The organism is Streptomyces sp. JH34, assembly GCF_029428875.1.
Taxonomy (GTDB): Bacteria; Actinomycetota; Actinomycetes; order Streptomycetales; family Streptomycetaceae; genus Streptomyces.
The window spans coordinates 1,823,136-2,053,821 of record NZ_JAJSOO010000001.1 but is presented as its reverse complement, the minus strand read 5'-3'; the positions used below and the strand labels follow the sequence as shown (position 1 = coordinate 2,053,821).

Sequence of the window (230,686 nt, the reverse complement as noted above, 5' to 3'; positions counted from 1 at the left end):
AAGCGTGGCTAACCCCCCTGTCCGTGTACGTTTCTGTCCCTCCCCGACCGGCAACCCCCACGTGGGCCTGGTCCGGACGGCTCTCTTCAACTGGGCCTTCGCCCGGCACCACCAGGGCACCCTGGTCTTCCGTATCGAGGACACCGACGCGGCCCGCGACTCCGAGGAGTCCTACCAGCAGCTGCTCGACTCGATGCGCTGGCTCGGCCTCGACTGGGACGAGGGCCCCGAGGTGGGCGGCCCGCACGAGCCCTACCGCCAGTCGCAGCGGATGGACCTCTACAAGGACGTCGCCGCCAAGCTCCTGGACGCCGGGCACGCGTACCACTGCTACTGCACCACCGAGGAGCTCGACGCCCGCCGCGACGCCGCCCGCGCGGCCGGCAAGCCTTCGGGCTACGACGGTCACTGCCGCGACCTGAGCGACGAGCGGAAGGCGGCGTACGAGGCCGAGGGCCGCACCTCGATCGTCCGCTTCCGGATGCCCGACGAGGCGATCACCTTCACCGACCTGGTCCGCGGCGACATCACGGTCCAGCCGGAGAACGTCCCGGACTACGGCATCGTGCGTGCCAACGGCGCCCCGCTCTACACGCTCGTCAACCCGGTCGACGACGCCCTGATGGAGATCACCCACGTCCTGCGCGGCGAGGACCTGCTCTCCTCCACCCCGCGCCAGATCGCCCTCTACAGGGCGCTCATCGAGCTGGGCGTCGCCAAGGACACCCCGGCCTTCGGCCACCTCCCGTACGTCATGGGGGAGGGCAACAAGAAGCTGTCCAAGCGCGACCCGCAGGCCTCGCTCAACCTCTACCGGGAGCGCGGCTTCCTGCCCGAGGGGCTGCTCAACTACCTCTCGCTGCTGGGCTGGTCGATCGCCGAGGACCGTGACATCTTCGGCCGCGACGAGCTGGTGGCCGCGTTCGACATCGCCGACGTCAACGCCAACCCGGCCCGCTTCGACCTGAAGAAGGCCGAGCACATCAACGCCGAGCACCTGCGCATGCTCGACGTGAAGACGTTCACCGAGGCCTGCGGCCCCTGGCTGAAGGCCCCCTTCGCGCCCTGGGCGCCCGAGGCCTTCGACGCGGAGCAGTTCGCCGAGATCGCCCCGCACGCCCAGACCCGTGTGACGGTTCTCTCGGACATCACGGCCAACGTCGACTTCCTCTTCCTGGACGAGCCCGTCGAGGACGAGGCGTCCTGGGCGAAGGCCATGAAGGAGGGCTCCGACGCCCTGCTCGTCACGGCCCGCGCCGAGCTGACGGCCGCCGAGTGGAACGCCGAGGCGCTCAAGACGGCCGTCCTCACCGCCGGCGAGAAGCACGGTCTGAAGCTCGGCAAGGCGCAGGCCCCGGTCCGCGTCGCCGTCACGGGCCGCACGGTCGGCCTGCCGCTCTTCGAGTCCCTGGAGATCCTGGGCCGCGAGAAGACGATCGCCCGCATCGACGCGGCGCTGGCGAAGCTCGCCGCGTAACGGCTGTGGGTGAAGCCGGAGGCCGGGCTCCCCGCGGGAGCCCGGCCTCCGGCCGTTCGTGCCGGTCAGGCGGATACGAACCGGTGGTCGAGCACGATCTCGTCGTCGCCCTTGACCCTGTACGTGATGATTTGGTACCTGGTTCCCTCGGGCAGGTCGCCGCTCTTCCACCCGGTGCAGTAAGGGGCGTTGGTGCCTGCTGTGGACGCCGTGCGGACGGTGTCGTAGTTCGAGTTGAACACTCTCGCCTTGACGCCGTAGCCGTCGGCCTTGGTGTCGCACACCCTGAGCGAGTCGCCCGGTGTCGAGCCGGACGGGTCGGCGTTCCATTCGGCGTAGCCGTAGCCGTTCGCAGGGATTGTCGTGACGGCTGACGCCGACGTCGACATCCCGAACACGAGAGCGCTGCTCGCCAGTATTGTGCCGATCGCCTTGGACTTCGGACCGATGCGCATCAGACCGCCCCTCCTCTTCGGGGCCGACACCGGCTGTGCCGCCCCTCTCCCAGGTGATCTTGGCGCAGCCGACCCGTCCGGTCCAGGCAATTGCGAGCCATCCCGACCGGCGCCATCGGCGAGCCCTGGCGCGATAGGTTCGGGTCCATGGCCATTCGCGCGGTGCTGTGGGACGTCGACGACACGATCTTCGACTACTCGGGAGCCGACCGTGTCGGCATGCGCAAGCACCTGGAGATCGAGGGACTGCCCGCCGCCTACACCTCGCCCGACCACGCCCTCGACGTCTGGAAGGCCGTCACGGACGTGCACTGGGCGAGGTTCGCCGAAGGGGAGCTCGACTTCCAGGGGCAGCGGCGGGAGCGCGTGCGGACGTTCCTCGGGAGATCGCTGAGCGACGCGGAGGCCGATGAGTGGTTCGGCCGGCACGCGGTCCACTACGAGGCCGCGTGGACGCTCTTCCCGGACACCGTGCCGGTGCTGGACCTGCTGGCCGACGTGTACCGGCATGCCGTCCTGTCGAACTCGAGCATCCACAACCAGGACCGGAAGCTGCGCGCCCTCGGAGTGCGGGACCGCTTCGAGGCCGTCGTGTGCGCCGTCGAACTGGGTGTCTCCAAGCCGGACGCGGGAGCCTTCCACGCCGCCTGCGAGGTACTGGAGCTCCTCCCGCACGAGGTGGCCTACGTGGGGAACGAACCCGACATCGACGCCGGCGGCGCGGCCGCCGCCGGGCTGACCGGCATCTGGCTGGACCGGGAGGGGCGGGGCGGACGTCCCGAACTCGCGCGGATCACCGGTCTGCACGAGCTTCCCGGTCTGCTGGCGGGCGATACCCGTTTTGGAGCGCCGGACACCTTCAGGTAATGTTCTTCCTGCGCCGCCCGAGCGGGCCGAAAGATCCGGCCGGGAAGCGCAGACAGAAACAATACCCTCAGAGGTTGCGTTTCAGTGGGCTATGGTGTAATTGGCAACACTACGGTTTCTGGTACCGTCATTCTAGGTTCGAGTCCTGGTAGCCCAGCGCAAGACCGAAGTAACAAGCCCCCGTTGTGTAGCGGCCTAGCACGCTGCCCTCTCACGGCAGTAGCGCCGGTTCGAATCCGGTCGGGGGTACAGATCCATCCCGCGAGAACATCTGGGTCGCACCCACGTTCTTCGGTGAAAAAATCCGGCTCACGCCGGGTGAGGATCGCTAGGGCCCCCGTTGTGTAGCGGCCTAGCACGCTGCCCTCTCACGGCAGTAGCGCCGGTTCGAATCCGGTCGGGGGTACTTGTCACACCATGGGCTATGGTGTAATTGGCAACACTACGGTTTCTGGTACCGTCATTCTAGGTTCGAGTCCTGGTAGCCCAGCGCAAGTCAGCAGTGAACACGCCCCCGTTGTGTAGCGGCCTAGCACGCTGCCCTCTCACGGCAGTAGCGCCGGTTCGAATCCGGTCGGGGGTACAACAGAGCAGCAGAACGAGGCCCTTCACTTCGGTGAGGGGCCTTCTTCGTGTGCGCGGTACGGATCCCATGCCGGGACGGAGCACGGATGGTGTGCTCATCTCGGGTGCGTGACAGGTGACTTGGGCCGCCACGACGCTGGGGCGGCTGGAGAGGGCAGGGGTAACGGGGTCATCAGCCGGTACGGCGCAGGGCCTCGCTCAGCCGTGCCGCCGAGTCGATGACGGCCTGCGCGTGCATCCGGCCCGGGTGGCGGGTGAGCCGCTCGATCGGACCGGAGACGGACACCGCGGCGACCACGCGGTTCGACGGCCCGCGGACCGGGGCCGAGACCGAGGCGACGCCCGGCTCGCGCTCGCCGATCGACTGGGCCCAGCCGCGGCGGCGTACGCCCGAGAGGGCCGTCGCCGTGAAACGGGCCCCTTGCAGGCCCCGGTGCAGGCGCTCCGGCTCCTCCCACGCCATCAGGATCTGCGCGGAGGATCCCGCCTTCATCGTGAGCGTGGAGCCGACCGGCACGGTGTCCCGCAGACCGGACAGCCGCTCCGCGGCCGCCACGCAGATCCGCATGTCGCCCTGCCGGCGGTAGAGCTGCGCGCTCTCGCCGGTGATGTCCCGCAGATGTGTGAGTACGGGGCCGGCCGTCGCCAGGAGGCGGTCCTCGCCGGCCGCGGCCGCGAGCTCCGCGAGCCGGGGACCGAGAATGAAACGGCCCTGCATGTCCCTCGCCACCATGCGGTGGTGTTCGAGTGCCACGGCCAGTCGGTGTGCCGTGGGCCGTGCGAGCCCTGTCGCCGCGACCAGCCCGGCGAGGGTGGCCGGACCGGACTCCAGGGCGCTCAATACCAGAGCTGCCTTGTCGAGAACGCCGACGCCACTAGAGTTGTCCATACGACGATACTCGCGTCTCACTCTGTGAAACGCAAGTTCAATTTCCCCCGGAAGTTGCGAACCTGTACGTGCGGCCGTACAACGGCCCGCAGCCACCGCCCCGGTCGGGGGTCCGGACGGCGGCACCCGAATCTCTAGTTGGGCCGGCGAAGACGCCGGCCGGAGGGAAAGCGATGGGTAGGACACTCGCGGAGAAGGTCTGGGACGACCACGTCGTCCGGCGCGCCGATGGCGAGCCCGACCTCCTCTTCATCGATCTGCACCTGCTGCACGAGGTGACCAGCCCGCAGGCGTTCGACGGTCTGCGTCAGGTCGGCCGGCCGGTGCGGCGTCTCGACCTCACCATCGCCACCGAGGACCACAACACCCCGACCCTCGACATCGACAAGCCGATCGCCGACCCGGTCTCCCGCGCCCAGCTGGAGACCCTGCGCAAGAACTGCGCGGAGTTCGGCGTCCGGCTGCACCCGCTGGGTGACGTCGAGCAGGGCGTCGTGCACGTGGTCGGCCCCCAGCTCGGCCTGACCCAGCCCGGCACCACGGTCGTCTGCGGTGACTCGCACACCTCCACCCACGGAGCGTTCGGCGCGCTGGCCTTCGGGATCGGCACCAGTCAGGTCGAGCACGTCCTGGCCACCCAGACGCTGCCGCTGGCCCGCCCCCGCACCATGGCGATCACCGTCGAGGGCGAACTCCCCGACAGCGTCACCGCCAAGGACCTCATCCTGGCCATCATCGCCCGGATCGGCACCGGCGGCGGCCAGGGCTACATCCTCGAATACCGCGGCTCCGCCATCGAGAAGCTCTCGATGGAAGCCCGGATGACCATCTGCAACATGTCGATCGAGGCCGGTGCCCGCGCGGGCATGATCGCCCCCGACGAGACCACCTTCGCCTATCTGCGGGGCCGTGACCACGCACCCCGGGGCGAGGACTGGGACGCCGCGGTGGAGTACTGGAAGACGCTGCGCACCGACGACGACGCCGTCTTCGACGCCGAGGTCGTCATCGACGGTGCCGCACTGGCCCCGTTCGTCACCTGGGGCACCAACCCCGGCCAGGGCGCGCCCCTGTCGGCCAACGTCCCCGACCCCGCGTCGTACGAGGACGCCTCGGAGCGCCACGCCGCCGAAAAGGCCCTGGAGTACATGGGGTTGACCGCGGGCCAGCCGCTGCGCGAGATCGGCGTCGACACCGTCTTCGTGGGTTCCTGCACCAACGGGCGCATCGAGGACCTGCGTAACGCCGCCTCCGTCCTGGAGGGCCGCAAAGTCGCCGACGGCGTACGGATGCTGGTCGTCCCGGGCTCCGTCCGGGTCGCCCTGCAGGCTGTCGAGGAGGGCCTGGACAAGGTCTTCACCGCCGCCGGCGCCGAATGGCGGCACGCGGGCTGCTCGATGTGTCTCGGCATGAACCCCGACCAGCTCGCCCCCGGCGAGCGCTCGGCCTCCACCTCGAACCGGAACTTCGAGGGCAGGCAGGGCAAGGGCGGCCGTACCCACCTGGTCTCCCCGCAGGTCGCCGCCGCCACCGCCGTGCTGGGCCATCTGGCCTCGCCCGCCGATCTGTCCGACGCCCGTACGCCCGCCGGAGTCCGATAACCATGGAAGCATTCACCGCACACACCGGCCGGGCCGTCCCGCTGCGCCGCAGCAACGTCGACACCGACCAGATCATCCCCGCGCACTGGCTGAAGAAGGTCACCCGCGACGGCTTCGAGGACGGGCTCTTCGAGGCCTGGCGCAAGGACGAGAACTTCGTCCTCAACCGCCCCGAGCGCGAGGGCGCCTCGGTTCTGGTCGCCGGCCCCGACTTCGGCACGGGTTCCTCGCGTGAGCACGCGGTCTGGGCCCTCCAGAACTACGGCTTCAAGACGGTCATCTCCTCCCGCTTCGCCGACATCTTCCGGGGCAACTCCCTGAAGAACGGTCTGTTGACCGTCGTCCTCGACCAGAAGGTCGTCGACAGGCTCTGGGAGCTGAGCGAGGCCGACCCGACCGCAGAGATCACCGTCGACCTCGAGAAGCGTCAGGTCCTCGCGAACGGAATCACGGCTGACTTCGAGCTCGACGAGAACTCCCGCTGGCGACTGCTGAACGGGCTCGACGACATCAGCCTCACTCTTCAGAACGAAGCGGACATTGCGACTTACGAGGCGGCCAGGCCGTCCCACAAGCCGCGCACGATTGACGTCTGAGCAGCGCTTTTCCCGAACTGCGCCCCCTGCCTCCCGGCAGGGGGCGCAGTCGCTTGTTGAGACCCCCTCGGGCGACAACTCGCCCCAGATGGCACAATCGGTGCATGGAACGCGACAGCCAACTCGAGCTCTATGGCCAAGTCGCCGACCGGTTGAAGGAAGCACACGCAAAGGTGCGTGCACTGCAAGTCCCGGAGGGCGTACGGATGGCGCTGTCCCGGAAGCTGCTGGTCGTCACGGCCGCGGCTAAGCACGATCTCCCAGGCGCGGCAAGGCGTCTGGACCGTCTGATGAAGGACCTCGATGAGGGCCGACTCCCCGAAGGTGACTGACTCCGCGGCCGACGCGGCGGTCCACTTCGTTGCGGCACTAGGGTGATTAGCCCGTTTCGTGTTTGATTTGCGGTATATATCTGCCTAACGTGCGAAAAAGCCTGAACAGTTTCGTTCCGGCAATGTCTCCGAAGGGGAAGACGTGAACAAGGCGCAGCTCGTAGAAGCGATTGCCGACAAGGTCGGAGGCCGTCAGCAGGCAGCGGACGCCGTCGACGTGGTGCTCGACGCGATCGTCCGCGCGGTCGTCGCGGGGGACCGTGTCTCGGTCACCGGCTTCGGGTCGTTCGAGAAGGTCGACCGTCCCGCCAGGTACGCCCGCAACCCGCAGACCGGCGAGCGCGTGCGGGTCAAGAAGACCTCCGTGCCCCGCTTCCGTGCGGGACAGGGCTTCAAGGACCTGGTGAGCGGCTCCAAGAAGCTCCCCAAGGGCGGCGAGGTCTCCGTCAAGAAGGCCCCCAAGGGCAGCCTCTCGGGCGGTTCTTCCACCCGTACGACGGCGAAGGCGGCCGCGAAGAAGGCCACCGCCAAGAAGGCCACGGCGCGCAAGACCACGGCGGCGGCGAAGAAGACCACAGCCGCGAAGAAGACCACGGCCAAGAAGACCACCACCGCGGCAGCGAAGAAGACCACCGCGGCGGCGAAGAAGGCGACCCCGGCGAAGAAGGCGACGGCCACGAAGAAGACCGCCGCCGCCAAGACGGCGCCCGCCAAGAAGACCACGGCGAAGAAGGCGCCCGCGAAGAAGACCACGGCACGCAAGACCACAGCCAAGAAGGTCACCGCACGCAAGAAGTGAGACCGGGCACCGCTCGTCACTCATACGCGCCGGGCCGGGCTCCCCTCGGGGAGCCCGGCCCGCGGGCTGTTCGAAGCCCGTTCAGAGCGTCTGCAGCGTCACCAGGGTGATCCGCGGCGAGCCGCCCTCGTCCTTGGTCTCGATCCGCACCCGCTGCCCCGGACGCAGCAGCCGCAGCCCTCCCGCATCGAACGCGGCTGCGTCGAAGTCCACCGGGGTGCCGTCGTCGAGCAGCACACTGCCGGTGCGGGTCTCGGAGTCGTACGTGAACGAGGTCGCCTGCATGAGCGGCAGCCTATCGGTCCGCGGCGGGCACCGCCGGGGCCACCGAGCCCTCGGTGAAGCGCCCCACCCCCAGCGCCAGCGCCGCCTCCAGGTCGTCGCCCGTGTCCACGTCCCTGCGGACGGAGTCGAGACCCGGCAGCGTGATCTCGACCGCCCCCGACGAGAGGTGCCGCGCCCGGGAAGCCCCGCCGAAGGCCGGCCGCAATTCCACCCCCGGCATCGCGGAAAGAAATGTGGTGCCGATTCCCTGGGCATCGCCGACAAATGTGCGCGGAAATGCGCCGGAGAATTCGAGTACCCGCCGCAATTCATCGGGACGCAGCGCGGGCAGATCCGCGTTGAGTGCGGCCACCGCCGCATCCGGGCGCCGTGTGCGCACCGAGCTCGCACCGTGTTCCAGCGCCGCGTTGAGCCCGGCCGCCGGGGCGTCGGCCACGACGCGTGCGCCGAGGGCGGCCAGCGCGGCCCGGGCCACCGGGTCGTCCGTGACGACCACCACATCCGCCACCGCCCCGCAGGACAGGGCGGCCGACACGGTGTCCTGCGCGAACGCCAGGGCCAGGCGCGGACGCAGAGACCCGCCTACCGCCCGCCCGAGCCTGCTCTTGGCCCGTGCGAGAGGTTTCAGCGGGACGACCAGGGACCAGGGGCCGGTCGGGTCGGTGTTCGTGGCGATCTCCCCCTCCGTACGCATCAGCCCATATTCTCGCCTGCCGGTACGACAACCCGGAGGTCCGCCCCCACGGGTGAGGCGTACGGTGTTCCCCACACAACAGGGGCCCGGGGCGAGGCAGCAGCGCCACCAGCCCCGCACAGCTCAGTTCCTAGAGGAAGGCGTCCGAGTGTCCCGCCGCAGAATCGGCTTCTGGTACCGCCTGGCGGCGGTCATCGCGAAACCGCCCCTGGTGGTTCTGTTCAAGCGGGACTGGCGGGGAATGGAACACATTCCGGCCGATGGCGGCTTCATCACCGCGGTCAATCACAACTCGTATCTGGACCCCCTGTCCTACGGGCATTTCCAGTACAACACCGGACGCGTCCCACGGCTGCTCGCCAAGGCGGGGCTGTTCAGGACACCGTTCGTCGGAATGATCCTGCGGGGCACCGGACAGATCCCCGTCTACCGCGAGTCGACCAACGCGCTCGACGCCTTCCGCGCCGCCGTCGACGCCATCGAGCGGGGCGAGTGCGTCGCCTTCTACCCCGAGGGCACGCTGACCCGGGACCCCGAGATGTGGCCGATGGCCGGCAAGACCGGCGCGGCCCGCGTCGCGCTGATGACCAAGGCCCCGGTCATCCCCGTCGCCCAGTGGGGCGCCAACCTCGCGATGCCGCCCTACGCCAAGGAGAACAAGCTCCAGCTGTTCCCCCGCAAGACCCTGCGCGTACAGGCCGGCCCGCCCGTGGACCTCACCCGCTACTACGGCCTCGAGCCGACACCCGACGTCCTGCGCGAGGCCACCGAGACCATCATGGCCGCGGTCACCGCCCAGCTCGAGGAGGTACGCGGCGAGAAGGCCCCCGCCGAGCTCTACGATCACCGCAAGGCCCGTGCTGAACAGCGGCGCAAGGCAGAGGGAAAGGGAACCACGTGACGCACCCCGCAAAGGCGGCCGTCTTCGGAACCGGCTCGTGGGGTACGGCGTTCGCCGTGGTCCTCGCCGACGCCGGATGCGAGGTCACCCTCTGGGGCCGCCGCGCCGAGGTCGCCGAGGCCGTCAACACGACCCGTACCAACCCGGACTACCTGCCGGGCGTCGAACTCCCCGCCTCGGTCCGTGCCACCACGGATCCCGCCGAGGCGCTGCGCGGCGCCGACTTCGCCGTCCTCGTCGTGCCCTCGCAGACCCTGCGCGCCAACCTGGCGGACTGGGCGCGGCACCTGGAGCCGCAGACCGTCCTCGTCTCCCTGATGAAGGGCGTCGAACTCGGCACCGCCAAGCGGATGAGCGAGGTCATCGCGGACGTCACCGAGGTCACCCCGGACCGGATCGCCGTCATCACCGGCCCCAACCTCGCCAAGGAGATCGCCGAACGCCGCCCCGCCGCGGCCGTCGTGGCCTGCCAGGACGAGGACGTCGCCCGGCGCCTCCAGGCCGCCTGCCACACCCCGTACTTCCGCCCGTACACCAACACCGACGTGGTGGGCTGCGAGCTCGGCGGCGCCGTGAAGAACGTCATCGGCCTCGCCGTGGGCATCGCCGACGGCATGGGCCTCGGGGACAACGCCAAGGGCTCCCTCATCACCCGCGGCCTCGCCGAGACCACCCGGCTGGGACTCGCCATGGGCGCCGACCCGCTCACCTTCTCCGGACTGGCCGGACTCGGCGACCTGGTGGCGACCTGCTCCTCCCCGCTCTCGCGCAACCACACCTTCGGCACCAACCTCGGCCGGGGGATGACGCTCCAGGAGACCGTCGCCGTCACGAGCCAGACCGCCGAGGGCGTCAAGTCCTGCGAATCCGTGCTCGATCTGGCGCGCAGGCACGGCGTCGACATGCCGATCACCGAGACGGTCGTGGGCATCGTCCACGAGGGCAAGCCGCCGGTCGTCGCGCTCAAGGAGCTGATGTCGCGCAGCGCCAAGCCCGAGCGACGCTGACTCGAGCCCTACCAGCAGGTACGCTCGACGCGATATGAGCAGCCAGAACCTCCCCCAGAGCCCTGAGGGCCCCCTGAGCTCCGAGCAGAGCTCCGAGCCGGGCCGCAAGCCGCGTGTGGCCGTCGTGTTCGGCGGCCGGAGCTCCGAACACGGCATCTCGGTCGTCACGGCCGGTGCCATCATGAGCGCCGTCGACCGGACGAAGTACGACGTCCTGCCGATCGGTATCACCAGGGACGGACGGTGGGTCCTCACGTCCGACGATCCGGCCCGTATGGCCATCACGGACCGCCAGGTGCCCGACGTGGACCAGCTGGCCGCGTCCGCGCGGGGCGCCGTGACGCTCTCCGTCGACCCGGGGAACCGTGACGTCGTCGTGGGCGAACCCGGTTCGGTGCCCGAGGTCCTGGGGGAGGTCGACGTCGTCTTCCCCGTGCTGCACGGCCCCTACGGCGAGGACGGCACGCTCCAGGGGCTCCTGGAACTCTCCGGCGTGCCGTACGTCGGCGCCGGTGTCCTGTCCTCGGCCGTCGGCCAGGACAAGGAGTACATGAAGCGGGTGTTCATCTCCTTCGGCCTGCCGGTCGGCCCGTACGAGGTCGTCCGCCCCCGGGAGTGGGACACGGACCGCCCCGCCGCCCGCAAGCGCATCATGGAGTTCGCGGCTGAACACGGCTGGCCGCTCTTCGTCAAGCCGGCCCGCGGCGGCTCCTCCGTGGGCATCACCAAGGTCGACGACGCGGCCGGGCTCGACGAGGCGATCGAGGAGGCCCGCCGCCACGACCCCAAGTTCCTCGTGGAGTCACTGCTGAGCGGCCGCGAGATCGAGTGCGGCGTGCTGGAGTTCGAGGACGGGCCGCGCGCCAGCGTGCCCGCCGAGATCCCGCCCGTCACCGCGCACGACTTCTACGACTTCGAGGCCAAGTACATCGACTCGGCGGCCGGTCTGGTTCCCGCCCCGCTCACCGAGGAGCAGACCGCCGAGGTGCGCCGACTCGCCGTCGAGGCGTTCGAGGCCGCCTCCTGCGAGGGCCTGGTGCGCGCCGACTTCTTCCTCACGGACGACGGCACCTTCGTCATCAACGAGATCAACACCATGCCGGGATTCACCCCGATCTCGATGTTCCCCCGCATGTGGCAGGCGAGCGGGGTGGAGTACCCCGAGCTGGTGGACCGGCTGATCACGGCCGCGCTGAACCGCTCCACCGGGCTTCGCTGACCTCCGAGGGCCGTCCCGCGCGGGACGGCCCTCACAGGCTGTCGGGGACCGTCTTCCTCACGGGCCCGGCGAACGCGGACAACGGGGTGATGTCATGGGCGTACTCGGATCCGAGCGTCACCTCGACGTACGCCTTGCGGTAGGTGGTCGTGAACCGGGGGCCGGCGTCGTCGCGCTGTTCCAGCAGCCAGTTGACGCCGTCCGCGTCGACCGCCTTGGACTGGGAATCGTCCATCCTCGCGGGCCGGGGGACGCCGCAGCGCAGTACGATCGCCCCGTCCCCCCAGCCGGCGGTCAGGTCCGACTCCGGTGAGGGATCACTCCGCTCCAGATCGTCGACGGTCTCCGGCAGTTCCTCGTGCAGTTCCTCGCAGTACCCGGCGGCCTCCGACGACGGCGTGGGGACCGCCACCGAGGGCCCGCCGCCGGAACAGCCCGCCACGATCAGCACGAGCAGGGCGGCGGACGGGGCGAGGACGAGGGATCGGCGGGACCGGCGGCGGGTGTGAGTCACCGGACCAGCGTAGACAGGGGTCAGAGGTGGACGACCGGGCAGGTCAGGGTACGCGTGATGCCGTCCACCTGCTGGACCTTGGCGACCACCATGCGGCCGAGCGCGTCCACCGTGTCGGCCTGCGCCCGCACGACCACGTCGTAGGGACCTGTGACGTCCTCTGCCTGAATCACTCCCGGAAGTTTCGCGATGGTCTCGGCGACGGTCGACGCCTTGCCCACCTCGGTCTGGATGAGGATGTACGCCTGTACCACGGAACCTCCAGGGCGGCCACGAGGATCATGTGGGGGAAAGGGACGCCACGTTACCGCGTCGTCCCGGGCCGCGGGGAGACCTACGGGCCGGTTGACGCCCACAGCGTGGCGTACGCACCAGAGAAGTTGACGTATCCCTTGACGGTACCGACAGCAGTTGGGGCTCGCGACCGCAAGCCCACCGGTGCGGAAGAGGGACAGTGATGTCTGCACGTCCCAGGGCCACCGGCTTCCGTGGGCCGTCGGCCCACGGTCCGGAGCCACGGCCGCTGAAGCAGCCCGGACAGGTGTCCGGTGCGATAGATGAGAGGTGACACTCGGTGAAGGGAACCGTGGGCGAGTTGGGGGAGTTCGGGCTCATCAGAGAGCTCACGTCCCGGCTCACCACCACTCCGGCGGTACGACTGGGGCCCGGCGACGACGCCGCGGTCGTGGCCGCTCCCGACCGCAGGGTCGTGGCCAGTACGGACATCCTGCTGGAAGGGCGGCACTTCCGCCGTGACTGGTCGACGGCGTACGACGTCGGCCGCAAGGCCGCCGCGCAGAACCTCGCCGACATCGCGGCCATGGGCGCCGTGCCGACCGCGCTGCTCCTCGGCCTCGTCGTCCCGGCGGATCTGCCGGTCACCTGGGCCGGCGAGCTGATGGACGGCCTGCGCGACGAGTGCCAGGTCGCCGGTGCGGCCGTGGTCGGCGGCGACGTCGTCGGCGGCGACACCATCACCGTCTCCATCACCGCGCTCGGCGACCTGCGCAACCACGAACCCGTCACCCGGGCCGGCGCCCGTCCCGGCGACGTCGTGGCCGTGACCGGATGGCTCGGCTGGTCCGCGGCCGGATTCGCCGTGCTCTCCCGGGGGTTCCGCTCGCCGCGGGCGTTCGTCGAGGCCCACCGTCGCCCCGAACCGCCGTACCACGCGGGCCCGGCGGCGGCCGGTCTGGGCGCCACGGCCATGACCGACGTCAGCGACGGACTCGTCGCCGACCTCGGGCACATCGCCGAGGCCAGCAAGGTCCGCATCGACCTGCGGTCCGGCCTCATCGACATCCCCTCGCAGATGTCCGACATCGGGCAGGCCGTCGGCGTCGACCCGCTGCAGTGGGTGCTCACCGGGGGAGAGGACCACGCGATCGTGGCGACCTTCCCCTCCGACGTGAAACTCCCCGCGCGCTGGAAGGTCATCGGGGAGGTCCTCAACCCCTCGGCGCTGCCCCAGGTCACCGTCGACGGGGCGCCCTGGACGAGCAAGGGCGGCTGGGACCATTTCGGATCGATCGAGGACGCCTAGGGCGTGCTCGGGAAGTCCCGCCCGCCCTCCGGGCGGACGGCGCTACTTCCCGAGCACGCCCTAGTAGATTCCGTGGCATGAGCGCACCTGCCCCGATACCGCCCCGTGTCCTCACCGTCGCCGGATCCGACTCCGGCGGCGGTGCGGGCGTCCAGGCCGACCTGAAGACGATGCTGGCCCTCGGCGCCCACGGGATGAGTGTGCTGACCGCCGTGACCGCCCAGAACTCGCTGGGCGTGCAGGGCGCCTGGGAGCTTCCCGCAGAGGCCGTACGCGCCCAGTACCGCAGCGTCGTCGACGACATCGGCGTCCAGGCGGTGAAGACCGGCATGCTGTCCTCGGCCGCACTCGTCGGCACCGTCGCCGAACTCCTCGCGGGGACCGAGGCGCCCGTCGTGGTCGACCCCGTCGGGGTCTCCAAGCACGGGGACGCGCTGCTGGCCGCAGAAGCCCTCGACTCCGTACGCACGAAGCTGCTGCCCGTCGCCACGGTCGCCACCCCGAACCTCGACGAGGTGACGCAGCTCACCGGTGTCACCGTCACCGACGAGGCGGGGATGCGCCGGGCAGCGGCCGAGATCCTCGCCTTCGGGCCGCGCTGGGTGGTGATCAAGGGCGGTCATCTGCCCGGTGAGGCCGTGGACCTGCTGACGGACGGCGGCGAGGAGCACTGGCTGCGCGCACCCAGGCACGACAACCGGCACACCCACGGCACCGGCTGCACCCTGGCGTCCGCCATCGCGTGCGGACTCGCCCGCGGCCAGGACGTCCCGGCGGCGGTGCGGGACGCGAAGGAGTACGTCACCGGTGCGATCAGGGGCGGCTTCGCGCTGGGCGGCGGGATCGGCCCCGTCGACCACGGCTGGCTCGCACGATCCGCCGGCTGAAGCGCCGCCCGGCCGGGCACAGCAAAAAGCCGGTCCACCGAGGTGGACCGGCTTTTTGGGCAACCGGAAGGCTGCGCTACGACGGGGACGTCAGCGCGCGACCTTGCCGGCCTTGATGCACGAGGTGCAGACGTTGAGCCGCTTCGGCGTCCGCCCGACCACGGCACGCACGCGCTGGATGTTGGGATTCCAGCGACGGGACGTACGGCGGTGCGAGTGCGAAATGCTGTTGCCGAAGCTCGGCCCCTTGCCGCAAACGTCGCAGTTGGCAGCCACGGGTCACTCCAAAACTTCAGATGCACTTACAGTGAATTCCGGCGCGCCGGAATCATTTTACTGAAGTGGCGGTACCGGAGGAATGTCCCGACTCTCGTCGGGCAACCGAAGCAGCATACAACGCCTGCTTCGGAGATACGAAACTACCACGGCACCCCGGGCACTCCGCCCCGCACCTCCGCCCACCGGGCCCGCGCGCGAGGGCTACCCTGCGGTGCAGCCAGCCCCCCACGGCCGTCCCAAGGAGGACCAACGGTGCCGCAGTCCCCCGACGATCTCGACGCCGTCGCGGTGCGCACCTGGTGCTCACTGGCCCTGGAGGCCCTGGGCCGGGAACGGGCGGCCATCGACGCCATCAACGTCTATCCCGTCGCCGACGGGGACACCGGCACCAACCTCTATCTGACCGTGGAGTCGGCCGCCGCGGCCGTCGAAGCGGTCTTCGCCGCCCATGAGACCGGCCCCACCGTGCCCGCTCCCGGCGACGCCGTCCGCGCGATGGCGCACGGTGCGCTGATCGGCGCCCGGGGGAACTCCGGGACCATCCTGGCCCAGCTGCTGCGCGGCATGGCCGCCGTGCTGTCCGAGGCGGGTGACGCGCATCACCTGCGGAGCGCGCTGACGGAGGCCGCCGCCGCGGCGCGGCTGGCCGTCGCCCACCCCGTCGAGGGCACGGTGCTCACCGTCGCCACCGCCGCCGCCGAGGCGGCCGGAGCCACGGACCGGGACGCCGGCCTCGAAGGCGTGGCCGGGGCGGCGTACGAGGGGGCGCGGGCCGCCCTGGCCGCCACCCCGGGCCAGCTCGCCGTCCTCGGCCGCGCGGGCGTCGTGGACGCGGGCGGGCAGGGCCTGGTCGCCGTGCTGGGAGCCCTGCTGGAAGCGGTCGGAGGACGGGCCCGCGGGGGCGCCGTCGCGCCGGCCCCCGAGGTCCTGCCCCTGACCGGCGACTGCGCGGAGCCGGGTCAGGACGGCGGCCCGGCCTTCGAGGTCATCTATCTGCTGGAGGCCACCGACGACGCGGTCGCCCGGCTGCGGAAACGGCTGGACGCCCTGGGTGACTCCCTCGTCGTCGTCGGCGGCGACGGCCTGTGGAACGTCCACGTCCACGTCGACGACGCCGGGGCCGCCGTCGAGGCCGGGGTCGAGGCGGGCCGCCCCTACCGGATCCGGATCACCCACTTCGCCGCCGACCGGGGCTCCGCCCACCGCGAACCCGCCCAGCGCGCGGTGGTCGCCGTGGTACCCGGCGACGGGCTCTCCGAACTGTGCGCCGAGGCCGGGGCGACCACCGTGCTGGCACGCCCCGGAGAGCCGCCCGCCAGCGGCGAACTGGTCGACGCCATCCGCCGGGCCCACGCCCGGGAGGTGGTCCTGCTGCCCAACGACGCACAGCTGCGCCACACCGCCGCCGCGGCCGCCGAACAGGCCAGGACCGAGGGCATCCGAGTCGCCCTGGTCCCGACCCGCGCCGCCGTCCAGGGCATCGCCGCGCTCGCCGTCCACGAGCCCGGCCGCAGCTTCGACGAGGACGTCGTCGCGATGACGTCGGCGGCCGGAGCCACCCGCTACGCCGAACTGGCCGTTGCCGAAAGGCAGTCGTGGACCATGGCGGGCATCTGCCAGGCCGGCGACATCCTCGGCCTGATCGACGGGGACGTCGCGGTCATCGGCGAGGACGTCCCGCGCACGGCCCGCACGGTCCTGGACCGGATGCTCTCGGCCGGCGGCGAACTCGTCACCCTGATCCTGGGGGAGGACGTTGCGGACACCCTGGGCCAGGAGCTGGGCGAACACATCCGGGAGGGCTACCTCGCCGTCGACACGGTCGTCTACCGGGGCGGCCACCAGGCGGCGCCCCTGCTGATCGGCGTCGAGTGACACGGCACCGCGCGCCGCGCCCGGCGATATCTGTCAGTGGCGTGGTGTGCAATGGACCCCGTGTCCGCTTTCGATGAACCCCTGAAGAAGCTGCTCGGCGGAGCCACCGCGAAGGTGATGGCCGAACACCTCGACCTGCACACGGTCGGTGATCTGCTGCACCACTACCCGCGCCGCTACGAGGAGCGGGGCCGCCTCACGGCGCTCACCGAGCTCCCGCTCGACGAGCACGTGACGGTCGTCGCCCAGGTCGCGGACGCGCGGATCATGATGTTCAACAACGGCCGGGGAAAGCGCCTGGAGGTCACCCTCACCGACGGGAGCGGCAAGCTCCAGCTGGTCTTCTTCGGACACGGCGTCCACAAACCCCACAAGGAGCTGCTGCCCGGCCGCAGGGCGATGTTCGCGGGCAAGGTCTCCGTCTTCAACCGGAAGATGCAGCTAGCCCACCCCACCTACCAGCTCCTCGACGCGCGGGACGACGACGCCGCCGACGTGACCGAGGCCGTCGACGCCTTCGCGGGGCAGCTGCTGCCGATCTATCCGGCCTGCAAGCAGCTCGACTCCTGGCGCATCGCCAAGGCCGTCGACACCGTCCTGCCCAGCGCCCAGGAGGCGGTGGACCCGCTGACCCCGGCCCTGCGCGAGGGGCGCGGATTCGTCTCCCTGCCCGAGGCGCTGCTCAGGATCCACCGCCCGCAGACCAAGGCGGACATCGCGGCCGCGCGGGACCGGCTCCGCTGGGACGAGGCCTTCGTCCTCCAGATCGCGCTCGCCCGGCGCCGGTACGCCGACACCCAACTCCCGGCGAAGGCCCGCGGACCCGTCCCCGACGGGCTTCTCGACGCCTTCGACGCCACCCTCCCCTTCACCCTCACCGAGGGCCAGCAGAAGGTCACCGGGGAGATCTTCGACGCCCTGGCGACGGAACACCCCATGCACCGGCTGCTCCAGGGCGAGGTCGGGTCAGGCAAGACGCTGGTGGCCCTGCGCGCCATGCTCAGGGTCGTCGACGCGGGCGGTCAGGCGGCGATGCTCGCACCCACCGAGGTGCTGGCCCAGCAGCACCACCGGTCGGTCACCGAGATGATGGGCGAGCTCGCCGAAGGCGGGATGCTCGGCGGCTCCGACCTCGGCACGAAGGTCGTCCTGCTCACCGGGTCCATGGGCACGGCGGCCCGCCGTCAGGCGCTGCTCGACCTGGTCACGGGCGAGGCCGGGATCGTCATCGGCACCCATGCGCTGATCGAGGACAAGGTCCAGTTCCACGACCTCGGTCTGGTCGTCGTCGACGAGCAGCACCGCTTCGGCGTGGAACAGCGCGACGCGCTGCGCTCCAAGGGGAAGCAGCCGCCCCACCTTCTGGTCATGACGGCCACCCCCATTCCCCGGACGGTCGCGATGACGGTCTTCGGTGATCTGGAGACCTCGGTGCTCGACCAGCTCCCGGCCGGCCGTTCGCCCATCGCCAGCCACGTCGTCCCCGCCAAGGACAAACCGCACTTCCTCAGCCGCGCCTGGGAACGCGTCCGCGAGGAGGTCGAGAACGGCCACCAGGCCTACGTCGTGTGCCCCCGGATCGGCGACGAGGACGAGCCGGCCGGGAAGAAGACGAAGAAGGCCGCCGAGACGAAGAAGGCCCCCGAGGGCGACGCCGAGAAGCGGCCGCCGCTCGCCGTGCTGGACATCGCGGAACAGCTCGCCAAGGGCCCGCTCGCCGGTCTGCGCGTCGAGGTCCTGCACGGCAGGATGCCACCCGACGACAAGGACGACGTGATGCGCCGGTTCGCCGCCGGACAGGCCGACGTCCTCGTCGCCACCACGGTCATCGAGGTCGGGGTCAACGTCCCCAACGCCACCGCGATGGTGATCATGGACGCGGACCGCTTCGGTGTGTCCCAGCTGCACCAGCTGAGGGGCCGTGTCGGTCGCGGCAGCGCCCCCGGCCTCTGCCTGCTGGTCAGCGAGGCCCACGAGGCGAGCCCCGCCCGGGCCAGGCTGTCCGCCGTGGCCGCCACCCTCGACGGCTTCGAGCTCTCCCGCATCGACCTCGAACAGCGCCGCGAGGGCGATGTGCTCGGCCAGGCCCAGTCCGGTGTCCGCTCCTCCCTGCGGGTGCTCAGCGTCATCGACGACGAGGAGGTCATCGCGGCGGCCCGCGAGGAGGCCGTCCGTGTCGTCGCGGACGACCCCGGGCTCGAGCGGCTGCCGGAGCTGCGCACCGCGCTGGACGCCCTGCTCGACAAGGACCGGGAGGAGTACCTCGACAAGGGGTGACCGGGCGGATCCCCGGCGACGCCATATCGTGGGGAGCACGGCGCACGTCCCGTCCTGCGCGCCGCCCGCGACCCGAGGAACAGACCCATGACCCGCGTGATCGCCGGCACGGCCGGCGGACGCCGCCTGGCCGTCCCGCCCGGCACCGGCACCCGCCCCACCTCCGACCGGGCGCGCGAGGCCCTGTTCTCCACCTGGGAAGCGCTCCTGGGCACGCTCGACGGCATCCGTGTCGCCGATCTGTACGCGGGCTCCGGCGCGGTGGGCCTGGAGGCGCTCTCGCGGGGCGCGGCCCACGCCCTGCTCGTGGAGGCCGACGCCAAGGCCGCGCGCACCGTCCGCGACAACATCCGCACCCTCGGTCTGCCCGGCGCCGAGTTCCGTGCGGGCAAAGCGGAACAGATCGTGACGGGACCGGCACCCTCCGCACCGTACGACGTGGTCTTCCTCGATCCGCCATACGCCGTCACCGACGACGATCTTCGGGAGATCCTCCTCACACTCCGTGCTCAGGGGTGGCTCACGGGCGACGCTCTCGTCACGGTGGAACGGAGCACCAGAGGCGGGGAATTCACCTGGCCCGACGGATTCGAGCCACAGCGGGCGCGTCGCTACGGCGAGGCGACGTTTTGGTACGGTCGCGCCGCCTCTACGTGCGAAGACGCACGATGACCGCACCGGAGAGCGAGGGAATCACGTTGCGCCGCGCCGTCTGTCCGGGGTCGTTCGACCCCATCACCAACGGGCATCTCGACATCATCGGACGAGCCTCCAAGCTGTACGACGTCGTGCACGTCGCCGTGATGATCAATCAGTCCAAGAAGGGGCTGTTCACCGTCGACGAGCGGATCGAGCTGATCCGCGAGGTGACCGCGGACTTCGGCAACGTCGAGGTCGAGTCCTTCCACGGCCTGCTGGTCGACTTCTGCAAGCAGCGCGACATCCCTGCGATCGTGAAGGGCCTGCGGGCCGTCAGCGACTTCGACTACGAGCTGCAGATGGCCCAGATGAACAACGGCCTCTCGGGTGTCGAGACCCTTTTCGTGCCCACGAACCCCACCTACAGCTTCCTGTCGTCCTCCCTGGTCAAGGAGGTCGCGACGTGGGGCGGCGATGTGGCGCACCTGCTCCCGCCGACGGTCCACGAGGCCCTCGTGAAGCGTCTCGGCGAGAAGTGATGCGCTGACCGACCGTCACCAGGTGTCGGGCGGGCGGCGACTGGCCTTACAGTCGTCCCGTCCGTCTCCAACAGCAGCAGAGAGTGGCGAGCACACGGTGGACGTGCAGAAGAAGCTCGACGAGATCGTCGAAACGGTCGGGAACGCCCGCTCCATGCCCATGTCGGCGTCCTGCGTGGTCAACCGGGCCGAACTGCTCGCGATGCTCGAGGAGGTGCGCGAGGCCCTGCCCGGCTCGCTCGCCCATGCCGAGGAACTCATCGGCGGGCACGAGCAGCTCGTCGAGCAGGCCCGGCAGGAGGCCGGGCGGATCATCGAGTCCGCCCGCGCGGAGCGCGGCTCGCTGATCTCCGGTACCGAGGTCGCCCAGCAGTCCCAGGCCGAGGCGGACCGCATCCTGTCCGAGGCCCGCAGGGAGGCCGACGAGGTCCGCGGCGAGGCCGACGAGTACGTCGACAGCAAGCTTGCCAACTTCGAGGTCGTCCTCACCAAGACCATCGGGTCCGTGGACCGGGGCCGCGAGAAGCTGCTCGGCCGCGGCCAGGGCATCGACGAACAGGGCTACGAGGACCCCGACTTCACCGAGGCGCCCGAGCGCAGCGCCGACCCGGAGACGCTCCGCCGGCGCGCCGACGAATACGTGGACACCAAGCTCGGCGCCTTCGAGGCCGTGCTCGCCAAGACCCTGGAGGCCGTCGGCCGGGGCCGCCAGAAGCTGCACGGCCGGGTCGCCACCGACGACCTCGGCGCGCACATGGCCGCCCAGGACGCGGCCGGAGGCGCCCAGCACACCAGTGACGAGGACCACTGGGCCGGTCTGGCCGAGCTCGCCACCCCCGAGCCGCCCCGGAGCCCCCAGCAGCACTCCTACGCGGAGCCCGCGCAGCCGGACTACACGCCGGCGGCCGGCTATCAGGACCCCGCACAGTCCGGCTTCCCGGCCCAGGCCCAGCCCGAGCCGCAGTACGCCCAGACGTACGGGTACCAGGACCAGCAGCAGCCGCAGGACGCCTACGGCTACCAGCAGCAGCCCGACCCGTACGGCTACCAGCAGCAGGCGTACGACCCGAACCAGCAGCAGGACTACGGCTGGCAGCAGCAGCCCCAGATCCCCGCACAGCAGGGTGAGAGCGCGCTCGACGAGACCAGTCTCTTCGACACCAGCATGATCGACCTGGAACAGCTGCGCCGGTACGAGCAGGGCCGCTGACCGGAGCGGGCCGTACCGGATTGGGAGCTGGGCGGTACGTCCAGTATCCTGGCTCTTCGGTCGCGTGTATGTCCGCGATCCCGGCTGCCCTCTTCCGTCAGGACAGGGGTGGCCCTCCCGAAGCCGCACCACGCACATGATCTCGAAAGCAGGAAAAGCCCTGAACGGCCACCTCGACCACCGCAGCCCTCTCGTGTTCGATACGCGCGAGCTGGGCCGGCGTCCTGGTGCCATGAAGCGGCTGACCCGCACGGCGGAAGCACCGAAGGACCTCGGCATCGACGGGGTCATCGGAGTTCCGGAGAACGCGCCCCTGGCGCTGGACCTCCGCCTCGAATCGGTCATGGAAGGGGTGCTCGTCACAGGCACCGCCCGTGCGACGGCCGAGGGGGAGTGCGTAAGGTGTCTGGAGCCGCTGACCCTCGAGGTCGAAGCGGACTTCCAGGAGATGTTCTCGTACCCTGACGCCGATGACCGGAACCGCAGCAGGACCGCGGACCCGGTCGACGACGCCGAGGACGACGAGGACAGGTTCTTTCTCGAGGACGACTCGTTCGACCTCGAGCCTGTGCTGCGTGACGCGGTGGTGCTCGCACTGCCGCTGCAGCCGGTGTGCAAGGAGACCTGTGCCGGTCTGTGTTCCGAATGCGGAATCAGGCTGGACGAGAATCCCGAGCACCACCACGATGCCGTCGACATCCGTTGGGCGGCACTGCAAGGACTCGCCGAGACCGTTCAGGACGGCGAGAAGGACAACATGGGCGGCGCCGAACCTGGCGTCGACGAGAAGCAGGAGAAGTAGCCGTGGCTGTTCCGAAGCGGAAGATGTCGCGCAGCAACACGCGCCACCGCCGGTCGCAGTGGAAGGCTGCGGTCCCCACCCTGGTTTCGTGCGAGCGTTGCCAGGAGCCGAAGCTCCAGCACATTGCGTGCCCGAGCTGCGGCACCTACAACAAGCGCCAGGTCCTCGAGGTCTGAGCGGCTGGTGAGAGGCCCGATGTCTGAGTTGTCCAGCTCCAAGAAGCAGACAGACAACATCAACACAGCCTCGTCCCACACGCTTCTGGAAGGGCGGCTCGGGTATCACCTCGAGTCCGCCCTTCTGGTGCGTGCGCTGACCCATCGCTCGTACGCGTACGAGAACGGCGGTCTGCCCACCAACGAGCGGCTCGAGTTCCTCGGGGACTCGGTTCTCGGCCTGGTGGTCACGGACACGCTGTACCGCACCCACCCCGACCTGCCCGAAGGCCAGCTGGCCAAGTTGCGGGCCGCGGTGGTCAACTCGCGTGCACTTGCGGAAGTGGGCCGCGGCCTCGAACTCGGCTCCTTCATCCGGCTCGGCCGCGGTGAAGAGGGCACGGGTGGCCGGGACAAGGCTTCCATCCTCGCCGACACCCTTGAAGCGGTGATCGGCGCCGTCTATCTCGATCAGGGCCTCGGCGCGGCCTCGGAGCTGGTCCACCGGCTCTTCGACCCGCTGATCGACAGGTCCTCCAACCTCGGAGCCGGCCTGGACTGGAAGACCAGTCTCCAGGAGCTCACCGCGAGCGAGAGCCTCGGAGTCCCCGAGTACCTCGTCACGGAGACCGGCCCCGATCACGAGAAGACCTTTACTGCTGCTGCTCGCGTCGGTGGTGTCTCGTACGGCACCGGCACCGGTCGTAGCAAGAAGGAAGCGGAGCAGCAGGCGGCGGAGTCCGCCTGGCGTGAGATCAGCGCCGCCGCCGAGGCGCGGGAGGCCGCGGAGAAGTCCGCTGCCGGTGCAGGGGCCGCCGACACCCCTGCCGCCCCGTCGCCTCACTCGGACGCGGCTCCGGCCTGACCCGTCCGGAAACCCCTCGGTGCCTCCGCGCACCGGGGGGTTTCCGCTGCCCTGCCCCGTTTCCTCCCGTCCCTCCACCTCCCGAGGAGTGCCCGCCGTGCCCGAACTGCCCGAGGTCGAAGTCGTGCGGCGGGGCCTGGAGCGCTGGACCGCCGGGCGCACCGTGGAGGAGGTCGAGGTCCTGCATCCGCGTGCGGTCCGCCGGCACCTCGCGGGCGGCGTGGACTTCGCGGCCCGGCTCCGGGGCCTGTGCTTCGGCACGGCGATGCGCCGCGGCAAATACCTCTGGGTGCCTCTCGACGAGGCGGATTCCTCGCTCCTGGGCCATCTCGGCATGAGCGGTCAGCTGCTCGTGCAGCCCGAGGACGCCGCCGACGAGAAGCACCTGCGGATCCGGATCCGCTTCGACGACGCCCTCGGCACCGAGCTGCGCTTCGTCGACCAGCGGACCTTCGGCGGGCTGTCGCTGCACGACAACACCCCCGACGGCCTGCCCGACGTCATCGCCCACATCGCACGGGACCCCCTCGACCCGGCCTTCGACGACAGCGCCTTCCACCTCGCGCTGCGCCTGCGCCGGACGACGGTCAAGCGTGCTCTCCTGGACCAGTCCCTGATCAGTGGCGTCGGCAACATCTACGCCGACGAGGCGCTCTGGCGCAGCCGGCTCCACTACGAGCGGCCGACCGCGACCCTGACCCGTCCGAGGACGGCGGAGCTGCTCGGCCATGTCCGGGACGTGATGAGGGAGGCCCTCGCCCAGGGCGGCACCAGCTTCGACAGCCTGTACGTCAATGTGAACGGTGAGTCCGGCTACTTCGACCGGTCGCTGGACGCGTACGGGCGGGAGGACGAGCCCTGCCGCCGCTGCGGCACGCCGATGCGACGACGGCCGTGGATGAACCGCTCCAGCTACTTCTGCCCGCGCTGCCAGCGTCCGCCGCGGGTCTCCTGACGTCCCGGGTCCGGTTCCGGCTCAGGCTCCGCGTGCGGCGTCGTACCGGTTCCGGGCCTCGACGACCTCGGGCATCCGGCCCTCGACGAGCTGGATGAGATCCATCAGCCGTTCCGCGACCTGGCGGCCGAGCGGCGTCAGGCGGTAGTCGACGCGCGGCGGGTTGGTCAGCTGGGCCTCCCGGTGCACCAGGCCGTCGCGCTCCAGCGCGTGCAGTGTCTGGGAGAGCATCTTCTCGCTGACGCCGTCGACCCGGCGGCGCAGTTCGTTGAAGCGGGCGCCGCTCTCGTGGAGAGCGCCCAGGGTCAGACCGCCCCAGCGGCCCGTGACGTGCTCCAGCGTCTCCCGTGAGGGGCACAGCCGTGAGAAGACGTCGAAGGCCGCGTCACTGCCGTCCTGTACGTGGTCCGTGGCCGTCTCACTCATGCGGGCCAGCTTACGCCGGTGCAGCGCTCACTTCCGGTGAGCGCTGCACCGGCGTGCTCAGCGGGTCACGACGACGGTCTCGCTCGCGCCCGACTCCGTGCCGTCCGCGTAGAGGACCGAGACGCGGTAGTAGACCGTGGTCGCGGGCGGTGCGGCAGTGTCCCGCCAGTGCCACGTCGTGACGTTGTCCCGGGGCTCGGTGCGGACCAGATCGAAGACCCCGGTCTGCGGGTTCCAACGCCGGACGGCGAAACCGGAGACCTCGGCGAGGTTGCCGGAGCCGCCGAGCGCCCAGGACAGCCAGGCGTTCTGGTCGGAACCGAGGTAGGCGAGGGGCGCCCCGGTCGCGGCCGGGGCGGCCGGGCGCAGGTCCAGCTCCGTGACGTCGACCTCGGTGGCGCCGCCGGTGCCGGGGGCCAGCCGGTTCCCGTACTGGTCCACGGCGACGACGCCGTACCGGACCTGTTGGCCGTCCGCGGGCACGACGTCGTGGAACGTCGTTCCCGTGATCTGCCACGGCTGGAAGTTCGAGGGGTGCGGCACCGCTGTGTAGGTCCACCGTCCGTCGGCCGGCACGCCGCGGAACAGGAGGTAGTGCGCGACTCCGGGGTCCTCGCTCCTGTCCCAGGAGACGGTGACGCCGTTCGACCTGGGCACGGCGGTCACACCGGTGACGGCCGCGGGTGCGGTCGTGTTCCCGACGACGGCGACGGTGAGCTCCTCGGACGGGGTCCCGCCGTTGCCTTCGCGATCCAGCGCCACCACCCGGTAGGTGTACGTGGCGCCGGGCGGCGGGGCGGCGTCCGTGAGGCTGGTCCCCCTCACCTTGCTGCCGACCTCGGTGCGCGTGGCATACCTGGTGCCGGGCCGGTTGGTCCGGAAGACCGAGTAGCCGGCGAAGTCGTCACTGGTCCTCTCGGAGGCGTCCCAGGTCACGGTGACGCCCGCCTCGCTCTCCGAGGCCCGCGCGTTGAGCGCGGTGTCGACGGGACCGGTCCGGTCGTCGCTGTAGTACATCGCGGTGCCGGAGGCCGCGGACTCGTTGCCGTGGGTGTCGACGGCCGTCACGACGTAGTAGTAGACGTCACCGGTCTGCGGAAGCGGTCCGCGGTAGCCACCTCCGGACGAGGCGAGGCGGTTGGCGGCGGTGAGGGCGACCGGCCGGGACGTCGAGCGGTAGACCCGGTACCCGGCGAGGTCGGGCTCGGTGTTGCCGTCCCAGTAGAGGGTGATCTCGGTGGGGCTGCCCATGGCCCAGTTGTCCTCGACGCCTTCCGGGGCGGCGGGGGCGATCCGGTCGACGGTGGTGACGCCCAGGTCGGCGGTGCCGGAGGAGGTGTTGCCCGCCTTGTCGTACGCGCGTACCTCGTAGTAGTAGACGTTGCCGTCCTTCGGCACGGTCGTGTCGGTGTAGGAGGTCGAGGTCGTGGTGGCCAGGGGCTGCGCGGGGTAGGCGGCGCTCTTCAGCCGCCGGTAGACGCGGTACCCGGCCAGGTCCATCTCCTTGTTCCTGGCCCAGGCGACCTTCGTGGACGTGGAAGCCGTGCTGTAGGCCACGGTGGTGCCCGCGGGGACCAGCGGCTTGACCTTGTCGACGCTCGCGGAGGTGCGGGGGGTGTAGGCGAACCTGACGTTCGCGGCGCCGGTCCAGTTCACGAAGTCGATGCGGAGGCTGTGCGTGCCCTTGGGGATCGACACGGCCACCGTCCTGGAGACGGTGGTGGAGACGTTCTTCCAGAGGTCGACCTTGCGGACGCCGTCGACGTGGACACGTATGCCGTCGCGGGTGGAGGCGGTGAAGGTGAAGGGCCCGCCCGATCCGAAGTCGCGGGTCGTGGACCAGCGGACACCGAAGTTGTCGGAGGGCATCCCCTTGTGACCGGGTGCGCCTGTGCCCCAGTTCTGGTCGATCACGGCGCCGCAGTCCGTGCCCTTGGGGGTTCCGGAGAACGTCGTGTTCGCGTAGAACGTCCGCTTGAAGACGGGCGACGCACAGGTCACGGCTGCCGAGGCGGGCGCGGCTGTCGCGAGCAGGGTGCCCGCGGTGGAGAGTACGACGGCGGCGGCTGTGACCACCGTGGTGCCTCTGGATCGGTTCATTCGTTCCTTCGCTTCTGATCATCTGCGTCACGAAGTGACTGCCGACGATCAAGACTCTTACGAAGGGGGCATGGTTGTAGGCCGCCAGGACCGGCCCGGCGGCCTACGGGGGCGGAGCGCGGAAGACCCCTGCCGGTCCGGGGACGGGCAGGGGTCCTGCGGTGTGCGGCCGGTGAGGCCGCGGGCTTCTCAGAAGCCGAAGTCCTGCGTCCACCAGGGGCCGCCGGAGCCGAGGTGGACGCCCACGCCGAGCGTCCTGTAGTCGCAGTTGAGTATGTTCGCGCGATGGCCGTCGCTGTTCATCCAAGCGTCCATCACGGCCTGTGCGTCGGCCTGGCCGCGTGCGATGTTCTCGCCGCCGAGACCCTGCACACCGGCTGCGGCGGCACGGTCCCAGGGGGTCGCCCCGTCGGGGTCGGTGTGGCCGAAGAAGTCGCGGGCGGCCATGTCCTCGCTGAAGTCCTGGGCGAGTGCCGTGAGCGAGGCGCTGGTGGTGACCGGACTGCAGCCGACCTTGGCCCGCTCCTGGTTGACCAGGGTGAGCACGGCCGCCTGCGCGGAGGTGGCGGACGGGCTCGCCGGAGCCGAGGGGGTGGCCTTCCCGGTGGGGGTGGCCGACGAGGTCTTCGGAGCGGCCGGGGCCTTGGTCGCCGGGGCGGACGAGGCGGACTCCTTCGGCTCGGCGGCCGGTGCCTTCGTCCGTTCCGGCGTCTTCGACGCGGACTTCGACGCGGAGGCGGAAGGCTTCGTGCTCGGCTTCGCGCTCGGAGTGGCGGAGGGGGACTTCGAGGGTGCGGCGGAACGCCCCGCACCTCTGTCGGCCTCGGCCGACGCCGAGGCCGAGGTGCGCCCGGTCGGCTCTGCGGAGGACCCGCCCTGGGTCAGCAGGTCGGGAGCACCGCCGGCGTGGACCTGGTCGGCCGCGCCGCCCCCGCTGATGCTGTAGCTGTCGCCCCCCGGCAGCAGGCCGGACGCGACGGCGACGGCTCCGACGGCAACGGCGGCGGAGACTCCGAGGAGCCCGGCGCGTACGGGTATGCCCGCCCGCTTCTTCCGGCGTGCGCCGCGGTACCCGTCCTCGGAGCCCGCCGCGTGCTGCTCAGCGGCGGGGGCCGCGCCTGCGCGTCGATGCCGTCCCATGCGCTGTGCCTTCCTCGTGCTCCGGGCGCCGTTCCGACGTCACCGTATTCAAGATCCGACTCACCCGTTCGGGTGAGGCTATTGCGAGGGGACCTTACGCCATGGCGGATTGGGGCGGCGTACTCCTTGAGTAATTGGCCGGTTAGCGTTCGGGCATGAACGAAGAAGCACGACTCGTCGTCTGGGTACGCGGCCGAGTACAGCAAGTAGGGTTCCGCTGGTTCACCAGGGAAAATGCTTTGGAGATCGGAAAGCTCACCGGCTTCGCGCTCAATCTGGACGACGGCAGGGTGCAGGTGGTGGCCGAAGGGCCGCGTGAGAATTGCCACCGTCTGCTGGACTGGCTCGGCTCCGACGACACACCCGGCCGCGTGGACGGCGTCACTGAGATCTGGGACACGCCCCGCGGCGGTTATGAGGGATTCGCGATCCGCTGATTCCTCCGGGGAATGGAGGTGGATCCGGTGGGTGCCGAAAGGGCGGCGCCCGGCCGTCCGGAGGTGATGTGAGGGGCGCGCACCCGAAATGACCTGCGGAAGTAGTCGGCGCATGCACATGGTTGCCAAGGGCCGCGCACCGTGCGAGGCTGCGGCATTGACGAAGATCTCCACGCCCCTCGGGAACCCGCAGGAGAGCCGCGCCGCATGATCGTCGAGCGGCGCGCCCCGGGACGCCCGGTCCGTCGGCGTGTGATCGTGTTGACCGTCAAACTTTTTGGTGAGACGCTGAAATCCCCGCGCACCTTAGCTGTTCGGCAGAGCTGGAGACAGCGGAACAGCAGTGGATACAGAGCACTGCCGAACACCGCGGGTGCGATTCCCATACGACCCACACCGCATCGGTCGGTCACTCAGTGTGGAGGACCAAGCATCATGGCAAAGGCGCTTCTCGGTTACGTCGGCGGTTCCGACCCGCGACTCCTCGCCGAGATGCGACGGCTTCAGAAGCGTGTCCAGGACCTGGAATCCGAGCTCGTACGGATCCAGGACGAGAATGACGCGCTCAACGCCGCCGCCCAGCACCAGGAGTCGTTGCTCGACAGCATCGACATCGACGTACCCCAGGCGGAGCCCGCGCTGACCTGACCCCCAGGCCCTGCCGGGGCCGGTCGGGCCGCAACGCCACCCGCTCGGGATCAACCACCGAAGTCTTCGTCACGGATCGTCGTCCAGGACCACCGGGGATCGCTCGGTATCCGGCCGGTTCGCGCGATCCGTCACGCAAGGCTGTGCTCGGATGACTGCACGGCGCTGCCGTGCGGCATTCACCAGGGACGCTCCGGCGTCCCTTTTTTCTTTTACCCCCGGCCCCGTCCCCGCCCCGTCACTCTTCGCTTACCGTCTGATGTGCCCTGCACCTTCATCAGCGAAACCGAGAGTGAAAGGTAGAGTCCGGCGGCGTGCACCTCAAGGCCCTGACCCTCCGCGGTTTCAAATCGTTCGCCTCCGCCACGACCCTGCGGTTCGAACCGGGCATCACCTGTGTCGTCGGCCCCAATGGTTCGGGCAAATCCAATGTGGTGGACGCGCTCTCCTGGGTCATGGGCGAGCAGGGGGCCAAATCCCTGCGCGGCGGCAAGATGGAAGACGTGATCTTCGCCGGCACCACGGGAAGGCCTCCGCTGGGACGCGCGGAAGTGTCACTGACGATCGACAATTCCGACGGTGCGCTGCCGATCGAGTACGCCGAGGTGACGATCACCCGGATCATGTTCCGCAACGGCGGCAGCGAATACCAGATCAATGGCGACACCTGCCGGCTGCTCGACATCCAGGAGCTCCTCTCGGACTCCGGTATCGGCCGCGAGATGCACGTCATCGTCGGCCAGGGCCGGCTGGACTCCGTCCTGCACGCCGATCCGACCGGGCGCCGCGCCTTCATCGAAGAGGCGGCGGGCGTGCTCAAGCACCGTAAGCGCAAGGAGAAGGCGCTGCGGAAGCTGGAGGCGATGGGCGCGAACCTCGCCCGCGTGCAGGACCTCACCGACGAACTGCGCCGCCAGCTCAAACCCCTGGGCAGGCAGGCCGCCGTGGCCCGCCGGGCCGCCGTCATCCAGGCGGACCTGCGGGACGCCCGGCTGCGGCTCCTCGCCGACGACCTGGTGCGGCTGCGTGAGGCGCTGCGCGAAGAGATCGCCGACGAGGCCGCCCTCAAACAGCGCAGGGAGGCGGCGGAGTCGGAACTCAAGGCGGCGCTCGCCCGTGAGGCCGACCTGGAGGACGAGGTCCGCCGGCTGGCGCCGCGTCTGCAGCGGGCCCAGCAGACCTGGTACGAGCTCTCGCAGCTGGCCGAGCGCGTGCGGGGCACGATCTCGCTCGCCGACGCCCGGGTGAAGAGCGCCGAGGCTGCTCCCGAGGAGGAGCGCCGCGGACGCGACCCGGAGGACATGGAGCGTGAGGCCGCCCGGATCCGCGAGCAGGAGGCGGAGTTGGAGGCGGCGCTCGAAGCGGCGGAGCACGCCCTGGAGGACACCACCGCGCACCGGGCCGATCTGGAGCGGGAGCTGGCGTCCGAGGAGCGAAGGCTCCGGGACGCCGCCCGGGCCATCGCCGACCGGCGCGAGGGGCTCGCCCGGCTCAACGGCCAGGTCAACGCCGCCCGCAGCCGGGCGGGTTCGGCGCAGGCCGAGATCGACCGGCTGTCCGCGTCCCGGGACGAGGCGCACGAGCGTGCGGCCGCGGCCCAGGAGGAGTACGAGCAGCTCGCGGCGGAGGTCGAGGGGCTGGACGCCGGTGACGCGGAGCTGGCGGAGCGGCATGACGCCGCCGAGCGGGAGCTCGCCGCGGCGGAGGAGGCCCTGAGCGCGGCGCGCGAGGCGGTCACCGCCGCGGAACGCAGTCGCGCCGCGGTCTCCGCCCGGCACGAGGCACTGTCGCTGGGACTGCGGCGCAAGGACGGCACCGGGGTGCTGCTCGGCGCGGGGGACCGGCTGTCCGGACTGCTCGGCCCACTCGCGGAGCTGCTCACGGTGGCCCCGGGGCACGAGGTGGCGGTGGCGGCGGCCCTGGGCGCGGCCGCCGACGCCGTGGCCGTGACGGATCCCGGCACCGCTGCGGACGCCATCCGCCTGCTGCGCAAGCAGGACGCGGGGCGCGCCGCGCTGGTCCTGGGCGGAGCGAGAGCCGGGCAGGTGCCCGCGCAGGGCACCGAACAGCTTCCGGGCACCCTTGCCGGCCAGGTACCCGGGCAGGCGTCCGGGGCGGGGCAGGGCCGCCGGACCGTCACCGCGACCGGCGCGGAACAGGCCCCCGATGGCCCCGTCCCGGCCGACGGCGAGGCGGCAGCGGCCGGCAGGCCGGCGCCGCCGGAGACCTCGGTCGCCATCGGGGAGTCCTCCGCGCCGGCCGTCGCCGGGCTGCTGCAGGGGCCCGCCGAACTGATGGCGGCCGTACGGCGGCTGGTGCGTGACATGGTCGTCGTGGGAACCCTGGAGGACGCCGAGGAGCTGGTCGCCGCCCACTCCGGACTGATCGCCGTCACCGCCGAGGGCGACGTGCTGGGCGCGCACTTCGCGCACGGCGGATCGGCCGGGGCGCCGACCCTGCTGGAGGTCCAGGCCTCGGTGGACGAGGCCGCCGCCGAACTGGCGGAGCTCGCCGTGCGCTGCGAGCAGCTGGCTTCGGACCAGCGTGCCGCTGCCGCCAGGCGCGGCGACCGTGCGGCCCGGGTGGAGGAACTGCGGGAGCGGCGCCGGGCGGCCGAGCGGGAGAAGTCCGGGGTGGCGCAGCAGCTCGGGCGCCTGGCCGGGCAGGCACGAGGCGCCGCGGGTGAGGCCGAGCGGACGACCGCGTCCGCGGCCCGCGCCCAGGAGGCGCTGGAGCGGGCCACCGAGGAGGCGGAGGAGCTGGCCGAGAGGCTGCTGGTGGCGGAGGAGGCCCCCGTCGAGGAGGAGCCCGACACCTCCGTACGGGACCGGCTCGCCGCCGACGGTGCCAACGCACGCCAGACCGAGATGGAGGCCCGGCTCCAGGCCCGTACCCATGAGGAACGCGTCAAGGCGCTCGCCGGGCGGGCCGACGCCCTCGACCGGGGAGCCCGCGCCGAGCGTGAGGCGCGCACCCGCGCCGAACAGCGCCGCGCCCGGCTGCGTCATGAGGCCGCCGTGGCCGCCGCCGTGGCGTCGGGCGCCCGGCAACTGCTGGCACACGTCGAGGTCTCGGTCGTGCGGGCGGAGGAGGAACGGAGCAGGGCCGAGGCGGCGAAGGCCGAGCGTGAGCGCGACCTGGCGGCTGAACGCGGCCGGGGCCGGGACCTCAAGGGCGAGCTCGACCGGCTCACCGACTCCGTGCACCGGGGCGAGGTGCTCGGGGCCGAGAAACGGCTGCGCATGGAGCAGGTGGAGGCCAAGGCGCTGGAGGAGTTCGGCGTCGAGCCGGCCGGACTGGCCGCGGAGTACGGCCCGGGGCAGCCGGTACCGCCGTCCCCCGCCGCGGAGGGGGAGGAACTCCCGGCGGATCCGGGGCATCCGCGCAACCAGCCGAAGCCGTTCGTCAGGGCCGAGCAGGAGAAGCGGCTGAAGACGGCCGAACGGGCGTACCAGCAACTCGGGAAGGTGAATCCGCTCGCCCTGGAGGAGTTCTCGGCACTGGAGGAACGGCACAAGTTCCTCTCGGAGCAGCTCGAAGACCTGAAGAAGACCCGGGCCGACCTGATGCAGGTGATCAAGGAGGTCGACGAGCGGGTCGAGCAGGTGTTCACGGAGGCCTTCCGGGACACCGCCCGCGAGTTCGAGGGCGTCTTCTCAAGGCTCTTCCCGGGCGGCGAGGGCCGTCTCGTCCTCACCGACCCGGACAACATGCTGACGACCGGTCTCGACGTCGAGGCGAGGCCGCCGGGCAAGAAGGTCAAGCGTCTCTCGCTGCTCTCCGGCGGCGAGCGATCCCTTACGGCCGTTGCCCTGCTGGTGTCCATCTTCAAGGCCCGGCCGAGTCCCTTCTACGTCATGGACGAGGTCGAGGCGGCACTCGACGACACCAATCTGCAGCGGCTGATCCGGATCATGGAGGAGCTCCAGGAGAGCTCCCAGCTCATCGTCATCACGCACCAGAAGAGGACGATGGAGGTCGCCGACGCCCTCTACGGCGTCTCGATGCAGGGCGACGGAGTGTCCAAGGTGATCAGCCAGCGGCTCCGCTGAGGGCTCCGGACATCGGCTGACGGGTGGGCACATCCTCTTTACCTAATTTTCAACACTTCAACGCACCTTTTGGGTGGTCCTGGGTACTTGTGAGGGACCGAACGGCTCGAACCCAACTCTTGACTTCGAAACTTGAACGCATAACCTCAGCAATGTTGTTTTTACCTTCAAGTGGTGGTCGGCCAGAAGTTGTGCGCCACTGGGAGGGCTCACCCCCCACACCTGACGTTGTTGCCAGGTACCAGGAGTTCATGTGACCAGCACAGCGAGCGGACCGGAGTCCGGCGCCCGAGGGGCGCACCCGGACCATCTCGGACACGTCATCTTCATCACGGCAGCCGCGGCGATGGGCGGCTTCCTCTTCGGCTACGACAGTTCCGTGATCAACGGTGCCGTCGAGGCCATCCGCAGCCGCTATGACATCGGATCAGGGACGCTGGCCCAGGTCATCGCCATCGCTCTGATCGGCTGTGCCATCGGCGCGGCCACGGCGGGGCGGATCGCCGACCGGATCGGCCGCATCCGCTGCATGCAGATCGCCTCCGTGCTGTTCACCATCAGCGCCGTCGGTTCGGCGCTGCCGTTCGCCCTCTGGGACCTCGCCATGTGGCGGATCATCGGCGGCTTCGCGATCGGCATGGCCTCGGTCATCGGCCCGGCGTACATCGCCGAGGTCTCGCCGCCCGCCTACCGAGGGCGACTCGGTTCCTTCCAGCAGGCGGCCATCGTCGTCGGCATCGCCATCTCCCAGCTGGTCAACTACGGCATCCTGCAGATCGCCGACGGCGACCAGCGCGGGGAGATCGCCGGCTTCGAGGCGTGGCAGTGGATGCTCGGCGTGATGGTTGTGCCCGCCATCCTGTACGGACTCCTGTCCTTCGTGATCCCCGAGTCCCCGCGCTTCCTGATCTCCGTCGGCAAGAGGGACCGCGCCCGGAAGATCCTCGAAGAGGTCGAGGGCAAGAACGTCGATCTCGACGCGCGCGTGAACGAGATCGAGACGGCCATGCACCGTGAGCACAAGTCCAAGTTCAGCGACCTGCTCGGCAGCCGTTTCGGCTTCCTGCCGATCGTCTGGGTCGGTATCGGCCTGTCGGTCTTCCAGCAGCTCGTCGGTATCAACGTCGCGTTCTACTACTCGGCGACGCTGTGGCAGTCCGTCGGCATCGACCCGACCGCCTCGTTCTTCTACTCGTTCACCACGTCGATCATCAACATCATCGGCACCGTGATCGCCATGATCCTCGTGGACCGGGTGGGCCGCAGGCCCCTCGCCCTCATCGGCTCCACCGGTATGGCCGTCGCCCTGGCGTTCGAGGCCTGGGCCTTCTCCGCCGATCTCGTCGACGGCAAGCTGCCCACCACCCAGGGCACCGTCGCCCTCGTCGCGGCCCACGTCTTCGTGCTCTTCTTCGCCCTGTCGTGGGGTGTCGTGGTCTGGGTCTTCCTCGGCGAGATGTTCCCGAACCGCATCCGCGCCGCCGCCCTCGGTGTCGCCGCCTCGGCGCAGTGGATCGCCAACTGGGCGATCACCGCGAGCTTCCCGAGCCTGGCCGACTGGAACCTCTCGGGCACCTACATCATCTACACCTGCTTCGCCGTGCTCTCGATCCCCTTCGTGCTCAAGTTCGTGAAGGAGACCAAGGGCAAGGCGCTGGAGGAGATGGGCTAATCCCCGCTGCCCCTCTCCTCGACCCCGCTGCCCCGGGCCGGCCCATGCCGGTCCGGGGCAGCGTTCTGCTCCGGGCCCGAGCGGTCCGGCGTTCCGCCGCCCCGCGCCCGTCGGGCCGACGTGGAGTCAGAACCTGACGGGGGCGCCGGCCGTTCCGTCCGCCGGGCGGGGCAGCGCCGCGTACACCCCCGCGGCGACGAGGATCGTGACGGCCCAGCCCAGCCCGTGCCGCCCGGTCCAGGAGGCGCCGAGCGGGCCGGTGAACCACTCCACGTCGGTGAAGAGCAGACCCACCACGAGCGCCGTGCCCCAGGCCGCCATGGCCTGTCCGCCGTACCCGGCCGAGTACCAGTAGCCGCTGCCGGGCGTGGTGTCCATGAGGGCCGCGGCGTCGTACGTGCGCCCTCGGAGCAGGTCCACCACGAAGACCCCGGTCCAGGCGGAGAACGTCACGCCGAGCAGGGTGAGGAAGGAGAGGAAGGTGTCGAGGAAACTCGTCGCCACCATCATCAGCGTCCCGCCGAGGAGCAGGCTGATCGTCGCGTTCACCCCCACGGCCCAGGCGCGGGGGACCGCGAATCCGAGCGTCTGCGCGGTGAAGCCCGCGGAGTACATCGACATCGCGTTGACCAGCATCATGCCCATGACGGCGGTCAGCAGGTACGGCACCGAGATCCACCGCGGCAGCAGCTCGCCGATGAACGCCACGGGATCCTTCGCGACGGCCAGGTGCGGTGAGCTCACCGCCATCACCGCGCCCATCAGCGCCATCGGCGGGACGGTGACGAGCGCCCCTCCCACGGCAGCGCCGACCATCGCCCGGTCCGAGGCGGACCTGGGCAGGTAGCGGGCGAAGTCCGGCGCCGAGGGGACCCAGCTGAGACCCCCGGCCACCAGCGTCCCGATCCCGGCGGCCATCATCGCCGCCGTGCCCGGCGGCTGCTCCAGGACGGTCCGCCACGGGGCCGTTCCGGCCAGATGGACGAGGACGACGAGACTGGTGCCTCCGAACAGGCAGACGGAGACCCGCGAGGCCGTCCGCAGCGCCCTGATCCCGATCCCCGACACGAGGAAGCCCGCGGCGACGAAAGCCGTCAGGGTCACCAGGATCAGTGTGGGGGTGCTGCGGACACCGGCCAGCAGGTGCAGGACGGCCAGCAGGGCGTAGGAGCCGGTTACCGCGTTCACGGTCTCCCAGCCCCAGCGGACCACCCACAGCAGGGCTCCGGGGAAGAGGTTGCCCCGCTGCCCGAAGACGGCCCGGGACAGTGCCATGCCGGGGGCCCCGCCGCGTTTCCCCGCCACGGACACGAGGCCGACCAGGCCGAAGGACAGCACCGATGCCGTGACCGCCACGGCGAGCACCTGCCAGAAGTTCAGCCCGTTGAAGACCGTGAGCCCGGCTCCCACGGTCAGCAGCAGCACCGTCATGTTGGCCGTCACCCAGGTGGGGAACAGGGTGCGGACCCGGCCGGTGCGCTCGTGATCGGGGACGGGATCCAGGCCGCGGTTCTCCACGGGCAGCAGCGTACCTTTACCCCCAAACGTGGCAAACCGGCTACCTGGCTGGCACCGGTCACGGTCCTTGACCGCGCCGGACCGCGGCCGTGGCCGATACTGGACGCGTTATGGAAATCGTCATCCTTGCTGTAGTCATCGCCCTGGTCGCGGTCGGCCTGATCAGCGGGCTCGTGGTCAGCAGCCGCAAGAAGAAGCAGCTGCCGCCCTCGGCGCCGTCGAGCACGCCGACCATCACTCCTCCCGCCGAGCCCCGTGTCGGCGAGGAAGCCGAGGCGCCGCGCGACGAAGCGCGGCGCACCATCGAGGAGGTCGGTCTCCCCGGCGCCGGGACTCCCGTCGAGGAAACCCCCGTCGTCATCGAGCCGGAGGTACCCGAGCTCGAAGTCCCCGAGCCCACAGCGGGCCGCCTGGTGCGGCTCCGTGCCCGGCTCGCCCGTTCGCAGAACTCCCTGGGCAAGGGCCTGCTCACCCTCCTGTCCCGCGACAACCTCGACGAGGACACCTGGGAGGAGATCGAGGACACCCTCCTCACCGCCGACGTCGGCGTCGCGCCCACCCAGGAACTGGTGGAGCGGCTCCGTGAGCGCGTCCGCGTCCTCGGTACCCGTACGCCCGACGAGCTGCGCACCCTGCTGCGCGAGGAGCTCGTCGCCCTGCTCGGTCCCGATCTCGACCGCGCCGTGAAGACGGAGGGCGGCGCCACGACGCCCGGCGTCGTGATGGTCGTCGGGGTCAACGGCACCGGCAAGACGACCACGACGGGCAAGCTCGCCCGGGTGCTCGTGGCCGACGGCCGCAGCGTCGTGCTGGGCGCCGCGGACACCTTCCGCGCCGCCGCCGCCGACCAGCTCCAGACCTGGGGCGAGCGCGTCGGTGCCCGCACGGTGCGTGGCCCCGAGGCCGGCGACCCCGCCTCGATCGCCTTCGACGCGGTCAAGGAGGGTATCGCCGAGGGTGCCGACGTCGTACTCATCGACACCGCGGGCCGGCTGCACACGAAGACCGGCCTGATGGACGAGCTCGGCAAGGTCAAGCGGGTCGTCGAGAAGCACGGGCCGCTCGACGAGGTGCTGCTCGTCCTCGATGCCACGACCGGGCAGAACGGCCTCGTCCAGGCACGTGTCTTCGCCGAGGTGGTCGACATCACCGGAATCGTCCTCACCAAGCTGGACGGCACCGCCAAGGGCGGCATCGTCATCGCCGTCCAGCGCGAGCTGGGCGTGCCCGTGAAGCTCATCGGCCTCGGCGAGGGGCCGGACGACCTGGCGCCGTTCGAGCCGGGCGCCTTCGTCGACGCGCTGATCGGTGACTGACCGGCACACCCGCGCACAGGCGTGAAGGGCGGTGTACCCGAGAGGGGTCACCGCCCTTCGGCGTTCACCAGCGGTGGCATATGTAGGCGAGGGTGCCCAGCAGTAGCCGGGCCTGCGGAGGAGCAGCGGCGGTGTCGGGATCCGGCGGACGCAGCCAGTGGACCGGGCCCAGCCCCCCGAGATCGGACGGGGGAGCGGTGACGTACGCGCCGGGGCCCAGCGCCCGCAGGTCCAGATCGGCGTCGTCCCAGCCCATCCGGTAGAGCAGCCCGGGCAGCCCGGCCGCTGCCCCCGGGGCGACGAAGAACTGGGTGCGGCCGGTCGGCGTCACCGCGACCGGCCCCAGCGGCAGTCCCAGGCGCTCCATCCGCACCAGGGCGCGCCGGCCCGCCGCCTCGGCGACGTCGAGCACGTCGAAGGCCCGGCCCACGGGAAGCAGCAGCGCGGCTCCGGGCACCTCCGCCCAGGCGTCCGTCGCCGTTTCCAGGGTGGCGCCCGACGGCACCTCCCGGGCGAAGTCCAGCGGATGCGCTCCGGGGGCGGCGCAGGCGGAGTCGCCGCACGAGCAGACGCCTCCTGCCGCACGCGCTCCCGGCGCCACGGCCCAGCCCCAGAGTCCTGTGTACTCGGCCACCGCGGTCGCCCCGGCCGCACGGCCGCGGCGCCGTGTGCCGGACCGCATCTCCCGGATGCCGCCGATCGTGAAGCCCATGCCCCCTCCAACGGGTTCGACTCACCGGTGGTTACGACCCGGAGTCCTCGGCGCTCGACGTCGTACCGACGCACTTCGCGTGCCGGTGATCCGCCGGCGCACCGGGGTGGCGTCCGAGGGGGCGCGATGTGGACCGCGCGCTCCTGAATGCTTCACTCCGCTCGCTGCTGATCGCGGCCTGTCAAGTGAATCGCGGACAGTGTCGATCGGGTTCATCCGAAGGGGTGGCGAATGGTGGCGTTTCCGCAACTGCCCTCGCCGCAGCGGTGATCGTAGGATTACCGTGGGTACTCGAACCTGCAATTGCATCTGCAGTTGAGTATGCCTCGGGCAATCCGCCGATCTGTTCGATGGTGCGCGAGGCCCGTACGGACAGCGCCGAGGCGCGGCATTCTGATAGAGGTTCGCGCGACAGGTTTCAGCGGGATGGGGGCGTTCCAGTGAGTGGCAGCGGCGCAGGCGAGGCGAATGCCGGGAAGCGTCCCAACGGGCAGTTGGGTTCGTGGTTCGTGCGCAGCGGCTGGTCGAAGGGTGAGCTCGCCCGCCAGGTGAACCGGCGGGCCCGCCAACTGGGTGCCCACCACATCAGTACCGACACCTCGCGGGTGCGCCGCTGGCTGGACGGAGAACAGCCCCGTGAACCCATCCCGCGCATCCTCTCCGAGCTGTTCTCCGAGCGCTTCGGCGCCGTCGTCTCCGTCGAGGACCTCGGTCTGCGCGCGGCTCACCAGGCACCCTCGGTGGCGGGGGTCGACCTGCCGTGGGCGGGCCCGCAGACCGTCGCGCTGCTCAGCGAGTTCTCCCGCAGCGACCTCATGCTCGCCCGGCGCGGATTCCTCGGCAGCTCCCTCGCCCTGGCCGCCGGCCCCACCCTCGTCGAGCCCATGCAACGCTGGCTGGCGCCCGTCAACCGCCCCGGGCAGGCGGAACCCGAGCTGCCCACCGCCGAGAGCCGTCCCTCGCGGCTCTCCGGCCCCGAGCTGGACCTGCTCGAATCGACCACGGCGATGTTCCGCCAGTGGGACGCCCAGTGCGGCGGGGGGCTGCGCCGCAAGGCCGTCGTCGGCCAGCTCCACGAAGTCACCGACCTGCTGCAGGAGCCGCAGCCCCGGGCGACCGCGAGACGCCTGTTCCGCTGCGCCGCCGAACTCGCCGAGCTCGCGGGCTGGATGAGCTACGACGTCGGCCTCCAGCCCACCGCCCAGAAGTACTTCGTGCTCGCCCTGCACGCCTCCAAGGAAGCGGGCGACAAGCCGCTGGGCTCGTACATCCTCTCCAGCATGAGCCGCCAGATGATCCACCTCGGCAGGCCGGACGACGCACTCGAACTCATCCACCTCGCCCAGTACGGCAGCCGCGACTGCGCCACCGCCCGGACCCAGGCCATGCTGTATGCGATGGAGGCGCGCGCCTACGCCAACATGGGCCAGCCCAGCAAGTGCAAACGAGCCGTCCGGATGTCCGAGGACACCTTCGCCGACGCCCTCCTCGACGACGAGCCCGAGCCCGACTGGATCCGCTTCTTCTCCGACGCCGAACTGCACGGCGAGAACTCCCACTCCTACCGTGACCTCGCCTATGTCGCCGGCCGCAGCCCCACGTACGCCTCGCTCGCCGAGCCCGTCATGGCCCGCGCGGTCGAGCTCTTCGGCGAGGACGACGAGCACCAGAGGTCCTACGCGCTCAACCTGATCGGCATGGCCACCGTGCACCTCCTCAAGCGCGAGCCGGAGGAGTCGGCCGTCCTCGCCACCCGGGCCCTGAGGATCGCCAAGAAGGTCCGGTCGGAGCGCGTCAACACCAGGCTCCGCAAGACCGTCGACACCGCTGCCAGGGACTTCGGGGACGTTCCCGAGGTCGCCCTGCTCACCGAGTTGCTCACCGAGCAGCTCCCGGAGACCGCGGAAGCGGTCTGACCGGCACCACAGTCCCCGGCCACGACGGCCGCCCCGTACCACCCGACTCGGCTCCCCCATCGCCAGGTCAGCGGGTCGCCGTCGTGGCCGGTTCGCGTCTCCCGGCGTTTCAACCGCACCGTATGCGGCGCGGGCAGCATGGTAGGCAGCGCACCGGGCCCGACACCCCTGATTCACCGGTACGTAACACGCGGAGTCCCTTCGTCACTGCGGTGAAACATCGTGCGGCATCCGTGGAAACCGCGCTGCGCGACTCTCATGGCGCATAACCGGCCCGCACCTTTTCACCGTGGTCCCGCACCCCCGCACGTGGCCGCACCGACGACGAGGAGACGCCGATGCCCCCAGGCATCACGACGCTTGCCGCAGACGCCCCGCAGCTGTCTGCCGCCAACACAGGGTTCATGCTCATCTGCTCCGCGCTGGTGATGCTCATGACCCCGGCTCTCGCCTTCTTCTACGGAGGCATGGTCCGCGTCAAGAGCACCCTGAACATGCTGATGATGAGCTTCATCAGCCTCGGGATCGTCACGGTCCTGTGGGTCCTCTACGGATTCAGCCTCGCCTTCGGCACCGACATCGGTTCCGTCATCGGCTGGAGCTCGGACTTCGTCGGCCTCAGCGGGATCGGCGTCACCGAACTCTGGGACGGCTACACCATCCCGGTGTACGTCTTCGCGGTCTTCCAGATGATGTTCGCCGTCCTCACCCCCGCCCTGATCAGCGGCGCCCTCGCCGACCGGGTCAAGTTCACCTCCTGGGCCCTGTTCATCGCCCTGTGGGTCACCGTCGTCTACTTCCCGGTCGCGCACTGGGTCTGGGGCGCCGGAGGCTGGCTCTTCGAGCTGGGTGTCATCGACTTCGCCGGCGGTACGGCGGTCCACATCAACGCCGGCGCGGCGGCCCTCGGCGTGATCCTCGTCATCGGCAAGCGGGTGGGCTTCAAGAAGGACCCGATGCGGCCGCACAGCCTGCCGCTCGTCATGCTCGGCGCGGCCCTCCTGTGGTTCGGCTGGTTCGGCTTCAACGCGGGCTCCTGGCTCGGCAACGACGACGGTGTCGGCGCGGTGATGTTCGTCAACACGCAGGTCGCCACCGGTGCCGCGGTCCTCGGCTGGCTCGCCTACGAGAAGATCCGCCACGGCTCCTTCACCACTCTCGGTGCCGCCTCCGGTGCCGTCGCGGGCCTCGTCGCCATCACCCCCGCGGGCGGTGCGGTCAGCCCGCTCGGCGCCATCGCGATCGGCGTCATCGCCGGTGTCCTGTGCGCCATGGCCGTGGGCCTCAAGTACAAGTTCGGTTACGACGACTCCCTGGACGTCGTCGGCGTCCACCTCGTCGGCGGTGTCCTCGGCTCCCTCCTCGTCGGCCTCTTCGCCACCGGTGGTGTGCAGTCCGACGCCAAGGGCCTCTTCTACGGCGGCGGACTCGACCAGCTCGGCAAGCAGGCCGTCGGTGTCTTCGCGGTCCTCGCCTACTCCCTGGTCGTCTCCGCGGCCCTGGCGTTCATCCTCGACAGGACCATCGGGATGCGGGTCGGCGAGGACGACGAGGTCTCCGGCATCGACCAGGTCGAGCACGCCGAGACGGCGTACGACTTCAGCGGTGCCGGCGGCGGCTCCATGAGCCGCACCACGCCTCCGGCCCCCGGCACCACGGCAGCCCCGACGAACAAGAAGGTGGACGCATGAAGCTCATCACCGCAGTCGTGAAGCCGCACCGGCTGGACGAGATCAAGGAGGCGCTCCAGGCCTTCGGCGTCCAGGGCCTCACGGTCACGGAAGCCAGCGGTTACGGGCGTCAGCGCGGACACACCGAGGTCTACCGTGGTGCCGAGTACACCGTCGACCTCGTCCCGAAGATCCGTATCGAGGTGCTCGTCGAGGACGAGGACGCCGAACAGCTCATCGACGTCGTCGTCAAGGCGGCCCGTACGGGCAAGATCGGTGACGGCAAGGTCTGGAGCGTCCCCGTCGACACCGCGATCCGCGTCCGCACCGGCGAACGCGGCCCGGACGCACTCTGACCGACGGTCCATGTGAACGGAAGGGCAGCTGGGTGACGAGCACCGAAGTGATGACCGAATCCGAGGACTCGGGACCCAGCGGCTACGCGGCGGCCCGGCTGCGCCTCCTCCAGAAGGAGGCGTGGTCCGGGCCGCCGCGCCGTGCCGCCCTCGCCCGGCTCACCGACGACTGGCTCACCGGGCTGTTCGCCAAGGCCGCGGAGCGGGCGGGCGTCCGCGGCGCCGCACTCGTCGCCGTCGGCGGATACGGCCGCGGCGAGCTCTCGCCGCGCAGCGACCTCGACCTCCTGCTCCTGCACGACGGCACGGCCGACGCCGCGGCGGTCGCCGCGCTCGCGGACGGGATCTGGTATCCCGTCTGGGACCTCGGCCTCGCCCTCGACCACTCCGTACGCACCCCCGGCGAGGCACGCAGGACCGCGGGGGAGGACCTCAAGGTCCAGCTCGGACTGCTCGACGCGCGCCCCGTCGCCGGAGACCTCGGCCTCGTCGCCGGGCTGCGGACCGCGGTCCTCGCCGACTGGCGCAACCAGGCCCCCAAGCGCCTCCCCGCCCTCGACGAACTCTGCCGCGAACGGGCCGAACGCATGGGCGAGCTCCAGTTCCTCCTGGAACCCGACCTCAAGGAGGCACGCGGCGGTCTCCGCGACGCCACCGCCCTGCGCGCCGTCGCGGCGTCCTGGGTCGCGGACGCCCCTCGCGAAGGGCTCGCGGAGGCCCGCCGCACGCTCCTCGACGCGCGCGACGCGCTCCACCTCACCACCGGCCGGGCCACCGACCGCCTCGCCCTGCAGGAGCAGGACCAGGTCGCCGGGGCCCTCGGGCTGCTCGACGCCGACGCCCTGCTGCGCCAGGTCTACGAGGCCGCCAGGACGGTCTCGTACGCCACCGACGTCACCTGGCGCGAGGTCAACCGCGTGCTGCGCGCCCGCTCCGCACGGCCCCGGCTGCGGACGCTCCTCGGCGGCGCCAAGGCCGCGCCGGAACGCACCCCGCTCGCCGAGGGAGTCGTCGAGGCCGACGGTGAGGTCGTCCTCGCGCGCACCGCCCGCCCCGAACGCGACCCCGTGCTCACCCTCAGGGCCGCCGCCGCGGCGGCGGAGGCCGGGCTGCCGCTCTCCCGTCACCTCGTGCGCCACCTGGGCACCGCGGCCCAGCCGCTGCCCGTCCCGTGGCCCTCACAGGCCCGCGAGGAGCTCGTCACCCTGCTGGGCGCCGGAGAAGCCACCGTCGGCGTCTGGGAAGCGCTCGAAGCGGAAGGCATCATCACCCGCCTGCTGCCCGACTGGGAGCGGGTCCACTGCCGGCCGCAGCGCAATCCCGTCCACACCTGGACCGTCGACCGGCACCTCGTCGAGACGGCCGTCCGCGCGTCCCACCTCACCCGCCGCGTCGGCCGTCCCGACCTCCTGCTGATCGCCGCCCTGCTCCACGACATCGGCAAGGGCTGGCCCGGGGACCACTCCGTCGCGGGCGAGGTCATCGCCCGTGACATGGCCGCACGCATCGGCTTCGACAAGCAGGACGTGGGCGTCGTCGCCACCCTCGTGCGCCACCACCTGCTGCTCATCGACACCGCCACCCGCCGCGACCTCGACGATCCCGCGACCGTCCGCTCCGTCGCCGCGGCCGTGGGCAGCGCCTCCACCCTGGAACTCCTGCACGCGCTCACCGAGGCAGACGCACTGGCCACCGGACCCGCCGCGTGGAGCTCCTGGCGGGCCTCGCTCGTCGCCGACCTGGTCAAACGCGTGGCCGCGCTCCTGGCAGGGGAGGAACCCCCCGCGCCGGAGCCGCTCGCGCCCAGCGCCGAGCAGGAACGCCTCGCTGTCGAGGCCCTGCGCACCGGCGAGCCCGTCCTGTCCCTGCACACCCGGCCCGAACCGGCCTCCGAGGACGGCGGACCGGAACCCGTCGGCGTTGAACTCCTCATCGCCCTCCCCGACCGCCCCGGGGTCCTGCCGGCGGCGGCCGGGGTCCTCGCCCTGCACCGGCTCACCGTGCGGGCCGCAGACCTGCGCGCCGTCGAGCTGCCCACCGAGCTGGGCGAGACGGCCGGGCTGCTGGTGCTCAGCTGGCGGGTCGCCGCCGAGTACGGCTCTCTCCCGCAGGCCGCCCGGCTGCGCGCCGATCTCGTACGCGCGCTGGACGGCTCCCTGGACATCCGCGCCAGGCTCGCCGAACGCGAGGCGGCCTACCCGCGGCGGCGCGGGGTGAAGGCCCCGCCCCCCAGGGTGACCGTCGCGGCCGCGGGCTCACGTCTGGCCACGGTCATCGAGGTCCGCGCGCAGGACGCCCCAGGGCTGCTGCACCGGATCGGACGGGCGCTGGAGCGGAGCGCGGTACGCGTACGCAGCGCGCATGTGTCGACGCTGGGGGCGAACGCGGTGGACACGGTCTACGTCACGCGCGAGGACGGTACGCCACTGCCGGAGGCGGAGGCGGCCGCACTGGCGAGGACGCTGGAGGAAGCGCTGAAGTGAGGCCGTGACGCGCTGTGGCCGACCTCGTTGGGCCGAGGGAGTCCCTCCCCCCCGCTCCAGGGGACTTTCCGGCGTCCACGGCGTTCGCTCCCGGCGTCGGTACGTGCTCCCCACCGCCGCGGGGATTCCAGCCCTTGCAGGTCGAGTGCGACCGGTGAGAGCCGGCGTTTGCACGGGCCGGATACTCTAGACACCGATACCCACCCGCCCCCGACCCTGAGGACCGACGAGCGCCGTGTTCGATACTCTCTCCGACCGCCTTGCCGCGACTTTCAAGAACCTCCGGGGCAAGGGCCGCTTGTCCGAGGCCGACATCGACGCCACGGCTCGTGAGATCCGTATCGCCCTGCTCGAGGCCGACGTCGCCCTCCCCGTCGTCCGCGCGTTCATCGCCAACATCAAGGAGCGGGCGCGCGGCGCCGAGGTCTCCCAGGCGCTGAACCCCGCCCAGCAGGTCGTCAAGATCGTCAACGAGGAGCTCGTCGGCATCCTCGGCGGCGAGACCCGGCGGCTGCGGTTCGCCAAGAACCCGCCCACCGTGATCATGCTCGCGGGTCTGCAGGGCGCCGGTAAGACCACCCTCGCCGGAAAGCTCGGTCTCTGGCTCAAGGCCCAGGGCCACTCCCCGCTGCTGGTCGCCTGTGACCTCCAGCGCCCCAACGCCGTCAACCAGCTGAGCGTCGTCGCGGACCGCGCCGGTGTCGCGGTCTACGCGCCGGAGCCGGGCAACGGCGTCGGTGACCCGGTCGCGGTGGCCAAGGACTCCATCGAGTTCGCCAAGGCCAAGGTCCACGACATCGTCATCGTCGACACCGCGGGCCGCCTTGGCATCGACGAGGAGCTGATGCGGCAGGCCGCGGACATCCGCGACGCCGTCAGCCCCGACGAGATCCTCTTCGTCGTCGACGCGATGATCGGTCAGGACGCGGTCAACACCGCCGAGGCCTTCCGCGACGGCGTCGGCTTCGACGGCGTGGTGCTCTCCAAGCTCGACGGTGACGCCCGCGGTGGTGCCGCCCTGTCGATCGCCCACGTCACGGGCAAGCAGATCATGTTCGCGTCGAACGGTGAGAAGCTCGAGGACTTCGACGCCTTCCACCCCGACCGCATGGCGTCCCGCATCCTCGACATGGGTGACCTGCTCACCCTGATCGAGCAGGCGGAGAAGACCTTCAGCCAGGAAGAGGCCGCCAAAATGGCCTCCAAGCTGGCGTCGAGCAAGGGCAAGGACTTCACGCTCGACGACTTCCTGGCGCAGATGGAGCAGGTCAGGAAGATGGGCTCCATCTCCAAGCTGCTCGGGATGCTGCCCGGCATGGGGCAGATCAAGGACCAGATCAACAACATCGACGAGCGCGACGTGGACCGCACGGCCGCGATCATCAAGTCGATGACCCCGAAGGAACGCTCCGAGCCGACGATCATCAACGGCTCGCGCAGGGCCCGTATCGCCAAGGGCTCCGGTGTCGAGGTGTCCGCGGTGAAGAACCTCGTGGAGCGCTTCTTCGAGGCCCGCAAGATGATGTCGAAGATGGCCCAGGGCGGCGGCATGCCCGGGATGCCGGGGATGCCGGGCATGGGTGGCGGCCCCGGCCGTCAGAAGAAGCAGGTCAAGCAGGCCAAGGGCAAGCGCAAGAGCGGTAACCCGATGAAGCGCAAGGCCGAGGAGCAGGCTGCCGCGGAGCGCCGCGAGCAGGCCGCCCAGGGCGGCGCGTTCAACCTGCCCGCACAGGAGGACAAGAACTTCGAACTGCCGGACGAGTTCAAGAAGTTCATGGGCTGACCGGCCCGGTGCACGGACGAAGGGGCGCCCCGCCCGGCGGGGCGCCCCTTCGCGTTCCCGTCAGGTCACGCACACCAGGTAGCGGAAGACGTTCGGCATCCACACCGTGCCGTCGGGCCGCAGATGCGGATGCAGGGCCTCGGCGACCTCCTTCTCCACCTGGGTACGGTCCGTGGCCCGGATCGCCGCGTCGAAGAGCCCGGTCGACAGCAGGCCGCGCACCGCGCTCTCCACGTCCGCGTAGCCGAACGGGCAGGACACCCGTCCCGAACCGTCGGGCTTGAGCCCGGCCCGTGTGGCGACCTCCTCCAGATCGTCCCGCAGAGCCGGCCGCCAGCCGCTCCCGGAGTGCGGCGCACGCGCCGACTCGGTGAGCCTGGCCGCGACCCTCAGCACGGGCGCGGTGGCGCAGCGCTCCGGCGGCCCCCAGCCGGCCAGCACCACCGTGGCTCCGCGCACGGCCAGCGGTACGGCGGAGGCCAGCGCGGGCGCGAGCCCCTCGGAGTCCCCGGCCGCGCAGCCGATCGGCTGGAAGGAGGTCAACAGGTTGTAGGGGGCTTCCCCGTCCGGCACGGCCGCCGGGACGCGGTCCACGAGCCTCGCCCGGCGATCCGTGCGCCCGGGGTCCGCGTCGTTTCCCGGGCACGGGGCGAGGCGCTCACGGGCGAGCGCGAGCCGCTCGCGGTCGGTGTCGACGCCGGTGACGCGCGCCCCGCGCGAGGCCGCGATCAGCAGCGCGAGCCCGGAACCGCAGCCGAGGGAGAGCATCCGCGTACCGGCCCCGACTTCGAGGCGCTCGTACACCGCCTCGTACAGCGGTGCCAGCATGCGCTCCTGGATCTCGGCCCAGTCACGGGCGCGGGTACCGGCGTCCACGGGAGCGGAGGAATCCGCGTACCTGTGGTGCCGGACGAGCGTAGGTGTCATGGAATGCGCCCCAATCCGCCGTGAGGTCGGTCGTGCCCGAGTGAGGTCCCCCATGTCTATGTGCTGTGTGTGCCCACAGCCCCCGTAAGTCAGAGAACTCCGCATCGGCGGTCCCGTCCAGAGGTCGGACGGGGTGGGGCGGCATTGCTTGCGTGCTCCGGTCGTGCGCCCCCGGCGCCGCGTGTCCGGTCCGGGCGCCGGGAACAACGCGCCCGCTGCCCGCTTCCTCACAGTCTTACCCGACACACGGGACGCAGCACGTCGAGCGCCGTCGCCCCTGGCAGCGACGGGTGTGCGACCTCCGTTCCGTGCCGGGTAGTGTCGGCCGCGGGGTGCCCGTCCACGCCGGTGCGTACGCGCTGCTACGTACCAGCTTGGTGCGAGCTGTGAGACTTCTCCGCTGTTCTGCGCACCCGCCCTCGTCCGGACGCATCAAGGGCAACTGACTGGTACGTGCAAATTATTTGGGATGCCCCGGAATAGGAACACCGGAGCACTCAGGCTCGTTGTCACGACGTGAGCACGACACCACCTGTACTTGCCGCAGAGCTGGCACAGGCGTGGGCCGACATTCAGCGGTACCACCCCGAGCTGCCCGATCTTGCCGCGCCAGAGTCCCTGATCGGAGAGTCCTCGTCCGCCTGTGGCGCCGAGCTCTCCTTCGAACGGCTGCTCCATGAGGCAGTCCACGGCATCGCCGCCGCGAGAGGTGTCCGGGACACCTCCCGCGCCGGCCGCTACCACAACCGACGCTTCCTCGCGATCGCCGAGGAGCTGGGCCTCGACCATGCCGAGGAGCCCCACCCCAGCAGCGGATTCTCGTTGGTGACGCTGAATCCCGAGGCCAAACGCAGGTACCGCCCGACGGCGGAGCGGCTTCAGCGGGCGCTCAAGGCGCACACCGTCGCCACCGCCGCGGACACCAAGCGCTCGTTCCGCGGCCCCGCCGCACGGCACGGCTCGTCCGGGGGAGGGGTGCGGGTCAAGGCCGTCTGCGACTGCGGGCGCAACGTCCGCGTCGTCCCGTCGGTCCTCGCCCAGGCCCCGATCGTCTGCGGTGGCTGCGGCAAGCCCTTCCGCATCCCGGAAGGGGCGGTCGCGGTGGGGTGACCCGATCTGGTGTGGCACAATGGCTAGCTGTACTCGACAGTCGCATAGGACCCCTCTCTCCTCCGGCTGACGCGTCCATCGGGCACCCGAGTACCGCAACCCCACGTGGCATCTTTTGTGCCCAACCACGTCAGAGACCAGGAGACACCACTTCCGTGGCAGTCAAGATCAAGCTGAAGCGTCTGGGCAAGATCCGTTCGCCTCACTACCGCATCGTCGTCGCCGACTCCCGTACCCGCCGTGACGGCCGGGCCATCGAGGAGATCGGCCTGTACCACCCGGTGCAGAACCCCTCGCGCATCGAGGTCAACGCAGAGCGCGCGCAGTACTGGCTGTCCGTCGGCGCCCAGCCGACCGAGCCGGTCCTCGCGATCCTGAAGCTCACCGGTGACTGGCAGGCCCACAAGGGCCTCCCGGCCCCCGCGCCGCTGCTGCAGCCGGAGCCCAAGGCTGACAAGCGCGCACTGTTCGAGGCCCTGACCACGGACGGCGACGAGGCCAAGGGTGAGGCCATCACCCAGAAGGCCAAGAAGTCGGACAAGAAGGCGGACGAGGCGGCTGACGCTGCCGCGTCCACCGAGTCGACCGAGGCCTGAGCATGCTCGAGGAGGCTCTTGAGCACCTCGTGAAGGGCATCGTCGACAACCCCGACGATGTGCAGGTCGCCTCGCGTGACCTGCGCCGCGGACGCGTGCTCGAGGTCCGGGTCCATCCCGATGACCTCGGCAAGGTGATCGGCCGCAACGGCCGCACCGCGCGCGCCCTGCGTACCGTCGTGGGTGCCATCGGCGGACGTGGAATCCGTGTCGACCTCGTCGATGTGGACCAGGTTCGCTGAAGAGTTGAACACCGGCCGGGGCCGGGGAGGGCTTTCGAGCCGTCCCCGGCCTTTGTCGTCCGTACATGACCGCCTCCTCAGCAGAAGATCACCGGGAGAAGTAGCGTGCAGTTGGTAGTTGCGCGGATCGGTCGCGCCCACGGCATCAAGGGCGAGGTCACCGTCGAGGTACGCACCGACGAGCCCGAGCTCCGGCTCGGGCCCGGGGCCGTGCTGGCCACGGAGCCCGCCCATGCCGGGCCGCTGACGATCGAGACCGGCCGGGTGCACAGCGGCAGGCTGCTGCTGCGGTTCGAGGGCGTGCGTGACCGCACGGCCGCCGAGGCGTTGCGCAACATCCTGCTGATCGCCGAGGTGGACCCGGCGGAACTCCCCGACGACCCCGAGGAGTTCTACGACCACCAGCTGATGGACCTCGATGTCGTCCTCGCGGACGGCACGGAGATCGGCCGGATCACCGAGATCTCGCACCTGCCGTCGCAGGACCTGTTCATCGTGGAACGCCCCGACGGCAGCGAGGTGATGATCCCGTTCGTCGAGGAGATCGTCACCGAGATCGACCTGGAGGAGCAGCGCGTCGTCATCACGCCGCCGCCGGGTCTGATCGACGAGAGCGAGGCCGAGGTCGCCTCCGCACGTGACGCGGACGGCGCCGACGAGGACGCGGCGGACCACGCGAAGAAGGGCGACGCGTGATGCGGCTCGACGTCGTCACGATCTTCCCCGAGTACCTGGACCCGCTGAACGTCTCGCTCGTCGGCAAGGCACGGGCCCGCGGCAGCCTCGACGTACACGTCCACGACCTCCGGGACTGGACCCACGACCGGCACAACACCGTGGACGACACCCCGTACGGCGGGGGCCCCGGCATGGTCATGAAGACCGATCCCTGGGGCGAGGCGCTGGACGACGCGCTGGCCGGCGGGTACGAGGCCGGGGCGCACTCCCCGGTGCTCGTGGTGCCGACCCCCAGTGGCCGGCCCTTCACCCAGGAACTGGCCGTCGAGCTCTCCGAACGGCCGTGGCTCATCTTCACCCCCGCCCGCTACGAGGGCATCGACCGCCGGGTGATGGACGAGTACGCGACCCGGATGCCGGTCGTCGAGGTGTCCATCGGCGACTACGTCCTGGCGGGCGGTGAAGCCGCCGTCCTGGTGATCACCGAGGCAGTGGCCCGGCTGCTGCCCGGGGTGCTCGGCAACGCCGAGTCCCACCGTGACGACTCCTTCGCGCCCGGGGCCATGGCCGACCTGCTCGAGGGCCCGGTCTACACGAAGCCGCCCGAGTGGCGTGGCCGCGGCATCCCCGAGGTGCTGCTCAGCGGCCACCACGGCCGGATCGCACGCTGGCGGCGGGACGAGGCGTTCCGCCGCACCGCCCTCCACCGGCCCGATCTCATCGAGCGCTGCGAGGCCTCCGGCTTCGACAAGAAGGACCGCGAGATGCTCTCCATCCTCGGCTGGTCCCCCTCGCCCGACGGGCGATTTTGGCGCAGGCCCGAGGCCGTGGAAGAATAGGCCCGCTGTACGTCCGGCGTGCGCCCCTGCCACAGGGGGACAGACGCCCGCCCGATGTGAACGGCATCCGAATCTCACTCTCTCCCGTCGATGACCTGTGGCATCGGCGAAGAAAGCAGACAACATGACCTCCCTGCTCGATGGCGTCAACGCCGCCTCGCTCCGTACCGACCTCCCGGCTTTCCGCCCCGGTGACACCGTCAACGTCCACGTGCGCGTGATCGAGGGCAACCGCTCCCGTATCCAGCAGTTCAAGGGCGTAGTCATCCGCCGCCAGGGCTCGGGCGTCAGCGAGACCTTCACGGTCCGCAAGGTCTCCTTCAGCGTCGGCGTCGAGCGCACCTTCCCGGTGCACAGCCCGATCTTCGAGAAGATCGAGCTCGTCACCCGCGGTGACGTCCGTCGCGCCAAGCTGTACTTCCTCCGTGAGCTCCGCGGCAAGGCCGCGAAGATCAAGGAGAAGCGCGACCGCTGATTCACCTCCGGCGTCCACAGCGTGGCCCGATAGGATTCGGCCCCGATGGACACGGAAGCACAGCACATGGAGCGCGATCGTTCCTCCGGCCCCGCAGAAGGGGTGGAGGAAGGGTCGCGCTCCACGCATGTCCCGGACCGGCCGGCCTCATCGATGACCTGGGGCCGGACCGTCTTCCTGGGCATGCTCTGCACGACTGCCCTGCTGCTCTTCAGCGCCTTCGTGCTGCAGCCCTTCCTCATCCCCAGTGGCTCGATGCAGCCCACGTTGAAGGTCGGCGACCGGGTCCTCGTCAACAAACTGGCGTACCGTTTCGGCTCGGAGCCCCGGCGCGGCGACGTGGTGGTCTTCGACGGCACCGGATCCTTCATCCAGGAGACGGCGTCGGACGAGGACGGCGTCGGCGCGCTGCTGCGCGGCGCAGCAGCGTCCCTCGGGCTGGCCGAGCCCGCCGGGTCCGACTTCGTGAAGCGGGTGGTGGGCGTGGGGGGCGACCGTGTGGTCTGCTGCGAGAAGCGGGGGAGGCTCGAAGTGAACGGCACTCCCGTGGACGAGCCCTATCTGAACCCCGGTGACCGGCCGTCGGACGTCGCCTTCGACATCGTGGTGCCCGACGGCAAGCTGTGGGTCATGGGCGACCACCGCCGCAACTCACGGGACTCCCGCGACCACCTGGGGCAGCCCGGGGGCGGCATGGTGCCCGTCGAGCGCGTGATCGGACGGGTCGACTGGCTCGGCTGGCCGCTCGGCAGGCTCGGTTCCCTGGAGGGCACCGACGCCTTCGCCGGGATACGGCCGTCGGGCGCGGACCATGGGTAACCGGGGGCGCGGGCGGGCACCGGACACGGGCCCGCCGCTGCCCACGGGGTCGAGGCCGACCGGCGCCCGTTCGCTGCCCACACGGGCCGAGCGCCGCAAACTGGCCCGCAAGGTGAAACGCCGCAGGCAGCGGTCCGCGATCAAGGAGATACCCCTCCTCGTCCTGGTGGCGCTTCTGATCGCGCTGTTCCTCAAGACCTTCATCGTCCAGGCCTTCGTGATCCCCTCCGGATCGATGGAGCAGACCATCCGGATCGGTGACCGGGTGCTGGTGGACAAGCTCACCCCGTGGTTCGGCTCCGAACCTCAGCGCGGCGACGTGGTCGTCTTCAAGGACCCGGGCGGCTGGCTGCAGCAGGAGAACACCCCCACCGAGGACCCGCCCGCCGGGATCAAACAGGTCAAGGAACTGCTGACCTTCATCGGCCTGCTCCCCTCCGAGGACGAGCAGGACCTGATCAAGCGCGTCGTGGCTGTCGGGGGCGACACCGTGAAGTGCTGCGGCGCGGACGGCAGGATCACGGTCAACGGTGTGGCGCTCGACGAGCCGTACCTCAATCCCGGCGATGTGCCGTCCACTCTCAAATTCGAGGTAAAGGTTCCCCAGGGCCGCATCTTCGTGATGGGCGACCACCGGTCGAATTCCGCGGACTCGCGCTTCCATCTCGACAAGCCGGGAAAGGGCACGGTGTCGCAGGATGAGGTCGTCGGACGCGCCGTGGTGATCGCCTGGCCCTTCGGGCACTGGCGCAGGCTGGAGGAGCCCGGAACGTTCGCCTCCGTACCCGACGGGAGTGCCGGAGCGACGGCCGCGACAGCCCCGTCGAATAGTGTGTCCTCCCAGGATCGCAACGGAATGGTCCTGCTCCCGACCCCTGCGGAACTCCCGCTCGTTATGGGAGTGGTGGGCCTGCGCCGAATCGGGCGCGGGCGGTGGCACGGAGTGAGGAGTGGATGTGGGGGATTTGGCGGTCGGCGCACGATCCGGACACGACGAACCCGAGGACCGGCCTTCGGGCAACGGGGTCCCGGCGGAGGCGGAAAGTGACGGCGAGTCCCCGGACGGTGGCAGTGCGGCGGTGAAGAAGCCACGTTCGTTCTGGAAGGAGCTGCCGCTCCTCATCGGTATCGCGCTCATTCTCGCGCTGCTGATCAAGACGTTCCTGGTGCAGGCGTTCTCGATCCCCTCGGACTCCATGCAGAACACTCTGCAGCGGGGCGACCGGGTGCTCGTCGACAAGCTGACGCCGTGGTTCGGCTCCGAGCCGGAGCGCGGCGAGGTCGTGGTCTTCCATGACCCGGGCGGCTGGCTGGAGGACACGGCGACCCCCGAGCCCAACGCGGTGCAGAAGTTCCTGAGCTTCATCGGTCTGATGCCGTCCGCGGAGGAGAAGGACCTGATCAAGCGGGTCATCGCGGTCGGCGGTGACACCGTCGAGTGCAAGAAGAACGGGCCGGTCACGGTCAACGGCAAGGCGCTGGACGACAAGTCGTTCATCTTCGCGGGCAACAGCGCCTGTGACGACGAGCCGTTCGGGCCGATCCATGTGCCCGAGGGCCGGATCTGGGTGATGGGCGACCACCGGCAGAACTCGCTGGACTCCCGCTACCACCAGGAGCTTCCCGGTCAGGGCACGGTGTCCACCGACGAGGTCGTCGGGCGTGCCGTCGTCGTGGCGTGGCCCGTCAACCGCTGGGCGACGCTGCCTGTCCCGGAGACCTTCGACCAGCCCGGCCTCGATGCCGCCGCAGCAGCTGCGGTGCCGGGCGCACTGGGTGTAGCCGGAGCGCTGCCCCTCGTGTTCTGGCGTCGTCGCAGGCTGACCCGCGGGCATACCGCCGGGTAGGGTGCCGACTCGGATCAGCGATTGTCGATCTCCGATGGGGAGCGCTGGGATGAGTGGATCAGGACGTCATGACGGCCGCGGCCGGCTCGGCAACACGTTGTCGAACCTGGCCGTGGCCGTCGGCTGTGTGCTCTTCCTCGGCGGGTTCGCCTGGGGAGCGGTGGTGTACAAGCCGTACACCGTGCCGACCGACTCGATGACGCCGACGGTGAACGCCGGCGACCGGGTCCTCGCGGAGCGGGTGGACGGCGGCGACGTACGGCGCGGGGACGTGGTCGTCTTCACCGACTCGGTATGGGGCGACGTGCCCATGGTGAAGCGGGTCGTCGGTGTGGGCGGCGACAAGGTGGCCTGCTGCGACAGGGGCGGCCGGCTCACGGTCAACGGCAAGCCGGTCGAAGAACCGTATCTGCGCGCCGAGGGAGCCTCGTCGCTGATCGGGGCGGACGGCAAGGCTCCCGCCTCTCCGCAGGACTTCACGGCCGATGTCCCCGAGGGCCGGCTCTTCCTGCTCGGCGATGAGCGCAGCACCTCCATGGACTCGCGCGTCCATCTGGAGGATCCGGGACACGGCTCGGTGCCGCGCAGCGCCGTCGAGGCGCGCGTGGATGCCGTGGCCTGGCCCATGAACGGCATGATCGGCCGACCCGGGGCCTTCGCGGCTCTGCCCGGCGGTGTGTCGTCCGAGGGCCCGCTGCCGCTGCAGGTCGGGGCCCTCGTGGTGGGTGCGGTGCTCATCCTGGGCGGCGCGGCCTACGGACCGCTCTCGGCGCGCTCCACGCAGAGGGCCGGACGACCGAAGGCGTCCGCCGGTGCCCGCTGAGACACGCGAGGTAGCCCGCGTGGTGCTGCTGGACCCGGACGACCGGATCCTGCTGCTGCACGGCTTCGAACCCGAGGATCCGGCCGAGAGGTGGTGGTTCACCCCGGGCGGAGGCCTGGAGGGCGACGAGACCCGGGAGGAGGCCGCGCTGCGGGAACTCGCCGAGGAAACGGGGATCACGGACGTCGCCCTCGGTCCGCTGCTGTGGACGAGGGTCTGCTCCTTCCCGTTCGACGGGCGGCGCTGGGACCAGGACGAGTGGTACTTCCTGGCCCGCACCTCGCAGACGGACACGGACCAGAAGGGCCTCACCGAGCTGGAGCTGCGCAGTGTCGCCGGTCTGAGGTGGTGGACTTCCGCCGAACTTCTGGCCACGCGTGAGACGGTGTACCCGACCAGGCTCGCCGGGCTGCTGCGCACGCTGCTCGACGAGGGTCCCCCGGGTGTTCCGCTGGTTCTCACCCCCGAAATCGTCTAATAGGCCAGGGGCGGGCGGGGCTGGCGCACAATAGGGGGACGCACGGCTGAAGGGGAACTGCCATGAGTGCCGAGGACCTCGAGAAGTACGAGACCGAGATGGAGCTGAAGCTCTACCGGGAGTACCGCGACGTCGTCGGTCTGTTCAAATACGTGATCGAGACCGAGCGGCGCTTCTACCTCACCAACGACTACGAGATGCAGGTGCACTCGGTCCAGGGGGAGGTCTTCTTCGAGGTCTCGATGGCGGACGCATGGGTCTGGGACATGTACAGGCCTGCCCGGTTCGTCAAACAGGTCAGGGTGCTGACGTTCAAGGACGTGAATATCGAGGAGCTCAACAAGAGCGACCTCGAGCTCCCGGGCGGCTGATCCCGGCAGATCCTCCCGACGTCCCGGTTCACTCGTCCGAGTGGCCGGGATTTCCACAATCACCCGGTTTTCCACCAAGATCCAATAGATCGGCCGGACAGCGGCAGAGTCGGTGCCGGAGGTGGTGCCGACATGAACGCACGGGGGGCACTCGGGCGGTACGGCGAGGATCTGGCCGCACGACTGCTGGCGGAGGCCGGCATGACCGTGCTGGAGCGCAACTGGCGCTGTCGCGCGGGAGAGATCGACATCGTCGCCAGGGACGGCGACGCGGTGGTCGTCTGTGAGGTGAAGGCCCGCAGGGAGGGTTCCTTCGAACATCCGATGGCGGCCGTCACGCCGGCCAAGGCCGACCGGTTGCGCAGGCTGGCCGAGATCTGGCTCGACCGTCACGGCGGGCCGCCGCCGGGCGGCGCCCGGATCGATCTGGTCGGGGTCCTCGTGCCCCGCCGGGGCACCCCCGTCGTCGAGCACGTGCGGGGCGTGGCCTGATGGGGTTCGCGCGGGCGTGCTCGGTGGCGCTGGTGGGCGTCGAGGGCGTGGTGGTGGAGGTCCAGGCCGATCTGGAGCCGGGCGTGGCGGCGTTCACGCTCGTCGGCCTTCCGGACAAGAGCCTGGTGGAGAGCCGGGACCGCGTCAGGGCCGCGGTCGTCAATTCCGGAGCCGAGTGGCCGCAGAAGAAGCTCACGGTGGGGCTGTCCCCCGCTTCCGTGCCGAAATCCGGTTCGGGTTTCGATCTCGCCGTGGCGTGCGCGGTCCTCGGGGCGGCGGAGCGGATCGACCCCACCGCCATCGCCGACATGGTGATGATCGGGGAGCTCGGCCTCGACGGCAGGGTGCGCCCGGTGCGCGGGGTGCTCCCCGCGGTACTCGCGGCAGCGGAGGCCGGGTACCGGCACGTCGTCGTCCCGGAGCAGACAGCGGGGGAGGCCGCACTCGTCCCGGGCGTCTCGGTGCTCGGAGTGCGGAGCCTGCGTCAGCTGATCGCCGTCCTCGGCGACGAACCCGTGCCCGAGGAGCCGGACGCCGGCCCCGGACGTCCCGACACGATGCTCGCCGGGCTGATGGTGCCGGGTGCGGGCCTGGGCACGGGACTGGCCCCGTCGGCCGCGGGCGGTGCGGCCCACCGCCCCGACCTGGCGGAGGTGGCCGGCCAGGGGCGGGCACGCAAGGCCCTGGAGGTGGCGGCCGCTGGAGGCCACCATCTGCTGCTCTCCGGGCCGCCGGGGGCGGGGAAGACCATGCTGGCCGAGCGGCTCACGGCGATCCTGCCGCCGCTGTCCCGGCAGGAGTCCCTCGAGGTGACGGCGGTGCACTCCGTCGCGGGGATCCTCCCGCCGGGCGAGCCCCTGATCGGTGCGGCGCCCTACTGCGCGCCTCACCACTCGGCGACGATGCAGTCGCTCATCGGCGGGGGCAACGGCCTGCCGAGACCGGGCGCGGTGTCCCTGGCGCACCGTGGCGTCCTCTTCCTCGACGAGGCTCCGGAGTTCTCCGTGCGGGCCCTGGACGCGCTGCGCCAGCCCCTGGAGTCCGGGCACGTGGTGGTCGCGCGGGCGGCCGGCGTCGTCCGGCTGCCCGCGCGCTTCCTGATGATCCTGGCGGCGAACCCCTGCCCCTGCGGCAGGCACACCCTGGCCGGCGCGGGGTGCGAGTGCCCGCCCTCCGCGGTCCGCCGCTACCAGGCACGGCTGTCGGGCCCGTTGCTCGACCGGGTGGACCTCCGGGTCGAGGTCGAGCCCGTCGGCCGAGCGGACCTGATGGGGAGCGGGGCGCGCGGGGAGTCCTCGGCCGAGGTGGCCGCCAGGGTCCGGGAGGCCAGGGAGCGGGCCGCGGAGCGGCTCGCGGGCACGCCCTGGACCACCAACAGCGAAGTACCCGGACACGAGCTGCGTACGAGGCTGGTCGCGGCGCCCGGCGCCCTGATGGCGGCGGAGCGGGACATGGAGCGGGGACTCCTCACGGCCCGCGGCCTGGACCGCGTCCTGCGCGTGGCATGGACCGTGGCGGACCTCAGGGGTGCCGGCCGCCCGGACGCCTCGGACGTCGCGGTGGCACTGGAACTGCGCACGGGCATCCAGCGAGGGGTCCCGATGCGGGCCGGTGCCCTGTGAACGCCTGGTCGGCCGACGGCGAGCCGGAGCGGCTGGCACGCGCCGCCCTGACCCGGGTGTTCGAACCGGGGGACGAGCGTGGCGGCCGCTGGATCCGCGAGACCGGGCCCGTCGAGCTGATGCGGCGTCTCACGGGCCCGGACGGACCGGCGCGGGAGCTGGACGGGATGACGGCGCCCCGGCTCGCCGGATACCGGTTGCGGGCGTCGAGCGCCGACCCCGGGCGGGATCTGGCGGCGGTCGCGGGGGTCGGCGGGCGGTTCGTCTGCCCCGGTGACCGGGAGTGGCCGAGCCAGCTCGACGACCTGGGTGACGCCCGGCCCATCGGTCTCTGGGTGCGAGGGCGGTCCGACCTGCGTCTCTGGGCGCTGCGCTCGGTAGCCCTGGTCGGTGCGCGGGCCTGCACACCCTACGGGGCGCACATGGCGGGGACGCTCGCCGCCGGGCTGGCCGAGCGGGGCTGGGTGGTCGTCTCCGGAGCGGCGTTCGGGGTGGACGGTGCCGCCCATCGTGGGGCGCTGGCCGCCGGCGGCGCGACCGTGGCGGTGCTGGCGTGCGGGGTCGACGTCGCCTACCCCCGGGGGCACGCCGGGCTGATCGGACGCATCGCCGAACAGGGCGTCGTCATCGGCGAACTGCCTCCCTCCGACCATCCGACGCGCACCAGGTTCATCCTGCGGAACAGGGTGATCGCGGCCCTCACGAGAGGCACCGTGGTGGTGGAGGCCGAATACCGCAGCGGCTCGCTGGTCACCGCACGGAACGCACAGCGGCTGGGCCGCTTCACGATGGGGGTTCCCGGCCCTGCTACCAGCGGACTCTCGGCCGGAGTCCACGAACTCCTGCGGGGTGAGGGGGTCCTGGTCACCGATGCCGCCGAGATCGCCGAGCTCGTCGGGGAGATCGGTGAACTCGCCCCGGTCAGGAGCGGCCGCGTCCTGCCCAGGGACGCCCTCGACGCCGTCTCCGCGCAGGTGCTGGACGCGCTCACCTGGAAGGGTGCGACGGGAGGCCGTGACGTGGCCCGGAGCGCCGGAGTGTCGACGGACGAAGCCCTCGGGCGGTTGTACGAACTGCACTCACTGGGGTTCGTCGAACGAGAGGGCGACGGCTGGCGGTTGACGCCCGGACGCACACGCGACGGGGACGTGCGGCGAGGCGGTACTTGACCCGGAGCATTCGGGTGAAAAGGTGATGCCGGTGACCCCGACAGCACCCGGTCAGCCCTTCGGGGACGGTGCGAGCGGTGGTGATCCCCGTCGTCGGCCCTGCCGGGAGGCAGGAGGACGGCGGCGGATCCGGACCGCGATCGCACGGCACGGTTCCCTCGTCCTGTGCGCACCGCAACACCTCAGTCACGCTACGCTCACAAGGAATCCGCCCCAGAGACACGTCCCAGTACTTCACAGCAGAAGGCTCAAGGCACCACATGCCCCAGCACACCTCCGGGTCTGACCGCGCGGCAGCACCACCGGCTGCGCGTGGCACTGTGCGCCCTCCCGCCCCCTCGTCGCTCGACGAGTTGTGGCGTTCGTACAAGACCACCGGCGACGGGCGGCTGCGGGAGCAGCTGATCCTGCACTACTCGCCCCTGGTGAAGTACGTCGCCGGCCGGGTCAGCGTGGGGCTGCCGTCCAACGTGGAGCAGGCGGACTTCGTCTCCTCCGGTGTCTTCGGGCTGATCGACGCCATCGAGAAGTTCGACATCGAGCGGGCCATCAAGTTCGAGACCTACGCGATCACCAGGATCCGCGGCGCCATGATCGACGAACTCCGGGCCCTGGACTGGATTCCCAGGTCCGTGCGACAGAAGGCGCGCAACGTCGAGCGGGCCTACGCCACGCTCGAGGCGCAGCTCCGGCGTACACCGTCGGAAGCCGAGGTCGCCTCGGAGATGGGCATCCCGCTGGAGGAACTCCACGCTGTTTTCAGCCAGTTGTCGCTCGCCAACGTGGTGGCGCTCGAGGAGTTGCTGCACGTCGGCGGTGAAGGCGGCGACCGGCTGAGCCTGATGGACACGCTGGAGGACACCGCCGCCGACAATCCGGTCGAGGTCGCCGAGGACCGCGAGCTCAGACGGTTGCTCGCCCGCGCCATCAACACGCTCCCCGCGAGGGAGAAGACCGTGGTCACGCTCTACTACTACGAGGGCCTGACCCTCGCCGAGATCGGCAACGTGCTCGGCGTGACCGAGAGCAGGGTCAGCCAGATCCACACCAAGTCGGTGCTCCAGCTCCGCGCGAAACTGGCCGACGCGGGACGCTGAGCCGGACCGGCTTCGGCCACCCGGACGCGTACGCGGACCCCCCTTCGAACCGGGGCCGCCGTAGAGTGGACGGGTGCCCAGGATTCGAGCGGCCTCCGTGGCCGAGCACCGGACCATGCAGCGCGGCGCCCTCCTGGACGCCGCGCGCTCCCTGCTGTCCGAGGGCGGTACGGAGGCGCTGACCTTCCCCGCCCTCGCCGAGCGCACGGGCCTCGCGAGGTCCTCCGTCTACGAGTACTTCCGCTCGCGCGCCGCCGTGGTCGAGGAACTCTGCGCCGTCGACTTCCCCGTCTGGGCCGCCGAGGTCGAGAACGCGATGGAGCGGGCCGGTGCGCCCGAGGAGAAGATCGAGGCCTACGTCCGCCGGCAGCTCGACCTGGTCGGGGACCGGCGGCACCGTGCGGTCGTCGCCATCTCCGCGAGCGAGCTGGACGCGGGTGCGCGGGAGAAGATCCGCGCCGCACACGGCGGACTGATCGCCATGATCGTCGAGGCCCTTGCCGACCTGGGCCACACCGAACCGAGGCTCGCGGCCATGCTGCTGCAGGGTTCCGTGGACGCGGCCGTGCGCAGGATCGAGCTGGGCGCGGCGGAGGAACCGGGCATCGTCGCTGACACTGCGGTGGCCATGATCCTGCGCGGCGTACGCGGCTGAGCGGTCCCGGGGGAGTCCGGCTCCGGAAGCGGTACGCCGAAGACCGGCAGCAGCCGGGAGGGTCCCCGTCGCAGCAGTGACGAGGGCAGGAGGGACAGCGGATCGAGGTAGAGCTCCGCGCGGCGCAGGCCCCAGTGGAGACAGCCCGAGGAGCAGTGCGAGGGCTCCGGTCCCACCACACCCACCACCTGTCCGGCGGCCACCTCGTCGCCCTCGGTGACCCGCGCCCGCACCGGCTCGTACGTGAAGCGAAGCGGCGGCTCCCCGCTCCCGGCCACATCGACGGACACCACACCCCGCCCTGCCACGGGCCCCGCGAAGGCGACCCTGCCCGAGGCGGCCGCCAGCACCGGGGTGCCCGGGGGTGCGGCGAGATCCACTCCCCGGTGGCCCGGCCCATATGGACCGGCGGGCGGCTCCCAGCCCCGTACGACCAGGGGCCGAGTACGGCCCCCGACCGGCCAGGACCTGTCCCCCGCCCGCGTGGACTCCTGCCCCGAGTGCACGGGCCCCGGTGGTGCGGGCTCCTGCCCCGAGGGCACGGGCCCCGGTGCCGGGACCTGGTCAGGGGCGGAGGCCGGCCCCGGTGCCCGACCGTCCGCTGCGGCCAGGGTGGAGTCCGGCAACGGCAGGGCCGCGAGCAGCCCGGCGGCCAGCAGCGCGGCCACCAGGGGGAGCGCCCGCGGGGCAGGGCGGGGTCCGGACAACGCAGGCGGTGCCGAGCGGGCGCCGAAGGGCCGGCCGGCGGTCGTTCCAGGTGAGCGGCACATGACGGAAACGATCTCCCGGAGACCGGTTCGGCGGGGGATCACGACCCGGATCTGTGGATGACCGGGCGGTTGTGGACATCGCCGTCACCCGGGACCCGGCGGGTCCCGTACACTTCTTCTGGCGATCCGGGTCACCGGGTCGACTTCGCACGCCCCGCCACCTCCCTCTCAGCGGACGGTGGCCGCGCTCCTCGGTCCCTTGTGGCACGGCGCGTCGGGGCGTCAGGCGCGACAGCAATCCTGCGGTCGCGGCAACCGAGAAAATCAAGGAGTACGGCCATGGCCGTCGTCACGATGCGGGAGCTGCTGGAAAGCGGCGTCCACTTCGGTCACCAGACCCGTCGCTGGAACCCGAAGATGAAGCGCTTCATCTTCACCGAGCGCAACGGCATCTACATCATCGACCTGCTCCAGTCGCTGTCGTACATCGACCGCGCCTACGAGTTCGTCAAGGAGACCGTCGCCCACGGCGGCTCCATCATGTTCGTGGGTACGAAGAAGCAGGCCCAGGAGGCCATCGCCGAGCAGGCGACGCGCGTCGGCATGCCGTACGTCAACCAGCGTTGGCTCGGTGGCATGCTCACCAACTTCTCCACCGTCTACAAGCGCCTTCAGCGTCTGAAGGAGCTCGAGCTCATCGACTTCGAGGACGTGGCCGCCTCCGGCCTCACCAAGAAGGAGCTCCTGGTCCTCTCCCGCGAGAAGGCCAAGCTGGAGAAGACCCTCGGTGGTATCCGCGAGATGCAGAAGGTGCCGAGCGCCGTCTGGATCGTCGACACCAAGAAGGAGCACATCGCCGTCGGTGAGGCGCGCAAGCTCCACATCCCGGTCGTCGCGATCCTCGACACCAACTGCGACCCCGACGAGGTCGACTACAAGATTCCGGGCAACGACGACGCGATCCGCTCCGTCACCCTGCTCACCCGCGTGATCGCCGACGCCGTCGCCGAGGGCCTCATCGCCCGCTCCGGTGCCGCCAGCGGTGACTCGAAGCCGGGCGAGAAGGCCGCCGGCGAGCCCCTCGCCGAGTGGGAGCGCGACCTGCTCGCGGGCGACAAGAAGGCTGACGCCGAGGGCACGGACGAGGTCCAGTCCTCCGCCGAGACCGAGAAGGCCGCCGACGCCGAGCCGGCCGCCGCTGCCGACGAGCAGGCTGCCGAGCAGGCCGAGGCCCCCGCCGCTGCCGAGGCTCCGGCCGCGGACGCCGAGCAGGCCTGACACCCGTCAGTCACGGCTGAATGACGGCGGGGGCCGGTGCACTGGCACCGCCCCCGCCGTTCACCCGTAGATCTTTCAGACTTCGAGAGAGAAACAGACTCATGGCGAACTACACCGCCGCTGACGTCAAGAAGCTCCGCGAGCTCACCGGCGCCGGCATGATGGACTGCAAGAAGGCGCTCGACGAGGCCGACGGCAACGTCGACGGTGCTGTCGAGGCGCTCCGCATCAAGGGCCAGAAGGGCGTCGCCAAGCGCGAGGGCCGTTCCGCCGAGAACGGTGCCGTCGTCTCCCTCGTCTCCGAGGACAAGACGTCCGGCGTCCTCGTCGAGCTGAAGTGCGAGACGGACTTCGTCGCCAAGGGTGACAAGTTCCAGGCCGTCGCCAACACGCTCGCCGCGCACGTCGCCGCGACCTCTCCGGCCGACATCGAGGCGCTCCTCGCCTCGGAGATCGAGCCCGGCAAGACCGTTCAGGCATTCGTGGACGAGGCCAACGCCAACCTCGGCGAGAAGATCGTCCTGGACCGCTTCGCGCAGTTCGACGGCGCGTTCGTCTCCGTCTACATGCACCGCACGATGCCCGACCTGCCGCCGCAGATCGGTGTCATGGTCGAGCTGGACAAGGCCGACGCCGAGCTGGCCAAGGGCCTCGCGCAGCACATCGCCGCCTTCGCCCCGAAGTACCTGTCCCGCGAGGACGTCCCCGCCGAGGTCGTCGAGGCCGAGCGCCGCGTCGCCGAGGAGACCACCCGCGCCGAGGGCAAGCCCGAAGCCGCGCTCCCGAAGATCGTCGAGGGTCGCGTCAACGGCTTCTTCAAGGAGGCCACCCTCCTCGGCCAGCCCTACGCGCTGGACAACAAGAAGTCCGTCCAGAAGGTCCTGGACGAGGCCGGTGTCGCCCTGAAGCGCTTCGCGCGCATCAAGGTCGGCATCTGAGTCCGTCCGCGAACAACGGTGGACCCGATAGGGTCTAGTGCAGTCGACGGCCGCACTCATGCCGGACGACCGCAGATCTGACGAGGAGGCCATTGCCGCTGAGGGACACCAGACCCACCGGCAATGGCCTTCTTCGTATGTGCACGAGGAGAATTTCCATGGACAAGGGCGCGGACGCCACCCAGGCCGACGACAAGCGCGACGACGGCAAGATTTCCGGACGCTTCATGCTGAAGCTGTCCGGTGAGGCATTCGCCGGTGGCGGAGGTCTCGGCGTCGACCCCGACGTCGTGCACGCCATCGCCCGCGAGATCGCCGCGGTCGTACGCGACGGTGCGGAGATCGCGGTCGTCATCGGCGGCGGCAACTTCTTCCGTGGCGCCGAGCTCCAGCAGCGCGGCATGGACCGGGCGCGGTCCGACTACATGGGCATGCTCGGCACGGTCATGAACTGCCTGGCACTCCAGGACTTCCTGGAGAAGGAGGGCATCGACTCGCGCGTCCAGACCGCCATCACCATGGGTCAGGTCGCCGAGCCGTACATCCCGCTCCGCGCCGTGCGGCACCTGGAGAAGGGGCGCGTCGTCATCTTCGGCGCCGGCATGGGCATGCCGTACTTCTCCACCGACACCACTGCCGCCCAGCGCGCTCTGGAGATCGACGCCGAGGCGCTGCTGATGGGGAAGAACGGCGTGGACGGGGTCTACGACGCCGACCCGCGGACCAACCCCGGCGCGGTGAAGTTCGACGCCCTGGAGTACGGCGAGGTGATCACCCGTGACCTCAAGATCGCCGATGCCACCGCGATCACCCTCTGCCGTGACAACCAGCTGCCCATCCTCGTCTTCGAACTGACCACGGAGGGCAATATCGCCCGCGCGGTCAAGGGTGAGAAGATCGGCACGCTGGTGAGCGACCGGAGCACCCGGGCCTGACGGCCCACAAGATGGACAACGGCCTGCCGGTCGGACACCGTGCAGGTGAGGACGCGACGCAGGATCCGCAGGACCCGACGATGCCGGGTCCGCTCAAGACACGCAGGAGCACGTGGTGATCGAAGAAATCCTCCTCGAGGCCGAGGAGAAGATGGAGAAGGCCGTCGTGGTCGCGAAAGAGGACTTCGCCGCGATCCGTACCGGCCGTGCGCACCCGGCGATGTTCAACAAGATCGTCGCCGACTACTACGGCGCGCTGACCCCGATCAACCAGCTGGCCTCGTTCTCGGTCCCCGAGCCGCGCATGGCCGTGGTGACCCCGTTCGACAAGACCGCGCTGCGCAACATCGAGCAGGCGATCCGCGACTCCGACCTCGGCGTCAACCCGAGCAACGACGGCAACATCATCCGTGTGACGTTCCCCGAGCTCACGCAGGACCGTCGCAAGGAGTACATCAAGGTCGCCAAGACCAAGGCCGAGGACTCCAAGATCTCGATCCGCTCCATCCGCCGCAAGGCCAAGGAGTCGCTCGACAAGCTCGTCAAGGACAAGGAGTCCGGCGAGGACGAGGTCCGCCGCGCGGAGAAGGAGCTCGACGACACCACCGCGAAGTACGTCGCGCAGGTGGACGAGCTGCTCAAGCACAAGGAAGCCGAGCTGCTCGAAGTCTGATGAACGACTCTTCCTGGGGCGCCCCGCAGGGAGCCGGTCGCTGGGGCACGCCCGAGATGGGGGCCGCTCCGGCGGGTCCTGCATACGATGTGCACGCCGCCCAGCAGACTCGGCCCATGCCCATCGTGCCGGACGTTCCCGACGCAGGTAGAGACGCTGACGACCGCGACGACCGGAACGGGGACGCCGCGCGCGTCAGCGGCCCCCTGTTCCGTGACGAGAAGCCGCAGGAGCCCATGTCGATCCCGCTGCCGCCCCCGCCGCAGAAGAAGCGCGCGGGGCGTGACCTCCGCGCCGCCATAGGCGTCGGTCTCGGTCTCGGTGCCCTCGTCGCCGGCTCCCTCTTCATCGTGAAGGCCGTCTTCGTCGGCGTGGTCGTGCTTGCGGTGGTGGTCGGTCTCTGGGAGCTCACCTCCCGCCTCAAGGAGCGCAAGGGCATCAACGCCCCCCTCGTTCCGCTCGCCGTCGGCGGCGCCGCGATGGTGGTCGCCGGCTACGTGCGGGAGTCGGAGGGCGCCTGGGTCGCCATGGCGCTCACGGCACTCGCCGTGCTCGTGTGGAGGATGACGGAGCCGCCCGAGGGCTACCTCAAGGACGTCACGGCGGGCGTCTTCGCGGTGTTCTACGTACCGTTCCTCGCCACGTTCGTCGCGATGATGCTCACCGCGGACGACGGTGCGTGGCGTGTGCTGACCTTCCTGCTGCTGACCGTGGTCAGCGACACCGGTGCGTACGCCGTCGGCTGGCGCTTCGGGACGCACAAGCTGGCTCCCCGCATCAGTCCGGGCAAGACCCGGGAGGGTCTGTTCGGCGCGGTCGGCTTCGCGATGGTGGCCGGCGCCCTGTGCATGGAGTTCCTGATCGACGGCGGGTACTGGTGGCAGGGACTGCTGTTGGGCCTCGCCGTAGCCGCCAGCGCCACGCTGGGGGACCTGGGGGAGTCCATGATCAAGCGGGACCTCGGCATCAAGGACATGGGCACGCTGCTGCCCGGCCACGGCGGCATCATGGACCGGCTCGACTCGCTCCTGCCGAGCGCGCCGGTCGTGTGGCTGCTGCTGGTGCTGTTCGTCGGATCCGGCTGACGGCCGGACCGTCGTCAACGTGTGTGGGGGCCGTCGCCCGGGAGCGACGGCCCCCACCGCTGTACCGGCCGGGGGCGGCCCGGGATCACCGCCGAGCGGCGAAGACGCACCCGGAAGAGGCGACCGGCAGCTGAAACGCGAGATGTCCCCCTCCGCGTTCGCAGCCCTGCACGCCCGCGCCTCCCGCGGCTCCTACGACTGCTGCTGGGCCCGGACCTTCCTCACCTACCGGCGCAGGCGTTCCTCCACCGAACGGCCGGTGGCGGATCTGCCCGACGTCCCACTCGTCACCGGGCCCGACCCGCTGCTGCGGCTGGCGCTGCTCCAGGCGCTGGCGCGGCTGCCTCCTAAGGACCGGGCCGTGGTGGTGCTCCGCTACTGGGAGGACCGCAGCATCGAGGAGACGGCCGAAGCCATGCAGATCAGCTCGTCCGCCGTGCGGACCCGCGCGTCGCGGGCTCTGGCCCGTTTGCGGACCCTGCTCGGCGGCAGTCTCGTCGAATTCGTCGTCGCCGGATGAGCTTCGCTTCGGCCCAGGCCGGAGAAGCCGTCAGTGCCGAAGCCACGTTCCGTCGCCATATCCGAGCCAGCCAAGACTCCCTCAATCCCGGCCCAACGGCGCCGACTGGAGATGGTGAATCGCCATGCCTCTTGAGAACGACACCGAGAACGACACCGGAGGCACATCGGAGAACCGCTTCGAGACCGACCTCGGTGAGATCATGCGGTACACCGGCGGCACGTTCGTCGCCGACCGGCGGGCTCTGCTGGAGACGGGGGCGATTCGAGGCCGACGCAAGGCTGCCCGCCGCAGAGCGACGGCGCTGACCGCGGGAGTGCTGACGCTGACCGTGCTCGGGACGGCCGGGGTGTATGCGACCGGCGGCTTCGGGGGAGACAGTGTGTCGGTGGCCGATGCCACGCCGACCTGGGCACCCTCCCTGGGACCGGAGGGCGGACCTTCCCTCCAGCCTGGTCCCTCCGGGGAAAGCGGCCCGACGGAGGACTCCACATCCTTCATGCGTGCCGGCGCCGACCAGATGATCAAGCTCCTCGAGATCAGCCTTCCAGCCCTGCCGAAGGGGGAGTTCAGCAAGCAGCGGGGCACGAGCAACGAGGGTGGTCCTGGCGTGGCCGATGCCTCGATGGTCTACGACGACGGTTACGGAGCATCCCTCGTCGCCATCTCCGCCCGGCGCGTCGATCCCGAGGATCCGATGATCCGGCAGCTGGTGAAGTGCGGGAAGACCTCGAACGGTTCGACGTGCGCGCTCGGCTCCGGCGGCGGGAAGACGGAACAGGGGCATGTGGGCGGCGGATCCGGGGGGGGGGTGAAGGTCTGGAAGTCCACCCGGATCTCCGCCGACGGCTTCCTGCTGCAGGCGATCGAGTACAACGCGCCCTCCTCGACAGGCACTCCCACCCGGGCCGAACCCCCGCTGAGCCCCCTGCAACTGCACGAGCTGACGGGATGCGTGGAGAGGGCGTTCACGAAGTACGGCGTCATGAACGCCGAGGCGTTCACCAGCCCGCGCCCCGTCCAGAACAGCTGGGAGGTATTCGAGACGCTCGGCGGCCTGGTGCCCGCCGGGTACGAGGAGATCGGCCGAGGCGGAGGCGGCGACGAGGGCTATGTGATCGTGCGCGACAAGAAGACGAAGACCAAGACGTTCCTCCGGGTACGGCTGGGTCACGGCACCGCGGACGGCGGCAAGGTCGTCACCCGGAGCGAGGCCGGCCTGCACTCGGGCACGTCGGGGCTGACGGCCGAAACCGTGACCGCGAAGGGCCTGCGGGTGACGGTCACCTCCTACAACGCGGAGTATCCGCACAAGGCTCCTGCGCTCCCGGCGCCCCCGTTCACCGGTGCCCAGCTGTCCGCGATCGCGACCGACGGGGTGTGGCAGACGCTCAAGTAGCTCCCGCCCCGGCCCATCGGTCTGCGGCTCCGTCGGTGCCGCTCCGGGGCCGCGTGGCACCACACCGGCGCGGTCGCGGAAGGTAGCCGCGCCGGTCCTCCGGGTCCGGTTCCCTCCAGGCCGACGGCGGCGCGAGCGGTTCGCTCCGGCTCGTCGCCACGGCACTCACGGACGTGCAGGACGATCAGCGCCGCAGAATTCGGATGTGTGTACGAATTGTGATTCGCTGCGGACCTGCGCGCCGCCTGCCCGTCGTGCTGTCGGTCACGGTTCGAGCGCCGCCCTCGGCCGTCTCCCGGCCGCCGAAGGGGCGCCGACGTCGACTGATGACGACCGACGACAACAGGGTCCGCCAGCCCCTCGCACCGTCCTATCTGGCAGAGGTCTCTGGGACCACGGCGTGTCTGTAACACTGGAGGAACCATGCCTAAGCCCGGAGAACTCACTTTCGTCGCGCCCCGCGGAGCCAAGCGGCCGCCGCGGCACCTCGCCGACCTCACGCCCGACGAGCGCAAGGAAGCAGTCGCCGCGACCGGCGAGAAGCCCTTCCGCGCCAAGCAGCTGTCGCAGCACTACTTCTCGCGGTACGCGCACGACCCGGCGGAGTGGACCAACATCCCGGCCGCCTCGCGCGACAAGCTCGCCGAGGCGATGTTCCCCGAGCTGATGTCGGTCTTGCGCCACATCAGCTGCGACGACGACACCACCCGTAAGACGCTGTGGAAGCTGCACGACGGCACCCTCGTCGAGTCCGTCCTCATGCGGTACCCGGACCGGGTGACCATGTGCATCTCGTCCCAGGCCGGCTGCGGGATGAACTGTCCGTTCTGCGCGACCGGTCAGGCCGGTCTCGACCGCAACCTGTCGACCGCCGAGATCGTGCACCAGATCGTGGACGGCATGCGTGCGCTGCGCGACGGCGAGGTCCCGGGCGGGCCGGCGCGGCTGTCCAACATCGTCTTCATGGGCATGGGCGAGCCGCTGGCCAACTACAAGCGCGTGGTCGGTGCGATCCGGCGGCTGACGGATCCCGAGCCGGACGGCCTGGGGCTCTCGCAGCGCGGGATCACCGTGTCCACGGTGGGCCTGGTGCCGGCGATGCTGCGCTTCGCCGACGAGGGCTTCAAGTGCCGCCTGGCGGTCTCCCTGCACGCCCCGGACGACGAGCTGCGCGACACCCTCGTGCCCGTGAACACCCGCTGGAAGGTCCGCGAGGTCCTGGACGCCGCGTGGGAGTACGCGGAGAAGTCGGGCCGTCGCATCTCTATCGAGTACGCGCTGATCCGTGACATCAACGACCAGGCGTGGCGCGGCGACCGGCTGGGCCGGCTCCTCAAGGGCAAGCGGGTGCACGTCAACCTCATCCCGCTGAACCCGACCCCGGGCTCCAAGTGGACCGCCTCGCGGCCCGAGGACGAGAAGGCGTTCGTGGAGGCGATCGCGGCCCACGGGGTGCCGGTCACCGTCCGGGACACCCGCGGTCAGGAGATCGACGGGGCCTGCGGGCAGCTGGCGGCCTCCGAGCGCTGAGGGGCCCGGGAGGACGGTTGCGATCCGGCCGGTCCGGCATGATCCGGCCGGTGTAGCCTGGCCCGGGAACAACTTCACATTCCGACAGGGGAGCGCCACAGCGCTGAGAGTGCGGCACCGAGTACAGGTCGGCCGCAGACCCTCTGAACCTCGCCCGGGTCATTCCGGGTAGGAAGTTCGGGCCTTACTCAAGCTGTTGCGCCCTGCCCGCTCGCCGAGCGGGCAGGGCCGCGTCTCTTCCTGGTCATGTCCAGGAGGAATCACATGAAGACCACCACGAAGTACGCGGTGACCGCGCTCGCCGCCGCGCTCGGTGTCACCGCGCTCGCAGGCTGCGGGGGCTCCGACGGCCAGGCCTCCGACAGCACGGGGGCCGGGTCGAAGACCGTCACCCTGGTCAGCCATGACTCCTTCAACGCCTCGGACGCCGTCCTGAAGGCGTTCACGAAGGAGACCGGCTACAAGGTCAAGGTCCTCAAGAGCGGTGACGCCGGAGCGGCGCTCAACCAGGAGATCCTGACCAAGGGGTCCCCCCGGGGCGACGTGTTCTTCGGAGTCGACAACACCCTGCTCTCCCGCGCCCTCGACAACGGCCTGTTCACGCCGTACCGGGCGAAGGGCCTGGACCGCGTCGCGGGTGACACCCAGCTCGATGCGGGCAAGCACCGGGTCACGCCCGTCGACACCGGCGACATCTGCGTCAACTACGACAAGAAGTACTTCGCCGACAAGAAGCTGGATCCGCCGAAGACCTTCGACGACCTGCTGAAGCCGGCGTACAGGAACCTCCTCGTCACCGAGAACGCCGCGACTTCCTCGCCCGGTCTCGGCTTCCTCCTCGGCACGGTCGCCGCCCACGGCGAGACCGGCTACCAGGACTACTGGAAGAAGCTGAAGGACAACGGCGTCAAGGTCGTCGACGGCTGGGAGCAGGCGTACAACGACGAGTTCTCCGGCTCCGCCGGCGGCAGGAAGGCCAAGGCCGACCGTCCGCTCGTCGTCTCCTACGCCTCCAGCCCGCCCGTCGAGGTGCTCTACGCCGATCCCCGGCCCACCGAGGCCCCGACCGGTGTGGCCACCGGAACCTGCTTCCGCCAGACCGAGTTCGCCGGACTGCTGGACGGTGCGAAGAACGAGGCGGGCGGCAAGGCGCTGCTGGACTTCCTGATCAGCAAGCAGTTCCAGGAGGACATGCCGCTGAACATGTTCGTGAACCCGGTGGTCAAGGACGCGAAGCTGCCGGAGCTGTTCACGAAGTTCGGTGCCACCGTCGACAAGCCGGCGACGGTGGCCCCGGAGAAGATCGCCAAGAACCGTGAGCAGTGGGTCCAGTCGTGGTCCTCGCTCGTCGTGAAGTAGCCGCGCGGCCCCCGCGCGGGGGGAACGCGATGCGGCTCGGTCTCATGGCCGTGCCCGTCGCGTTCTTCGCGCTGTTCTTCGCCTACCCGGTCGCCGCGATCGTCGGCCGCGGACTCAGGGCGGACGGCGTCTGGCAGTTCGGCCGGATCGGCACGGTGCTGAGCCGGCCGGACATCCTCGACGTACTCCGGTTCACCACCTGGCAGGCCCTCGCCTCGACCGCGCTCACCCTCCTGATCGCGCTGCCCGGCGCCTATGTCTTCGCCCGCTTCGACTTCCCCGGCAAGCAGCTGCTGAGGGCCGTGGTGACGGTGCCCTTCGTCCTGCCGACCGTCGTGGTCGGCACGGCGTTCCTCGCGCTGCTGGGACGCGGCGGGTTCCTCGACCAGCTCTGGGGCGTACGTCTCGACACCACCGTGTGGGCGATCCTGCTCGCCCATGTGTTCTTCAACTACGCGGTCGTCGTCCGGACGGTGGGCGGACTCTGGGCCCAGCTCGACCCCCGGCAGGAGGAGGCCGCGCGGGTGCTCGGCGCCGGACGCCTCGCCGCGTGGCGGCGCGTGACGCTGCCCGCGCTGGCCCCCGCCGTCGCCGCCGCAGCGCTCATGGTCTTCCTCTTCACCTTCACCTCCTTCGGAGTCGTCCAGATCCTCGGCGGTCCGGGCTACTCCACGCTGGAGGTGGAGATCTACCGGCAGACCGCCCAGCTGCTCGACCTGCCGACGGCAGCCGTGCTGACCCTGGTGCAGTTCGCCGCGGTCGGCGGGATCCTCGCCGTCCACGCGTGGACCGTACGGCGCCGTGAGACGGCCCTGAAGCTCGTCGACCCGGCGCAGACCGCCCGGCCGCCCCGCGGCGCCGGGCAGCGGGCGCTGCTCGGCGGCGTGCTGCTGACCGTGCTGCTGCTCGTCCTGCTGCCGCTCGGCGTGCTGGTGGAACGCTCCCTGGACACCTCCGGCGGCTACGGATTCGACTTCTACCGGGCGCTGCAGTCCCTCGACGCCAACGGGTCCACGTTCCTGGTGCCGCCACTCGACGCCATCGGGAACTCCCTGCGTTACGCGCTGGTCGCCACTCTCATCGCCCTCGTGATCGGCGGTCTCGCGGCCGCGGCGCTGACACGGCGGGCCGGCCGGCTGGTGCGCGGCTTCGACGCCCTCCTGATGCTGCCGCTCGGAGTGTCGGCGGTCACCGTCGGCTTCGGCTTCCTGATCACCCTGGACAGGCCTCCGCTCGACCTGCGTACGTCCTGGATCCTCGTGCCGCTCGCCCAGGCGCTGGTGGGCGTCCCGTTCGTCGTACGGACCATGCTGCCCGTCCTGCGCGCGGTGGACGAGCGGCTGCGGGAGGCCGCCGCGGTGCTCGGCGCCTCACCGCTGCGGGCCTGGCGCGAGGTGGACCTGCCGCTGGTGCGGCGGGCCGTGCTGGTGGCCGCGGGGTTCGCCTTCGCCGTGTCGCTCGGGGAGTTCGGCGCGACCGTGTTCATCGCGCGCCCCGACAACCCCACACTGCCGGTCGCCGTCGCCAGACTGCTGGGGCGCTCCGGGGAGCTCAACTACGGCCAGGCGATGGCACTCAGCACGATCCTGATGCTCGTCTGCGCGGTGTCGCTGCTCCTGCTCGAACGTATCCGCACCGACCGATCCGGGGAGTTCTGAAGATGCTGGAAGTGGATTCGGCCACGGTCCGGTTCGGGAAGCGGACCGCGCTGGACGCCGTCGACCTGGAGGTCGCTGACCACGAGATCGTCTGTGTGCTGGGGCCGAGCGGCAGCGGCAAGTCGACGCTGCTGCGGGCCGTGGCCGGGCTGCAACCCCTGGACGGCGGGCGGGTGTTCCTGGACGGCGCCGACCAGTCCTCCCTGCCCGTGCACCGGCGGGGGCTCGGCCTCATGTTCCAGGACCACCAGTTGTTCCCGCACCGGGACGTCGGCGCCAACGTCGCCTTCGGACTGAAGATGCACGGCGTACCCCGCGCGGAGCGGGACCGCAGGGCCGGTGAACTCCTGGACATGGTCGGTCTGCCGGGTGCGGGCCGGCGGGCCGTCGCCGCCCTGTCCGGCGGCGAACAGCAGCGGGTGGCACTCGCCCGGGCGCTGGCGCCACGTCCGAAACTGCTGATGCTGGACGAACCGCTGGGCCAGCTGGACCGGAGCCTGCGCGAACGGCTCGTCGTCGAACTGCGCGGCCTCTTCGGCCGGCTGGGCACCACGGTGCTCGCCGTCACCCACGACCAGGGCGAGGCCTTCGCGCTCGCCGACCGCGTCGTGGTCATGCGCGACGGGCGGATCGCCCAGGCGGGCACCCCCCTGGAGGTTTGGCAGCGGCCCGCATCGGCCTTCGTCGCCCGTTTCCTCGGCTTCGACAACCTGGTGGACGCCACGGTCACCGGTACGGCGGCCGACACGGTCTGGGGCAAGGTGCCGGTGCCCGAGGGCTCGCCCCAGGGGGAGCGTGAGCTGCTCGTGCGCCCGGGTGGGGTGCGGATCAGCGGTCCGAAGGACGGTCTGCGCTGCACGGTGGGCGCACGCACCTTCCGCGGCCACCACGTCACCGTCACCCTGCGGCCCGGCGACGGTCCGGCCCTGGAGGCGGAGTGCGGTCTGCGGGACGCCCCGGAGGAGGGGGCCGTCGTGGGCGTGACGTTCGACCCGGCCGAGACGGTGGTCCTTCCCCCCGCCCGTTAGGCCGTCGGCCGAGCACGACCGGTGGCGCCCGTACGCCGCTCTCCGGGGACCCGCAGCGTCCGGCGGGCCCCGCCACGTCGCCCCGGTCAGCGAGCGGACACGGGCAGGGATCGACACGGCGGGAAGGGGGCATGCTTCAGCCGCCCGGCTGCGTCGCCCACTGCCGAGCAGAGAGGCGACGACCAGCAGTCCGTGCCGTGGCACCAGCGACGCCGTACCCGAGGAGCGAGGAACCGCATGCCCGCTTACGTCATCGTCACCGCCGATGTGCTCGACGAGGAGGCCGCCCTGGCCTATGCGTCCGTGGCCCAGGAGTCCGTCCTCAGCCACGACGGCAAGTACCTGGTGGCGGGCCCCACGCCCGAGCCCGTCGAAGGCACCTGGGAATCCTCCCGGTTCGTGGTCATCGAGTTCCCTGACATGGACCGGATCAGGGAGTGGTACGACTCCCCCGAGTACCGGCGGGCCATAAGGATTCGGGAAGGCAAGATCCGCGTGGGGATGCTGTTCGTCGAGGGCTCGGTGCCCGAGGGCTTCTCCCTCCCGGCTTAGCCGCGCTGCCGGCTCGGTGGCCGACGAGACCACGGGGAGTCCCCGGCGCACCGGGCGCCCGGGGCAGGCTCGCCGATGCGGTACGCGCCGGAGACGGGCCGCCTCGTGGCCGACCGGGGCGCCCTCCCGCAACCGCCGCGCTGCTCCTCGCGCTCCTGAGGGACGGTGCCCGTGCGTGGTCCTGGGGGAGACGGGACGGAAACGGGTCCGTGCCGAACGGGGGGCGGAGGCGGTCGTACGATCGAGTCCGTGCCGAACGGGGGGCGGAGGCGGTCGTACGACCGGCTGGCGGCTCTCCCTGTCGCGTGATCCCCTGGGACCGAAACGTCCGGAAGGGGCAGGGACCATGACGCAGCCGGCCCGTGAGGGCATCGACATCACCCGGGTCGTCGCGGCGCCGCGTGACCGGGTCTTCGAGGCCTGGACGGTGCCCGAGGACTTCGCCGCCTGGTACGGGGGAGAGGCGGACGTGCCGCTCGACCGGGTGTCGATGGACGTCACGCCCGGCGGCGAGTGGAGCCTGGTCATCGTGGTGCCGGGCGCCGACATGCCCTTCCACGGCGTCTACCGGGAGGTGTCCGCCCCCGAGCGCCTGGTCTTCACGCTGAAGGACCGGAGCGCGCCCGAAGACGTCGAGGGCGAGACGGTCACGGTCACCTTCACCGAGCGCGGCCGGAAGTCCACCGAGATGGTCTTCCGGCAGCGCGGCGACAATCTCACACCCGAGCAGTACGCGGCGGCAGAGGACGGCTGGGAGGCGTTCTTCGACGCCCTCGACGCCCTGCTCGCCACACGTTGAGTCCGGGCCGGGTCAGCCGGTCAGCCCGTCAGCCGGGCGAGAGCCGGGGCCGCCTCCTCCACCGTGTCGACGAGCGCGATCCGTGACTCCATGCCCCGGCCCGCCGCGAGCGCGCTGAGCAGAGGCCACGCGGGCAGCTTCTCCGTCCAGTGCGCACGGTTCACCAGCACCATCGGAGTGGGCGCGGAACGCGACTCGTAGTAGTTGGGCGTCGCGTTGTCGAAGATCTCCTGCACGGTCCCCGCGGCGCCGGGCAGGAAGATCACACCGGCGGTCGAGCGTGCCAGAAGCCCGTCCTCGCGCAGGGCGTTCGCGAAGTACTTGGCGATGTGGTCCGCGAAGGCGTTCGGCGGCTCGTGGCCGTAGAACCACGTGGGGACCGCGACCGAGGACCCCCCTTCCGGCCAGCGCTCCCGGACCGCGAAGGCGGCCTGCGCCCAGTCGGTCACCGACGGATCGAACGACGGTGTCGCGGCGAGGAGTTCACAGGCCTTGAGCAGCATCGCGTCGGAGTGCGGAGCCGCGTAGGCGCCGAGGTTGGCCGCCTCCATGGCACCGGGGCCCCCGCCCGTCGCGACGGTCAGACCGCTGCGGGCCAGTTCCCTGCCGAGCACGGCCGCGCCGCGGAACTCCTCGGAGCCGCGGGCCATCGCGTGACCGCCCATCACGCCCACCACCCGTGCCCCGACCAGGTGTTCGTCCAGGGCGTCGGACACCGCGTCGTCATGGAGGGCCCGCAGCATCGAGGCGAAGACGTCGCCGTTGGACTTGGTCTGCTGGAACCAGCCGTACGCCCGTGCGTCAGGGGTCGCCCCGTAACCCCCCTCCGCCAGGCCCTCGTACAGGGCGTCGGGGGTGTAGAGCAGCCCGCGGTACGGGTCGAAGGGGAGGCCGGGCACCGGTGGGAAGACGAAGGCCCCGTCCGCGCGTATCTTCGCCTCGGCACGGGGCTCCGTGCGACAGCCGAGGAAGACGGCGCCGCGGGTGTCGGTCGTGAGCAGTGCGTCGCTGCGGTCCGTCAGGTCGACGGACTGGACACGGTGGCCGGCGAGGGTGCCGGCCGCCACTGCCTGGTCGAATGCGGTGAGCGTCTCGATCTCGACGCCGGGTGCGTACGTGTTCTCGTCCGGATTTTTCACGCCGCCATGCTACGGAGCGCACCGGCGCAGGTGGTCACTCCGTCAGGGGTAGTGCGGCGAGCTCCGCGATCGCCCAGGTCAGCGGCGCGAAGACGGCCAGCAGCACCAGTGCCCGCACGACGGCGGCGGTGCGGAGCATGGATGCCGGCGCGCCGAGCCGCAGCAGGGTCCTGGCCGTACGGGCGCGGGACTGCCTGGCCTCCAGCGCCGTGGTCAGCAGGGTCGCCGTGGTGCAGCCGAGGACGAGCACGGCGCCCAGCGCGGTGAGCGGGCCGAAGGGGCGGGGGCCGCCGGTGTAGAGCACGGAGGCCGCGATCACCCCGGACAGCACCGCGCAGACGATTCCCAGCGGGCGCCCGATCCTGGTCGCCTCGTCCATCAGGACCCTGCCCGCCAGCAGGCGCACGGCTCCCGGGCGCACCGCCTGGAGCAGTCGGCCGCACAGATGGGTGAGGCCGGGGCCCGCCATGGCCAGGCCGATCGCGGTCAGGGTCCAGCCCGCGAGCACCGCGGCGGGGGTGGAGTCCAGCCGGCCGGGCAGCGGGAAGGGGTTCCCCGATGTGCCACGGCTCGCGTACGCCTCCACCGCGAGTCCGGCCGCGGTGAGCGCGACCCCCCAGGGCAGTCCCTTCGGGGCCGCGGTGGGCACGAGGTCGTCCTCGGCCTCCTGGGCCTCGGACGGCGCGACAGGCCTGGCGCGCACCGCCAGCCCGCCGGCCGCGGAAGCGGCCAGGGGCACGAGGGCGAGCAGTGTGAGCGCCGCGGCGAGAGGCAGGGGGGTGCCCGCGCCCAGGAACTCGGCCGCACCGCCGTCGAAGGGCAGCCCGGTCAGATCACCGCGCAGATGGAGGAAGAAGAGGAGCGCCACCGCCGATCCCAGCGTGGTGGACACCGCCGTCGAGATCGCCGCCAGCAGGGAGAGACGGGCCGGTCCGAGTCCGGCGGCGAAGAGCCCGGGGCGCGGGCGGGTGCTCGGGTCCGTACGGGCGACCGCCACCGCGAACTGGACGGTCGCGGCGAGCGGGACCGCGCACCACAGCAGCCGCAGCACTGAACCCGACGCGTGCGCCGGGTGCCCCGAGGCGTATCCCAGGGTGCACAGGAGGAGGAAGCCCACCCCGGCCGACGCCGCGGCGAGGAGCAGCCGCCGCATCAGGACCAGGGGGTGGGAGCCGCGGGTCAGACGGAGAGCGAGCACGCCGAGCGGCCTTCCGTATCGGACGCGGCGGGCAGGGGGACGGTGGTGACGCGGCGGCCGTCCAGCAGGCTGATCACGCGGTCGGCGAGTTCGGCGACCTCCGCGTCGTGGGTGGCGAGCACGACCGTGATCCCGTGGGACCGCGCCGCCGTGGTGAGGGTGCGCAGGACTTGTGCGCGCTCGGCGTGGTGCAGTGTCGCGGTCGGCTCGTCCGCGAAGATGACGGACGGCGCCGCGGCGAGCGCGCGGGCCACGGAGATCCGCTGGCGCTGCGACTGCAGCAGCGTGTGGGGCCGCCTCTTGGCGAGCGGGCCGATGTCAAGGCGCTCCAGCCACTCGGTGGCGGCCTTCTTGGCCGCACGGTGCGGGACGCCGCGCAGCAGCAGCGGCAGGGCCGCGTTCTCCCAGGTGCTGAGTTCGGGTACGAGCTGGGGCTCGGCCGCGATCCAGCCGAATCTGTCCCGGCGGAGCTGCTCGCGCAGGCGGGGGCCCATGGTGTGCACGGGCACGCTGTTGAACCAGACCTCGCCCTGCTCGGGAACCAGCTGGCCCGAAAGGCAGTGCAGCAGCGTGGTCTTCCCGGACCCGCGGGGCCCGGTCACGGCGAGTACCTCGCCGTCGCGGACACCGAGCGAGACACCGCCGAGCCCCGGTGATCCGTTGTGGGAGTGGTGCAGGGAACGTGCCCAGATCACGTCGTTGTCAGGCGGGGCCACCATGGCGTTCACCTCGGTTCGGATCAGATTTCCCATTCGCCCTTACGGGGGAACGAATTCAACGAAGAAAAGGCCGATCGGTCACTCGGCACGCTAGGCAGCCGGACCGGGGTGTCGGGACAGCACACGGCCCGGATGCACCGCGTCTCACTCGAACGGGTGCATCCGGGCCGTGTAGACCGTATGAAATGACTTCCGGACCGGTGTCGTCCGGTCACCGGGGCGTCGGTCAGAGCTTCGTCCAGGCCTCCTTCAGGACGCCGCGCAGAATGCCCTCGATCTCGTCGAAGGTCGACTGGTCGGAGATCAGTGGCGGCGCGAGCTGGACGACCGGGTCGCCGCGGTCGTCGGCCCGGCAGTAGAGGCCGTTCTCGTACAGAGCCTTGGAGAGGAAGCCGTACAGGACGCGCTCGGTCTCCTCGTCGGTGAACGTCTCCTTGGTGGCCTTGTCCTTCACCAGCTCGATGCCGTAGAAGAAGCCGTTGCCGCGGACGTCGCCGACGATGGGCAGGTCGTGCAGCCTCTGCAGCGTCGTCAGGAACGCGTTCTCGTTGTCCAGGACGTGCTGGTTGAGGCCCTCGCGCTCGAAGATGTCGAGGTTGGCGAGACCGACCGCCGCGGAGACCGGGTGGCCACCGAAGGTGTAGCCGTGCAGGAAGGTGTTGTCGCCCTGGTAGAACGGCTCCGCCAGCCGGTCGGAGATGATGCAGGCGCCGATGGGGGAGTAGCCCGAGGTCATGCCCTTGGCGCAGGTGATCATGTCCGGCACGTAGCCGAACTTGTCGCAGGCGAACATCGTGCCGAGGCGGCCGAACGCGCAGATGACCTCGTCGGAGACGAGCAGCACGTCGTGGCGGTCGCATATCTCACGCACCCGCTGGAAGTAGCCGGGCGGCGGCGGGAAGCAGCCTCCGGCGTTCTGTACGGGCTCCAGGAAGACCGCGGCGACCGTGTCCGGGCCCTCGAAGAGGATCTGCTGCTCGATCTGGTCGGCGGCCCAGCGGCCGAAGGCCTCCGGGTCGTCCCCGAACAGCGGGGCACGGTAGATGTTGGTGTTGGCCACCTTGTGCGCACCGGGGACCAGCGGCTCGAACGGGGCCTTGAGCGCGGGCAGGCCGGTGATGGACAGGGCGCCCTGCGGGGTGCCGTGGTAGGCCACGGCGCGCGAGATCACCTTGTACTTGGTCGGCTTGCCCGTGAGCTTGAAGTACTGCTTGGCGAGCTTCCAGGCGGTCTCGACCGCCTCGCCGCCGCCGGTGGTGAAGAAGACCTTGTTGAGGTCGCCCGGGGCGTGGTGGGCGAGCCGCTCGGCCAGCTCGACGGCCTTGGGATGGGCGTAGGACCACACCGGGAAGAAGGCGAGCTCCTGCGCCTGCTTGTACGCCGTCTCGGCCAGCTCGTGACGGCCGTGACCCGCGTTGACCACGAAGAGGCCCGAGAGCCCGTCGAGATAGCGCTTGCCCTTGTCGTCGTAGATGTAGGTTCCCTCGCCACGCACGATGGTGGGAACGGGCGCGTTCTCGTAGTCCGACATGCGGGTGAAGTGCATCCACAGGTGGTCGTACGCGGTTCGGCTGAGGTCCTTGCTCACGGCTGTCGGGTTCCCCACATGTAGGTCTGCTTCTTGAGCTTGAGGTAGACGAAGCTCTCGGTGGAGCGCACGCCGGGTATCGCCCGGATGCGTTTGTTGATCGTCTCCAGGAGGTGGTCGTCGTCCTCGCAGACGATCTCCACCATCAGGTCGAAGGAGCCCGCGGTCATCACCACGTACTCGCACTCGGCCATGGCCGAGAGGGACTCGGCCACGGGCTCGAGATCGCCCTCGACATTGATGCCGACCATCGCCTGGCGCCGCAGTCCCACGGTGAGGGGGTCGGTGACGGCGACGATCTGCATCACGCCCTGGTCGAGCAGCTTCTGGACGCGCTGGCGCACGGCGGCTTCGGAGAGGCCCACGGCCTTGCCGATCGCGGCGTACGGCCGTCGACCGTCCTCCTGGAGCTGCTCGATGATTGCGAGGGAGACGGCATCCACCGATGGTGACGGTCCGCTCCCGTTCCTGGAGTCTGCGCTACGGCTTGCCACCACTCCACTGTGCACCGCTACTCGTCTGTCTGGCAAGCCTGAATCGATGAAATTCGTTGTCTGAGTGCTTGTATCGCACTGAATCCGAAGTTCGCGGTGGGTGGGTATGTCGAAAGCGTCACCGAACGGTTTAGGGTGGACGTCTCACCCATCGGACAGCCGACAGGAGGGGTGGTTGTGACCACCGAGGTGCGCCGCCTGCGCAACTACATCAACGGAGAGTTCCGGGACGCCGCGGACGGACGGACCATCGACGTGGTCAACCCGGTGACGGAAGAGGTCTACGCGACCTCCCCCCTCTCGGGGCAGGCCGACGTCGATGCCGCCATGGACGCCGCCGCGGCCGCGTTCCCCGCCTGGCGCGACGTGACGCCCGCCGAGCGCCAGAAGGCACTGCTGAAGATCGCCGACGCCTTCGAGGAGCGTGCCGAGGACCTCGTCGCGGCCGAGTCCGAGAACACCGGCAAGCCGCTGGAGCTCACCCGCACCGAAGAGATCCCGCCGATGGTGGACCAGATCCGCTTCTTCGCGGGTGCCGCCCGGCTGCTGGAGGGCCGTTCGGCCGGCGAGTACATGGAGGGGCTCACCTCCATCGTCCGCCGCGAGCCCGTGGGTGTCTGCGCCCAGGTCGCTCCGTGGAACTACCCGATGATGATGGCCGTGTGGAAGTTCGCCCCGGCGCTCGCCGCGGGCAACACCGTCGTCATCAAGCCGTCCGACACCACCCCGGCGTCGACCGTGCTGATCGCCGAGATCATCGGGCAGATCCTGCCCAAGGGCGTCTTCAACGTCATCTGCGGCGACCGTGACACCGGCCGCGCGATGGTCGAGCACCCGACCCCCGCGATGGCCTCGATCACCGGCTCGGTGCGGGCCGGTACGCAGGTCGCGGAGTCCGCCGCCAAGGACGTCAAGCGGGTCCACCTGGAGCTCGGCGGGAAGGCTCCCGTCGTCGTGTTCGAGGACACCGACATCGCCAAGGCCGTGGAGGGGATCTCCGTCGCGGGGTACTTCAACGCGGGCCAGGACTGCACGGCCGCGACCCGTGTCATGGTCCACGAATCCATCCACGACGAGTTCGTCACCGCGCTCGCCAAGGCGGCGGCCGACACGAAGACCGGCCTGCCGGACGACGAGGACGTGCTCTACGGCCCGCTCAACAACGCCAACCAGCTGGCGCAGGTCAGCGGCTTCATCGAGCGCCTCCCCGCACACGCGAGGGTCGAGGCCGGCGGCCACCGGGTCGGCGACAAGGGCTACTTCTACGCCCCCACGGTGGTCTCAGGTCTCCGGCAGGACGACGAGATCGTCCAGAACGAGGTCTTCGGCCCCGTCATCACCGTCCAGTCCTTCACGGACGAGGCCCAGGCCGTCGAGTACGCCAACGGCGTCGAGTACGCCCTGGCCTCCTCGGTGTGGACCAAGGACCACTCCCGTGCCATGCGGATGTCCAAGAAGCTCGACTTCGGCTGCGTGTGGATCAACACCCACATCCCGCTCGTCGCGGAGATGCCGCACGGCGGGTTCAAGAAGTCCGGCTACGGCAAGGACCTCTCCGCCTACGGCTTCGAGGACTACACCCGCATCAAGCACGTCATGACCTCGCTCGACGACTGAGCGGCGGCATCCGGCCGGACGGCCCCGGGCTCAGGCCCGGGGCCGTCCGCGCGTTTTGGGGCAGGGGCGCGCCCCATGGGCAGGGTGTGCGCAACGGGGCGTTCCCGCCGGACCGGTCGCGGCAGCCCGACGTCGCCGCACACATGGGGCCCAGGGATACGGCGGAACCCACTTTTTGAACGTGTTCATGATGGGCGTACGCTGCGGGGCATGAGCGAGCGAGCCCTGTTGCGGCGCATACGCGTGTGGTTGGTCGTCTTCATCGTCTGTCTGGTCTTCAGCGGCCTCACGGCCTTCCCGCTGGTCACCGAACTCCACTGGGCCGAGGACCTGCTGACGTCCTCCGCCTCCCCCGCTCCCGAGCACTTCCCGGCCCTCGTGGAGTGGATCACCCGGGTCCGCACCGGCCTCGACGAGGCCGATGCGGCGTACCCCTTCGTCCTCTACGGCACCGACTGGCTGGCCTTCGCCCACCTCGTCATCGCGGTGGCCTTCTACGGGCCCTACCGCGACCCGGTCCGCAACATCTGGGTGATCCAGTTCGGCATGATCGCCTGCGCCGGGATCATCCCCCTCGCCCTGATCTGCGGGCCGATCCGCGACATCCCCTTCTGGTGGACGGTCATCGACATGTCCTTCGGGGTCTTCGGGATCGTCCCACTGCTCGTCGTCCACCGCATGATCAGGCGCCTGGAGGCGGCCGCGGCGGTGTGACCTCATCCCGCCGGCGGAGCTCCGAAGGCCGCCACCGTGACGTCCCTCGCCGTGGCGTTCATGTCCTGGCCCTTCGCCTCCGTGGAGTTGACGCTGTACACCAGGGTCCTGGAGAGATCGCGGGTGGCCGCCACCGCCGTGTTGTAGCCCCAGCGGCCGCCCGACTTCCCCCACACCTCCCGCCCGCCCAGGGTCAGCACGGACAGTCCCGCGCTGTACCGGGCGGGTTTGCCCGTCCCGTACGTACGCACCGAGGCGTCCGGCAGGGTGAACATCTCCTCCAGCAGCGGACCTCGCACGACCTCGCCGGCGAACAGGGCCCGGGTGAAGCGTTCCAGATCAGCCGTGGTCGAGATGATGTCCCCGGCCGCCCAGCTGCCCGTCATGCCCCACACCGTGACGTCCCGCAGCTCCGTCCCGCCGCCCGGAGTGTCGAAGACCTGGTAGCCGTGGTTGTGCGGACCCCGGATGCCGGGGTCCGCACCGGGGAACGACGTGGAGCGCAGCCCCAGCGGACGCAGAATGCGCTCGTTCACCTGACCGGCGTACGAGTCGCCGGTCACCTTCTCCACCAGCAGCCCCAGCACGGTGTAGCTGATGTTGAGGTAGTGCTGGCTGCGTCCGGGCGCGAACTCGGGGGCCTTCGCCATGGCGGAGGCGACCATGCCGCGCGGTGTGTGCAGGTCGAACCGGTGGGCGTACACCTCCTCCAGGGTGTCGCCGGGCAGATCCGCCGCCGGTATCCCGCTGGTGTGGTCGAGCAGTTGCCGGACGGTGACCCGCGCGTACGCCTCCGGTATCAGGTCCGGGAGGTAGTACCGGGCGGTCCGGTCGAGGTCCAGCTTCCGCTCGCCGGCCAGCTGCAGGACCGTGGCGGCGGTGAAGACCTTGGTGACCGAACCTGCCCGGAAGCGCGCCGCCGGGTCGGCGGGACGGCCGGTGACCACGTCGTGCACGCCCGAACTGCCGCGCCAGCTGCCGTCGGTGCCGCCGACCCGCACGAGCGCGGCGGTGGCGTCGTCGGCGGAGGGAAGCCCGGAGATCGCCGCGCTCAGGGCGGCGGCGTCCGCCTCGGGAACGGTGTGCGTGCGTACGTGTGCGCGCGGCGCCGCGACATGGGCGGAGGCGGCCGGTGCGGCGGGGCCCGCCGCGACGCCGAGGACGAGGGCCGCGGCGAGGAGTGTGCGGGTGCGTGCGTTCATCAGGCGGCTCCAGGGGATGAGGTCCGTAACTGCTGCATGACTCCATCCTGTTGCTCCGGAGGCGCTCGCGGATCACCCGAGCGAGGGGTCGTGCGGGGGAGACCTCCTCGCTCGCGCGGGGGAGGCCCCGGCATCCCCTCCCTCGGGTGAGGGAGCCACCAGCCCGGTCTCGTACGCGCAGATGACGGCTTGGACGCGGTCCCGCAGGCCCAGCTTGGACAACACGTTGCCCACATGGGTCTTCACCGTGTGCTCGCTGAGCACGAGCGCCGCCGCGATCTCCGCGTTGGAGAGCCCCCGTGCCAGGTGCAGAAGCGTTTCCCGCTCCCGGGCGGTGAGCGCGCCCAGCCGGGACGGCTCCGGTGAGGACGGGGTCGCGACGGGCCGCGAGGTGTACTCGGCGATGAGTCGGCGGGCCACCGACGGGGCGACCAGGGAGTCCCCGGCCGCGACCACCCGGACCGCGTGGACGAGGTCGTCCCGGCGGACGTCCTTCAGCAGGAAGCCGCTCGCGCCCGCGTGCAGCGCCTCGTAGACATAGGCGTCCGAGTCGAACGTGGTGAGCATGACCGTGCGGCACCCGCTCCGCGCACTGATCGCACGGCAGGCCTCGATGCCGTCCATGACGGGCATCCTGATGTCCAGCAGCACGATGTCGGGCCGCAGCGCGTCCACCGCGTCGACCGCCTGCGCGCCGTTCCCCACCTCGGCGAGCACCTCGATGTCCGGCTGCGCGTCCAGGATCATCGCGAAGCCGCTGCGCACCAGCTCCTGGTCGTCCGCCACCACCACACGGATCGTCAACGGCCCACCTCCGTAGGGGAGGTTACTAGGGGAAGTTCGACGAGGACCTGGAATCCGACCCCGTCCGGGCCGGCCCCGCACACGGCCGTCCCGCCGTGCGCGGCGGCCCTCTCGCGGATGCCGACCAGCCCCAGACCGGTGGTGGTCCCCGGCCCCCGCCCGTCGTCCGTCACGGTGACGGTCAGCCCGTCCGGGACGTGACAGAGTTCCACGCCCACGCGGCTCGCGCGGGCGTGCCGCACGACGTTCGTCAGCGCCTCCTGCACGATCCGGTACACCGTGGCCTCGGTGTCCGCGGGCAGGGGCGCCGGGTGGCCCGTCACCGTGTGCGTGACGTCGAGACCGCCGGCGCGAACCCGGTCCAGCAGGTCCGGGAGCTCGGTCAGCGCGGGCTGGGGCGCACGTGGCGACGCCTCGCTGCCCGCCGCGTCCTCGCGCAGCACCCCCAGCATCCGGCGGAGCTGCACCATCGCGTCCCGGCCGGTCTCCGAGATGGCGTCGAAGGCGGCCTCGGCCCGTGCCGGCGCGGTGCGCACGGCGACCGGCCCGGCCTCCGCCTGCACGATCATCAGACTGACCGCGTGGGAGAGGATGTCGTGCATCTCCCGTGCGATCCTCGCCCGTTCCCGGGCGGCGGCCTGCTCGGCCTCGATCGCGTGGGTCACCTCCATCTGCCGCGCCCGGTCCTCCATCGCACGGATGTAGGCCTTGCGGGTGTGGGTGAACCGGCCGAAGGCGTACGCCGCCGCGAAGACGAACAGCGAGAACAGCAGCTCGCGCGCTTCACCGGTGTTCACCGCCACGGAGGGGAACACCGCCGCGAGCACCAGCGCGGCTATGGCGAGCCGCCGCCGGGGAGGGGACAGCTCGGCCACCGTGTAGAAGGCGACCAGGCCGGTGTACGGCAGCGGCTGGCCCGGGCCGTCCAGGGCGAACCGGTACAGCGCCCCCGCCGCCAGCACGGCGATCAGCACGGTGGCCGGTGCCCGGCGACGGGAGACCAGCGGCAGGACCGTCAGCGTGGTCAGCCCGTACGCCGCCCAGGTGGCCGCAGGCAGGGAGTCCGAGCGGGGCACCACGAACGGCATGGTGACCGCGGCCTGCACCAGCAGGGCGACGCCGAGGTCGACGGTCCAGGCCTCGCGCGGGAACCACCGCGTTCCGGGTCGTGGCATCAGGGCTTGCGGCCCACCGCGCCGAACTGGGCGACCTGCGGGTTCAGGTCGTGCGGGGCGGCCCGCCAGCGGGAGCAGGACACGATGCCCGGCTCAAGGAGGTCCAGCCCGTCGAGGAACGAGGCGAACTCGGTACGGCTGCGGGCGGTGATCGGCGGGGTGGCGTTCTCGTTCCAGAAGCGCATGGCGGCCTCGTTCCCCTCGCCGCCCAGCTCCGTCGTGGGATGGGTGAGCACCAGATGGCTGCCGGACGGCAGGCCTTCCATCAGCCGCGTCACGATGCCTCGCGCCTCGTCGGTGTCCAGGACGAAGTTGAGGATGCCCAGCATCATCACCGCGACCGGGCGCCGGAGGTCCAGGGTCCGTCCGGCCGCGCGGAGGATCAGTTCCGGATCCCGCGCGTCCGCCTCGACGTACTCGGTCGCGCCCTCGGGCGAGCTGGTGAGCAGGGAGCGTGAGTGCGCCAGGACGACCGGGTCGTTGTCGACGTAGACGACGCGTGCGTCGGGTGCGGTGTGCTGGGCGACCTCGTGGGTGTTGTCCGCGGTCGGCAGTCCGGTGCCGATGTCCAGGAACTGGCTCATCCCCGCGTCACCTGCCAGATGGCGTACCGCCCGGCCGAGGAACGCCCGGTCCGCCCGGGCCACTTCGCCGATGCTCGGGTACATGCCGGTGACCCGGTCGCCCACCGCCCGGTCCACGGGATGGTTGTCGGTGCCGCCCAGCCAGTGGTTCCAGACCCGGGCGTTGTGGGCGATGTCGGCACGGACACGGGAGGGCGGGGTGCGGGGGCCGGCTTCGGTCACGTCTGCTCCAGGGATCACGGACGGCACGGACCGCCCATGATGCCGGACCGGTCAAGAGGCATCAGGTACAGGGGAGTTGGCCAGCTGGTCCCGGAGTGCGTCGATCCGGTTGCTGGTGATCGAGTCGACTCCGTACGTCAGCAGACGGCGCATCGTGCGCCGGGTGTCCACCGTCCAGGCGGAGACCAGCAGCCCGTCGGCGTGGACGCGCTCGGTCAGCTCGCGGCTCAGCAGCCCGAAGCGGTAGTTGAGCCAGCGCGGCCGCACCGCGTCGAGCAGTACGGCGCGCGGCGGAGCGAGGGTCGTCCACGTCAGCGCGATCTCGGCGGCCGGGTCGGCCGCGCGCACCTTCAGCATCGCGTGCGTGTCCGCGCAGTAGTACACGCGGTCCTCGGCCCCGCACTCCCGCACCACGGCGACGGTCTCCCGCACCGACACGCCGGTCGCGCCGGGCAGGTCGAGCATGACCCGGCGGTCGCCGGCGGCGGTCAGCGCCTGGCGCAGGGTGGGCACTCCGCCGCCGGTCCGCTCCGCCAACTCCCGCTGATCCAGCCGGTCGAGGCGGACGTCATGGCCCCACAGGCGTTCCAGCGTGGAGTCGTGGAGCAGCACGGGCACCTTGTCCCGGGTGACGCGGACATCGATCTCGACCGCGTCCGCCCCCCTGTCCACGGCGGACCGGATCGAGGGGAGCGTGTTCTCGCGTGCGCGGTAGGGATCGCCCCGGTGGGCCACGGCGGTGACGGTGGTGGTCATGGGGCCATTGTGACCGGATGGGTCACCGCCCGGGAGCCTCCAGCCAGTTCGTCGTGTACGTGTCGATCTCGGCGTTCAGCGCTCGCTTGCCGGCCGGGTCCATGAACGAGGCCTCCACGGCGTTCTTCGCCAGCCCGGCCAGGCCGCGCTCGTCGAGGCCGAGCAGCCGGGCCGCCACCCCGTACTCGTTGTTGAGGTCGGTGCCGAACATGGGCGGGTCGTCGCTGTTGACCGTGACGAGGACACCGGCCTCGACCATTTCCCTTATCGGGTGCCGGTCGAGGTCCGCGACCGCCCGGGTGGCGATGTTCGACGTCGGGCAGACCTCCAGGGCGATGCGGTGCTCGGCGAGATGCGCCAGCAGCTTCGGGTCCTGGGTGGAACTGGTGCCGTGACCGATGCGCTCCGCGCGCAGAGCCGTCAGCGCGTCCCAGACCGTCCCCGGGCCCGTGGTCTCCCCGGCGTGCGGGACGGAGTGGAGGCCCTCGGCGATCGCACGGTCGAACCAGGGCTTGAACTGCGGACGGTCCACGCCGACCTCGGGCCCGCCGAGGCCGAAGGAGACCAGTCCCTCGGGCCGCAGGTCGACCGCGAGACGGGTCGTCTCCTCGGCGGCCTCGAGCCCGGCCTCGCCCGGAATGTCGAAGCACCAGCGCAGGACGACCCCGAGCTCGGTCTCGGCTGCCTTGCGGGCGTCCTCGATGGCCTCCATGAAGCCCTGCTCCGGGATACCCCGACGGGTCGAGCTGAACGGGGTGACGGTCAGCTCCGCGTACCGGATGTTCTGCCGTGCCATGTCCCGGGCCACCTCGAAGGTCAGCAGCCTGACGTCCTCGGGGGTGCGGACCAGGTCCACCACCGAGAGGTAGACGTCGATGAAGTGCCCGAAGTCGGTGAAGGTGAAGAAGTCGGACAGCGCCTCCGGGTCGGTGGGAACCTTGGAGTCGGGGTGGTGGGCCGCCAGTTCGGCCACGATGCGGGGCGAGGCGGACCCGACGTGGTGAACGTGCAGCTCGGCCTTGGGCAGCCCCGCGATGAAGGGGTGCAGATCGCTCATCGGATACTCCCGGATCTCTGGATATTCGGTCGGGCGTACCGGCCGCACCGATCATCGTATGCGGGGCCCTGTGGCCGGATGCCGGGCCGTAGCATGGCGGGACCACGATGGGGGAGGCCCATGTCAGACAACACACAGCAGCCCGGGGGCGAGGGCGCGCCGCGCGATCCGTGGGCTCCGCCGGAGAACAGGGTCGAGCTGGGCAAGCAGCCCACGGACGCCGCGCCGCCCACCGTCCACAACCAGCCCACGGTCACGTCGATGCCGGGCGTCGACTCCGGGACCGGGCCGATACCCGGACCGGCCGGAACCTTCGGCCCGCAGCACCCCCCTGTGCCCGCGCCCCCGGTCGGGCCGAACGGTCCGGGGCAGCACGATCCGTACGGCTACCCCGCCGCTCCCGCCGCACCCTCGGGCGCGTACGGATATCCGGCGGCTCCCGCCGCGCCTTCGGCGTCCTACGGCTACCCGGGATACGCCGGTTACGCAGGCCAGCAGCCCTGGGGCCCGGCGCCCGCCAACGGGCTCGGTATCGCCGCCATGGTGATCGGCATCATCGGGGTGGTCGGATTCTGCATGTGGGGAATCGGCATCGTCCTGGGCATCCTCGCCCTGATCTTCGGCATCATCGGCCGGGGCCGCGCCAAGCGGGGTGAGGCGACCAACAGCGGCATGGCACTCGCCGGGATCATCCTCGGCTCGGTCGCGATCGTCATCAGCGCCATCTTCCTCGGATTCCTGATCTGGGCCGTCGCCAACGACGAGACGGGCAGTGACGGCGACTACTACGACCCCTACGCCACGTCACTGGTCGTCGGCACCTCGCGCTGACCCACGCACGCGGTGCACGGCCGTCCGTGGCCGGCCGGGGACGCGCGTCCCCGGCCCGGCCACGCGCCGCGTCACTCCGCGCGCAGCCGCTCCCGCGCCTCCATCAGCGCGAAGCCCAGCAGGTTGAGCCCACGCCAGGAAGCGGGGTCCGCCGCGCGCGGGTCGTCCTTGGCGAGCCCGATGCCCCATATCCGGTCCATCGGACTGGCCTCGACGAGTACGCGCTCACCGGTGCCCAGCAGATACGCGCGCAGCGCCGGATCCTGACCGAACTTGTGCACGCTGCCCGCGACGACCAGGCCGAACCGCTCCCGGGTCCACACCTCGTCGTCGAAACCCCGGACCAGCCGGCCCACCTTCTTCGCCGCCGCGGGACTGCCCGCCGCCACGGCCGAGGCCTCGGCGTCCGCGTCCCCGAAGAGCCGCGCCTTGCCGGCCATCATCCAGTGCTCAGCGGATGCGTAGGTCACCGGGCCGACCGCGAACGGCGCGGGCCACCACTGGCTGAGGCAGCTCTCCCCGAGCCTGCCGTCCGGCCGTGGCCGGTGCCCCCAGAACGGCAGGTACTTCACGCGCTCCCCGCGCTCCGTGCGCGCCAGGAGGCCGTCCATGTGTTCCTGTCCCATGCCAGCCGAGTGTGGCATCCGCCACTGACAGCTCGTACAGGGATTTCTGTACGCACGAGACACATCGTCGACAGATTCCGTCGCGTAACCAAAAGGAAACAACGGAATCACTTGTTGGTAGAGGTGTGCTCTGTCAGGATCGGCACTCAATTCGAGAAGAAGCTACGCAGCCCCTGGTCAGGGGGCAGCGGAGGAGAACGTCATGGGCAACGGTTTCCCGGTGCAGGACCGCTTCGCCGCCGGCGCGCAGTACATCGGCGGACGCCTGCGCCCCGGCACGTCGGGACGCCATCTGGACGTGGTGGACCCGGCGACGGGCCGGACGGTCCTCCGGTACGAACTGGCGGGCACCGACGACGTCGACGCCGCCGTGGCCGCGGCCCGTGAGGCGTTCCCCGGCTGGTCGGGTCTCACCCCGGGCGAACGCTCCGAGGCGCTGCACCGCTTCGCCGCCGTACTCGCCGTGCGGGCCGAGGACTTCGCGTACGCCGAATCCCTGCAGTGCGGCAAGCCCCTCAAGCTGTCCACCGAGTTCGACGTCCCCGGCACGGTCGACAACACCTCGTTCTTCGCCGGCGCCGCCCGCCACCTCGAAGGGAGGTCGGCCGCCGAGTACAGCGGCGACCACACCTCCTACGTGCGCCGCGAGGCCCTCGGGGTCATCGGTTCCGTCGCACCCTGGAACTACCCCCTGCAGATGGCGGCCTGGAAGATCCTCCCGGCCGTCGCCGCGGGCAACACCATCGTGCTGAAGCCGGCCGAGATCACGCCTCTGACCTCGCTGATGTTCGCGCAGGCGGCCACGGAGGCCGGCATCCCCGACGGTGTGATCAACATCGTCTCCGGCGCGGGGCAGGACGCGGGCGAGCACCTCGTCGGCCACCCCGACGTCGCGATGACCTCCTTCACCGGATCCACCGCCGTAGGCAAGCGCGTCGCCGAGCTCGCCACCTCCACCGTCAAGCGCCTGCACCTCGAACTCGGCGGCAAGGCCCCCTTCCTCGTGTTCGACGACGCCGATCTCGACGCCGCGGTCCACGGAGCGGTGGCCGGGGCCCTCATCAACACCGGCCAGGACTGCACGGCCGCCACCCGCGCCTATGTGCAGCGCCCCCTGTACGACGCGTTCGTCAGCGGGGTCGCCGCCCTGATGGAGACCGTGCGGCTCGGTGACCCCTTCGACCCCTCGACCGACCTGGGCCCGCTCATCAGCCGTCAGCAGCGTGACCGCGTCGCCGGATTCGTCGACCGCGCCCGCTCCTACGCCACCGTCGTCACCGGCGGCGAGGCCCCCGGCGGCGCACTCGCCGACGGCGCCTACTACCGGCCGACCCTCATCACGGGCGCCGCCCAGGACAGCGAGATCGTCGGCTCGGAGATCTTCGGTCCCGTCCTGGTGGTACTGCCCTTCGACACCGACGACGAGGGAATCCGCCTCGCCAACGACACCCCTTACGGACTGGCCGCCTCCGCCTGGAGCACCGGTCTGTACCGGGCCAACCGCGCCACCCGCGAGCTCAGGGCGGGCTGCGTGTGGATCAACGACCACATCCCGATCATCAGCGAGATGCCGCACGGCGGATACAAGGCAAGCGGCTTCGGCAAGGACATGTCGTCGTACTCCTTCGAGGAGTACACACAGGTCAAGCACGTCATGTACGACAACACCGCGGTGGCCAGGAAGGACTGGCACCGCACCGTCTTCGGGGACCGATAGCAGCGGCCGCCGCACGGCGGCCCCACCCACCCGGAAGGGCACACGCGTATGGAGCAGTACGAGCCCGAGCGCCTCTCCGCGCCCCAGCTGGCCGCCATGAGGCGCAGCCTCAGAGACGGCAGAGGTGCCCTCACCCGCCGGTCCCTCCTCCGGGCATCGGGCACGGCGGCCCTCGCGTTCGGCGGCCTCGGCGCGCTGAGCGCTTGCGGCATCCCGCCCGCCGCACGCGCGGGCGACGCCGCTGCCTCAGACGACCACTCGGCGGCGGAGAAGCAGATCAACTTCTCCAACTGGACCGAGTACATGGACGTCGGCGAGGACGAGAAGAGCCGGCCGACCCTGGACGCCTTCACGAAGCGCACCGGTATCGAGGTCAAGTACACCGAGGACATCAACGACAACGTCGAGTTCTTCGGGAAGATCAAGCCGCAGCTCGCCGCGGGCCAGGACACCGGACGCGATCTCGTCATCGTGACGGACTGGCTCGCCGCCCGCATCATCCGGCTCGGCTGGGCGCAGAAGCTCGACCACGCGAACCTGCCGCACGCCTTCGCGAACCTGTCGGCCCAGTTCCGTACGCCCGACTGGGACCCCGGACGCGCCTACTCCTATCCGTGGACCGGTATCCCCACCGTCATCGCCTACAACGAGAAGGCGACCGGCGGCCGGAGGGTCGACTCCGTCACCCAGCTGCTCGACGACCCGAAGCTCAAGGGCAAGGTCTCGTTCCTCTCCGAGATGCGTGACTCGGTCGGCATGACGCTCCTCGACATGGGCAAGGACCCCGGGTCGTTCTCCGACACCGACTTCGACGCGGCCGTCGGGCGGATGCAGAAGGGCGTCGACACCAAGCAGATACGCCGCTTCACCGGCAACGACTACACCGCGGACCTGAGCACGGGCGACATCGCGGCCTGCGTGGCCTGGGCGGGCGACATCATCCAGCTCCAGGCCGACAACCCCGCGATCAAGTTCTCGATCCCGTCCGCCGGCTACATCACCTCGAGCGACAACATGCTGATCCCGGCGCATGCCCGGCACAAGACCAACGCCGAGAAGCTCATGGACTACTACTACGAACTCCCGGTCGCGGCCCGGCTCGCCGCCTACATCAACTACGTCTGCCCGGTGGACGGGGTCGCCGGTGAACTCGCGAAGATCGACGCGTCGATGGCGTCCAACACGCTGATCCTCCCCGACAGGGCGATGGCCGCGAAGTCGCGGTCCTTCCGCTCCCTCAGCGCCGAGGAAGAGACGGCGTACGAGGAGAAGTTCGCCAAGCTCATCGGCGCCTGACCGGCCCGTCCCCTTCCGAACCTCCTCCGACACCACTGGGACCGCGACCCATGACACAGCAGCAGACAGAGGGCGGCGACGTCCGTCTCACCGGGATCAGCAAGACCTACGGCTCCTTCACCGCAGTGCACCCCCTCGACCTGACCGTCCCGCAGGGCTCCTTCTTCGCGCTGCTCGGCGCGTCCGGCTGCGGGAAGACCACCACCCTGCGCATGATCGCGGGCCTGGAGGAGGCCACCACCGGCACGGTCTCGCTCGGCGGCCACGACATCACGGGGCTGCCCCCCTACAAACGGCCCGTCAACACCGTGTTCCAGAGCTACGCGCTCTTCCCGCACCTCGACGTCAGCGAGAACATCGCCTTCGGGCTGCGCCGCCGGGGCATCAAGTCCGTCGCGAAGCAGGTCGGCGAGATGCTGGACCTCGTCCAGCTCGGCGACTTCGCCCGGCGCAAGCCGCACCAGCTCTCCGGCGGACAGCAGCAGCGCGTCGCCGTGGCCCGCGCGCTCATCAACCACCCCCGGGTCCTCCTCCTCGACGAGCCGCTCGGCGCCCTCGACCTCAAACTCCGCCGCCAGATGCAGCTCGAGCTCAAGCGGATCCAGACCGAGGTCGGCATCACGTTCGTCCACGTCACCCACGACCAGGAGGAGGCCATGACCATGGCCGACACCGTCGCGGTGATGAACGGCGGCCGGGTCGAACAGCTCGGCGCCCCCGCCGATCTCTACGAGAACCCCAGGACCACCTTCGTGGCCAACTTCCTCGGCACCTCCAACCTCATCGAGGGGGAGATCGTGTCCACCGGAACGGACGTCGTCGTCTCGGCCGGCGGCGGGAAGCTCACCCTGCCGGGCGGGCGCTGCGCCTCCCCGGCCCGCGGCGGGGGGAAGCTCCTGGTGGGCATACGCCCCGAGAAGATCTCCCTGACCCACACCGACGACGCGGCCGGGATACCCGACGGCCGCAACCGGGTCACCGGCCGCATCACGGACTCCAGCTTCATCGGCGTCTCCACGCAGTACGTCGTCGAGAGCCCGGCCGGCACGGCGCTCCAGGTCTACGAGCAGAACATCGAGCGCGACAGCCGCCTCCTGCCCGGCGCCGACGTCGTCCTGCACTGGAATCCCGAGCACACCTTCGGACTCGACGCGACCCAGTCCATCAACGCCGGCGCGGAAGGCCTGGAGGACGCGGCGTGAGCACCACGAAGGCGCCACCGGCGCACCCCGTGGAGGCAGAGGTCCGCAAGCCGTCCACCCGCAGGCGGCTCGTGCCCTACTGGCTGCTGCTCCCCGGCATCCTGTGGCTGCTCGTCTTCTTCGCGCTGCCGATGGTCTACCAGGCGTCGACCTCCGTGCAGACCGGATCCCTGGAGAAGGGCTTCGAGGTCACCTGGCACTTCCGGACGTACTGGGACGCCCTCACCGACTACTACCCGCAGTTCGTCCGCTCCCTCCTCTACGCGGGGACCGCGACGCTGCTGTGCCTGCTGCTCGGCTACCCGCTCGCCTATCTGATCGCGTTCAAGGCGGGCCGCTGGCGCAATCTGGTGCTGGTGCTGGTCGTCGCCCCGTTCTTCACCAGCTTCCTGATCCGGACGCTCGCCTGGAAGACGATCCTGGCGGACGGCGGCGCGGTCGTCGACGCGCTGAGCACCCTGCACGTCCTGGACGTCACCGCCTGGCTCGGCTGGACCGAGAACAACCGGGTCCTGGCCACACCGATGGCAGTCGTCTGCGGTCTGACGTACAACTTCCTGCCGTTCATGATCCTGCCGCTCTACACCTCGCTGGAACGCATCGACGGCCGGCTGCACGAGGCCGCGGGCGACCTCTACGCCACGCCGGCCACGACCTTCCGCAAGGTGACGCTCCCGCTGTCGATGCCCGGGGTCGTCTCCGGCACGCTGCTGACGTTCATCCCGGCGAGCGGCGACTACGTCAACGCCGAACTGCTCGGCTCCGCCGACACCAAGATGGTCGGCAGCGTCATCCAGACCCAGTTCCTGCGGGTCCTGGACTACCCGACTGCGGCCGCGCTCTCGTTCATCCTCATGGCGGTCGTCCTGCTCGTGGTCACCGTCTACATCCGCCGCTCCGGTACGGAGGACCTGGTCTGATGCCCGTACTCCGATGGATCCGCCGGAACCTGGTCGTGCTCGCCGGTCTGCTGACCCTCGCGTACATGATCCTGCCGAACGTCGTCGTGATGGTCTTCTCGTTCAACCGGCCGAAGGGGCGCTTCAACTACGCCTGGCAGGAGTTCTCCCTGGACGCCTGGAAGGACCCCTGCGGCGTCGCCGACCTCTGCGGTTCGCTGTCGCTCTCGCTGCGGATCGCCTTCTGGGCGACCGCCGGCGCGACCGTGCTCGGCACGATGATCGCCTTCGCGCTGGTCCGTTACCGCTTCCGGGCCCGCGGCGCGGTCAACTCACTGATCTTCCTGCCGATGGCGATGCCCGAGGTCGTCATGGCGGCCTCGCTGCTCACCCTGTTCCTCAACATGGGGGCCGAACTCGGCTTCTGGACCGTGCTGATCGCCCACATCATGTTCTGCCTCAGCTTCGTGGTGACGGCCGTCAAGGCGCGGGTGATGTCGATGGACCCACGGCTGGAGGAGGCCGCCCGCGACCTGTACGCCGGTCCCGTGCAGACGTTCGTCCGGGTGACCCTCCCGATCGCCGCGCCGGGCATCGCCGCCGGAGCGCTGCTCGCCTTCGCGCTCTCCTTCGACGATTTCATCATCACCAATTTCAACGCCGGCTCCACGGTGACGTTCCCCATGTTCGTCTGGGGATCGGCGCAGCGTGGAACACCTGTGCAGATCAACGTCATCGGCACGGCCATGTTCGTCATCGCCGTGGCGGTGGTCCTCGCCGGACAGTCCGTCGCGAACCGGCGGAAGAGCGACGCGGGAAAGTAGAACCCGAAGGAGTTGGAAGCCATGGCCCCGGACGCCATGCGTAAGGCCGCACGATCACTCTCGGACGCGCGTCCCCTGTCCTACTGGCTCGACGACCCGGGAAGGCCGGCGGCCCGGCCCGCGCTGACCGGCGACGAACGCTGCGACCTGCTGGTCGTCGGCGGCGGTTACAGCGGACTGTGGACCGCGTTGATCGCCAAGGAACGGGACCCCGGGCGCGACGTCGCCCTCATCGAGGGCGACGAGGTGGGCTGGGCGGCCTCGGGCCGCAACGGCGGATTCTGTGCCGCCTCGCTGACCCATGGCCTGGCCAACGGTCTGGAGCGCTGGCCGCAGGAGATCGGGAAGCTGGAGGCGCTGGGTGCGCGGAACCTCGACGCCATCGAGGAGACCGTCACCCGCCACTCCATCGGCTGCGAATTCGAACGCACCGGTGAGATCGACGTCGCGACACAGCCCCACCAGCTCGAGGAGCTGCGGGAATGGCACAGCAGGACCGAGGAGCTCGGCCTCGGCGGATTCGAATTCCTGGACCGGGACCAGGTGCGGGCCGAGGTGGACTCGCCGACGTTCCTCGGCGGCCTGCTGGACCGGCGGGGCGTCGCCATGCTGCATCCCGCGAAGCTCGCCTGGGGGCTGAAGGAGGCCTGCCTCGGTCTCGGCGTGCGGATCTTCGAGCACACCCCCGGTCTCGAACTCGTCCGGTCCGGCGCGGGCATGGCGGTGCGCACCCCTTATGGCAGGGTGTTCGCCCGCGACGTCGCTCTCGGCACGAACATCTTCCCGTCACTGGTGAAGCGGGTGCGCCCGTACACGGTCCCGGTGTACGACTACGCGCTGATGACGGAGCCGCTGAGCGCCGGTCAGCTGGCCTCGGTCGGCTGGCGCAACCGGCGGGGGCTGGGGGACAGCGCCAATCAGTTCCACTATTTCCGGCTCTCCGCGGACAACCGGATCCTGTGGGGCGGATACGACGCCGTGTATCCGTACGGCGGCCGGCTGAACTCCGCGCTGGACCAGCGCCCGGAGACCTTCCTGAAACTCGCCGGACAGTTCTTCGAGTGCTTTCCCCAGCTGTCCGGTGTGCGTTTCAGCCATGCGTGGGGCGGTGCGATCGACACGTGCTCCCGTTTCTCCGCGTTCTTCGGCACCGCCCATCGCGGCAGGGTCGCGTACGCCGCCGGATACACCGGCCTCGGCGTCGGAGCCACGCGCTTCGGCGCGGAGGTCATGCTCGACCTGCTGTCGGGCGCGGAGACCGAGCGGACCGCGCTCGGCATGGTGCGCTCGAAGCCGATGCCCTTCCCGCCCGAACCCTTCGCCTGGGCGGGGATCGAGCTCACCAAGCGGTCCCTCGCGCGGGCGGACAGCCATGGCGGGCGCCGCGACCTGTGGCTGCGGACCATGGACCGGCTGGGGCTGGGCTTCGACAGCTGAGGCCGGGCGGTCCGGCCGGCCAGGGGGGTGACCCACCTCACTTCCGCCACCCGGCCGAACCCGCGTCACGATCCGGCTCCGGCCCTCTCTCCCCCCGTGAACGCACCGGCAGGATCCTGCCGGTGCCCACGGGGAGAGGGAGGCAGTCCATGGCCGGCACGGGGACGAAGGCCGCGGTCGCATGGCTCGCATCGGTGGCACCGGATCCGGGCGCCGTCCGGGGGGAGTGGGCACGCAACCCCCTGGGGATGGCGCTCCTTCCCGCCGGGAAGCGCTGGGACGTGCTGATCGTCCCCGGGGAACTGGGCTATCCGACGCTCGACGTGCTCACCCGGCTCCTCGACAGGCCGGGCCCCGTCCTCGCGGACTTCGGGGAGTCCCGGATGGGCTTCCTGGTCCCGCCCGGGACGGCCTCCCGCTGGCTCGGGACAGGAATCCGCGGGATCGGCGCGGGGGCGTGGGTCGTCGTCCCTCGGCCGGGGAGCACCGTGGGCGGTGTGCGCTGGCTGATCCCGCCGGACGGCTCGGGCACGCTCACCGACGCGGGTCTCCTCGAACTCGCCCTGCACGAGGCCGCCGCGGCCCGCGGTGAGCGCGGTGGCGGGTGAGGGCACCGCCAGAGGTCTTGACAACCCGATTGGTCTGGACCATGTTGTGCGCCAACCACTCAATCACCCCCCGCACGGAGGCTGTTGTGGAACGCACCGGATCCCGCACCGGACCACCCGCCCGTCTCTCCGGACTTCTGGCCGCCTTCTCGGCCGCCCTGCTCACGGCCGGTGCCCTGGTCGCGACGGCGCCCGCCGCCGGAGCGGCCGACGTCGATCTGGCGCGCAACGGCGGCTTCGAGGCGGGACTGGACGGCTGGAGCTGCACCGGCGGCAGCGGCACGGCGGTCAGCACCCCCGTGCACGGCGGGACCTCGGCGCTGAAGGCGACACCGGCGGGCAGCGACAACGCCCGGTGCTCCCAGACGGTGACGGTGAAGCCCGACTCCGCCTACACGCTGGCCGCGTGGGTGCGGGGAAGCTACGTCTACCTGGGGGCATCGGGCACCGGCACCACCGACGTCTCCACCTGGACCCAGTCCGCCGGTGCGTACCAGCAGCTCACCACCACCTTCAGGACCGGTCCCGCGACCACGTCGGTGACGGTCTACACGCACGGCTGGTACGGCACCCCCGCCTACTACGCCGACGACCTCACCCTGACCGGCCCCGGCGGCGACCCGGTCGCCGTGCCCGCGGCGCCCACCGGCCTGCGGGCGGGCACGGCCACCGCGTCGGCCGTCCCGCTGTCCTGGACCGCGTCCGCCGGAGCCACCGGCTACCGCGTCTACCGCGGTGGTACGAAGGTCCTCGACACCACCGGCACCTCCGCCACCGTGACGGGGCTGGCCGCCTCGTCCGCGTACAGCTTCCAGGTCTCCGCGGTGAACGCCGCCGGTGAGTCGGCGAAATCGGCGGCCGTGAGCGCCACCACGGCCACGGGCGGGGGAGGCGGTGACGGCGGACTCCCGGCCCACGCCCTCGTGGGCTACCTCCACTCCAGCTTCGCCAACGGCTCCGGCTACACGCGGATGGCCGACGTGCCGGACTCGTGGGACGTCATCGACCTCGCCTTCGGTGAGCCGACGTCCGTCACCTCGGGCGACATCCGCTTCTCGCTCTGTCCTGTCACCGAATGCCCGAACGTGGAGAGCGAAGCCGAGTTCAAGGCCGCCATCAAGGCCAAGCAGGCAGCCGGGAAGAAGGTGCTGATCTCGATCGGCGGCCAGAACGGACAGGTGCAGCTCGCCTCGACCGCTGCCCGCGACGCCTTCGTCAGCTCCGTCAGCAAGATCATCGACACCTACGGCCTCGACGGCCTGGACATCGACTTCGAGGGCCACTCGCTGTCACTCGCGACAGGCGACACCGACTTCCGCAGCCCGACGACCCCCGTCATCGTCAACCTGATCTCCGCGGTGAAGACCCTCAAGGCCAGGTACGGGGCCGGCTTCGTCCTCACCATGGCCCCCGAGACCTTCTTCGTGCAGCTCGGCCACCAGTACTACGGCTCGGGCCCCTGGGGCGGCCAGGACCCGCGTGCGGGCGCCTATCTGCCCGTCATCCACGCGCTGCGCGACGACCTCACCCTGCTGCACGTCCAGGACTACAACTCGGGCCCGGTCATGGGTCTGGACAACCAGTACCACTCCATGGGCGGCGCCGACTTCCACATCGCCATGACGGACATGCTGCTCACCGGCTTCCCCGTCGCGGGCGACCAGGCCAAGGTCTTCCCCGCGCTGCGCCCCGAGCAGGTGGCCTTCGGCCTCCCGGCGTCCACCCAGGCCGGCAACGGCCACACCTCGCCCGCAGAGGTCACCAAGGCGCTCGACTGCCTGACCAGGAAGAGTGACTGCGGCACCTACCGGACCCACGGCACCTGGTCCGGGCTGCGCGGGCTGATGACCTGGTCGATCAACTGGGACCGCTTCGCCAACTGGGAGTTCTCGAAGAACTTCGACGCCTACTTCGGCGGCTGACCGCTCGTCGTGACCGCCCGCAGGGCGAGCAGCAGCACCCCGCTCAGGCACCAGCCGGCCACCACGTCCAGCGGCCAGTGGTAGCCGCGCAGCACCAGACCGACGCTCGTCGCCGCCGTCAGCAGGACGGCGGCGACGAGCGTCACCCATGACCGCCGCAGATACGGGGCGAGCAACAGGGCCGCCGCCCCGTACGCCACCATCGCCGTGGTCGTGTGCCCCGAGGGGTAGTAGCCCGTTGCCTCCGTCAGCGGACCCTGACGGTCCGTCCACAGCTTGAGCGGGACGACGAGCGCCGGGACGGCGGCCATGGTCAGGACCGCGTACAGCGCGGCCCGCCGGGCACGCCGGAACCAGGCGACGAGGACCGCGCACGCCAGCACGGGAACGGCGACCAGCGTGTTGCCGAGGTCGGCGAGCAGATCGGTGAGGCCGGCGGGGCCGCGCCCCGCCAGTTCCAGGCCGAGGCGCTCGTCGGGACCCAGCAGCGGGCCGTCGGCCAGCACCTGCCAGGTGATCAGGACCAGGAGCACCGGCAGCGCGACCGCCGCCGACACGAGAAGAACCGGCCACCGGGGAACAGGGGGGATTGTTCCGCGGTGGCCGGTCGGATCGGGTTGCCGCGCGCCCCGGGGGGTGTGGGGCGGGCGGCCATCCGATCGGTGAGGAGTCCCGGAGCCCGAAGCTCCAGCGGTGTGCGCGATGGCACGGCCGGTACGGTGCTGGGGGAGCCCCGGACCGGCATCACCCGCAGTCGCCTGCGGACGAGGTGTTTCTCTCATCTGGGAAAACCGTACGTCAGAGGAAGCGGGCACCGGAAGTGACAACGGTATCCCGCCATCGCCCCCGCACACCTTCTTCACACGCCCTCACCGGGGCGCCGGGGAACGCCCCGTGGGGCGGTGCCGGGAGCCCCGGTGATTCGCACGCGTCAGAGGCGCGCGAACGCCTGCTCGAGGATGTCCAGGCCCTCGTTCAGCAGGTCCTCGCCGATGACGAGCGGCGGCAGGAAACGCAGGACGTTGCCGTACGTGCCGCAGGTCAGCACCAGCAGGCCCTCGGCGTGGCAGGCCTTGGCCAGTGCCCCCGCGGCGGCCGCGTCGGGCTCCTTGGAGCCGGACTTCACCAGCTCGATCGCGATCATGGCACCGCGCCCGCGGATGTCCCCGATGATGTCGCCGTTCGGGAGCTTCGACCGCATCTCGGCGAGGCGGCCCTTCATGACCTCCTCGATCCGCCTGGCCTTCCCGTTCAGGTCCAGCTCGCGCATCGTCTCGATGGCGCCGAGCGCACCCGCGCAGGCCACCGGGTTGCCTCCGTAGGTGCCGCCCAGGCCGCCGGCGTGGGCGGCGTCCATGATCTCGGCGCGGCCCGTCACCGCGGAGAGCGGGAGGCCGCCCGCGATGCCCTTGGCCGTGGTGATCAGGTCGGGCACGATGCCCTCGTCCTCACAGGCGAACCACTGGCCGGTGCGGCAGAAGCCGGACTGGATCTCGTCCGCGACGAAGACGATGCCGTTGTCCTTCGCGAACCGCGCGATCGCCGGGAGGAAGCCCTTGGCCGGCTCGATGAAGCCGCCCTCGCCGAGGACCGGCTCGATGATGATCGCGGCGACGTTGTCGGCGCCGATCTGCTTGGTGATCTCGTCGATGGCCTGCGCGGACGCCTCGGCGCCGGCGTTCTCGGGACCGGTAGGCCAGCGGTAGCCGTACGCCACCGGCACCCGGTACACCTCGGGCGCGAACGGACCGAAGCCCTGCTTGTACGGCATGTTCTTCGCCGTCAGCGCCATCGTGAGGTTGGTGCGGCCGTGGTAGCCGTGGTCGAACACGACCACCGCGGTGCGCTTCGTCCAGGCACGGGCGATCTTCACGGCGTTCTCGACGGCCTCGGCACCCGAGTTGAACAGCGCGGACTTCTTGGCGTGGTCGCCCGGCGTCAGCTCGGCGAGCTGCTCGCAGACCTCGACGTAGCCCTCGTACGGCGTGACCATGAAACAGGTGTGGGTGAAGTCGGCGAGCTGCGCCGAGGCCCGGCGTACGACCGCCTCGGCGGAGGCGCCCACCGAGGTCACGGCGATGCCGGAACCGAAGTCGATCAGCCGGTTGCCGTCCACGTCCTCGATGATTCCGCCGCCCGCCCGGGCGGTGAAGACCGGCAGCGTGGAGCCCACACCGGCGGCGACCGCCGCGACACGGCGGGCCTGCAGTTCCGCCGACTTCGGGCCGGGGATGGCGGTGACGACGCGGCGCTCCTGCGGGATGTCGGACATGCGGGGCTCCTGGGGGTGTTTCGGACGCTTCTGTTTCTGCAGGCTAGGGGCGGGTGCGGGCAGTGGTCATGCTCCGATCGGGAGTGGTGGGAGCGTGTCCTTGTCCGCCACGGACAGATGCCCCGGTGGGGCCGCGGGAGCACCCGTCCGCCCGGACTCCGCCGGGCCGTACGGCCGCATGGCTGAACTCCCGCTGCCCGGGCACTAGATTGGCCGGTGCAGAAGACGGACCTGGCTGGTCAGGGGGCAGCGGTTCATGGACACCGAAGGCACGTACGACGCACGGGGCACGGGCGCGGAACGGGTGCCCCGTCCCGCCGGGCCACCACCCGCGGCGCCTCCGCCTCCCACCTACGCGCCGCGCCCCGGGCGTCCCGCCCCGGGGGCCCCCGGGGTCGAGGAATGGCTGCGGACCCCGCGCCCCGTGCGGGAACCGGGCGTCTGGCGTTACGGCCACGTCCCGCGCCCGCCCGAGGAGCCCGAGGGGGTGTCCGACCGCTCGCTGCTGGTCGGGGTGCTCATCTCCGTACTCAGCGGACTGCTCCTGTGGTCCCTCTGGCGCAACGGCTACATCCCCTACCGACTCGTCCCGCTGAAGCTCTTCACCCCCGGCGACTGGTGGTACGCCGGTACGTTCGGCGGGCCCCGGACGATCGAGGGCGCCGACGCCCTCACCGTCTACGAGGCCGTCCTCTTCGGGCTCCTGGTCTACGGCTGCGGGCGCCTCGGCAACTGGTCCGAGATCTTCCGGCGCCACGTCGCCGGCCGGGGGCAGCCCTTCCTCGGGCTGGCCACGGCCGCCGGAGGAGCCCTGGCCGAGCTCCTGGTGTGGAAGGACGCGGTGCCGCTGGTCAGGCCGGTACTGATCCTCGTCGCCTCGGTCGCGGGCGGCGAGATCTACCAGAGCCAGACCGTCGTCAACGTGGTCTACGCCCTGATCGCCCTGGGCGTGCTCTGGCCGTTCGCCCGCCTCGGCCGGTGGCGCGGAATGATCGCCGCCCGGCGCGGCAAGGACGCAGCCACCCCTCCCGGGGTACCTGCCGGGCCGCCGGACGCCCCCACCCCCGAGCAGTGGCCGGAGCTCCGCGAGGCGGGCATGAGGGACGCCGCCGAGGCTCTCACCGCCGAGGTGCGCACCGGCCGGATGAACGACGTCGACGTCGCGCGCCTGCGCCACGCCTGGAGCGTGGGACGCGGCCACCCCGAGCGCCTCACCGCGCTCACCGAGGCCGTCCTGCGCGCCGGCGGAGCCGCCGCCCTCCACCCCTCCGGTGCCCGGGACCTGCCGCACCGCACCGTCCGGCACGACCTGCTCACCGGGCAGGTCCGCATCGGCAGCTGCACGGAGGACCCGCACAACCCGTACGCCCGACGCGGTTCGGGTGTCGCCCTGGAACCCGCGCTGCTGGGCACGTCGCTGCTCGCGGTCGGCCCGCCCGGAGCGGGCAAGTCCGCCCGGCTGGTGCGGCCGGTCGTCGAGTCGCTCGCCCTGCAGGCACTCGCGGGCCGGGCCGCGGTGCTCGCCGTCGGCGGCGCCGGGGGCGAGCTCGGCCCGGACGACGCGTTCGACGTCGTGGTGCGGATCGGCGACCCCGCCTCCGTGCACGACTTCGACCTCTACGGCGGTACGACCGACCCCGACGAGGCCGCGGGTGTACTCGCGGAGGGGCTCGTCGGCGATGTGACCCACCTGGACAGCAGGCGCGCGGCCACCCTCCTGGCCCAGTTGCTCGGCCCCTACCGGGCCGTCCACGGACACTTCCCCGGGGTGCCGGCGCTCCGCGAACTCCTCGACGGCGACGCCGCCGCGATCGACGCGCTCCGGGAGGCCCTCGGCGCGGGCGGCCACCAGGCCATGCTGCGCGAGCTGGAGGCCCGCACCCGCCAGAAGGGCGGGGCGGGGGACCCCGGGCCGGTGCTCGCCGACCGTATCGCGCTGCTCGACCGCCCCGCGTTCGCGCCGTTCTTCGCCACCGGGGAGCAGGCCCGGCCGTTCTCCCTGCGCTCCCTCGAACACCTGCCGCTCCGGGTGCGGATCGACCTCCCCGAGCGGGCGCACGCCGAGGCGTCGCGGCTGCTCACCCGGCTCGTCCTCGCCCAGTTCACCGCGATCACGGCCGCCAGGACCGACCGGGCCCTCTTCGTCTGCCTGGTCCTGGACGACGCCACGCACACCGTCACCGCCGAGACCGTCCGGGGCATCAGGCGCCTGCGGTCGGTCAACGCCGGAGCGCTCCTCACACTGCGGACGGTCGACGACGTCCCCGAAGGGCTGCACACCGCGCTGCTCGGCGCGGTCGGCTGCTGCATGGCCTTCAGCGGGGTCACCACCTGGGACGGCAAACGCTTCGCCGAGGTCTGGGGCAAGGAGTGGGTGGAGACCCGCGAGGTCGCCCAGCACGCGGTCTTCGCGGACCAGCCGTTCACCCGCGCCCTGCACGGCCTGCGCAAACTCGTCACCGGCAAGGCAGTGACCAGGGACGCCGTGACCGTGCGGCGGGTCGAGCGGGAACGCTGGTCCGCCTCGGAACTCGCGTACCAGGTGCCCCCCGGGCACGCGGTCCTCTCGCTGACGACGGTGGAGGGCGAGCACGCGCCCCCGCTCCTGGTCACGCTGGACGGCTGAGCGAGGTTACGGGGACCCTGCCGCCCTGGCAGAATCGAACCCGGTCGTCTGTACGGGGCGGCGCATTCGAGCCGTCCGCGCGGGGCGGTCCAATCGAGCCGTCCGCACGGGCGGCGCCATCGACTCCCAGAGGTCCGGCGGTCCCATGCCACCCACTCTCGCCTCGCTCGTCCAGCACTCTGCGCTCAAGCTCACCGTCCGGGCGGGCGCCGACCGGCTCGGCACGCCCGTGCGGTGGGCGCACGCCAGTGAGCTGGCCGACCCGGTGCAGTACATGGAGGGCGGGGAACTGCTCCTCGTGACCGCGACCAACCTCGACGCCCGGGACCCGGAGACGATGCGCCGGTACGTCCAGCGGCTGGCCGGCGCCGGGGTCGCGGGGATCGGCTTCGGTGTGGGCGTCACCTACGAGGAGATCCCGCCGGCTCTCGTCGACGCCGCCGAGGAGGCCGGGCTGCCGCTCCTGGAGGTGCCCCGGCTCACGCCGTTCCTGGCCATCAGCAAGGCGGTGTCCGGGGCGATCGCCGCGGACCAGTACCGCTCGGTCACGGCCGGATTCGAGGCCCAGCGGGAACTGACCCGGGCCGCGGTCGCCGGGGACGGCCCCGCGGACCTGCTCACCCGCCTCGCCGCGAACGTCGACGGATGGGCCGCGCTGTACGACTCCGCCGGCGCCGTCGTCGCCGCGGCGCCCGACTGGGCGGCGCGCCGAGCCGCCCGGCTGACCCCCGAGGTGGAGCGGCTGCGGGACCGCCCGGCCCCGGCCAGCGTGGTCGTCGGCGACAGCGAGAGCGACGACCGGGTCGAACTGCAGTCCCTGGGCGCCGGCCGCCGGAACCGGGGCGCGCTCGCGGTCGGCACGGGGGCGGCGCTCGGCACGGCCGAGCGCTACGCGGTGCACTCCGCGGTCGCCCTGCTCACCCTGACCACGGCCCGTTCCCGGGCGCTCCAGGGAGCGGAGCAGCGCCTGGGCGCCGCGGTCCTGAGGATGCTGCTGGCGGGGGAGTCCGACCACGCCCGGGCCGTCGCGGGGGACCTGTACGGCGGACTGCTCGACGCCCCCTTCCGGCTGCTGATCGCCGAGGCGCCGGCCCCCTCCGGGACGGACTTGCCGGCGGAGGTGATGGAGGCCGCCGCTTCCCGGTCCGGCGAGACCCTGCTGATGGTCCCCGAGGGCGAGCGCCTGGTGGTCCTGGCCGCCGACGGCGGCGCCGCCGTCGCGGCCTGCACGGCCCACGCCAGGGCCGTGGACGACCGGCCGGTGCGCGAGCCGGGCCCCGACGACGCCGGCGTGGTCGTCGGCATGTCCGCCCCCTGCGGCCCCATCGCCGTATCCGCCGCGTACAAGCAGGCCGAGCAGGCGCTCTCGGTCGCCCGCCGCCGGGGCAGAGCCATGGTCGAGCACGAGGAGCTCGCCGCCGGATCCGTCCTGCCGCTCCTCGCCGACGACGCCGTACGGGCGTTCGCCGACGGAATGCTGCGGCCGCTGCGGGAACACGACGCGAAGGGCCGCGGCGATCTCGTGGACTCCCTGCGCGCCTGGCTCTCCCGGCACGGCCAGTGGGACGCGGCCGCCGCCGACCTGGGAGTCCACCGCCACACCCTGCGCTACCGGATGCGACGGGTGGAGGAGATCCTGGGCCGTTCGCTGGACGACCCGGACGTCCGGATGGAGCTGTGGCTCGCCCTGAAGACCACGTCCGCCTCCTCGGGCGGGCAGTAGCCCGCCCGGCTACGACAAACCGGCGCACCCGGCCCGTGCTCCACTCCACGGCGGACAAGCCTCATCCGTGCCGGGCCGCCCTACGGTGGGGCCGAAGGGCACCCTCGCGGCGCCCGGCGATCGTCGTTCACCACCCCCGAAGGGCCGGAACCGCCATGACTTCCACCCACGCCTTCTGGCTGGCCGGCCGCCAGGCCACCGGCGAGGACAGCTTCGACGTCACCAACCCCTGGGACGGACGTCTCGTCGGTACGGTCTCCGTGCCCACCGACGCCCAGGTCGAGGAGGCCGTCGCCGCCGCGTACGCCGTGCGCGAGGAGTTCGCAGCGACCCCGGCGCACGTACGGGCCGCCGCGCTCGACCACGTCGTGCGCCGCCTCACCGAGCGCACCGAGGAGATCGCCCAGCTGATCTCCGCCGAGAACGGCAAGCCGATCAAGTGGGCCCGCGGTGAGGTCGGCCGGGCCGTCTCCGTCTTCCGGTTCGCCGCCGAGGAGGCCCGCCGCTTCAACGGCGGCGACGCCCAGCGGCTGGACACCGACGCGGGCGGGACCGGCCGCCTCGCCCTGACCCGGCGCTTCCCGCGCGGGCCGGTCCTCGGCATCGCGCCCTTCAACTTCCCGCTCAACCTCAGCGCCCACAAGGTCGCCCCGGCCATCGCCGTCGGCGCTCCGATCATCCTCAAGCCCGCCCCGGCCACCCCGGTCTCGTCCCTGATCCTGGGCGAGCTGCTGGCCGAGACGGACCTGCCGGCCGGCTCCTGGTCCGTGCTGACCGTGCCCAACGACAGGATGCCCGCCCTGGTCCAGGACGAGCGGCTGCCGGTGATCTCCTTCACCGGCTCCGGCCCCGTCGGCTACGCGATCATGGAGTCGGTGCCGCGCAAGCACTGCACCCTGGAGCTCGGCGGCAACGGAGCGGCGGTCGTGCTCGGCGACTGGTCCTCCGAGGAGGACCTGGACCGGGCCGCGACCCGCATCGCGACCTTCTCCAACTACCAGGGCGGCCAGTCCTGCATCTCGGTGCAGCGCGTCATCGTCGACGCCACCGTCCACGACCGGCTCGTCCCGAAGATCGTCGCGGCCGTCGAGGCCCTGGTGACCGGCGACCCCTCCGACGCGGCCACCGACGTCGGCCCGCTCGTCAGCGAGGACGCCGCCCGCCGGGTCGAGTCGTGGGTCGACGAGGCCGTCACCGCCGGCGCCACCCTGCTGACCGGTGGCAAGCGCGACGGCGCCACCTACGCCCCGACGGTCCTCGCCGACCTCCCCGACGGCACGACGATCGCCTGCGAGGAGGTCTTCGGCCCGGTCCTGTACGTCCGGAAGACGCACGGCGAGGCCGAGGCCTTCGCCGCCGTCAACGACTCCAGGTACGGCCTCCAGGCGGGCGTCTTCACCCACGACCTGCAGACCGCCTTCCGCGCCCACCGCGCGCTGGAGGTGGGCGGCGTGGTCATCGGCGACGTGCCCTCCTACCGCGCCGACCAGATGCCGTACGGCGGTGCCAAGGAGTCCGGAGTGGGCCGCGAGGGCGTGCGCTACGCCATGGACGACTACACCTACGAGCGCGTCCTGGTCCTCACCGGCCTGGCCCTGTAGCCAGGTCCACGGCGCCGGACGGTCTGAGCCCGCTGTGCGGGGGCTCAGGCCGTCCGGCGTGTCCGGTCCGTCGTGCCCGGAGGCCGGCGGCCGCCACGGGCAGGCCCGTCGCCCCTACGCCCGCTCCCAGTCCGACTCGGAGTCGGACGGGAGGTGCTGGGCGCTCGTCATGCGGGTCTGGCCGGCTCCCTGCTCCGCCTCCGCCTTCTTCCTGCCTGCCGCGGTCTGCTCCAGGATCCGGTTCCGGAACTCGTAGTCGCGGGGCCCGGCGGCGGCCCCGACCTGCTGGAACACGGCGCCCTCCAGCCACTCGGGTGCCCGCCACCTGAACATCTCACCGTGCGACCCGGACGGGACCACGCGGTAGCCGTACTCCGCTCCGAGCGTGGCGTTGACCGCGCTGAACGTCATCTGGCAGGCGCCGCACGCCTTCTTCACGCCGCCCATGTGCACTTCCTTGATCTTGCCTTTGCCCAGCGGCCACGGATTCCCCTCCCAGGACGCGATCTGCTCGCCGAGCAGGGTCATCTCGCCGTGGACGGAGGCGTCCTTCTTGGAGTGCTCCGCGTTGCAGGTCCACGTGCCCACCGACGACCGCAGCGCTCGCGCGGTGGCCGGGAGATCCGGGTCGTCCCTGTGCACACCCTCGTAGTCCCCGGAAAGCGTCGCCCGTAGCTTGAGTTGGTCCTTGCGGCGGCGGGGATCCTCCGACAGCGGCGCGTCATGGTCCAGGGCGGCCCCGACAGAAGCGAGCCCCGCCTGCTGCTTCTCCTCGGACAGCTTCTTCAGACCGGAGTTGGACGAGTACCGCAGCCCTGTGTCCGGCACGTTCGTGACCGCCACGTGCGGTGTCTTCCTCGCGTTCGGTGCGTGTGCCTCCCGCGCCATCCGGTCCAGGGTGCGCAGGTTCGCCGGCCGGGTCCCCGTCTTGCTCGGGTTCGTCTGCCGGTAGCGCGGCGTGCCCTGTTCCTCGTCCTCTTCGGCCCGTTGCACCTGCGGAGCCCGCTGGACGGGCAGCGTCTCCGCCCCGGTGCCGGCCGGCGGCTCGGGTGCCGCCTCGGCGGCCATGGGCGGCGCCTGAGCCATCACCCGGGTCGCGTTCGCCTCGGCCTCCCGCTCGAAGCGGTCGCCGGGATCCGACATCCGCAGCCCCCCGCCGTCGTCCGTGCCGGCCACCGGCCCCTGCCGCTGCTGGATCACGTGCGTCAACTCGTGCGCCAGGGTGTGCTTGTCGCCACCGCCCGCGCCGAGAACCACGTGATGGCCCGAGGTGTAGGCGCGCGCGCCGATCTCCCCGGCGGAACGCTGCGCGGCCGCGCCCCGATGCACCCGTACATCGGAGAAGTCCTGGCCGAGCCGTGATTCCATCTCCTGGCGCAGCGGGGCCGCCAGGGGGCTGCCGGCTCCCCGCAGAACCTCGTGGACGGCCGACCTCTGCACCGGTGCCCCAGGCCCCTCCCGGTGGCCGCAGCCAGGACCGTGTTCGTGGCGCTCCCGCTCCATCGCCCGGAGGACGGCCGCGTTACCCGCGCTGCGCTGCAGGGCGAGCAGTGTCTCGGCCCCGGAGGCGGCGGCCGGTGAGCCCAGCAGCGGGCCGGTGGTCTGCGGGCGCCGCACCGGCGTCTGCTGCCGGCTGCCTCCCGACGGCCGTTTCGGCTCCTGTGCGTGCATTGCGTTCCTCGATCCGTGCGACTCGCCGTCTCCGGCGAGCCACGCTGCCACGCCTCCCGTCCGGCCGAAAGGGACGGGAGGGCAGCGCCAGGGGCATGATCCGTCACCCGGACTGCCCCGCTGTCCGCCGGTCGGTGCAGGTGGGCCGGGGTAGCCCGAGCAGCCGAGTCGGGTCAGCGGACCTTGAACGGCGCGAGTCCTCACCGCCCCGGCTGTGCGGGGCCGCTGTGCGGGGGTCCCGGCCGCTTCCGCACGCCACCGGGAGCCCCGCGCAGGGTGGTGGGGGTGGCGTAGATCGGGTAGATACGGACAAGTGACACCGATCGGCACGCGTACGGCCCGACCCATATCCCGACTCGCGGCGAGGTGAGCTCCTCATGTCCGCCCCATCCGACATCCCCCAGGCCCCCAAGGTCACCGAGCGCGAAGCGCGGCAGGTGGCCGAGGCCGCACGTGAACAGGACTGGCGCAAGCCGAGTTTCGCCAAGGAACTCTTCCTCGGACGCTTCCGGCTGGACCTGATCCACCCCCACCCCCAGCCCGCCCCGGACGACGTGCGGCGCGGCGAGGCCTTCCTCGCCCGGCTGCGCGAATTCTGCGAGACCAGGGTCGACGGCGCCCTCATCGAGCGTGAGGCCCGGATCCCCGACGAGGTGATCGACGGCCTCAAGGAACTCGGCGCCCTCGGCATGAAGATCGAGACCAAGTACGGAGGCCTGGGCCTGACCCAGGTCTACTACAACAAGGCCCTCGCGCTGGCCGGTTCGGCGAACCCCTCGATCGGCGCGCTGCTCTCCGCCCACCAGTCCATCGGCGTACCGCAGCCGCTGAAGATGTTCGGCACCCAGGAGCAGAAGGACGCCTTCCTGCCCCGCCTCGCGCGGACCGACATCTCCGCCTTCCTCCTCACCGAACCCGACGTCGGCTCCGACCCGGCCCGGCTCGCGACCACGGCCGTCCCGGAGGGCGACGACTACGTCCTGGACGGCGTGAAGCTCTGGACGACCAACGGAGTCGTCGCCGACCTGCTCGTGGTCATGGCGCGTGTGCCGCAGTCCGAGGGCCACAAGGGCGGCATCACCGCCTTCGTCGTCGAGGCCGACTCCCCGGGCATCACCGTGGAGCACCGCAACGCCTTCATGGGCCTGCGCGGCATCGAGAACGGCGTGACCCGCTTCCACCAGGTCCGCGTCCCCGCGGCGAACCGGATCGGTCCCGAGGGCGCCGGCCTCAAGATCGCCCTCACCACGCTCAACACGGGACGGCTCTCGCTGCCCGCCATGTGCGTCGGTGTGGGCAAGTGGTCCCTGAAGATCGCCCGTGAATGGACGGCGGTCCGCGAGCAGTGGGGCAGGGCGGTCGCCCGCCACGAGGCGGTCGGCGCGAAGATCTCCTTCATCGCCGCCACCACCTTCGCCCTCGAAGCGGTCGTGGACCTCTCCTCGCAGATGGCCGACGAGAGTCGCAACGACATCCGCATCGAGGCCGCGCTCGCCAAGCTGTACGGCTCCGAGATGGGCTGGTTGATCTCCGACGAGCTCGTCCAGATCCGTGGCGGACGCGGCTTCGAGACCGCCGCCTCGCTCGCGGCCCGCGGCGAACGCGCCGTCCCCGCCGAGCAGATGCTCCGCGACATGCGGATCAACCGGATCTTCGAGGGGTCCACGGAGATCATGCACCTGCTGATCGCCCGTGAGGCCGTCGACGCCCACCTCAAGGTCGCCGGCGACATCATCGACCCCGACAAGCCGCTCTCCGACAAGGCGAAGGCGGGTGCCAACGCCGCCGGCTTCTACGCGCGCTGGCTCCCCAAGCTCGTCAGCGGACCCGGACAACTACCCGGATCCTACGCCGAGTTCCGCGTCCCGGGACACCCCGACCTCTCCGCGCACCTGCGGTACGTCGAGCGCTCCTCGCGGAAGCTGGCCCGCTCGACCTTCTACGCGATGTCCCGCTGGCAGGGCCGCATGGAGACCAAGCAGGGCTTCCTCGGCCGGATCGTCGACATCGGTGCCGAACTCTTCGCCATGAGCGCCGCCTGTGTCCGGGCGGAGCACCTGCGGGCCGACGACGACCACGGCCGCGAGGCGTACCAGCTCGCCGACGTGTTCTGCCGGCAGGCCAGGATCCGGGTGGAGGAACTCTTCAACCGGCTGTGGTCCAACACCGACGACATCGACAAGCGCGTCGTGGACGGGGTGCTCTCCGGGACCTACACCTGGCTGGAGGAGGGTGTCATCGACCCCAGCGGCGACGGCCCCTGGATCGCCGACGCCACCCCCGGCCCGGCCACCGGGGACGACGTCCACCGCACCCTCCGCTGAGTCCCGGCACCCCGCGGGGCGCGTCCACTGCCTGGACGCGCCCCGCGGGCACGCCCACCGCAGGGCAAAATGGGCGCCCGTGACCGTCATCGACATCCCCGGCTCCAAATCCGTCACCGCCCGCGCCCTGTTCCTGGCGGCCGCGGCGGACGGCACCACCACCCTCCTGCGCCCCCTGCACTCGGACGACACCGAGGGGTTCACCGAGGGGCTGACCCGCCTCGGCTACGAGGTCCGCCGGGAGCCGGACCGGTGGCACATCGAGGGACGCCCCTCGGGGCCCGCGGCCGCCGACGCCGAGGTCCACTGCCGCGACGGGGCCACCACCGCGCGCTTCCTGCCGACGCTCGCCGCCGCCGCGGCGTCCGGCACGTACCGCTTCGACGCCTCCGCGCAGATGCGCCGCCGCCCCCTCGCGCCCCTCACCGGGGCCCTGCGCAAGCTGGGCGTCGACCTCCGCCACGAAGGAGCGGAGGGCCACCACCCGCTGACGATCGAGGCCTCGGGCGTCAAGGGCGGCGAACTGACCCTGGACGCGGGGGAGTCGTCGCAGTACCTCACGGCCCTGCTGATGCTCGGGCCGCTCACCGCGGAGGGCCTGCGGATCGAGGTGACGGAGCTGGTCTCGGCGCCGTACGTCGAGATCACCCTCGCGATGATGCGCGGCTTCGGCGTCGAGGTGGCCCGGGAGGGGAACACCTTCAGCGTCCCCCCGGGCGGCTACCGCGCCACCACCTACGCGATCGAGCCCGACGCGTCCACCGCGAGCTACTTCTTCGCCGCGGCGGCGCTCACCGGACGTGAGGTCACCGTCCCCGGCCTCGGCACGGGCGCCCTCCAGGGGGACCTCCGCTTCACCGAGGTGCTGCGCCGCATGGGCGCGGACGTGCGGACGACCGCGGACTCCACGACCGTACGGTCCTCCGGCCGGCTCTCCGGTCTGACGGTCAACATGCGCGACATCTCCGACACCATGCCGACCCTCGCGGCGATCGCCCCGTACGCCACCTCGCCGGTACGCATCGAGGACGTCGCCAACACCCGGGTGAAGGAGTGCGACCGGCTGGAGGCCTGTGCGGAGAACCTGCGGAACATGGGGATCACCGTGCACACCGGACCCGACTGGATCGAGATCCACCCCGGCACCCCGCACCCCGCGGAGATCGTCACCCACGGCGACCACCGCATCGTGATGTCCTTCGCCGTCGCCGGCCTCCGCACGCCCGGCATGAGCTACGACGACCCCGGCTGCGTACGGAAGACCTTCCCCCGCTTCCACGAGGAGTTCGCCGCTTTCGTGGCCAGGACCACGCAGCCGTAAACCGTAGTGCGGCCCGGCCCGGGCCGCACTACGGTCGCCCGCATGACGTCCCGGAACGATGTCCTGTCCGTCCTCACCCTGCTGCGCGAGGCCGGTGCCGACGTGGTGATCGCCGGGGGCTGGGGCGTCGACGCCCTGCTCGGCGAGGAGACCCGTCCCCACCGTGACCCCGACCTCCTGCACCGGCGTGAGCAGGAACCCGCCGTCGTGGCCGCCCTGGAGTCCGCCGGGTACACCGAGACGCTGGACCGGCGCCCGGTCCGCTTCGTGCTCAGCCACCCGGCCGGGTCCGAGATCGACCTGCATCCGCTGGAGTTCGCCGCCGACGGATCCGCGGTCCAGTCCTCGCCCGACCCCGCTGAGCCCTTCCGCTACCCGGCCGTCTGCTTCGTCACGGGCACCATCGGGACCACCACCGTGCGCTGCGTCTCCGCCGAGCAGCAGGCGCTGTTCCACCAGGGGTACGAACCGGCGGAGCGCGATGTGGCGGACATGCGGCGGCTGCGGGAGAAGTTCGGCATCGATACGCACTTCTGACCCCCGGTGCCGCACAATCGAGCCTCGGCCGCGAGCGGGACACGGATTCCGGCGGGTCGACACGAGACAGGGGCAGGGATGTTCGGGGTGTACGGGGCGGGCGGCCGGCGGGGCGCCCTGGCGGCGGGATGCGCGGTGGCGGCCCTCATGGGCCTCACCGGATGCGGTGGCGGGGACGACGGCGACGGCAGGAGCGGCGCCGGGAAGAGCCCCGCCCCCTCGCGACCTGCGACGGCCGGCGGGCTCAGCGAGGCGCGGCTCACCGCAGTCGCCTTCCGCGACGGGGAGCGGGCCGGTGACCTCACCGCGTCCGAGTACACCCTGGACGGGCCGCTCGGGGACGCCTACACCGCCGATCCCGCCGTCTGCCGGCCGCTCGTCAGCCTCGCCGGTGACGTCAGCGGTCACGAGCCCGTCGCGCAGGTGCAGCGCAAGGCCGACAAGCCCGAGGACATGCTCGGGGTCACCGTCGACATCACCCTGCGTTCGTACGCCGGGGACGAGGCCGCGAAGGTCATGGCATCGCTGGAGCGGGCCGGACGTGAGTGCGCCGGGGGCTTCACAGAGGAACGGGCCGTCGCGCGCGCCCGGTACGAGAAGGCCGAACCGGCGGCGCTGCCCGCCTTCGCGGGGGAGGCCGACGAGGCGAAGGCCTACCGCTTCACCGTGCTGGACGTGAAGGGGAAGCTGAAACTGTACGAGTACCTCACCGTCCTGCGGTCCGGTTCCACCACTCTCGCCTTCCGCGGCGAGATCCTGGGCACCCAGGACATCGGCGGGGTCCCCGAGGACGTCATGGCCGCCCAGTGGAAGAAATTCCGTGCCGGGCAGGCCTGAGGCACGCGCCCACGGGGGCGCGCTGTCAGTACACACAGCGGATGCGGCAACAATGGGGTCCATGAGCGACAGCCCCGCACCCCTCGCCGACCCGCATCTCGTCTTCGACGCGGCGGAAGGCCGCCGGGATCTGGTGATCCTCGGCTCCACCGGGTCCATCGGCACCCAGGCCATCGACCTGGTCCTGCGCAACCCCGGCCGCTTCCGCGTCACCGCGCTCTCCGCCGCGGGCGGCAGGGTCCGGCTCCTCGCCGAACAGGCACGGCAGCTGCGCGTCCGCACGGTCGCGGTCGCCGACGAGGGCAAGGTACCGGCGCTCCGCGAGGCGCTGCGCGAGGTCTTCGGGGCGGGGGAGCCGCTCCCGGAGATCCTGGCCGGCCCCGACGCCGCCACGGACCTCGCGGCGAGCGACTGCCACACCGTGCTGAACGGGATCACCGGCTCGATCGGCCTCGCCCCCACGCTCGCCGCGCTGAAGGCGGGCCGCACCCTCGCCCTGGCCAACAAGGAGTCGCTGATCGTCGGCGGCCCCCTGGTCAAGGCGCTGGCGGCCCCGGGCCAGATCATCCCGGTCGACTCGGAGCACGCCGCGCTCTTCCAGGCGCTCGCCGCGGGCAAGCGCGCCGACGTGCGCAAGCTCGTCGTCACCGCGTCCGGCGGCCCCTTCCGGGGGCGGACCCGGAGCGAGCTGGCCGACGTCACCCGCGAGCAGGCCCTGGCGCACCCGACCTGGGCCATGGGCCCCGTCATCACCGTCAACTCGGCGACCCTGGTCAACAAGGGCCTGGAGGTCATCGAGGCGCATCTGCTCTACGACATCCCGTTCGACCGGATCGACGTCGTGGTCCACCCCCAGTCGTACGTTCACTCGATGGTGGAGTTCACCGACGGCTCGACCCTCGCCCAGGCGACCCCGCCCGACATGGGGGGTCCCATCGCCATCGGTCTCGGCTGGCCCGAGCGGGTCCCGGACGCGGCCCCCGCGTTCGACTGGACGAAGGCCTCCAGCTGGGAGTTCTTCCCGCTCGACACCGAGGCCTTCCCGTCCGTCGGGCTCGCCCGGCACGTGGGCGCCCTCGGCGGTACCGCGCCCGCGGTGTTCAACGCGGCCAACGAGCAGTGCGTGGACGCGTTCCTGGCGGGACGGCTGCCCTTCAACGGAATCATGGATACGGTCACAGCGGTGGTGGCCGAACACGGCACCCCCGCCACGGGAACTTCACTGACGGTCGCGGACGTCCTCGAAGCGGAGACCTGGGCCCGGTCCAGGGCCCGCGAACTCTCGGCGGAAGCGACAGCGGAGGCGCACGCATGAGCATGACGACGATCCTGATGACGATCCTGGGGATCGCCATCTTCGCCGTGGGTCTGCTGTTCTCGATCGCCTGGCACGAACTGGGCCACCTGTCGACGGCCAAGCTCTTCGGGATCAGGGTGCCGCAGTACATGGTCGGCTTCGGCCCGACCGTCTGGTCGCGCAAGAAGGGCGACACCGAGTACGGCATCAAGGCCATCCCCGCCGGCGGCTACATCCGGATGATCGGAATGTTCCCCCCGGGGCCCGACGGACGGCTCGAGGCGCGCTCCACCTCACCCTGGCGCGGCATGATCGAGGACGCCAGGTCCGCCGCCTTCGAGGAGCTCCAGCCGGGCGACGAGAGCCGGCTCTTCTACACGCGCAAGCCGTGGAAGCGCGTGATCGTGATGTTCGCCGGGCCCTTCATGAACCTGGTCCTGGCCGTCGCGATCTTCATGGGTGTGGCCATGACCTTCGGCTTCCAGACCCAGACCACCGAGGTCGCGGGCGTCCAGCAGTGTGTGATCGACCAGAGTGAGGACCGCGACGCCTGCAAGGCGTCCGACCCGGTCTCGCCGGCCAAGGCGGCCGGGCTCAAGGAGGGCGACACGATCGTCGCCTTCGACGGGCGGAAGATGGACGACTGGGGCACGCTCTCGGAGGAGATCCGGAAGACCATCGGACCCGCCACCATCACCGTGCAGCGCGACGGCCGGGAACAGACCCTGAACGCCGTGCTGGAGGAGAACTCCGTCGCGAAGAAGGACTCCGACGGCGAGGTCGTACCCGGTGAGTTCGTCGAGGCCGGCTACCTCGGCTTCGCCGCCAAGACCGAGATCCTGCCGCTCTCCTTCGGCGACTCCGTCGTCCGCATGGGCGACATGATCGAGAACGGCGTCGACTCGATCATCGCCCTGCCCTCCAAGATCCCCGACCTGTGGAGCGCGGCGTTCGGTGACGGCGAGCGCGCCGATGACTCACCGGTCGGCGTGGTGGGCGCGGCGCGCATCGGCGGCGAGGTGATGAACCTCGACGTCCCGGCCCAGAACCAGATCGCGATGATGCTGTTCCTGCTCGCCGGGTTCAACCTCTCCCTGTTCCTGTTCAACATGCTGCCCCTGCTCCCGCTGGACGGCGGGCACATCGCCGGTGCGCTCTGGGAGGCCCTGCGCCGCAATGTGGCCAAGGTCTTCAAACGGCCCGACCCCGGACCCTTCGACGTGGCGAAGCTCATGCCCGTCGCCTACGTGGTCGCCGGCATCTTCATCTGCTTCACGCTGCTGGTCCTCGTCGCCGACATCGTGAACCCCGTCAAGATCACCTGACCTCCGACGGAGTGCGGCCGGACACCCGGACGGGGGTGCGGCCGCACACCACGGCACCCGCCCGGCGACGGGGTGCGTTCCCGTCGGCTCCGGTGCCGTAACCTCGAATCCTGGAGCCCGCCGTTCTCGGGACCTCGATCCACACTGATCCACACCTTGGGGATGCTCAGCGCATGACTGCGATTTCTCTCGGAATGCCGGACGTTCCGACCAAGCTCGCCGACCGACGGGTCAGCCGCCAGATCCAGGTCGGGACGGTCGCGGTCGGTGGCGACGCACCGGTCTCGGTGCAGTCGATGACGACGACGCGCACGTCCGACATCGGTGCGACGCTGCAGCAGATCGCGGAGCTGACGGCCTCGGGCTGTCAGATCGTCCGGGTCGCCTGCCCGACGCAGGACGACGCCGACGCGCTTGCGACGATCGCCAGGAAGTCCCAGATCCCGGTGATCGCGGACATCCACTTCCAGCCGAAGTACGTGTTCGCGGCCATCGACGCGGGCTGCGCGGCGGTCCGGGTGAACCCGGGCAACATCAAGCAGTTCGACGACAAGGTCAAGGAGATCGCGAAGGCCGCGGGCGACGCGGGCACTCCGATCCGCATCGGCGTCAACGCGGGTTCGCTGGACGCGCGGCTGCTGAAGAAGTACGGCAAGGCCACGCCGGAGGCCCTCGTCGAGTCGGCGCTGTGGGAGGCGTCGCTGTTCGAGGAGCACGGCTTCCGCGACATCAAGATCTCGGTCAAGCACAACGACCCGGTCGTCATGGTGAACGCCTACCGCCAGCTGGCCGCGCAGAGCGACTACCCGCTGCACCTGGGCGTGACCGAGGCCGGTCCGGCGTTCCAGGGGACCATCAAGTCCGCGGTGGCGTTCGGTGCGCTGCTCTCGGAGGGCATCGGGGACACGATCCGGGTGTCGCTGTCGGCCCCTCCGGCGGAGGAGGTCAAGGTCGGCCTGCAGATCCTGGAGGCGCTGAACCTCAAGCAGCGTCGTCTGGAGATCGTCTCCTGCCCGTCGTGCGGGCGTGCGCAGGTCGACGTGTACAAGCTGGCCGACCAGGTGAGCGCGGGCCTGGACGGCCTGGAGGTCCCGCTGCGCGTCGCGGTGATGGGCTGCGTCGTGAACGGCCCGGGTGAGGCCCGTGAGGCCGACCTGGGAGTGGCGTCCGGGAACGGCAAGGGCCAGATCTTCGTGAAGGGCGAGGTCATCAAGACCGTCCCGGAGTCGAAGATCGTGGAGACCCTCATCGAGGAGGCCATGAAGATCGCGGAGCAGATGGAGAAGGACGGCATCGCCTCGGGCGAGCCCCAGGTGTCCATCGCCGGCTGACCTCCCGCCCTTCCGCGCCGTGCCCCGCAGGTCCTGCCCGCGGGGCACAGCCGTGTGCGGCCCCGGCCCGCCGGGCCTTCCCCCTGCGGGGCGGCACCCCACAGTCTTGACGGGTACAGTGCGGACATCAGTAGACCGTTCGGTGAGGCCCCAGTGTTGACGCAGACCACTACCCGGGTCCTCGACCCCGGCGAGCTCCCCGCCGCGCTCGCCATCCTCGAGAGCGAACCCGTGGAGAACGCGTTCGTCACCTCCCGTGTCCAGGTCGCCGGGCTCGACCCGTGGCGGCTCGGCGGCGAGATGTGGGGCTGGTACGCCGACGGCCGGCTGCGCTCGCTCTGCTACTCCGGGGCCAACCTCGTGCCCATCTGCGCCACCCCCGAGGCCGTCAGGGCCTTCGCCGACCGTGCCCGGAGGGCCGGCCGCCGCTGCTCCTCGATCGTCGGCCCCGCCGGACCCACGGCCCAGCTGTGGCGGCTCCTCGAACCGAGCTGGGGACCCGCCCGTGAGGTGCGGCCCAACCAGCCGCTCATGGTCACCGAGCAGCCCTCGGCCGAGGTGGCGGCCGACCCGCTCGTGCGCAGGGTCCGCAAGGAGGAGATGGACGTCCTCATGCCGGCCTGCGTGGCCATGTTCACCGAGGAGGTCGGCGTCTCCCCGCTGGCGGGCGACGGCGGGCTCCTCTACCAGGCGCGGGTCGCCGAACTGATCACCACCGGACGCTCCTTCGCCCGCATCGAGGACGGCAAGGTCCTCTTCAAGGCGGAGATCGGAGCGGCCACGCCCCACGCCTGCCAGGTCCAGGGCGTCTGGGTCGCTCCCGAGGCCCGGGGCCGGGGACTCTCCGAGACGGGCATGGCGGCCGTCCTGCGCCACGCCCTCGACGACGTGGCACCGGTCGTCAGCCTGTACGTGAACGACTACAACACCGCCGCGCGCAGGGCCTACAGCCGCGTCGGCTTCCGCGAGACGGGCGCGTTCATGAGCGTGCTGTTCTGACCGGGGCGCACGGCCAGTAGGGTTCCCGCATGGCAGCAGCAACCCCCATGTCCCCCTGGGGCTCCGGGACCCCCGACATCGTGGTCGGACCGCTCGACCTGGCCGCCCGCGTCGACGAGGCACTCACCGTGCAGGCCCACGCCTTCGGCCTCTCCCAGGACGAGATCGACGTACGCCGCCACATCGTCCTGCGGCACCTCGACGACCCGCGGGCCCGTTCCTTCGGCGCCGTCGCCGCCGACGGACGTCTCGTCGGCTTCGTCTACGGGCTGCCGAACAGCCGGGCGCACTGGTGGTCCACCGTCGTCGAACCGTATCTGCGCGTCACCGGGTCCGAGGGCTGGCTCGACGACTCGTTCGTGATCACCGAACTCCACGTCCACCCGGAGTTCCAGCAGCGCGGCATCGGCCGCAGCCTGATCACCACCATCACGGACACCGTGGACCTGCCCCGCTCCATCCTCTCGGCGATCGACACCGACAGCCCCGCCCGCGGTCTCTACCGCGCCCTGGGCTACCAGGACCTGGCACGGCAGGTGCTCTTCCCGAGCGCCCCCAAGCCGTACGCGGTGATGGGCGCGCCCCTCCCGCTGCGGCGCCGCGGCTGAGGCCCTCCGCCCTCCACGCGCGGGACGGTCCGGGGAATCGATTTCCGCCCGCACGGGCCCCCCGGCTAACCTCGGGCTCACCACCCTTCCGAGCAGGAGTTCATCATGGCCCAGGTCCAGCGCATGTCCCGATTGATGATCAAGACACTGCGCGACGACCCGGCGGACGCCGAGACGCTCAACCACAAGCTCCTCGTCCGCGCCGGTTACGTACGCCGCACCGCGGCCGGTATCTGGTCGTGGCTGCCGCTCGGCAAGAAGGTGCTGGAGAACATCACCCGCGTCGTCCGCGAGGAGATGGACGCCATCGGCGGCCAGGAGGTCCTGCTCCCCGCGCTGCTGCCCAAGGAGGCGTACGAGGCGAGCGGCCGGTACGACGAGTACGGCGACCTGCTGTTCCGGCTCAAGGACCGCAAGGGCGCCGACTACCTCCTCGGCCCCACCCACGAGGAGATCTTCACCCAGGTCGTCAAGGACATGTGCTCGTCCTACAAGGACCTGCCCGTGATCCTCTACCAGATCCAGACCAAGTACCGCGACGAGGCCCGCCCCCGCGCCGGTGTGCTGCGCGGCCGCGAGTTCCAGATGAAGGACTCGTACTCCTTCGACACCACCGACGAGGGCCTGGCCGAGGCGTACCAGCTGCACCGCGCCGCCTACATCCGGATCTTCGAGCGGCTCGGCCTCGACCACCGCATCGTCTCCGCGGTCTCCGGCGCCATGGGCGGCTCGGCCTCGGAGGAGTTCCTCGCCCCCGCGCCCGCCGGCGAGGACACCTTCGTCGACTGCCCGAACTGCGACTACGCCGCCAACACCGAGGCGGTGACGTACAAGGTCACGACGGTCGCCGACGCCTCCGCGGCCGGCCCCGTCGAGGAGCTGGACACCCCCGACACCCCGACGATCGAGTCCCTCGCCGCCCACCTCGGTGTCCCGGCCTCCGCCACCCTGAAGAACCTGCTGGTCAAGGTCGACGGCGAGATCGTGGCCGTGGGCGTGCCCGGCGACCGCGAGGTCGACCTGGGCAAGCTCGGCGAGCACCTCGCCCCCGCGGTCGTCGAGCTCGTCACCGCCGAGGACTTCGTGGGCCGCCCCGACCTGGTGCGCGGCTACGTCGGCCCGCAGGGCCTGGAGAAGGTCCGCTACATCGCCGACCCCCGTGTCGCCGCGGGCACCGCCTGGATCACGGGCGCCAACAAGGAGGGCACGCACGCGAAGAACGTCGTCGCGGGCCGCGACTTCGAGGTCGACGACTACCTCGACGTCGTCGTCGTCGAGGCGGGCGACCCCTGCCCCGAGTGCGGCACCGGCCTCCAGGTGGACCGCGCCATCGAGATCGGCCACATCTTCCAGCTCGGCCGCAAGTACGCCGACATCTTCTCCCTCGACGTCCTCGGCCAGCAGGGCAAGCCGGTCCGCGTCACCATGGGCTCGTACGGCATCGGCGTCTCCCGCGCGGTGGCCGCACTCGCCGAGCAGACCGCCGACGAAAAGGGCCTGTGCTGGCCCCGCGAGATCGCACCGGCCGATGTGCACGTCGTCGCCGCCGGCAAGGCGCTCCAGACCGAGCTGGCCCTCGACGTCTCCGAGAAGCTCGACGCCGCGGGTCTGCGCGTCCTGGTCGACGACCGCGCGGGCGTCTCGCCGGGCGTGAAGTTCACCGACTCCGAGCTCATCGGCGTCCCGAAGATCCTTGTCGCCGGCCGCCGTTCGGCCGAGGGCGTCCTGGAGCTGAAGGACCGCCGGACCGGCGAGCGCGAGGAGCTCACGGTCGACGAGGCGATCGCCCGGCTGACCGAGCAGGGCTGACCGCACGGACAGCACGCAGGGCCCCGCGCGTTCGCGCGGGGCCCTGCGTGCGCGACTACAGCCAGCCGGCGAACTCCAGGGACATCTCGCCGTCCTGGGTACGCCCCACCGACAGCGCCCGGGTACCGGACTCGACGGCGCGGAACAGCGTCCAGCCGCGCAGCCTCGCCTGGTCGACGTCCAGCGAGTCCGCGAGCTTCTTGACCCGGCGCCGGGCCGTCGCGGCGCCACCGGGTGAGGCGATCAGGTCCTCGACCCGGTCGCGCGCCAGCCGCGCCAGGTCGTACGCCCGCTCGCCGGTCAGCGGCTCCGGGCCGACCACCAGCCACGGGGCACGCTCGCCCGACAGGACCTTGCTCTGCCGGAAGTTGCCGTGCAGCAGGAAGAGTTCGGGGGGGGCCTGGACCAGCTCCTCGCGGGCCGCGAGGGCAGCCGAGACGAGCGGTTCCAGAGCGGGGTCCCGTTCGGCCGCCGCGCGCATGGGCCCCGACTGCCGTGCGGTGCGCTCCGTGACGGTCTCGAAGGAGTGGCCCGCGGGCGGCTCCACCCAAAGCCGCCGTACCGTCCCGGCGGCCTCCAGCAGGGCCTTCGCCTCCGGCAGCGAGCGCAGGGAGACCTCGTGGTGCAGCCGTTCCAGCAGCAGGGCGCCGTCCGGAGCAGCGGCGTCGGGAGCGGCCAGGAGCCCGACTGCGCCCCAGCCGTTCCAATGCGCGAGCGCCGCCCCCTCGAGCTCCGGGGCGGCCCCCGGAGGCGCGATCTTCAGCACACCGGGCGTGCCGTCCGCCCGGCGTACGAGGAGGAGGAGGGCGGTGCGGCCGCCGGGTGCGCACACCCGCTCCAGGGAGACCGCGTGCGCGGACAGCGCGTCGTCGGTGAGCGCGGGGAGCCGTGCGAGCCACTCGGCGGCGGCCGCGTCCCCGTACGTCTCACCGAGCGCCCGCACCAACCGCTGCGGCGGTTCAGAACCCATACGTGCCGTGTTCCCTTTCAAAGCGTGATCCCGGAGCGGGATCTCAGTGGGTGACACCCGTGGCCCCTGCCTCCGCCGTGTCGTCCGGCGGGGCGGCCTTCTCGGTGAGCCCAGGAAAGGCTACGCCGGTGCCGCGCCAGCGTGCGGCACGCACCGCGGCCTCCCGGAGCGCACCCGCGGCGTCCTGCCGCAGCGGGCCCCGGGCGGCGCGTACGAGGTCGGAGTACACACCCGCCACGCGGTCCTCCAGCACTGCGGCGAGCCGCATCGCGGTAGCCGGGTCCCGCACCGCGAAGGGCAGCGCGTACGCCGCGTGCGCCGCGACCGGTGTGCCTCCCAGGTCGCGCACCGTCCGTACGAGAGAGTCGCGCCGGGCCCGGTGGGCGTCACCTGCGGCCGCCGCGTCGCGGCGGCGGCCGCCCTCCAGCCGTCCGCCCAGCGCCCCGTAGCCGTACACCGAGGCGTGCTCGGCGGCGAGTGCCGCCTGTGCGGCCCGCAGCGTGCCCTCCGTGTCGTCCCCGTCGTCCTTTCCCGCCACCTCTGTCATGCCGGGATCTCCTTGGCCAGTTCGGTCAACAGGTACGCGTGTGCCGCGCCGGCCGCGGCGATCGAAGCCAGCAGCCTTGCCAGTTCGGGTTCCGCGGTCAGCAGCACCGCGGCCCGGCCGTCCGCCACCCGGCGCTCCTCGGCCGCCAGTTCCCTCAGCGCGGCCCGTGCGTCGGCGGGGGCGGCCGGCGGGGCGGGGGCCGGTGATCCGCTCGGGGCCTTCGCGGGCCCGCCCAGTGCCGCCAGGTGTTCGCGGACCGCGGCACCCATCGGCGCGAGTCCCGCCTCCGTCACCGGGTGGGCGGTGGCGGCCTGTTGGTAGCGGGAGAGCAGCGAGGTGCTGTCACGGGCGGCGGCGGCCCGCAGCGCCGTACCCTCCCGGAGGGCGGCGGCCCGGGTGTCCGCGCCGCCGGGTGGCCTTCGGTCCTCCGGCCCGTCCCCGCAGCCGGTCAGCACCGCACCCAGGGCGAATGCTCCCGTGGCGGTGAGCGCGCTCCGGCGCGTCGTCCCCGTGCGGCGCACTTGTCTCCTTCAGCCTGGTTTTTGACAGTTTCTGACCTGAAGTGATCACCGAAGGTGAGGGTACCCGCGGCTGGGCGGGAGGCGGACGGCAACACCCCTGCGGACCGGATACCCTTTGACCTGACACGCGACGATCCCCACAACAGCACACGCGGCCGAGGAGTCACCCGGATGAGCACCACCCAGAGCGACAGGCTGCGCGGGCTGCTGGAGCCGCTCGTCAGCGCCAAGGAGCTGGACCTCGAGGAGATCGAGGTGTCCCGGGCGGGCCGACGGCGGGTGCTGAGAGTCATCGTGGATTCCGAGGACGGCGTGGAGCTCGACACCTGCGCGGAACTCAGCCGCAGCATCTCCGAGACGCTGGACGAGACCGACGCCATGGGTGAGGGCGAGTACGTCCTCGAAGTGAGCTCTCCGGGCGCGGACCGCCCGTTGACCGAGCACCGCCACTACGTACGCGCCACCGGCCGGCTGGCCCGGCTCACCCTGGACGAGGGCGGCGAACTGGTGGCCCGCATCCTCGGGGTGGACGACGAGGGACTCGATCTGGAAGTGCCGGGCGTCAAGGGCCGCAAGCCCACGTCGCGCCGTGTCGCCTTCGACGAGATCGCCAGGGCGCGCGTGGAGATCGAATTCAACCGCAAGGACAAGAAGGAAGAGGAGGCGTAGCCGTGGACATCGATGTGAAGCTTCTGAAGGGCTTGGCGCAGGACAAGGAGATCCCCTTCGACGTGCTCGTCGGGGCGATCGAGTCGGCCCTCCTCATCGCGTACCACCGCACCGAGGGCAGCCACCGCCGTGCGCGCGTCGAGCTGGACGCCGGCGGCCACGTCACGGTGTGGGCCAAGGACGACCCGGCCGAGCTCGAGGAGGGCCAGGAGCCCAAGGAGTTCGACGACACGCCGTCCGGCTTCGGCCGTATCGCCGCGACCACCGCCAAGCAGGTCATCCTGCAGCGGCTGCGCGACGCCGAGGACGACAGGACGTTCGGTGAGTACGCGGGCCACGAGGGCGACGTCGTCACCGGCCTCGTCCAGCAGGGCAAGGACCCGAAGAACGTCCTGGTCGACATCGGCAAGCTGGAAGCCATCCTGCCCGTGCAGGAGCAGGTGCCCGGCGAGGAGTACACCCACGGCCTGCGGCTGCGCACGTACGTCGTGCGGGTGGCCAAGGGCGTCCGCGGTCCGTCCGTCACGCTCTCGCGGACCCACCCGAACCTCGTGAAGAAGCTCTTCGCGCTGGAGGTCCCGGAGATCGCGGACGGATCGGTCGTCATCGAGGCCATCGCCCGTGAGGCGGGCCACCGCACCAAGATCGCCGTGCGCTCCACCCGGGCCGGTCTGAACCCCAAGGGCGCCTGCATCGGCCCGATGGGCAGCCGTGTGCGCAACGTGATGGCCGAACTGCACGGCGAGAAGATCGACATCGTGGACTGGTCGGACGACCCCGCCGAGATGGTCGCCAACGCGCTGTCACCCGCACGGGTGAGCAAGGTCGAGGTCGTGGACCTCGGCACGCGCTCCGCGCGGGTGACCGTGCCCGACTACCAGCTGTCCCTGGCGATCGGCAAGGAGGGGCAGAACGCCCGCCTCGCCGCCCGGCTCACCGGCTGGCGCATCGACATCCGCCCGGACACCGAGACCGACGCCGAGCGGGACGCCGCCGACCGTGAGCGTGCGGAGCGCGCGCGGGAGCGGTCCGAGCGCGGCTGACCCCCGGGACCGGTCCGGGGGCCCGCCACGGCGGCCCCCGACCGGCACCGAAGGAATAGATCAAGGCGCGAAGCCGCTGAGATCACGACAACATCCGTTCGATTTCCGCCCCCAAGGGGTGTGGTCGATGCGGGGAGGTAGACTTAGCCGTGTCTGGCCGGACGCACGCCCGCGCTTGCCCCGAGCGAACCTGTGTGGGATGCCGGGAGCGAGCGGCCAAGAGCGAGCTGCTGCGCATCGTGGTGGACGAGGGAGAGGTCGTCCCTGATCCACGCGGTACGCTGCCCGGCCGGGGTGCGTATGTACACCCCGCCTCCGTCTGTCTGGACCTGGCGGTCCGCCGCCGGGCATTCCCCCGGGCCTTCAAGGCCAAGGGGCCGTTCGACCCCGCAGCACTGCAGCGGTTCGTCGAGCGGGTGACACCGTAGGAAAGTGAACGGCACGGGTCCCCGTGCGGTCAGGTACCTCGCGAGTTGGAAGTAGGTCGAGATTGCGATGAGCACTCGATGAGTACGCGATGAGTACGCCCATGAAGTAGCGACGGTCCGGCGGTAACCCGGACCTAAAAGGAGCGAAGTGGCTAAGGTCCGGGTATACGAGCTCGCCAAGGAGTTCGGCGTGGAGAGCAAGGTCGTCATGGCCAAGCTCCAAGAACTCGGTGAATTCGTCCGTTCGGCGTCCTCGACGATCGAGGCGCCGGTTGTACGCAAACTGACTGACGCACTGCAGGGGCCCGGCGGCAACGCCGGCAAGTCCGCTGCGAAGCCTGGCGCGCCCCGCAAGGCCGCCCCCGCGAAGCCCGCGGCGCCGTCACCGGCCGCCGCGGCACGTCCCGCTGCCCCGAAGCCCGGCGCCCCGGCCCCCAAGCCGGCCGCCGCCGAGGCTCCGGCGAGCAGCACCCCCGCGGCGCCCTCCGCGCCGTCGGCCGGTCCCCGTCCGGGCCCCCGGCCCGCGCCGAAGCCCGCCCCGGTCACCCCGGTGCCCGCCGCGGAGTTCTCGGCTCCGGCTCCGGCCCAGCAGCCTGCCGCCCCGCAGCAGGCACCCCGTCCCACCGGCGCCACCCCCGGCCCCCGTCCCGCCCGTCCGGCTCCGGCCGGCGGTCAGCGTGACGGAGGTCAGCGTGACGGCGGCCGTGGCGGAGAGCGCGGCGGCGAGCGCGGCGGCGAGCGTGGCGGAGACCGCCCCGCACGTCCCGCGGGCCAGGGCGCACCGCGCCCCGGCGGCGCACGTCCGGCCGGTCCCCGTCCGGGCAACAACCCCTTCACCTCCGGCGGTTCCACCGGCATGGCGCGCCCCCAGGCGCCCCGTCCCGGCGGTGCCCCGCGCCCCGGCGGCGGTCAGGAGCGCCCCGGCGCCCCGCGCCCGCAGGGTGGTCCCGGTGGCGCCCCGCGCCCCCAGGGTCAGGGTGGCGCACGTCCGAGCCCGGGCGGCATGCCCCGTCCGCAGGCTCCCCGTCCGGGCGGTGCCCCCTCGGGTAACCGTCCGAACCCCGGCATGATGCCGCAGCGTCCCGCTGCGGGCCCGCGTCCCGGCGGTGGCCCCGGCGGTGGCCGTGGTCCCGGTGCCGGCGGCGGTCGCCCCGGTGGCGGCGGCGGTCGTCCCGGTGGCGGCGGCTTCGCAGGCCGTCCGGCCGGTCCCGGTGGTGGCGGCGGCGGCTTCGCCGGCCGTCCCGGTGGTCCCGGTGGCGGTGGCGGCGCAGGCCGTCCCGGTGGTGGCGGCGGCTTCGGCGGTCGTCCCGGCTTCGGTGGACGTCCCGGCGGCCCGGGTGCCCGTGGTGGCACGCAGGGTGCGTTCGGCCGTCCCGGCGGTCCCGCGCGTCGTGGCCGCAAGTCGAAGCGTCAGAGGCGCCAGGAGTACGAGGCCATGCAGGCCCCGTCGGTGGGCGGCGTCATGCTGCCTCGCGGCAACGGGCAGGCTGTCCGGCTGTCGCGCGGTGCGTCCCTGACCGACTTCGCGGAGAAGATCAACGCCAACCCGGCGTCGCTCGTCGCCGTGATGATGAACCTCGGCGAGATGGTCACCGCCACGCAGTCGGTCTCCGACGAGACGCTGAGGCTTCTCGCGGACGAGATGAACTACGTCCTGGAGATCGTCAGCCCCGAGGAGGAGGACCGCGAGCTGCTCGAGTCCTTCGACATCGAGTTCGGCGAGGACGAGGGCGGCGAAGAGGCCCTGGTCTCCCGTCCGCCGGTCGTGACCGTCATGGGTCACGTCGACCACGGTAAGACCCGACTGCTGGACGCGATCCGCAAGACGAACGTCGTCGCGGGCGAGGCCGGCGGCATCACGCAGCACATCGGTGCCTACCAGGTCTCCTCCGAGGTCAACGGCGAGGACCGCCGCATCACCTTCATCGACACCCCGGGTCACGAGGCGTTCACCGCCATGCGTGCGCGTGGTGCGAAGTCCACCGACATCGCGATCCTCGTGGTGGCGGCGAACGACGGTGTGATGCCCCAGACGATCGAGGCGCTGAACCACGCCAAGGCGGCCGAGGTGCCGATCGTGGTCGCGGTCAACAAGATCGACGTCGAGGGTGCCGACCCGACCAAGGTGCGCGGCCAGCTCACCGAGTTCGGTCTGGTGGCCGAGGAGTACGGCGGCGACACGATGTTCGTCGACATCTCCGCCAAGCAGGGCCTCAACATCGAGGCCCTCCTGGAGGCCGTCGTCCTCACCGCCGACGCCTCGCTCGACCTGCGGGCCAACCCGGAGCAGGACGCGCAGGGTATTGCGATCGAGTCCCACCTCGACCGCGGCCGCGGTGCCGTCTCGACCGTCCTCGTCCAGCGCGGAACGCTGCGCATCGGCGACACGATGGTCGTCGGCGACGCGTACGGCCGTGTCCGGGCGATGCTCGACGACAACGGCAACAACGTCCAGGAAGCGGGTCCCTCGACCCCCGTCCTGGTCCTGGGTCTCACCAACGTCCCGGGTGCCGGCGACAACTTCCTGGTGGTCGACGAGGACCGTACGGCCCGTCAGATCGCCGAGAAGCGTGCCGCCCGTGAGCGCAACGCCAACTTCGCCCGCAAGGGCGTCCGGTTCTCCCTGGAGAACCTGGACGAGGCGCTCAAGGCCGGTCTGGTCCAGGAACTCAACCTCATCATCAAGGGCGACGCGTCCGGTTCGGTGGAGGCTCTCGAGTCCTCGCTGCTCCAGCTCGACGTCGGCGAAGAGGTCGACATCCGGGTCCTGCACCGCGGTGTGGGTGCGGTCACCGAGTCGGACATCAACCTGGCGACCGGCTCCGACGCCATCGTGATCGGCTTCAACGTGCGCGCCGCAGGGCGTGCCGAGCAGATGGCCGAGCGCGAGGGCGTGGACGTCCGGTACTACTCGGTCATCTACCAGGCGATCGAAGAGATCGAAGCGGCCCTCAAGGGCATGCTCAAGCCGGAGTACGAAGAGGTCGAGCTCGGCACGGCGGAGATCCGCGAGATCTTCCGCTCGTCCAAGCTGGGCAACATCGCCGGTGTGCTGGTCCGCTCCGGCGAGGTCAAGCGCAACACCAAGGCGCGCCTGCTGCGCGATGGCAAGGTCATCGCGGAGAACCTCAACATCTCCGGTCTGCGCCGCTTCAAGGACGACGTCACCGAGATCCGCGAAGGCTTCGAGGGCGGTATCAACCTCGGGAACTTCAACGACATCAAGATCGACGACGTCATCGCGACGTACGAGATGCGCGAGAAGCCGCGAGGCTGATCAACGGGGACACCCGGGGGGAGACCCCCGGGTCCCCCTGCACAGTCGGGGCCGGTCGACGGGTCGTATTTCCGTCGATCGGCCCCGGCCGTTCCGTGTACGGTTCTGGTGTCCCTGCCAAGTGATGGCGGGGCGTGAACCCGAACCGGCGGGACATCCGGACATACATGTATGTGGGGACTCTGTCCTTCGATCTGCTCCTCGGCGACGTACGGTCGCTGAAGGAGAAGCGTTCCGTCGTCCGCCCGATCGTCGCCGAACTGCACCGCAAGTACGCGGTGAGTGTCGCGGAGACGGGTGGGCAGGACCTCTACCGCAGGGCCCAGATCGGTCTTGCCGTGGTCTCCGGGGACACCGGGCACCTCACAGATGTACTCGACCGCTGCGAACGCATGATCGCGGGCCGGCCGGAGGTGGAGCTGCTGTCCGTACGGCGGCGGCTGCACAGCGACGAAGACGATTGAGCAAGGCTTAAGAAGGAGACGGACCAGTGGCCGACAACGCGCGGGCGAAGAAGCTGGCGGACCTCATCCAGGTGGTGGTCGCCGAGAAACTGCAGCGCGGTATCAAGGACCCGCGTCTGGGCACGCACGTGACCATCACGGACACCCGTGTCACCGGCGACCTGCGGGAGGCCACGGTCTTCTACACGGTCTACGGCGACGACGAGGAGCGGGCCAGCGCGGCCGCCGGGCTCGAGAGCGCCAAGGGCATCCTGCGCTCGGCGGTCGGTGCGGCGGCGGGGACCAAGTTCACCCCGACCCTGGCCTTCGTGGCGGACGCCCTGCCGGACAACGCCAGGGCGATCGAGGACCTGCTCGACCGGGCACGTGCCTCGGACGCCAAGGTCCGCGAGGCGTCCTCGGGCGCCACCTACGCCGGTGGCGCGGACCCGTACCGCAAGCCGGAGGACGAGTCCGACGAGAACGACGGGGACTCGCCTTCCGCATGACGCAGAACAAGCAGGACAAAACGCCGGACGGCCTTGTCATCGTCGACAAGCCGTCCGGCTTCACTTCGCACGACGTCGTGGCCAAGATGCGCGGCATCGCCCGCACCCGGCGGGTCGGGCACGCCGGAACCCTGGATCCGATGGCGACGGGCGTCCTCGTGCTCGGCGTGGAGAGGGCGACCAAGCTTCTCGGTCACCTCGCGCTGACCGAGAAGGAGTACCTGGGGACGATCCGGCTCGGCCAGGACACCGTCACCGACGACGCGGAGGGCGAGATCACCTCGTCCACCGACGCCTCCGGGGTGACCCGTGAGGGCATCGACGCCGGGGTGGCCGCGCTGACCGGCGCGATCATGCAGGTGCCGTCCAAGGTCAGCGCCATCAAGATCGACGGCAAGCGGTCCTACGCCCGGGTACGCGGCGGCGAGGAGTTCGAGATCCCGGCCCGTCCGGTGACCATCTCGTCCTTCCGGGTCTACGACGTCCGCGAGGCGGTCGCCGAGGACGGCACCCCCGTCGTCGACCTGGTGGTCTCCGTCGTCTGTTCCTCGGGCACGTACATCCGGGCCCTGGCCCGGGACCTCGGCGCCGGGCTCGGCGTCGGCGGACATCTGACCGCACTGCGCCGGACCCGCGTCGGACCCTACGGCCTCGACGCGGCGCGCACCCTGGACCAGCACCAGCAGGAACTGACCGTGATGCCGGTGGCCGAGGCCGCCGCCTCGGCCTTCCCCCGCTGGGACGTGGACGAGAAGCGGGCCAAGCTGCTCCTCAACGGTGTGCGGCTGGACATGCCGTCCTATCCGCCGGGGCCCGTCGGGGTCTTCGGTCCCGACGGAGCGTTCCTGGTCCTCGTCGAGGAGCAGAAGGGCAAGGCGAAGAGCCTCGCCGTCTTCGCCTGACGACCGCTCTTCCCTGTTTCCGGACCGTCGTGGAGCCGGCAGCCTCCCCCGGGTGCGTGCCGGCTCCACGATCCCCCTCCCGCGACCATTCCTGTCCACCCGAACTCGCTGATTCACCCCAATGGGCGGGCGCTCGGAGTGACGGAGGGGTGTGAGGGGGGCGCTTCGGCCCTTCCGGTTTCCGCCGTGGATCACCTGGGATCTACCGTCGGACCATGGGCAGCGGGGACCGGTCGAAACTTGTGCGGATCTGCGATCAGGCCGGCCGGCCGCAGGGGACCGGATTCGTCGCGGACGACCGGGGCACGGTCGTCACCAGTCATCAGGCCGTCGCGCGCTCGACGCCCCTGATCCTGCACGCGGCCGACGGCCGCAGCTGCCCGGTCGGTCCTGACGACATCGTCGCGCTGCCCGCCCAGGGGCTCGCCCTGCTGCGCACCGGTGGCCCCGGGGCCCTCGGGGTGGAGCCGCTCCCCATCGCCGTACGGGAGGGGATCGGCACGGGCGCCTACGTGCGGATCGCCGCCCACGGCTGGCGCGAGGCACGGGTGCTCGGGACGACTCCGGCGACGTACTCCGAGGGCGGGCGCGAGCACGCCGTGTACGGCGCGCTGGAGCTCGCCCTCGGGACGGACGGGCGCGACGCGCTTCGCTCCGGCGGAGCCGCGGTCGGCGGGCCCGTCACGGATCCGCGCACCGGAGCCGTCCTGGGCGTGCTCTCGACCGCGCTGGACGCCGGGCGCGAGACCGCGGGACTCGCGGTGCCACTGGCCCTCCCGGACGCTCCCGGTCCGCTCACCGAGGTGCTCGGGCGCAACGCGAGCGGCGTCCCGGGGTACGGCTGCGACCTCAACGTCGCGGGGGCGCTGCAGCTGACCGCCACCTCCCTCGGCCACACGGACGGCAGGCCCTGCGGCGCGGAAGCGGTCGAACGCCCCCACATCAGCGCGGAGTTCACCTCCTTCGAGACCGGCACGGGGCCCGTGCTCGGCCTGGTCGGCGCCCCGGGGAGCGGTCGCACCACGGAGCTCGCCGCCCTGGCCGCCCGCCGGACCCGTGGCCCGGTGCCCGCCCTGACGCTCTGGCTGCGCGGAGCCGATCTGCTCGCCGACGACACCTCGGTCGGCGACGCGGCGGCCCGGGCGCTCCTGCGCTCCGGGCGGATCCTCACCGCCGCCGGGGCCCGGGGCGACATGGAGGCGGCCACCCCGGAGCGGGTGGCGCGCCTCGCCGCGGCGTCCGGGAAGGAGCTCCTCCTCGTCCTCGACGGCCCGGAGGAGATGCCGCCGCTGCTGGCCCACCGGTTCGCCGGCTGGGCCGGGGCGACCGCCGAGTGGCTCCTGGCCCACGGGACGCGGCTGCTCGTCGCCTGCCGCCCCGAGCACTGGGAGACCGCCGGCGCGCTGTATCCGCCTGGCGCCCTGCACCGTCCCGAGCGGCCGGCCCGTGGCCTGCCGCCGGCCGTCCGGCTCGGCGACCTCACGGCGGAACAGGCCGAGCGGGCACGGGAGCGGTACGGCATCCCGCCCGGCGCGATCGAACCGGGCCACGACCGGCATCCCCTCACCCTGCGCCTGCTGGCCGAGGTACGGGCGGCGCTGCCCCCAGACGTTCCCGGGCGCCCCGGCACGGAGGAGGTCTTCGCCGCGCATCTGGACCTCACCTGTGTCCGGATCGCCGTCCGCATCGGGGCCCAGGCGGAGCCCCGGCTCCGGGGCACGGCGGTCCGCCGGCTGGCGGCGAAGGTGGCAGGACAGGTCCACGAGGCGGCCAGGCGCTGCCTCGGCCCGGGACAGGGCGAGCTGGACCGGGCGTCGTTCGAGGAGATCTTCCCCTGGCGCACCGGGTGGGCCTCGGCGGTCCTCACCGAGGGACTGCTGGTCCCGGCGGGAGCGGGTTACCGCTTCGCCCACGAGGAACTGGGCGACTGGGTGCAGGGCGCGCACCTGGACCTCGACGCGGCGCTGCACTCGCTGGTCCACCGCTGGCACGCGGACGGTGCGCCGGAAGCCCCCGAGCCCGCCCCGCAGGACCCGGCCGAGCCGCGCAGCCTTCCCGTGCCGCGTCACCGCACCGGCCCCGTGCTCCAGGCGATGCTCCTGCTGGAGCGGCGTCAGGGGCACGCTGCGCTGGCACACCGGATGGCCGACCTGATCGAGGCGATGGACCGCCTGACGTCCGGCACGCGGCAGTGGCACACCGACGCCGCCTGGTGGGCGGCCCACCTGCTCCGGGAGAGCCTCCTCCGGGTCCCCGACGCCCGGCCCTGCCTCGGAGTGCTGCGGGTGCTCGCCGGACGGATCACCCGGCGTTCCCTGTCCGGCGGCGGGCCGGCCGCCCTGGGCCCCTACGCGGAGTTCGGGCCCTGGTTCTGGCGCCGCGTCCGGCTGCCCGAGGAGGACCGGATCGACCTGCTGCGACGACTCCTGCCGGCCGACGGGGCTCCCCGCACGGACGGCGGCGAACGCTACCTCGACGCGGTGGCGCGGCGGCTGGCCGCCCACCCCGAGGCCGTCCAGCCGCTGCTGTGCGGCTGGTTCACGGACGACCGCCCACTGCCGGCCGAGGAAGGCGTGCCGATGCGGCTCACCGTGGCCGCGGCCGCCCAGGCACTCCTCTACGCACGGCGGGACCTCGCCGTCGACGACCTCACCGAGGCGCTCGTCGACACCACCCACCCGCGCGCTGCCGAGCTGCTCGCCACCCTCGCCGAGGACGAGCCGGCCGCTCTGTGCAGGGCACTGGAACGCTGGGCGCGCGACGACGAGCGGCCCGCGCGCCGCGCCGCCGCGGCCGTGCACCTCCCGCTCACAGCCGCCCGGGAGCTCCACGACGCCGACCGCGCACTGCTGCGCCGCACCGCGCTCACCCTGCTGGCCCGGCCGGACGACACGGTCCTGCACGCCCAGGCGCTCACCGTGCTCGTACGGGACCCCGGGACAGGCGGCCGCTACCTCCCACAGGCCCTTCGTGTCTTCGCCGCGGGTGATCCCCGGCTGCCGTTGGCCCTGCTCACGGAGGTGTTCCCCGAGCACCCCGAGCCGGTGCTCGCCGCGCTGCGCGCGCGCCTGTCGCTGCCGGGGGAGGCCGCCGACGGCGTCCTGCGGGAACTGGCCGCGCTGGACACCCCCGCCCTGGCACTGCACGCCCCGGGACTCGTGCGCTGCTTCATCGACAGCCGGCCCGGCCCGGACGCGGCGGCGCAGGCAGCTTCCTACGTCGACCACAGGCTGGAGCACAGCCCGGCCGCCCGGGCGCTGCTCCTGCCCCTCATGACCGGACTGCTGCGGGACCACCCGGCGCCGCCTCCCGTACGCGCGGGGCTGGCCCGGGTGCTCGCCGCCCCGGGGAGCGCCGCCTCGAGACCGCTGAGGGCCGAGCTGCTGGAGGTCCTGCTGGAATTCGAGCAGGACACCGGCAGGGACCCCGAGGTGCTCGACGCCCTGCTGAGGGCGGCCGCCGCGGGGTCCGGACGGCGTCCGGAGGCCCGCACCCGGGCCCTGGTGCACCGCACCGGGACGCTCCTCGTGCGGACGGCGGAGGGCGCGGGCCGGTTCGACCGGGGGCTGGCCGAACTCGCCCGGGACAATCCCGGATTCGCGGCCCTCGTCTCCCGGTGGCTGGCGGACGCCCCGCAGGAGTGGGACGCCGTCGTGGGGCCCGCCGTGCGACGGACCATGGCGGCGCCTGACGGGCCGCGGCCCGGGATCCCCATGCCGATGCAGGCCGCAGGACGTGAGCATGGCAGTCTTAGACCTGCGTAATGGACACACACACGTACACAGGTTCGGGCGAGGAGCGGTCACAGTGCACTGCTGGCGTGGCTTGGAGGACATCCCTGAGGACTGGGGACGCAGCGTCGTCACCATCGGGTCCTACGACGGGGTGCACCGCGGACACCAGCTGATCATCGGCCGTGCCGTGGATCGGGCGCGCGAGCTCGGCGTGCCCTCGGTGGTCGTCACCTTCGACCCTCACCCCAGCGAGGTCGTCCGCCCCGGCACGCATCCGCCGCTGCTCGCACCGCACCAGCGCCGGGCCGAGCTGATGGCCGGACTCGGTGTGGACGCGGTGCTGATCCTGCCGTTCACCGCCGCGTTCTCGCAGCTCTCGCCCGCCGACTTCATCGTGAAGGTGCTCGTCGACAAGCTCCACGCGAAGCTGGTCATCGAAGGCCCGAACTTCCGGTTCGGGCACCGCGCGGCCGGCGACGTCACGTTCCTCGCCGAGCTCGGCGCGACGTACGACTACGGCACCGAGGTCATCGACCTCTACGTCAGCGGTGACGCGGGCGGCGGCGAGCCGTTCTCCTCGACACTCACCCGTCGTCTGATCGCCGAGGGCGACGTCGCGGGGGCCGCGGAGATCCTCGGCCGCCCGCACCGCGTCGAGGGCGTCGTGGTGCGCGGTGCCCAGCGCGGACGCGAGCTCGGCTTCCCCACGGCGAACGTCGAGACCCTGCCGCACACCGCGATCCCCGCCGACGGCGTCTACGCAGGCTGGCTCACGGTGAACGGCGAGGCGATGCCCGCCGCGATCTCCGTGGGCACCAACCCGCAGTTCGACGGCACGGAGCGGACCGTCGAGGCGTACGCCATCGACCGCGTCGGCCTCGACCTGTACGGGCTCCACGTGGCGGTGGACTTCCTGGCCTATGTGCGCGGCATGCTGAAGTTCGAGTCGATCGACGACCTGCTCGTGGCGATGGCCGCCGACGTGAAGCGTTCCAGCGAGCTGATCGCGGCGTACGAACGGGCCTGACGCCGTCCTGTGGTGCGCGCGCCGGCACCGGGGCATCCTCGTGGGCAGGAGCCGTCCACCCGGGAGGAGTCCGCACGTGCGTGAGCTGCTGTCCCCACTGCGTGACTGGCTGACGGCCGGTACGCCCTTCGCCCTCGCCACCGTCGTCGCGGTGCGGGGCAGCGCGCCCCGTGCCCCGGGTGCCGCGATGGCGGTGACCTCCACCGGTGCGGTGGCGGGCAGCGTCTCCGGGGGGTGCGTGGAGAGCGATGTCTACGAGGTCGCCACCGAGACGCTCACCACGGGCCTCACGGAGCTGCGGACCTACGGCATCAGCGACGACGAGGCCTTCGGCGCCGGGCTGACCTGCGGCGGCACGATCGACGTCCTGGTGCGGCCCTGCGTCGCGCCGGCGGACCGGCACGGACTGCGGGAGCTCGTCGACACCGTCTCCGCCGGGGTGCCCGTCGCGCTCGCCACCGTGGTGTCCGGAGCCGCGCGGAGGGGCGCCCGGCTGATGGTCCTGGACGGCCGGGTCGACGGCTCGCTCGGCGACGAGGGGCTCGACGCCGCCGTCACCGACGACGCACGCGGACTGCTCGCGCAGGGCGCCACCGGCAGCATCCGGTACGGCGCGCACGGGGAACGCCGGATGCAGGACGTCACCGTCTTCGTCCAGACGTACGCCCCCGCGCCCCGCATGCTCGTCTTCGGAGCCATCGACCACGCAGCGGCCACGGCGCGGATCGGGTCGTTCCTCGGCTACCGCGTGACGGTGTGCGACGCCCGTCCGGCCTTCGCCACCCCGGAACGCTTCCCCACGGCCGACGAGGTCGTCTGCGCCTGGCCGCACACCTACCTGGAGTCGACCCCGGTGGACGCGCGCACGGTCGTCTGCGTGCTGACCCACGACCCGAAGTTCGACGTGCCCCTGCTCGCCGCGGCGCTGCGGACCCCCGCCGCGTACATCGGGGTGATGGGCAGCCGCCGCACCCACGCCGGTCGGCTCGCCCGGCTGCGGGAGGCCGGGGTGGACGAGGCGGGACTTGCCCGCCTCGCCTCACCCGTCGGCCTCGACCTCGGAGCCCGGACACCGGAGGAGACGGCCGTCTCCATCGCCGCCGAGATCATCCAGCACCGCTGGGGCGGCACCGGCCGGCCCCTGGCCGAACTGTCCGGCGCGATCCACCACGCCCCGCTCTAGACCGCCTCGGCCGTCTCCGCCGCCGCCCAGTGGCAGGCGACCTGGGTACGGCCGCCCCCCTCCAGTACCGGCAGGTCCTTCGTGCGGCACGCGTCCGCGACGCCCGCCCGCTCGGCCTCACCCGAGGCGAGCACCTGGCAGCGGGCGTGGAAGCGGCAGCCGGACGGGACCTTCGAGGGGTCCGGCGGCTCGCCCGTCAGGACCACCGGCTCGCCGTCCGCCTCCGGCAGCACGGACAGCAGGGCCTGGGTGTACGGGTGCCGGGGGGCCGTCAGGATCTGCTCCACGTCACCCGTCTCCACGATCCGGCCGAGGTACATCACCGCCACCCGGTCGGCGATGTTCCACGCGAGACCCAGGTCGTGCGTCACCACCAGGGCCGACAGCCCCAGTTCGTCACGCAGCCTCAGCAGCAGTGCCAGGATCTCGCCGCGGACGGAGGCGTCCAGCGACGCCACGGGCTCGTCCGCGACGATGAGCTCCGGCTCCAGGACCAGGGCTCCCGCGATCACGACGCGCTGGCGCTGACCTCCGGACAGCTCGTGCGGGTACCGCAGGAGGAAGCGCTCCGGAGGCCGCAGTCCCGCGCGGGCCAGCGCCCCGGACACGGCCGCCCCCTCGTCACCCGCGCAGCCGTGGATGCGCAGGCCCTCCGCCACGGCGTCGTACACCGTGTGGCGGGGGTTGAGGGAACCACTGGGGTCCTGGAGCACCAGCTGCACCCGCTTGCGGTACGCCTTCAGCGCCCGGCCCGCGTAGTCGAGCGGCTCGCCGCCGAAGGTGACCCGGCCGGCCGTGGGAGGCACGAGGCCGAGCAGGGACCGGGCCAGCGTCGTCTTCCCGCAGCCCGACTCGCCGACCAGGGCGACGATCTCACCGGGACGGATGTCGAGATCGACCCCGTCGACGGCCCGCGCGGTCGCGGCCCCTCGCCGGCCGGGGAACGCGACCTCCAGCGCCTGCGCGCTGAGCAGGGGGGTGATCATGAAATGCTCCTTGCTTCCTCGGTGCCGTCGAGCGGACCGGGTGTGGCCGTGACCTCCGGCTCCACCAGCACGCAGGCGACACGCCTGGACGGGCCGGCCGGACGCAGTTCCTGGTCCTCGGTGGCGCAGGAGTCCAGAGCCGCCGTGCAGCGCGGGTGGAACGTACAGCCGGAGGGCAGCGCCGAGGGGTCCGGCGGGTCACCGGGCAGACCTCGCGGAGCGTGCCGCGACGCGGGGTCCCCGATGCGGGGGAAGGCGGCCGACAGGGCGCTGCCGTAGGGGTGCCTGGCGTTCTCGTAGACCTGCTTGGCCGGGCCCTCCTCGACGACCCGGCCGGCGTACATCACCGACAGCCGGTCGCAGGTGTCGGAGAGCACCGCCAGGTCGTGGCTGATCATGATCAGCCCGAGGTTCTGATCGCGGACGAGCTGTTCGATCAGCCGCAGGATCTGCGCCTGGATCATCACGTCGAGCGCGGTCGTGGGCTCGTCGGCGATGATCAGCCGTGGGTCGCAGGCCAGCGCCATCGCGATCATCACGCGCTGGCGCTGACCGCCGGACAGCTCGTGCGGATAGGCCTCCGCGCGCGCGGCCGGCAGCCCCACCTGCTCCAGCAGCTCACCGGCGCGCCTCCGTGCGGCGGCCGGGGTCGCCCTGCTGTGCAGCAGGATCGGTTCGGCGATCTGGTCGCCGATGCGGTGCACGGCGTTCAGTGAGTGCATCGCCCCCTGGAAGACGATCGACGCCCCCGCCCAGCGCACGGCGCGCAGCCGGCCCCACTTCATGGTCAGGACGTCCTCGCCGTCCAGCAGGATCTGGCCGGTCAGGGTCGCGGACGCGGGCAGGAGGCGCAGCAGGGCCAGCGCCAGCGTCGACTTCCCGCAGCCGGACTCCCCGGCGATGCCGAGCTTCCGGCCCGCCTCCACCCGTAGGTCGACACCACGGACCGCGGGGACGGCCGACGCCCCGGAGCCGTAGGTGACGTGCAGGTTCCGCACGTCGAGCAACGGCTGCCCGGTCTCCGGCTCGGTGACGCTCTCGGTCTTCACGGCGGTCAACGGGACACCCCCAGCTTGGGGTTGAGCACGGACTCGATGGTGCGGCCGCAGAGCGTGAACGCGAGGGCGACGACCGCGATGGCGAGTCCGGGCGGAGCGAGGTACCACCAGTTGCCGGAGCTGACCGCTCCGGCCTCACGGGCGTCCTGGAGCAGCCCGCCCCAGGAGACGATCGTGGGATCGCCCAGCCCGAGGAAGGCGAGGGTCGCCTCGGTGAGGATGGCGGTGGAGATCACCAGCGTGGTCTGTGCGAGCACCAGCGGCATCACATTGGGCAGGACGTGGCGGGACATGATGTGGCCGTGTCCGCCCCCGAGCGCCTTGGAGCGTTCGATGTACGGTCGGGACTCCACGGACAGCGTCTGCGCGCGCACGAGCCGCGCGGTCGTCGGCCAGGTCGTCACCCCGATGGCGAGGATCGTCGTCCAGAGCGAACGCGAGAGCACGGTGGCCAGGGCGATGGCGAGCACCAGCGTCGGCATCACCAGGAACCAGTCGGTGATCCGCATGACGACGTTGCCGTACCAGCCCTTGAAGTGGCCGGCCGTGATGCCCACCAGGGTCCCGATGGCCACCGAGAGGAACGCGGCCAGCAGACCGACCGTCAGCGACACCCTCGTCCCCCACACCAGCAGGGCGAGCAGGCTGCGGCCGAACTGGTCGGTGCCGAGCGGGAACTCGGCGCTCGGCGACTCCAGCGGGCCGCCGGGCGCGGCGGTGACGCTCTGCGAGTCCGCGCCGACCAGCAGCGGGGCGGCCAGCGCGGTCAGGGCGATCACCGCGAGTACGGCGAGGCCGGCCAGGCCGGCCCGATGGCCGCGGTACTGCTGCCAGAAGCGGGCCGCCGCCTGGCGACGGCGGGTCCAGGTCAGTGCGCGCGGGCTGACGGCCCGCGCGGCGTCGGTCGTGGTCGTCATCGGCCCACCCGGGGATCGAGCAGCGGATAGATCACATCGGCGAGCGTGTTCATCAGGATCACCGCGGCGGCGAAAATGAAGAACAGCGCCTGCACCAGTGGCAGGTCGGGCACGCTCAGCGCCTGGTAGAACAGACCGCCGAGGCCCGGCCAGGAGAACACCGTCTCCACCAGGATGGCGCCCGCCACCGTGTTGCCCAGGTTGACGAAGAGCAGGGTCACCGTCGGCAGCATCGCGTTCGGGACGGCGTGCCGGCGGCGCACCAGGTCGTCCCGGAGGCCCTTCGCGCGTGCCGTCGTCAGGTAGTCGCTGCCCATCTCGTCGAGCAGGGAGGAACGCATCACCAGCAGGGTGCGCGCGTACTCGACCGCGACGAGGGTGACGACCGGCAGCACCAGGTGGTGGGCCACGTCGAGGACGTAGGCGAAGCCGCTCTCGTCGCCGGACTCCATGCCCCCGGTCGGGAACATGCCGGGGACGGGCCCGATGCCCACCGAGAGCGTGACGATCAGGAGCAGGCCGAGCCAGAAGGAGGGCACCGAGTACAGCGTCAGGGCGAAGGCCGTGTGGAAGCGGTCGCCCGCCGAGCCGTTGCGCCAGGCGGACCTGGCGCCCAGCCAGATGCCGATCGCCGTGTAGATCACGAACGCCGTGCCGGTCAGCAGCAGCGTCGCGGGCAGCGCCTCGGTGATCTTGTCCATGACGGGCGCACGGAACTGGTACGACGTACCGAAGTCCCCGGTCAGGGCCTTGCCGCAGTATTCGGTGAACTGCTGCCACAGCGGCAGGTCCAGGCCGAACTCCGCGCGCATCGCGGCGATCTGTTCGGTCGAGACCTGGCGGCCGCCGGTCATCTGCTTGACCGGGTCACCGGGGATCAGGCGGAACAGGAAGAAGCTGGTGACGAGCACGGCGAACAGCGAGACGGCCGCGCCGGCCAGCTTGCCCGCCGCGTAGCGGAGATAAGCGGTCGTGCTGCGGGAACGCGGGCTGCGGGCCGACGGCCCGGCCGGAGCCGGGCCGTCGGTCGACACAGCGTCCACGCCCGCCGCGCCCTTCACGAGCGCGGGAGTGCTTTCTGTGCTCATGGACTATTCACGGTCTTCCGCGGTGGAACGACGACGCATGGCGAACAGCAGTCCGCCACCGGCGAGGACGACTACGGCGACACCGACACCGATGAGGACTCCCGTGGAGTTGCCGCCGCCGTCGGACGAGCCGCCCGACGCACCGGCTGCCGGGACCGCCGACCACCAGCTCCAGTAACCGTCCTGACCGTAGATGTTGCCCGCGTCCGAGGGCATGGTCGTGATGGACTTGATCTGGTCGGTTCGGTAGGCCTCGACGGCATTCGGGTACGCCATGACATTCATGTACCCCAGGTCGTACAGCCGCGACTCCATCTGCTTCACGAGGTCGGCCCGTTTGGCGGGGTCGTACTCCGCCAGCTGCTTCGCGTAGAGCTCGTCGTACTGCTTGTCGCAGATGAAGTTGTCCGTCGCCGCGGACTCCTTCGCCTTGGCCGGGAGAGCGGCGCAGGTGTGGATCGACATGACGAAGTCGGGGTCCGGGTTGACGGACCAGCCGTCGAAGGCGAGGTCGTACTCACCGGCGTACCAGGGGTCGGAGACGTTGTCGAGGCAGTCGACCTTCAGCCCGATGCCCAGGTCTCCCCACCACTCCTGGAGGTACTTCCCGATGGCCTTGTCGTTCGGGTCGGTGGCGTGGCACAGGATGCGGAAGTCGAGCGGCTTGCCGTCCTTGCCGGTCCGCTTGCCCGCCCCGTTCTTCTTGTAGCCCGCCTCGTCGAGGAGGGCGGCGGCCTTCGCCGGGTCGTAGGCGAGCTTCTGCCCGGCCGACGGCTTCCAGAAGTACGAGCCGTAGCGCGGCGGGATGTAGCCCTCGCCCTCTATGGCGTAGCCCTGGAAGACCTTGTCGATGATGGTCGTACGGTCCACGGACATGAACAGAGCCTGACGGACCTTCTGGTCCTGGAGCGCCGCGTGCCCGTCGCCGAACTTCTTGCCGTCCTTGGTCTGCGCGCCCGGGTTGGTGGCCAGTGCGTAGAAGCGCCTGCCGGGGGCGTCGTTCACCTTGATGTCCGCGGTGGTCTTCAGCGACGCGGCCTGGGCGGGGGTCAGACTCGGGCTCCCCGCGACGAAGGAGACTTCACCCTTTCGGAGGGCGGCGACGGCCGCGTCCTGGTCCTTGTAGTAACGGAAGACCAGCTCGTCGAACTTGGGTGCGCCCCGCCAGAAGTCCTTGTTGGCCTTCAGCTTGACGTAGCTGTCGACCTTGTAGTCCGTCAGGATGAAGGGCCCGTTGCCGACGATCGGGAACTTCGTGTCGTTGTTGAACTTCGAGAAGTCGCCGACCTTCTCCCAGACGTGCTTGGGGACGATGGGGACGTCCAGCGCCGTCATCGTGGCCTGAGGCTGCTTCAGCTCTATGACCAGCTTGTCCGGGCCGGTGGCGGTCACCTTCTTGAAGTTGCCGACGAAGCTGCCGTTCGAGGTCGCCGCACCCTCGTCGGTCATCATCGTGTTGAAGGTCCACGCCGCGTCCTCGGCGGTGGCCTTCTCGCCGTCGGACCACTTCGAGTCCGACCGGATGGTGTACGTCCACGTCAGCTTGTCCGGCGAGGTCTCCCACTTCGTGGCGAGCCCGGGGATCGTGTGGTTGTCCTTGGCGTCGTAGTTGGTGAGGTAGTCGTACATCAGACGATGGATGCTCGTGGAGAGCAGCCGCTGTGCGAGGAACGGGCTCAGGGAGTCGACGCTCTGCGCGACCGCGACCGTGAGGGTCGACTTCCCGTCGGCTGCCTGCGCCTCCTGCGGGGCGGGGCCGAGCGGGTTTCCGGGTACGACCGATCCGGCTGCCAGCGCCAGGGCGGCGGCTCCGGAGGCGAGAAGGATACGCAGACGGCCGCGTGGGCGGGAGGGACGTGGAGGGAATCTTGTGACCATGGACGTGGACCTCGCGTCATGACTCGCACGGTGAAGGCGGGCAGATCTCTGGTTCGCCAGTTGGTGAAGCGAAGGTTTATCAGCGGCGGTCGAGTCGCGTCAACGGTCCGCCAAACCGCGTGTGGTCTGCGGGAATGCGATGAGGGCCCGCACCGTGTGAACGGTGCGGGCCCTCATTGGTTTAGACCTCTACTGCCTTACTGCTGAGGCGCCGGCGGCGGCTGCGGAGGGTACTGCTGCCAGCCCGCCGGCGGAACGGGGCCTTGCGGTTCGGGCTGCCCGGACTGATGTGCCTGGCCATCGGGTTGCGCGGGCGGCTGGGGCGGTCCGGCCGGCGTCCCGCCGGGGGGCGCGGGGGCGGACGGTGCCTGCTGCCAGCTGTTGTTCTGCGCACCCTGACCGGGGTACGGCGGGTACGGCTGCTGCGGCGCGGCGGCCTGCTGGGGCGGTGGCTGCTGTCCCCCGTACGGCTGCTGCCCGCCGTACGGCTGCTGGGGTGGATACGGCTGCTGCGGCTGCGCGGGGTACGGCTGTCCGGGGTACTGCTGACCCGGATACGGCTGACCGGGCTGAGGCTGCGGCGCGTACGGCTGCTGTCCGGGCACCTGCTGACCGGGCGTCTGATGTCCCGGCATCGGCGGGGCGAACTGCGGCGGCGGGTTGCTGCCGTCCGACGTCCACAGCCCCTGCTGCTGCTGGGCCCGCTGGAAGTCCTCCGCGACGAGCGCGGAGAGGTTGAAGTAGGCCTCGCGGGTCTTCGGGCGCATCATGTCGAGGTCGACCTCCGCGCCCGCGGACAGGTGCTCGTCGAACGGCACGACCACCACACCGCGGCAGCGGGTCTCGAAGTGCTGCACGATGTCGTCGACCTTGATCATCTTGCCGGTCTCGCGGACACCGGAGATGACCGTCAGGGAACGCTGCACGAGTTCCGCGTAGCCGTGCGCGGACAGCCAGTCCAGCGTGGTGGACGCACTGGACGCGCCGTCGACGGACGGCGTGGAGATGATGATCAGCTGGTCGGCGAGGTCCAGCACACCGCGCATCGCGCTGTAGAGCAGGCCGGTGCCCGAGTCCGTGAGGATGATCGGGTACTGCTTGCCCAGGACGTCGATCGCCCGGCGGTAGTCCTCGTCGTTGAAGGTCGTGGAGACCGCCGGGTCGACGTCGTTGGCGAGGATCTCCAGGCCGGAGGGGGCCTGGGAGGTGAAGCGCCGGATGTCCATGTACGAGTTGAGGTACGGGATCGCCTGGACCAGGTCCCGGATGGTGGCCCCGGTCTCGCGACGCACCCGCCGGCCGAGCGTGCCGGCGTCCGGGTTGGCGTCGATGGCGAGGATCTTGTCCTGCCGCTCGGTCGCCAGGGTGGAGCCCAGTGCGGTGGTCGTCGTGGTCTTGCCGACGCCGCCCTTGAGGCTGATGACCGCGATCCGGTAGCAGGACAGCACCGGCGTGCGGATCAGGTCCAGCTTGCGCTGCCGCTCGACCTCCTCCTTCTTCCCGCCCAGCTTGAAACGGGAGGCGGCGGAAGGGGTGCGGCTGCTCTTGGCCTTCTGCTTCCCCCGGACCAGCCGGTCCGAGGACAGCTCCACGGCGGCCGTGTAACCCAGCGGGGCCCCCGGCACTGAACGCTCGCGCTGGTCATGGGTGACCGGCGTGGGCCAGGCGCCCCCGCTGCGCGGGTCGACGGGCGGGGCCTGGGGACCGGGCGGCGGAGGCTGGAAGGCCTCGGGCTGCTGCTGTGCAGGCAGGTTCGGCGTGCCGTGGGCCGACTGCTGAGGGAGCGGGGCCCCCTGCGCGGGGAGGTGCGGCGGCGGGCCGGGCTGCGGAGCCGGGAATCCGTAGCCGCCCTGAGGCTGTGCGGACGGGGGCAGTTGGGGCGCGCCCTGGGCGGGCGACTGCGGCGCCTGCTGCTGGGGCGCCGACGGCTGGGGTGTCTGTTGCCGGGGTGCCTGCGGGAACCCGTATCCGCCTTGCTGGGGTGCCTGCGGGAACCCGTATCCGCCATGCTGCGGTGCCTGCGGGAAGCCGTAACCACTCTGCGGTGCGGGCGGGTTGGGGTGAGCCTGCTGGGGTACGGGCGGTGCCGGCTGGGCGGGCGCCGGGGGAGCGGGAGGCTGCGGGAATCCGTAGCCTCCCTGCGCCTCGGCTGTCGGAGCGGGTTGCTGGGCGGGCCACTGCGGTGCGGACTGCGGCGCGCCCGGCTGCGGCGCGGCCGGCTGGAACGCGGGCGGCAGCGGCGGGAGAGCGCCTTGTGCGGGCGGCGCCGGCGACCACGGGGCCGGTGCGTTCGACGGGGCGGAGCCCTGGGGCGCGTCGGTGGGCGACGGTGTGCCGGCCGACGGCGGCGTGTCCTGCGGGGCCGCGTCCACCACGGAGTTCACGGGCTCGTCGGCCCGCGCGTCATCCGTCCCCGGAGTCTCGGTGTCCGGCGTCCTCGTCCCCGGAGCACCGGCCTTCTCGTCGGCCGCCGCTCCGGACTCCGCTGCCGCGTCACCCGCGGCGCCCTCCTCGGGGGCGGCGATCCCGTCACCGTCCCCGGCGCCCTCCTCGCCCACCGGGCCGCTCGGCTCAGCAGCTTCTCCCTCGGCGTCGGCCGGGGGCGGAGTCGGGGCGACCGCGGGCGTGGGCTCCGCGGAGTCCCCGGAGCCGTCGGCGGGGCCGGAAGCAGTGGCTCCGGCGTCGGTGTCAGCCTTGACCGCCTCGCGCTCGGCGATCTCCTGCTTCAGGGCGGCCGGTGAGAACCGCATGGTGGCGCCGCTCTCCACGTCGCCGCCACCGAACGCGCCGGACGTGCCGCTCCCGGAGTCCGGTTCCGCGGAGCCGGCCACGGGAGGTGCCGGTGCCGGCACCGGGGGAGTGGGCTGGAAAGAAGGCGACGGTGGTTCGGCCGAAGCCGCCGACGCCGCTTCGGACGATGCCGCCGGAGCCGGCCGCCAGGCGGGCTCGAACCCGCCGGAGGAGGGGCCGGGTACGGACAGCGGAGGCCCCTGCGGCGGCGGAGGCGGTGCCAGGTGCGACCCCGCCCCTCCCGACGAGTCGCCCGGCGCGTTCTGCGTGTACCAGGCGGGAGGGGTGTAGTCGATGGTGAACTCACCCGTCATCTCGGCGGGATCCGCGTCGGACGACTCGTCGACGGGCGTGTTCCATCCCCCGCTGATCTCGTCCCGATCGCCGTTCACTTTGCCTCCTGGTGTGGTCGAGCACCCTTGTGCCGTGGTGGGTGGGGGCGACCGTTCCCGTCGTCCGGTCCGCCCGGCTCTCCCCCTTGCGACGCGCAGTGCCTGTCCGCAGGTTCCTCTGCCGCGCCCCCACCCACCCTAATCGCCATGGGGCGCACTACGGCAGGCCGTATCGCTCAGGGGCGACCGTCCCTCGGGTCACGTCCGGTCCCCGGGTGAAGCGGCTGTGGCGGAACATGAGGAATCAGACTGTTTGTCACTTTCCGGCGGGCGGCAGGACACCCGGTGGACACGTCGCCGGGCAAGTCGTCCCACATGTGGCCGGACACGGCGAGAGGGCGGCAGTCGGTGACAGCCGCCCTCCTTCGTCGCGCGCGGTCGCCTACGTGAGGTCGAACTCACCGTCCCGCGCGCCCAGTACGAAGGCGCGCCACTCCGCCTCCGTGTACCTCAGGACCGTCTCCGGATCCAGCGACGAGCGCATGGCGACCGCACCGCCGGGGAGGTGGGCGATCTCGACCCGCTCCTCGACGTCCTCGGTCCCGGGTGCGCTCAGCCACTCCACATCCGAGATGTCGAGAGCGTAGAGCTCGTCCTTTTCCTGCTGGGTGCCCATGCGCACGTCCCTTCGGTCGAACCGATCCGTTCCCTCGCCATGATCCTGAAATGCGGCGGGCCCGGGGAGCAAACGAGACTTCAGTCCATCCTGCGGGCGGTGCCGAGCAGTCCGGTCTCCACATCCGTCGCACTCGTCATCACCCAGTGGCGGTCGCGTCCCGCCACCCAGAGCGTGACACCGTCCGCCAGGGTGGGCAGGGCCTCGCTCTCGGCCCGTGCCAGTCCCAGGATCCGGCCGATCTGCTCCGCCTCGGCGGGCGAGACCCGCTGGATGCCCACGAGCGTCGCCGACCGCATCAAACGCGGAGCCACCGGGCTCAGGTACGGCAGCAGCGTCAACACCGACTGCCACGGAGAGGACACGACCCGGCCGCGGGGCGGACGCATGCCGCAGTCGCGTACCACCACCACCGGGCTGCCGACGGTCGCCCCGGTCGGCGGGACCCGGCCCACGTCGTGGAGCGAGATGCACTCCAGGCCGGCGCCCGCCGCCTGCGCCAGCGTGGTCCACACCTGGGTGCGGCCCGTCTCCACCGCGACCCGTGCACCGGTGCCGGCGGCGCGCAACGCCAGTACCTGGGCGGTCCACAGGCCACCGATCAGCAGGACGTCGTACGGGGCCGGGCGGTGGAAGCCGATCATCTGAGGGCGCCCCTCGGCGTCATCGCCGATGATCACGCCGTCGTCGCCCACCGGAAGCGACAGCGCTCCCAGGTGGTCGGCGGCCAGGGTGTGGCCGGCATGGCGGGGGCCGAGCAGTCCCCGCCTCGGTGCGATGTGCTTCGTCACTGCGCGCCTCCGAGCGGGAGCGTGGCCAGGGCGCCCGGCAGCTGTTCGCGGTCCAGCCGTACGAGACCGACCTCGGCGTGCCGTGCCGCCTGTTCCAGCGTCCGGCGTACTCCCACCAGTTCGGTGTCCGAGCCGCCGGTGATCCGCACATGGCCGCGCACCGACACATGCCCCTGGTGCGTACCGCGGCGCACGGTCAGGCTGAACGTCGTCGCGTAGGCGGGGACCGAGGTCAGCAGCGCGACGAGCCGGGGGAGCGGAGTGGCGCCACGACCCAGTTCGGGCCAGCGGTCCACCGCGTAGGTGGTGTGCCACCGGTCGTCGCAGCGCCAGACCCGCGTCGTCTCGCTCGTCCGCCTCTGCGGCGCGGCGTCCGGGCGTCCGGCGCGCGCCGACAGGATGGCGTTGGCACACGCGGACGTCGCCACGGCGGAGTTCAGCTCGTCCTGGTCCAGCACCGCGGCCCGGAATCCCGCGCCGGTGATGCGGCTCGCCACATGGTCCGCGACCCGGACCAGACAGCGCTGGGCTCCGCCCATGCCGCCGCCGCGTGCCTCCACGGCCTCCCGGCACAACTCCGGGTTCAGCTTGACCGCCACCCAGGTCATCCGCAGTGCGGGCGCCCCGGTCCGGTCCTGGAGAGGGCCGTACGAGAGCCGGGCCACCGACCGCTCCGGCAGGTGCGGCGCAGGGGCGGGCCGTACCTGCTGCACGAGCTGCGCGGACTCCAGCACGATGTCGTCCACCGCGAGCGCGTCGCCCAGGAGCGACAGCGGGAGCGACCGGGCGCCCATGGCCTGGCGCAGCGACTCACCGCTCGCCTCGACCCGTACGACCGCGGTCAGGAACGTGCCGTCCCCGACCATGCCGACCGTGCGGCGGGCGCCGTCCACATAGATGTAAGGAGCGAACCCCGGAACGTTCTCCGTCACGGGCGCCAGCTGGGGTTCCGTCTCGGCGGACGGCACCTCGGCGGTCCGCCTGCGGTGACGGAGGGAGGACACGGTCGACAGCCAGTCCTGCACGGCCCGGCCCCGACGGCGCACCAGGGCGAGAAGAATCAGCAGACAGGCGATCACACCGGCGGGGATCATCCACGCGCCGCCGAGCGCCGCGCCCACCGAGGCGACGGCCAGGGCCGCTTCGACGAGTACCAACTGCCGCAGTGCGGGGCCGACACGGCCGGTCCTGGAGATCGAGTGGAGAGTGGTCGCCGCGGGGGCGTCCGCCGACGGGCGGGGAGCTGTGCCTTCCGGACCGTTGCTGCGTTGCCGCCGGGAAGGGCCGGGCGTTCGGTGGGCGGACCGCCTCGTGCGCTCCCCCGTCGCTGCACCCATCGCCGCGTTGCCCCCTCGTGTCCGTATTCACCGTTTTTTGCACGCGCGTTGATCGGGCGATCACCCTACCTGAGCGGTGAGAGCCAAGTGCCAACAGGCATAGTAGGGGTCCCGGTCGGGGGCAGCGGCCCGCGGAGGGTGTGGGAACCTGGTCGCCCACTGGGGAGAAGGGGCAGCGCGCACATGGCATCACGGCGGGACGAACTCAATGCCTACACCTTCGCGAAGCGGAGGTTGGTCGCACAGTTCCTGCAGCCCCACCCGTCGGGATCGGAGGAGGGCGCGCCCCGCCCTCTCCGCGCGGTGGTCCCCGGAGCGATCGTCGGTGTGGTCGTCCTCGCCGTGTTCGGCGCCTGGGGAATGTTCAAGCCCGTCGCGCCCCAGAAATGGGACACCCCCTACGAGAACGTCATCATCGCCAGCAAATCCACCACCCGTTACGTGGTGTTGAAGACGGGCGACAAGATCCAGCTCCACCCCGTGCTCAACATGTCCAGTGCCAAGCTCCTCCTCCTCCCGGACAAGGGCACGGTCATCAACGTCGACGAATCCGTCCTCGACAACGGGAAGATCCCGCACGGTGCGACCCTGGGCATTCCTTACGCCCCGGACCGGCTGCCAGACAAGAAGGAAGCCGGTTCCGCGAAGCGCTGGGCGGTCTGCGAGCGGCCCGGCGAGGGCGGACGGGCCATACAGAAGGCGGCGTTCGTCTTCGCCGAGCGTGAGCAGGGCAAGACCGAGGGAACGGCCAAGCTGGGGGGCGGCGACGTGATGTACGTCGAGGGCCCGGGGCCCGGCCGGACCCGCTACATCGTGGACGCCACCGGGAAGGCGTACCCGGTCAAGAACGACGAACTCCTGCTGCGCACCCTGGTCGACGCGGGCCGCACCGCCCAGCGGGTGTCCGCGGACTGGCTCGCCACACTGCACATGGGGGACGAGGTCACCTTCCCCTCCATCGAGGGAACTCCCGGTGCCGACGCCGGTGTCGCGGGAGCGCTGCAGCCCGAGGACAACAAGGTGGGCATGGTCCTCGCTGCGACCTCCGGCACCAGGACCCAGCAGTACGTGGTCCTGCCGGGCAGGGTCGCCCCGGTCTCCGACTTCGTCGCCAAGCTCCTGCTGAACAGCCGCGCCCTCGTGAACCTCGATCAGGACGGCAAGGCGAAGGACGTGAGCGCCGGAGCGTTCGAGCCCGGCAAGGCATTCGGGCAGGAGTTCGACTGGCCTGCGGCTGAGCCCACGCCCGTCAACTCCGCGGACACGTCGAGCGGAAGCCGTAACACCGTGTGCAACGTCCTGCGCGGTGTCGCGGACAAGGACGGCGCCAGCACGCTCAGCACCTGGGCGGGCACCGGCTTCCCCGCCACGCTGCCCACCGGTTCCAGCAGCGCCTACGTCACCCCCGGATCCGGTCAGCTCTTCCGGCAGTTCAAGGGTTCCAGCCCGGAGTCCGGCCCACTCTTCCTGGTGACCGACACCGGCCTGCGTTATGCCATGCAGTCCAACGGCGACAGCGTGCAGGACGACTCCGGAATCGGCGAATCCGGTACGCGGGAGGAGAAGGAGCAGCGTCAGAAGGAGGCACAGCAGGCGCAGAACCGGCTCGGATACAAGGACGTCGACCCCGCGCCCGTACCCGCCGCCTGGTCCGCCTTCCTGCCGACGGGCCCCCGCCTGTCCACCGGTGCCGCCCGCCAGCCGCAGGGTTCGTGAGGAGCGACCAGGTGACCACGCATCCGTCCCGTCGCCGACGCCTGTTGTCGGCCGCCGGCGCCACCGCCGTCCTCCTCGTCACCCTGCCGGTGCTGCCGGCGGCGGCGGACGACTCCACCCAGTGCACCTTCCCGTCGAAGAAGTACGCGGGCCGCCCCTGGGCACTGCAACGCGTACTGATGGACGAGCTCTGGGAGCAGTCCACCGGCAAGGGCATACGCGTGGCGGTCATCGACACCGGCGTCGACGTCAAGAACCCCCAGCTGACGAAGGCCGTGGACACCGGGAGCGGCATCAACCTCCTGGACAAGGACCTCAAGGACGAGAACGGCAACAAGCTCGAGCGCGGCAAGGAGAACGGCACCACCGACCTGGTCGGCCACGGCACGAAGGTCGCTGGCATCATCGCCGCACGCGAGGCGAAGGGCACCGGCTTCACGGGCCTGGCTCCCGACGCCACGATCATTCCGATCCAGCAGAACGACGCCGAGGGCCACGGAACCGCGGAGACACTGGCCACCGCCATCCGGCACGCCGTCACGAAGAATGCCGACGTCATCAACATCTCCCAGGACACGGCCAACGCCGTGAAGCCCACGCCCCTCCTGGAGGAGGCGGTGAACGCGGCCCTGGCCAAGGAGATCGTGATCGTCGCCTCGGCGGGCAACGACGGCCTGGGCGGAAACGTCAAGGAGACCTACCCGGCCTCGTACGACGGCGTCCTGGCCGTGGCAGCGTCGGACCGCAACAACGAACGGGCGGCCTTCTCCCAGTCCGGCGAGTTCGTGGGCGTCGCCGCCCCGGGCGTGGACATGATCTCCACGGTGCCGGGCGGGGGACACTGCGCCGACAACGGGACCAGCTTCTCGGCCCCGTACGTCGCGGGCGTCGCGGCCCTGATCAAGGCCAAGCACAAGAACTGGACGCAGGAGCAGATCGTCGCCCAGATCGAGCAGACGGCCGAACGCTCGATCGCGGGCCACGACCGCCTGGTCGGATGGGGAGTCATCGACCCGGTGCGCGCCCTGACCGAGGACGACAAGCCCATCGAGGAACCGGTGGCACACGAGGGCCTGAGCAAGGGCGAGGCCCCCGTACCCGCCGCACTCCACCTGGGCGAGACCGCCGACGCGCGCAACGCCAGGCTGGCGACCTACGTCGTGGTGGGCGGGGGCGTCCTGGTCGCGGCGATCGCGGGCGCGGCGGTGGCCGTGCGGGACAGGCGTCGGCGGCAGGAACGACAGGACCGGCAGAGCGTTGCTTGACGCCCGGGTGCCACGGTCTTCCGGAAGTTACGTGACGGATAAGACAGTTGGTCATGTCAGTGCCATTGGCTACAGTGATGTGATGGGGCCAGTGCTGTTCGCGCGAGTGCGATAGCAACGCGAAACAGACTGTGCAAACGGGGAAATCGGGGAGAGGTAGCAACGTGACCAAAGGAAAGGGAGATCTCCGGAAGGGCGTAGGGGCCCTGGAGAAGTTCCAGAGGAGCGTGAACACGTTGCTCGCTGACCTCGAGAGTTCACCGGCGGGCAAGACGGAGGTCGCGGCACAGACGGTGTCGCGTTCCTCCCTGAGCGGCCAGAATGCATGCTTCGCGGAAGCGGATGGGCTGTACACCCAGTACAACCGTGTGCACGAATCCCTCGTCACGCTGTCGAAGTCGCTGGGCGACCAGATCGAGTACCTGAACCTCGGGGTGCACGCGGCTGCGGTCGGCTTCGACAACGTGGACGACGACACGCGGCGGCGGTTCCATGAGATCCAGACCCGTCTGGACAAGGAGCACGAGAAGGCGCGGGCCGAGCACGAGAAGACGGTTAAGCCTGAGCAGAACGCCGACAAGAAGAGCGACGCGGGGTGGGCAGCCGAATGAGCGAACCGAAGAAGCCGGGATCGGGCTCCGAAGCGGAACCGGAACTGACTCCTGCGGAACAGCAGAAGCAGGACCAGGAGCGCGTCCAGGGCCAGTTGCTCGTCACGGACGTCACGCGGCAGGTCCAAGGCGCGATGGAGTCGTTCGGCTTCGGGTCGGGCCCGTCGGGTCGTACTTCTTTCGAGGGGCACGAGCTCAACGCGATGATCGACCTCATCGCGAACTCCAAGCCGGAGGACCTCGAGAGCGCCGGTCAGTCGCTGCTGCTGGCACGGACCGCGCTCAGACGTGCGGCGGACGACCTGCGAGGCTTCATCGAAGGCGTGGACTGGGAAGGCGAGTCCGAAGTCGCCTTCCGTAACTGGGGCAACGGCCTGGCCGCTCATGCCGAGAAGCTGGCCGACTTCGCGGATGCGGCCGGTACGCAGATCACGGTCGCGGGCACCGGCCTCGCCTCGGTCCGCAACTCTCTCCCTCCTCGCGACACTCGCCTGAGCCGCAAGTCCCCCGACGAGATCGAGGCCCCGAAGCGGGTCGAGGGCAATGCGGAGTACGCGGCGGCGGTCAAGGTCGAAAAGGACCGTCAGGAAGCGATCAACCAGGCGAACCGGCTGGCTTCGTACTACGCGGTCTCCGAAGAGACGCTGGCGGCGCAGGAGCCGCCTCGGTTCGAGAAGAAGCTTGATGTTGCAATGCCCAGGCCGGGCGGATACTTCAACCCTCCAACAGACTCCGGAAGCTCCTCAGCAGGCACTGAGTCGTCCGGCCGGGTGAGCTCCGGAAACGTAGTGGGGCATGGGGTGACCGGTGATCAGGCCGGCCATGCGGCAGATGCTCACGGATACGAGGCGCCGGTAGCGGTGGCACCGGTCTTGGACAACAGCACATCAACGGAGATCAACAGCGTCGCGGCCCCACCGTCTCCGGTGACTACGCCTGGCGGCGCCTCACCACAGCCGAATCCAAGTCATGCGGGGTCGAGCGGAGGCACGACTCCGCCTATGGCTTCAGGATTTGTGAACCCCGTGTCAGCCAGTTCACGCAGGCTTCAGGGACCGACGGGCGTGCCTCGAGGTCCAGGCCAGACACAGAGCGGTGGGAGCCGTACAAGCGGCCCCACAGGGGGCGGTGCTGCTGCGAACGGCCGCGCCGGATCACCAGTGGGACGTCCTTCGTCCATGAGTGGGGGATCCGCTTCAGGCGCTGCCGGACGTGGAAGCCCCGGGTCGCAGTCTCCCACTGCCGGTCGCTCCGGCGTCACTGGCGGCAGGCCCATGGCTGCAGGCCAGTCAACGTCCGGTTCGTCCACCCCGCGTGCAGGCCGCGCGAGCGGCATCGTGGGCGGCACCCCGCAACGCGCAGGTGCAGGTACACCTGGGGGCGCTCGTGGCGTCCCGCGAGGCACAGTGATCGGATCCGGAGGCGCGTCGCGAACGGGCGGTCCCGCTGGGGCATTCGGCCAGCGGGGCGTTGTCGGATCCAATGCGACGAACAGAGTGCCCAAGCCTGGCGGGCGAGGCACTCCCAGTTCAAACGGTGTTGTCGGAACACCCCGCGGTGCAGGGGGCGGCGCCGGAGGAAAGGGCTTCACCGCAGGTGGCGCGGGTCTCGTGCGTGGGCCTGTGGGGCGCAAGGACGCCAGAGACGACGACCAGGACGAGGGCACACAGCGTCCTGACTACCTGACGGAAGACAGAGAGACGTGGGAGGCCGGCCGACGTGGAGTCGCCCCGCCGGTGATCGAGTAGGTACAGGGAAGATTCGGAAGTCAGGATGACAGCAGGAATGAGCCAGACCCGGAAGCGTCGTGTTTCTCTCGGATCGCGAGGGCGCCTACTCGGCACGATGGCTGTTGCCGCCGCGTGGAGCGTGGGCTTCACCGGTGTTACTCCTGTAGCCGTCGCGGCTGACGTGCAGTCCAAACAGTGGTACCTCAGCGCGATGCAGGCGGAGGAGATTTGGAAGGTCACCACGGGTGACGGCGTCAAGGTAGCTGTCATCGACTCCGGTGTTAATCCTTCGTCCCCATCACTGAAAGGCCAGGTCCTCAAGGGACTGGACGCTTCGGGAGCTGAAGGCGATGAGCACGATGACTATCGCGGACACGGCACCACCATGGCCGAGCTGATCGCGGGCACTGGTGAGGGTGGTGGCTTGAAGGGCCTTGCCCCGGACGCGAAGATCATTCCCATGCGGATCACTGATACACAGTTCCAGAATGAGCATTCAGTGAACGCGCGTGACACCGAGGACGCGATCCGGGCTGCGGCGGACAGTGACGCACGGATTATCAGCATGTCGTTCGGTAGTGAATTCCCGACAGAGGGTGAGCGAAAAGCAGTCGAGTACGCCTACAGCAAGGGAAAGATCTTTTTCGCGGGAGTAGGGAATAATGCGAAAGAGGGGAACGAGGAGCAGTATCCTGCGGCCTATCCGCAGGTCGTGGGAGTTTCGTCTGCGGACAGCGAGGGTAAAGTAGCCGAATATTCCCAGAATGGGAATATTGTGGATATCGCTGCTCCAGGTAACGAAATTCCCCGCTGGTGTGACTCGACATTTAAAAGCTATTGCGACGGCGACGGCGGAACCAGTGCCGCGACCGCAATTGCGTCCGCCTCCGCCGCTCTGATCTGGTCCGCTCACCCGGACTGGACCGCTAATCAAGTCCTCAACGTTCTCTTTGACACTGCCAGCCGGGATTGGAAAGACGGCACGCTGAGCAAGTACCTCGGCCACGGTCTGATCCGCCCTTCCATGAACATCCTCAAGGGCAAGGGCGATCCCGGCGCCCCGGACATCAGTCCCCTCACCAAGGAGAAGACGTCCGGTTCCGCGGGATCGGCAGCCCCCTCTGCATCAGCCTCGTCACAGCCTGAGAAGAAGGACAAGGCTGAGGACGCCGCCATGGCAGGCTCCAGCACTGAGAAGAACGACAGCGGCCAACTGGGTCTGATCCTCGGTGGAGTGGCAGTGGTGCTCGTGCTCGGCGGCGGGGCCTTCGCTCTCATTCGCAAGCGCCGCACCGCCTGACTGACCGCAGTTCCTCCAATGCACTTTCCGGCGGTGACGCCGGACCGAACAAGAGCACCAGAAAGGAAGCCAGCACCATGGCAGATCAGAAGCTTTCAGATGAAATGCTGCTCAAGCTCGAGGGTGAGCTCACCAAGCGATTCGACTCCGTGAGGGGTCAGCTGAAGACGCTGCAGGCGACGATCGACAGCCTGGAAGGCTCCTGGAAGGGTATCGGCGCCAGCGCGTTCAACGCCAAGCAGGCCGATATCAACCTCAAGATGGGCAACATCGCCACCCGTCTGGTCAACTTCCAGGAAGCCATCAAGGCGGCCCGGACGATCTCGGGCAACACCGAGGACGAGATCCGGCAGGCCCTCCAGGGCGTGGACGTCGTCCCCGGTCACTCCGAAGGTGCGCAGGCCAAGACCTCGGCCCTCAACGCGCTCTGACACTTGCTTCACCCGTACCTCGTACGTACGGGTCATCACATCGAACCGATTTGAACTGGAGGACCGTATGCCGACCAACGACGGCACGATGGTTGTCACCTATGCAAGCCTGGAGCAGGCCGCGGGTGACATCGACCGGCAGGGCAGGCAGCTTCAGGAGGACCTCGCGGCGATCAAGCGGATGGTCGCCAGCGTGTCCGAGCTCTGGGTGGGCGAGGCCAAGTCGGCGTACGACACCGCGCAGGCCGGCTGGGACCGCGATGCCACGGGCATTCAGACCGCTCTCGCGGAGATCTCCCGCAAGGTGCGCGACGCCGGTACCGCCTACCACGCCGGTGACAAGCGGGCTCGCGCCAACTTCGAGTAGGCCGCGGCGGTAACCGGCAGGCAATCAGGTCAGGGTGGGCACGCACGGGAGGTGCCCACCCTGACCTGTTGCATGAGCCGGTTCCGAAACGCCAAGGCTGGTCGGTCGTCCCGGCCGAAGAGTCCAACAGGTCCTCTCCTCGGACCACCGGGCGCCCGGGTGTACAGCGCCGGGGCCTTCCCTCTCAGGAAGCCGCTCCCGTGCGCAGGCGCCGTACGTCGCGCGCCAGTGTGCACGAGGTGACGAGAAGGATCAGGGCTCCGGCCGCGATCCAGAGGGCCGATGCTCCGGAGAGGTAGTCACGGACGGCAGCGGTGAGCAGCAGCAGGCCGGTAAGGACTCCGCAGACCGAGATCAGGGCGCTGATGCGGTGAGTCATGCGGAACATCATCGCGGATCGCCGCGGTCGACGGGAGTGCCCCGATGACTCGATGACGTATCTAGTCCTTCAACAGGGTCCACCACCAGGCGATGCCGGCGATCGGAAGGGGCTGGTCCGCCTCCCGTTCCTCGAAGGGAGATGCCGCGCTGCCTGCGGGTAGATCGGCGGGGTCCTCGGGGTTGACGTAGCGATTGGTGGTGAGGGACCAGTCGTAGTCGGCGCGGATCCAGGAGTCGCAGTCCGTGATCCACTTGCGGAGTTCAGGGCCGGCGTCGCGGAGGATCTGGTCGCGGAGACGGAGGTAGAGGGCCATGGCCCGGGTGTGCATCGTGGCGGTCGCATCCACCGCCTCTTCGACGGAGCACTGCCGCTCGTGTGCGATCAGATCGACTATGTTGCCGTATCCGTCCTGACTGCGCTGCCGCTCCTTGTGGTACGACACCAGGTCGTTCGACCAGCCGATGATCGCGGCGAAGACCTCCACGAAGCCGCGGACGTCGTGACGGTCGTAGTCGGCCGCGGGAAGGTCGTATCCGTGGATGATCTCGCTGAGCGTCGAGAAGATCTTGACGCCTGAGGAGTCCAGCCGGACCGCCAGGTGGTCGGAGAGGCTGGGGATCCGCCCGTACGTGCTGTTCGCGGCCATCCAGATCTGGCCCTGGAGGTAGGCCCGGAAGCTGGCGGCCCAGCGCGCGGTCTGCACGGGCGTGGTCAGATCGTCGAGCCGCAGACGCAACTCGCGTAACGCGGCGCTGTAGTTGTCGTCCACCGGAGCGGCCCAGGGGACTTCGACGACTCGCTGGAGTTTCGTGATGACGAGCAGGGTGGCGTCGGGGGAGGCCGCGGCCGGACCTTCGTCGCAGTACTCGTCGTCGAACGCGAACAGCCACATCAGGAAGTCCGCGGTCCACTGCAGAGCCGCCAGACGCCCGTCGGGGCCCCCTCGCCCGGTGATCTCGCCCACGGAGATGCGTGTCAGCCGTTCACGTTGCGCTTGATCGGAGTAGAGGCCGAAGCGATCGAGCCACGCGGCGGAACCTTCGTCGATCTCACGCCAACTCGGGTGGATCCCCGAGGGGAGCGGGACCCACAGCTGAGGGATCTTCGGCGCTGATGCTTGCGAGGTCATGAACCACCTTTTCGCATGTACTTCCAATGCCTCTGAGCCCCGGAAGTTAGCAAGGCGGGGGAGGAACTGGTACAGCCCTTTCAAGCCGGGTTGGCCGACGGGCCGGTATCTGCTCCGCCACGGAGTGAGTACGTCCGGCTACGTCTCCGATGCCTGTGACGGGCGCGAAAGCCATTGATCACGCCGTGTTTGCGGTTGATCGTCCGTGGCGCGCAGTTGGCCCGAAAGTGACTCTCGTCAGTTCAGGATTCACCAATTCTGTGACGCAGCGCCCAGATTCCGCCGATACCGAGCCCCCGGAGGCTCAGCGAACCGCGTCCGTTGCCACCCCCGACGGCTCGTCGGCCTTGCCCTGCGGGCGCCGACACATCGTGCAGCTTGTGGCCGTGGAGTTCCGGCCACGGCGGTCGGCGTGTCGACCGTTGGCAGGCCCTGGCCGGTGGACCGTCACACGGGGGCGTGGCGCCACTCCGGGCGGGGGTCACCGGCCACCGGGCGTGCGTCACCATCCGTCGTGAGACTCCGTCAGGGGGTGCCGTCGCGGGCGGAGCGCGGAGTCGGGACGTCCCGTTCCGGAATCCCCGCCCCCTCACGAGCCGGTGCGGGCCACGTCCGGCAGCGCCGGAGCCGACAGGTCGGGAGGGAGAGTGCTCAGCACGCACCTTTGCGGCTCGTCACCGCGAAGTCGTAATTCGGGACGGTCACCGTGCTGGGGTTGCCCGCTATGCCGGGGGGGCTCGTAGTCCCCGTCCTCCGACCGTGTGCGTACGACGTGTACGCAGAAGGCTGCGTCGGCGCCGGAGGCCGTGACCGTGTAGTCGGCGTCGGACGGTTTGTTCGAGCCTGTGGAGCCGGCGTCCACGCCGCTCTGAGGGGCGCCACCGCCACCGTTCTCGACGACCTCCTCCTCGATCATCGTGGCGAACTCCTCATCGAAGCCGCTGTCGTCGCCGAAGATCTCACCGAGGCGTGAAGTGCCGTCCAGTTCTGCGGAGGCCTGACTGACCGCGCTGCCCAGTTCGTCGTCGCTCCACTCGCCGTTTGCGACCACGGCCATGAACTGGAGCGCCGAATAGATGCCCAGCCCCGCCATCCCGAAGAGAACGACCCGCGCAGCGACGAAGGCAGAATCGGGAATCTCGGGTGCTGACGGATTGAACGACCCTCGCCACCGGCGTACCCGGTCCGCCTTGACGCAGCCCATGGCAATGAGGCCGGCGGCCAGCAGGAAGACGACCACGTTCAATGTGTTCAAGGTTCACCTTTTCAGACGTCGGGTCCACAGGCGCTGATCTTCCGGTCGGGCGCGGGCGACTGCGTGAGTTCGCCCTTGAGCCTCGGAAGGGAGAGTGTGGTGAGGCCCGCGTGGGCATGTTTCGCCGTGCCGGTGGCTGGACCGAGACTTCGACCAGGCATTCCATGTCCCCGGTCCAGGCGTGGCAGCCGAAGGAACGGATGATGGCCTGGCCTCCCAGGTTCTTCTGTTCCCTGAACGCATGCTCCGGTTCGTCACTGACCATCGGCCTGCCCGAACGCCGAAGCGTGTGGTGACGGGCCAACTCCGTCACCACACGCTTCGCACCAGCCACAGGCTCTACCGGTCCCCGTCCATGAGCCCCGTCTGCACCAGCGGGTTGCCGCGCCGGCGCGTGACGAACACCCCGCGCCCCGGGGGCATCGGCCGCGGTCGTACGTTGCCGAGGATGTCGCCCTCGATCGGGTCACCGGACAGCATCACGCCCTGCGCCCCCAGTTCCAGGATGCGCTGCAGGAACGGCTCGTACAGCGCACGGCCCGCTCCCGCCGTGCTGCGCGCGATGATGAACCGCACCCCGACGTCACGGGAGAACGGCAGCATCTCCGTGAGCTTCGACAGCGGGTTGCCGCTGGACGTCGAGACCAGGTCGTAGTCGTCGACGACCACGAACACCGACGGGCCGCTCCACCAGCTGCGGTCGCGCAGTTCCTGGGCCGTGACGTCGGGCGACGGCGTACGGCGCTTCATCAGGTCGTACAGCGCGTCGGCATGGTGCTCCATGTTGTTGGACATGGGTACGTACTCCGCGAGGTGCGTCGCGGGGGTGACGTCCAGGAGCGCGCGCCGGTTGTCGATGACGAAGAACTTCGCGGCGTTCCCGTCGTACCTCTCGGTCAGCTGCTTGATGAGCATGCGCAGCAGGTTGGACTTGCCGGACTCGCTCTCACCGAACACCAGGAAGAACGGGTCCCGCTCGAAGTCGAGCCAGACCGGTTCCAGGTTGTTCTCGTCGATGCCGAACGCGATGCCCCGCTCCGGCTGCGCGTAGCCCGCCGGCAGGTCGTGGACCGGGAGTTCGCGGGGCAGCAGCCGGACCGCGGGGGCGGGCGCCGCCGTCCAGTGCCGGGCGACCTCCTGGTTCATGGCCGCCGTGGCCTCGGAGAGGTCGCTGTCGGAGTTGATGCCGTCGATCCGCGGCACCGCCGCCATGAAGTGCAGCTTCTCCGGTGTGAGGCCGCGTCCGGGAACGCCGGCGGGGACGTTGACCGCGGCCTTGCGGTCCAGTTCGGAGTCCATGACGTCACCGAGCCGCAGTTCGAGCCGGTTCATCAGGTGGTCCTTCAGGTTGGCCCTGACCTCCATGGAACGCGACGCCGTGACGATGAGGTGGATGCCGTAGCCGAGACCGCGCTGAGCGATGTCGATGGCGGCGGCCTCCAGGGCCTCGTAGTCCGTACGGAAGTTGCCCCAGCCGTCGATGATCAGGAAGACGTCGCCCCACGGCTGGTCCGTCACCGAGATCTCACCGCGCGCCCGCAGCCTGCGGAACGTGGCGATGGAGTCGATGCCCGCGCTGCGGAAGTACTCCTCGCGGCGCGCCATGATCCCGTACACCTCGGAGACCGTACGGCGCACCCGCTCGGGGTCGAGCCGTGAGGCGACCCCGCCGACGTGGGGCAGGCCCGACACCGAGGCCATGCCGCCGCCGCCGAAGTCCAGCCCGTAGAACTGGACCTCCTGCGGTGTGTGGGTGAGCGCGAAGCCGGCGATCAGCGTCCGCAGCAGCGTCGACTTGCCCGACTGCGGCCCGCCGGTGATCTGCATGTGGCCGGCCGCGCCGGAGAAGTCCCGGTAGAGGGTGTCGCGGCGCTGCTCGTACGGCTTGTCGACCACACCCAGCGGTACGACGAGGCGCCCCGAGCCCTCGAACCCGGGCTGGGTCAGACCGCGGCCCTCGACCGCCGAGAGCCCCGGAAGGAGCTCGTCCAGCGACGGCGGATTGTCCAGCGGAGGCAGCCACACCTGGTGCGCAGACGCCCCACGGCCCTCCAGCCGGCGCACGATCACGTCGAGGACCGTGTCCGCCAAGGCGTCGTCCTCGGACTTGCGTGCCTCGGGCACGCCCGGCTCCGCCGTGGGCTGCACGTAGCGCACGGGCACCGGAGCGGCGGTGAACACCACCGGCCTGCGATCGACGGGCAGGGGACCGGAGGACGCGGCGGGCTGCGCACCCGTGCGGTACACCCCGGAGACGTACGCCGCCTTGAAGCGCACCATCTCGTCCGTGCCGTACTTCAGATACCCCGATCCGGGGACGTTGGGCAGGTGGTAGGCGTCGGGCACGCCCAGCGCGGCCCGGGACTCGCCCGCGGAGAACGTACGCAGACCGATCCGGTACGACAGGTAGGTCTCCAGGCCGCGCAGCCGCCCCTCCTCGAGGCGCTGCGAGGCCAGCAGGAGATGGACGCCGAGCGAACGGCCGATGCGCCCGATCTGGACGAACATCTCGATGAAGTCCGGCTTCGCCGTCAGCAGCTCGCTGAACTCGTCGATGACCAGGACGAGTGAAGGGATGGGCTGCAGCGGGGCACCCGCGGCACGTGCCTTCTCGTAGTCGTGGATGTTGGCGTAGTTGCCCGCGTCGCGCAGCATCTCCTGGCGGCGGTTGAGCTCACCGCTGATGGAGTCGCCCATGCGGTCGACCAGCGTCAGGTCGTCCGCGAGGTTGGTGATCACCGCGGCGACGTGCGGCATCTGCGCCATGCCGGCGAAGGTGGCGCCGCCCTTGAAGTCCGCGAGGACGAAGTTCAGGGTTTCCGAGGTGTGGGTGACGGCGAGACCCAGGACGAGCGTGCGGAGCAGCTCCGACTTGCCGGAACCGGTGGCCCCGACACACAGGCCGTGCGGCCCCATGCCCTCCTGTGCCGCCTCCTTGAGGTCCAGCATCACCGGGCCGCCGTCCTCGCCCACGCCGATCGGGACCCGGAGCCGCTCCGCCTGCGAGCGGGCCCGCCAGGTCCGGCTCACGTCGACCGAGGCCGCGTCGCCGAGATTCAGCAGGTCGGTGAACTCCAGATTGGCGAGCAGCGGTTCGTCGTCGTCGCCGCCCGTGGCCACGTGGAGTGGCGCCAGCTGTCGCGCCAGCGCCTCCGCGGCCTCGTGGCTCAGCAGGTCGGGAACACCGTCGTAGACCAGGCCGTGCCCCGACTCCAGCTGCAGCGTGTGGGGGTCCACCACGATGGAGAGACCGCCGCGCGCCCCGTTGACCTGGCCCGTGACGACCTCGACGACGGTGACGCCCTGGAGGCCCTCGGCCGACGCGAGTGCGGACGTCGCCGGCACGGACTCGCCGTCGAGTACGACGACGACGTGCGGCTGGTCGAGGAGCGGCTGACCCCCCGGCTGGAAGCGCGGGCGGCCGTCGAGGCGGCCCGCGAGCATCTCCTCGAGCTCGGCGACGCTCGTGCTGATCAGGCGGCGGCTGCCGGCGCCGTCGATGGACCCCTGCACCTGGACGTGCGGGAGCCACTTCGTCCACTCCCAGCGCGGAGCGGCGTCGCGGCCGGTCGCGACGGCGATGACCAGGTCCTCGGGGGAGTGCAGCGAGGCGAGCGCCCCGACCATCGCACGGGCCGTGGCACGCGCGGATTCGGCCTCACCGCTGATCGTCAGGTGGTAGAAGGCACGGAGCGAGACCGCCATGGGCAGCCCGTCCAGCGTGCTGTGGGTCGTCAGGAACTGCTGCATCGCCCCGGCGGTCAGCGGCTCCAGCTCGTCGACCGGCGCGGTGTCGGGGGCGATGAGAGGCGTGGCGAGCTCCTGACCGCCCAGACCGATGCGTACGTGCGCGAAGTCGGCGTCCCCCACCCGGCGCTCCCACACCCGGCTGCCCTCGGCCACGAGGGCCCACAGCTGCTCCGGGGACGGGTGGAGGTAGAACTGCGCGTCGCGCTGCTGCCGGGCGGTCCTCAGCACGGCGCGCCGGGTCTGCGTCAGATACTTCAGGTAGTCGCGCCGCATGTCCGCCAGCTGACCCTGGGTGCCGCGCCGGAAGCGGATGATCATCGAGATGGCCATGGCGATCGTCGACGCGATCATGACCATGCCCATGATCCGCATGATCGGGTTCGGGGTCATGAAGAAGAAGACGACGGAACCACCCATGCCGAGCATCGGCAGCAGCTGCATCATCACCCCCTCCTGCTGCCCGCGGGGCAACTCGGGCGGAGGTTGCAACTGCACCTGCTCGCCCGGAACTTCGGAGGGGAGGGCCCGCGGTGGGCGCTTGACGACAATCTGGCTCACAGCTCACCAATTCCCTTGCCGGACGGAACTGTTCCTATCGGCGCCCCCGTGGCGACGGGTTCCGTGCGCGGGAGGATCCTACTGGCGTGCCCGGTGACTCGAGGGCGGTAGGGTGTCGCGACGCGTGTACGCATCCGCTAACTACCGCAAAAAAACGGGTCAATCGGGACGCAGGTGGAGCCCTCGATCCAGGGTGCGTTTCACAGGAGGCCGAGAAGCATCATGAGGGGGAGCAGCACGTGACTATGACGGCCCAGACCGCGGCCACCGGACCCGGCCGGCCGGGTCCCGGAGCGCCGGCCGCCAACGGAACCGGCTTCTGCCGGGTCACGGTCGTCGCGCCCGACAGCCGTGTCGACGTGGCGCTGCCCGAGGACATCCCCGTCGCCGACCTCTACCCGGAGATCCTCCGGCTGTCGGGCCAGAGCCCCGCCCAGGGCGCCCCGGTCGGCTACCACCTGGTGCGCCGCGACGGAACCGTCCTCGACAGCGGGCGCACGCTGGCCGGCCAGCGCATCCTCGACGGGGAACTCCTGTCCCTGCGGCCCTTCTCCGAGTCGCTGCCCCCGGCGGTCTTCGACGACGTCTCCGACGCGGTCGCCACCGCGGTCGCCAAGGACCGCACCCTCTGGGGCGACAGCCTCATGCGCTCGGCCGGGCTCTTCGGCGGTTCCGTCCTGCTGGTCCTCCTCGGCTTCGTGCTCTGGACCTCCGACATCCGGCACGACATGCACGGCCTCCCGGGCATCCTGGCCGCCGTCACCGCCGTACTCCTTCTCGCGCTCGCCTGCGTACGCGCGCGCGTCTACGCGGATCGCGGTTCCTCCATCGCGCTGGGGATCGGCGTACTCACCAACGCCGCGGTAGCCGGTGCAGGGCTCCTTCCGCTCAGCGAGGGACAGGGCATCGGCAGGCTGCAGTTCCTGCTCGCCTGCGCCGCCGTGCTGGTGGCGTCCGTGATCCTCATGATCGCCGCCCCCGAGGGCGACGGCACCTTCGTCGCGTTCGTGTTCGCCTCCGCCATCGGCGTGCTGGTGACCTTCGTCGCGATCATGACCGGCATGGAGCCGGCCGAGACCGCAGCCGTGTGCGCCCCCCTCTCCGTCGGCCTCCTCGCCTTCCTGCCCGGGCTCTCCACCCGCTTCGCGCGCCTTCCGATCGGCTTCGAGCCGCCCCGCACCACCGTCGGTGACTACGGGACGTCCGATCCGGCGCCGCAGGGCCCGGTCGACGCCGACCGCATCGCCGCCCAGGCGCGTCGAGGGCACGAACTGCTTCTCGGCCTCGCCGGAGGCTGCGCGCTGGTGGCCGTGGGAGCCGCGGCGGTGCTCGGCTTCTCGGACAGCGTCTGGGGCCAGCTCCTCGCACTCGCCACCGGCGTCGCGATGCTGATGCGCGCCCACCTGTTCCGCTACACCGCCCAGGTCGGCTGCGCCCTGGGCGCGGGCCTCACCGCCCTGGTACTCCTCGGCCTCGGGCTGTCGCTCAACCCGCCGGCCGACCTGATCCGCGGGGCGCTCAAGGGGGACAGCGGGGGCCTCGACATCCGTACGATCTGGCTCACCGCCGCGGTCGCCGGGGTCGCCGCGCTGATCACCGCCATAGGGCTGATCGTCCCGCGCAAGGGCGTCACCCCGTTCTGGGGCCGTTTCCTGGAGATCGCCGAGGCCTTCGTCCTGCTGACCCTGCTGCCGCTGTGCCTGGCGGTCTTCGACGTCTACCACTCGATCCGGGCGCTCACCAGCTGACCCGTGCGGCACGACGGACGGACGGGTCCGCGGCGGCTGGTACGCTGGGTGACGGCCGTTTGTGTACGCGCCTCCGGGAATCATCCTGAGGGCTGCGCTCATCGGACCTTCGCCTCCGAGTCACGGAAGCTCCCCTGAGATCAAGACCAGGGGCACTCGTGGGCGCATCGAACATCAAGAGGAGTACGCGTGCCGCTCGACGCCGCTACGAAGAAGCAGATCATGTCCGAGTTCGCCCAGAAGGAGGGTGACACCGGATCCCCCGAGGTCCAGGTCGCCATGCTCTCCCGCCGGATCTCGGACCTGACGGAGCACCTCAAGACGCACAAGCACGACCACCACTCCCGTCGTGGTCTGCTGATCCTGGTCGGCCAGCGTCGCCGCCTCCTTCAGTACCTCGCCAAGAAGGACATCCAGCGCTTCCGTGCGCTCGTCGACCGCCTCGGCATCCGCCGCGGTGCGGCCGGCGGCGCCAAGTAAGGACGCTGTGAGAGGGAGCGGCACCCGATTCCAGGGGGCCGCTCCCTTTGCTGTACGTGCGTGACCGGGGTCAGTCTCAGTAACCTGGACGTACGACAACAGAACGAGGAGAGGCGCGCCTCGGCCGCCGCCGGTCCTCGGTAGTGGCCCCCGGGGAAACGCCCGGGAGCTTCGATCGAAGACCGGCCCGCACACACGGCGCGCCTCTCCGCACCGTCCTCCGCCACACGGGCGGCAGGACGAAAGACGACGAGTATGGAGAAATCACTAGTGGAGAACGAGACCCACTACGCCGAAGCCGTGATCGACAACGGTACTTTCGGCACCCGCACCATCCGCTTCGAGACGGGCCGCCTGGCCAAGCAGGCCGCCGGCTCCGCCGTCGCGTACCTGGACGACGACACCATGGTGCTGTCGGCCACCACCGCTTCCAAGCGGCCCAAGGACCAGCTCGACTTCTTCCCCCTCACGGTGGACGTCGAGGAGCGGCAGTACGCGGCCGGCAAGATCCCCGGCTCCTTCTTCCGTCGTGAGGGCCGGCCCTCCGAGGACGCGATCCTCACCTGCCGCCTGATCGACCGCCCGCTGCGCCCCTCCTTCAAGAAGGGCCTGCGCAACGAGATCCAGATCGTCGAGACGATCATGGCGCTCAACCCCGACCACCTGTACGACGTGGTCGCGATCAACGCCGCCTCCGCCTCCACGATCCTGGCGGGCCTGCCCTTCTCCGGCCCGATCGGCGCCACCCGCGTCGCCCTGATCAAGGGCCAGTGGGTCGCGTTCCCGACGCACACCGAGCTCGAGGACGCCGTCTTCGACATGGTCGTCGCCGGTCGCGTCCTCGAGGACGGCGACGTCGCGATCATGATGGTCGAGGCCGAGGCCACCGAGAAGACCATCCAGCTCGTCAAGGACGGCGCCGAGGCCCCGACCGAAGAGGTCGTCGCCGCCGGTCTGGAAGCCGCGAAGCCCTTCATCAAGGCGCTCTGCAAGGCCCAGTCCGACCTCGCCTCCAAGGCCGCCAAGCCCACCGGCGAGTTCCCGGTCTTCCTCGACTACCAGGACGACGTCCTGGCAGCGCTCAGCAAGGCCGTCAGCACCGAGCTCGCCAAGGCGCTCACCATCGCCGGCAAGCAGGAGCGCGAGGCGGAGCTGGACCGCATCAAGGAGATCGCGGGCGAGAAGCTCCTCCCGGCCTTCGAGGGCCGCGAGAAGGAGATCTCCGGTGCCTACCGCGCGCTGACCAAGAAGCTGGTCCGCGAGCGCGTCATCAAGGACAAGGTCCGCATCGACGGCCGCGGCGTCACGGACATCCGTACGCTCGCCGCCGAGGTCGAGGCCATCCCGCGCGTGCACGGCTCGGCGCTGTTCGAGCGTGGCGAGACCCAGATCCTGGGCGTCACCACCCTCAACATGCTCCGCATGGAGCAGCAGCTGGACACCCTCTCCCCGGTGACCCGCAAGCGCTACATGCACAACTACAACTTCCCGCCGTACTCCGTCGGTGAGACCGGCCGCGTGGGCTCGCCCAAGCGCCGCGAGATCGGCCACGGCGCACTCGCCGAGCGCGCCATCGTGCCGGTGCTGCCGTCGCGCGAGGACTTCCCCTACGCGATCCGCCAGGTCTCCGAGGCGCTGGGCTCCAACGGCTCGACGTCCATGGGCTCGGTCTGCGCCTCCACGATGTCGCTGCTGAACGCCGGTGTGCCCCTCAAGGCAGCCGTCGCCGGTATCGCCATGGGCCTGATCTCCGAGGAGATCGACGGCAAGACCCACTACGTCGCCCTCACCGACATCCTCGGTGCGGAGGACGCCTTCGGTGACATGGACTTCAAGGTCGCCGGCACCAAGCAGTTCGTGACCGCGCTCCAGCTCGACACCAAGCTCGACGGCATCCCCGCCTCGGTCCTGGCCGCCGCGCTGAAGCAGGCCCGTGACGCGCGTCTGCACATCCTGGACGTCATGAACGAGGCCATCGACGTCCCGGACGAGATGTCCCCGAACGCCCCGCGGATCATCACCGTCAAGATCCCGGTGGACAAGATCGGTGAGGTCATCGGCCCCAAGGGCAAGATGATCAACCAGATCCAGGAGGACACCGGCGCCGACATCACGATCGAGGACGACGGCACCATCTACATCGGTGCCCAGCAGGGCTCGCAGGCCGAGGCCGCCCGCGCCACGATCAACGCCATCGCCAACCCGACCATGCCGGAGGTCGGCGAGCGCTACCTGGGTACGGTCGTCAAGACCACGACCTTCGGTGCCTTCGTCTCCCTGATGCCCGGCAAGGACGGTCTGCTGCACATCTCGCAGATCCGCAAGCTCGCCGGTGGCAAGCGCGTGGAGAACGTCGAGGACGTGCTCGGCGTCGGCGCCAAGGTCCAGGTGGAGATCGCGGAGATCGACTCCCGCGGCAAGCTCTCCCTCATCCCCGTGATCGAGGGCGAAGAGGACGAGACGAAGGACGACACCGACAAGTGACGTCCCGTAGTTCCGTGACGACGGCCCGCCCCTCCTCGGAGGGGCGGGCCGTCGCCCGTACCCAAACGCTTCTCAAGGGCACCAACGGCATCGGTACCGTCCGGCGCACCGTCCTCCCGGGCGGTCTCCGGGTCGTCACCGAGACGCTGCCCTCCGTACGCTCCGCCACCTTCGGGATCTGGGCCAACGTCGGATCACGCGACGAGACGCCCACCCTGAACGGCGCGACCCACTACCTCGAACACCTCCTCTTCAAGGGCACGGCCAAGCGCAGCGCCCTCGACATCTCGTCCGCGATCGACGCGGTCGGCGGCGAGATGAACGCCTTCACGGCGAAGGAGTACACCTGCTACTACGCGCGGGTCCTGGACACCGACCTCCCGCTGGCCATCGATGTCGTCTGCGACATGCTGACCGGCTCCCTGATCGCCCCCGAGGACGTCGACGCCGAGCGCGGCGTCATCCTCGAGGAGATCGCGATGACGGAGGACGACCCGGGCGACTGCGTGCACGACCTGTTCGCGCACACCATGCTCGGCGACACCCCGCTGGGCCGCCCGGTCCTCGGCACGGTCGACACGATCAACGCGCTGAACCGCGGCCAGATCGCACGCTTCTACAAGAAGCACTACGACCCCACGCACCTGGTGGTGGCCGCGGCCGGCAACGTGGACCACGCCACCGTCGTCCGGCAGGTCCGCAGCGCCTTCGAACGCGCGGGCGCCCTGACCCGCACCGACGCCGTCCCCACGGCGCCGCGCGAGGGGTCCCGCACGCTGCGCGCCGCCGGCAAGGTCGAGCTCCTGAACCGCAAGACCGAGCAGGCGCACGTCGTGCTCGGCATGCCCGGCCTGGCCAGGACCGACGAGCGCCGCTGGGCCCTCGGCGTCCTGAACACCGCGCTCGGCGGCGGCATGAGCTCACGCCTCTTCCAGGAGGTAAGGGAGAAGCGCGGCCTCGCCTACAGCGTGTACTCGTACACCTCGGGCTTCGCCGACTGCGGGCTCTTCGGCGTCTACGCGGGCTGCCGGCCCAGCCAGGTGCACGACGTCCTCAAGATCTGCCGCGACGAACTCGACCGCGTGGCGACGGACGGCCTCGGAGACGAGGAGATCGGCCGCGCCGTCGGTCAGCTCGCCGGTTCCACCGTCCTCGGCCTGGAGGACACGGGCGCGCTCATGAACCGCATCGGCAAGAGCGAGCTCTGCTGGGGCGAACAGATGTCCGTCGATGACATGCTGGCCAAGATCGCGGCGGTCACCCCCGACGAGGTCCGTGCCGTGGCGGCCGACGTCCTCGGACAGCGGCCCTCGCTCTCGGTCATCGGCCCGCTGAAGGACAAGCAGGCCGACCGCCTCCAGGAAGCGGTCTCCTAACCACCCGTAAGGAAAGAACACAGATGAGCAAGCTGCGCGTGGCCGTTCTCGGTGCCAAGGGACGCATCGGGTCCGAGGCGGTACGAGCCGTGGAGGCCGCCGACGACATGGAGCTGGTGGCCGCGCTCGGCCGCGGAGACCGGCTGGAGACCCTCACGGAGACCGGTGCCCAGGCCGTCGTCGAGCTCACCACACCCGCCTCGGTGATGGAGAACCTCGACTTCTGCGTCCGCCACGGCATCCACGCCGTCGTGGGCACCACGGGCTGGACCGACGAACGGCTCGCGCAGCTGGACACCTGGCTCTCCGGCTCCCCGGAGACCGGTGTGCTCATCGCGCCGAACTTCTCCATCGGCGCCGTCCTCACGATGAAGTTCGCGGAGCAGGCCGCCCGCTACTTCGAGTCCGTCGAGGTCATCGAGCTGCACCACCCGAACAAGGCGGACGCCCCCTCCGGCACCGCCACCCGCACCGCCCAGCTCATCGCCGCCGCCCGCGAGAAGGCAGGCGCGGCGCCCCAGCCCGACGCCACGTCCACGGCGCTCGACGGAGCGCGCGGCGCCGACGTCGACGGCGTGCCGGTCCACTCGGTGCGGCTCCGCGGGCTCCTCGCCCACCAGGAGGTCCTGCTGGGCGGCGAGGGCGAGACCCTCACCCTGCGCCACGACTCGCTCCACCACAGCAGCTTCATGCCCGGCATCCTGCTCGGCACCCGCCGCGTGGTGACCACTCCCGGCCTCACCTTCGGCCTGGAACACTTCCTCGACCTGAACTGACTGGGCCCCACCCCGATGCGCGCAAAGCTCACCTACTTCGTCACCGCCGCCGTCCTGGTCTTCTACTTCGTCCTGGCCGGCAGCCGTGGCGTCCTGCTCATCCGGCACGGCACGCTGCTCACGGTCACCTTCGGTGTGGCGGTGCTTATCCTGCCGGTGATCGGCCTCTGGTTCCTCTGGAAGAACACCCAGTTCGTGCGCAGGGCCAATGCCCTCGCAGCCGAACTGGACGCCGAAGGGGGCCTCCCTGTCGACGAGCTGGTGCGCACCCCTTCGGGGCGTATCGACCGCGACTCCGCCGACGCCGTGTTCGCCCGGCGTCGCGAGGAGACCGAGGACAGCCCGGACGACTGGCGCTGCTGGTTCCGGCTCGCGGTCGCCTACCAGGACGCGAGGGACACCCCGCGCGCCCGCAAGGCGATGCAGCGTGCCATCGCCCTGCACATGAACAAGCCGGTACGCGCCTGAGTGGCGCCGTACCGGCTCGTCGGTGACCTCGCGGCCCTGCGGGGCCCGGGCCCGTGTCAGGCGGTGCGGTATTCGTCGCCCCAGGCCTCGATGGAGTCCGTGGCGCGTTCGAACGCCTCGGCCCGGGCCAGGAAGTCCGCGTTGTGATCGGTGACCAGCGGGGGCAGCGGTTCACCGCTCCTCCGCACCACGACCAGGGCCTGTCCCTGGACGGTGCGTGGGAAGCCGAGCCACTTCACCGGTTGCTGGACGGTGCGGACCGCCGCCGCGTTCGCCCACGGCACCGTGGTCGTACGGAAGAAGCCGACCCGGCGCACGCCGTGCAGGCTCACCCACGCGCCGACCCGCAGGAGACGCAGCGCACCGGTGATCATCAAGGCGGCGAGGACGAAACACGCGGTGGCGCCGGACAGGGATCCGGCGAACGTGATGATCATCGCGGCGAGCAGCACGAAGGACGCCAGCAGCAGCACGCCGGCTGCCGCCGCGACCCGCCAGGGGCCGGGGCGGTAGGGCCGTCGCCAGCTGTCGTGGTCGTCGAACGGCAGCGCGATGTCCTCCGCGTCCGCGTCGAATGCGCGGTCGGCCGTCAGGAAGGGCAGGGGCACGACTGATCCTCACTCACAAGCACGCTCGATTGCTGTGCCCGGTGAGGCTACCGAGCAGCCCCCCGGCCGACCACCCCAGGGGGCCCGTACGGGTCAGCGGTGCTGGGACGCCTCGGAGGTCTGGCTGTGGGACGGGGTCCGCTCGGTGTCCAGTGCGGGCAACCCGAAGAGCAGCGATCCGGCGAAGCCGGCGACCAGCGTCAGCCCTACGAGGGAACGAGCGGCCAGCTGTGAGCGGCTGGCGCGCCGGCGGGGAGGCGGAGTGACATTACTGCGGAACCGGTCGGCCTCGGCAACGAACGAGAACGGGACGGATTCACGCCGGCGGAACATGAGGAAACTCTCCTTGAACTCTGTGACGGGTGCTGCTAATGAGTCAGACGTACGAGAGGCCTGTTCGGTGCCCCGAATCGCCGAACTCATCCAAATTTCCTGCTGACGGATGCCCTCTCCGAGGCCCGTAGAGTGGACGCCGCCCGAGCGAAGCAACTGGAAGGACCCCCGCCGGTGACCGACACCCCCGAGCCCACAAAGGCCCACTTCCGCAGCGATGTCACCGTTGACCTGGTGAAATCAGCCGCGGCCGACTCCGACGTGCTGTTCGCGGCCCGTGTGTCCACCGCCGGCGAGCAGTCCCTGGAAGAGATCACGAAGGACCCCGAGCGCTCGAAGGGGCTCATCAACTACCTGATGCGGGACCGGCACGGCAGCCCGTTCGAGCACAACTCGATGACCTTCTTCATCAGCGCCCCGATCTTCGTCTTCCGCGAGTTCATGCGGCACCGCGTGGGCTGGTCCTACAACGAGGAATCGGGCCGCTACAGGGAGCTCGAGCCGGTCTTCTACGTCCCGGGGGAGTCCCGCAAGCTCATCCAGCAGGGCCGCCCCGGCAAGTACGAATTCGTCGAAGGCACCCCGGAGCAGCACGCGGTCACGAGCCGTGCCATGGAGGACTCCTACCGCCAGGCGTACGACGCCTACCAGGAGATGCTCGCCGCCGGGGTCGCCCGTGAGGTCGCCCGCGCGGTACTCCCCGTCGGCCTGTTCTCCACGATGTACGCCACCTGCAACGCCCGGTCACTGATGCACTTCCTCGGCCTGCGCACGCAGCACGAACTGGCCAAGGTGCCGTCCTTCCCGCAGCGCGAGATCGAAATGGTCGGGGAGCAGATGGAACAGCACTGGCAGACCCTGATGCCGCTCACTCATGCCGCCTTCAACAAAAACGGACGGGTCGCCCCGTAGGCGGTGTCCGTATTGCGGCGTTTCGTGAAGTTCATCTAGGCTGATCAAACGGACCCGGCACTGCTTGAACCCCCGAGCAGGCAGTGCCGGGCTCCTCTTCCCCGTCCCCCCGAGGGGGCACGACGCTCCGAGCAACGAGTAGCGTGTTACCCATGGCTCCGATCTCCACTCCGCAGACCCCCTTCGGGCGGGTCCTCACCGCTATGGTCACGCCCTTCACGGCTGACGGCGCACTCGACCTCGACGGTGCCCAGCGGCTCGCCACCCATCTGGTGGACGCAGGCAACGACGGCCTGGTCGTCAACGGCACCACGGGCGAGTCCCCGACCACCAGCGACGCGGAGAAAGACCAGCTCGTCAGGGCCGTGCTGGAGGCCGTAGGAGACCGGGCCCACGTCGTCGCGGGCGTCGGTACCAACGACACCCGGCACAGCATCGAGCTGGCCCGCACCGCCGAGCGCAGCGGCGCCCACGGACTCCTCGCGGTCACGCCCTACTACAACAAGCCGCCTCAGGAGGGCCTCCTCCGTCACTTCGGGGCCATCGCGGACTCCACCGGACTCCCGGTGATGCTGTACGACATTCCGGGCCGCAGCGGTGTGCCGATCGACACAGAGACGCTCGTACGCCTCGCCGAGCACCCCCGGATCGTCGCCAACAAGGACGCCAAGGGCGACCTCGGCCGCTCCAGCTGGGCCATCGCCCAGTCCGGTCTCGCCTGGTACTCCGGCGACGACATGCTCAACCTCCCGCTTCTCTCGGTCGGCGCCGTCGGATTCGTCTCCGTCGTCGGCCATGTCGCCACCCCGGAGCTGCGCGCCCTCGTCGAGGCGCACCTCGGTGGAGACGTGCAGAAGGCCACGGAGATCCACCAGAAGCTGCTTCCGGTCTTCACCGGGATGTTCCGCACCCAGGGCGTGATCACCACCAAGGCCGCGCTCACCCTCCAGGGCCTCCCCGCCGGCCCGCTGCGCCTCCCCCTGGTGGAACTCACCGCACAGGAGACGGCCCAGCTCAAGATCGATCTGGCTGCCGGTGGGGTACAGCTCTAACCACGGACTTCACAACTGAATACGCGAGGACACTCGCGGCGGTAACACCACCTGACAACAGCAAGTGCACGAATGACATGCGCGCCACGTGCCCTCAGCGGTACGTGGCGCGCGTGGTAAGGAGAGTCTTTTGAGTCATCCGCATCCTGAACTCGGTACCCCGCCGAAGCTCCCCAAGGGCGGCCTGCGGGTCACCCCGCTGGGCGGCCTCGGCGAGATCGGCCGCAACATGACGGTCTTCGAGTACGGCGGCCGCCTGCTCATCGTCGACTGCGGTGTGCTCTTCCCCGAGGAGGAGCAGCCTGGCATCGACCTGATCCTGCCGGACTTCACCACCATCCGGGACCGTCTGGACGACGTCGAGGGCATCGTCCTCACGCACGGCCACGAGGACCACATCGGCGGTGTCCCGTATCTGCTCCGCCTGAAGCCGGACATCCCGCTGATCGGCTCCAAGCTGACCCTCGCACTCATCGAGGCCAAGCTCCAGGAGCACCGGATCCGTCCCTACACCCTCGAGGTGGCCGAGGGACAGCGCGAGCGCATCGGCGTGTTCGACTGCGAGTTCATCGCGGTCAACCACTCCATCCCGGACGCTCTCGCCGTCGCCATCCGCACTCCCGCGGGCATGGCCGTCGCGACCGGTGACTTCAAGATGGACCAGCTCCCGCTGGACGGCCGTCTCACCGACCTGCACGCCTTCGCCCGGCTGAGCGAAGAAGGCATCGACCTCCTGCTCTCCGACTCGACGAACGCGGAGGTCCCCGGATTCGTCCCGCCGGAGCGGGACATCTCCAACGTCCTGCGCACGGTGTTCGCCAACGCGCAGAAGCGCATCATCGTGGCGAGCTTCGCCAGCCACGTGCACCGGATCCAGCAAATCCTGGACGCCGCCCACGAGTACGGCCGCAGGGTCGCCTTCGTCGGACGCTCCATGGTCCGGAACATGGGTATCGCGCGTGACCTGGGCTATCTCAAGGTGCCCGCCGGTCTGGTCGTCGACGTCAAGACCCTCGACGACCTGCCCGACGACGAGGTCGTGCTGGTCTGCACGGGCTCCCAGGGTGAGCCGATGGCAGCACTCTCCCGTATGGCCAACCGGGATCACCAGATCCGTATCGTCCCGGGCGACACGGTGATCCTGGCGTCGTCCCTGATCCCGGGGAACGAGAACGCGGTCTACCGCGTGATCAACGGCCTGACCCGGTGGGGCGCCAACGTCGTCCACAAGGGCAACGCCAAGGTCCACGTCTCGGGTCACGCCTCGGCCGGCGAGCTGCTGTACTTCTACAACATCTGCAAGCCGAAGAACCTGATGCCGGTCCACGGTGAATGGCGCCACCTCCGGGCCAACGCCGAACTCGGTGCGCTGACCGGGGTGCCGAAGGACCACATCGTCATCGCGGAGGACGGCGTGGTCGTCGACCTCATCGACGGCAAGGCGAAGATCGTCGGCAAGGTCCAGGCCGGCTATGTGTACGTCGACGGCCTCTCGGTCGGCGACGTCACCGAGACCTCCCTCAAGGACCGCCGCATCCTGGGCGACGAGGGGATCATCTCGGTCTTCATCGTGGTGGACAGCTCGTCCGGAAAGATCGTGGGCGGGCCGCACATCCAGGCCCGTGGTTCCGGGATCGACGACTCCGCTTTCAGCGCCGTCGTGCCGAAGGTCCAGGAGGCCCTCAACAAGTCGGCACAGGACGGGGTCATGGAGCCGCACCAGCTCCAGCAGCTGGTCCGTCGCACTGTGGGCAAGTGGGTGTCGGACACCTATCGCCGGCGTCCGATGATCCTTCCGGTCGTCGTCGAGGTCTGACGTGAGCGCGGCCGGCAGGCCGCCAACCAGGAGCGGGGCGCCTCGATTTGCATCGAGGCGCCCCGCTCCAGTACGTTTGCGATTCCGCCGAACGGGAAGCACCCCGCGCACACGCGTGCCGGGAGCGTTCGTTCAGCCCTTGTCGAGGGGGCGGGAAATCCGACTCAGATTCTCTGATAAAGTCGGATCCGCCGAAAGGCAAAGGCCACTCCGAAGGCCACTGGAATCTAAATCCGGACCGGAAACGGAACGGAAAAGAGTCTGGTAAAGTCGGACTCGCCGGAAAGGGAAACGCGAAAGCGAAGAACTGGAAAGCACGGTGGTAAATTAACCGCCAAGCAGTAACCCGCTTCGGCCGGGAATCGGACACGAAAGAGTCTGATAGAGTCGGAAACGCAAGAACGAAGGGAAGCGCCCGGAGGGCCCCGGTGAAACGGGACCGAAGGAAGCGTCCGTTCCTTGAGAACTCAACAGCGTGCCAAAAGTCAACGCCAGATATGTTGATACCCCGGCCTGCATCACGCAGGTTGGTGGTTCCTTTGAAAAGTCCTGCACGATCTTCGGGTCGGGTAGGCAACAACAGCGAGGACGCTGTGAACAACCGGTCATATTCCGACCTGGTTGTTCCGCTCTCGTGTTGTGATCCCGATTACGGGAAAACATTCACGGAGAGTTTGATCCTGGCTCAGGACGAACGCTGGCGGCGTGCTTAACACATGCAAGTCGAACGATGAAGCCCTTCGGGGTGGATTAGTGGCGAACGGGTGAGTAACACGTGGGCAATCTGCCCTTCACTCTGGGACAAGCCCTGGAAACGGGGTCTAATACCGGATAACACTCTGTCCCTCATGGGGCGGGGTTAAAAGCTCCGGCGGTGAAGGATGAGCCCGCGGCCTATCAGCTTGTTGGTGGGGTAATGGCCTACCAAGGCGACGACGGGTAGCCGGCCTGAGAGGGCGACCGGCCACACTGGGACTGAGACACGGCCCAGACTCCTACGGGAGGCAGCAGTGGGGAATATTGCACAATGGGCGAAAGCCTGATGCAGCGACGCCGCGTGAGGGATGACGGCCTTCGGGTTGTAAACCTCTTTCAGCAGGGAAGAAGCGCAAGTGACGGTACCTGCAGAAGAAGCACCGGCTAACTACGTGCCAGCAGCCGCGGTAATACGTAGGGTGCGAGCGTTGTCCGGAATTATTGGGCGTAAAGAGCTCGTAGGCGGCTTGTCACGTCGGATGTGAAAGCTCGGGGCTTAACCCCGAGTCTGCATTCGATACGGGCTAGCTAGAGTGTGGTAGGGGAGATCGGAATTCCTGGTGTAGCGGTGAAATGCGCAGATATCAGGAGGAACACCGGTGGCGAAGGCGGATCTCTGGGCCATTACTGACGCTGAGGAGCGAAAGCGTGGGGAGCGAACAGGATTAGATACCCTGGTAGTCCACGCCGTAAACGTTGGGAACTAGGTGTTGGCGACATTCCACGTCGTCGGTGCCGCAGCTAACGCATTAAGTTCCCCGCCTGGGGAGTACGGCCGCAAGGCTAAAACTCAAAGGAATTGACGGGGGCCCGCACAAGCAGCGGAGCATGTGGCTTAATTCGACGCAACGCGAAGAACCTTACCAAGGCTTGACATATACCGGAAAGCATCAGAGATGGTGCCCCCCTTGTGGTCGGTATACAGGTGGTGCATGGCTGTCGTCAGCTCGTGTCGTGAGATGTTGGGTTAAGTCCCGCAACGAGCGCAACCCTTGTTCTGTGTTGCCAGCATGCCCTTCGGGGTGATGGGGACTCACAGGAGACTGCCGGGGTCAACTCGGAGGAAGGTGGGGACGACGTCAAGTCATCATGCCCCTTATGTCTTGGGCTGCACACGTGCTACAATGGCCGGTACAATGAGCTGCGATGCCGCGAGGCGGAGCGAATCTCAAAAAGCCGGTCTCAGTTCGGATTGGGGTCTGCAACTCGACCCCATGAAGTCGGAGTTGCTAGTAATCGCAGATCAGCATTGCTGCGGTGAATACGTTCCCGGGCCTTGTACACACCGCCCGTCACGTCACGAAAGTCGGTAACACCCGAAGCCGGTGGCCCAACCCCTTGTGGGAGGGAGCTGTCGAAGGTGGGACTGGCGATTGGGACGAAGTCGTAACAAGGTAGCCGTACCGGAAGGTGCGGCTGGATCACCTCCTTTCTAAGGAGCATCTAGATTCTCTTCGGGGAGTCCAGAGGCCATTTCGTCGGCAAATGTTCGACGGTGGTTGCTCAAGGGTGGAACGTTGACTATTCGGCACGACAGGTAACTCATTGCTAGTACTGCTTCGGCGTGGAACGTGGTGAGGGATCGGTCGGGTCGGGCACGCTGTTGGGTATCTGAAGGTACGGCCGGTTATGGTCGCCTTCGGTTGCCGGCCCCAGTGCACTCACCTGTAAGGGTGGGGTGATGGGTGGCTGGTCGTTGTTTGAGAACTGCACAGTGGACGCGAGCATCTGTGGCCAAGTTTTTAAGGGCGCACGGTGGATGCCTTGGCACCAGGAACCGATGAAGGACGTGGGAGGCCACGATAGTCCCCGGGGAGCTGTCAACCAAGCTTTGATCCGGGGGTTTCCGAATGGGGAAACCCGGCAGCCGTCATGGGCTGTCACCCGCTGCTGAACACATAGGCAGTGTGGAGGGAACGAGGGGAAGTGAAACATCTCAGTACCCTCAGGAAGAGAAAACAACCGTGATTCCGGGAGTAGTGGCGAGCGAAACTGGATCAGGCCAAACCGTATGCGTGTGATACCCGGCAGGGGTTGCGCATGCGGGGTTGTGGGATCTCTTTTTCACAGTCTGCCGACTGTGAGGCGAGTCAGAAACCGTTGATGTAGGCGAAGGACATGCGAAAGGTCCGGCGTAGAGGGTAAGACCCCCGTAGCTGAAACATCAACGGCTCGTTTGAGAGACACCCAAGTAGCACGGGGCCCGAGAAATCCCGTGTGAATCTGGCGGGACCACCCGCTAAGCCTAAATATTCCCTGGTGACCGATAGCGGATAGTACCGTGAGGGAATGGTGAAAAGTACCGCGGGAGCGGAGTGAAATAGTACCTGAAACCGTGTGCCTACAAGCCGTGGGAGCGTCGCTGTTGTTCTTCGGAGCAACAGTCGTGACTGCGTGCCTTTTGAAGAATGAGCCTGCGAGTTAGCGGTGTGTAGCGAGGTTAACCCGTGTGGGGAAGCCGTAGCGAAAGCGAGTCCGAATAGGGCGATTGAGTTGCACGCTCTAGACCCGAAGCGGAGTGATCTAGCCATGGGCAGGTTGAAGCGGAGGTAAGACTTCGTGGAGGACCGAACCCACCAGGGTTGAAAACCTGGGGGATGACCTGTGGTTAGGGGTGAAAGGCCAATCAAACTCCGTGATAGCTGGTTCTCCCCGAAATGCATTTAGGTGCAGCGTCGTGTGTTTCTTGCCGGAGGTAGAGCACTGGATAGGCGATGGGCCCTACCGGGTTACTGACCTTAGCCAAACTCCGAATGCCGGTAAGTGAGAGCGCGGCAGTGAGACTGTGGGGGATAAGCTCCATGGTCGAGAGGGAAACAGCCCAGAGCATCGACTAAGGCCCCTAAGCGTACGCTAAGTGGGAAAGGATGTGGAGTCGCAGAGACAACCAGGAGGTTGGCTTAGAAGCAGCCACCCTTGAAAGAGTGCGTAATAGCTCACTGGTCAAGTGATTCCGCGCCGACAATGTAGCGGGGCTCAAGCGTACCGCCGAAGTCGTGTCATTCACACATATAGGGCCAACGCCTGTGTGGATGGGTAGGGGAGCGTCGTGTGCCGGGTGAAGCAGCCGCGGAAGCGAGTTGTGGACGGTTCACGAGTGAGAATGCAGGCATGAGTAGCGATACACACGTGAGAAACGTGTGCGCCGATTGACTAAGGGTTCCTGGGTCAAGCTGATCTGCCCAGGGTAAGTCGGGACCTAAGGCGAGGCCGACAGGCGTAGTCGATGGACAACCGGTTGATATTCCGGTACCCGCTTTGAAACGCCCAATACTGAATCAGGCGATGCTAAGTCCGTGAAGCCGGCCCGATCTCTTCGGAGTTGAGGGTAGTGGTGGAGCCGACGAACCAGACTTGTACTAGGTAAGCGATGGGGTGACGCAGGAAGGTAGTCCAGCCCGGGCGGTGGTTGTCCCGGGGTAAGGGTGTAGGCCGTGTGGTAGGCAAATCCGTCACACATTAAGGCTGAGACCTGATGCCGAGCCGATTGTGGTGAAGTGGATGATCCTATGCTGTCGAGAAAAGCCTCTAGCGAGTTTCATGGCGGCCCGTACCCTAAACCGACTCAGGTAGTCAGGTAGAGAATACCGAGGCGTTCGGGTGAACTATGGTTAAGGAACTCGGCAAAATGCCCCCGTAACTTCGGGAGAAGGGGGGCCATCACTGGTGAGGGAACTTGCTTCCTGAGCTGGGGGTGGCCGCAGAGACCAGCGAGAAGCGACTGTTTACTAAAAACACAGGTCCGTGCGAAGCCGTAAGGCGATGTATACGGACTGACGCCTGCCCGGTGCTGGAACGTTAAGGGGACCGGTTAGCTGACTTTCGGGTCGGCGAAGCTGAGAACTTAAGCGCCAGTAAACGGCGGTGGTAACTATAACCATCCTAAGGTAGCGAAATTCCTTGTCGGGTAAGTTCCGACCTGCACGAATGGCGTAACGACTTCTCGACTGTCTCAACCATAGGCCCGGTGAAATTGCACTACGAGTAAAGATGCTCGTTTCGCGCAGCAGGACGGAAAGACCCCGGGACCTTTACTATAGTTTGATATTGGTGTTCGGTTCGGCTTGTGTAGGATAGGTGGGAGACTTTGAAGCAGCCACGCCAGTGGTTGTGGAGTCGCCGTTGAAATACCACTCTGGTCGTGCTGGATGTCTAACCTGGGTCCGTGATCCGGATCAGGGACAGTGTCTGATGGGTAGTTTAACTGGGGCGGTTGCCTCCTAAAGAGTAACGGAGGCGCCCAAAGGTTCCCTCAGCCTGGTTGGCAATCAGGTGTTGAGTGTAAGTGCACAAGGGAGCTTGACTGTGAGACCGACGGGTCGAGCAGGGACGAAAGTCGGGACTAGTGATCCGGCAGTGGCTTGTGGAAGCGCTGTCGCTCAACGGATAAAAGGTACCCCGGGGATAACAGGCTGATCTTCCCCAAGAGTCCATATCGACGGGATGGTTTGGCACCTCGATGTCGGCTCGTCGCATCCTGGGGCTGGAGTCGGTCCCAAGGGTTGGGCTGTTCGCCCATTAAAGCGGTACGCGAGCTGGGTTTAGAACGTCGTGAGACAGTTCGGTCCCTATCCGCTGTGCGCGTAGGAATATTGAGAAGGGCTGTCCCTAGTACGAGAGGACCGGGACGGACGAACCTCTGGTGTGCCAGTTGTCCTGCCAAGGGCATGGCTGGTTGGCTACGTTCGGAAAGGATAACCGCTGAAAGCATCTAAGCGGGAAGCCTGCTTCGAGATGAGTATTCCCACCACCTTGAGTGGTTAAGGCTCCCAGTAGACGACTGGGTTGATAGGCCAGATGTGGAAGCCCGGTAACGGGTGGAGCTGACTGGTACTAATAGGCCGAGGGCTTGTCCTCAGTTGCTCGCGTCCACTGTGTTAGTTCTGAAATAACGAACGGCCGTGTTTTTGCCCGGTGTTGGTTAATTTCATAGTGTTTCGGTGGTCATTGCGTTAGGGAAACGCCCGGTTACATTCCGAACCCGGAAGCTAAGCCTTTCAGCGCCGATGGTACTGCAGGGGGGACCCTGTGGGAGAGTAGGACGCCGCCGAACAATTATTCCGGGAAAGCCCCGTGCCCTTGTGGCACGGGGCTTTTCTGCGTTCCGGATCAGTAGGGTGCGGCCAGGGCCCGTCCCCGGACAGCCGGCCTCGGCCGCCGCTGACTCCTGCCGGGCCTGCCCGTGTGCCGCCTGCAACAGCCCTTGCGGCGCAAGCGGCAGATGGCCCGTCAGGATGGTTTTGAGCACCCCCTCGTCCGGGGTATGCTTTATCTCGTTGCCGCAGGGTGACAGGCCCCAATAGCTCAGTCGGTAGAGCGTCTCCATGGTAAGGAGAAGGTCTGCGGTTCGATTCCGCATTGGGGCTCAGAAGAGAAGGCCTCCGCCCGTGGCGGGGGCCTTCTTCTGTTGTGTCCCGTCTTCCCGGTGTTCGACGGGCGGGAAAGCCTCCATGCCGTCCGTGGTGGTGCCGTCCGGTCTCCGGCCGAAGGAGGCCAGCAGGACTCCCGGAAGGTCCGCCTCGGGGACCCTGGCCCGGACCTCCTCCAGAACGGCGGGAAACTTCTCGTCACTTATGACGCCCAAGTACTCCTGTCGCAACCCGTGGATCGTCTCCACGAGTTCCGGACGCATTCCCATCCAGCCGCGGGACGTGCGGATCTCAGCCTCGACCTGGTTCATGAACCAGTGGATCACCGTGTAGGGGATGTCCAGGTGATCCCCGTGGACGTCGAAGCACACCGTCGGCTCCCGCGTCGGATCCTCATCGGGGACGATGGCGGTGACCACCGTCCGCCGCACGGCGACGAGATCCAGTTCCAGGTACCAGGCGTCGTCGGGCACGGAGTACATCGTGGTGAGCGCATAGTCGCCGTCGGGCGAAGGGATGGCCATGGCGACATGCTGCCAGGCGATTCCCGCCCCAGCTGCTTGAGCCCGCACGGAACGGCAGGCAATGTGGGCGCATGACTTGGAGAGCGCCGGCCTCCGGACGAACTGTGGACCTCGCCGGCCTGGGTGCCGCGTCCGAGCGGCAGATGCTGGACGGCTGGCTGCGTTGGCACCGGGAGGTGCTGCTGGCGAAGTGCGCCGGGCTCGAGCCGGCGCAGTTGGCCAGGACAACCGTGGAACCGTCCGACCTGAGCCTGCTCGGACTGGTCCGTCACATGACGGAGATCGAGCGCTGGTGGTTCCGGAGAAGCTTCGCGGGCGAGACCCTCGGCGACGTCTTCACGGGCCCGGAGGACGGGAACGAGGGGCTGGACGGAGTCGAGGCGGAGGACGCTCCTGAGGTCTTCGAACGCTTTCGTGCGGAGCTCGTCCTCTGTGACGCGGCAGCCGCCGGACACGGCCTCGACGAGACGTTCCTGACCGCACGTGGCGTCCTGCTGAGCCTGCGCTGGGTCTACGTCGCGATGATTCAGGAATACGCCCGGCACAACGGCCACGCGGACCTCCTGCGGGAGCGGACCGACGGGGCGACGGGCGACTCCGGATGAACCAGCAGCGACGACCACCGCACGCGGAGGGCGGCGGGAGCTTCAGGAGAGCCCACCGCCGCATTCCACGTCCCTGCCGGTGCGGAGCCCCCCGGAAGGGGCCCGGCGCGGCGGCTTAGAAGTTCTGCGGCTCCGGGACACGCATGGCCAGGATGGCCATGTCGTCGGACGCGGGCTCCGCCGCGAAGCGCTCGACGGCCCTCAGGATCCGTCCCGCCACCGCGCCGGCCGTCAGGCCCGTGCACATGGCCAGCACATCGGCGAGGCCGTCGTCGCCCAGCATGCGGGCACCCTCACGGCGTTCGGTGACTCCGTCCGTCACGCACAGGAGCACGTCGCCCGGCTGCAGGGTGACCTCCTGCTCGTACAGCTCGAGGTCCTCGATGACGCCCAGCAGCGGCTGCGGTTCCGCCGCCGGCTCGACGGAGCCGTCCTGGCGCAGACGCAGGGGAAGCGGGTGGCCGGCGCAGACCACCTTCAGAAGGGCGCTTCCGTCCTCCTGGGGCCACAACTCCCCGTAGAGCAGGGTGAGGAAGCGGCTGCGCGCCCCCTCGTCCAGGATGGCGGCGTTGAGCCGCTCGAGCACCGCGGGCCCGCCGAACCCCTCACGGGCCAGGAGCCTCAGGGCGTGGCGGGCCAGGCCCGTGACGGCTGCCGCCTCCGGACCCGTACCGCAGACGTCCCCGATGGCGAAACCGTAGGCACCGTCCCGGATGGGGAACACGTCGTAGAAGTCGCCGCCGACCTCGTTGCCCTCGCCCGCGGCCCGGTAGATGACCTCGATCTCGACGTTGGGCACATCAGGAAGGCCGGGCGGCAGCAGGCTGCGCTGGAGCGACTGGCTGATGGCCATGCGCTCCGAGTAGAGGCGGGCGTTGTCGAGAGCCAGAGCGGCCCTCCGGGACAGGTCCTCGGCCAGCTCCAGGATCTCCTGGCGGAAGTGCTCGTCGGACGGCTTGCCGAGCGTGAGCATCCCGATCACGCGGTTCCTCGCCACCAGGGGCAGGACCACGGTCTCACCTCCCACGGCGACCGCCGTGGCGAGAATCGTGCGAGCGGCCGTCCCCATGCTCAGCGGTGCGTCCGTGCTCAAGGTGCGCTTGGACGTCCGCAGGGCTGCCTCGTGACCGGCTTCGGTGGGCACGGGCCAGAGGCGGGCGCCAGGAGCCGGTACGGGGTCCGGCGGGTCGATGGAGGAGAGCAGGGCCTTCAGGCCGTCGATGCGCTCCTCGTCCTCGTGCAGCACGTAGGAGAGATACGGCTCCGACGACTGGTCCGCGATGGTGTAGACGGCGCACCAGGTGGCCAGCGTGGGTACGGTCATCTGTGCCATCAGGGCCAGTGTCTGGTCCCTGTCCAGCGTTCCGGCCAGCAGGTCGGAGGCCTCCACGAGGAAGGACAGCGAGCCACGCCGCAGGCGTTCGAGCTCGCCGAGCCGGGCCGACTCGACGGCCAGCGCGATCCGGTCCGCGGCGAACTGCAGGCGTAGCGCCTGCTCGTTCGAGTACCGTCCGGCCGCTTCGGCCGCGACCCCCAGGGAACCGGTGAGACGGCCCTCGACCTTCAGGGGCACCGTGACGACCGAGCGCATCCCGGTGTCGCTGAGCAGTGGTACGGCGCCCGGCACGACGGTGAGGTCGTCGTGGACGGCGGGCATGCGCGCGGAGCCGTAGCGGCCCGTGCCGGCCTCGACGGGTACCCGGGCGAAGCGCTGCCGGGCCGAGGGGAGGCCGGTGGTCGCGCGGACCTCGAGCTCGGTCTCGTCGTCGGTGGCCAGGAGCAGGAACGCGGCGTCGGCATCGAGCATGTCGCGTGCCCGCTCGACCGTGCGCTGCAGCAGTCCGTCGAGGTCGTCCGGGGCGGGGGAGCCGATGAAGATCTCGAAGGGGTCCGTGCTGCGGTTTTCGGCCGAAGCGTCGGAGACGGGGGCGCGTACCGGGGTCTGGAGCACGGCGCGTTCGTAGTCGCGCACGAGGAGGCAGACGGTGGACGGCTCGCCGTCGGCGTCGCGGACCCTGAGGTGCGAGGCGTACACCGGGATGACACGGCCGTCGGCCCCGCGGATGCCGTAGCTGCCCTCCCAGCGGGAGAGCTGCAGTGCGTCGGCGATGCCGGTGGAGGTGCCCGGGGTGTGCGGCCAGGCGACGAAGTCCGTGAACTGCTTGCCGTCGACCTTCTCGGCCGCGTGACCGAAGAGGAACGAGGCGTCGTCGTTCCACGCGGCGACGCAGCCGGCGCCGTCGATCTGGACGACGGCCACCCGTACGCGCTGCTCCGCCACCGGCAGCAGCGCCGTGGGCAGGACCGGGCTCGCCGAGCGGATGCCCACAGGCCGTTCGGGAAGGTCTAGCTGGAACCAGACGTGCTTGTGGGTCGGCGTGTACTCGACGCCCCAGCGGGAGGCGAGGGCCGCGCAGAGCAGCAGGCCGCGCCCGCCTTCCCGGTCCGGGCTGCCGAAGTCGAGGCCCGAACTCTGGAGCGGGACCTCCCGCTCCGGATAGTGGTCGGAGACCTCGACGCGTACGCCGTCCTCGGTGCGCAGACAGAGCACATCGGCGGCGGTGCCGGCGTGCACGACCGCGTTGGTCACGAGTTCACTGGTAAGAACGACGGCGTCGTCAACGACGTCCGTGTAACCCCACCCCTGAAGGGTGTCCCGGACGAACGCGCGGGCGGTCGCCACCGAGCGTCCGACCGGATCGAAGGTGGCAGCCGCGCGCGCGGTGATCACAGCACTCCCCATTTGGTGTCTCGTCGCTTCCCCGAGTCCTGTGCCCGTATGTCGCCGCTTCGATTCGCCTGCCAGGCTAGACGTTCGCCCGGCGTCCCGGGTACACGAGGGCAGACTTGGGTACTCAGGCCACCCGTGGTCGTGCGCCGGGCGCACAACTTCGGGGCTCCCGGTGAGGGAAATGGGACGACCAGGCGACTTTCCTCGCCCTCCCGTTCCGGCCTGGTACGTTTCAACGATTTGACGACCGCATAGTCACCCGTCGACGGTGTGCTGTGGCGGTGAGCCAAAGTGGAAGTGGGCAAGCTTCCGACAACGGCCCGAGCGATACGGTCAACCCCTGCGGGAGGGACACGGTGGAGTCTGGCGTGGCGGCGCGGGGTTCAGGAACGCGCACAAAAGGCGGGCAGTCCGTGAAAAAGCAGCGCAATGGAACCGTCGATGTGGACGCGGCAGCTCTCAACAGACTGCTCGCGGCCCTCGTGGCGATGCGTGACGGCAACTTCCGCAGGCGGCTCACCGTCTCCGGCGACGGCGTGCTCCCGGAGATCGCCGCTGTCTTCAACGAGGTGGCCGACCGCAATCTGCACCTGACGGGTGAGCTCGCGCGTGTGCGCCGGGTGGTCGGGCGCGAGGGGAAACTCACCGAGCGCCTGGAGACGGGCGCCTGCGAGGGCTCCTGGGCCGCCGCGATCGATGCCTCCAACGAGCTCGTCGACGACCTGGCGCGCCCCGTGTCCGAAGTCGGACGTGTGCTCTCCGCTGTCGCCGACGGTGACCTCGAGCAGCGGATGGAACTGCGTACGCACGCCGCGGACGAGACGGTGCGCCCGCTGCGCGGGGAGTTCCTGAAGGTCGCCCGCACGGTCAACAACCTGGTCGACCAGCTGTCCGCGTTCACCGAGCAGGTGACGCGGGTCGCGGTCGAGGTGGGCACCGAGGGCAAGCTCGGCGGTCAGGCCCAGGTCCGCGGTATGTCCGGGTCCTGGAAGGACCTCACGGACTCCGTGAACACCATGGCCTACCGGCTCACGGCCCAGGTGCGCGACATCGCCCTGGTGACGACCGCCGTGGCCAAGGGGGACCTGTCACGGAAGGTCACCGTCCATGTGGCCGGTGAGATGCTCCAGCTGAAGAACACCGTCAACACGATGGTGGACCAGCTGTCCTCGTTCTCCTCCGAGGTGACCCGGGTCGCCCGTGAGGTGGGTACCGAGGGTGAGCTCGGCGGGCAGGCGACGGTCCCGGGGGTCGCCGGGGTCTGGAAGGACCTCACCGACTCCGTCAACACGATGGCCGGGAACCTCACCTCCCAGGTACGTGGCATCGCCGAGGTGACGACGGCCGTCGCGAACGGTGACCTGTCGCAGAAGGTCACGGTGAGCGCCCGCGGCGAGGTCGCGCAGCTCGCCGAGACGATCAACCAGATGACCGAGACCCTGCGTACCTTCGCGGACGAGGTGACGCGCGTCGCGAGTGAGGTCGGTGGCGAGGGTCTCCTCGGTGGCCAGGCCCAGGTGCCGGGCGCCGCGGGCACCTGGAAGGACCTCACCGACTCGGTCAACACGGTCTTCCGGAACCTGACGACGCAGGTGCGTGACATCGCCCAGGTGACCACCGCGGTGGCCAGCGGCGACATGACGCAGAAGGTCACCGTCGACGTGGCCGGCGAGATGCTGGAGCTGAAGAACACCGTCAACACGATGGTCGACCAGCTCCAGGCCTTCGGCTCGGAGGTGACCAGGGTCGCCCGGGAGGTCGGCGTCGAGGGCCGCCTCGGCGGTCAGGCGGAGGTCCCCGGAGCGGCCGGGACCTGGAAGGACCTCACCGACTCGGTGAACACCGCCTTCCGGAACCTCACGGGTCAGGTGCGCGACATCGCCCAGGTGACCACCGCCGTCGCCAACGGTGACCTCTCGCAGAAGGTCACCGTCGACGTGGCCGGCGAGATGCTGGAGCTGAAGAACACCGTCAACACGATGGTGGCGCAGCTGTCCAACTTCGCCGACCAGGTGACGCGGATGGCCCGGGACGTGGGTACGGAGGGCCGCCTGGGCGGTCAGGCGCGCGTCGACGGTGTCTCCGGTACCTGGAAGGAGCTCACCGACTCCGTCAACTTCATGGCCGGCAACCTGACCTCCCAGGTGCGTCAGATCGCCCAGGTCACCACGGCGGTGGCGCGGGGTGACCTGTCGCAGAAGATCGACGTGGACGCCCGGGGCGAGATCCTGGAGCTGAAGAACACCATCAACACGATGGTCGACCAGCTCTCCGCCTTCGCCGACCAGGTGACGCGGGTGGCCCGCGAGGTGGGTACGGACGGGCGCCTCGGCGGCCAGGCCCAGGTGCCCGGCGTGGCAGGTGTGTGGCGCGACCTGACCGACTCGGTGAACGGCATGGCGGGGAACCTCACCGCTCAGGTGCGGAACATCGCGCAGGTCGCGACGGCGGTGGCGCGGGGTGACCTGTCGCAGAAGATCGACGTGGACGCCCGGGGCGAGATCCTGGAGCTCAAGAACACCCTCAACACCATGGTCGACCAGCTCTCCAACTTCGCGGAGCAGGTGACGCGGGTCGCCCGTGAGGTGGGCACGGAGGGCATCCTCGGCGGCCAGGCGGAGGTGCAGGGCGTCTCCGGCACGTGGAAGGACCTCACCCAGTCCGTCAACGGCATGGCGAACAACCTGACTCTTCAGGTGCGCAACATCGCCGAGGTGACCACGGCGGTCGCGAAGGGTGACCTCTCCAAGAAGATCACCGTCGACGCCAAGGGCGAGATCCTCGAACTCGTCACGACCGTCAACACGATGGTCGACCAGCTGATGAACTTCGGTGACGAGGTGACCCGGGTCGCCCGTGAGGTGGGTACCGAGGGCATCCTCGGGGGCCAGGCCCGGGTGCGGGGTGCCACGGGCATCTGGAAGGACCTCAGCGAGAACGTCAACCTGATGGCCAACAACCTGACCAGCCAGGTGCGCAACATCTCCCGGGTCTCGTCGGCCGTCGCCAACGGCGACCTGACGAAGAAGGTGACGGTCGAGGCGCGCGGCGAGGTCGCCGAACTCGCCGACACCGTCAACACGATGGTGACGACGCTGTCCTCCTTCGCGGACGAGGTCACCAGGGTGGCGCGCGAGGTGGGCACCGAGGGCGAACTGGGCGGCCAGGCGCGCGTACCGGGTGTCTCGGGCACCTGGAAGGACCTCACCGAGTCGGTGAACTCGATGGCGTCGAACCTGACCGGTCAGGTGCGCCAGATCGCCACGGTCACCACGGCCATCGCCAAGGGCGATCTCACCAAGAAGATCGACATCGATGCGCGCGGTGAGATCCAGGAGCTGAAGAACACCATCAACACGATGGTCGACCAGCTCTCGTCCTTCGCCGAGCAGGTGACCCGGGTCGCCCGTGAAGTGGGTACCGAGGGGCAGCTGGGCGGACAGGCCCGGGTCCGGGACGTCGACGGAACCTGGCGCGACCTCACCGAGTCGGTGAACGAGATGGCCGGGAACCTGACGCGTCAGGTGCGCGCCATCGCGGCCGTCGCCACCGCGGTGACCCGTGGCGACCTCAACCTCAAGATCGACGTAGATGCCGCCGGCGAGATCCAGGTCCTGCAGGACAACATCAATACGATGATCGCCAATCTGCGCGACACCACGCTGGCCAACAAGGAGCAGGACTGGCTCAAGGGCAACCTCGCCAGGATCTCCGGCCTGATGCAGGGCCGCCGCGATCTGGACGACGTCGCTTCGCTGATCATGAGCGAGCTGACGCCGGTCGTCTCCGCGCAGCACGGCGCGTTCTTCCTCGCCATGACCACGGGTGACGGGGACGAGGTCGGGGAGGGCGGCAAGGACAGCTCGTACGAGCTGCGCATGCGCGGCAGTTACGGGTACTCGGCGGGCTCCATGCCGACCTCGTTCCGTCCGGGCGAGACCCTCATCGGCACGGCGGCCGAGGAGAAGCGGACGATCCAGGTGGACAACGTGCCGCCGGGGTACCTGAAGATCTCCTCCGGGCTCGGCGAGGCGCCGCCCGCGCACGTGATCGTGCTGCCGGTGCTCTTCGAGGGCCAGGTGCTCGGTGTCATCGAACTGGCGTCGTTCCAGCCGTTCACGCACATCCAGCGGGACTTCCTCAACCAGCTGGCCGAGATGATCGCCACGAGTGTCAACACGATCAGCGTCAACACGAAGACCGAGAAGCTCCTCGAGCAGTCACAGGAGCTCACCGAGCAGCTGCGCGACCGTTCGCAGGAGCTCGAGAACCGGCAGAAGGCCCTGCAGGCCTCCAACGCCGAGCTCGAGGAGAAGGCCGAGTTGCTGGCACAGCAGAACCGCGACATCGAGGTGAAGAACACCGAGATCGAGGAGGCGCGGCAGGTACTGGAGGAGCGCGCCGAGCAACTCGCCGTCTCGATGCGCTACAAGTCCGAGTTCCTCGCGAACATGTCGCACGAGCTGCGTACGCCGCTCAACTCGCTGCTCATCCTGGCCAAGCTGCTCGCGGACAACGCCGAGGGCAATCTCTCGCCGAAGCAGGTGGAGTTCGCCGAGACGATCCACGGGGCGGGCTCCGACCTGCTCCAGCTGATCAACGACATCCTCGACCTGTCCAAGGTCGAGGCGGGCAAGATGGACGTCAGTCCGACGCGGATCGCCCTGGTCCAGCTGGTCGACTACGTGGAGGCGACCTTCCGGCCGCTCACCGCGGAGAAGGGGCTCGACTTCTCCGTACGGGTGTCCCCGGAGCTTCCCGCCACGCTGCACACGGACGAGCAGAGGCTGCTACAGGTCCTGCGCAACCTCCTGTCCAACGCGGTCAAGTTCACCGACAGCGGCGCCGTGGAACTGGTCATCAGGCCGGCGGGCGCCGATGTGCCGAACGCCATCAGGGAGCACCTGCTGGAGGCCGGCTCGCTGCGTGACGCGGACGGCGATCTGATCGCCTTCTCGGTCACCGACACCGGGATCGGCATCGCGTCCAGCAAGATGCTGGTGATCTTCGAGGCGTTCAAGCAGGCGGACGGTACGACCAGCCGCAAGTACGGGGGGACGGGCCTGGGCCTCTCCATCAGCCGGGAGATCGCCCGTCTGCTGGGGGGCGAGATCCACGCGGCGAGCGAGCCGGGGCGTGGTTCGACCTTCACGCTGTATCTGCCGCTGCACCCGAGCGAGCTGCCTCCGCAAGGCTATCCGCAGCTGGGTGCCGGTCCGGTCGAGGCCCAGGCGGGCCCGGCAGAGGGTGGTGCCCTGCGCCTCGAGGCGTCGCGGTCCGCCGGGACCGAGCAGCCGCTCGGGGATCCCGCCAACTCGGCCGGGGTGTTCCGGCGCCGCCGCAAGGCCCTGGGCGGAGCGGCGCAGCGGCCCGCCCTGGCGAACGGCAACTCCCGCGAGGAGGCCGCCGCGACCCCGGAGGAGTGGGTGCAGAGCGCGCAGGAGCAGCCGGAGGACCGCCGGACGTTCCGCTTCCACGGGGAGAAGGTGCTGATCGTCGACGACGACATCCGCAACGTCTTCGCCCTCACCAGCGTGCTGGAGCAGCACGGGCTGGCGGTGCTGTACGCGGAGAACGGGCGGGAGGGCATCGAAGTCCTGGAGCAGCACGATGATGTGACGATCGTTCTGATGGACATCATGATGCCCGAGATGGACGGCTATGCGACGACGACGGCGATCCGCAGGATGCCGCAGTTCGCGGGGCTGCCGATCGTCGCCCTGACCGCCAAGGCCATGAAGGGTGATCGCGAGAAGGCGATCGACTGCGGGGCCTCCGACTACGTGACGAAGCCGGTCGATTCCGATCATCTGCTGTCGGTGATGGAGAATTGGATGCGCGGAGAGTGACCGGGCGGGCGGCGGCTCGCCGGATTCCGCCGGCCGGCTGTGCCCGGGCGGGTGTGAGTGGGCGGATTCCGGGGAACCTTCTGGTCTTCGACCGCGTTTTCGCTGTGTGCACAGTGACATCGCGGTGACAGGGTGTGGTGACGGGCGGGGTGCGGCTACCATGACCGGCACAAGGACGGACGGCGTAAGGGAGTCGTCCCCTGGGGCGGCACCCGGTGCGATTCCGGGACGAGGAGGGCGGGCCATGGTGCAGAAGGCCAAGATCCTCCTGGTCGATGACCGGCCGGAGAATCTGCTGGCGCTGGAGGCCATCCTCTCTGCGCTCGATCAGACACTGGTCCGGGCATCGTCAGGGGAGGAGGCGCTCAAGGCGCTGCTCACGGACGATTTCGCGGTCATCCTGCTGGATGTGCAGATGCCCGGTATGGATGGATTCGAGACGGCTGCGCACATCAAGCGGCGGGAGCGGACCCGGGACATCCCGATCATCTTCCTGACCGCGATCAACCACGGCCCGCACCACACCTTCCGTGGTTACGCGGCGGGCGCGGTCGACTACATCTCGAAGCCGTTCGACCCCTGGGTGCTGCGCGCCAAGGTCTCGGTCTTCGTCGAGCTGTACATGAAGAACTGCCAGCTGCGGGAGCAGGCGGCGCTGCTGAGGCTCCAGATCGAGGGCGGCCCCCACCAGGGCCCCGACGAGAAGGAGCCGGCCGGTCTGCTCGCCGAGCTCTCGGCGCGGCTCGCCGCCGTCGAGGAGCAGGCGGAGGCCCTCTCCAAGCAGTTGGACGACGAGTCCGCGGACGCGGCCGCCGTGGCCACCGCAGCGCATCTCGAGCGCAAGCTCACCGGGCTGCGGCGCGCCCTCGACGCACTGGAGCCGGGCGCGGGCGGTTCCGCGGCCACGCTTCCCTCGCAGAGCTGACCCGCCGCGGCTGAAGGGCCGTCAGTTCCGCGTCCGTACAAGGGCGACACGGACGGGTGAAGCCGTGGGCACACGTGTCCACCGGCGTAAGCACCGGTAACCTCAGTCACATGGCCTCACGTACGTCCGGCAAGGGTTCCCTGGGCACGGCGGGCACCGCGAAGGGTGCCGGCCGTACGCAGGGACCGGCAAAGAAAGCCGCACCCGCCAAGAAGGCTGCGGCGAAGAAGACAGTGCCCGTCAAGAAGGCACCCGCCAGGAAGGCGGCGGCGAAGAAGCCGGCGCCGAAGCCCGCGCCGTCCCCCACGGGGGGCGTGTACAGACTCGTGCGTGCGCTGTGGCTGGGCACCGCGCACGGAGTCGGGGCGGTGTTCCGCTCCATAGGGCGCGGTGCGAAGGGACTTGACCCGGCCCACCGCAAGGACGGACTCGCCCTGCTGCTCCTCGGCCTCGCGCTGGTCGTGGCGGCGGGCACGTGGTCCCATCTGAAGGGCCCCGTGGGCGATCTCGTCGAGATGCTCGTGACCGGGGCGTTCGGCCGGCTCGACCTGCTGGTGCCGATACTGCTGGGCGCGGTGGCCGTGCGGCTGATCCTGTACCCGGAGAAGCCCGAGGCCAACGGCCGTATCGTCATCGGGCTGTCCGCGCTCGTCATCGGGGTCCTCGGCCAGGTCCACATCGCCTGCGGGTCGCCCGGCCGTGAGGACGGCACCGGCGCCATGCAGGACGCGGGCGGGCTCATCGGCTGGGGAGCCTCGCAGCCCCTCGTCTTCATGATGGGCGAGGTACTCGCCGTACCGCTGCTCCTGCTGCTGACCGTGTTCGGACTCCTCGTCGTCACCGCGACCCCGGTCAACGCCATCCCCCGGAGGCTGCGGCAACTGGGCGTCAGGCTCGGCATCGCCGACCCGGTGTACCCGCCGGGCGAGGAGGACGGGAGTGATGACGAGCGGTACGAGGACCAGTGGCGCGAAGCGCTGCCCGAGCGCTCGCGGCGGTCCTCGGCGCGCCGCTCTGAGGCGGACGGCGTCTACGATCCGGATCACTCCGAGGGAGAAGCGCCGGCCAAGCGCCGGCGCCCCCGCAAGCCGTCCGCACAGCCCGCGATGAACCGCTCCATGGACGCCGTCGACGTCGCGGCGGCCGCCGCTGCCGCACTCGACGGGGCGGTGCTCAACGGGATGCCCCCGTCGCCGGTCGTGGCCGATCTGACCCAGGGCGTGTCCACGGACCGGGAGCGGACCGGGACCCCGGTCCCCGGCGCGCGGTCGGCCGAGAAGGCGACGTCCGGTGGCGGGGGAGCGGAGAAGGGCAGCTCGCCCTCCGGCGGCGTCCCCGATCTGACGAAGCCGGCACCCGAGCGGTCCGGGTCGCTGCCCGCCCGCGCCGAGCAGCTCCAGCTCTCCGGCGACATCACCTACTCGCTCCCCTCGCTGGACCTGCTGGAGCGGGGTGGTCCCGGTAAGACGCGCAGCGCCGCCAACGACGCGGTCGTCGCCTCGCTGACCACCGTCTTCACGGAGTTCAAGGTCGACGCGTCCGTCACCGGCTTCACCCGCGGCCCGACGGTCACCCGGTACGAGGTGGAACTCGGCCCCGCAGTCAAGGTCGAGCGGATCACCGCCCTCACCAAGAACATCGCGTACGCGGTCGCCAGTCCGGACGTCCGGATCATCTCCCCGATCCCGGGCAAGTCCGCCGTCGGTATCGAAATCCCCAACTCAGACCGGGAGATGGTCAACCTCGGCGACGTCCTGCGCCTGGCCGACGCGGCCGAGGACGACCACCCGATGCTCGTCGCGCTCGGCAAGAACGTCGAGGGCGGCTACGAGATGGCCAACCTGGCGAACATGCCGCACGTCCTGGTCGCGGGTGCGACCGGTTCCGGTAAGTCCTCCTGCATCAACTGCCTGATCACCTCCGTCATGGTGCGGGCGACACCGGAGGACGTACGGATGGTGCTCGTCGACCCGAAGCGGGTCGAGCTCACCGCCTACGAGGGCATCCCGCACCTCATCACTCCCATCATCACCAACCCGAAGAAGGCCGCCGAGGCACTCCAGTGGGTCGTGCGGGAGATGGACCTGCGCTACGACGACCTCGCGGCCTACGGCTTCCGGCACATCGACGACTTCAACCACGCGGTGCGCAGCGGCAAGGCGAAGGCTCCCGAGGGGAGCGAGCGGGAGCTCTCGCCCTACCCGTACCTCCTGGTCATCGTCGACGAGCTGGCGGACCTCATGATGGTGGCCCCGCGTGACGTCGAGGACTCCATCGTCCGGATCACCCAGCTGGCGCGCGCCGCCGGCATCCACCTGGTGCTCGCCACTCAGCGCCCCTCGGTCGACGTCGTCACGGGCCTGATCAAGGCCAATGTGCCGTCCCGCCTCGCCTTCGCCACCTCGTCGCTCGCCGACAGCCGGGTCATCCTCGACCAGCCCGGAGCCGAAAAGCTCATCGGAAAGGGTGACGGTCTGTTCCTGCCGATGGGGGCGAACAAGCCGACCCGTATGCAGGGGGCCTTCGTCACCGAGGACGAGGTCGCGGCCGTCGTCCAGCACTGCAAGGATCAGATGGCGCCGGTCTTCCGCGAGGACGTGGTGGTCGGCACCAAGCAGAAGAAGGAGATCGACGAGGACATCGGCGACGACCTCGACCTGCTCTGCCAGGCGGCCGAACTGGTCGTGTCCACCCAGTTCGGCTCGACATCGATGCTGCAGCGCAAGCTGCGGGTCGGCTTCGCCAAGGCCGGTCGGCTGATGGATCTCATGGAGTCACGCAACATCGTGGGTCCCAGCGAGGGTTCCAAAGCCCGCGATGTCATGGTGAAACCGGACGAGCTCGACGGAGTATTGGCCGTCATCCGCGGGGAAACCGCTCCGTAGGAGTTTTGTGGGCAACCGTTTCGCCCGGCCGTACGTCAAGTTGAAAGAAGGAGCAGCGGCATGATCCGTCCGGTGCTCCGTCCACCGTCCTGCCCGAGGGGTTGCCCGGCGAACCCGATGGCGTACAAAGTCGTCGCTCCCGGTTGCCCCACCCTTTCGTACCACCCCTAGACTGAACGTCCAGCAGGTGGCTCACGCTCGAAAGGCGCCCCCCGTGTCCATCGGCAACTCCCCCGAAGACGACCGGCCTTCGATCGGTCGCGCGCTTCAGCAGGCCCGCATCGCCGCGGGTCTGACGGTCGAGGAAGTCAGCAGCTCCACCCGGGTGCGCATCCCCATCGTGCACGCGATCGAGGAGGACGACTTCTCCCGCAGCGGCGGTGACGTGTACGCCCGCGGCCATATCCGCATGTTCGCCCGCGCCGTCCGGCTCGACCCCGATCCGCTGATCGCGGAGTTCGACGCCGAGCACGGCGGCCGTCCCGCTCCCACACCGGCGGCACCGCTGTTCGAGGCGGAGCGGATCCGCTCCGAACCCCGTCGGCCCAACTGGACCGCGGCCATGGTCGCCGCGATCGTCGCGGTGGTGGGATTCGTCGGCTTCACGCTCTTCAACGGTGAGGACGAGGGGTCGGGCTCGGCGCAGGTCGCCGAAGGCTCGACTCCGGACAGGACCACGACCAAGCCCGCCACGACCAAGCCCGCCGACCCCAAGCCCGCTCCCTCCGAGAGCGTCATCGCCGCGGCTCCGCGGGACAAGGTGACGGTCCGGCTGAGCGCCACCGAGGGCAAGAGCTGGATTTCCGCCAAGGACCACAACGGGCGGCTGCTCTTCGACGGTCTGCTGAACCAGGGCGACTCCAAGACCTTCCAGGACAAGGAGCGGGTCGACCTCGTCCTCGGGGACGCCGGGGTGATCGATCTCTTCGTGAACGGCAAGAAGGTCGACGACGAGTTCGAATCCGGTCAGGTCGAACGGCTCTCCTACACCAAGGGTGACCCCGAGGTCGGCTGACCTCTCCACCCGTGTCTCCCCGACGGTGTGTGGCCGGCAGAAGTGCCGGGCACACACCGTTGTCGTTGTACGGCCGATTCCCCCGCTTCACCAGCTGTTCGGTCACTCCCCGTAGCGATGAACCCTGCTCTGCAGGGCGGGTGCCGGGACAAAGTAGTCTTGAGCCCATGCCCGAACGCCGTACCGTCGCCCTTGTCACTCTTGGCTGCGCCCGTAACGAGGTGGACTCGGAGGAGCTCGCAGGCCGCTTGGCAGCGGACGGCTGGGAGCTCGTCGAGAACGCCACGGACGCGGATGTCGCAGTAGTCAACACCTGTGGGTTCGTCGAGGCCGCCAAGAAGGACTCGGTCGACGCCCTGCTCGAAGCCAACGATCTGAAGGATCACGGCAGAACCCAGGCCGTCGTCGCCGTCGGCTGCATGGCCGAGCGCTACGGCAAGGATCTCGCCGAGGCGCTGCCGGAAGCCGACGGAGTCCTCGGCTTCGACGACTACGCAGACATCTCCGACCGCCTGCAGACCATCCTCAACGGTGGCATCCACGCCTCCCACACCCCGCGCGACCGTCGCAAGCTGCTGCCGATCAGCCCGGCCGAGCGCCAGGACGCCACCGTCGCGCTGCCGGGGCACGCCCAGGAGATCACGCCGGCCCCCGCGGACCTTCCCGAAGGAGTCGCACCGGTCTCCGGGCCGCGGGCGCCGCTGCGCCGCAGGCTGGGAACCAGCCCGGTCGCCTCGGTGAAGCTCGCCTCGGGCTGCGACCGCCGCTGCTCCTTCTGCGCCATCCCCTCCTTCCGGGGTTCCTTCGTCTCGCGTCGCCCCTCGGACGTCCTGGGAGAGACGCGCTGGCTCGCCGAGCAGGGCGTCAAGGAGGTCATGCTCGTCTCCGAGAACAACACGTCGTACGGCAAGGACCTCGGGGACATCAGGCTCCTGGAGACCCTGCTGCCCGAGCTCGCGGACGTCGACGGGATCGAGCGCATCCGCGTCAGCTACCTCCAGCCCGCCGAGATGCGGCCCGGTCTGATCGACGTGCTCACCTCGACGCCCAAGGTCGCCCCCTACTTCGACCTCTCCTTCCAGCACTCCGCTCCCAAGGTGCTGCGGTCGATGCGCCGGTTCGGCGACACGGACCGCTTCCTGGAGCTCCTGGACACCATTCGGTCGAAGGCGCCGCAGGCCGGTGCGCGGTCGAACTTCATCGTGGGATTCCCCGGTGAGACGGAAGCCGACGTGGCCGAGCTGGAACGCTTCCTCACCGGCGCGCGCCTGGACGCCATCGGCGTCTTCGGCTACTCCGACGAGGACGGCACCGAGGCGGTCGGTTACGAGAACAAGCTGGACGCCGACGTCATCGCCGAGCGCCTCGCGCACATCTCGCAGCTGGCCGAGGAACTGACCTCGCAGCGCGCCGAGGAGCGGGTCGGAGAGACCCTCCAGGTCCTCGTCGAGTCCATCGAGGACGAGGAGGACGGACCCGTGGCCGTGGGCCGAGCCGCCCATCAGGCTCCCGAAACGGACGGCCAGGTCGTCTTCACCACACGCGAAGGTCTCGTGCCGGGCCTTATGGTCGAAGCGAAGGCAGTGGGCACCGAGGGAGTGGACCTCGTGGCCGAACACCACGAGCTTGCGGAGGCAGCCAGATGACGGGAGCCCCGGCATCCGCGGCGAGCGGCTCCGGCGCGACGCCGGCGCCCCGCGGCGGCAAGCTGGGCGCGGCGGCCGTCAACCAGGCCGGCCTGTGGAACATCGCGAACATCCTTACGATGCTGCGACTGCTGCTCGTCCCGGGCTTCGTGATGCTGCTCCTGCACGACGGCGGCTACGACCCGGTCTGGCGGTCGTTCGCATGGGCGGCCTTCGCCGTCGCGATGATCACCGACGTCTTCGACGGCCACCTGGCGCGTACGTACGACCTGGTCACCGATTTCGGGAAGATCGCGGACCCGATAGCGGACAAGGCGATCATGGGTGCTGCCCTGATCTGTCTCTCGTCGCTGGGGGATCTGCCGTGGTGGATCACCGGAGTGATCCTCTTCCGTGAGCTCGGGATCACGCTCATGCGCTTCTGGGTCATCCGGCACTCCGTGATCCCGGCCAGCCGGGGCGGCAAGGTGAAGACACTGGCCCAGGGCATCGCCGTGGGCATGTACGTCCTGGCGCTGACGGGCCCGCTGGCCACCCTGCGCTTCTGGGTGATGATGGCCGCGGTCGTTTTGACGGTCGTCACCGGTCTCGACTACGTGCGCCAGGCCGTCGTCCTGCGCCGCCGTGGGCTCGCGGCGGAGCGGGCTGCGGCCGTGGAGGCCGTCGCGGTGGCCGCGGACGTGGAGGGCGCCGCCGGCGGGCAGTGCGCCACGGACGCGGTGCACGGAGCGGGCGAGGGCGTCGTGGAGCCGGTCGTGGAGCCGGCGGTCGACCCTCTCGGAGGACCTGTCGGGGAACCGGTGGGGGAGCGCGTGGCAGGTGGCCGGGGCGCCACGGAGGCGGAGCGGTGACGTCCGCGGCGGCCCGGGTGCTGCGGCAGCTTCAGGAGCGTGGTGAGACGCTCGCGGTCGCCGAGTCCCTCACCGGCGGCCTGGTGGCCGCCGCGCTCACCGATGTGCCGGGTGCCTCGCAGTGCTTCCGCGGGTCCGTCACCGCCTATGCCACGCCCCTTAAGCGGGACGTGCTGGGCGTCGACGGCGCGCTTCTGACCGAGCGCGGAGCGGTGGACCCCACGGTCGCCCAGGCGATGGCCGTCGGCGTACGCCGGGTCCTCGACGCGGACTGGGGAGTTTCCACCACCGGTGTCGCGGGCCCCGAACCCCAGGACGGCAAGGCCGTCGGCACGGTCTTCATAGCGGTTTCGGGGCCCGGTGGCGTACAGAAAACCGCCGAGCTGAGGTTGAACGGCGGGCGGGCGGACATCCGTAAGGAAAGCGTACGGAGCCTGCTCGCGCTGCTCTCCGGCGAACTCGGCGAAAATGCGAGGGCACAGGATACGGAACAGAACGGGGGGAATTGATGTTTGCAGCCCTGAGTGAACACGACATCGCTCCCCGCACGGCCGCAGCGCAAGGCGGTACGGTGGGGCGTGAAGGATGCGGCTACGCGGTCCGAGGAGGGAGCCACCGATGATTCTGCTCCGTCGCCTGCTTGGTGACGTGCTGCGTCGGCAGCGCCAGCGCCAAGGCCGTACTCTGCGCGAAGTCTCCTCGTCCGCCCGAGTCTCGCTCGGCTATCTCTCCGAGGTGGAGCGGGGGCAGAAGGAGGCATCCTCCGAACTGCTCTCCGCCATTTGCGACGCGCTGGACGTACGGATGTCCGAGCTCATGCGTGAAGTGAGCGATGAACTGTCCCTGGCCGAGCTGGCCGAGTCGGCAGCAGCCAGTGATGCGGTGCCTGTACCGGTACGCCCGATGCTGAATTCCGTCTCCGTTGCGTCGGTCGCCGGCGTACCGACGGGACGGGTGACCATCAAGGCGCCCGCGGAAGCGGTGGATGTCGTCGCCGCCTGACCGCACGGTTCGTGGTGAACGAAAGCCCCGGCCGGCCCCTCGTGGGCCGGCCGGGGCTTTCGTGTGCCGGGTGTGTGTCCGCCGATTCGCGGGGCAGGCGCGTGATGAGACCGGAGGGCAGCTCTCCGGGACGGCCACTCGTATGACCGTTTTGCCTCATGTGTGACATTGTGGACGAATGGTCAGTCGAACAGTCATCTGAACGGAGAAGTGCATGTCTGTCGTGAAGAGCGCCCTGTCCGATGGCGACCGCAAGGTGGTGGGAGACGCGCTGCAAGGCGCGCTGGTCGACCTGGTCGATCTCTCGCTGGTGGCCAAGCAGGTCCACTGGAACGTGGTCGGCCCGCGCTTCCGATCCGTGCACCTTCAGCTGGACGAGGTCGTCGACACGGCGCGTCAGCACTCGGACACCGTTGCCGAGAGGGCCTCCGCGGTCGGCGTCAATCCGGACGGCCGGTCCCGCACGCTCGCGAAGACCACGGCCATCGATTCCGTGCCTGACGGCTGGATCAAGGACGCCGACGCGGTACGTGTGCTCGTCGACGCCCTCCGTGTGGTCATCGACCGCATGCGGGAGCGGATCGAGGCGACCGACGAGCCGGATCCCGTCAGCCAGGACATCCTGATCACGCTCACCGCGGATCTCGAGAAGCACGCATGGATGTTCCAGGCTGAGAGCGCCTGAACCCGAATTCCAGAGGAAGGAATCGCTGTGACGGACAAGAAAGCCATGGACAAGCTCAAGGGCAAGGCCAAGGAGGCGACCGGGAAGGTCACGGGCGACCGCCGCAAGGAGGCCGAGGGTAAGACCGACCAGGCCAAGACCGGGGCCGAGGGCGCTCTGGGCGCCGCCGGTGACCGTGCCAAGGGCGTGAAGGACTCCCTCACCGACGACGACAGGTGACAGCAACCCCACCCGGTGCGCTCGGTGTGCCCCCGCGGATCTCGATCGCGGGGGCACCGGCATGTCCGGGGCCGGACGGGTCCGCGCTCCAGGGGTGCCCGGAGCCGGTCAGATCTGCGGACGGGGCCGGCGTGCGGGGCCGGCGGTCGCGGGATGCAGTCGGCGCCGCCCCGGGGGAAACTGCGGGAGAGGGCCGTTGCTCTCCTCTTGTCGCACACAGCATTCCGAGGAAAGGGCGCATTGCCGTTCAGCTCGCGCCGGTGGTGCACCGATGCGCCCTCCCGGCAGGAGATCGTGCCGTACTAGCGTCGGCCGGAGGAGGCAGCCATGGTGCGGCGGTGGGTGCCGGTGCTCGTCCTCGGTGGCGTGTGGTGGTGGGCGGTGCTGCGACTGCTCCTGGAGCCGGAACACGCTGGACTCGTCGAGGGTGCGGTGGCGGCCGGGGGATGGGGGCTGAGCCTCCTGCCGGTGCACGTGGCCGCCGCGGTGCGGCCGGAGCGCTCTGCCGACGGGTCCGGGGAGACCGCCGGGTCCGGCGAGGACCGGACGGACATATCGACCTAGAGACTGTCTCTTCGACCGGTGATTGCCTCGTGGTGGGGCTGGTTGGTCTGCTGCGATGACGGATAGCGAGCCGGTCGTTGAACCGCGCGGGCGGCTGATCAAGACACTGGACGACTTCTGGGACGCGGTGAGCGAGCCGTGCGGGCTGCCGGAGTGGTTCGGCCGGAACCTGGACGCCGGTCGGACGCGATCGAGACCCGGGGCGTCTCTGGGGTGATCGACAGCCACGACATCCTGATCGCGCATGTCGACCAGCGGTCTCTCTTCGGCGGGGACCGGCGGGAGGCCGATGCCCTGGCCGGCATCTTTGACGGAGAGCAGAGCCATCTCGTCGTGCATGGGGCTGACCTGACGAACCCTGCGGCCGCCTTGCTCAGCGCCGAACCCATATGAGGGTGGCGGGCACGGTGGAGCGCGGCCCACCCAAGAGCCACGCTCTTCAGGCCTCAGGGGCGGGTCATGGCGGGCTCGTGTACCCCGGCTCCGTGTCCGGCGGATGCCGGTCGGCGCCTTCGTGCGGATGCGAGGCTCTCAGCCGGTGGGACCGGACTGGCAGTGCGGGCACCAGTAGGTGGGACGGTCGTCGCGATCCGCCTTACGGATGGGGGTGCGGCACCGCAGACAGGGGCGTCCGGCCCTTCCGTAGACGAACAGACGCTCCGTGGGGCGCCTGCGTGACATGACGGGGGTGGCTCCGGTCGTGGTCCGCACAGGACGGTCGCGATTGGCCTCCAGCAGTTGCTTGGCCGTGCTGACCAGGCGGGTGGCGATGGGGAGGGACACCTCGCCCACCGGGAGCCACGGCGTCGCACGGGCCATGAAGCAGAGCTCACACATGAAGACGTTGCCGATGCCCGCCAGATTGCGCTGGTCCAGAAGCGCGTCCCCGACGCGGCGCCCGGGATCGGCGAGCAGATTGCGCAGAGCGGTGTCCGGGTCCCAGTCGGGCCCGAGCAGATCCGGTCCGAGGTGGCCGACCACCTGCTCCTCGTCCTCGGTGCGGATGAGTTCCAGGACGGGCAGCCGGTAGCCGACGGCGGTGTGCTCCGCGGTGGCGAGCACGGCTCGGATCTGGTGGTTCGGGCCGCCTCGCCAGCGCTCGCCGTGGTCGTACACGCGCCAGGCGCCCTCCATGCGGAGATGGCTGTGGAGGGTGAGGCCGCCCTCGAAACGGGTGAGCAGGTGCTTACCGCGCGCAGTGACGCCCAGCACCTCCCGGCCGGTCAGATCGGCTGTCGCGAACCGGGGGACCCGCAGGTCGGAGACGGTCAGCACCCCGCCGCCGAGCGCGGAGTCGAGACGCCGGGCGGTCTGGAGGACCGTGTCACCTTCAGGCATGCATCCATCATGCGCGGTCACTGCGGTCACTGCGGTCACTGCGGTCACTGCGGTCACCGCGGTCACTGCCGTCATGGCGGTCACTGCGGTGCGGGGCTGTGGCCGCGAGCCGAGCCGTTCTCAGGCGCGCAGCCGCAGACCTCGCGGCGTGGCGAGGAAGCCGGCGGCCTCCAAGGTCCTGCCGAGGGGGGAAGTGAGGGAGGAGGCGCCGTTGGTGCGCTCCACCGTGACCGTGCCGAGCGTGCCCGCGCGTGCTGCCGAAGCGAGCGCGTCGGCGGCCGCGCGGAGTGCCGGGTCGGCCGGGTCGGTGGGCCACGCGAGAAGGGATTTGCCGCCGCGTTCCATGTAGAGCGTCAGTTCGCCGTCCACCAGGACCACCAGCGCGCCCGCCTTCCGGCCGGGCTTGTGTCCCGCACCGTCCGGTGACTCGGGCCAGGGCAGAGCCGCACCGTAGGCGTTGGCGGGGTCGGCCGCCGCGAGGACCAGGGCCCGGGGCGCAGCTCCCGGGTCGGCCCGGTCGCGCGCGGTGGAGGCCGCCCTGAGGCGGTCCACCGCACCGTCCATGGAGAACTGCGCGGCGCCGAGTCCTTCGACGACGTAGCCACGGCGGGCCTGCCCGCTGTCCTCGAAGGCCGCGAGAACACGGTAGACCGCCGAGAAGCCGCCCTCGACACCCTCGGCCTGCACCGCGCCCCGGGTCACCACGCCATGGCGGTCGAGGAGCGTCCGGGCCAGGGCGTGTGCGCGATGGGTGGGATCGGGCTCGGCCTGGGGCAGCAGCGACCATCGTCCCGACACGGTCGGCGGACCGGTCCGGGAGGTCGGGCGGGCGGCCGCCGTCAGCGAGCCGTAACGGCCGCGCGGAACATTGCGCCTCGCGCGGTGCGCGGTGGATCCCGCAGTGCGCCCCGAGCCGAGGAGTGAACGCAAGGGGGCGAGCGTGTCGTTGGTGAGACGGCCGGACCAGACCAGATCCCAAAAAGCGTCGGCCAGCTGCGGATCGGTGCAGTCCGGGTGGGTAGTGGCCCGGACCTGATCGGCGATCTGCCGGAAGAAGAGGCCGTACCCGCCGGAAAGCGCGGTGAGAACCGATTCGTGCAGCGCGGTCTTCTCCAGCGGGTGAGGCGGCGGGAGCAGCAGCGGCGCACTGTCCGCCAGGTAGACGGAGATCCAGCCGTCCTTTCCCGCCAGGGCCCCCGCCCCGGCCCAGACGACCTCGCCGGTGGTCGTGAGCTCGTCGAGCATGGCGGGGGTGTATCCCCCGACGCGGCTCGGCAGGATCAGCTTCTCGAGGGCGGACGCGGGAACAGGTGAGCCCTGCAACTGCTCGATGGCGCGTGCCAGTCCGTCGATCCCGCGCAGGCTGTTGTCGCCGAGGTGCTGCCACTGGGGCAGGAAGCCGGCGAGCGCCGCGGGCGGGACCGGCTCCAGCTCCTGGCGGAGCGCGGCGAGCGACCGGCGGCGAAGCCGTCGCAGGACCGTGGCATCGCACCACTCCTGGCCGATACCGGCCGGGTGGAACTCCCCCTGGACCACACGGCCCGACGCGGCGAGCCGCTGAAGTGCCCCGTCCGTGACGGCGATGCCGAGGCCGAAGCGGCTCGCGGCCTGTGTGCTGGTGAACGGGCCGTGCGTACGGGCGTAGCGGGCGAGGAGATCGCCGAGGGGGTCCTTGACCGGCTCGGTGAACGCTTCGGGGACGCCTACCGGAAGCGCGGTGCCGAGTGCGTCGCGCAGCCGGCCCGCGTCCTCCACGGCTGCCCAGTGAGCCGTCCCGCCGATGCGGACCTGGATGGCGCGTCGCGACGTCTCCAACTCCGGGGCCCAGGGGGCGTCCGCGCCGCGCTCCGACAGTTCGGCGGCGGTGAGGGGGCCGAGTACGCGCAGCAGATCGGCGACGCCCTCGACGTCCTTGATCTTCCTGTCGTCCGTCAGCCACTGGAGTTCACGCTCCAGTTCGCCGAGGACGTCGGCGTCGAGCAGCTCGCGCAGCTCCGCCTGGCCGAGCAGCTCCGCCAGGAGGTGGGAGTCGAGCGAGAGGGCTGCCGCCCGTCTCTCAGCGAGGGGCGAGTCGCCCTCGTACAGGAACTGGGCGACGTATCCGAACAGGAGCGAGCGGGCGAAGGGTGACGGCTCGGGCGTGGTCACCTCGACCAGGCGCACCCGGCGGGCCTCCAGATCGCCCATCAGCTCGGTGAGTCCGGGCACGTCGAAGACGTCCTGGAGGCATTCGCGGACCGCTTCGAGGACGATCGGGAACGAGCCGAACTCGGATGCCACCTGGAGCAGTTGAGAGGCGCGCTGACGCTGTTGCCACAGCGGGGTCCGCTTGCCGGGGCTCCGCCGGGGCAACAGCAGGGCACGCGCGGCGCACTCGCGGAACCGGGAGGCGAACAGGGCCGATCCGCCGACCTGTTCGGTGACGACCTGGCTGATCTCTCCCTTGTCGAACACCACGTCGGCGGCCGCGACGGGAGGCTGATCGTTGTCGTACCCCGCGGCGGGGAATCCCGGGCCGGTGTCGCCCCGCCCCGCCTCCCCGCCTGTCCCGGCCGCGTCCGCCTGGACCGGGTCGAAGTCGAGGAGGTCGAGCCCCATCAGATCGGCGTCCGGAAGCCGCAGAACGATGCCGTCGTCGGCGTGCATCACCTGGGCGTCCATTCCGTACCGCTCGCTGAGCCGGGCGGACAGGGCGAGCGCCCACGGGGCGTGCACCTGGGCGCCGAACGGTGAATGCACCACGACCCGCCAGTCGCCCAGCTCGTCGCGGAACCTCTCGACGAGGACGGTCCGGTCGTCCGGGACATGGCCGCAGGCCCGGCGCTGCTCGTCGAGGTAGGACAGGATGTTGTCCGCGGCCCAGGCGTCGAGCCCGGCCGTGAGCAGCCGCAGCCTGGCGTCCTCGGGGGACAGCCCCCCGAGCTCACGGAGGAACGCGCCCAGCGCGCGGCCCAGCTCCAGCGGCCGGCCCAGTTGGTCGCCCTTCCAGAACGGCAGGCGGCCCGGGACACCGGGGGCGGGCGAGACGAGCACACGGTCCCTCGTGATGTCCTCGATCCGCCAGGACGTGGTGCCCAGGGTGAAGACATCGCCGACCCGGGACTCGTAGACCATCTCCTCGTCCAGCTCACCGACGCGTCCGCCGCCCTTCTTGGGGTCCGCGCCGGCCAGGAAGACACCGAAGAGCCCGCGGTCTGGGATGGTGCCGCCCGAGGTGACGGCGAGCCGCTGGGCACCGGGGCGGCCCGTGACCGTGCCGGTGACGCGGTCCCACACCACGCGGGGCCGCAACTCCGCGAAGGCGTCGGACGGATAGCGCCCGGCGAGCATGTCGAGCACCGCTGTGAACGCGGACTCGGGGAGTGAGGCGAAGGGAGCGGCCCGGCGTGCCAGGGCGAGCAGGTCGTCGGCCTGCCAGCTGTCGAGTGCGACCGTGGCGACGATCTGCTGGGCGAGCACGTCCAAGGGGTTGGACGGGATCCGCAGAGCCTCGATGGCGCCCTCGCGCATCCGCTCGGTGACGACGGCCGCCTGCACCAGGTCGCCCCGGTACTTGGGGAAGACCACGCCGGTGGAGACGGCGCCGACCTGGTGTCCGGCGCGTCCCACCCGCTGCAGCCCCGACGCCACGGACGGCGGTGACTCGACCTGGATCACCAGGTCGACCGCGCCCATGTCGATTCCCAGCTCCAGGCTGGACGTGGCGACCACGGCGGGCAGCCGGCCCGCCTTCAGGTCCTCCTCGACCTGGGAGCGCTGCTCCTTGGAGACCGAGCCGTGATGCGCGCGGGCGAGGACCGGCGGAGCCCCTTTCGCCGCCCCGGACTGCGCCATGATCTCGGCGGGGGAGTGGGCCTCGGGCAGGGGCCCGCCGGTGCCCGGCTCCTCCTCGAACGCGGCGCCGGTCGCCCGCTCGTAGGCGATCTCGTTCAGCCGGTTGCACAGACGCTCCGCCAGCCGCCGTGAGTTGGCGAAGACGATCGTGGAGCGGTGGGACTGGACGAGATCGGCGATCCGCTCCTCGACATGCGGCCAGATCGACGGCTTCTCCGCCTGGCCGCCCTCGTCACCCGTGGCAGGGGAGCCGCTCAGCTCGCCCAGATCCTCCACCGGGACCACGACGGAGAGGTCGAATTCCTTGGCGGACGGGGGCTGGACGACCTCCACCTTCCGCTGCGGCGACAGGAACCGCGCGACCTCGTCGACCGGGCGGACCGTGGCCGACAGCCCGATACGCCGTGCGGGACGCGGCAACAACTCGTCCAGGCGCTCGAGGGACACGGCCAGATGGGCGCCGCGCTTGGTGCCCGCGACGGCGTGCACCTCGTCCACGATCACCGTCTCCACCCCGGCCAGCGCGTCCCGGGCCGAGGAGGTGAGCATCAGGAACAGCGATTCGGGGGTGGTGATCAGGATGTCCGGGGGCTTCGTCGCCATCGAACGGCGCTCGGCAGGAGGGGTGTCCCCGGAACGGATCCCCACCCGTACCTCGGGCTCGGGCAGACCCAGGCGCACCGACTCCTGACGGATCCCGGTCAGTGGCGACCGCAGATTCCGCTCCACGTCCACGGCGAGCGCCTTCATCGGTGACACGTACAGCACGCGACAGCGCTTCTTCGCCTCGGCGGGCGGCGGGACGGCAGCCAGCCGGTCGAGCGAGGCCATGAACGCGGCCAGTGTCTTGCCCGAACCGGTCGGTGCGACGACCAGCACGTCCGAACCCTCGCCGATGGCCCGCCAGGCCCCCTCCTGCGCCGCGGTGGGCGCGTCGAAGGCGCCCGCGAACCAGCTGCGGGTCGCGGGCGAGAACGAATCGAGTGCGGAACCTGCCATGCCCCCCATCGTGCACCCCACCACCGACAACGGCCGGTGGACGTGCCCGCCGCTCACCTCCACGGACTTCCCGCACTGCCTGGACCTGCGAGAATACGAATATGCCGGAGGTGGACACGACACAGGAGTGGGCGAGGCACTGGCAGTACACGGAGCTGCCCCAGCTCGATCTGCTGCGCGCCCGCTATGTCGGCCACACCTTTCCGCGCCACAGCCACGAGGGCTTCGTGTTCGGCTCGGTCTCCAGAGGTGTGGAGGACGTGGGCCTCCCCGGCGGCACCGTGCACGCCGGCCCCGGCACCGTGGTCATGATCAACCCGGAGGTGCCGCACAGCGCCCGCGCCGGAGTGGCCGAGGGATGGGTGTACGCCACGCTCTACCCGTCCGCCCAGGTGGTCAACGACATCGCGGCCGACCTGACGAGCCTCCGCGGGACGGTCGCATTCACCGAGACCTGCGTGCGGGACCCGTTCGCCGCCCGGCTGATCACCGAGGTCCACCGGGCGGCCGAGGAGGGCAACGCCCTGGCCGCCGACAGCGTCCTGCGCGTCCTGGTGGCCGGGCTGCTCGACCGCCACGGCAGTGTGCTGCCGACCAGGACCTCGCACCGCGCCGGTGCCCGCGACGCCCTACGCGCCCGGGCGGCGCTGGAGGAACGGATGGAGCGCCCGCCCACCCTGGAAGCACTCGCCACGGAACTGGGGACCAGCCCCTTCGCGCTGCTGCGCGCCTTCAAGAAGGAGTACGGGATGCCCCCGCACACCTGGCTCACCGACGCCCGCGTGCGGCGTGCGCGGCGCATGCTCGACGCGGGGACCGCCCCCGCCGAGGCGGCGGCCGCCGTCGGCTTCACCGACCAGCCCCACCTCAACCGTCACTTCACCCGGATCGTCGGGGTGACTCCGGGGGCCTACCGGCGCGAGCGTGCAAGAACGTACAAGACCGGCGGGGGCACCTCGACGTAGCGTCTCGGGCGTGGCAGAACAGACAGCATCCCCTCAGAGCACCGGCGCCCTCGGGACGCCGGGCGCCGGCACCGAGAAGCCGGACGCCGCCGTCGTCCGGGACGCCCTCGGCGTGGGCACAGCCGTGGGTCTCTCCGGATTCGCCTTCGGCGTGACCTCGGCAGGCTCCGGACTCACCCTTCTCCAGACCTGCGCGTTGAGCCTCCTCGTCTTCACCGGCGCCTCGCAGTTCGCCCTCGTCGGCGCCCTCGCGGCCGGCGGCAACCCCTACACCGCCGCGGCCGGGGCGTTCTTCCTGGGCGTCCGCAACGCCTTCTACGGGCTCCGGCTGTCGCAGCTCCTCGCCCTGCCACGCGTACTGCGCCCCTTCGCCGCCCAGTGGGTCATCGACGAGACGACCGCCGTCACCCTGCCCCAGCCCACCAGGCGTGCCGCACGCATCGGGTTCACCGTCACCGGGCTCACTCTCTACGCCCTGTGGAACCTGACCACGCTCGTCGGAGCGCTCGGGGCGGAGGCGCTCGGCGACACGGATGCCTGGGGGCTGGACGCCGCGAGCCCCGCCGTGTTCCTCGCCCTGCTCGCACCGATGCTGAAGAGCACCACGGAGCGCGTCACAGCGGGGCTCGCGGTCCTGCTGGCGCTGGGCCTCCTGCCGGTGCTGCCGGCGGGCGCGCCCGTGCTCGCCTCCGCGCTGGCGGCGCCGGTCGTCCTCTTCCTCAAGGGCCGCGGCCGGAGCTCCACGGACCGAACCGTCACCGAAGGCACGACGCCCACGGAGGGCCGATGAACATCTGGATCGCCATCGGGCTCACCGCCGTGGGCTGCTACCTCGCCAAGCTCCTGGGACTCCTGGTCCCCGCCGGAGTCCTGGAACGCCCCCTCGTGCAGCGGATGGCGGCGCTCCTGCCGGTGGCCCTGCTCGCCGCCCTCACGGCCCAGCAGACCTTCGGCGCCGGACAGCATCTGGTCCTGGACGCCCGAGCGGCAGGGCTCGCCGCGGCCGCACTCGCCCTCGTCCTGCGGGCTCCCTTCCTGGTCGTCGTCGGTGCCGCCGTGGGGGTCACCGCCCTCGCGCGGGCGCTGCTCTGATCCGGACGCGTCAGAGCGGTCCGCGACCGTGGTCCCTGAGGGTCCGCAGGGCTTTCAGCGTCTCGATCGGGCGGCCCTCCAGGGCCGTTCCGGGCGCCCACTGACGCCAGTTGACCGGCCAGCCACCGTCCTCCTGCTGTTCGGACTCCAGATGGTCCAGAGACCTCTGCAGCTCACCGTCACTGAACCACCGCCGGGCGAGCGATCCGGGCGTGCGTGCGTAGTCGTGCGGGAAATGGTGCTCCCCCGGGGCATAACCAGGGGCCACCGGGTATTCCCTGCGGCGCTGCGGGTCGAGCACCACCAGCCTCTGCTCCCGCACCAGTTGTCCGAGTCGGTCGGCGGCCGCCTCGGCACGTGACCGGTCCGGGACGCCGTCGAGGAACGCGACCGCCGCCTCGATCTCGTACGGGTGGGACTGCTCCAAGGCGTCGACGGCTGCCCAGCAGAAGTCGGTGGCCCGGAAGAGCCAGGCGTGCCACACCTGATTGCGGTGCAGGAGCCCGACCACAGGTCCGGTCGCGAGGAGTTCGGCGGGTGGGTCGTCCACGACGGGGATGAAGGGGGCCGCGGGATATCCGCGCTGGGACGGAAGGAGCGCGGGCAGGGCGCCCTCCTTGGTCGACACGTCCGTCAGATAGCGGCAGATCCGCTCCACGCGCAGACCGTCGCAGCGGCCGATCGAATCGAGGACGCTCAGCGCGTGAGCGGTGTGCAGCGGCTGGCTCACAGGGCCGCGAAGATCGGGTTCGAGAGCGTGACCGTAGCCGCCGTCCTCGTTCAGATGGGCGGCGAGTGCGGTCTCGACGGCGTCCGCGCCCCCTCCCAGGAAGAGATGGGCGAACCGCCGCTGCTCGAGAACGCGTGCGGTGAGCCAGATGAACTGCTCGGCGCGGGCAAGGGAATGTGCTCCGGTTCCAGCCATGGACCGACCGTAGAGGGGAAAACGCCGACGGCAGGGGCTCCCGGCCCGGCTGCACTCTCAGGAGCGGGATACTGGGGTCATGCGGTTGACGATTTTCTGGGAACGGATGGCGGATCACTTCGGCGAGACGTATGCCGACTCCTTCGCGCGCGATCACGTCATGGCGGAGCTCGGCGGCCGCACGGTGCACGAGGCCCTCGCCGCGGGCTGGGAGGCCAAGGACGTCTGGCGCGGGGTCTGCTCGGCGGTGGGCGTACCCCCCGACAGGCGCTGAGCGGCGGGGTACCGCCACACCGGTACGAGCGTGTCACCTGGTCACGCCGGGCGACGGGGCCGCTCGCGGCGGGCGCCGCCGGGCCGGGCGGCCGGCTGTCACCGCGGTGAGCGAAACTTGTCCCGTGGCACTGACAGACGAGACCGCCCAGACCCAGCCGCCCGCCTCGCCGCCCGTCCCGCCGGCCGCACCACCCGGTCCGCCGCACGGCGCCGGCCCCGTCCGCATGCCCGGCTGGCTGCCGCGCGCGATGGTCCTCGCCCTGGCGCTCTACGGGTGCTTCCAGCTGGGCAGCTGGGCCTTCTACCAGCTCATCGGTCTGCTGACCAATGTCCTCATCGCCTTCTTCCTCGCGCTGGCCATCGAGCCTGCCGTCAGCCGCATGGCAGGGCGCGGGATACGCAGGGGCCTCGCCACCTTCCTGGTCTTCATCGCCGTGCTGATCGCCGGTATCGGCTTCGTCGTCCTGCTCGGCTCGATGCTCGCCGGCCAGATCGTCGACATGGTCGAGGAGTTCCCCAAGTACCTCGACTCGGTGATCAACTGGGTCAACCAGACCTTCCACACGGAGCTCTCCCGAGTCGAGGTGCAGGACAGCCTGCTGCACTCCGACTGGCTCCAGAGATACGTGCAGAACAGTGCGACCGGCGTGCTCGACGTCTCCACCACCGTGCTGGGCGGGCTGTTCCGGCTGCTGATGATCTTCCTGTTCTCCTTCTACTTCGCCGCCGACGGCCCCCGGCTGCGGCGTGCGCTGTGCTCCGTGCTGCCGCCGTCCCGCCAGGCCGAGGTCCTGCGCGCCTGGGAGATCGCGGTCGACAAGACCGGTGGCTACATCTATTCGCGCGGCCTGATGGCGCTGTTCTCCGGCGTGGCGCACTACATCCTGCTGGTGTCCCTCGGCGTGCCCTACGCCCCCGCGCTCGCGGTCTGGGTCGGTCTCGTCTCGCAGTTCATCCCCACGATCGGCACGTATCTGGCGGGTGCTCTGCCCATGCTGATCGCCTTCACGGTCGACCCCTGGTACGCGCTGTGGGTGCTCGGTTTCGTCGTGGTCTACCAGCAGTTCGAGAACTACGCACTGCAGCCGAAGCTCACGTCCAAGACGGTCGACATCCACCCGGCGGTCGCCTTCGGCTCGGTGGTCGCGGGTACCGCGCTGATGGGCGCAGTCGGGGCACTGATCGCCATCCCGGCCGTCGCGACGCTCCAGGCGTTCCTGGGTGCCTACGTGAAGCGGTACGAGGTGACGGACGACCCGAGGGTCCAGGGCGGTCACCGCTGGCGCCGTGGCGAGCCGGTGCTGTCCAGGATCCGCCGCGCGGCGCGTGGCCGCGGGGCGGGGGACGACGCGCGGTAGCCGGTCCGCGAGTGTTTCGCGGCCGTGGGGGCAGGGGTGTGCCTACGACACGGCGTGTCTACGGCACCCTTTCCACCCTTCATCCTCGCGCATTCCTCTGATATGTCCGCATATCACCTGAAACTAGAATGAGGTCTGTCATGGCTCGTCGAGTGCGTCGAACTCGTCGATCCTGACGGTCATGAGCCGCGGCGGCCGTCGGCGCCGGTCCGGCGTGGTGTGCTTGACACCGAAATCGAACATCCATTCTTATGGAATTCCGGCCGGGTTTTGCCGGGCCCGACCGTGGAGTTGTCCACAGGCCGGGAGGACGTCGAGGCCCATTGTCAGTGGCAGGGGTTAGCGTCTGTGACGTGAAGCGATCGACTCAAGCAAATCGGGTGGAACCCATGGCAGGAACCGACCGCGAGAAGGCGCTGGACGCCGCGCTCGCACAGATTGAACGGCAATTCGGCAAGGGCGCGGTGATGCGCCTCGGTGAGCGGCCGAACGAGCCGATCGAGGTGATCCCCACCGGGTCGACCGCGCTCGACGTGGCGCTCGGCGTCGGCGGTCTGCCGCGCGGCCGTGTGGTGGAGGTGTACGGACCGGAGTCCTCCGGTAAGACGACGCTGACGCTGCACGCCGTGGCGAACGCGCAGCGGCTCGGCGGTTCCGTGGCGTTCATCGACGCGGAGCACGCCCTCGACCCGGAGTACGCGAAGAAGCTCGGCGTCGACATCGACAGCCTCATCCTCTCGCAGCCTGACAACGGTGAGCAGGCCCTGGAGATCGTGGACATGCTGGTCCGCTCCGGTGCGCTGGACCTGATCGTCATCGACTCCGTCGCGGCCCTGGTGCCCCGTGCGGAGATCGAGGGGGAGATGGGTGACTCGCACGTGGGTCTGCAGGCGCGTCTGATGAGCCAGGCGCTCCGTAAGATCACCAGTGCGCTGAACCAGTCCAAGACCACCGCGATCTTCATCAACCAGCTCCGCGAGAAGATCGGGGTCATGTTCGGCTCCCCGGAGACCACGACCGGTGGCCGGGCACTGAAGTTCTACGCCTCGGTGCGTCTGGACATCCGTCGGATCGAGACGCTGAAGGACGGCACCGACGCCGTGGGTAACCGCACCCGCGTCAAGGTCGTGAAGAACAAGGTGGCGCCCCCCTTCAAGCAGGCCGAGTTCGACATCCTCTACGGCCAGGGCATCAGCCGCGAGGGCGGTCTGATCGACATGGGCGTGGAGCACGGCTTCGTACGCAAGGCCGGCGCCTGGTACACGTACGAGGGCGACCAGCTCGGCCAGGGCAAGGAGAACGCCCGCAACTTCCTCAAGGACAACCCCGACCTCGCCAACGAGATCGAGAGGAAGATCCTGGAGAAGCTCGGCGTCGGCGTCCGTCCCGAGGACCCGGCGGCGGAGCCCGCGGCCGATGCCGCGGTCACCGCGGGTGCCCCGGCCGATGCCGCGGCCAAGTCGGTGCCGGCTCCCGCGACCAAGGCCAAGACCGCCAAGGCCGCAGCGGCCAAGAGCTAGACCGTGACGCGTCGCACGGAGTGGCCGGGCACCGACGCCGGTGCGGCACCCGGCCCCGAGTACGCCGCAGAACCGTCCGGGGATTCCCCGGAGCCCGGCCCGGGGGCCGGGTTCGGCGAGGGGGCGGGTCGTGGTTCCCGCTCCCGCTCTAGAAGCAGCGGTTCCCCTTCCTCGTCGAGGGCCGAGAAGGGGGAACCGCGGGACCCGGTCGAGCAGGCGCGCAACATCTGTCTCAGGCTGCTGACCGGGACCCCGCGGACCCGTAAGCAGCTGGCCGATGCCTTGCGTAAGAAGGAGATTCCTGACGAGGCCGCCGAGGAAGTGCTCTCGCGGTTCGAGGACGTGGGACTGATCGACGACGCGGCGTTCGCGGACGCCTGGGTCGAGTCCCGGCATCACGGCAGGGGGCTGGCCCGCCGCGCCCTCGTGCGGGAACTCCGCACCAAAGGGGTCGACCCCACGGTGATCGACGAGGCGGTCGGGCAGCTCGACCCCGAGCAGGAGGAGGAGACCGCCCGGGAGCTCGTGGCGCGGAAGCTCCGCTCCACCCGTGGGCTGGACCGGGACAAGCGGTTGAGGCGGCTCGCGGGCATGCTCGCGCGTAAGGGGTACGGCGAGGGGATGGCACTGCGCGTGGTGCGTCAGGCGATCGAGGCGGAGGGGGAGGACACGGAAGGGCTGGACGAGCCCTTCTGACAGGTGACCGGGGGAGCGGGGGAACGCAGTCGTCCGGCGGGTGGAAACACGGGACGCTGCCCGGTCCTCGACGTGAAAGGGGCCGGGCCGGGGGGACGGGGGAACCGCATCGGGACGGGGACCGGGTGCGTACGTCATGTGAAGCGGGCTGCGGCGGTGGCGGAGGGGGCTATCGCCGACAGGCAGGCTGCTCACGGGGCGGTGCTGTGCAGTGAGGAACGGTGCGGTGAGGGACGCGGTGAGGGGCGGTGCGGTGAGGGGCGTAAGGCTTCGGCGACCACCCTGTTCGTGGTCGCTCGGCCCCTGTCTCAGTGGCCTGCCAGCGACGCCCGGCTGATCGTGGCGTCGATCAGGGCCAGGGCGTCCTCGGCGGTGCGGCCGGGATGGCGGTTCCAGGGGCCGATCAGGCCCGTCCAACCCTGTGCGCGCAGCTCGGTGATGAGCCAGGCCCCGGCCCGGTCGACGGTGTCGAGCGACCCGTAGCCGAGGCGGTGCGCGGTCAGCATGGCTCCGCAGACGCAGCGTGCTCCTCGGGCGTTGCGCAGGCGGTAGGGCGTGTTCTGCCAGCCCCACTCGGTGAGGATCCGCCGCGCGTGGGCGAGGTGCGTCGACGGGCGTACATCGGGCTGTCCGATGCGGCGCCAGGCGTGCAGACGCTCGGGCAGCACGGCGCCGAAGCGTCCGGGGAGCGGTCGCTCGTGGGCCTGCCGTGCCGGCAGGGCCCGCAGAGAGTCCGCGATGAGCCGGTCGACGGGCACGGACAGCAGATCTCGCCAGTCGCCCCGGTACACGGGCGGTGCCGCCCGCCGCGTCTCCCCGGCCGGTACGGGCACAGGGGGAGCAGGTTCCTGAGTGGTGCGCTCCCAGCCGGTGACGATGCGCTGCCATGCGTCCGTGTCATGGAGACGGGAGGACTGTGAGTCGAGCTGTTCCGGGGTGAGCTGAGCGGTTTCCATCGGCGCGACATCTCCGTACATTCCGGTCCTCAGGGATGAGGCGAATGTCCGTCGCGCGCGGCGATCGCTCCACCGGAGTGGAGCGATCGGGTGGGTCGGAGGGGCATCCGGCCCTGTCCTGCCGGTCCAAGCGCGAAGCCCGGACAGGTAGGACAACCCGGACAGGCAGGACAGCCCGGACAGGTAGGACAGCCCGGACAGGCAGGACAGGACAGGGAAAGGCGATGGCGACAGCTTTTGGCAGCCGATGGCAGCCGGTACCGCGGCGCGGGCCCGGTCCTCGGTCGGCGGTTTCCAGGGACCGGGCCCCGGCCGGGCCCTGGAGGGACGGGCTGGTTGCCGACGTGGGCAGGCCGGTGGCGGGGGAGGCCGCGTCCCCAGGGTTGGAGGGCGTGACCAGTACGCCAGAGGTCCGGGGTCCGGGCACGCACGCGCAGGGCCCAGTCAGATGCACACGGCCCGGGGGCTCGGCGCCCGCTGAGCCGAGTGCCCCGGCCGGGGCCCGGGGGCCACCGGTCAGAGGGCGACCGGGAGCCCTGCCGCGCGCCACGCCTGGAAGCCGCCGGTCAGGTCCGTGGCCCGGCGCAGCCCCAGTGCCCGCAGCGAGGCGACCGCAAGACTCGACGCGTAACCCTCGTTGCAGATCACCACGACCCGCAGGTCGTGGCTGGTCGCCTCGGGGGCACGGTGGCTGCCCCGCGGATCGAGCCGCCACTCCAGCTCGTTGCGCTCGACGACCAGAGCGCCGGGGATCAGCCCGTCCTTCTCGCGCAGCGCCGCGTAGCGGATGTCGACCAGTAGCGCGCCCTCGGTAGCGGCGGTTGCGGCCTCCTCGGGGCCTACCCGCTCATAGCCCGCCCGCACCTGTTCGAGCAGTTCGTCGATGCCCACCGGGTCCTGTTGTTCCTGGCTTGCGTCGCTCACTGCCAGTCCTCCGGGCGTTCTGTCTGCTCCAGACGCAGCACCGCTCCCGAGCGGCTGTAGCGGCGGATCTGCGGCAGGGGCGGGTAGTAGGCGTGCACCGACACGGCATGCTCGTCTCCGGCCTCGTTGAGCACCTCGTGGACATGGTGCCGGCCGAAGGCCCTGCCCTGGCCGGTCCCCAGAAGCCGCGTCCGGTCGACGCCCTCACTCAGTTCGAGGGTCTTCCAGCCGTCGGTGGGCAGCCGTGCGGCGAGCGAGTGCTCCCTGAGGGCGCCTGCGGCGACGGTGAACGCTCCCGTCGACTCTGCGTGGTCGTGCCAGCCGGTGCCGGTGCCGGGCGGCCAGCTGATCAGCCACGCCTCGCTGCCGCCCGGGCCGTCGAGCCGGAGCCACGTCCGCCCCTCGGGATCGAGAGGGAGTGAAGCCACGAGCGCGGCGTCCTCGGCGGTACGGCGGACGAAGTCGAGCAGCTCCGCGGCGGTCGGCGCCGGGGCCTCCGCGCCGCTGCCGGCGGGGACACCGGCCGGGACATCGACCGGGGCCTCCGCGCCGACGACGGGTGGTGAGTCGGCGGGCTGTGAGCCGACTGCCAGCGTGGAATCGGAAGAGGACGCGGAAGTGGGAGCGGGAAAGGAAGAAGAGAGTGCAGACACAGGGGCCGTCCTGAGAAGTTCGCGCGGGAGCACGGCCGCGCGCGGGACAGCACGGCGTGCCGGGGAAGGCGATTCAGCAGGACGGGCGACACACGCAGCCCGCGTAGCGGACGAGGTCCATATGGACCCTCCGCCACAGGCGCACATCGGTGTCGGTCATGTTCCGGAGTACACCATGTGCGCCTGCGGCGGTCAATTGACGTCCGCAGTCCGGTCGGAGCTCGTAGTGGTGCGCGTCCGGTCGTCCTGCGCCGTTTCCGCGCCACCCCCGCGCGCGGCGTCGGCAGCCGCGAACAACTCGGCCGGCCGTACCCCGTTGAAGGCCGCGACGAGATGCCCGTCCGGCCTGACCAGCAGCACCGTGTGGGCCGTCGCACCCGGGTAGTTCTCCGTCACCAGCAGTTCGGCCTTCACCGGGAGGGCACCCACCGCGTCGACCAGCCGGGGCATGACCCCGGCGGTCAGCCAGTGCCGCCGGTCCCACACCCCGGTGCCCGGTGCGACCAGGATCACCAGCAGATTTCCCAGTCCCAGCCGGTCACGCAGCCGCACGGCTTTCCCGTCGGGCGCGGTCACCCGCACATCGGCGACCGGTGCACCCGGGGCGGTCCCCACCGGCGTGTGTCCATCAGCGTGTCGAGGCGAAAGGGGGGAGTGCGTGTACGAGGGGGGCGCGCCCAGCGGCCCGCATCCCAGATGACCATCCGCCAACAGCGTGTCGTGTCCCCGCGAGGCGCCGGGTACGAGCGTCCGGAGGCCCGCACCGCCCCGCAGTATCGGCAGGGACTGGTCGGCGGCGCGCAGCCGGGAGGCGACGGCGGCCCTGCGCTCGGCCTGGTAGCTGTCGAGGAGGAGTTCGGAGGCGTCCTGGTGCCAGGCCTGCGCCAGCTTCCAGGCCAGGTTCTCGGCGTCCCGAAGCCCCTCGTCGAGGCCCTGGGTTCCGAGCGCGCCCAGCAGGTGCGCGGCGTCCCCGGCGAGAAAGGCACGCTTCGACCGCCATCGCCTGGCCAGCCGGTGATGGAGCGTGTACACGCCCGTGTCCAGCAGTTCGTAGGCCGGCGTCTCGCCGCACCAGCCCTCCAGGGTGTCGCGGATCCTGGTGATGAGGGCGTCGGGGGTGACGAGTTCACCGCGTGGCGGTAGGAGCCAGTCGAGCCGCCAGACCCCGCCGGGCAGCGGGCGGGCGGTGACCTCCGTACCACCGGAGCGCCAGGGTGGCGAGCGGTGCAGTACGGCTTCGCCCGGCCAGGGCAGTTCGGCGCGGAGCGCGGCCACCGCGTGCCGTTCGACCGCCGTACGGCCGGGGAACCTGATGTCCAGGAGCTTGCGCACCGTGGACCTCGCTCCGTCGCAGCCGACCACGTAACTCCCGCGCCACCAGGTCGATCCGGGCTCACGGGTGTGGACCGTGACGCCGTGTGCGTCCTGCTCCAGCGTGTCGATCCGGCTGAACGGCACCATCTCGACCAGATCGTGCGCCGCGACGGCCGCCCGTAGCCCACCGGTGAGCGCGTGCTGGGGCAGGTGCACGGGCGACGGCAGTGGGACGGTACCTTCGTCGTCGCCCAGGGGCACGGCCCGTACCAGCTGCTTCCGCCGTACCGAGCGCCAGCCCGACCACCGCAGTCCTTCGGCGTGGAGCGCCGGGCAGCCGAGCCGTTCCACCAGGTCGGCCGTGTCCTCGCGCAGCACGACGGTGCGTGCCGGACGCGGTTCGTCCTTGCCGGGCCCTTCGTCGAGCAGCACGGACGGGACACCCTGGGCCGCCAGGGCGAGCGACAACGCCAGCCCGACCGGCCCGGCACCGACGACGATCACCGGGTCCACGGTGCGAACCCTCCAGCGGTGGTCGAGGAGTTGGCGGAGGAGAGGGAGGAAGGAGGGGGCGCGGCGGCGGTGGTTCGGGACGCGATCACAGAACGAATGCAACCCACTGCCGCTGTCCGCGTCAAGCGACAGCGGGACGGAGCGCCCACGTAGCCGCCCCACGCAACCCGTGCAGCTCTCGGGCCTCCTGCCGTACCAGGGGTCGGAGCACCGGCCACAGCGCGCCGCCTTCCCGGGCGTGGGGCCGGGAACCCGGACAGCCCGCCGGTGGACCGACGGGCTGCCTTGTGCGCGGAGTGGGCTGACGACGCGTCATGACGACGCGGGCGTCCTGGACCCGGTCAGTCCTTCTTGACGGTGCCCCCGTCGGTGGGCTTGCCGTCGGCCGCGCCGTCCTCGGTGGGGGGCGCCGTGATGCTGCCGGCGGGGAGGACCTCCGGGGTCTCGGCGGCCGCGGCCACCGCGATACCGGTCTTGGCCCGACGGCCACGCTTCTCGATCCAGGTGGCGAGCGCCGACAGGATCAGGCACATCGTCACATAGATCGTGCCGATGACCGCGATGGTCGAGACGTACGGGTACTGGGCGTTGACCTGCGTGTTGGAGGCGATCAGACGCGCGGTCTGGAGCAGCTCCGGGTACAGGATGATGAAGCCGAGCGAGGTGTCCTTGAGGGTCACCACCAGCTGGCTGATGATCGTCGGCAGCATCGCACGGACCGCCTGCGGCATCAGCACGCTGACCATGACCTGGGTCTTGCTCATCCCGAGGGCGTAAGCGGCTTCGCTCTGCCCCTTGGGCACGGAGTTGATGCCGGCGCGCAGCACCTCGGCCTGGACGCAGCCGTTGTAGACGGACAGGCCGAGCGCCAGGGCCCACATCGAGTAGTCGGTGAGGAAGCCGACCCAGATGGCGTAGATGGTGATCAGCAGCGGGATCGAGCGGAAGAGCTCGATGAAGGTGATGGCGAACCAGCGGACCGGCTTGTGGTCCGAGAGCCGGCCGACGGCGAGCAGTACGCCGAGGATCAGCGACCCGACCGCCGCGAGCCCGAAGGCCTTGAGCGTGGCGAGGACGGCGTCGGCGATGTTCTGCCGGATGCCCGCGTAGTTGAAGATGTCCCACATCTCGGGGGCGAGGTGCCCCTTGTCGGACAGCCGCATCACGCTGGCACCGATCAGGGCCAGGATGGCGAGGCTGCCGACCACGGCGTAGATCCGGTTGCGGACAGCGGCCTTCGGGCCCGGTGTGTCGTAGAGAACGCTGGCACTCATCGGGCGACCTCCATACGGCGCTCGAGCAGCCGGAAGAGACCGCTGATGGCAAACGTGACGACCAGGTAGCCGAGGGCCACCCAGATGAAGACGGGCGTGATCTCGTAGCCCCGGTCGCTCATCAGCTTCTGCCATCCGAAGAGTTCGGCGACGCTGAAGGCACCGGCGATCGCCGAGTTCTTCGTGAGGGCGATGAAGATGCTGCTCAGCGGCGGGATGACGGACCTGGTGGCCTGCGGAAGTACCACGATCCGCAGGGTCTGGGTGAACGTCATACCGATCGAGCGCGCGGCCTCGGCCTGTCCCAGGGAGACGGTGTTGATGCCCGACCGGACCGCCTCGCACACGAACGAGGAGGTGTAGAAGCCGAGGGCCAGTGAGCCGAGCAGGAAGGGGCTCATCCCCGGGAAGAGGATCTCCGGCACCACGAAGAAGAAGATGAGGAAGAGCAGGGTGAGCGGGGTGTTGCGCAGCAGGGTCACCCAAGCGGTACCGAAGTAGCGCAGCGGCGGCACCGGCGAAACCCGGCAGCCGGCTATGGCGACGCCCAGGACCAGAGCGATGACCGAGCTGATGACGGTGATCGACACGGTGCCTATGAAGCCGTCGCGGTATTCCGGGAAGTTGTCGAGCAATACGTTCATGGGGTCTCCGCGTCGGCGGTCAGCGGCATCAGGGCAGGGGAAGGTGGCGTCCCGCAGGCCGCCGTGCTCAGGGAAGGCGGCCTACGGGACGGCCTCACTCACGCGGGAGGCGTCAGTGACAGGACGTCAGTGACAGGACGTGAGTGACAGGACGTCAGCGACGGAGCTGCGTCAGTAGCGCTCGATGGCCGGCGGCTCGGTGTAGTCCGAACCCGACAGGCCGAGGGTCGCCTCGTAGATCTTCTTGTACGTGCCGTCCTTGACGTGGGTCTCCAGCGACTTGTTGATCGCCTCGCGGAGCACCTTGTCGTCCTTGGCCAGGCCGACGCCGTAGGGCTCGTCGGTGAAGGGCTTGCCGACGACCTTGAGCTTGCCGGAGTTGGCGGCGGCGTAGCCCTTGAGGATCGAGTCGTCGGTGGTGACGGCGTCGACCTGCTTGGTCAGGAGCTGCTGCACGCAGTCCGAGTACTTGGCCAGCTCGACGACCTGCGCGCCGTACTCGGGCTTCTTGATCTCCTGGAGCGGGGTGGAACCCACGATCGAGCAGACCTTCTTGTCCTTCACCGACTCCTTGCCGGTGATGGAGGTCTCGTCCTTGCGCACCAGCAGGTCCGCGCCGGCCTTGTAGTACGGGCCCGCGAAGCCGACCTGCTTCTTGCGCTCGTCGTTGATCGTGTACGTACCGACGAAGTAGTCGACCTGGCCCTTGGAGATGGCCGTCTCACGGATGCCGGAGTCGACCGTCTTCCACTCGATCTGCTTGTCCGAGAAGCCGAGGTCGGCCGCGAGCATCTTGGCGATCTCGATGTCGAAGCCGGAACGCTCCTTGGTCGACTGGTCCTCGAAGCCGAGGTACGGCTGGTCGGCCTTGGCGCCGATGACCAGCTTGCCGCGCTTCTTCGCCTCCTTGAAGGCCGCCGAGTCCAGGTCGACACCGGTCGCGACGGTGTACGTCGGAAGCTTCGGCGCCTCCGAGGAACCGGGCTTGACGCCCGACGGCTTGTCGCCGGCGGAGCCCTCCTTGCCGCCACAGGCGGTCGCGGTCAGGGCGATCACGGCGATGGCCGCAACGGCGGCCGACTTGCGGAGCTTCATGTGAACAATCCTCGTGTCGTAGGTCGTCGATATCAGTGGTGCAGGATCTTCGACAGGAAGTCCTTGGCCCGGTCGCTGCGCGGGTTGCTGAAGAACTGGTCCGGCGTGGCCTCTTCGACGATCTTGCCGTCGGCCATGAAGACGACCCGGTTGGCCGCCGAGCGGGCGAAGCCCATCTCGTGGGTGACGACGACCATGGTCATCCCCTCCCGGGCCAGCTGCTGCATGACCTCCAGGACCTCGTTGATCATCTCCGGGTCGAGCGCCGACGTGGGCTCGTCGAAGAGCATGACCTTGGGGTCCATGGCCAGCGCGCGGGCGATCGCGACGCGCTGCTGCTGGCCGCCGGAAAGCTGCGCGGGGTACTTGTCGGCCTGTGCGCCGACCCCCACGCGGTCGAGCAGCGCCCGGGCCTTCTCCTCGGCGAGGCCCTTGTCCGTCCTGCGGACCTTGATCTGGCCCAGCATCACGTTCTCGAGCACCGTCTTGTGCGCGAAGAGATTGAACGACTGGAAGACCATGCCGACATCGGCACGCAGCCTGGCGAGCTCCTTGCCCTCCTGGGGCAGCGGCTTGCCGTCGATCGAGATCGCGCCCGAGTCGATCGTCTCCAAGCGGTTGATCGTGCGGCACAGCGTGGACTTCCCGGACCCTGAGGGTCCGATGACTACGACGACCTCGCCGCTGGCGATGGTCAGGTCGATGTCCTGGAGCACATGCAGCGCGCCGAAGTGCTTGTTGACGTTGCTCAGTACGACAAGGTCGTCCCCCGCAGGTGCGGCATCCTCGGCGGCCTTGGTCACTGACACTCCGCTCATCGGCTTCTTGCTCCGTCCTCCTCGGTTAGGGAAGGACCCTAGTGACGCCGTGCGATCATCGTCAGTACATCTGAGCGGAAATTGAGCATAACGATCCGGCCTCAGCCCGGACACTCCGTGTGAACGGGACGCCACGGCGCGCACGTCGGCGTACCGGGTGGGTAACGGAAACCCACTGGTAACGACCATGGTCTTGACTGGCACACCTGTCATCGGCGTGGATGCCCTATTGCGGGACCGTGTGAATCGACGGCGTACGCGAGGATTCACCCTGCGGAACATCCGCGGGCCGTCACGGAAGAGTTCCGACCGTCCCGGACGACACGAACGGAAGAGGAGGGCGCGTGAGGCTGTTGCTCGTCGAGGACGACGACCACGTCGCTGCGGCCCTGTCCGCCGTTCTCGGGCGGCACGGCTTCCAGGTCGTGCACGCCCGCAGCGGCGAGGAGGCGCTGCAGGCGCTGCTGCCCGCCGACAAGGAACCCTTCGGCGTCGTGCTCCTGGACCTCGGGCTGCCCGACCAGGACGGCTACGAGGTGTGCGGGAAGATCCGCAAGCGTTCCGCGATCCCGGTCATCATGGTGACCGCGCGTTCCGATGTGCGCTCCCGCATCCACGGTCTCAACCTGGGCGCCGACGACTACGTCGTGAAGCCGTACGACACCGGTGAACTCCTCGCCCGGATCCACGCCGTGGCCCGGCGCAGGACGGCCGGCGAGGAGACGGGCCCGACCCCGCTCGCGGCCCTCCGGATCGGTTCGGTCCACATCGAGCTGCCCACCCGCAGGGTCAGCGTGGACGGCCAGGAGGTCCAGCTCACCCGCAAGGAGTTCGACCTGCTGGCGCTGCTGGCCCAACGTCCCGGCGTGGTCTTCCGCCGGGAGCAGATCATCAGCGAGGTGTGGCGGACGAGCTGGGAGGGAACGGGACGCACCCTCGAGGTGCACGTCGCGTCGCTGCGCTCCAAGCTGCGGCTCCCCGCACTGGTCGAGACCGTACGGGGCGTCGGCTACCGCCTCGTACCGCCCTCGGCCTGAGGATCCACGCCCTGTGCGCACCCGCCTGCTCCCCCTGCTCATCGTCCTCATGGCCGCCGTGCTGCTCGCCCTGGGATTTCCGCTCGCCGTGCGGGTGGCCGCCGCCGAGCAGCAGCGGGTCGTCATCGACCGGATCGACGACACGGCCCGCTTCGCCGCACTCGCCCAGTTCGTCAGCGAACCGGTCGAGGGCTCGGACGAGCGGCGGCGGATCCTGCAGACCGAACTCGAGGCATACGACTCGGTGTACGGGATCAGAGCCGGCGTCTTCTACCGGGACGACAGGGCCCTCGCCAAGGCCCCGGACGGCTGGACCCTGCCCGACGAGGGGGAGGGCCGCGACGCCTTCCGCGAAGCCCTGCTCGGCCGGCGGTCCCACGACCCGGCGCAGGTCTGGCCGTGGCAGAGAGGCCGACTCGCCGTGGCCTCCCCGGTGGTCCGGGACGGTGACGTGGTCGCGGTCGTCGTGACCGATTCGCCCACCGATGAGATGCGCTCCAGAACCATGCGCGGCTGGCTGCTCATCGCCCTGGGCGAGGCCCTGGCCATGCTGGTGGCCCTGGGTGCCGCCTTCCGTCTCACCGGCTGGGTGCTGCTGCCGGTACGGACCCTGGACGCGGCCACCCACGACATCGCCAGCGGCAGAATGCGCTCACGGGTCGTCGTGTCCGAAGGCCCACCGGAGCTCAGGCGGCTGGCCAAGTCGTTCAACGAGATGGCCGACAACGTCGAGGACGTGCTGGAGCAGCAGCGCGCCTTCGTCGCCGACGCCTCCCACCAACTGCGCAACCCCCTGGCGGCGCTGCTTCTGCGGATCGAGCTTCTCGCGCTCGAACTTCCCGAGGGCAACGAGGAGATCGCGTCCGTCCGGACGGAGGGCAAGCGTCTGGCGAACGTCCTGGACGACCTGCTGGACCTCGCGCTGGCCGAGCACGCGGAGGCGGACATCCGGCTCACGGACATCGGCGCCCTCACCGGTGAGCGTGTCGCGGCGTGGCGGCCCCTCGCCGAGGAGAGGGGCGTCCGCCTGACGCTGGACGGCGCCCCCGCGGTCACCGGCTGGGCCGATCCGATAGCCCTCTCCAGCGCGCTCGACGCCGTCATCGACAACGCGCTGAAGTTCACGCCCGAGGGCGAGGAGGTCCGGGTCACGACGGGCACCGACGGGACCGGTGCGACGGTCGTCGTCGCCGACCGGGGGCCCGGGCTGACCGAGCAGGAACTGGAGCGCGTCGGCGACCGGTTCTGGCGCAGCGGACGGCACCAGAACATCAAGGGGTCCGGTCTAGGACTCTCCATCTCGCGCGCGCTGCTCACCGCGGGGGGCGGAACCATCCGCTACGGCACGCACGAGCCGCACGGCCTGCTCGTGACGGTCACCGTGCCCCGCGAGGCCCCGCAGGTCTGAGGCGGCACGGCCCGCTCGTGACGGTCACCGTGCCCCGCGGGGGCCGCGCCGACGGGCTCAGGGCTTGGCCGAGCGGTAGTAGCGCTTGGCCCCTTCGTGCAGTTCCAGCGGATCGGTGTAGATCGCCGTCCGCAGGTCCACCAGCTGCGCGGCGTGCACCTCGCGCCCGATCCGGTCCCTGCTGTCGATCACGGTTCGGGTGAACGCCTCCGTCATCCGTGGATCGGCGCGGTCCGCGGTGATCAGCAGGTTGGCGACCGCCACCGTCTGGACCGTCTCACCCCGCTGCGCGTGGTCGTAGGCGTCGGCCGGTATCACCGCGGACCTGTAGTGCCGGGTGGACCCGCCCGCGGCCTGGAGCTTGCTGATCAGGGACGACTCCAACGGCACCAGCCTGACGTCGAGCTTCTGCGAGAGCTCCTCCACCGCACCGGTCGGCAGCCCGCCGGACCAGAAGAAGGCGTCGAGTTCCCCGTCGGCCAGCCGCTGCGGCATCGTGTCGATCCCGGCCTCGACCGGGGTGATGTCCTCCGAGGGGTCGACGCCCGCCGCGGTCATGAGCCGGTCCGCGACGAGGAGCACGCCCGAGCCCTTCTGCCCGACGCCGACCCGTTTGCCCCTCAGGTCCGACACCTCGCTGATGTCCGAGCCCCTGGGCACGACCAGCTGGACGTAGTCGTCGTACAGCCGCACACACCCGCGCAGCCGCTCGCCGCCCGGCTTGCCGCTCTGCAGGTAGGCGGCCACCGCGTCGACGGTGGCGATGGTGAAGTCGGCCTTGCCGGTGGCGACGCGTTCGATGTTCTGCTGCGAACCCTCGCTGTTCTGCAGCTGTATCGACACCTTGGGCATGTCCTTGGCCAGCGCGCCCTCGAGCCGCTGTCCGTACCGCTGGTAGACCCCGCTGCGCACGCCGGTGGAGAAGGTGAGGGAACCGCTCGGCTCCGCGTCGCCGAGCGGGAGCACCCACCACGACAGCAGTCCGAGCACGACCACGGCGGCGCCGCCACCGAGGAGGGTACGGCGCCGGCCGAATCTGGACAGTGCGTGCAGCATGGCGCGATCCTGCCAGGCGGTGCCCCGTCCTGGCCAGGCCGGACCGGGGCCACAGGCTCCGGCGGCGGGAGAGTCGCGGTCACCGCCTACCCTTGTGCCATGACCAGCGGCAACCGGAGCGAAGCAGTGGACGTCCAGAAGAGCTACGAGGTACGCACTTACGGGTGCCAGATGAACGTCCATGACTCCGAACGCTTGTCGGGGCTGCTGGAGGGCGCCGGTTACGTGCGTGCCCCCGAGGGCTCGGACGGCGACGCCGACGTCGTCGTGTTCAACACCTGCGCGGTGCGTGAGAACGCCGACAACAAGCTCTACGGCAACCTCGGCCGCCTCGCCCCGATGAAGACGAAGCGCCCAGGGATGCAGATCGCCGTCGGTGGCTGTCTGGCCCAGAAGGACCGCGACACCATCGTGCGGCGCGCCCCCTGGGTGGACGTCGTCTTCGGCACCCACAACATCGGCAAGCTGCCGGTGCTGCTGGAGCGCGCCCGCGTCCAGGAGGAGGCGCAGGTCGAGATCGCCGAGTCCCTGGAGGCGTTCCCCTCGACCCTGCCCACCCGCCGCGAGTCCGCCTACGCGGCGTGGGTGTCGATCTCCGTGGGCTGCAACAACACCTGCACCTTCTGCATCGTCCCCGCGCTGCGCGGCAAGGAGAAGGACCGGCGTACCGGCGACATCCTGGCCGAGATCGAGGCCCTCGTCGCTGAAGGCGTCAGCGAGATCACGCTGCTCGGACAGAACGTGAACGCCTACGGTTCCGACATCGGTGACCGCGAGGCCTTCTCCAAGCTGCTGCGGGCCTGCGGCGCCATCGAGGGGCTGGAGCGCGTCCGCTTCACCTCGCCCCACCCGCGCGACTTCACCGACGACGTGATCGCGGCGATGGCCGAGACGCCGAACGTGATGCCCCAGCTGCACATGCCGATGCAGTCGGGCTCGGACACGATCCTCAAGGCCATGCGCCGCTCGTACCGCCAGGAGCGCTTCCTCGGGATCATCGAGAAGGTGCGCGCCGCCATGCCGGACGCCGCCATCTCCACCGACATCATCGTCGGCTTCCCCGGGGAGACCGAGGAGGACTTCGAGCAGACGATGCACGCCGTGCGTGAGGCCCGCTTCGCGAACGCCTTCACCTTCCAGTACTCCAAGCGCCCCGGGACACCCGCCGCCGACATGGAGGACCAGATCCCCAAGGAGGTCGTGCAGGAGCGCTACATGCGCCTGTCGGCCCTCCAGGAGGAGATCTCCTGGGAGGAGAACAAGAAGCAGGTCGGCCGCACCCTCGACGTCATGGTCGCGGAGGGCGAGGGCCGCAAGGACGGCGCCACCCACCGGCTCTCCGGCCGCGCCCCCGACAACCGGCTCGTCCACTTCACCAAGCCGTCCGAGGACGTACGCCCCGGCGACGTCGTCACCGTCGAGATCAGCTACGCCGCCCCGCACCACCTGCTCGCCGAGGGCGCGCCCCTGGGCGTCCGGCGTACGCGGTCCGGGGACGCCTGGGAGAAGCGCAACGCGACCCCCGCCGACCGGCCCGCGGGCGTGATGCTGGGCCTGCCCGGCATCGGCGCTCCCGCCCCGCTTCCCGCGGCCGCCACCCCGGGATGCGGCTGCGACTGAGTACGCTGACCGGCATGCTTGCCGCCGCCGCTGTCTGTCCCTGCCCGCCGCTCCTGGTGCCCGAGGTGGCCGCGGGAGCCGGGCCCGAGCTCGACGCCGCCAGAAGCGCCTGTCTCGACGCGCTGGGCGTGCTCGCCGCCGCGCAGCCGGACCTGCTGATCGTGGCCGGGCCCGCGGGGCCGGACGGCCGGGGGCCGTTCCCTCCGGGCAGCGTCGGCTCCTTCGCCGGATTCGGCGTCGACCTGACCGTGCGGCTCGGGAAGTCGCCCGCCGGAGCGCCGGCACCGGAACGCCCGCTCCCGGCGTCCCTCGCCGTCGGCGCCTGGCTGCTGGACCTGGCAGGGTGGGACGGCGCCCCGGCCGAGGGGCTCGGAGTGGGGGGAGACTCTCGCCGCGGACCGCTGCCTGAGCGCCGGCGAGGAGCTGGCCGCCAGGGCGGACCGCGTGGCCCTGCTGGTCATGGGCGACGGCAGTGCCTGCCGTACGGTCAAGGCGCCCGGCTACCTGGACGAGCGGGCGGCGGACTTCGACGCGGCGGCCGTGCGGGCGCTGGGCAGCGCCGACCTCGCCGCGCTCAGCGCCCTGGACGAGTCGCTCGCGCACGAACTGAAGGCGGCGGGCCGGGCTCCCTGGCAGGTGCTCGCGGGCGCCGCCCGGGGCGCCGGCCTCGACGGGCGGCTGCTGTACGAGGACGCCCCCTACGGCGTGGGATACGCCGTCGCGGCCTGGTCCTGACCGGCCGGTCCCTCCACCGGCACGGCCGAGGGCCGTGGAGCGGCTTCGCTCCACGACCCTCGGTTCCGGGACCCGCGTCAGGAAGCGGGCGGCGGAGGCGGCGTGCCGCCCTCGTTCTTGTTGCCCAGGCGGTCGACCGCGTCCTTGGCCTTCTGCGTGCCGGACACGATCTTGTCGCTGTACTTGCCCTTGGTCTTCTCGTCGACCGTGCGGGCGGCCTTGTCGAGGCCCTGGTCGATCTTGTCCCCGTGCTGCTGCGCGAGGTCGCCGACCTTCTCCTTGGCCGGAGCCAGCTTGGCCTTCAGGTTGTCCAGGAAACCCATGGGGTCACCTTCCGTGCTGGGGGGCTGTGCTCACATTTTACTCGGCTGTGAGCAAACTCGCGTCACTCGCCGTGTCCGTCCGCGCGGGGCGGAGTGAGAGGTTCCGTGCCGGGCGGAGCGGGAGCACCCGGCCGTCCGGTCCGGACGCGTCCCGAAGTTTGGGACACTGTCCCGGTGAGAACCCCAGCTCCCGCCCCCCGCGTCATCACCGTCGTCGGTCCCACCGCGGCCGGGAAGTCCGACCTGGGAGTGTTCCTCGCCCAACAGCTCGGCGGCGAAGTGGTCAACGCCGACTCCATGCAGCTGTACCGCGGCATGGACATCGGCACGGCGAAGCTGACGCTTCCCGAGCGTGACGGTGTCCCTCACCACCTGATGGACGTCTGGGACGTCACCGAGGCCGCGAGCGTCGCCGAATACCAGCGGCTCGCCCGCACCGAGATCGACCGGCTCCTGTCCGAAGGGCGGACCCCCGTCCTGGTCGGCGGATCGGGCCTCTACGTGAAGGGCGCCATCGACGCCCTCGAATTCCCCGGGACGGACCCCGAGGTGCGCGCCAGGCTCGAACAGGAGTTGACGGAGCAAGGTTCCGGCGTCCTGCACGCCCGGCTCGCCGCCGCGGACCCCGGGGCGGCCCGGGCCATCCTGGCGAGCAACGGGCGCCGTATCGTCCGGGCCCTGGAGGTCATCGAGATCACGGGCAAGCCCTTCACCGCCAATCTCCCCGGAGACGAGTCGGTCTACGACGCCCTCCAGATCGGTGTGGACGTCGAGCGCCCCGAACTGGACGAACGGATCCGCGCCCGCGTGGACCGGATGTGGGAGGCCGGGCTCGTGGAGGAGGTGCGCGCTCTGGAGGCCCGGGGGCTGCGCGAGGGGCGTACCGCCTCGCGTGCGCTCGGATACCAGCAGGTCCTCGCGGCGCTCGCGGGGGAGTGCACCGAGGACGAGGCCCGCGCGGAGACCGTACGCGCCACCAAACGCTTCGCGCGCCGTCAGGACTCGTGGTTCCGGCGTGACCCGCGTGTGGAGTGGCTGAGTGGCGCCGAGGAGCAGCGCGGAGAACTCCCGGGCCGGGCGCTGGCGTTGGTCGAACGAGCGGTTACAGCCTGATCGCATGACCACGAGAACGACGTGTAGCGGGAAGCTTCAGTGCTGCATCGACGCAGCTCAGAGCGATTCCAAGGTTTCGGGGCTTTATCGATGGTGCGCGGGATCGCCGGTTTGGTTAACCGGCGATCCCGCGCTATGTTGCCCCGCTCCGAGGTATGCGTGTTCAGCCCGTACGGCTGCAGCGGGGGCGGACGAACCCACGTCCAAGGTTCGCCTCAGCCCCGGGCGTGCACGACTGGGAGTGACACGTCCAGGGCGCCTGGCCGACCGGCTACCGCCGCCTCAACCACCGATACGAGAGGAAACCAGGCAACAACCTGGCCTTTCCCGGACTCGCAGCCGCTCTCTGCCGCTACAAACGATTCCTCGAACTGAGAATGTAGGACACGGTCTGAAAAGCGCCCCCGACGCCCCCCGGGCCCGGTGATGCCAGCCCCCAAGCCGTGCTTCGACAGGGGCTGCAGTCATGCCGGGTCCGGAGGGCGTCGGACTCATTACAGGACCGCGAAAGAGATGACGGGGCAGGGCCGCGCGTCCGTCCGCACCCGCGCGCAAACGTGATTGAGGACGACTCTCTCAGTGGTCCCACACGGTCGGTACGAAGCGGAAGGCGTTGTCGGCGGTCGCCACTTGGCAGACGGACGGGAACGGCAGGTGAGAGGCCATCAGGTGCTCGCCGGTCGCCGCCATCTCCTTCAGCAGACCCATCCGGACCCGGGCCGACTCCTCGGGATCGTGTTCGAAGCCGTTGAACCAGTTGGGCTGGTCGAACCCGCACTGGAAGATGGCATCGCCGGCGAATGTCAGCCGTTGGCCGCCCGACTCCAGG

Annotated in this window: 198 protein-coding genes, 6 tRNA genes, 3 rRNA genes and 3 pseudogenes (2 of these 210 only partly in view); 146 read left to right on the top strand and 64 right to left on the bottom strand. The window is 70.3% G+C overall.

The annotated features are described in order from the left end of the window. Nucleotides 1-12 carry the final stretch of a fumarylacetoacetate hydrolase family protein gene (locus LWJ43_RS08870; RefSeq protein WP_014153853.1) on the top strand. Its footprint begins 765 nt before the window's first position, so only the last 12 of its 777 coding nucleotides appear in the window; the start codon falls outside the window, past its left edge; it ends in the stop codon at nucleotides 10-12. Then, nucleotides 5-1,477, top strand: coding sequence for a glutamate--tRNA ligase (gltX, locus tag LWJ43_RS08865; protein ID WP_277331745.1), 1,473 nt, complete (start codon nucleotides 5-7; stop codon nucleotides 1,475-1,477). The genes LWJ43_RS08870 and gltX overlap by 8 nt, the downstream gene beginning before the upstream one ends. 65 nt (nucleotides 1,478-1,542) lie before the next feature. Here gltX and LWJ43_RS08860 read toward each other — a convergent pair whose 3' ends face one another. Beyond that, on the bottom strand, nucleotides 1,543-1,932 hold the full coding sequence (locus LWJ43_RS08860; RefSeq protein ID WP_277331744.1) for a hypothetical protein: 390 nt from the start codon (nucleotides 1,930-1,932) through the stop codon (nucleotides 1,543-1,545). A 147-nt stretch (nucleotides 1,933-2,079) separates the two neighbouring features. Here LWJ43_RS08860 and LWJ43_RS08855 point away from each other — a divergent pair, with 147 nt between their 5' ends. From LWJ43_RS08855 to LWJ43_RS08830, 6 genes are all read left to right on the top strand, one after another. Continuing rightward, complete coding sequence (locus LWJ43_RS08855) at nucleotides 2,080-2,799, top strand: HAD family hydrolase (RefSeq protein WP_277331743.1); 720 nt, start codon at nucleotides 2,080-2,082, stop codon at nucleotides 2,797-2,799. A gap of 85 nt (nucleotides 2,800-2,884) precedes the next feature. After that, a tRNA-Gln gene (locus LWJ43_RS08850) sits at nucleotides 2,885-2,956 on the top strand. Between the two features lie 19 nt (nucleotides 2,957-2,975). Beyond that, nucleotides 2,976-3,048: transfer RNA gene (locus LWJ43_RS08845), tRNA-Glu, on the top strand. Between the two features lie 84 nt (nucleotides 3,049-3,132). After that, nucleotides 3,133-3,205: transfer RNA gene (locus LWJ43_RS08840), tRNA-Glu, on the top strand. 12 nt (nucleotides 3,206-3,217) lie between these two features. After that, nucleotides 3,218-3,289: transfer RNA gene (locus LWJ43_RS08835), tRNA-Gln, on the top strand. 20 nt (nucleotides 3,290-3,309) lie between these two features. Then, nucleotides 3,310-3,382 (top strand) — tRNA-Glu (locus tag LWJ43_RS08830). A 174-nt stretch (nucleotides 3,383-3,556) separates the two neighbouring features. Here LWJ43_RS08830 and ndgR read toward each other — a convergent pair. Continuing rightward, entirely contained in the window at nucleotides 3,557-4,273 is a 717-nt protein-coding gene (gene ndgR, locus LWJ43_RS08825) for an IclR family transcriptional regulator NdgR (RefSeq protein WP_014048551.1), read from the bottom strand. 173 nt (nucleotides 4,274-4,446) lie between these two features. On the opposite strand from ndgR, the gene leuC reads away from it, so the two are divergent. The 4 genes from leuC to LWJ43_RS08805 all read left to right on the top strand — a co-directional run bounded on the left by leuC (nucleotide 4,447) and on the right by LWJ43_RS08805 (nucleotide 7,601). Next, on the top strand, nucleotides 4,447-5,874 hold the full coding sequence (leuC, locus tag LWJ43_RS08820; protein ID WP_277331742.1) for a 3-isopropylmalate dehydratase large subunit: 1,428 nt from the start codon (nucleotides 4,447-4,449) through the stop codon (nucleotides 5,872-5,874). Nucleotides 5,875-5,876: 2 nt separating this feature from the next. Continuing rightward, complete coding sequence (gene leuD, locus LWJ43_RS08815; RefSeq protein WP_277331741.1) at nucleotides 5,877-6,470, top strand: 3-isopropylmalate dehydratase small subunit; 594 nt, start codon at nucleotides 5,877-5,879, stop codon at nucleotides 6,468-6,470. A 104-nt stretch (nucleotides 6,471-6,574) separates the two neighbouring features. Beyond that, complete coding sequence (locus LWJ43_RS08810) at nucleotides 6,575-6,802, top strand: SCO5555 family protein (protein ID WP_277331740.1); 228 nt, start codon at nucleotides 6,575-6,577, stop codon at nucleotides 6,800-6,802. Between the two features lie 142 nt (nucleotides 6,803-6,944). After that, entirely contained in the window at nucleotides 6,945-7,601 is a 657-nt protein-coding gene (locus LWJ43_RS08805; protein ID WP_277331739.1) for an HU family DNA-binding protein, read from the top strand. Between the two features lie 81 nt (nucleotides 7,602-7,682). On the opposite strand, the gene LWJ43_RS08800 is transcribed toward LWJ43_RS08805, so the two are convergent. Together LWJ43_RS08800 and cofC are read right to left on the bottom strand one after the other, a co-directional pair. Next, nucleotides 7,683-7,886, bottom strand: a complete 204-nt coding sequence (locus LWJ43_RS08800) for a hypothetical protein (RefSeq protein WP_277331738.1) — start codon at nucleotides 7,884-7,886, stop codon at nucleotides 7,683-7,685. Between the two features lie 10 nt (nucleotides 7,887-7,896). Next, on the bottom strand, nucleotides 7,897-8,580 hold the full coding sequence (gene cofC / locus LWJ43_RS08795; RefSeq protein ID WP_277331737.1) for a 2-phospho-L-lactate guanylyltransferase: 684 nt from the start codon (nucleotides 8,578-8,580) through the stop codon (nucleotides 7,897-7,899). Nucleotides 8,581-8,728: 148 nt separating this feature from the next. Between cofC and LWJ43_RS08790 the strand changes: the two genes are divergently transcribed. Genes LWJ43_RS08790 through LWJ43_RS08780 form a run of 3 tightly spaced genes read left to right on the top strand, consistent with a single transcriptional unit; the run spans nucleotide 8,729 to nucleotide 11,707 of the window. Beyond that, nucleotides 8,729-9,481, top strand: coding sequence for a lysophospholipid acyltransferase family protein (locus LWJ43_RS08790; protein ID WP_277331736.1), 753 nt, complete (start codon nucleotides 8,729-8,731; stop codon nucleotides 9,479-9,481). After that, nucleotides 9,478-10,488 carry an NAD(P)H-dependent glycerol-3-phosphate dehydrogenase gene (locus tag LWJ43_RS08785; RefSeq protein WP_277331735.1) on the top strand — a complete coding sequence of 337 codons (1,011 nt, stop codon included), beginning with the start codon at nucleotides 9,478-9,480 and terminating at the stop codon, nucleotides 10,486-10,488. The genes LWJ43_RS08790 and LWJ43_RS08785 overlap by 4 nt, the downstream gene beginning before the upstream one ends. Nucleotides 10,489-10,522: 34 nt before the next feature. Next, nucleotides 10,523-11,707, top strand: a complete 1,185-nt coding sequence (locus LWJ43_RS08780; RefSeq protein WP_277331734.1) for a D-alanine--D-alanine ligase family protein — start codon at nucleotides 10,523-10,525, stop codon at nucleotides 11,705-11,707. A gap of 31 nt (nucleotides 11,708-11,738) precedes the next feature. On the opposite strand, the gene LWJ43_RS08775 is transcribed toward LWJ43_RS08780, so the two are convergent. After that, complete coding sequence (locus tag LWJ43_RS08775) at nucleotides 11,739-12,221, bottom strand: DUF3515 domain-containing protein (protein ID WP_277331733.1); 483 nt, start codon at nucleotides 12,219-12,221, stop codon at nucleotides 11,739-11,741. Between the two features lie 20 nt (nucleotides 12,222-12,241). Then, on the bottom strand, nucleotides 12,242-12,475 hold the full coding sequence (locus tag LWJ43_RS08770) for an Lrp/AsnC family transcriptional regulator (protein ID WP_104789405.1): 234 nt from the start codon (nucleotides 12,473-12,475) through the stop codon (nucleotides 12,242-12,244). A gap of 320 nt (nucleotides 12,476-12,795) precedes the next feature. On the opposite strand from LWJ43_RS08770, the gene LWJ43_RS08765 reads away from it, so the two are divergent. Beyond that, complete coding sequence (locus LWJ43_RS08765; protein WP_277331732.1) at nucleotides 12,796-13,764, top strand: thiamine-phosphate kinase; 969 nt, start codon at nucleotides 12,796-12,798, stop codon at nucleotides 13,762-13,764. A gap of 77 nt (nucleotides 13,765-13,841) precedes the next feature. Further along, nucleotides 13,842-14,651, top strand: a complete 810-nt coding sequence (gene thiD / locus LWJ43_RS08760) for a bifunctional hydroxymethylpyrimidine kinase/phosphomethylpyrimidine kinase (RefSeq protein WP_277331731.1) — start codon at nucleotides 13,842-13,844, stop codon at nucleotides 14,649-14,651. A 90-nt stretch (nucleotides 14,652-14,741) separates the two neighbouring features. On the opposite strand, the gene rpmB is transcribed toward thiD, so the two are convergent. Then, nucleotides 14,742-14,927, bottom strand: a complete 186-nt coding sequence (gene rpmB / locus LWJ43_RS08755) for a 50S ribosomal protein L28 (protein WP_003965989.1) — start codon at nucleotides 14,925-14,927, stop codon at nucleotides 14,742-14,744. A 255-nt stretch (nucleotides 14,928-15,182) separates the two neighbouring features. Between rpmB and LWJ43_RS08750 the strand changes: the two genes are divergently transcribed. From LWJ43_RS08750 to mutM, 9 genes are all read left to right on the top strand, one after another. Beyond that, nucleotides 15,183-16,805, top strand: a complete 1,623-nt coding sequence (locus LWJ43_RS08750) for a DAK2 domain-containing protein (protein ID WP_277331730.1) — start codon at nucleotides 15,183-15,185, stop codon at nucleotides 16,803-16,805. Nucleotides 16,806-16,856: 51 nt separating this feature from the next. Beyond that, the gene (recG, locus tag LWJ43_RS08745) at nucleotides 16,857-19,082 is read left to right on the top strand and encodes an ATP-dependent DNA helicase RecG (protein WP_277331729.1); all 2,226 of its coding nucleotides are present in this window, start codon (nucleotides 16,857-16,859) and stop codon (nucleotides 19,080-19,082) included. Between the two features lie 87 nt (nucleotides 19,083-19,169). Then, a complete protein-coding gene (gene rsmD, locus LWJ43_RS08740) occupies nucleotides 19,170-19,754 on the top strand; it encodes a 16S rRNA (guanine(966)-N(2))-methyltransferase RsmD (RefSeq protein ID WP_277331728.1) in 585 nt (194 codons plus the stop codon). A 26-nt stretch (nucleotides 19,755-19,780) separates the two neighbouring features. Further along, nucleotides 19,781-20,260 (top strand): pantetheine-phosphate adenylyltransferase, encoded by a 480-nt coding sequence (coaD, locus tag LWJ43_RS08735; RefSeq protein ID WP_041667884.1) that lies wholly within the window; start codon nucleotides 19,781-19,783, stop codon nucleotides 20,258-20,260. Between the two features lie 97 nt (nucleotides 20,261-20,357). Further along, complete coding sequence (locus LWJ43_RS08730; RefSeq protein ID WP_277331727.1) at nucleotides 20,358-21,470, top strand: cell division initiation protein; 1,113 nt, start codon at nucleotides 20,358-20,360, stop codon at nucleotides 21,468-21,470. A 136-nt stretch (nucleotides 21,471-21,606) separates the two neighbouring features. Further along, on the top strand, nucleotides 21,607-22,272 hold the full coding sequence (locus LWJ43_RS08725; RefSeq protein ID WP_277331726.1) for a YceD family protein: 666 nt from the start codon (nucleotides 21,607-21,609) through the stop codon (nucleotides 22,270-22,272). Nucleotides 22,273-22,274: 2 nt separating this feature from the next. Then, the gene (gene rpmF, locus LWJ43_RS08720) at nucleotides 22,275-22,448 is read left to right on the top strand and encodes a 50S ribosomal protein L32 (protein ID WP_003965982.1); all 174 of its coding nucleotides are present in this window, start codon (nucleotides 22,275-22,277) and stop codon (nucleotides 22,446-22,448) included. A 19-nt stretch (nucleotides 22,449-22,467) separates the two neighbouring features. Beyond that, the gene (rnc, locus tag LWJ43_RS08715) at nucleotides 22,468-23,292 is read left to right on the top strand and encodes a ribonuclease III (protein ID WP_277331725.1); all 825 of its coding nucleotides are present in this window, start codon (nucleotides 22,468-22,470) and stop codon (nucleotides 23,290-23,292) included. A 97-nt stretch (nucleotides 23,293-23,389) separates the two neighbouring features. Further along, nucleotides 23,390-24,247, top strand: coding sequence for a bifunctional DNA-formamidopyrimidine glycosylase/DNA-(apurinic or apyrimidinic site) lyase (gene mutM / locus LWJ43_RS08710; protein ID WP_277331724.1), 858 nt, complete (start codon nucleotides 23,390-23,392; stop codon nucleotides 24,245-24,247). A 21-nt stretch (nucleotides 24,248-24,268) separates the two neighbouring features. On the opposite strand, the gene LWJ43_RS08705 is transcribed toward mutM, so the two are convergent. The 3 genes from LWJ43_RS08705 to LWJ43_RS08695 all read right to left on the bottom strand — a co-directional run bounded on the left by LWJ43_RS08705 (nucleotide 24,269) and on the right by LWJ43_RS08695 (nucleotide 27,913). Next, nucleotides 24,269-24,673: a winged helix-turn-helix transcriptional regulator gene (locus LWJ43_RS08705; RefSeq protein WP_277331723.1), complete on the bottom strand. Its 405-nt coding sequence runs from the start codon at nucleotides 24,671-24,673 to the stop codon at nucleotides 24,269-24,271. Between the two features lie 57 nt (nucleotides 24,674-24,730). Beyond that, the gene (locus LWJ43_RS08700) at nucleotides 24,731-26,773 is read right to left on the bottom strand and encodes a PA14 domain-containing protein (protein WP_277331722.1); all 2,043 of its coding nucleotides are present in this window, start codon (nucleotides 26,771-26,773) and stop codon (nucleotides 24,731-24,733) included. A gap of 189 nt (nucleotides 26,774-26,962) precedes the next feature. Further along, a complete protein-coding gene (locus tag LWJ43_RS08695; protein WP_277331721.1) occupies nucleotides 26,963-27,913 on the bottom strand; it encodes a CAP domain-containing protein in 951 nt (316 codons plus the stop codon). Nucleotides 27,914-28,068: 155 nt separating this feature from the next. Between LWJ43_RS08695 and LWJ43_RS08690 the strand changes: the two genes are divergently transcribed. The 4 genes from LWJ43_RS08690 (at nucleotide 28,069) to LWJ43_RS08675 (ending at nucleotide 34,722) form a co-directional block, all read left to right on the top strand. Then, nucleotides 28,069-28,350 carry an acylphosphatase gene (locus LWJ43_RS08690; protein WP_277331720.1) on the top strand — a complete coding sequence of 94 codons (282 nt, stop codon included), beginning with the start codon at nucleotides 28,069-28,071 and terminating at the stop codon, nucleotides 28,348-28,350. A gap of 435 nt (nucleotides 28,351-28,785) precedes the next feature. Next, the gene (locus LWJ43_RS08685) at nucleotides 28,786-28,998 is read left to right on the top strand and encodes a hypothetical protein (protein WP_033304037.1); all 213 of its coding nucleotides are present in this window, start codon (nucleotides 28,786-28,788) and stop codon (nucleotides 28,996-28,998) included. A 314-nt stretch (nucleotides 28,999-29,312) separates the two neighbouring features. Beyond that, nucleotides 29,313-33,050 carry a chromosome segregation SMC family protein gene (locus LWJ43_RS08680; protein WP_277331719.1) on the top strand — a complete coding sequence of 1,246 codons (3,738 nt, stop codon included), beginning with the start codon at nucleotides 29,313-29,315 and terminating at the stop codon, nucleotides 33,048-33,050. A 253-nt stretch (nucleotides 33,051-33,303) separates the two neighbouring features. Next, complete coding sequence (locus LWJ43_RS08675; RefSeq protein WP_277331718.1) at nucleotides 33,304-34,722, top strand: sugar porter family MFS transporter; 1,419 nt, start codon at nucleotides 33,304-33,306, stop codon at nucleotides 34,720-34,722. A 126-nt stretch (nucleotides 34,723-34,848) separates the two neighbouring features. Here LWJ43_RS08675 and LWJ43_RS08670 read toward each other — a convergent pair whose 3' ends face one another. Beyond that, the gene (locus LWJ43_RS08670) at nucleotides 34,849-36,240 is read right to left on the bottom strand and encodes a purine-cytosine permease family protein (protein ID WP_277331717.1); all 1,392 of its coding nucleotides are present in this window, start codon (nucleotides 36,238-36,240) and stop codon (nucleotides 34,849-34,851) included. 110 nt (nucleotides 36,241-36,350) lie between these two features. On the opposite strand from LWJ43_RS08670, the gene ftsY reads away from it, so the two are divergent. After that, nucleotides 36,351-37,556: a signal recognition particle-docking protein FtsY gene (gene ftsY, locus LWJ43_RS08665; protein WP_277331716.1), complete on the top strand. Its 1,206-nt coding sequence runs from the start codon at nucleotides 36,351-36,353 to the stop codon at nucleotides 37,554-37,556. Nucleotides 37,557-37,620: 64 nt separating this feature from the next. On the opposite strand, the gene LWJ43_RS08660 is transcribed toward ftsY, so the two are convergent. Continuing rightward, nucleotides 37,621-38,268 carry a bifunctional DNA primase/polymerase gene (locus LWJ43_RS08660; RefSeq protein WP_277331715.1) on the bottom strand — a complete coding sequence of 216 codons (648 nt, stop codon included), beginning with the start codon at nucleotides 38,266-38,268 and terminating at the stop codon, nucleotides 37,621-37,623. Between the two features lie 440 nt (nucleotides 38,269-38,708). Here LWJ43_RS08660 and nsdA point away from each other — a divergent pair, with 440 nt between their 5' ends. From nsdA to ffh, 5 genes are all read left to right on the top strand, one after another. Then, nucleotides 38,709-40,184, top strand: a complete 1,476-nt coding sequence (gene nsdA, locus LWJ43_RS08655; RefSeq protein ID WP_277331714.1) for a transcriptional repressor NsdA — start codon at nucleotides 38,709-38,711, stop codon at nucleotides 40,182-40,184. 338 nt (nucleotides 40,185-40,522) lie between these two features. Further along, nucleotides 40,523-41,875 carry an ammonium transporter gene (locus LWJ43_RS08650; RefSeq protein WP_277331713.1) on the top strand — a complete coding sequence of 451 codons (1,353 nt, stop codon included), beginning with the start codon at nucleotides 40,523-40,525 and terminating at the stop codon, nucleotides 41,873-41,875. Then, nucleotides 41,872-42,210 carry a P-II family nitrogen regulator gene (locus LWJ43_RS08645; protein ID WP_033304048.1) on the top strand — a complete coding sequence of 113 codons (339 nt, stop codon included), beginning with the start codon at nucleotides 41,872-41,874 and terminating at the stop codon, nucleotides 42,208-42,210. The genes LWJ43_RS08650 and LWJ43_RS08645 overlap by 4 nt, the downstream gene beginning before the upstream one ends. Nucleotides 42,211-42,242: 32 nt before the next feature. Next, entirely contained in the window at nucleotides 42,243-44,693 is a 2,451-nt protein-coding gene (locus LWJ43_RS08640) for a [protein-PII] uridylyltransferase (protein WP_277331712.1), read from the top strand. A 235-nt stretch (nucleotides 44,694-44,928) separates the two neighbouring features. Further along, nucleotides 44,929-46,476: a signal recognition particle protein gene (gene ffh / locus LWJ43_RS08635; RefSeq protein WP_277331711.1), complete on the top strand. Its 1,548-nt coding sequence runs from the start codon at nucleotides 44,929-44,931 to the stop codon at nucleotides 46,474-46,476. Nucleotides 46,477-46,536: 60 nt separating this feature from the next. Here the strand turns inward: ffh and LWJ43_RS08630 are convergent, their stop codons facing one another. Continuing rightward, complete coding sequence (locus LWJ43_RS08630; protein ID WP_277331710.1) at nucleotides 46,537-47,403, bottom strand: methyltransferase domain-containing protein; 867 nt, start codon at nucleotides 47,401-47,403, stop codon at nucleotides 46,537-46,539. A gap of 516 nt (nucleotides 47,404-47,919) precedes the next feature. On the opposite strand from LWJ43_RS08630, the gene LWJ43_RS08625 reads away from it, so the two are divergent. The 17 genes from LWJ43_RS08625 to LWJ43_RS08545 all read left to right on the top strand — a co-directional run bounded on the left by LWJ43_RS08625 (nucleotide 47,920) and on the right by LWJ43_RS08545 (nucleotide 60,716). Further along, nucleotides 47,920-48,513 (top strand): hypothetical protein, encoded by a 594-nt coding sequence (locus LWJ43_RS08625; RefSeq protein ID WP_014153813.1) that lies wholly within the window; start codon nucleotides 47,920-47,922, stop codon nucleotides 48,511-48,513. 155 nt (nucleotides 48,514-48,668) lie between these two features. Continuing rightward, nucleotides 48,669-49,109 carry a 30S ribosomal protein S16 gene (gene rpsP, locus LWJ43_RS08620; protein WP_277331709.1) on the top strand — a complete coding sequence of 147 codons (441 nt, stop codon included), beginning with the start codon at nucleotides 48,669-48,671 and terminating at the stop codon, nucleotides 49,107-49,109. Between the two features lie 2 nt (nucleotides 49,110-49,111). Further along, nucleotides 49,112-49,351, top strand: coding sequence for an RNA-binding protein (locus tag LWJ43_RS08615; protein ID WP_014153811.1), 240 nt, complete (start codon nucleotides 49,112-49,114; stop codon nucleotides 49,349-49,351). Nucleotides 49,352-49,456: 105 nt separating this feature from the next. Then, nucleotides 49,457-50,047: a ribosome maturation factor RimM gene (gene rimM / locus LWJ43_RS08610; RefSeq protein WP_277331708.1), complete on the top strand. Its 591-nt coding sequence runs from the start codon at nucleotides 49,457-49,459 to the stop codon at nucleotides 50,045-50,047. Beyond that, entirely contained in the window at nucleotides 50,047-50,868 is an 822-nt protein-coding gene (gene trmD / locus LWJ43_RS08605; RefSeq protein WP_277335840.1) for a tRNA (guanosine(37)-N1)-methyltransferase TrmD, read from the top strand. Before rimM ends, trmD begins: the two co-directional genes overlap by 1 nt. Nucleotides 50,869-50,992: 124 nt before the next feature. Next, nucleotides 50,993-51,343 (top strand): 50S ribosomal protein L19, encoded by a 351-nt coding sequence (rplS, locus tag LWJ43_RS08600; protein WP_031100562.1) that lies wholly within the window; start codon nucleotides 50,993-50,995, stop codon nucleotides 51,341-51,343. A 45-nt stretch (nucleotides 51,344-51,388) separates the two neighbouring features. Further along, nucleotides 51,389-52,162 carry a signal peptidase I gene (lepB, locus tag LWJ43_RS08595; protein WP_277331707.1) on the top strand — a complete coding sequence of 258 codons (774 nt, stop codon included), beginning with the start codon at nucleotides 51,389-51,391 and terminating at the stop codon, nucleotides 52,160-52,162. Beyond that, a complete protein-coding gene (gene lepB / locus LWJ43_RS08590; RefSeq protein ID WP_277331706.1) occupies nucleotides 52,155-53,210 on the top strand; it encodes a signal peptidase I in 1,056 nt (351 codons plus the stop codon). The genes lepB (LWJ43_RS08595) and lepB (LWJ43_RS08590) overlap by 8 nt, the downstream gene beginning before the upstream one ends. Then, on the top strand, nucleotides 53,128-54,009 hold the full coding sequence (gene lepB, locus LWJ43_RS08585; protein WP_277335839.1) for a signal peptidase I: 882 nt from the start codon (nucleotides 53,128-53,130) through the stop codon (nucleotides 54,007-54,009). The genes lepB (LWJ43_RS08590) and lepB (LWJ43_RS08585) overlap by 83 nt, the downstream gene beginning before the upstream one ends. Nucleotides 54,010-54,058: 49 nt before the next feature. Further along, complete coding sequence (gene lepB, locus LWJ43_RS08580) at nucleotides 54,059-54,832, top strand: signal peptidase I (RefSeq protein ID WP_277331705.1); 774 nt, start codon at nucleotides 54,059-54,061, stop codon at nucleotides 54,830-54,832. Next, nucleotides 54,822-55,310, top strand: a complete 489-nt coding sequence (locus LWJ43_RS08575; RefSeq protein ID WP_277331704.1) for an NUDIX hydrolase — start codon at nucleotides 54,822-54,824, stop codon at nucleotides 55,308-55,310. The genes lepB (LWJ43_RS08580) and LWJ43_RS08575 overlap by 11 nt, the downstream gene beginning before the upstream one ends. 62 nt (nucleotides 55,311-55,372) lie before the next feature. Beyond that, nucleotides 55,373-55,681 (top strand): DUF2469 domain-containing protein, encoded by a 309-nt coding sequence (locus LWJ43_RS08570; RefSeq protein ID WP_003965949.1) that lies wholly within the window; start codon nucleotides 55,373-55,375, stop codon nucleotides 55,679-55,681. A 132-nt stretch (nucleotides 55,682-55,813) separates the two neighbouring features. Further along, nucleotides 55,814-56,173, top strand: a complete 360-nt coding sequence (locus LWJ43_RS08565; protein ID WP_277331703.1) for a YraN family protein — start codon at nucleotides 55,814-55,816, stop codon at nucleotides 56,171-56,173. Continuing rightward, nucleotides 56,173-57,795 (top strand): YifB family Mg chelatase-like AAA ATPase, encoded by a 1,623-nt coding sequence (locus LWJ43_RS08560; protein WP_277331702.1) that lies wholly within the window; start codon nucleotides 56,173-56,175, stop codon nucleotides 57,793-57,795. Before LWJ43_RS08565 ends, LWJ43_RS08560 begins: the two co-directional genes overlap by 1 nt. Continuing rightward, complete coding sequence (gene dprA, locus LWJ43_RS08555) at nucleotides 57,792-58,964, top strand: DNA-processing protein DprA (RefSeq protein ID WP_277331701.1); 1,173 nt, start codon at nucleotides 57,792-57,794, stop codon at nucleotides 58,962-58,964. The genes LWJ43_RS08560 and dprA overlap by 4 nt, the downstream gene beginning before the upstream one ends. A gap of 260 nt (nucleotides 58,965-59,224) precedes the next feature. Continuing rightward, complete coding sequence (whiG, locus tag LWJ43_RS08550) at nucleotides 59,225-60,061, top strand: RNA polymerase sigma factor WhiG (protein WP_277331700.1); 837 nt, start codon at nucleotides 59,225-59,227, stop codon at nucleotides 60,059-60,061. Between the two features lie 97 nt (nucleotides 60,062-60,158). Next, on the top strand, nucleotides 60,159-60,716 hold the full coding sequence (locus tag LWJ43_RS08545) for a TetR/AcrR family transcriptional regulator (RefSeq protein WP_277335838.1): 558 nt from the start codon (nucleotides 60,159-60,161) through the stop codon (nucleotides 60,714-60,716). A gap of 158 nt (nucleotides 60,717-60,874) precedes the next feature. Here the strand turns inward: LWJ43_RS08545 and LWJ43_RS08540 are convergent. Continuing rightward, nucleotides 60,875-61,486 (bottom strand): annotated as a pseudogene (locus LWJ43_RS08540) (peptidoglycan DD-metalloendopeptidase family protein); the annotation flags it as partial. 279 nt (nucleotides 61,487-61,765) lie between these two features. Here LWJ43_RS08540 and rpsB point away from each other — a divergent pair. From rpsB to LWJ43_RS08475, 13 genes are all read left to right on the top strand, one after another. Beyond that, complete coding sequence (gene rpsB / locus LWJ43_RS08535) at nucleotides 61,766-62,704, top strand: 30S ribosomal protein S2 (RefSeq protein WP_277331699.1); 939 nt, start codon at nucleotides 61,766-61,768, stop codon at nucleotides 62,702-62,704. A 101-nt stretch (nucleotides 62,705-62,805) separates the two neighbouring features. Then, nucleotides 62,806-63,642 carry a translation elongation factor Ts gene (tsf, locus tag LWJ43_RS08530; protein ID WP_277331698.1) on the top strand — a complete coding sequence of 279 codons (837 nt, stop codon included), beginning with the start codon at nucleotides 62,806-62,808 and terminating at the stop codon, nucleotides 63,640-63,642. A 158-nt stretch (nucleotides 63,643-63,800) separates the two neighbouring features. Beyond that, nucleotides 63,801-64,577, top strand: coding sequence for a UMP kinase (pyrH, locus tag LWJ43_RS08525; RefSeq protein ID WP_277331696.1), 777 nt, complete (start codon nucleotides 63,801-63,803; stop codon nucleotides 64,575-64,577). Nucleotides 64,578-64,692: 115 nt separating this feature from the next. Continuing rightward, the gene (gene frr / locus LWJ43_RS08520) at nucleotides 64,693-65,250 is read left to right on the top strand and encodes a ribosome recycling factor (protein ID WP_031100531.1); all 558 of its coding nucleotides are present in this window, start codon (nucleotides 64,693-64,695) and stop codon (nucleotides 65,248-65,250) included. Continuing rightward, entirely contained in the window at nucleotides 65,250-66,335 is a 1,086-nt protein-coding gene (locus tag LWJ43_RS08515; protein WP_277331695.1) for a phosphatidate cytidylyltransferase, read from the top strand. The genes frr and LWJ43_RS08515 overlap by 1 nt, the downstream gene beginning before the upstream one ends. Nucleotides 66,336-66,477: 142 nt before the next feature. After that, nucleotides 66,478-66,855, top strand: coding sequence for a sigma-70 family RNA polymerase sigma factor (locus tag LWJ43_RS08510; protein ID WP_462100869.1), 378 nt, complete (start codon nucleotides 66,478-66,480; stop codon nucleotides 66,853-66,855). A gap of 124 nt (nucleotides 66,856-66,979) precedes the next feature. After that, complete coding sequence (locus LWJ43_RS08505) at nucleotides 66,980-68,254, top strand: hypothetical protein (protein ID WP_277331694.1); 1,275 nt, start codon at nucleotides 66,980-66,982, stop codon at nucleotides 68,252-68,254. Between the two features lie 423 nt (nucleotides 68,255-68,677). Next, nucleotides 68,678-69,784: a dual-specificity RNA methyltransferase RlmN gene (gene rlmN / locus LWJ43_RS08500; RefSeq protein WP_277331693.1), complete on the top strand. Its 1,107-nt coding sequence runs from the start codon at nucleotides 68,678-68,680 to the stop codon at nucleotides 69,782-69,784. A gap of 264 nt (nucleotides 69,785-70,048) precedes the next feature. Continuing rightward, nucleotides 70,049-71,143, top strand: a complete 1,095-nt coding sequence (locus LWJ43_RS08495; RefSeq protein WP_277331692.1) for a thiamine ABC transporter substrate-binding protein — start codon at nucleotides 70,049-70,051, stop codon at nucleotides 71,141-71,143. Nucleotides 71,144-71,172: 29 nt separating this feature from the next. Next, complete coding sequence (locus LWJ43_RS08490) at nucleotides 71,173-72,801, top strand: ABC transporter permease (RefSeq protein ID WP_277331691.1); 1,629 nt, start codon at nucleotides 71,173-71,175, stop codon at nucleotides 72,799-72,801. Between the two features lie 2 nt (nucleotides 72,802-72,803). After that, nucleotides 72,804-73,829 (top strand): ABC transporter ATP-binding protein, encoded by a 1,026-nt coding sequence (locus tag LWJ43_RS08485; RefSeq protein ID WP_277331690.1) that lies wholly within the window; start codon nucleotides 72,804-72,806, stop codon nucleotides 73,827-73,829. A 237-nt stretch (nucleotides 73,830-74,066) separates the two neighbouring features. Next, nucleotides 74,067-74,381: a DUF1330 domain-containing protein gene (locus LWJ43_RS08480; RefSeq protein WP_277331689.1), complete on the top strand. Its 315-nt coding sequence runs from the start codon at nucleotides 74,067-74,069 to the stop codon at nucleotides 74,379-74,381. Between the two features lie 346 nt (nucleotides 74,382-74,727). Further along, nucleotides 74,728-75,180, top strand: coding sequence for an SRPBCC family protein (locus tag LWJ43_RS08475; protein WP_277331688.1), 453 nt, complete (start codon nucleotides 74,728-74,730; stop codon nucleotides 75,178-75,180). Between the two features lie 20 nt (nucleotides 75,181-75,200). On the opposite strand, the gene LWJ43_RS08470 is transcribed toward LWJ43_RS08475, so the two are convergent. The 5 genes from LWJ43_RS08470 to LWJ43_RS08450 all read right to left on the bottom strand — a co-directional run bounded on the left by LWJ43_RS08470 (nucleotide 75,201) and on the right by LWJ43_RS08450 (nucleotide 80,333). Beyond that, nucleotides 75,201-76,319, bottom strand: coding sequence for an LOG family protein (locus tag LWJ43_RS08470; protein WP_277331687.1), 1,119 nt, complete (start codon nucleotides 76,317-76,319; stop codon nucleotides 75,201-75,203). Between the two features lie 34 nt (nucleotides 76,320-76,353). After that, nucleotides 76,354-77,517 (bottom strand): hypothetical protein, encoded by a 1,164-nt coding sequence (locus LWJ43_RS08465; RefSeq protein ID WP_277331686.1) that lies wholly within the window; start codon nucleotides 77,515-77,517, stop codon nucleotides 76,354-76,356. Further along, nucleotides 77,499-78,236 (bottom strand): ABC transporter ATP-binding protein, encoded by a 738-nt coding sequence (locus LWJ43_RS08460; RefSeq protein ID WP_277331685.1) that lies wholly within the window; start codon nucleotides 78,234-78,236, stop codon nucleotides 77,499-77,501. Before LWJ43_RS08460 ends, LWJ43_RS08465 begins: the two co-directional genes overlap by 19 nt. A 226-nt stretch (nucleotides 78,237-78,462) precedes the next feature. Further along, the gene (locus LWJ43_RS08455; RefSeq protein ID WP_277331684.1) at nucleotides 78,463-79,842 is read right to left on the bottom strand and encodes an aspartate aminotransferase family protein; all 1,380 of its coding nucleotides are present in this window, start codon (nucleotides 79,840-79,842) and stop codon (nucleotides 78,463-78,465) included. Beyond that, a complete protein-coding gene (locus LWJ43_RS08450) occupies nucleotides 79,821-80,333 on the bottom strand; it encodes an Lrp/AsnC family transcriptional regulator (RefSeq protein ID WP_277331683.1) in 513 nt (170 codons plus the stop codon). The genes LWJ43_RS08455 and LWJ43_RS08450 overlap by 22 nt, the downstream gene beginning before the upstream one ends. A gap of 162 nt (nucleotides 80,334-80,495) precedes the next feature. On the opposite strand from LWJ43_RS08450, the gene LWJ43_RS08445 reads away from it, so the two are divergent. Beyond that, the gene (locus LWJ43_RS08445; RefSeq protein ID WP_277331682.1) at nucleotides 80,496-81,935 is read left to right on the top strand and encodes a gamma-aminobutyraldehyde dehydrogenase; all 1,440 of its coding nucleotides are present in this window, start codon (nucleotides 80,496-80,498) and stop codon (nucleotides 81,933-81,935) included. 210 nt (nucleotides 81,936-82,145) lie between these two features. Next, nucleotides 82,146-82,649, top strand: coding sequence for a hypothetical protein (locus LWJ43_RS08440; protein ID WP_277331681.1), 504 nt, complete (start codon nucleotides 82,146-82,148; stop codon nucleotides 82,647-82,649). A gap of 2 nt (nucleotides 82,650-82,651) precedes the next feature. Here the strand turns inward: LWJ43_RS08440 and LWJ43_RS08435 are convergent, their stop codons facing one another. The 6 genes from LWJ43_RS08435 to LWJ43_RS08410 all read right to left on the bottom strand — a co-directional run bounded on the left by LWJ43_RS08435 (nucleotide 82,652) and on the right by LWJ43_RS08410 (nucleotide 88,449). Then, nucleotides 82,652-83,851 (bottom strand): serine hydrolase domain-containing protein, encoded by a 1,200-nt coding sequence (locus tag LWJ43_RS08435; protein WP_277331680.1) that lies wholly within the window; start codon nucleotides 83,849-83,851, stop codon nucleotides 82,652-82,654. Between the two features lie 72 nt (nucleotides 83,852-83,923). After that, entirely contained in the window at nucleotides 83,924-84,655 is a 732-nt protein-coding gene (locus LWJ43_RS08430) for a response regulator (RefSeq protein WP_277331679.1), read from the bottom strand. Then, nucleotides 84,652-85,830 carry a sensor histidine kinase gene (locus LWJ43_RS08425; RefSeq protein ID WP_277331678.1) on the bottom strand — a complete coding sequence of 393 codons (1,179 nt, stop codon included), beginning with the start codon at nucleotides 85,828-85,830 and terminating at the stop codon, nucleotides 84,652-84,654. Before LWJ43_RS08425 ends, LWJ43_RS08430 begins: the two co-directional genes overlap by 4 nt. Then, entirely contained in the window at nucleotides 85,830-86,636 is an 807-nt protein-coding gene (locus LWJ43_RS08420; RefSeq protein ID WP_277331677.1) for an SAM-dependent methyltransferase, read from the bottom strand. The genes LWJ43_RS08425 and LWJ43_RS08420 overlap by 1 nt, the downstream gene beginning before the upstream one ends. A 51-nt stretch (nucleotides 86,637-86,687) precedes the next feature. After that, nucleotides 86,688-87,392, bottom strand: a complete 705-nt coding sequence (locus tag LWJ43_RS08415) for a glycerophosphodiester phosphodiesterase (protein WP_277331676.1) — start codon at nucleotides 87,390-87,392, stop codon at nucleotides 86,688-86,690. 22 nt (nucleotides 87,393-87,414) lie between these two features. Next, nucleotides 87,415-88,449, bottom strand: a complete 1,035-nt coding sequence (locus LWJ43_RS08410) for an adenosine deaminase (protein WP_277331675.1) — start codon at nucleotides 88,447-88,449, stop codon at nucleotides 87,415-87,417. Nucleotides 88,450-88,569: 120 nt separating this feature from the next. On the opposite strand from LWJ43_RS08410, the gene LWJ43_RS08405 reads away from it, so the two are divergent. After that, nucleotides 88,570-89,280 (top strand): DUF4190 domain-containing protein, encoded by a 711-nt coding sequence (locus LWJ43_RS08405; RefSeq protein ID WP_277331674.1) that lies wholly within the window; start codon nucleotides 88,570-88,572, stop codon nucleotides 89,278-89,280. Nucleotides 89,281-89,351: 71 nt separating this feature from the next. Here LWJ43_RS08405 and LWJ43_RS08400 read toward each other — a convergent pair whose 3' ends face one another. After that, nucleotides 89,352-89,891 (bottom strand): NADAR family protein, encoded by a 540-nt coding sequence (locus LWJ43_RS08400; RefSeq protein WP_462100943.1) that lies wholly within the window; start codon nucleotides 89,889-89,891, stop codon nucleotides 89,352-89,354. Nucleotides 89,892-90,108: 217 nt separating this feature from the next. Between LWJ43_RS08400 and LWJ43_RS08395 the strand changes: the two genes are divergently transcribed. The 8 genes from LWJ43_RS08395 to LWJ43_RS08360 all read left to right on the top strand — a co-directional run bounded on the left by LWJ43_RS08395 (nucleotide 90,109) and on the right by LWJ43_RS08360 (nucleotide 99,811). Further along, nucleotides 90,109-91,623: a gamma-aminobutyraldehyde dehydrogenase gene (locus tag LWJ43_RS08395; RefSeq protein WP_277331672.1), complete on the top strand. Its 1,515-nt coding sequence runs from the start codon at nucleotides 90,109-90,111 to the stop codon at nucleotides 91,621-91,623. Nucleotides 91,624-91,671: 48 nt separating this feature from the next. Next, on the top strand, nucleotides 91,672-92,919 hold the full coding sequence (locus tag LWJ43_RS08390; RefSeq protein ID WP_277331671.1) for a polyamine ABC transporter substrate-binding protein: 1,248 nt from the start codon (nucleotides 91,672-91,674) through the stop codon (nucleotides 92,917-92,919). A gap of 50 nt (nucleotides 92,920-92,969) precedes the next feature. Next, nucleotides 92,970-94,121 carry an ABC transporter ATP-binding protein gene (locus LWJ43_RS08385; RefSeq protein WP_277331670.1) on the top strand — a complete coding sequence of 384 codons (1,152 nt, stop codon included), beginning with the start codon at nucleotides 92,970-92,972 and terminating at the stop codon, nucleotides 94,119-94,121. Then, a complete protein-coding gene (locus tag LWJ43_RS08380; RefSeq protein WP_277331669.1) occupies nucleotides 94,118-95,041 on the top strand; it encodes an ABC transporter permease in 924 nt (307 codons plus the stop codon). Before LWJ43_RS08385 ends, LWJ43_RS08380 begins: the two co-directional genes overlap by 4 nt. Beyond that, nucleotides 95,041-95,844, top strand: coding sequence for an ABC transporter permease (locus LWJ43_RS08375; protein WP_277331668.1), 804 nt, complete (start codon nucleotides 95,041-95,043; stop codon nucleotides 95,842-95,844). The genes LWJ43_RS08380 and LWJ43_RS08375 overlap by 1 nt, the downstream gene beginning before the upstream one ends. Nucleotides 95,845-95,865: 21 nt before the next feature. After that, on the top strand, nucleotides 95,866-97,281 hold the full coding sequence (locus LWJ43_RS08370) for an NAD(P)/FAD-dependent oxidoreductase (RefSeq protein WP_277331667.1): 1,416 nt from the start codon (nucleotides 95,866-95,868) through the stop codon (nucleotides 97,279-97,281). Nucleotides 97,282-97,430: 149 nt separating this feature from the next. After that, nucleotides 97,431-97,889 carry a hypothetical protein gene (locus LWJ43_RS08365; protein WP_277331666.1) on the top strand — a complete coding sequence of 153 codons (459 nt, stop codon included), beginning with the start codon at nucleotides 97,431-97,433 and terminating at the stop codon, nucleotides 97,887-97,889. Nucleotides 97,890-97,975: 86 nt separating this feature from the next. Continuing rightward, nucleotides 97,976-99,811 (top strand): chitinase, encoded by a 1,836-nt coding sequence (locus LWJ43_RS08360; RefSeq protein WP_277335837.1) that lies wholly within the window; start codon nucleotides 97,976-97,978, stop codon nucleotides 99,809-99,811. On the opposite strand, the gene LWJ43_RS08355 is transcribed toward LWJ43_RS08360, so the two are convergent. Together LWJ43_RS08355 and gabT are read right to left on the bottom strand one after the other, a co-directional pair. Beyond that, the gene (locus tag LWJ43_RS08355) at nucleotides 99,796-100,368 is read right to left on the bottom strand and encodes a phosphatase PAP2 family protein (protein WP_277336068.1); all 573 of its coding nucleotides are present in this window, start codon (nucleotides 100,366-100,368) and stop codon (nucleotides 99,796-99,798) included. The two genes, LWJ43_RS08360 and LWJ43_RS08355, sit on opposite strands and share 16 nt — an antisense overlap. Before the next feature lie 374 nt (nucleotides 100,369-100,742). Further along, nucleotides 100,743-102,083, bottom strand: coding sequence for a 4-aminobutyrate--2-oxoglutarate transaminase (gene gabT / locus LWJ43_RS08350; protein WP_277331665.1), 1,341 nt, complete (start codon nucleotides 102,081-102,083; stop codon nucleotides 100,743-100,745). A gap of 256 nt (nucleotides 102,084-102,339) precedes the next feature. Between gabT and LWJ43_RS08345 the strand changes: the two genes are divergently transcribed. From LWJ43_RS08345 to LWJ43_RS08335, 3 genes are all read left to right on the top strand, one after another. Beyond that, complete coding sequence (locus LWJ43_RS08345) at nucleotides 102,340-104,709, top strand: ATP/GTP-binding protein (RefSeq protein ID WP_277331664.1); 2,370 nt, start codon at nucleotides 102,340-102,342, stop codon at nucleotides 104,707-104,709. A 145-nt stretch (nucleotides 104,710-104,854) separates the two neighbouring features. Further along, nucleotides 104,855-106,432, top strand: coding sequence for a PucR family transcriptional regulator (locus LWJ43_RS08340; protein ID WP_277331663.1), 1,578 nt, complete (start codon nucleotides 104,855-104,857; stop codon nucleotides 106,430-106,432). 155 nt (nucleotides 106,433-106,587) lie between these two features. After that, nucleotides 106,588-108,033 carry an aldehyde dehydrogenase family protein gene (locus LWJ43_RS08335; RefSeq protein ID WP_277331662.1) on the top strand — a complete coding sequence of 482 codons (1,446 nt, stop codon included), beginning with the start codon at nucleotides 106,588-106,590 and terminating at the stop codon, nucleotides 108,031-108,033. Nucleotides 108,034-108,147: 114 nt separating this feature from the next. Here the strand turns inward: LWJ43_RS08335 and LWJ43_RS08330 are convergent, their stop codons facing one another. After that, nucleotides 108,148-109,704 (bottom strand): eCIS core domain-containing protein, encoded by a 1,557-nt coding sequence (locus LWJ43_RS08330; protein ID WP_277331661.1) that lies wholly within the window; start codon nucleotides 109,702-109,704, stop codon nucleotides 108,148-108,150. A 377-nt stretch (nucleotides 109,705-110,081) separates the two neighbouring features. Here LWJ43_RS08330 and LWJ43_RS08325 point away from each other — a divergent pair, with 377 nt between their 5' ends. From LWJ43_RS08325 to LWJ43_RS08280, 10 genes are all read left to right on the top strand, one after another. Then, nucleotides 110,082-112,028, top strand: coding sequence for an acyl-CoA dehydrogenase family protein (locus tag LWJ43_RS08325; protein WP_277331660.1), 1,947 nt, complete (start codon nucleotides 110,082-110,084; stop codon nucleotides 112,026-112,028). Nucleotides 112,029-112,107: 79 nt separating this feature from the next. Then, on the top strand, nucleotides 112,108-113,349 hold the full coding sequence (aroA, locus tag LWJ43_RS08320) for a 3-phosphoshikimate 1-carboxyvinyltransferase (RefSeq protein ID WP_277331659.1): 1,242 nt from the start codon (nucleotides 112,108-112,110) through the stop codon (nucleotides 113,347-113,349). Nucleotides 113,350-113,391: 42 nt separating this feature from the next. Continuing rightward, on the top strand, nucleotides 113,392-113,886 hold the full coding sequence (locus LWJ43_RS08315) for a nucleotidyltransferase domain-containing protein (protein ID WP_277331658.1): 495 nt from the start codon (nucleotides 113,392-113,394) through the stop codon (nucleotides 113,884-113,886). Between the two features lie 78 nt (nucleotides 113,887-113,964). Next, nucleotides 113,965-114,723: a hypothetical protein gene (locus LWJ43_RS08310; protein WP_277331657.1), complete on the top strand. Its 759-nt coding sequence runs from the start codon at nucleotides 113,965-113,967 to the stop codon at nucleotides 114,721-114,723. Between the two features lie 52 nt (nucleotides 114,724-114,775). Next, nucleotides 114,776-116,038 (top strand): 1-deoxy-D-xylulose-5-phosphate reductoisomerase, encoded by a 1,263-nt coding sequence (dxr, locus tag LWJ43_RS08305; protein ID WP_277331656.1) that lies wholly within the window; start codon nucleotides 114,776-114,778, stop codon nucleotides 116,036-116,038. Continuing rightward, a complete protein-coding gene (locus LWJ43_RS08300) occupies nucleotides 116,035-117,345 on the top strand; it encodes a M50 family metallopeptidase (RefSeq protein ID WP_277331655.1) in 1,311 nt (436 codons plus the stop codon). The genes dxr and LWJ43_RS08300 overlap by 4 nt, the downstream gene beginning before the upstream one ends. A 173-nt stretch (nucleotides 117,346-117,518) precedes the next feature. Then, nucleotides 117,519-118,676, top strand: coding sequence for a flavodoxin-dependent (E)-4-hydroxy-3-methylbut-2-enyl-diphosphate synthase (ispG, locus tag LWJ43_RS08295; RefSeq protein WP_277331654.1), 1,158 nt, complete (start codon nucleotides 117,519-117,521; stop codon nucleotides 118,674-118,676). A gap of 153 nt (nucleotides 118,677-118,829) precedes the next feature. Continuing rightward, nucleotides 118,830-119,675 (top strand): GNAT family N-acetyltransferase, encoded by an 846-nt coding sequence (locus LWJ43_RS08290; protein WP_277331653.1) that lies wholly within the window; start codon nucleotides 118,830-118,832, stop codon nucleotides 119,673-119,675. Between the two features lie 29 nt (nucleotides 119,676-119,704). After that, nucleotides 119,705-120,283: a GNAT family N-acetyltransferase gene (locus LWJ43_RS08285; RefSeq protein ID WP_277331652.1), complete on the top strand. Its 579-nt coding sequence runs from the start codon at nucleotides 119,705-119,707 to the stop codon at nucleotides 120,281-120,283. 105 nt (nucleotides 120,284-120,388) lie between these two features. Continuing rightward, on the top strand, nucleotides 120,389-122,092 hold the full coding sequence (locus tag LWJ43_RS08280; protein WP_277331651.1) for a proline--tRNA ligase: 1,704 nt from the start codon (nucleotides 120,389-120,391) through the stop codon (nucleotides 122,090-122,092). Between the two features lie 55 nt (nucleotides 122,093-122,147). Here LWJ43_RS08280 and LWJ43_RS08275 read toward each other — a convergent pair whose 3' ends face one another. Genes LWJ43_RS08275 through LWJ43_RS08265 form a run of 3 tightly spaced genes read right to left on the bottom strand, consistent with a single transcriptional unit; the run spans nucleotide 122,148 to nucleotide 124,130 of the window. Then, complete coding sequence (locus LWJ43_RS08275) at nucleotides 122,148-123,062, bottom strand: aminoglycoside phosphotransferase family protein (protein WP_277331650.1); 915 nt, start codon at nucleotides 123,060-123,062, stop codon at nucleotides 122,148-122,150. A 43-nt stretch (nucleotides 123,063-123,105) separates the two neighbouring features. Then, a complete protein-coding gene (locus tag LWJ43_RS08270; protein ID WP_277331649.1) occupies nucleotides 123,106-123,609 on the bottom strand; it encodes a ferritin-like domain-containing protein in 504 nt (167 codons plus the stop codon). Next, complete coding sequence (locus LWJ43_RS08265; RefSeq protein WP_277331648.1) at nucleotides 123,606-124,130, bottom strand: hypothetical protein; 525 nt, start codon at nucleotides 124,128-124,130, stop codon at nucleotides 123,606-123,608. The genes LWJ43_RS08270 and LWJ43_RS08265 overlap by 4 nt, the downstream gene beginning before the upstream one ends. Nucleotides 124,131-124,301: 171 nt before the next feature. Here LWJ43_RS08265 and rimP point away from each other — a divergent pair, with 171 nt between their 5' ends. The 10 genes from rimP (at nucleotide 124,302) to LWJ43_RS08215 (ending at nucleotide 137,345) form a co-directional block, all read left to right on the top strand. After that, nucleotides 124,302-124,799 carry a ribosome maturation factor RimP gene (gene rimP, locus LWJ43_RS08260; RefSeq protein WP_277331647.1) on the top strand — a complete coding sequence of 166 codons (498 nt, stop codon included), beginning with the start codon at nucleotides 124,302-124,304 and terminating at the stop codon, nucleotides 124,797-124,799. Nucleotides 124,800-124,801: 2 nt separating this feature from the next. Beyond that, nucleotides 124,802-125,842, top strand: coding sequence for a transcription termination factor NusA (gene nusA / locus LWJ43_RS08255; RefSeq protein WP_277331646.1), 1,041 nt, complete (start codon nucleotides 124,802-124,804; stop codon nucleotides 125,840-125,842). Between the two features lie 149 nt (nucleotides 125,843-125,991). Next, on the top strand, nucleotides 125,992-126,270 hold the full coding sequence (locus LWJ43_RS08250) for a YlxR family protein (protein WP_147959759.1): 279 nt from the start codon (nucleotides 125,992-125,994) through the stop codon (nucleotides 126,268-126,270). A gap of 148 nt (nucleotides 126,271-126,418) precedes the next feature. Next, complete coding sequence (gene infB, locus LWJ43_RS08245) at nucleotides 126,419-129,547, top strand: translation initiation factor IF-2 (protein WP_277331645.1); 3,129 nt, start codon at nucleotides 126,419-126,421, stop codon at nucleotides 129,545-129,547. A gap of 167 nt (nucleotides 129,548-129,714) precedes the next feature. Beyond that, nucleotides 129,715-130,011: a DUF503 domain-containing protein gene (locus LWJ43_RS08240; RefSeq protein WP_277331644.1), complete on the top strand. Its 297-nt coding sequence runs from the start codon at nucleotides 129,715-129,717 to the stop codon at nucleotides 130,009-130,011. A 26-nt stretch (nucleotides 130,012-130,037) separates the two neighbouring features. Continuing rightward, on the top strand, nucleotides 130,038-130,499 hold the full coding sequence (gene rbfA / locus LWJ43_RS08235; protein ID WP_277331643.1) for a 30S ribosome-binding factor RbfA: 462 nt from the start codon (nucleotides 130,038-130,040) through the stop codon (nucleotides 130,497-130,499). Further along, entirely contained in the window at nucleotides 130,496-131,401 is a 906-nt protein-coding gene (gene truB, locus LWJ43_RS08230) for a tRNA pseudouridine(55) synthase TruB (RefSeq protein ID WP_277331642.1), read from the top strand. The genes rbfA and truB overlap by 4 nt, the downstream gene beginning before the upstream one ends. 215 nt (nucleotides 131,402-131,616) lie before the next feature. Beyond that, nucleotides 131,617-135,165 (top strand): S1 family peptidase, encoded by a 3,549-nt coding sequence (locus LWJ43_RS08225; RefSeq protein ID WP_277331641.1) that lies wholly within the window; start codon nucleotides 131,617-131,619, stop codon nucleotides 135,163-135,165. A 43-nt stretch (nucleotides 135,166-135,208) separates the two neighbouring features. Further along, on the top strand, nucleotides 135,209-136,162 hold the full coding sequence (locus LWJ43_RS08220; protein WP_277331640.1) for a bifunctional riboflavin kinase/FAD synthetase: 954 nt from the start codon (nucleotides 135,209-135,211) through the stop codon (nucleotides 136,160-136,162). Between the two features lie 76 nt (nucleotides 136,163-136,238). Beyond that, entirely contained in the window at nucleotides 136,239-137,345 is a 1,107-nt protein-coding gene (locus LWJ43_RS08215) for an XdhC family protein (protein WP_277331639.1), read from the top strand. Here LWJ43_RS08215 and LWJ43_RS08210 read toward each other — a convergent pair. The 9 genes from LWJ43_RS08210 to eccE form a co-directional block, all read right to left on the bottom strand. After that, a complete protein-coding gene (locus tag LWJ43_RS08210) occupies nucleotides 137,342-138,331 on the bottom strand; it encodes an oligopeptide/dipeptide ABC transporter ATP-binding protein (protein ID WP_277331638.1) in 990 nt (329 codons plus the stop codon). The two genes, LWJ43_RS08215 and LWJ43_RS08210, sit on opposite strands and share 4 nt — an antisense overlap. Beyond that, entirely contained in the window at nucleotides 138,328-139,389 is a 1,062-nt protein-coding gene (locus LWJ43_RS08205) for an ABC transporter ATP-binding protein (protein WP_277331637.1), read from the bottom strand. Before LWJ43_RS08205 ends, LWJ43_RS08210 begins: the two co-directional genes overlap by 4 nt. Next, on the bottom strand, nucleotides 139,386-140,306 hold the full coding sequence (locus tag LWJ43_RS08200) for an ABC transporter permease (protein WP_277331636.1): 921 nt from the start codon (nucleotides 140,304-140,306) through the stop codon (nucleotides 139,386-139,388). Before LWJ43_RS08200 ends, LWJ43_RS08205 begins: the two co-directional genes overlap by 4 nt. Then, entirely contained in the window at nucleotides 140,303-141,394 is a 1,092-nt protein-coding gene (locus LWJ43_RS08195) for an ABC transporter permease (RefSeq protein ID WP_277331635.1), read from the bottom strand. The genes LWJ43_RS08200 and LWJ43_RS08195 overlap by 4 nt, the downstream gene beginning before the upstream one ends. Nucleotides 141,395-141,397: 3 nt before the next feature. Continuing rightward, nucleotides 141,398-143,272, bottom strand: a complete 1,875-nt coding sequence (locus tag LWJ43_RS08190; protein WP_277331634.1) for an ABC transporter substrate-binding protein — start codon at nucleotides 143,270-143,272, stop codon at nucleotides 141,398-141,400. 197 nt (nucleotides 143,273-143,469) lie between these two features. Next, a complete protein-coding gene (locus LWJ43_RS08185; RefSeq protein WP_277331633.1) occupies nucleotides 143,470-146,454 on the bottom strand; it encodes an SCO5717 family growth-regulating ATPase in 2,985 nt (994 codons plus the stop codon). Nucleotides 146,455-146,836: 382 nt separating this feature from the next. Continuing rightward, complete coding sequence (locus LWJ43_RS08180) at nucleotides 146,837-147,070, bottom strand: DUF397 domain-containing protein (protein ID WP_277331632.1); 234 nt, start codon at nucleotides 147,068-147,070, stop codon at nucleotides 146,837-146,839. An 80-nt stretch (nucleotides 147,071-147,150) separates the two neighbouring features. Continuing rightward, on the bottom strand, nucleotides 147,151-147,861 hold the full coding sequence (locus LWJ43_RS08175) for a hypothetical protein (protein WP_277331631.1): 711 nt from the start codon (nucleotides 147,859-147,861) through the stop codon (nucleotides 147,151-147,153). Next, the gene (gene eccE, locus LWJ43_RS08170) at nucleotides 147,858-149,198 is read right to left on the bottom strand and encodes a type VII secretion protein EccE (protein ID WP_277331630.1); all 1,341 of its coding nucleotides are present in this window, start codon (nucleotides 149,196-149,198) and stop codon (nucleotides 147,858-147,860) included. Before eccE ends, LWJ43_RS08175 begins: the two co-directional genes overlap by 4 nt. Before the next feature lie 183 nt (nucleotides 149,199-149,381). On the opposite strand from eccE, the gene eccB reads away from it, so the two are divergent. From eccB to LWJ43_RS08135, 6 genes are all read left to right on the top strand, one after another. Continuing rightward, entirely contained in the window at nucleotides 149,382-150,914 is a 1,533-nt protein-coding gene (eccB, locus tag LWJ43_RS08165; protein ID WP_277331629.1) for a type VII secretion protein EccB, read from the top strand. Nucleotides 150,915-150,925: 11 nt separating this feature from the next. Beyond that, nucleotides 150,926-152,179, top strand: a complete 1,254-nt coding sequence (gene mycP / locus LWJ43_RS08160) for a type VII secretion-associated serine protease mycosin (RefSeq protein WP_277331628.1) — start codon at nucleotides 150,926-150,928, stop codon at nucleotides 152,177-152,179. A 164-nt stretch (nucleotides 152,180-152,343) separates the two neighbouring features. Beyond that, entirely contained in the window at nucleotides 152,344-152,790 is a 447-nt protein-coding gene (locus LWJ43_RS08155; RefSeq protein WP_277331627.1) for a hypothetical protein, read from the top strand. A gap of 1,773 nt (nucleotides 152,791-154,563) precedes the next feature. Beyond that, complete coding sequence (locus LWJ43_RS08145) at nucleotides 154,564-155,820, top strand: S8 family serine peptidase (RefSeq protein WP_277331625.1); 1,257 nt, start codon at nucleotides 154,564-154,566, stop codon at nucleotides 155,818-155,820. Between the two features lie 77 nt (nucleotides 155,821-155,897). Then, complete coding sequence (locus LWJ43_RS08140) at nucleotides 155,898-156,251, top strand: WXG100 family type VII secretion target (RefSeq protein WP_277331624.1); 354 nt, start codon at nucleotides 155,898-155,900, stop codon at nucleotides 156,249-156,251. 67 nt (nucleotides 156,252-156,318) lie between these two features. After that, nucleotides 156,319-156,618, top strand: a complete 300-nt coding sequence (locus LWJ43_RS08135; protein WP_277331623.1) for a WXG100 family type VII secretion target — start codon at nucleotides 156,319-156,321, stop codon at nucleotides 156,616-156,618. Nucleotides 156,619-156,802: 184 nt separating this feature from the next. On the opposite strand, the gene LWJ43_RS08130 is transcribed toward LWJ43_RS08135, so the two are convergent. The 4 genes from LWJ43_RS08130 to eccCa form a co-directional block, all read right to left on the bottom strand. Beyond that, nucleotides 156,803-156,997 carry a hypothetical protein gene (locus tag LWJ43_RS08130; RefSeq protein ID WP_277331622.1) on the bottom strand — a complete coding sequence of 65 codons (195 nt, stop codon included), beginning with the start codon at nucleotides 156,995-156,997 and terminating at the stop codon, nucleotides 156,803-156,805. Nucleotides 156,998-157,058: 61 nt separating this feature from the next. Then, a complete protein-coding gene (locus LWJ43_RS08125; RefSeq protein WP_277331621.1) occupies nucleotides 157,059-158,129 on the bottom strand; it encodes a (+)-(1(10)E,4E,6S,7R)-germacradien-6-ol synthase in 1,071 nt (356 codons plus the stop codon). Between the two features lie 589 nt (nucleotides 158,130-158,718). Continuing rightward, nucleotides 158,719-159,384, bottom strand: coding sequence for a hypothetical protein (locus LWJ43_RS08120; protein ID WP_277331620.1), 666 nt, complete (start codon nucleotides 159,382-159,384; stop codon nucleotides 158,719-158,721). A 339-nt stretch (nucleotides 159,385-159,723) separates the two neighbouring features. Further along, the gene (gene eccCa, locus LWJ43_RS08115) at nucleotides 159,724-163,692 is read right to left on the bottom strand and encodes a type VII secretion protein EccCa (RefSeq protein WP_277331619.1); all 3,969 of its coding nucleotides are present in this window, start codon (nucleotides 163,690-163,692) and stop codon (nucleotides 159,724-159,726) included. A gap of 245 nt (nucleotides 163,693-163,937) precedes the next feature. Here eccCa and eccD point away from each other — a divergent pair, with 245 nt between their 5' ends. The 6 genes from eccD to LWJ43_RS08085 all read left to right on the top strand — a co-directional run bounded on the left by eccD (nucleotide 163,938) and on the right by LWJ43_RS08085 (nucleotide 171,024). Continuing rightward, nucleotides 163,938-165,440 carry a type VII secretion integral membrane protein EccD gene (gene eccD, locus LWJ43_RS08110; RefSeq protein ID WP_277335836.1) on the top strand — a complete coding sequence of 501 codons (1,503 nt, stop codon included), beginning with the start codon at nucleotides 163,938-163,940 and terminating at the stop codon, nucleotides 165,438-165,440. A gap of 189 nt (nucleotides 165,441-165,629) precedes the next feature. Continuing rightward, the gene (gene rpsO, locus LWJ43_RS08105; protein ID WP_003965855.1) at nucleotides 165,630-165,920 is read left to right on the top strand and encodes a 30S ribosomal protein S15; all 291 of its coding nucleotides are present in this window, start codon (nucleotides 165,630-165,632) and stop codon (nucleotides 165,918-165,920) included. 270 nt (nucleotides 165,921-166,190) lie between these two features. Next, the gene (locus LWJ43_RS08100) at nucleotides 166,191-168,404 is read left to right on the top strand and encodes a polyribonucleotide nucleotidyltransferase (RefSeq protein WP_277335835.1); all 2,214 of its coding nucleotides are present in this window, start codon (nucleotides 166,191-166,193) and stop codon (nucleotides 168,402-168,404) included. Beyond that, nucleotides 168,401-169,780 carry a M16 family metallopeptidase gene (locus LWJ43_RS08095; RefSeq protein WP_277331618.1) on the top strand — a complete coding sequence of 460 codons (1,380 nt, stop codon included), beginning with the start codon at nucleotides 168,401-168,403 and terminating at the stop codon, nucleotides 169,778-169,780. The genes LWJ43_RS08100 and LWJ43_RS08095 overlap by 4 nt, the downstream gene beginning before the upstream one ends. A gap of 23 nt (nucleotides 169,781-169,803) precedes the next feature. Next, nucleotides 169,804-170,556, top strand: coding sequence for a 4-hydroxy-tetrahydrodipicolinate reductase (gene dapB, locus LWJ43_RS08090; protein WP_277331617.1), 753 nt, complete (start codon nucleotides 169,804-169,806; stop codon nucleotides 170,554-170,556). 15 nt (nucleotides 170,557-170,571) lie between these two features. Further along, on the top strand, nucleotides 170,572-171,024 hold the full coding sequence (locus LWJ43_RS08085) for a tetratricopeptide repeat protein (RefSeq protein ID WP_277331616.1): 453 nt from the start codon (nucleotides 170,572-170,574) through the stop codon (nucleotides 171,022-171,024). A gap of 56 nt (nucleotides 171,025-171,080) precedes the next feature. On the opposite strand, the gene LWJ43_RS08080 is transcribed toward LWJ43_RS08085, so the two are convergent. Both LWJ43_RS08080 and LWJ43_RS08075 read right to left on the bottom strand, forming a co-directional pair. Next, nucleotides 171,081-171,632, bottom strand: a complete 552-nt coding sequence (locus LWJ43_RS08080; RefSeq protein ID WP_277331615.1) for a hypothetical protein — start codon at nucleotides 171,630-171,632, stop codon at nucleotides 171,081-171,083. A 93-nt stretch (nucleotides 171,633-171,725) separates the two neighbouring features. After that, a complete protein-coding gene (locus LWJ43_RS08075; protein WP_277331614.1) occupies nucleotides 171,726-171,965 on the bottom strand; it encodes a hypothetical protein in 240 nt (79 codons plus the stop codon). Nucleotides 171,966-172,139: 174 nt separating this feature from the next. On the opposite strand from LWJ43_RS08075, the gene thyX reads away from it, so the two are divergent. From thyX to LWJ43_RS08040, 7 genes are all read left to right on the top strand, one after another. Then, on the top strand, nucleotides 172,140-172,877 hold the full coding sequence (gene thyX, locus LWJ43_RS08070; RefSeq protein WP_277331613.1) for an FAD-dependent thymidylate synthase: 738 nt from the start codon (nucleotides 172,140-172,142) through the stop codon (nucleotides 172,875-172,877). 152 nt (nucleotides 172,878-173,029) lie between these two features. After that, entirely contained in the window at nucleotides 173,030-173,929 is a 900-nt protein-coding gene (gene dapA, locus LWJ43_RS08065) for a 4-hydroxy-tetrahydrodipicolinate synthase (protein WP_277331612.1), read from the top strand. 130 nt (nucleotides 173,930-174,059) lie between these two features. After that, entirely contained in the window at nucleotides 174,060-175,745 is a 1,686-nt protein-coding gene (locus LWJ43_RS08060) for a ribonuclease J (RefSeq protein WP_277331611.1), read from the top strand. A gap of 662 nt (nucleotides 175,746-176,407) precedes the next feature. Then, nucleotides 176,408-177,933, top strand: a 16S ribosomal RNA gene (locus LWJ43_RS08055). Nucleotides 177,934-178,233: 300 nt separating this feature from the next. Further along, nucleotides 178,234-181,358 (top strand): 23S ribosomal RNA (locus tag LWJ43_RS08050). Nucleotides 181,359-181,437: 79 nt separating this feature from the next. Beyond that, nucleotides 181,438-181,554 (top strand): 5S ribosomal RNA (gene rrf / locus LWJ43_RS08045). The 16S, 23S and 5S rRNA genes sit together here with 1 tRNA gene alongside, the layout of an rRNA operon. A gap of 240 nt (nucleotides 181,555-181,794) precedes the next feature. Then, nucleotides 181,795-181,867 (top strand) — tRNA-Thr (locus LWJ43_RS08040). Here the strand turns inward: LWJ43_RS08040 and LWJ43_RS08035 are convergent. Further along, on the bottom strand, nucleotides 181,867-182,394 hold the full coding sequence (locus LWJ43_RS08035) for a hypothetical protein (RefSeq protein WP_277331610.1): 528 nt from the start codon (nucleotides 182,392-182,394) through the stop codon (nucleotides 181,867-181,869). The genes LWJ43_RS08040 and LWJ43_RS08035 overlap by 1 nt on opposite strands. Before the next feature lie 71 nt (nucleotides 182,395-182,465). Here LWJ43_RS08035 and LWJ43_RS08030 point away from each other — a divergent pair, with 71 nt between their 5' ends. Next, nucleotides 182,466-182,999, top strand: coding sequence for a DinB family protein (locus LWJ43_RS08030; protein ID WP_277331609.1), 534 nt, complete (start codon nucleotides 182,466-182,468; stop codon nucleotides 182,997-182,999). Between the two features lie 115 nt (nucleotides 183,000-183,114). Here LWJ43_RS08030 and LWJ43_RS08025 read toward each other — a convergent pair whose 3' ends face one another. After that, nucleotides 183,115-185,742: a SpoIIE family protein phosphatase gene (locus tag LWJ43_RS08025; RefSeq protein WP_277331608.1), complete on the bottom strand. Its 2,628-nt coding sequence runs from the start codon at nucleotides 185,740-185,742 to the stop codon at nucleotides 183,115-183,117. A gap of 401 nt (nucleotides 185,743-186,143) precedes the next feature. Between LWJ43_RS08025 and LWJ43_RS08020 the strand changes: the two genes are divergently transcribed. The 13 genes from LWJ43_RS08020 (at nucleotide 186,144) to LWJ43_RS32875 (ending at nucleotide 201,764) form a co-directional block, all read left to right on the top strand. Next, nucleotides 186,144-191,579: a HAMP domain-containing protein gene (locus LWJ43_RS08020; RefSeq protein WP_277331607.1), complete on the top strand. Its 5,436-nt coding sequence runs from the start codon at nucleotides 186,144-186,146 to the stop codon at nucleotides 191,577-191,579. A gap of 244 nt (nucleotides 191,580-191,823) precedes the next feature. Beyond that, nucleotides 191,824-192,504, top strand: a complete 681-nt coding sequence (locus LWJ43_RS08015; protein WP_277331606.1) for a response regulator — start codon at nucleotides 191,824-191,826, stop codon at nucleotides 192,502-192,504. A 110-nt stretch (nucleotides 192,505-192,614) separates the two neighbouring features. Beyond that, nucleotides 192,615-195,389 carry a DNA translocase FtsK gene (locus LWJ43_RS08010; protein ID WP_277331605.1) on the top strand — a complete coding sequence of 925 codons (2,775 nt, stop codon included), beginning with the start codon at nucleotides 192,615-192,617 and terminating at the stop codon, nucleotides 195,387-195,389. A gap of 214 nt (nucleotides 195,390-195,603) precedes the next feature. Continuing rightward, nucleotides 195,604-196,404 carry a helix-turn-helix domain-containing protein gene (locus LWJ43_RS08005; protein ID WP_277331604.1) on the top strand — a complete coding sequence of 267 codons (801 nt, stop codon included), beginning with the start codon at nucleotides 195,604-195,606 and terminating at the stop codon, nucleotides 196,402-196,404. A gap of 167 nt (nucleotides 196,405-196,571) precedes the next feature. Then, nucleotides 196,572-198,050: a 30S ribosomal protein S12 methylthiotransferase RimO gene (gene rimO, locus LWJ43_RS08000; RefSeq protein WP_277331603.1), complete on the top strand. Its 1,479-nt coding sequence runs from the start codon at nucleotides 196,572-196,574 to the stop codon at nucleotides 198,048-198,050. Beyond that, on the top strand, nucleotides 198,047-198,901 hold the full coding sequence (pgsA, locus tag LWJ43_RS07995; protein ID WP_277331602.1) for a CDP-diacylglycerol--glycerol-3-phosphate 3-phosphatidyltransferase: 855 nt from the start codon (nucleotides 198,047-198,049) through the stop codon (nucleotides 198,899-198,901). Before rimO ends, pgsA begins: the two co-directional genes overlap by 4 nt. Next, a complete protein-coding gene (locus LWJ43_RS07990) occupies nucleotides 198,898-199,410 on the top strand; it encodes a CinA family protein (RefSeq protein ID WP_277331601.1) in 513 nt (170 codons plus the stop codon). The genes pgsA and LWJ43_RS07990 overlap by 4 nt, the downstream gene beginning before the upstream one ends. A gap of 109 nt (nucleotides 199,411-199,519) precedes the next feature. Further along, nucleotides 199,520-199,903 carry a helix-turn-helix domain-containing protein gene (locus LWJ43_RS07985; RefSeq protein WP_014153702.1) on the top strand — a complete coding sequence of 128 codons (384 nt, stop codon included), beginning with the start codon at nucleotides 199,520-199,522 and terminating at the stop codon, nucleotides 199,901-199,903. Nucleotides 199,904-200,117: 214 nt separating this feature from the next. Then, entirely contained in the window at nucleotides 200,118-200,588 is a 471-nt protein-coding gene (locus LWJ43_RS07980) for a Dps family protein (protein ID WP_277331600.1), read from the top strand. Between the two features lie 27 nt (nucleotides 200,589-200,615). Then, a complete protein-coding gene (locus tag LWJ43_RS07975; protein ID WP_277331599.1) occupies nucleotides 200,616-200,807 on the top strand; it encodes a CsbD family protein in 192 nt (63 codons plus the stop codon). Between the two features lie 327 nt (nucleotides 200,808-201,134). Further along, nucleotides 201,135-201,371: a hypothetical protein gene (locus tag LWJ43_RS07970; RefSeq protein ID WP_277331598.1), complete on the top strand. Its 237-nt coding sequence runs from the start codon at nucleotides 201,135-201,137 to the stop codon at nucleotides 201,369-201,371. 55 nt (nucleotides 201,372-201,426) lie between these two features. Further along, entirely contained in the window at nucleotides 201,427-201,588 is a 162-nt protein-coding gene (locus LWJ43_RS32880; protein ID WP_346771980.1) for a barstar family protein, read from the top strand. Next, complete coding sequence (locus LWJ43_RS32875) at nucleotides 201,585-201,764, top strand: hypothetical protein (RefSeq protein WP_346771979.1); 180 nt, start codon at nucleotides 201,585-201,587, stop codon at nucleotides 201,762-201,764. The genes LWJ43_RS32880 and LWJ43_RS32875 overlap by 4 nt, the downstream gene beginning before the upstream one ends. 138 nt (nucleotides 201,765-201,902) lie before the next feature. Here LWJ43_RS32875 and LWJ43_RS07960 read toward each other — a convergent pair whose 3' ends face one another. Both LWJ43_RS07960 and LWJ43_RS07955 read right to left on the bottom strand, forming a co-directional pair. Then, entirely contained in the window at nucleotides 201,903-202,709 is an 807-nt protein-coding gene (locus LWJ43_RS07960) for an Fpg/Nei family DNA glycosylase (protein ID WP_277331597.1), read from the bottom strand. A gap of 120 nt (nucleotides 202,710-202,829) precedes the next feature. Continuing rightward, a complete protein-coding gene (locus tag LWJ43_RS07955; RefSeq protein ID WP_277331596.1) occupies nucleotides 202,830-207,542 on the bottom strand; it encodes an Lhr family helicase in 4,713 nt (1,570 codons plus the stop codon). A 101-nt stretch (nucleotides 207,543-207,643) separates the two neighbouring features. On the opposite strand from LWJ43_RS07955, the gene LWJ43_RS07950 reads away from it, so the two are divergent. Genes LWJ43_RS07950 through LWJ43_RS07940 form a run of 3 tightly spaced genes read left to right on the top strand, consistent with a single transcriptional unit; the run spans nucleotide 207,644 to nucleotide 209,599 of the window. Then, the gene (locus LWJ43_RS07950) at nucleotides 207,644-208,507 is read left to right on the top strand and encodes an AraC family transcriptional regulator (RefSeq protein WP_277331595.1); all 864 of its coding nucleotides are present in this window, start codon (nucleotides 207,644-207,646) and stop codon (nucleotides 208,505-208,507) included. 10 nt (nucleotides 208,508-208,517) lie between these two features. Continuing rightward, nucleotides 208,518-209,297 (top strand): AzlC family ABC transporter permease, encoded by a 780-nt coding sequence (locus LWJ43_RS07945; RefSeq protein WP_277331594.1) that lies wholly within the window; start codon nucleotides 208,518-208,520, stop codon nucleotides 209,295-209,297. Then, entirely contained in the window at nucleotides 209,294-209,599 is a 306-nt protein-coding gene (locus LWJ43_RS07940) for an AzlD domain-containing protein (RefSeq protein ID WP_277331593.1), read from the top strand. Before LWJ43_RS07945 ends, LWJ43_RS07940 begins: the two co-directional genes overlap by 4 nt. Nucleotides 209,600-209,609: 10 nt before the next feature. On the opposite strand, the gene LWJ43_RS07935 is transcribed toward LWJ43_RS07940, so the two are convergent. Continuing rightward, nucleotides 209,610-210,524, bottom strand: coding sequence for a hypothetical protein (locus tag LWJ43_RS07935; protein WP_277331592.1), 915 nt, complete (start codon nucleotides 210,522-210,524; stop codon nucleotides 209,610-209,612). 79 nt (nucleotides 210,525-210,603) lie between these two features. On the opposite strand from LWJ43_RS07935, the gene LWJ43_RS07930 reads away from it, so the two are divergent. From LWJ43_RS07930 to recX, 4 genes are all read left to right on the top strand, one after another. Then, nucleotides 210,604-210,798 carry a DUF3046 domain-containing protein gene (locus LWJ43_RS07930; protein WP_031099352.1) on the top strand — a complete coding sequence of 65 codons (195 nt, stop codon included), beginning with the start codon at nucleotides 210,604-210,606 and terminating at the stop codon, nucleotides 210,796-210,798. Between the two features lie 226 nt (nucleotides 210,799-211,024). Continuing rightward, entirely contained in the window at nucleotides 211,025-212,158 is a 1,134-nt protein-coding gene (locus LWJ43_RS07925; protein ID WP_277335834.1) for an AI-2E family transporter, read from the top strand. 389 nt (nucleotides 212,159-212,547) lie between these two features. Beyond that, entirely contained in the window at nucleotides 212,548-213,678 is a 1,131-nt protein-coding gene (gene recA / locus LWJ43_RS07920; protein WP_277331591.1) for a recombinase RecA, read from the top strand. 3 nt (nucleotides 213,679-213,681) lie between these two features. Further along, entirely contained in the window at nucleotides 213,682-214,374 is a 693-nt protein-coding gene (gene recX, locus LWJ43_RS07915) for a recombination regulator RecX (RefSeq protein WP_277331590.1), read from the top strand. A gap of 308 nt (nucleotides 214,375-214,682) precedes the next feature. Here recX and LWJ43_RS07910 read toward each other — a convergent pair whose 3' ends face one another. The 9 genes from LWJ43_RS07910 to LWJ43_RS07875 form a co-directional block, all read right to left on the bottom strand. Continuing rightward, the gene (locus LWJ43_RS07910; RefSeq protein ID WP_277331589.1) at nucleotides 214,683-215,330 is read right to left on the bottom strand and encodes a DUF6197 family protein; all 648 of its coding nucleotides are present in this window, start codon (nucleotides 215,328-215,330) and stop codon (nucleotides 214,683-214,685) included. A gap of 516 nt (nucleotides 215,331-215,846) precedes the next feature. Beyond that, nucleotides 215,847-216,254, bottom strand: coding sequence for a rhodanese-like domain-containing protein (locus LWJ43_RS07905; protein ID WP_277331588.1), 408 nt, complete (start codon nucleotides 216,252-216,254; stop codon nucleotides 215,847-215,849). Continuing rightward, complete coding sequence (locus tag LWJ43_RS07900; RefSeq protein ID WP_462100942.1) at nucleotides 216,251-216,847, bottom strand: cupin domain-containing protein; 597 nt, start codon at nucleotides 216,845-216,847, stop codon at nucleotides 216,251-216,253. Before LWJ43_RS07900 ends, LWJ43_RS07905 begins: the two co-directional genes overlap by 4 nt. Before the next feature lie 133 nt (nucleotides 216,848-216,980). Next, the gene (locus tag LWJ43_RS32870) at nucleotides 216,981-217,067 is read right to left on the bottom strand and encodes a putative leader peptide (protein WP_311605579.1); all 87 of its coding nucleotides are present in this window, start codon (nucleotides 217,065-217,067) and stop codon (nucleotides 216,981-216,983) included. Nucleotides 217,068-217,099: 32 nt separating this feature from the next. Continuing rightward, entirely contained in the window at nucleotides 217,100-218,734 is a 1,635-nt protein-coding gene (locus tag LWJ43_RS07895; RefSeq protein ID WP_277331586.1) for an FAD-dependent monooxygenase, read from the bottom strand. Between the two features lie 341 nt (nucleotides 218,735-219,075). Then, nucleotides 219,076-220,008, bottom strand: coding sequence for an amino acid ABC transporter permease (locus tag LWJ43_RS07890; RefSeq protein ID WP_277331585.1), 933 nt, complete (start codon nucleotides 220,006-220,008; stop codon nucleotides 219,076-219,078). Beyond that, a complete protein-coding gene (locus LWJ43_RS07885) occupies nucleotides 220,005-220,652 on the bottom strand; it encodes an amino acid ABC transporter permease (protein ID WP_277331584.1) in 648 nt (215 codons plus the stop codon). Before LWJ43_RS07885 ends, LWJ43_RS07890 begins: the two co-directional genes overlap by 4 nt. Before the next feature lie 171 nt (nucleotides 220,653-220,823). Continuing rightward, nucleotides 220,824-221,747: a glutamate ABC transporter substrate-binding protein gene (locus LWJ43_RS07880; protein ID WP_277331583.1), complete on the bottom strand. Its 924-nt coding sequence runs from the start codon at nucleotides 221,745-221,747 to the stop codon at nucleotides 220,824-220,826. Nucleotides 221,748-221,779: 32 nt separating this feature from the next. Next, a complete protein-coding gene (locus LWJ43_RS07875; protein ID WP_277331582.1) occupies nucleotides 221,780-222,565 on the bottom strand; it encodes an amino acid ABC transporter ATP-binding protein in 786 nt (261 codons plus the stop codon). 344 nt (nucleotides 222,566-222,909) lie between these two features. Here LWJ43_RS07875 and LWJ43_RS07870 point away from each other — a divergent pair, with 344 nt between their 5' ends. Beyond that, nucleotides 222,910-223,602: a response regulator transcription factor gene (locus LWJ43_RS07870; RefSeq protein ID WP_277331581.1), complete on the top strand. Its 693-nt coding sequence runs from the start codon at nucleotides 222,910-222,912 to the stop codon at nucleotides 223,600-223,602. Nucleotides 223,603-223,615: 13 nt separating this feature from the next. Next, nucleotides 223,616-225,010 (top strand): sensor histidine kinase, encoded by a 1,395-nt coding sequence (locus tag LWJ43_RS07865; RefSeq protein ID WP_277331580.1) that lies wholly within the window; start codon nucleotides 223,616-223,618, stop codon nucleotides 225,008-225,010. Between the two features lie 57 nt (nucleotides 225,011-225,067). Here LWJ43_RS07865 and LWJ43_RS07860 read toward each other — a convergent pair whose 3' ends face one another. After that, nucleotides 225,068-226,066 carry a TAXI family TRAP transporter solute-binding subunit gene (locus LWJ43_RS07860; RefSeq protein WP_277331579.1) on the bottom strand — a complete coding sequence of 333 codons (999 nt, stop codon included), beginning with the start codon at nucleotides 226,064-226,066 and terminating at the stop codon, nucleotides 225,068-225,070. A gap of 99 nt (nucleotides 226,067-226,165) precedes the next feature. Between LWJ43_RS07860 and miaB the strand changes: the two genes are divergently transcribed. After that, complete coding sequence (gene miaB / locus LWJ43_RS07855; protein ID WP_277331578.1) at nucleotides 226,166-227,686, top strand: tRNA (N6-isopentenyl adenosine(37)-C2)-methylthiotransferase MiaB; 1,521 nt, start codon at nucleotides 226,166-226,168, stop codon at nucleotides 227,684-227,686. Between the two features lie 14 nt (nucleotides 227,687-227,700). Next, a pseudogene (locus LWJ43_RS07850) lies at nucleotides 227,701-228,421 on the top strand (class III extradiol dioxygenase subunit B-like domain-containing protein). Between the two features lie 77 nt (nucleotides 228,422-228,498). Here the strand turns inward: LWJ43_RS07850 and LWJ43_RS07845 are convergent. Beyond that, a complete protein-coding gene (locus LWJ43_RS07845; RefSeq protein ID WP_277331577.1) occupies nucleotides 228,499-228,744 on the bottom strand; it encodes an antitoxin in 246 nt (81 codons plus the stop codon). Nucleotides 228,745-228,918: 174 nt separating this feature from the next. Here LWJ43_RS07845 and miaA point away from each other — a divergent pair, with 174 nt between their 5' ends. Both miaA and LWJ43_RS07835 read left to right on the top strand, forming a co-directional pair. Further along, nucleotides 228,919-229,857 (top strand): tRNA (adenosine(37)-N6)-dimethylallyltransferase MiaA, encoded by a 939-nt coding sequence (miaA, locus tag LWJ43_RS07840; RefSeq protein ID WP_277331576.1) that lies wholly within the window; start codon nucleotides 228,919-228,921, stop codon nucleotides 229,855-229,857. Between the two features lie 257 nt (nucleotides 229,858-230,114). Then, nucleotides 230,115-230,240: pseudogene (locus tag LWJ43_RS07835) on the top strand (IS5/IS1182 family transposase); the annotation flags it as partial. 193 nt (nucleotides 230,241-230,433) lie between these two features. Here LWJ43_RS07835 and LWJ43_RS07830 read toward each other — a convergent pair. Further along, on the bottom strand, nucleotides 230,434-230,686 hold the final stretch of the coding sequence (locus LWJ43_RS07830) for an MBL fold metallo-hydrolase (protein ID WP_277331575.1). It continues 662 nt past the right edge of the window; the window shows 253 of its 915 coding nt (coding positions 663-915); the start codon falls outside the window, past its right edge — the gene reads right to left on this strand; its stop codon occupies nucleotides 230,434-230,436.

Bases quoted from the DNA above. Each gene is read 5' to 3' on its own strand.
- LWJ43_RS08860 (WP_277331744.1), bottom strand. From the start codon at position 1,932: ATGCGCATCGGTCCGAAGTCCAAGGCGATCGGCACAATACTGGCGAGC.
- LWJ43_RS08855 (WP_277331743.1), top strand. From the start codon at position 2,080: ATGGCCATTCGCGCGGTGCTGTGGGACGTCGACGACACGATCTTCGAC.
- ndgR (WP_014048551.1), bottom strand. From the start codon at position 4,273: ATGGACAACTCTAGTGGCGTCGGCGTTCTCGACAAGGCAGCTCTGGTA.
- leuC (WP_277331742.1), top strand. From the start codon at position 4,447: ATGGGTAGGACACTCGCGGAGAAGGTCTGGGACGACCACGTCGTCCGG.
- leuD (WP_277331741.1), top strand. From the start codon at position 5,877: ATGGAAGCATTCACCGCACACACCGGCCGGGCCGTCCCGCTGCGCCGC.
- LWJ43_RS08810 (WP_277331740.1), top strand. From the start codon at position 6,575: ATGGAACGCGACAGCCAACTCGAGCTCTATGGCCAAGTCGCCGACCGG.
- LWJ43_RS08800 (WP_277331738.1), bottom strand. From the start codon at position 7,886: ATGCAGGCGACCTCGTTCACGTACGACTCCGAGACCCGCACCGGCAGT.
- cofC (WP_277331737.1), bottom strand. From the start codon at position 8,580: ATGCGTACGGAGGGGGAGATCGCCACGAACACCGACCCGACCGGCCCC.
- LWJ43_RS08780 (WP_277331734.1), top strand. From the start codon at position 10,523: ATGAGCAGCCAGAACCTCCCCCAGAGCCCTGAGGGCCCCCTGAGCTCC.
- thiD (WP_277331731.1), top strand. From the start codon at position 13,842: ATGAGCGCACCTGCCCCGATACCGCCCCGTGTCCTCACCGTCGCCGGA.
- recG (WP_277331729.1), top strand. From the start codon at position 16,857: ATGGACCCCGTGTCCGCTTTCGATGAACCCCTGAAGAAGCTGCTCGGC.
- rsmD (WP_277331728.1), top strand. From the start codon at position 19,170: ATGACCCGCGTGATCGCCGGCACGGCCGGCGGACGCCGCCTGGCCGTC.
- LWJ43_RS08725 (WP_277331726.1), top strand. From the start codon at position 21,607: ATGATCTCGAAAGCAGGAAAAGCCCTGAACGGCCACCTCGACCACCGC.
- rnc (WP_277331725.1), top strand. From the start codon at position 22,468: ATGTCTGAGTTGTCCAGCTCCAAGAAGCAGACAGACAACATCAACACA.
- LWJ43_RS08705 (WP_277331723.1), bottom strand. From the start codon at position 24,673: ATGAGTGAGACGGCCACGGACCACGTACAGGACGGCAGTGACGCGGCC.
- LWJ43_RS08700 (WP_277331722.1), bottom strand. From the start codon at position 26,773: ATGAACCGATCCAGAGGCACCACGGTGGTCACAGCCGCCGCCGTCGTA.
- LWJ43_RS08695 (WP_277331721.1), bottom strand. From the start codon at position 27,913: ATGGGACGGCATCGACGCGCAGGCGCGGCCCCCGCCGCTGAGCAGCAC.
- LWJ43_RS08690 (WP_277331720.1), top strand. From the start codon at position 28,069: ATGAACGAAGAAGCACGACTCGTCGTCTGGGTACGCGGCCGAGTACAG.
- LWJ43_RS08685 (WP_033304037.1), top strand. From the start codon at position 28,786: ATGGCAAAGGCGCTTCTCGGTTACGTCGGCGGTTCCGACCCGCGACTC.
- ftsY (WP_277331716.1), top strand. From the start codon at position 36,351: ATGGAAATCGTCATCCTTGCTGTAGTCATCGCCCTGGTCGCGGTCGGC.
- LWJ43_RS08660 (WP_277331715.1), bottom strand. From the start codon at position 38,268: ATGGGCTTCACGATCGGCGGCATCCGGGAGATGCGGTCCGGCACACGG.
- LWJ43_RS08650 (WP_277331713.1), top strand. From the start codon at position 40,523: ATGCCCCCAGGCATCACGACGCTTGCCGCAGACGCCCCGCAGCTGTCT.
- LWJ43_RS08645 (WP_033304048.1), top strand. From the start codon at position 41,872: ATGAAGCTCATCACCGCAGTCGTGAAGCCGCACCGGCTGGACGAGATC.
- LWJ43_RS08630 (WP_277331710.1), bottom strand. From the start codon at position 47,403: ATGACACCTACGCTCGTCCGGCACCACAGGTACGCGGATTCCTCCGCT.
- LWJ43_RS08615 (WP_014153811.1), top strand. From the start codon at position 49,112: ATGCTCGAGGAGGCTCTTGAGCACCTCGTGAAGGGCATCGTCGACAAC.
- trmD (WP_277335840.1), top strand. From the start codon at position 50,047: ATGCGGCTCGACGTCGTCACGATCTTCCCCGAGTACCTGGACCCGCTG.
- rplS (WP_031100562.1), top strand. From the start codon at position 50,993: ATGACCTCCCTGCTCGATGGCGTCAACGCCGCCTCGCTCCGTACCGAC.
- lepB (WP_277331707.1), top strand. From the start codon at position 51,389: ATGGACACGGAAGCACAGCACATGGAGCGCGATCGTTCCTCCGGCCCC.
- lepB (WP_277331706.1), top strand. From the start codon at position 52,155: ATGGGTAACCGGGGGCGCGGGCGGGCACCGGACACGGGCCCGCCGCTG.
- lepB (WP_277331705.1), top strand. From the start codon at position 54,059: ATGAGTGGATCAGGACGTCATGACGGCCGCGGCCGGCTCGGCAACACG.
- LWJ43_RS08570 (WP_003965949.1), top strand. From the start codon at position 55,373: ATGAGTGCCGAGGACCTCGAGAAGTACGAGACCGAGATGGAGCTGAAG.
- LWJ43_RS08565 (WP_277331703.1), top strand. From the start codon at position 55,814: ATGAACGCACGGGGGGCACTCGGGCGGTACGGCGAGGATCTGGCCGCA.
- LWJ43_RS08560 (WP_277331702.1), top strand. From the start codon at position 56,173: ATGGGGTTCGCGCGGGCGTGCTCGGTGGCGCTGGTGGGCGTCGAGGGC.
- whiG (WP_277331700.1), top strand. From the start codon at position 59,225: ATGCCCCAGCACACCTCCGGGTCTGACCGCGCGGCAGCACCACCGGCT.
- rpsB (WP_277331699.1), top strand. From the start codon at position 61,766: ATGGCCGTCGTCACGATGCGGGAGCTGCTGGAAAGCGGCGTCCACTTC.
- tsf (WP_277331698.1), top strand. From the start codon at position 62,806: ATGGCGAACTACACCGCCGCTGACGTCAAGAAGCTCCGCGAGCTCACC.
- pyrH (WP_277331696.1), top strand. From the start codon at position 63,801: ATGGACAAGGGCGCGGACGCCACCCAGGCCGACGACAAGCGCGACGAC.
- LWJ43_RS08515 (WP_277331695.1), top strand. From the start codon at position 65,250: ATGAACGACTCTTCCTGGGGCGCCCCGCAGGGAGCCGGTCGCTGGGGC.
- LWJ43_RS08510 (WP_462100869.1), top strand. From the start codon at position 66,478: ATGTCCCCCTCCGCGTTCGCAGCCCTGCACGCCCGCGCCTCCCGCGGC.
- LWJ43_RS08505 (WP_277331694.1), top strand. From the start codon at position 66,980: ATGCCTCTTGAGAACGACACCGAGAACGACACCGGAGGCACATCGGAG.
- rlmN (WP_277331693.1), top strand. From the start codon at position 68,678: ATGCCTAAGCCCGGAGAACTCACTTTCGTCGCGCCCCGCGGAGCCAAG.
- LWJ43_RS08495 (WP_277331692.1), top strand. From the start codon at position 70,049: ATGAAGACCACCACGAAGTACGCGGTGACCGCGCTCGCCGCCGCGCTC.
- LWJ43_RS08490 (WP_277331691.1), top strand. From the start codon at position 71,173: ATGCGGCTCGGTCTCATGGCCGTGCCCGTCGCGTTCTTCGCGCTGTTC.
- LWJ43_RS08485 (WP_277331690.1), top strand. From the start codon at position 72,804: ATGCTGGAAGTGGATTCGGCCACGGTCCGGTTCGGGAAGCGGACCGCG.
- LWJ43_RS08480 (WP_277331689.1), top strand. From the start codon at position 74,067: ATGCCCGCTTACGTCATCGTCACCGCCGATGTGCTCGACGAGGAGGCC.
- LWJ43_RS08475 (WP_277331688.1), top strand. From the start codon at position 74,728: ATGACGCAGCCGGCCCGTGAGGGCATCGACATCACCCGGGTCGTCGCG.
- LWJ43_RS08460 (WP_277331685.1), bottom strand. From the start codon at position 78,236: ATGGTGGCCCCGCCTGACAACGACGTGATCTGGGCACGTTCCCTGCAC.
- LWJ43_RS08440 (WP_277331681.1), top strand. From the start codon at position 82,146: ATGAGCGAGCGAGCCCTGTTGCGGCGCATACGCGTGTGGTTGGTCGTC.
- LWJ43_RS08435 (WP_277331680.1), bottom strand. From the start codon at position 83,851: ATGAACGCACGCACCCGCACACTCCTCGCCGCGGCCCTCGTCCTCGGC.
- LWJ43_RS08425 (WP_277331678.1), bottom strand. From the start codon at position 85,830: ATGCCACGACCCGGAACGCGGTGGTTCCCGCGCGAGGCCTGGACCGTC.
- LWJ43_RS08415 (WP_277331676.1), bottom strand. From the start codon at position 87,392: ATGACCACCACCGTCACCGCCGTGGCCCACCGGGGCGATCCCTACCGC.
- LWJ43_RS08410 (WP_277331675.1), bottom strand. From the start codon at position 88,449: ATGAGCGATCTGCACCCCTTCATCGCGGGGCTGCCCAAGGCCGAGCTG.
- LWJ43_RS08405 (WP_277331674.1), top strand. From the start codon at position 88,570: ATGTCAGACAACACACAGCAGCCCGGGGGCGAGGGCGCGCCGCGCGAT.
- LWJ43_RS08400 (WP_462100943.1), bottom strand. From the start codon at position 89,891: ATGGACGGCCTCCTGGCGCGCACGGAGCGCGGGGAGCGCGTGAAGTAC.
- LWJ43_RS08395 (WP_277331672.1), top strand. From the start codon at position 90,109: ATGGGCAACGGTTTCCCGGTGCAGGACCGCTTCGCCGCCGGCGCGCAG.
- LWJ43_RS08390 (WP_277331671.1), top strand. From the start codon at position 91,672: ATGGAGCAGTACGAGCCCGAGCGCCTCTCCGCGCCCCAGCTGGCCGCC.
- LWJ43_RS08385 (WP_277331670.1), top strand. From the start codon at position 92,970: ATGACACAGCAGCAGACAGAGGGCGGCGACGTCCGTCTCACCGGGATC.
- LWJ43_RS08375 (WP_277331668.1), top strand. From the start codon at position 95,041: ATGCCCGTACTCCGATGGATCCGCCGGAACCTGGTCGTGCTCGCCGGT.
- LWJ43_RS08370 (WP_277331667.1), top strand. From the start codon at position 95,866: ATGGCCCCGGACGCCATGCGTAAGGCCGCACGATCACTCTCGGACGCG.
- LWJ43_RS08365 (WP_277331666.1), top strand. From the start codon at position 97,431: ATGGCCGGCACGGGGACGAAGGCCGCGGTCGCATGGCTCGCATCGGTG.
- gabT (WP_277331665.1), bottom strand. From the start codon at position 102,083: ATGTCCGACATCCCGCAGGAGCGCCGCGTCGTCACCGCCATCCCCGGC.
- LWJ43_RS08345 (WP_277331664.1), top strand. From the start codon at position 102,340: ATGGACACCGAAGGCACGTACGACGCACGGGGCACGGGCGCGGAACGG.
- LWJ43_RS08340 (WP_277331663.1), top strand. From the start codon at position 104,855: ATGCCACCCACTCTCGCCTCGCTCGTCCAGCACTCTGCGCTCAAGCTC.
- LWJ43_RS08335 (WP_277331662.1), top strand. From the start codon at position 106,588: ATGACTTCCACCCACGCCTTCTGGCTGGCCGGCCGCCAGGCCACCGGC.
- LWJ43_RS08330 (WP_277331661.1), bottom strand. From the start codon at position 109,704: ATGCACGCACAGGAGCCGAAACGGCCGTCGGGAGGCAGCCGGCAGCAG.
- LWJ43_RS08325 (WP_277331660.1), top strand. From the start codon at position 110,082: ATGTCCGCCCCATCCGACATCCCCCAGGCCCCCAAGGTCACCGAGCGC.
- LWJ43_RS08315 (WP_277331658.1), top strand. From the start codon at position 113,392: ATGACGTCCCGGAACGATGTCCTGTCCGTCCTCACCCTGCTGCGCGAG.
- LWJ43_RS08310 (WP_277331657.1), top strand. From the start codon at position 113,965: ATGTTCGGGGTGTACGGGGCGGGCGGCCGGCGGGGCGCCCTGGCGGCG.
- dxr (WP_277331656.1), top strand. From the start codon at position 114,776: ATGGGGTCCATGAGCGACAGCCCCGCACCCCTCGCCGACCCGCATCTC.
- LWJ43_RS08300 (WP_277331655.1), top strand. From the start codon at position 116,035: ATGAGCATGACGACGATCCTGATGACGATCCTGGGGATCGCCATCTTC.
- ispG (WP_277331654.1), top strand. From the start codon at position 117,519: ATGACTGCGATTTCTCTCGGAATGCCGGACGTTCCGACCAAGCTCGCC.
- LWJ43_RS08285 (WP_277331652.1), top strand. From the start codon at position 119,705: ATGGCAGCAGCAACCCCCATGTCCCCCTGGGGCTCCGGGACCCCCGAC.
- LWJ43_RS08280 (WP_277331651.1), top strand. From the start codon at position 120,389: ATGGCCCAGGTCCAGCGCATGTCCCGATTGATGATCAAGACACTGCGC.
- LWJ43_RS08275 (WP_277331650.1), bottom strand. From the start codon at position 123,062: ATGGGTTCTGAACCGCCGCAGCGGTTGGTGCGGGCGCTCGGTGAGACG.
- LWJ43_RS08270 (WP_277331649.1), bottom strand. From the start codon at position 123,609: ATGACAGAGGTGGCGGGAAAGGACGACGGGGACGACACGGAGGGCACG.
- rimP (WP_277331647.1), top strand. From the start codon at position 124,302: ATGAGCACCACCCAGAGCGACAGGCTGCGCGGGCTGCTGGAGCCGCTC.
- LWJ43_RS08240 (WP_277331644.1), top strand. From the start codon at position 129,715: ATGTATGTGGGGACTCTGTCCTTCGATCTGCTCCTCGGCGACGTACGG.
- truB (WP_277331642.1), top strand. From the start codon at position 130,496: ATGACGCAGAACAAGCAGGACAAAACGCCGGACGGCCTTGTCATCGTC.
- LWJ43_RS08225 (WP_277331641.1), top strand. From the start codon at position 131,617: ATGGGCAGCGGGGACCGGTCGAAACTTGTGCGGATCTGCGATCAGGCC.
- LWJ43_RS08210 (WP_277331638.1), bottom strand. From the start codon at position 138,331: ATGATCACCCCCCTGCTCAGCGCGCAGGCGCTGGAGGTCGCGTTCCCC.
- LWJ43_RS08200 (WP_277331636.1), bottom strand. From the start codon at position 140,306: ATGACGACCACGACCGACGCCGCGCGGGCCGTCAGCCCGCGCGCACTG.
- LWJ43_RS08195 (WP_277331635.1), bottom strand. From the start codon at position 141,394: ATGAGCACAGAAAGCACTCCCGCGCTCGTGAAGGGCGCGGCGGGCGTG.
- LWJ43_RS08190 (WP_277331634.1), bottom strand. From the start codon at position 143,272: ATGGTCACAAGATTCCCTCCACGTCCCTCCCGCCCACGCGGCCGTCTG.
- LWJ43_RS08180 (WP_277331632.1), bottom strand. From the start codon at position 147,070: ATGGGCACCCAGCAGGAAAAGGACGAGCTCTACGCTCTCGACATCTCG.
- eccE (WP_277331630.1), bottom strand. From the start codon at position 149,198: ATGGGTGCAGCGACGGGGGAGCGCACGAGGCGGTCCGCCCACCGAACG.
- eccB (WP_277331629.1), top strand. From the start codon at position 149,382: ATGGCATCACGGCGGGACGAACTCAATGCCTACACCTTCGCGAAGCGG.
- LWJ43_RS08145 (WP_277331625.1), top strand. From the start codon at position 154,564: ATGACAGCAGGAATGAGCCAGACCCGGAAGCGTCGTGTTTCTCTCGGA.
- LWJ43_RS08140 (WP_277331624.1), top strand. From the start codon at position 155,898: ATGGCAGATCAGAAGCTTTCAGATGAAATGCTGCTCAAGCTCGAGGGT.
- LWJ43_RS08135 (WP_277331623.1), top strand. From the start codon at position 156,319: ATGCCGACCAACGACGGCACGATGGTTGTCACCTATGCAAGCCTGGAG.
- LWJ43_RS08130 (WP_277331622.1), bottom strand. From the start codon at position 156,997: ATGACTCACCGCATCAGCGCCCTGATCTCGGTCTGCGGAGTCCTTACC.
- LWJ43_RS08125 (WP_277331621.1), bottom strand. From the start codon at position 158,129: ATGACCTCGCAAGCATCAGCGCCGAAGATCCCTCAGCTGTGGGTCCCG.
- eccD (WP_277335836.1), top strand. From the start codon at position 163,938: ATGACGGCCCAGACCGCGGCCACCGGACCCGGCCGGCCGGGTCCCGGA.
- dapB (WP_277331617.1), top strand. From the start codon at position 169,804: ATGAGCAAGCTGCGCGTGGCCGTTCTCGGTGCCAAGGGACGCATCGGG.
- LWJ43_RS08085 (WP_277331616.1), top strand. From the start codon at position 170,572: ATGCGCGCAAAGCTCACCTACTTCGTCACCGCCGCCGTCCTGGTCTTC.
- LWJ43_RS08075 (WP_277331614.1), bottom strand. From the start codon at position 171,965: ATGTTCCGCCGGCGTGAATCCGTCCCGTTCTCGTTCGTTGCCGAGGCC.
- dapA (WP_277331612.1), top strand. From the start codon at position 173,030: ATGGCTCCGATCTCCACTCCGCAGACCCCCTTCGGGCGGGTCCTCACC.
- LWJ43_RS08035 (WP_277331610.1), bottom strand. From the start codon at position 182,394: ATGGCCATCCCTTCGCCCGACGGCGACTATGCGCTCACCACGATGTAC.
- LWJ43_RS08030 (WP_277331609.1), top strand. From the start codon at position 182,466: ATGACTTGGAGAGCGCCGGCCTCCGGACGAACTGTGGACCTCGCCGGC.
- LWJ43_RS08025 (WP_277331608.1), bottom strand. From the start codon at position 185,742: ATGGGGAGTGCTGTGATCACCGCGCGCGCGGCTGCCACCTTCGATCCG.
- LWJ43_RS08015 (WP_277331606.1), top strand. From the start codon at position 191,824: ATGGTGCAGAAGGCCAAGATCCTCCTGGTCGATGACCGGCCGGAGAAT.
- LWJ43_RS08010 (WP_277331605.1), top strand. From the start codon at position 192,615: ATGGCCTCACGTACGTCCGGCAAGGGTTCCCTGGGCACGGCGGGCACC.
- rimO (WP_277331603.1), top strand. From the start codon at position 196,572: ATGCCCGAACGCCGTACCGTCGCCCTTGTCACTCTTGGCTGCGCCCGT.
- pgsA (WP_277331602.1), top strand. From the start codon at position 198,047: ATGACGGGAGCCCCGGCATCCGCGGCGAGCGGCTCCGGCGCGACGCCG.
- LWJ43_RS07985 (WP_014153702.1), top strand. From the start codon at position 199,520: ATGATTCTGCTCCGTCGCCTGCTTGGTGACGTGCTGCGTCGGCAGCGC.
- LWJ43_RS07980 (WP_277331600.1), top strand. From the start codon at position 200,118: ATGTCTGTCGTGAAGAGCGCCCTGTCCGATGGCGACCGCAAGGTGGTG.
- LWJ43_RS07970 (WP_277331598.1), top strand. From the start codon at position 201,135: ATGGTGCGGCGGTGGGTGCCGGTGCTCGTCCTCGGTGGCGTGTGGTGG.
- LWJ43_RS32880 (WP_346771980.1), top strand. From the start codon at position 201,427: ATGACGGATAGCGAGCCGGTCGTTGAACCGCGCGGGCGGCTGATCAAG.
- LWJ43_RS07960 (WP_277331597.1), bottom strand. From the start codon at position 202,709: ATGCCTGAAGGTGACACGGTCCTCCAGACCGCCCGGCGTCTCGACTCC.
- LWJ43_RS07955 (WP_277331596.1), bottom strand. From the start codon at position 207,542: ATGGCAGGTTCCGCACTCGATTCGTTCTCGCCCGCGACCCGCAGCTGG.
- LWJ43_RS07950 (WP_277331595.1), top strand. From the start codon at position 207,644: ATGCCGGAGGTGGACACGACACAGGAGTGGGCGAGGCACTGGCAGTAC.
- LWJ43_RS07940 (WP_277331593.1), top strand. From the start codon at position 209,294: ATGAACATCTGGATCGCCATCGGGCTCACCGCCGTGGGCTGCTACCTC.
- LWJ43_RS07935 (WP_277331592.1), bottom strand. From the start codon at position 210,524: ATGGCTGGAACCGGAGCACATTCCCTTGCCCGCGCCGAGCAGTTCATC.
- LWJ43_RS07930 (WP_031099352.1), top strand. From the start codon at position 210,604: ATGCGGTTGACGATTTTCTGGGAACGGATGGCGGATCACTTCGGCGAG.
- LWJ43_RS07925 (WP_277335834.1), top strand. From the start codon at position 211,025: ATGCCCGGCTGGCTGCCGCGCGCGATGGTCCTCGCCCTGGCGCTCTAC.
- recA (WP_277331591.1), top strand. From the start codon at position 212,548: ATGGCAGGAACCGACCGCGAGAAGGCGCTGGACGCCGCGCTCGCACAG.
- LWJ43_RS07910 (WP_277331589.1), bottom strand. From the start codon at position 215,330: ATGGAAACCGCTCAGCTCACCCCGGAACAGCTCGACTCACAGTCCTCC.
- LWJ43_RS32870 (WP_311605579.1), bottom strand. From the start codon at position 217,067: ATGACCGACACCGATGTGCGCCTGTGGCGGAGGGTCCATATGGACCTC.
- LWJ43_RS07890 (WP_277331585.1), bottom strand. From the start codon at position 220,008: ATGAGTGCCAGCGTTCTCTACGACACACCGGGCCCGAAGGCCGCTGTC.
- LWJ43_RS07885 (WP_277331584.1), bottom strand. From the start codon at position 220,652: ATGAACGTATTGCTCGACAACTTCCCGGAATACCGCGACGGCTTCATA.
- LWJ43_RS07880 (WP_277331583.1), bottom strand. From the start codon at position 221,747: ATGAAGCTCCGCAAGTCGGCCGCCGTTGCGGCCATCGCCGTGATCGCC.
- LWJ43_RS07875 (WP_277331582.1), bottom strand. From the start codon at position 222,565: ATGAGCGGAGTGTCAGTGACCAAGGCCGCCGAGGATGCCGCACCTGCG.
- LWJ43_RS07860 (WP_277331579.1), bottom strand. From the start codon at position 226,066: ATGCTGCACGCACTGTCCAGATTCGGCCGGCGCCGTACCCTCCTCGGT.
- miaB (WP_277331578.1), top strand. From the start codon at position 226,166: ATGACCAGCGGCAACCGGAGCGAAGCAGTGGACGTCCAGAAGAGCTAC.
- LWJ43_RS07845 (WP_277331577.1), bottom strand. From the start codon at position 228,744: ATGGGTTTCCTGGACAACCTGAAGGCCAAGCTGGCTCCGGCCAAGGAG.